General features: G+C 66.5%; 197 protein-coding genes, 1 tRNA gene, 1 other RNA gene and 2 pseudogenes (2 of these 201 running past the window's edge). 134 read left to right on the top strand and 67 right to left on the bottom strand.

Features of this window, described 5'->3' with window-relative positions:
- From P8934_RS12290 to P8934_RS12270, 5 genes are all read left to right on the top strand, one after another.
- Positions 1-581 carry the 3' portion of an amino acid racemase gene (locus P8934_RS12290; RefSeq protein WP_278031301.1) on the top strand. It extends 169 nt beyond the left edge of the window, so 581 of the gene's 750 nt are visible here — the last part of the coding sequence; its start codon lies beyond the left edge, outside the window; its stop codon occupies positions 579-581.
- Between the two features lie 153 nt (positions 582-734).
- Positions 735-1,790, top strand: a complete 1,056-nt coding sequence (locus P8934_RS12285) for a putative sulfate exporter family transporter (RefSeq protein WP_278031300.1) — start codon at positions 735-737, stop codon at positions 1,788-1,790.
- 284 nt (positions 1,791-2,074) lie between these two features.
- Positions 2,075-2,209 (top strand): hypothetical protein, encoded by a 135-nt coding sequence (locus P8934_RS12280; RefSeq protein WP_278031299.1) that lies wholly within the window; start codon positions 2,075-2,077, stop codon positions 2,207-2,209.
- Complete coding sequence (locus tag P8934_RS12275; protein ID WP_278031298.1) at positions 2,209-2,634, top strand: flavin reductase family protein; 426 nt, start codon at positions 2,209-2,211, stop codon at positions 2,632-2,634. The genes P8934_RS12280 and P8934_RS12275 overlap by 1 nt, the downstream gene beginning before the upstream one ends.
- A gap of 160 nt (positions 2,635-2,794) precedes the next feature.
- Positions 2,795-3,220: a DUF3617 family protein gene (locus P8934_RS12270; RefSeq protein WP_278031297.1), complete on the top strand. Its 426-nt coding sequence runs from the start codon at positions 2,795-2,797 to the stop codon at positions 3,218-3,220.
- Between the two features lie 67 nt (positions 3,221-3,287).
- Here P8934_RS12270 and P8934_RS12265 read toward each other — a convergent pair whose 3' ends face one another.
- Both P8934_RS12265 and P8934_RS12260 read right to left on the bottom strand, forming a co-directional pair.
- Positions 3,288-6,401, bottom strand: a complete 3,114-nt coding sequence (locus tag P8934_RS12265; RefSeq protein WP_278031296.1) for an efflux RND transporter permease subunit — start codon at positions 6,399-6,401, stop codon at positions 3,288-3,290.
- The gene (locus P8934_RS12260; RefSeq protein ID WP_278031295.1) at positions 6,401-7,492 is read right to left on the bottom strand and encodes an efflux RND transporter periplasmic adaptor subunit; all 1,092 of its coding nucleotides are present in this window, start codon (positions 7,490-7,492) and stop codon (positions 6,401-6,403) included. Before P8934_RS12260 ends, P8934_RS12265 begins: the two co-directional genes overlap by 1 nt.
- Positions 7,493-7,748: 256 nt before the next feature.
- On the opposite strand from P8934_RS12260, the gene P8934_RS12255 reads away from it, so the two are divergent.
- On the top strand, positions 7,749-8,924 hold the full coding sequence (locus P8934_RS12255; protein WP_278031294.1) for an NAD(P)/FAD-dependent oxidoreductase: 1,176 nt from the start codon (positions 7,749-7,751) through the stop codon (positions 8,922-8,924).
- Positions 8,925-8,987: 63 nt separating this feature from the next.
- Positions 8,988-9,635, top strand: coding sequence for a hypothetical protein (locus P8934_RS12250; RefSeq protein WP_278031293.1), 648 nt, complete (start codon positions 8,988-8,990; stop codon positions 9,633-9,635).
- A 13-nt stretch (positions 9,636-9,648) separates the two neighbouring features.
- On the opposite strand, the gene P8934_RS12245 is transcribed toward P8934_RS12250, so the two are convergent.
- From P8934_RS12245 to P8934_RS12225, 5 genes are all read right to left on the bottom strand, one after another.
- Positions 9,649-10,104, bottom strand: a complete 456-nt coding sequence (locus P8934_RS12245; RefSeq protein ID WP_278031292.1) for a CopD family protein — start codon at positions 10,102-10,104, stop codon at positions 9,649-9,651.
- Positions 10,105-10,161: 57 nt separating this feature from the next.
- Positions 10,162-10,440 carry a YqjK family protein gene (locus tag P8934_RS12240; RefSeq protein WP_278031291.1) on the bottom strand — a complete coding sequence of 93 codons (279 nt, stop codon included), beginning with the start codon at positions 10,438-10,440 and terminating at the stop codon, positions 10,162-10,164.
- Positions 10,427-10,822, bottom strand: a complete 396-nt coding sequence (locus P8934_RS12235; RefSeq protein WP_278031290.1) for a phage holin family protein — start codon at positions 10,820-10,822, stop codon at positions 10,427-10,429. Before P8934_RS12235 ends, P8934_RS12240 begins: the two co-directional genes overlap by 14 nt.
- Positions 10,822-11,154 (bottom strand): DUF883 family protein, encoded by a 333-nt coding sequence (locus P8934_RS12230; RefSeq protein ID WP_278031289.1) that lies wholly within the window; start codon positions 11,152-11,154, stop codon positions 10,822-10,824. Before P8934_RS12230 ends, P8934_RS12235 begins: the two co-directional genes overlap by 1 nt.
- An 82-nt stretch (positions 11,155-11,236) precedes the next feature.
- A complete protein-coding gene (locus tag P8934_RS12225) occupies positions 11,237-12,277 on the bottom strand; it encodes a phospholipase A (RefSeq protein ID WP_278034034.1) in 1,041 nt (346 codons plus the stop codon).
- A 205-nt stretch (positions 12,278-12,482) separates the two neighbouring features.
- Between P8934_RS12225 and mscK the strand changes: the two genes are divergently transcribed.
- The gene (mscK, locus tag P8934_RS12220; RefSeq protein WP_278031288.1) at positions 12,483-15,881 is read left to right on the top strand and encodes a mechanosensitive channel MscK; all 3,399 of its coding nucleotides are present in this window, start codon (positions 12,483-12,485) and stop codon (positions 15,879-15,881) included.
- Positions 15,882-15,925: 44 nt separating this feature from the next.
- Here mscK and P8934_RS12215 read toward each other — a convergent pair whose 3' ends face one another.
- From P8934_RS12215 to P8934_RS12205, 3 genes are all read right to left on the bottom strand, one after another.
- Positions 15,926-16,690, bottom strand: a complete 765-nt coding sequence (locus P8934_RS12215; RefSeq protein WP_278031287.1) for a TlyA family RNA methyltransferase — start codon at positions 16,688-16,690, stop codon at positions 15,926-15,928.
- 21 nt (positions 16,691-16,711) lie between these two features.
- Positions 16,712-18,730, bottom strand: coding sequence for a hypothetical protein (locus P8934_RS12210; protein ID WP_278034033.1), 2,019 nt, complete (start codon positions 18,728-18,730; stop codon positions 16,712-16,714).
- A 64-nt stretch (positions 18,731-18,794) separates the two neighbouring features.
- On the bottom strand, positions 18,795-20,018 hold the full coding sequence (locus tag P8934_RS12205; protein WP_278031286.1) for an ATP-grasp domain-containing protein: 1,224 nt from the start codon (positions 20,016-20,018) through the stop codon (positions 18,795-18,797).
- Positions 20,019-20,225: 207 nt separating this feature from the next.
- Here P8934_RS12205 and ffs point away from each other — a divergent pair.
- Positions 20,226-20,322, top strand: an RNA gene (ffs, locus tag P8934_RS12200) — signal recognition particle sRNA small type.
- Positions 20,323-20,672: 350 nt separating this feature from the next.
- Positions 20,673-21,389 carry a tellurite resistance TerB family protein gene (locus P8934_RS12195; RefSeq protein ID WP_278031285.1) on the top strand — a complete coding sequence of 239 codons (717 nt, stop codon included), beginning with the start codon at positions 20,673-20,675 and terminating at the stop codon, positions 21,387-21,389.
- Between the two features lie 144 nt (positions 21,390-21,533).
- On the opposite strand, the gene P8934_RS12190 is transcribed toward P8934_RS12195, so the two are convergent.
- The 9 genes from P8934_RS12190 to P8934_RS12150 form a co-directional block, all read right to left on the bottom strand.
- Entirely contained in the window at positions 21,534-22,289 is a 756-nt protein-coding gene (locus P8934_RS12190) for an amino acid ABC transporter ATP-binding protein (protein ID WP_106230443.1), read from the bottom strand.
- Positions 22,290-22,335: 46 nt separating this feature from the next.
- On the bottom strand, positions 22,336-22,989 hold the full coding sequence (locus P8934_RS12185) for an amino acid ABC transporter permease (protein WP_106230442.1): 654 nt from the start codon (positions 22,987-22,989) through the stop codon (positions 22,336-22,338).
- A gap of 26 nt (positions 22,990-23,015) precedes the next feature.
- Entirely contained in the window at positions 23,016-23,672 is a 657-nt protein-coding gene (locus P8934_RS12180) for an amino acid ABC transporter permease (RefSeq protein ID WP_278031283.1), read from the bottom strand.
- A gap of 82 nt (positions 23,673-23,754) precedes the next feature.
- Positions 23,755-24,558 carry a transporter substrate-binding domain-containing protein gene (locus tag P8934_RS12175; RefSeq protein WP_278031282.1) on the bottom strand — a complete coding sequence of 268 codons (804 nt, stop codon included), beginning with the start codon at positions 24,556-24,558 and terminating at the stop codon, positions 23,755-23,757.
- A gap of 188 nt (positions 24,559-24,746) precedes the next feature.
- Positions 24,747-25,937: an acetyl-CoA C-acyltransferase gene (locus tag P8934_RS12170; protein WP_278031281.1), complete on the bottom strand. Its 1,191-nt coding sequence runs from the start codon at positions 25,935-25,937 to the stop codon at positions 24,747-24,749.
- Positions 25,934-27,217 carry an ArgE/DapE family deacylase gene (locus P8934_RS12165; protein WP_278031280.1) on the bottom strand — a complete coding sequence of 428 codons (1,284 nt, stop codon included), beginning with the start codon at positions 27,215-27,217 and terminating at the stop codon, positions 25,934-25,936. The genes P8934_RS12170 and P8934_RS12165 overlap by 4 nt, the downstream gene beginning before the upstream one ends.
- Positions 27,217-27,870: a 3-oxoacid CoA-transferase subunit B gene (locus P8934_RS12160; RefSeq protein ID WP_278031279.1), complete on the bottom strand. Its 654-nt coding sequence runs from the start codon at positions 27,868-27,870 to the stop codon at positions 27,217-27,219. Before P8934_RS12160 ends, P8934_RS12165 begins: the two co-directional genes overlap by 1 nt.
- Entirely contained in the window at positions 27,860-28,561 is a 702-nt protein-coding gene (locus P8934_RS12155; protein WP_278031278.1) for a CoA transferase subunit A, read from the bottom strand. Before P8934_RS12155 ends, P8934_RS12160 begins: the two co-directional genes overlap by 11 nt.
- Entirely contained in the window at positions 28,558-29,928 is a 1,371-nt protein-coding gene (locus tag P8934_RS12150; RefSeq protein WP_278031277.1) for an aspartate aminotransferase family protein, read from the bottom strand. Before P8934_RS12150 ends, P8934_RS12155 begins: the two co-directional genes overlap by 4 nt.
- Before the next feature lie 112 nt (positions 29,929-30,040).
- Here P8934_RS12150 and P8934_RS12145 point away from each other — a divergent pair, with 112 nt between their 5' ends.
- From P8934_RS12145 to P8934_RS12095, 11 genes are all read left to right on the top strand, one after another.
- Positions 30,041-30,964 (top strand): LysR family transcriptional regulator, encoded by a 924-nt coding sequence (locus tag P8934_RS12145; RefSeq protein ID WP_278031276.1) that lies wholly within the window; start codon positions 30,041-30,043, stop codon positions 30,962-30,964.
- Positions 30,965-31,061: 97 nt separating this feature from the next.
- The gene (locus P8934_RS12140) at positions 31,062-32,093 is read left to right on the top strand and encodes a histone deacetylase family protein (RefSeq protein WP_278031275.1); all 1,032 of its coding nucleotides are present in this window, start codon (positions 31,062-31,064) and stop codon (positions 32,091-32,093) included.
- A 49-nt stretch (positions 32,094-32,142) separates the two neighbouring features.
- Positions 32,143-33,114, top strand: coding sequence for a cysteine synthase A (gene cysK / locus P8934_RS12135; protein WP_278031274.1), 972 nt, complete (start codon positions 32,143-32,145; stop codon positions 33,112-33,114).
- 201 nt (positions 33,115-33,315) lie between these two features.
- Complete coding sequence (locus tag P8934_RS12130; protein ID WP_278031273.1) at positions 33,316-35,577, top strand: EAL domain-containing protein; 2,262 nt, start codon at positions 33,316-33,318, stop codon at positions 35,575-35,577.
- Between the two features lie 138 nt (positions 35,578-35,715).
- Complete coding sequence (gene dnaX / locus P8934_RS12125) at positions 35,716-37,677, top strand: DNA polymerase III subunit gamma/tau (RefSeq protein ID WP_278031272.1); 1,962 nt, start codon at positions 35,716-35,718, stop codon at positions 37,675-37,677.
- Positions 37,678-37,723: 46 nt separating this feature from the next.
- Positions 37,724-38,050 carry a YbaB/EbfC family nucleoid-associated protein gene (locus P8934_RS12120; RefSeq protein ID WP_106230431.1) on the top strand — a complete coding sequence of 109 codons (327 nt, stop codon included), beginning with the start codon at positions 37,724-37,726 and terminating at the stop codon, positions 38,048-38,050.
- A gap of 22 nt (positions 38,051-38,072) precedes the next feature.
- Positions 38,073-38,678 (top strand): recombination mediator RecR, encoded by a 606-nt coding sequence (gene recR, locus P8934_RS12115; protein WP_278031271.1) that lies wholly within the window; start codon positions 38,073-38,075, stop codon positions 38,676-38,678.
- A 26-nt stretch (positions 38,679-38,704) separates the two neighbouring features.
- Positions 38,705-39,832 (top strand): ribonuclease D, encoded by a 1,128-nt coding sequence (rnd, locus tag P8934_RS12110; protein WP_278031270.1) that lies wholly within the window; start codon positions 38,705-38,707, stop codon positions 39,830-39,832.
- Positions 39,829-40,140 (top strand): YcgL domain-containing protein, encoded by a 312-nt coding sequence (locus P8934_RS12105; RefSeq protein ID WP_278031269.1) that lies wholly within the window; start codon positions 39,829-39,831, stop codon positions 40,138-40,140. The genes rnd and P8934_RS12105 overlap by 4 nt, the downstream gene beginning before the upstream one ends.
- A gap of 121 nt (positions 40,141-40,261) precedes the next feature.
- A complete protein-coding gene (locus P8934_RS12100; RefSeq protein WP_278031268.1) occupies positions 40,262-40,711 on the top strand; it encodes a YcgN family cysteine cluster protein in 450 nt (149 codons plus the stop codon).
- 225 nt (positions 40,712-40,936) lie between these two features.
- Positions 40,937-41,782: a hypothetical protein gene (locus P8934_RS12095; RefSeq protein WP_278031267.1), complete on the top strand. Its 846-nt coding sequence runs from the start codon at positions 40,937-40,939 to the stop codon at positions 41,780-41,782.
- Positions 41,783-41,853: 71 nt separating this feature from the next.
- Here P8934_RS12095 and P8934_RS12090 read toward each other — a convergent pair whose 3' ends face one another.
- The gene (locus P8934_RS12090) at positions 41,854-43,992 is read right to left on the bottom strand and encodes a prolyl oligopeptidase family serine peptidase (protein ID WP_278031266.1); all 2,139 of its coding nucleotides are present in this window, start codon (positions 43,990-43,992) and stop codon (positions 41,854-41,856) included.
- 71 nt (positions 43,993-44,063) lie between these two features.
- Here P8934_RS12090 and P8934_RS12085 point away from each other — a divergent pair, with 71 nt between their 5' ends.
- The 9 genes from P8934_RS12085 (at position 44,064) to P8934_RS12045 (ending at position 57,002) form a co-directional block, all read left to right on the top strand.
- Entirely contained in the window at positions 44,064-44,510 is a 447-nt protein-coding gene (locus P8934_RS12085; RefSeq protein ID WP_278031265.1) for a hypothetical protein, read from the top strand.
- A 24-nt stretch (positions 44,511-44,534) separates the two neighbouring features.
- Positions 44,535-46,376, top strand: coding sequence for a vWA domain-containing protein (locus P8934_RS12080; protein ID WP_278031264.1), 1,842 nt, complete (start codon positions 44,535-44,537; stop codon positions 46,374-46,376).
- Complete coding sequence (locus P8934_RS12075) at positions 46,369-47,157, top strand: class II glutamine amidotransferase (RefSeq protein WP_278031263.1); 789 nt, start codon at positions 46,369-46,371, stop codon at positions 47,155-47,157. Before P8934_RS12080 ends, P8934_RS12075 begins: the two co-directional genes overlap by 8 nt.
- Positions 47,158-47,258: 101 nt before the next feature.
- Entirely contained in the window at positions 47,259-48,935 is a 1,677-nt protein-coding gene (locus P8934_RS12070) for an AMP-binding protein (RefSeq protein ID WP_278031262.1), read from the top strand.
- A gap of 388 nt (positions 48,936-49,323) precedes the next feature.
- Positions 49,324-53,355: an ATP-dependent RNA helicase HrpA gene (gene hrpA / locus P8934_RS12065; protein WP_278031261.1), complete on the top strand. Its 4,032-nt coding sequence runs from the start codon at positions 49,324-49,326 to the stop codon at positions 53,353-53,355.
- Positions 53,352-54,473: a beta-ketoacyl-ACP synthase III gene (locus P8934_RS12060; RefSeq protein WP_278031260.1), complete on the top strand. Its 1,122-nt coding sequence runs from the start codon at positions 53,352-53,354 to the stop codon at positions 54,471-54,473. Before hrpA ends, P8934_RS12060 begins: the two co-directional genes overlap by 4 nt.
- A gap of 38 nt (positions 54,474-54,511) precedes the next feature.
- Positions 54,512-55,279, top strand: coding sequence for a VacJ family lipoprotein (locus P8934_RS12055; protein ID WP_278031259.1), 768 nt, complete (start codon positions 54,512-54,514; stop codon positions 55,277-55,279).
- Positions 55,280-55,291: 12 nt separating this feature from the next.
- Positions 55,292-56,506 (top strand): response regulator, encoded by a 1,215-nt coding sequence (locus P8934_RS12050; RefSeq protein WP_278031258.1) that lies wholly within the window; start codon positions 55,292-55,294, stop codon positions 56,504-56,506.
- On the top strand, positions 56,493-57,002 hold the full coding sequence (locus P8934_RS12045) for an STAS domain-containing protein (protein ID WP_278031257.1): 510 nt from the start codon (positions 56,493-56,495) through the stop codon (positions 57,000-57,002). Before P8934_RS12050 ends, P8934_RS12045 begins: the two co-directional genes overlap by 14 nt.
- Positions 57,003-57,023: 21 nt before the next feature.
- Here P8934_RS12045 and tal read toward each other — a convergent pair whose 3' ends face one another.
- Positions 57,024-57,962, bottom strand: coding sequence for a transaldolase (gene tal / locus P8934_RS12040; RefSeq protein ID WP_278031256.1), 939 nt, complete (start codon positions 57,960-57,962; stop codon positions 57,024-57,026).
- 136 nt (positions 57,963-58,098) lie between these two features.
- Between tal and P8934_RS12035 the strand changes: the two genes are divergently transcribed.
- The 12 genes and pseudogenes from P8934_RS12035 to P8934_RS11980 all read left to right on the top strand — a co-directional run bounded on the left by P8934_RS12035 (position 58,099) and on the right by P8934_RS11980 (position 70,261).
- On the top strand, positions 58,099-59,283 hold the full coding sequence (locus P8934_RS12035) for a multidrug effflux MFS transporter (RefSeq protein WP_278031255.1): 1,185 nt from the start codon (positions 58,099-58,101) through the stop codon (positions 59,281-59,283).
- Positions 59,276-60,013 (top strand): sulfite exporter TauE/SafE family protein, encoded by a 738-nt coding sequence (locus P8934_RS12030; protein ID WP_278031254.1) that lies wholly within the window; start codon positions 59,276-59,278, stop codon positions 60,011-60,013. Before P8934_RS12035 ends, P8934_RS12030 begins: the two co-directional genes overlap by 8 nt.
- A 180-nt stretch (positions 60,014-60,193) precedes the next feature.
- On the top strand, positions 60,194-61,207 hold the full coding sequence (locus P8934_RS12025) for a substrate-binding domain-containing protein (RefSeq protein WP_278031253.1): 1,014 nt from the start codon (positions 60,194-60,196) through the stop codon (positions 61,205-61,207).
- Between the two features lie 104 nt (positions 61,208-61,311).
- Complete coding sequence (gene pstC, locus P8934_RS12020; protein ID WP_278031252.1) at positions 61,312-62,568, top strand: phosphate ABC transporter permease subunit PstC; 1,257 nt, start codon at positions 61,312-61,314, stop codon at positions 62,566-62,568.
- Positions 62,569-62,586: 18 nt separating this feature from the next.
- On the top strand, positions 62,587-63,753 hold the full coding sequence (gene pstA, locus P8934_RS12015; protein ID WP_278031251.1) for a phosphate ABC transporter permease PstA: 1,167 nt from the start codon (positions 62,587-62,589) through the stop codon (positions 63,751-63,753).
- A 121-nt stretch (positions 63,754-63,874) separates the two neighbouring features.
- On the top strand, positions 63,875-64,657 hold the full coding sequence (pstB, locus tag P8934_RS12010; RefSeq protein WP_278034032.1) for a phosphate ABC transporter ATP-binding protein PstB: 783 nt from the start codon (positions 63,875-63,877) through the stop codon (positions 64,655-64,657).
- Between the two features lie 31 nt (positions 64,658-64,688).
- Positions 64,689-65,890 (top strand): annotated as a pseudogene (gene chrA / locus P8934_RS12005) (chromate efflux transporter).
- A gap of 67 nt (positions 65,891-65,957) precedes the next feature.
- Complete coding sequence (locus tag P8934_RS12000) at positions 65,958-66,383, top strand: arsenate reductase ArsC (RefSeq protein ID WP_278031250.1); 426 nt, start codon at positions 65,958-65,960, stop codon at positions 66,381-66,383.
- Between the two features lie 29 nt (positions 66,384-66,412).
- Complete coding sequence (locus P8934_RS11995) at positions 66,413-67,459, top strand: ArsJ-associated glyceraldehyde-3-phosphate dehydrogenase (protein WP_278031249.1); 1,047 nt, start codon at positions 66,413-66,415, stop codon at positions 67,457-67,459.
- Positions 67,452-68,681 carry an organoarsenical effux MFS transporter ArsJ gene (gene arsJ / locus P8934_RS11990; protein ID WP_278031248.1) on the top strand — a complete coding sequence of 410 codons (1,230 nt, stop codon included), beginning with the start codon at positions 67,452-67,454 and terminating at the stop codon, positions 68,679-68,681. The genes P8934_RS11995 and arsJ overlap by 8 nt, the downstream gene beginning before the upstream one ends.
- The gene (locus P8934_RS11985) at positions 68,678-69,835 is read left to right on the top strand and encodes an MFS transporter (RefSeq protein WP_278031247.1); all 1,158 of its coding nucleotides are present in this window, start codon (positions 68,678-68,680) and stop codon (positions 69,833-69,835) included. The genes arsJ and P8934_RS11985 overlap by 4 nt, the downstream gene beginning before the upstream one ends.
- Positions 69,836-69,907: 72 nt before the next feature.
- Positions 69,908-70,261 (top strand): metalloregulator ArsR/SmtB family transcription factor, encoded by a 354-nt coding sequence (locus tag P8934_RS11980; protein WP_278031246.1) that lies wholly within the window; start codon positions 69,908-69,910, stop codon positions 70,259-70,261.
- Positions 70,262-70,278: 17 nt separating this feature from the next.
- Here P8934_RS11980 and P8934_RS11975 read toward each other — a convergent pair whose 3' ends face one another.
- The 3 genes from P8934_RS11975 to P8934_RS11965 form a co-directional block, all read right to left on the bottom strand.
- Positions 70,279-70,512 (bottom strand): thioredoxin family protein, encoded by a 234-nt coding sequence (locus tag P8934_RS11975; protein WP_278031245.1) that lies wholly within the window; start codon positions 70,510-70,512, stop codon positions 70,279-70,281.
- Between the two features lie 41 nt (positions 70,513-70,553).
- Positions 70,554-71,906 carry a permease gene (locus tag P8934_RS11970; protein ID WP_278031244.1) on the bottom strand — a complete coding sequence of 451 codons (1,353 nt, stop codon included), beginning with the start codon at positions 71,904-71,906 and terminating at the stop codon, positions 70,554-70,556.
- A gap of 95 nt (positions 71,907-72,001) precedes the next feature.
- The gene (locus tag P8934_RS11965; protein ID WP_278031243.1) at positions 72,002-73,216 is read right to left on the bottom strand and encodes an MFS transporter; all 1,215 of its coding nucleotides are present in this window, start codon (positions 73,214-73,216) and stop codon (positions 72,002-72,004) included.
- 142 nt (positions 73,217-73,358) lie between these two features.
- Here P8934_RS11965 and chrA (P8934_RS11960) point away from each other — a divergent pair, with 142 nt between their 5' ends.
- The gene (gene chrA / locus P8934_RS11960; RefSeq protein WP_278031242.1) at positions 73,359-74,558 is read left to right on the top strand and encodes a chromate efflux transporter; all 1,200 of its coding nucleotides are present in this window, start codon (positions 73,359-73,361) and stop codon (positions 74,556-74,558) included.
- Here the strand turns inward: chrA (P8934_RS11960) and P8934_RS11955 are convergent.
- The 3 genes from P8934_RS11955 to arsH are packed head-to-tail and all read right to left on the bottom strand — an operon-like array spanning position 74,555 to position 76,687.
- Positions 74,555-74,842, bottom strand: coding sequence for a CC/Se motif family (seleno)protein (locus tag P8934_RS11955; RefSeq protein ID WP_278031241.1), 288 nt, complete (start codon positions 74,840-74,842; stop codon positions 74,555-74,557). The genes chrA (P8934_RS11960) and P8934_RS11955 overlap by 4 nt on opposite strands.
- A gap of 5 nt (positions 74,843-74,847) precedes the next feature.
- Positions 74,848-75,948, bottom strand: coding sequence for an ACR3 family arsenite efflux transporter (gene arsB / locus P8934_RS11950; RefSeq protein ID WP_278031240.1), 1,101 nt, complete (start codon positions 75,946-75,948; stop codon positions 74,848-74,850).
- Positions 75,949-75,961: 13 nt separating this feature from the next.
- Entirely contained in the window at positions 75,962-76,687 is a 726-nt protein-coding gene (gene arsH / locus P8934_RS11945; RefSeq protein ID WP_278031239.1) for an arsenical resistance protein ArsH, read from the bottom strand.
- A 261-nt stretch (positions 76,688-76,948) separates the two neighbouring features.
- On the opposite strand from arsH, the gene P8934_RS11940 reads away from it, so the two are divergent.
- Together P8934_RS11940 and fetB are read left to right on the top strand one after the other, a co-directional pair.
- Positions 76,949-77,563 carry an ATP-binding cassette domain-containing protein gene (locus P8934_RS11940; protein ID WP_278031238.1) on the top strand — a complete coding sequence of 205 codons (615 nt, stop codon included), beginning with the start codon at positions 76,949-76,951 and terminating at the stop codon, positions 77,561-77,563.
- A complete protein-coding gene (fetB, locus tag P8934_RS11935; RefSeq protein ID WP_278031237.1) occupies positions 77,554-78,357 on the top strand; it encodes an iron export ABC transporter permease subunit FetB in 804 nt (267 codons plus the stop codon). The genes P8934_RS11940 and fetB overlap by 10 nt, the downstream gene beginning before the upstream one ends.
- Positions 78,358-78,454: 97 nt before the next feature.
- Here the strand turns inward: fetB and P8934_RS11930 are convergent, their stop codons facing one another.
- The 3 genes from P8934_RS11930 to P8934_RS11920 form a co-directional block, all read right to left on the bottom strand.
- On the bottom strand, positions 78,455-79,420 hold the full coding sequence (locus P8934_RS11930; RefSeq protein WP_278031236.1) for an arsenic resistance protein: 966 nt from the start codon (positions 79,418-79,420) through the stop codon (positions 78,455-78,457).
- 113 nt (positions 79,421-79,533) lie between these two features.
- Positions 79,534-80,316: an alpha/beta hydrolase gene (locus P8934_RS11925; protein ID WP_278031235.1), complete on the bottom strand. Its 783-nt coding sequence runs from the start codon at positions 80,314-80,316 to the stop codon at positions 79,534-79,536.
- Positions 80,316-81,503 (bottom strand): acetyl-CoA C-acyltransferase, encoded by a 1,188-nt coding sequence (locus tag P8934_RS11920; protein ID WP_278031234.1) that lies wholly within the window; start codon positions 81,501-81,503, stop codon positions 80,316-80,318. Before P8934_RS11920 ends, P8934_RS11925 begins: the two co-directional genes overlap by 1 nt.
- Positions 81,504-81,656: 153 nt before the next feature.
- On the opposite strand from P8934_RS11920, the gene P8934_RS11915 reads away from it, so the two are divergent.
- The 11 genes from P8934_RS11915 (at position 81,657) to P8934_RS11865 (ending at position 94,495) form a co-directional block, all read left to right on the top strand.
- Positions 81,657-82,223, top strand: a complete 567-nt coding sequence (locus P8934_RS11915) for a TetR/AcrR family transcriptional regulator (RefSeq protein WP_278031233.1) — start codon at positions 81,657-81,659, stop codon at positions 82,221-82,223.
- Between the two features lie 254 nt (positions 82,224-82,477).
- Entirely contained in the window at positions 82,478-84,142 is a 1,665-nt protein-coding gene (locus P8934_RS11910) for an AMP-binding protein (protein ID WP_278031232.1), read from the top strand.
- Between the two features lie 16 nt (positions 84,143-84,158).
- On the top strand, positions 84,159-84,926 hold the full coding sequence (locus P8934_RS11905; RefSeq protein ID WP_278031231.1) for an SDR family NAD(P)-dependent oxidoreductase: 768 nt from the start codon (positions 84,159-84,161) through the stop codon (positions 84,924-84,926).
- A 214-nt stretch (positions 84,927-85,140) separates the two neighbouring features.
- A complete protein-coding gene (locus P8934_RS11900; RefSeq protein ID WP_278031230.1) occupies positions 85,141-86,952 on the top strand; it encodes an acyl-CoA dehydrogenase C-terminal domain-containing protein in 1,812 nt (603 codons plus the stop codon).
- 361 nt (positions 86,953-87,313) lie between these two features.
- Positions 87,314-88,372: a C4-dicarboxylate ABC transporter substrate-binding protein gene (locus tag P8934_RS11895; RefSeq protein ID WP_278031229.1), complete on the top strand. Its 1,059-nt coding sequence runs from the start codon at positions 87,314-87,316 to the stop codon at positions 88,370-88,372.
- 83 nt (positions 88,373-88,455) lie between these two features.
- Positions 88,456-88,971, top strand: coding sequence for a TRAP transporter small permease subunit (locus tag P8934_RS11890; RefSeq protein WP_278031228.1), 516 nt, complete (start codon positions 88,456-88,458; stop codon positions 88,969-88,971).
- Positions 88,968-90,293, top strand: a complete 1,326-nt coding sequence (locus P8934_RS11885) for a TRAP transporter large permease subunit (protein ID WP_278031227.1) — start codon at positions 88,968-88,970, stop codon at positions 90,291-90,293. The genes P8934_RS11890 and P8934_RS11885 overlap by 4 nt, the downstream gene beginning before the upstream one ends.
- Positions 90,294-90,563: 270 nt before the next feature.
- Positions 90,564-91,529: a putative zinc-binding metallopeptidase gene (locus P8934_RS11880; RefSeq protein ID WP_278031226.1), complete on the top strand. Its 966-nt coding sequence runs from the start codon at positions 90,564-90,566 to the stop codon at positions 91,527-91,529.
- A gap of 127 nt (positions 91,530-91,656) precedes the next feature.
- Positions 91,657-92,511, top strand: a complete 855-nt coding sequence (locus tag P8934_RS11875; RefSeq protein ID WP_278031225.1) for an HTH domain-containing protein — start codon at positions 91,657-91,659, stop codon at positions 92,509-92,511.
- On the top strand, positions 92,511-93,347 hold the full coding sequence (locus P8934_RS11870; protein WP_278031224.1) for a hypothetical protein: 837 nt from the start codon (positions 92,511-92,513) through the stop codon (positions 93,345-93,347). Before P8934_RS11875 ends, P8934_RS11870 begins: the two co-directional genes overlap by 1 nt.
- Entirely contained in the window at positions 93,344-94,495 is a 1,152-nt protein-coding gene (locus tag P8934_RS11865; protein ID WP_278031223.1) for a hypothetical protein, read from the top strand. Before P8934_RS11870 ends, P8934_RS11865 begins: the two co-directional genes overlap by 4 nt.
- 5 nt (positions 94,496-94,500) lie before the next feature.
- Here the strand turns inward: P8934_RS11865 and P8934_RS11860 are convergent, their stop codons facing one another.
- Together P8934_RS11860 and P8934_RS11855 are read right to left on the bottom strand one after the other, a co-directional pair.
- On the bottom strand, positions 94,501-94,977 hold the full coding sequence (locus P8934_RS11860) for a nucleoside deaminase (RefSeq protein WP_278031222.1): 477 nt from the start codon (positions 94,975-94,977) through the stop codon (positions 94,501-94,503).
- 188 nt (positions 94,978-95,165) lie between these two features.
- Positions 95,166-95,936, bottom strand: a complete 771-nt coding sequence (locus tag P8934_RS11855) for a transposase (protein WP_278031221.1) — start codon at positions 95,934-95,936, stop codon at positions 95,166-95,168.
- Positions 95,937-96,093: 157 nt separating this feature from the next.
- Here P8934_RS11855 and P8934_RS11850 point away from each other — a divergent pair, with 157 nt between their 5' ends.
- A complete protein-coding gene (locus P8934_RS11850; protein ID WP_278031220.1) occupies positions 96,094-96,624 on the top strand; it encodes an outer membrane beta-barrel protein in 531 nt (176 codons plus the stop codon).
- A gap of 477 nt (positions 96,625-97,101) precedes the next feature.
- On the opposite strand, the gene P8934_RS11845 is transcribed toward P8934_RS11850, so the two are convergent.
- Positions 97,102-98,724, bottom strand: a complete 1,623-nt coding sequence (locus P8934_RS11845) for a hypothetical protein (RefSeq protein WP_278031219.1) — start codon at positions 98,722-98,724, stop codon at positions 97,102-97,104.
- Between the two features lie 284 nt (positions 98,725-99,008).
- Between P8934_RS11845 and P8934_RS11840 the strand changes: the two genes are divergently transcribed.
- On the top strand, positions 99,009-99,368 hold the full coding sequence (locus tag P8934_RS11840; protein WP_278031218.1) for a hypothetical protein: 360 nt from the start codon (positions 99,009-99,011) through the stop codon (positions 99,366-99,368).
- Positions 99,369-99,480: 112 nt separating this feature from the next.
- Here the strand turns inward: P8934_RS11840 and P8934_RS11835 are convergent, their stop codons facing one another.
- On the bottom strand, positions 99,481-100,083 hold the full coding sequence (locus tag P8934_RS11835) for a hypothetical protein (protein WP_278031217.1): 603 nt from the start codon (positions 100,081-100,083) through the stop codon (positions 99,481-99,483).
- Between the two features lie 244 nt (positions 100,084-100,327).
- Entirely contained in the window at positions 100,328-100,735 is a 408-nt protein-coding gene (locus P8934_RS11830) for a hypothetical protein (protein WP_278031216.1), read from the bottom strand.
- A gap of 193 nt (positions 100,736-100,928) precedes the next feature.
- Between P8934_RS11830 and P8934_RS11825 the strand changes: the two genes are divergently transcribed.
- The gene (locus P8934_RS11825) at positions 100,929-101,567 is read left to right on the top strand and encodes a TetR/AcrR family transcriptional regulator (RefSeq protein WP_278031215.1); all 639 of its coding nucleotides are present in this window, start codon (positions 100,929-100,931) and stop codon (positions 101,565-101,567) included.
- A 67-nt stretch (positions 101,568-101,634) separates the two neighbouring features.
- The gene (locus P8934_RS11820) at positions 101,635-102,618 is read left to right on the top strand and encodes an MDR family oxidoreductase (RefSeq protein WP_106230381.1); all 984 of its coding nucleotides are present in this window, start codon (positions 101,635-101,637) and stop codon (positions 102,616-102,618) included.
- A gap of 101 nt (positions 102,619-102,719) precedes the next feature.
- Here P8934_RS11820 and P8934_RS11815 read toward each other — a convergent pair whose 3' ends face one another.
- From P8934_RS11815 to P8934_RS11795, 5 genes are all read right to left on the bottom strand, one after another.
- Positions 102,720-104,027, bottom strand: coding sequence for a carboxylate--amine ligase (locus tag P8934_RS11815; RefSeq protein WP_278031214.1), 1,308 nt, complete (start codon positions 104,025-104,027; stop codon positions 102,720-102,722).
- Between the two features lie 85 nt (positions 104,028-104,112).
- Positions 104,113-106,101 carry a hypothetical protein gene (locus P8934_RS11810; protein WP_278031213.1) on the bottom strand — a complete coding sequence of 663 codons (1,989 nt, stop codon included), beginning with the start codon at positions 106,099-106,101 and terminating at the stop codon, positions 104,113-104,115.
- A gap of 78 nt (positions 106,102-106,179) precedes the next feature.
- The gene (locus P8934_RS11805) at positions 106,180-107,181 is read right to left on the bottom strand and encodes an alpha/beta hydrolase (RefSeq protein WP_278031212.1); all 1,002 of its coding nucleotides are present in this window, start codon (positions 107,179-107,181) and stop codon (positions 106,180-106,182) included.
- A 38-nt stretch (positions 107,182-107,219) separates the two neighbouring features.
- Complete coding sequence (locus tag P8934_RS11800) at positions 107,220-107,522, bottom strand: winged helix-turn-helix domain-containing protein (RefSeq protein WP_278031211.1); 303 nt, start codon at positions 107,520-107,522, stop codon at positions 107,220-107,222.
- A 16-nt stretch (positions 107,523-107,538) separates the two neighbouring features.
- Positions 107,539-108,534, bottom strand: coding sequence for a hypothetical protein (locus P8934_RS11795; RefSeq protein WP_278031210.1), 996 nt, complete (start codon positions 108,532-108,534; stop codon positions 107,539-107,541).
- 230 nt (positions 108,535-108,764) lie between these two features.
- On the opposite strand from P8934_RS11795, the gene P8934_RS11790 reads away from it, so the two are divergent.
- Both P8934_RS11790 and P8934_RS11785 read left to right on the top strand, forming a co-directional pair.
- Positions 108,765-110,069, top strand: coding sequence for an ATP-grasp domain-containing protein (locus P8934_RS11790; protein WP_278031209.1), 1,305 nt, complete (start codon positions 108,765-108,767; stop codon positions 110,067-110,069).
- Between the two features lie 28 nt (positions 110,070-110,097).
- Positions 110,098-112,122, top strand: coding sequence for a CocE/NonD family hydrolase (locus tag P8934_RS11785; RefSeq protein WP_278031208.1), 2,025 nt, complete (start codon positions 110,098-110,100; stop codon positions 112,120-112,122).
- 176 nt (positions 112,123-112,298) lie between these two features.
- Here the strand turns inward: P8934_RS11785 and bioA are convergent, their stop codons facing one another.
- Positions 112,299-113,573, bottom strand: a complete 1,275-nt coding sequence (gene bioA, locus P8934_RS11780; protein WP_278031207.1) for an adenosylmethionine--8-amino-7-oxononanoate transaminase — start codon at positions 113,571-113,573, stop codon at positions 112,299-112,301.
- Positions 113,574-113,756: 183 nt separating this feature from the next.
- Here bioA and P8934_RS11775 point away from each other — a divergent pair.
- Positions 113,757-113,841 (top strand) — tRNA-Leu (locus P8934_RS11775).
- A 550-nt stretch (positions 113,842-114,391) separates the two neighbouring features.
- Here P8934_RS11775 and bioD read toward each other — a convergent pair.
- From bioD to bioB, 5 genes are read right to left on the bottom strand one after another with little or no spacing between them, the layout of a single operon-like run.
- A complete protein-coding gene (gene bioD / locus P8934_RS11770; RefSeq protein WP_278031206.1) occupies positions 114,392-115,099 on the bottom strand; it encodes a dethiobiotin synthase in 708 nt (235 codons plus the stop codon).
- 1 nt (position 115,100) lies between these two features.
- Entirely contained in the window at positions 115,101-115,913 is an 813-nt protein-coding gene (locus P8934_RS11765; RefSeq protein ID WP_278031205.1) for a methyltransferase domain-containing protein, read from the bottom strand.
- Positions 115,910-116,617 carry an alpha/beta fold hydrolase gene (locus P8934_RS11760; RefSeq protein ID WP_278031204.1) on the bottom strand — a complete coding sequence of 236 codons (708 nt, stop codon included), beginning with the start codon at positions 116,615-116,617 and terminating at the stop codon, positions 115,910-115,912. The genes P8934_RS11765 and P8934_RS11760 overlap by 4 nt, the downstream gene beginning before the upstream one ends.
- Positions 116,614-117,786, bottom strand: a complete 1,173-nt coding sequence (bioF, locus tag P8934_RS11755; protein WP_278031203.1) for an 8-amino-7-oxononanoate synthase — start codon at positions 117,784-117,786, stop codon at positions 116,614-116,616. The genes P8934_RS11760 and bioF overlap by 4 nt, the downstream gene beginning before the upstream one ends.
- 6 nt (positions 117,787-117,792) lie before the next feature.
- Positions 117,793-118,926: a biotin synthase BioB gene (gene bioB / locus P8934_RS11750; protein ID WP_278031202.1), complete on the bottom strand. Its 1,134-nt coding sequence runs from the start codon at positions 118,924-118,926 to the stop codon at positions 117,793-117,795.
- 70 nt (positions 118,927-118,996) lie between these two features.
- Between bioB and P8934_RS11745 the strand changes: the two genes are divergently transcribed.
- A complete protein-coding gene (locus tag P8934_RS11745; protein WP_278031201.1) occupies positions 118,997-119,713 on the top strand; it encodes a ComF family protein in 717 nt (238 codons plus the stop codon).
- A 363-nt stretch (positions 119,714-120,076) separates the two neighbouring features.
- A complete protein-coding gene (locus P8934_RS11740) occupies positions 120,077-121,063 on the top strand; it encodes a serine/threonine protein kinase (RefSeq protein WP_278031200.1) in 987 nt (328 codons plus the stop codon).
- Between the two features lie 78 nt (positions 121,064-121,141).
- On the opposite strand, the gene P8934_RS11735 is transcribed toward P8934_RS11740, so the two are convergent.
- Positions 121,142-121,660, bottom strand: coding sequence for a hypothetical protein (locus P8934_RS11735; RefSeq protein ID WP_278031199.1), 519 nt, complete (start codon positions 121,658-121,660; stop codon positions 121,142-121,144).
- Between the two features lie 281 nt (positions 121,661-121,941).
- Between P8934_RS11735 and folE the strand changes: the two genes are divergently transcribed.
- From folE to P8934_RS11720, 3 genes are all read left to right on the top strand, one after another.
- Positions 121,942-122,499: a GTP cyclohydrolase I FolE gene (folE, locus tag P8934_RS11730; RefSeq protein ID WP_106230364.1), complete on the top strand. Its 558-nt coding sequence runs from the start codon at positions 121,942-121,944 to the stop codon at positions 122,497-122,499.
- A gap of 21 nt (positions 122,500-122,520) precedes the next feature.
- Complete coding sequence (gene folX / locus P8934_RS11725; RefSeq protein ID WP_106230363.1) at positions 122,521-122,931, top strand: dihydroneopterin triphosphate 2'-epimerase; 411 nt, start codon at positions 122,521-122,523, stop codon at positions 122,929-122,931.
- 113 nt (positions 122,932-123,044) lie between these two features.
- Entirely contained in the window at positions 123,045-124,502 is a 1,458-nt protein-coding gene (locus P8934_RS11720) for an NAD-dependent succinate-semialdehyde dehydrogenase (protein ID WP_278031198.1), read from the top strand.
- Between the two features lie 117 nt (positions 124,503-124,619).
- Here P8934_RS11720 and purH read toward each other — a convergent pair whose 3' ends face one another.
- The 7 genes from purH to dsbD all read right to left on the bottom strand — a co-directional run bounded on the left by purH (position 124,620) and on the right by dsbD (position 132,880).
- The gene (gene purH, locus P8934_RS11715; RefSeq protein WP_278031197.1) at positions 124,620-126,200 is read right to left on the bottom strand and encodes a bifunctional phosphoribosylaminoimidazolecarboxamide formyltransferase/IMP cyclohydrolase; all 1,581 of its coding nucleotides are present in this window, start codon (positions 126,198-126,200) and stop codon (positions 124,620-124,622) included.
- An 81-nt stretch (positions 126,201-126,281) separates the two neighbouring features.
- On the bottom strand, positions 126,282-126,620 hold the full coding sequence (gene fis, locus P8934_RS11710) for a DNA-binding transcriptional regulator Fis (protein ID WP_278031196.1): 339 nt from the start codon (positions 126,618-126,620) through the stop codon (positions 126,282-126,284).
- Entirely contained in the window at positions 126,617-127,675 is a 1,059-nt protein-coding gene (gene dusB / locus P8934_RS11705) for a tRNA dihydrouridine synthase DusB (protein ID WP_278031195.1), read from the bottom strand. The genes fis and dusB overlap by 4 nt, the downstream gene beginning before the upstream one ends.
- 82 nt (positions 127,676-127,757) lie before the next feature.
- Positions 127,758-128,681, bottom strand: a complete 924-nt coding sequence (prmA, locus tag P8934_RS11700; protein WP_278031194.1) for a 50S ribosomal protein L11 methyltransferase — start codon at positions 128,679-128,681, stop codon at positions 127,758-127,760.
- Positions 128,682-128,925: 244 nt separating this feature from the next.
- Positions 128,926-130,266 carry an acetyl-CoA carboxylase biotin carboxylase subunit gene (accC, locus tag P8934_RS11695; protein WP_278031193.1) on the bottom strand — a complete coding sequence of 447 codons (1,341 nt, stop codon included), beginning with the start codon at positions 130,264-130,266 and terminating at the stop codon, positions 128,926-128,928.
- A gap of 40 nt (positions 130,267-130,306) precedes the next feature.
- Complete coding sequence (accB, locus tag P8934_RS11690) at positions 130,307-130,765, bottom strand: acetyl-CoA carboxylase biotin carboxyl carrier protein (protein ID WP_133635539.1); 459 nt, start codon at positions 130,763-130,765, stop codon at positions 130,307-130,309.
- Positions 130,766-130,969: 204 nt separating this feature from the next.
- Positions 130,970-132,880 (bottom strand): protein-disulfide reductase DsbD, encoded by a 1,911-nt coding sequence (dsbD, locus tag P8934_RS11685; RefSeq protein ID WP_278031192.1) that lies wholly within the window; start codon positions 132,878-132,880, stop codon positions 130,970-130,972.
- 206 nt (positions 132,881-133,086) lie between these two features.
- On the opposite strand from dsbD, the gene P8934_RS11680 reads away from it, so the two are divergent.
- The gene (locus P8934_RS11680; RefSeq protein ID WP_278031191.1) at positions 133,087-134,445 is read left to right on the top strand and encodes a DUF2333 family protein; all 1,359 of its coding nucleotides are present in this window, start codon (positions 133,087-133,089) and stop codon (positions 134,443-134,445) included.
- A gap of 93 nt (positions 134,446-134,538) precedes the next feature.
- Here P8934_RS11680 and ppa read toward each other — a convergent pair whose 3' ends face one another.
- Complete coding sequence (gene ppa, locus P8934_RS11675) at positions 134,539-135,069, bottom strand: inorganic diphosphatase (protein WP_106230354.1); 531 nt, start codon at positions 135,067-135,069, stop codon at positions 134,539-134,541.
- A gap of 220 nt (positions 135,070-135,289) precedes the next feature.
- Here ppa and P8934_RS11670 point away from each other — a divergent pair, with 220 nt between their 5' ends.
- Positions 135,290-137,020: a bifunctional protein-serine/threonine kinase/phosphatase gene (locus tag P8934_RS11670; RefSeq protein ID WP_278031190.1), complete on the top strand. Its 1,731-nt coding sequence runs from the start codon at positions 135,290-135,292 to the stop codon at positions 137,018-137,020.
- Between the two features lie 483 nt (positions 137,021-137,503).
- Here the strand turns inward: P8934_RS11670 and P8934_RS11665 are convergent, their stop codons facing one another.
- Both P8934_RS11665 and P8934_RS11660 read right to left on the bottom strand, forming a co-directional pair.
- Positions 137,504-138,535, bottom strand: a complete 1,032-nt coding sequence (locus P8934_RS11665; protein ID WP_278031189.1) for an IS110 family transposase — start codon at positions 138,533-138,535, stop codon at positions 137,504-137,506.
- Between the two features lie 123 nt (positions 138,536-138,658).
- Entirely contained in the window at positions 138,659-139,918 is a 1,260-nt protein-coding gene (locus tag P8934_RS11660) for a 6-phosphofructokinase (protein ID WP_278031188.1), read from the bottom strand.
- A gap of 207 nt (positions 139,919-140,125) precedes the next feature.
- Between P8934_RS11660 and mpl the strand changes: the two genes are divergently transcribed.
- From mpl to P8934_RS11645, 3 genes are read left to right on the top strand one after another with little or no spacing between them, the layout of a single operon-like run.
- Positions 140,126-141,520 carry a UDP-N-acetylmuramate:L-alanyl-gamma-D-glutamyl-meso-diaminopimelate ligase gene (mpl, locus tag P8934_RS11655; RefSeq protein ID WP_278031187.1) on the top strand — a complete coding sequence of 465 codons (1,395 nt, stop codon included), beginning with the start codon at positions 140,126-140,128 and terminating at the stop codon, positions 141,518-141,520.
- Positions 141,510-142,127: a flavin prenyltransferase UbiX gene (locus P8934_RS11650; RefSeq protein WP_278031186.1), complete on the top strand. Its 618-nt coding sequence runs from the start codon at positions 141,510-141,512 to the stop codon at positions 142,125-142,127. The genes mpl and P8934_RS11650 overlap by 11 nt, the downstream gene beginning before the upstream one ends.
- Complete coding sequence (locus P8934_RS11645) at positions 142,124-142,747, top strand: LysE family translocator (protein ID WP_278031185.1); 624 nt, start codon at positions 142,124-142,126, stop codon at positions 142,745-142,747. The genes P8934_RS11650 and P8934_RS11645 overlap by 4 nt, the downstream gene beginning before the upstream one ends.
- 235 nt (positions 142,748-142,982) lie before the next feature.
- On the opposite strand, the gene P8934_RS11640 is transcribed toward P8934_RS11645, so the two are convergent.
- From P8934_RS11640 to P8934_RS11630, 3 genes are read right to left on the bottom strand one after another with little or no spacing between them, the layout of a single operon-like run.
- Entirely contained in the window at positions 142,983-144,386 is a 1,404-nt protein-coding gene (locus P8934_RS11640; RefSeq protein WP_278031184.1) for a bifunctional DedA family/phosphatase PAP2 family protein, read from the bottom strand.
- 42 nt (positions 144,387-144,428) lie between these two features.
- Positions 144,429-145,364 (bottom strand): diguanylate cyclase, encoded by a 936-nt coding sequence (locus tag P8934_RS11635; protein WP_278031183.1) that lies wholly within the window; start codon positions 145,362-145,364, stop codon positions 144,429-144,431.
- The gene (locus tag P8934_RS11630) at positions 145,357-146,226 is read right to left on the bottom strand and encodes a hypothetical protein (RefSeq protein WP_278031182.1); all 870 of its coding nucleotides are present in this window, start codon (positions 146,224-146,226) and stop codon (positions 145,357-145,359) included. Before P8934_RS11630 ends, P8934_RS11635 begins: the two co-directional genes overlap by 8 nt.
- A gap of 97 nt (positions 146,227-146,323) precedes the next feature.
- Here P8934_RS11630 and P8934_RS11625 point away from each other — a divergent pair, with 97 nt between their 5' ends.
- The 11 genes from P8934_RS11625 (at position 146,324) to lipB (ending at position 156,924) form a co-directional block, all read left to right on the top strand.
- Positions 146,324-147,631 carry a glutamate-5-semialdehyde dehydrogenase gene (locus tag P8934_RS11625; protein ID WP_278031181.1) on the top strand — a complete coding sequence of 436 codons (1,308 nt, stop codon included), beginning with the start codon at positions 146,324-146,326 and terminating at the stop codon, positions 147,629-147,631.
- A 62-nt stretch (positions 147,632-147,693) separates the two neighbouring features.
- On the top strand, positions 147,694-148,323 hold the full coding sequence (gene nadD / locus P8934_RS11620) for a nicotinate-nucleotide adenylyltransferase (RefSeq protein ID WP_278034031.1): 630 nt from the start codon (positions 147,694-147,696) through the stop codon (positions 148,321-148,323).
- A 91-nt stretch (positions 148,324-148,414) separates the two neighbouring features.
- Complete coding sequence (gene rsfS / locus P8934_RS11615) at positions 148,415-148,783, top strand: ribosome silencing factor (RefSeq protein WP_278031180.1); 369 nt, start codon at positions 148,415-148,417, stop codon at positions 148,781-148,783.
- A complete protein-coding gene (gene rlmH / locus P8934_RS11610; RefSeq protein WP_278031179.1) occupies positions 148,780-149,247 on the top strand; it encodes a 23S rRNA (pseudouridine(1915)-N(3))-methyltransferase RlmH in 468 nt (155 codons plus the stop codon). Before rsfS ends, rlmH begins: the two co-directional genes overlap by 4 nt.
- Before the next feature lie 143 nt (positions 149,248-149,390).
- Positions 149,391-151,298, top strand: coding sequence for a penicillin-binding protein 2 (gene mrdA / locus P8934_RS11605; protein WP_278031178.1), 1,908 nt, complete (start codon positions 149,391-149,393; stop codon positions 151,296-151,298).
- Between the two features lie 2 nt (positions 151,299-151,300).
- A complete protein-coding gene (gene rodA, locus P8934_RS11600; RefSeq protein WP_278031177.1) occupies positions 151,301-152,461 on the top strand; it encodes a rod shape-determining protein RodA in 1,161 nt (386 codons plus the stop codon).
- 69 nt (positions 152,462-152,530) lie between these two features.
- Positions 152,531-153,565 carry a lytic murein transglycosylase B gene (gene mltB / locus P8934_RS11595; protein WP_278031176.1) on the top strand — a complete coding sequence of 345 codons (1,035 nt, stop codon included), beginning with the start codon at positions 152,531-152,533 and terminating at the stop codon, positions 153,563-153,565.
- Positions 153,562-154,491 (top strand): septal ring lytic transglycosylase RlpA family protein, encoded by a 930-nt coding sequence (locus P8934_RS11590; protein ID WP_278031175.1) that lies wholly within the window; start codon positions 153,562-153,564, stop codon positions 154,489-154,491. Before mltB ends, P8934_RS11590 begins: the two co-directional genes overlap by 4 nt.
- A gap of 55 nt (positions 154,492-154,546) precedes the next feature.
- Positions 154,547-155,746 carry a D-alanyl-D-alanine carboxypeptidase family protein gene (locus P8934_RS11585; protein ID WP_278031174.1) on the top strand — a complete coding sequence of 400 codons (1,200 nt, stop codon included), beginning with the start codon at positions 154,547-154,549 and terminating at the stop codon, positions 155,744-155,746.
- Between the two features lie 201 nt (positions 155,747-155,947).
- Positions 155,948-156,259 carry a DUF493 domain-containing protein gene (locus P8934_RS11580; RefSeq protein WP_278031173.1) on the top strand — a complete coding sequence of 104 codons (312 nt, stop codon included), beginning with the start codon at positions 155,948-155,950 and terminating at the stop codon, positions 156,257-156,259.
- Entirely contained in the window at positions 156,259-156,924 is a 666-nt protein-coding gene (gene lipB / locus P8934_RS11575; protein ID WP_278031172.1) for a lipoyl(octanoyl) transferase LipB, read from the top strand. Before P8934_RS11580 ends, lipB begins: the two co-directional genes overlap by 1 nt.
- A gap of 250 nt (positions 156,925-157,174) precedes the next feature.
- Here lipB and lipA read toward each other — a convergent pair whose 3' ends face one another.
- Together lipA and P8934_RS11565 are read right to left on the bottom strand one after the other, a co-directional pair.
- A complete protein-coding gene (lipA, locus tag P8934_RS11570; RefSeq protein ID WP_278031171.1) occupies positions 157,175-158,227 on the bottom strand; it encodes a lipoyl synthase in 1,053 nt (350 codons plus the stop codon).
- A gap of 202 nt (positions 158,228-158,429) precedes the next feature.
- Positions 158,430-159,416, bottom strand: coding sequence for a LysR family transcriptional regulator (locus P8934_RS11565; protein WP_278031170.1), 987 nt, complete (start codon positions 159,414-159,416; stop codon positions 158,430-158,432).
- A gap of 107 nt (positions 159,417-159,523) precedes the next feature.
- Here P8934_RS11565 and P8934_RS11560 point away from each other — a divergent pair, with 107 nt between their 5' ends.
- From P8934_RS11560 to P8934_RS11510, 11 genes are all read left to right on the top strand, one after another.
- Positions 159,524-160,261 carry a hypothetical protein gene (locus P8934_RS11560; RefSeq protein WP_278031169.1) on the top strand — a complete coding sequence of 246 codons (738 nt, stop codon included), beginning with the start codon at positions 159,524-159,526 and terminating at the stop codon, positions 160,259-160,261.
- Between the two features lie 131 nt (positions 160,262-160,392).
- Positions 160,393-163,206: a DUF3141 domain-containing protein gene (locus tag P8934_RS11555; protein WP_278031168.1), complete on the top strand. Its 2,814-nt coding sequence runs from the start codon at positions 160,393-160,395 to the stop codon at positions 163,204-163,206.
- A gap of 282 nt (positions 163,207-163,488) precedes the next feature.
- The gene (gene topA / locus P8934_RS11550) at positions 163,489-166,125 is read left to right on the top strand and encodes a type I DNA topoisomerase (RefSeq protein WP_278031167.1); all 2,637 of its coding nucleotides are present in this window, start codon (positions 163,489-163,491) and stop codon (positions 166,123-166,125) included.
- A complete protein-coding gene (locus tag P8934_RS11545) occupies positions 166,122-166,586 on the top strand; it encodes a DUF6586 family protein (protein WP_278031166.1) in 465 nt (154 codons plus the stop codon). Before topA ends, P8934_RS11545 begins: the two co-directional genes overlap by 4 nt.
- Positions 166,580-167,080 (top strand): NYN domain-containing protein, encoded by a 501-nt coding sequence (locus tag P8934_RS11540; protein ID WP_278031165.1) that lies wholly within the window; start codon positions 166,580-166,582, stop codon positions 167,078-167,080. The genes P8934_RS11545 and P8934_RS11540 overlap by 7 nt, the downstream gene beginning before the upstream one ends.
- A gap of 330 nt (positions 167,081-167,410) precedes the next feature.
- Positions 167,411-169,003: an ABC-F family ATPase gene (locus P8934_RS11535; RefSeq protein WP_278031164.1), complete on the top strand. Its 1,593-nt coding sequence runs from the start codon at positions 167,411-167,413 to the stop codon at positions 169,001-169,003.
- 151 nt (positions 169,004-169,154) lie between these two features.
- Positions 169,155-169,619, top strand: a complete 465-nt coding sequence (locus P8934_RS11530; RefSeq protein WP_133635511.1) for a 2-hydroxyacyl-CoA dehydratase — start codon at positions 169,155-169,157, stop codon at positions 169,617-169,619.
- Between the two features lie 10 nt (positions 169,620-169,629).
- On the top strand, positions 169,630-170,052 hold the full coding sequence (locus tag P8934_RS11525; RefSeq protein WP_278031163.1) for a GIY-YIG nuclease family protein: 423 nt from the start codon (positions 169,630-169,632) through the stop codon (positions 170,050-170,052).
- Positions 170,052-171,302 (top strand): ATPase, T2SS/T4P/T4SS family, encoded by a 1,251-nt coding sequence (locus P8934_RS11520; protein ID WP_278031162.1) that lies wholly within the window; start codon positions 170,052-170,054, stop codon positions 171,300-171,302. Before P8934_RS11525 ends, P8934_RS11520 begins: the two co-directional genes overlap by 1 nt.
- A gap of 120 nt (positions 171,303-171,422) precedes the next feature.
- A complete protein-coding gene (locus tag P8934_RS11515; protein WP_278031161.1) occupies positions 171,423-172,034 on the top strand; it encodes a L,D-transpeptidase in 612 nt (203 codons plus the stop codon).
- Positions 172,035-172,211: 177 nt separating this feature from the next.
- Positions 172,212-172,475: an Lpp/OprI family alanine-zipper lipoprotein gene (locus P8934_RS11510; protein WP_106230326.1), complete on the top strand. Its 264-nt coding sequence runs from the start codon at positions 172,212-172,214 to the stop codon at positions 172,473-172,475.
- Between the two features lie 276 nt (positions 172,476-172,751).
- Here P8934_RS11510 and P8934_RS11505 read toward each other — a convergent pair whose 3' ends face one another.
- Positions 172,752-173,852 (bottom strand): L,D-transpeptidase family protein, encoded by a 1,101-nt coding sequence (locus tag P8934_RS11505; protein ID WP_278031160.1) that lies wholly within the window; start codon positions 173,850-173,852, stop codon positions 172,752-172,754.
- 123 nt (positions 173,853-173,975) lie between these two features.
- Complete coding sequence (gene mfd, locus P8934_RS11500) at positions 173,976-177,425, bottom strand: transcription-repair coupling factor (RefSeq protein WP_278031159.1); 3,450 nt, start codon at positions 177,423-177,425, stop codon at positions 173,976-173,978.
- 204 nt (positions 177,426-177,629) lie between these two features.
- On the opposite strand from mfd, the gene P8934_RS11495 reads away from it, so the two are divergent.
- The 28 genes from P8934_RS11495 to P8934_RS11360 all read left to right on the top strand — a co-directional run bounded on the left by P8934_RS11495 (position 177,630) and on the right by P8934_RS11360 (position 212,838).
- Entirely contained in the window at positions 177,630-179,090 is a 1,461-nt protein-coding gene (locus tag P8934_RS11495; protein WP_278031158.1) for a glyceraldehyde-3-phosphate dehydrogenase, read from the top strand.
- A gap of 451 nt (positions 179,091-179,541) precedes the next feature.
- Positions 179,542-180,891, top strand: a complete 1,350-nt coding sequence (locus P8934_RS11490) for a Na(+)-translocating NADH-quinone reductase subunit A (RefSeq protein ID WP_278031157.1) — start codon at positions 179,542-179,544, stop codon at positions 180,889-180,891.
- Positions 180,891-182,117 carry an NADH:ubiquinone reductase (Na(+)-transporting) subunit B gene (locus tag P8934_RS11485; RefSeq protein WP_133635504.1) on the top strand — a complete coding sequence of 409 codons (1,227 nt, stop codon included), beginning with the start codon at positions 180,891-180,893 and terminating at the stop codon, positions 182,115-182,117. Before P8934_RS11490 ends, P8934_RS11485 begins: the two co-directional genes overlap by 1 nt.
- Positions 182,117-182,935 carry a Na(+)-translocating NADH-quinone reductase subunit C gene (locus P8934_RS11480; RefSeq protein ID WP_278031156.1) on the top strand — a complete coding sequence of 273 codons (819 nt, stop codon included), beginning with the start codon at positions 182,117-182,119 and terminating at the stop codon, positions 182,933-182,935. The genes P8934_RS11485 and P8934_RS11480 overlap by 1 nt, the downstream gene beginning before the upstream one ends.
- A 2-nt stretch (positions 182,936-182,937) precedes the next feature.
- Complete coding sequence (locus tag P8934_RS11475; protein WP_278031155.1) at positions 182,938-183,606, top strand: NADH:ubiquinone reductase (Na(+)-transporting) subunit D; 669 nt, start codon at positions 182,938-182,940, stop codon at positions 183,604-183,606.
- Position 183,607: 1 nt separating this feature from the next.
- Complete coding sequence (gene nqrE, locus P8934_RS11470; RefSeq protein WP_278031154.1) at positions 183,608-184,225, top strand: NADH:ubiquinone reductase (Na(+)-transporting) subunit E; 618 nt, start codon at positions 183,608-183,610, stop codon at positions 184,223-184,225.
- A 72-nt stretch (positions 184,226-184,297) separates the two neighbouring features.
- Positions 184,298-185,530 (top strand): NADH:ubiquinone reductase (Na(+)-transporting) subunit F, encoded by a 1,233-nt coding sequence (nqrF, locus tag P8934_RS11465; protein ID WP_278031153.1) that lies wholly within the window; start codon positions 184,298-184,300, stop codon positions 185,528-185,530.
- 201 nt (positions 185,531-185,731) lie between these two features.
- Positions 185,732-185,989: a (Na+)-NQR maturation NqrM gene (gene nqrM / locus P8934_RS11460; RefSeq protein ID WP_133635499.1), complete on the top strand. Its 258-nt coding sequence runs from the start codon at positions 185,732-185,734 to the stop codon at positions 185,987-185,989.
- 99 nt (positions 185,990-186,088) lie between these two features.
- A complete protein-coding gene (gene sthA / locus P8934_RS11455; RefSeq protein ID WP_278031152.1) occupies positions 186,089-187,480 on the top strand; it encodes a Si-specific NAD(P)(+) transhydrogenase in 1,392 nt (463 codons plus the stop codon).
- Between the two features lie 456 nt (positions 187,481-187,936).
- The gene (locus P8934_RS11450; RefSeq protein WP_278031151.1) at positions 187,937-190,012 is read left to right on the top strand and encodes an acyltransferase family protein; all 2,076 of its coding nucleotides are present in this window, start codon (positions 187,937-187,939) and stop codon (positions 190,010-190,012) included.
- A 20-nt stretch (positions 190,013-190,032) separates the two neighbouring features.
- On the top strand, positions 190,033-191,082 hold the full coding sequence (locus P8934_RS11445) for an SDR family oxidoreductase (RefSeq protein ID WP_278031150.1): 1,050 nt from the start codon (positions 190,033-190,035) through the stop codon (positions 191,080-191,082).
- A 62-nt stretch (positions 191,083-191,144) separates the two neighbouring features.
- Complete coding sequence (gene rfbF, locus P8934_RS11440; RefSeq protein WP_278031149.1) at positions 191,145-191,918, top strand: glucose-1-phosphate cytidylyltransferase; 774 nt, start codon at positions 191,145-191,147, stop codon at positions 191,916-191,918.
- A gap of 69 nt (positions 191,919-191,987) precedes the next feature.
- Complete coding sequence (locus tag P8934_RS11435; RefSeq protein WP_278031148.1) at positions 191,988-193,313, top strand: NAD(P)-dependent oxidoreductase; 1,326 nt, start codon at positions 191,988-191,990, stop codon at positions 193,311-193,313.
- 12 nt (positions 193,314-193,325) lie between these two features.
- Positions 193,326-193,874 carry a dTDP-4-dehydrorhamnose 3,5-epimerase gene (gene rfbC / locus P8934_RS11430; protein WP_278031147.1) on the top strand — a complete coding sequence of 183 codons (549 nt, stop codon included), beginning with the start codon at positions 193,326-193,328 and terminating at the stop codon, positions 193,872-193,874.
- A 144-nt stretch (positions 193,875-194,018) separates the two neighbouring features.
- Entirely contained in the window at positions 194,019-195,038 is a 1,020-nt protein-coding gene (locus P8934_RS11425) for a glycosyltransferase (protein WP_278031146.1), read from the top strand.
- An 81-nt stretch (positions 195,039-195,119) separates the two neighbouring features.
- A complete protein-coding gene (locus P8934_RS11420; protein WP_278031145.1) occupies positions 195,120-196,934 on the top strand; it encodes an ABC transporter ATP-binding protein in 1,815 nt (604 codons plus the stop codon).
- Between the two features lie 23 nt (positions 196,935-196,957).
- Positions 196,958-198,151: a right-handed parallel beta-helix repeat-containing protein gene (locus P8934_RS11415; protein WP_278031144.1), complete on the top strand. Its 1,194-nt coding sequence runs from the start codon at positions 196,958-196,960 to the stop codon at positions 198,149-198,151.
- A gap of 678 nt (positions 198,152-198,829) precedes the next feature.
- Positions 198,830-200,017: a polysaccharide export protein gene (locus P8934_RS11410; protein ID WP_278031143.1), complete on the top strand. Its 1,188-nt coding sequence runs from the start codon at positions 198,830-198,832 to the stop codon at positions 200,015-200,017.
- Positions 200,018-200,137: 120 nt separating this feature from the next.
- Positions 200,138-202,381, top strand: a complete 2,244-nt coding sequence (locus tag P8934_RS11405; protein ID WP_278031142.1) for a polysaccharide biosynthesis tyrosine autokinase — start codon at positions 200,138-200,140, stop codon at positions 202,379-202,381.
- 72 nt (positions 202,382-202,453) lie between these two features.
- The gene (locus P8934_RS11400; protein WP_278031141.1) at positions 202,454-203,821 is read left to right on the top strand and encodes a hypothetical protein; all 1,368 of its coding nucleotides are present in this window, start codon (positions 202,454-202,456) and stop codon (positions 203,819-203,821) included.
- A gap of 108 nt (positions 203,822-203,929) precedes the next feature.
- Positions 203,930-204,874 (top strand): glycosyltransferase family 2 protein, encoded by a 945-nt coding sequence (locus P8934_RS11395; protein WP_278031140.1) that lies wholly within the window; start codon positions 203,930-203,932, stop codon positions 204,872-204,874.
- A 36-nt stretch (positions 204,875-204,910) separates the two neighbouring features.
- Complete coding sequence (locus P8934_RS11390; protein WP_278031139.1) at positions 204,911-206,059, top strand: glycosyltransferase; 1,149 nt, start codon at positions 204,911-204,913, stop codon at positions 206,057-206,059.
- Positions 206,060-206,076: 17 nt separating this feature from the next.
- Positions 206,077-207,207, top strand: coding sequence for a glycosyltransferase family 4 protein (locus P8934_RS11385; protein ID WP_278031138.1), 1,131 nt, complete (start codon positions 206,077-206,079; stop codon positions 207,205-207,207).
- Complete coding sequence (locus P8934_RS11380) at positions 207,204-207,827, top strand: sugar transferase (RefSeq protein WP_278031137.1); 624 nt, start codon at positions 207,204-207,206, stop codon at positions 207,825-207,827. The genes P8934_RS11385 and P8934_RS11380 overlap by 4 nt, the downstream gene beginning before the upstream one ends.
- On the top strand, positions 207,820-208,896 hold the full coding sequence (locus tag P8934_RS11375; RefSeq protein ID WP_278031136.1) for a hypothetical protein: 1,077 nt from the start codon (positions 207,820-207,822) through the stop codon (positions 208,894-208,896). The genes P8934_RS11380 and P8934_RS11375 overlap by 8 nt, the downstream gene beginning before the upstream one ends.
- Positions 208,889-210,061: a DegT/DnrJ/EryC1/StrS aminotransferase family protein gene (locus P8934_RS11370; protein ID WP_278031135.1), complete on the top strand. Its 1,173-nt coding sequence runs from the start codon at positions 208,889-208,891 to the stop codon at positions 210,059-210,061. Before P8934_RS11375 ends, P8934_RS11370 begins: the two co-directional genes overlap by 8 nt.
- Before the next feature lie 57 nt (positions 210,062-210,118).
- Positions 210,119-211,054, top strand: coding sequence for an ATP-grasp fold amidoligase family protein (locus P8934_RS11365; protein ID WP_278031134.1), 936 nt, complete (start codon positions 210,119-210,121; stop codon positions 211,052-211,054).
- 746 nt (positions 211,055-211,800) lie between these two features.
- Positions 211,801-212,838 carry an ATP-grasp fold amidoligase family protein gene (locus P8934_RS11360; protein WP_278031133.1) on the top strand — a complete coding sequence of 346 codons (1,038 nt, stop codon included), beginning with the start codon at positions 211,801-211,803 and terminating at the stop codon, positions 212,836-212,838.
- Between the two features lie 158 nt (positions 212,839-212,996).
- On the opposite strand, the gene P8934_RS11355 is transcribed toward P8934_RS11360, so the two are convergent.
- Together P8934_RS11355 and P8934_RS11350 are read right to left on the bottom strand one after the other, a co-directional pair.
- Positions 212,997-213,941, bottom strand: a complete 945-nt coding sequence (locus P8934_RS11355; RefSeq protein ID WP_278031132.1) for a glycosyltransferase family A protein — start codon at positions 213,939-213,941, stop codon at positions 212,997-212,999.
- Between the two features lie 367 nt (positions 213,942-214,308).
- Complete coding sequence (locus tag P8934_RS11350) at positions 214,309-216,339, bottom strand: nucleoside-diphosphate sugar epimerase/dehydratase (RefSeq protein WP_278031131.1); 2,031 nt, start codon at positions 216,337-216,339, stop codon at positions 214,309-214,311.
- Between the two features lie 616 nt (positions 216,340-216,955).
- On the opposite strand from P8934_RS11350, the gene P8934_RS11345 reads away from it, so the two are divergent.
- Positions 216,956-218,149: a polysaccharide export protein gene (locus P8934_RS11345; RefSeq protein WP_278031130.1), complete on the top strand. Its 1,194-nt coding sequence runs from the start codon at positions 216,956-216,958 to the stop codon at positions 218,147-218,149.
- A gap of 6 nt (positions 218,150-218,155) precedes the next feature.
- On the top strand, positions 218,156-218,593 hold the full coding sequence (locus P8934_RS11340) for a low molecular weight protein-tyrosine-phosphatase (protein WP_278031129.1): 438 nt from the start codon (positions 218,156-218,158) through the stop codon (positions 218,591-218,593).
- A 28-nt stretch (positions 218,594-218,621) separates the two neighbouring features.
- Here the strand turns inward: P8934_RS11340 and P8934_RS11335 are convergent, their stop codons facing one another.
- On the bottom strand, positions 218,622-219,005 hold the full coding sequence (locus tag P8934_RS11335) for a four helix bundle protein (protein WP_278031128.1): 384 nt from the start codon (positions 219,003-219,005) through the stop codon (positions 218,622-218,624).
- A 99-nt stretch (positions 219,006-219,104) separates the two neighbouring features.
- Here P8934_RS11335 and P8934_RS11330 point away from each other — a divergent pair, with 99 nt between their 5' ends.
- From P8934_RS11330 to P8934_RS11290, 9 genes and pseudogenes are all read left to right on the top strand, one after another.
- Complete coding sequence (locus tag P8934_RS11330) at positions 219,105-221,321, top strand: polysaccharide biosynthesis tyrosine autokinase (RefSeq protein ID WP_278031127.1); 2,217 nt, start codon at positions 219,105-219,107, stop codon at positions 221,319-221,321.
- Between the two features lie 704 nt (positions 221,322-222,025).
- Positions 222,026-223,318 carry a sugar transferase gene (locus P8934_RS11325; protein ID WP_278031126.1) on the top strand — a complete coding sequence of 431 codons (1,293 nt, stop codon included), beginning with the start codon at positions 222,026-222,028 and terminating at the stop codon, positions 223,316-223,318.
- 87 nt (positions 223,319-223,405) lie between these two features.
- The gene (locus P8934_RS11320) at positions 223,406-223,747 is read left to right on the top strand and encodes a four helix bundle protein (RefSeq protein ID WP_278031125.1); all 342 of its coding nucleotides are present in this window, start codon (positions 223,406-223,408) and stop codon (positions 223,745-223,747) included.
- Between the two features lie 171 nt (positions 223,748-223,918).
- Positions 223,919-225,859, top strand: coding sequence for a glutamine--fructose-6-phosphate transaminase (isomerizing) (gene glmS / locus P8934_RS11315; protein ID WP_278031124.1), 1,941 nt, complete (start codon positions 223,919-223,921; stop codon positions 225,857-225,859).
- A 220-nt stretch (positions 225,860-226,079) separates the two neighbouring features.
- Complete coding sequence (gene rfbB, locus P8934_RS11310; RefSeq protein WP_278031123.1) at positions 226,080-227,177, top strand: dTDP-glucose 4,6-dehydratase; 1,098 nt, start codon at positions 226,080-226,082, stop codon at positions 227,175-227,177.
- Between the two features lie 70 nt (positions 227,178-227,247).
- A pseudogene (rfbD, locus tag P8934_RS11305) lies at positions 227,248-228,174 on the top strand (dTDP-4-dehydrorhamnose reductase); the annotation flags it as partial.
- Positions 228,175-228,264: 90 nt separating this feature from the next.
- Positions 228,265-229,143 carry a glucose-1-phosphate thymidylyltransferase RfbA gene (gene rfbA / locus P8934_RS11300; protein ID WP_278031122.1) on the top strand — a complete coding sequence of 293 codons (879 nt, stop codon included), beginning with the start codon at positions 228,265-228,267 and terminating at the stop codon, positions 229,141-229,143.
- A gap of 1 nt (position 229,144) precedes the next feature.
- Positions 229,145-229,714, top strand: a complete 570-nt coding sequence (gene rfbC, locus P8934_RS11295) for a dTDP-4-dehydrorhamnose 3,5-epimerase (RefSeq protein WP_278031121.1) — start codon at positions 229,145-229,147, stop codon at positions 229,712-229,714.
- Positions 229,711-229,786 carry the start of an FdtA/QdtA family cupin domain-containing protein gene (locus P8934_RS11290; RefSeq protein ID WP_278031120.1) on the top strand. The gene runs 353 nt beyond the window's last position, so 76 of the gene's 429 nt are visible here — the first part of the coding sequence; its start codon is at positions 229,711-229,713; its stop codon lies beyond the right edge, outside the window. Before rfbC (P8934_RS11295) ends, P8934_RS11290 begins: the two co-directional genes overlap by 4 nt.

The raw sequence follows: 229,786 nt of genomic DNA, 5'->3' as shown, positions 1-229,786 counted from the left end.
ACCCAAAGGTGCCGTCACGCATTAAGGCATTGATCGATGGAGATGGAGAGAACCCGGGCCCGGTCATTGCCGACATGGCGCGTCGACTCGAGCAGGGCGGTGCGGACTTTCTGGTGATGCCGTGCAACACCGCTCACCATTATTGGCAGTACGCTCAGGACGCCGTCGATATCCCGGTCTGGCACATTGTCGAGCGGACGCTGGATACCATCTCCCGTCGGATCCCTGGCGCTAAAGTCGGCATGCTCTGCTCGCCAGCACTTCGCAAGATCGGTCTCTACGAGGGGTTCACTGAAGCACGTGGACTCTCCCTGGTGTATCCCGATGACGAAGCCGCGGTGCTTGAGGTGATTCGTGCCGTCAAACGGGGGCAGGGGCGACATCCTGACACACTTGCTGTCTTCGCACGTGCTGCCGATGACCTCAAGGCCCGCGGAGCGGATGTGCTGGTGCTGGCCTGTACCGAGCTTTCGGTCATCCAGGATGCGCTCGATGTCTCGTTACCGGTCGTGGATACCGTCCAGGTCTTGGCCGAGCAGGTGGTGGCTGCTGCCGCGGGAGCAGACATCCCTGACCCCTAGGTGTCATCCGAGAAGTCCAGTCAACTGGGCATGGTGACCCGGGACCGCAACCCATTCTTTCTCGCTTCGTTGAGTCTCCTTTCAGCCCGTCTGACGTCTGTCGGACCAGGGGTGATGCGCTCGTCCATCGAACGGGATCAGGAGAGCAGGCAAATGAAACCCCAGATCTTCAACATGTCGACCGCGGAATGGCGATCTCGTCTCGTCCTGCGGCTTGGCAGCTTCCGCGCCATCGGCCGTGGCCTGCTGGTGTGCGTTACCATTGCTCTGGCCACTACCTTCATCGCCGATCACTATGGCGGTCCGACACTGCTCTATGCCCTGCTGTTCGGGATGTCGCTGCACTTCCTGAGCGAAGAGGGGCGTTGTCGTGAGGGCATCGAGTTTGCCGCTCGGACCGTGTTGCGGTTGGGGGTGGCGTTGTTGGGAGCAAGAATGACGCTGGAGCAGGTCGGGGATTTGGGGCTTGGTCCTGTGCTCACTGTTGTTGCGGCAGTAGGCCTGGTCATCGTCTGTGGAACAGTGCTAGCCAGGATCCTGGGACTCCCTCGAGATCTCGGTCTATTGACGGGTGGTGCGGTAGCGATTTGTGGTGCGTCGGCGGCCCTAGCCCTGTCGGCGGTGATGCCACGCCATGAGACCAGCGAGCGAAATACCATCCTCACGGTGGTCGGGGTGACCACGCTCTCCACCATGGCGATGGTGACCTATCCGCTGATCGCCGGGGCCCTTGAACTCGCCAATGCTCAGGCAGGAATCTTCCTGGGGGGCACGATCCACGACGTGGCCCAGGTGGTGGGTGCCGGCTACATGATCTCCGAACAGACCGGCGATATCTCGACACTGGTCAAGTTGGTGAGAGTTGCCATGCTGGTGCCGGCGGTCATGGTTTTCATGTGGCTGTTTCGTGCGTCACGCCAGGAGGAGGGGGCGGCAACAAAGGTGCCGATGCTGCCGGGCTTCCTGGTAGGCTTCGTGGTGCTGGTGGTGATCAACAGCCTGGGACTCATCCCGGAGACAGTGAACGAGGGGATGTCGACCCTGTCTCGCTGGTGCCTTGTCACCGCCATTGCGGCGCTGGGCATCAAGACGTCGTTCCAGAAGCTGGCCGTCGTGGGGTGGAAGCCGGTGATCCTGATGGCGTTGGAGACCGTGCTTCTGCTGGTCGTGGTGCTGGGCGTGGTGATGTTGGGGGGGCTAGGTACCTGATGCTCGCCCGAGCTGTCGAACGCCTGCTGCAGGCGTTGGCATCGACCTGGCCGTTGGCACGCAGGGACACCACGTGAGGCGCGGCCCCGGGTATGAGTTCGAGCACCGTCATCCCCCTGAAAATTACCTCTTCCAGCATAGCCTGCCTCCGCTTCTCCGGCCGTTGGCGGGGCGGTATGGCGCTGGCGGGAACGGCCCATGGTGGCCAGACTGTAGCGGGGGAGGGCCGTCGGACAAGAGCGCCGGGGCCCGAGTTCTCGTTTCCACTCCAGGGGGAGAAGCCGATGCGTGACGATGTCGAGAAGGTTGTCGTGCCGCTGGACCGGGTACGCCGTTACCTCGAGCCCGGCCCCATCGTGCTGGTCTCCTCGGCCTGGCAGGGCGAGCGCAACATCATGACCCTGGGCTGGCTACCGTGATGGCCTTCTCACCCTCCCTGATCGGCTGCGTCATCTCCTCCGGCAATCACAGTTTCGACCTCGTTCGCCGCAGCGGAACGTGCGTCATCAACCTGTCGACCACCGCCTTGACCGACCAGGTGATCGGGATCGGCAACAGCAGCGGCGCCGAGATCGACAAGTTCGACCATTTCGGCCTGACGGCGTCGCCGGCGACGGCCGTGGAGGCGCCGCTGATCGAGGAGTGCCATGCGCACTTCGAGTGCCGGCTCGTCGATGACAGCCTGGTCGACCGCCATGACTTCTTCATCTGGGAGGTGGTGGCGGCCCGGGCCCGGGCGACCCCCGCCTATCCCGAGACGCTGCACTACACGGGCGACGGCGTCTTCATGGTCGCCGGCAAGATCATCGACCGACGCAGCCAGTTCCTGCCGCAGATGCTGTGAGGCCACTCGGGCGTTGGCAGGTTTCTCCTCGGCATGGGATAACGGTCTCGCGCCATTGACTGCTCCGAGCGAGCCGGATTGGGGACGAGCGTCGATTGGGCTATGCTGGGCCCCATGCCGAGGGCGTGGCATACCACCTATCACCAGGGAGAGTTCCCGCATGTCGTTCCGTCCCCTTCTCGCCGGCCTGCTGCTGGCGCTGCCGCTGGCGGCCGTAGCCGAATCCCCCAACATCGAGCCGGGTCATTGGGAGTTCACCAGCACCACCTCGGTGCAGGGTGACTTGCCGATCCCCGACCAGACCGAGACCCACCAGGAGTGCATCGCCCAGGGCGATATCGACGACGAGGAGTTCAGCTTCATCGAGGAGGAGGAGGGCTGCGAGCTGCTCGAGCACGCGGTCACGGTCGACGGCCTGGACTACCGCATGGTCTGCCGGGCCGAGGGCGGCGAGGCCGATATCGTCGGCCGCATGGACTTCCTCGGCGAGCGCGTCGAGGGCAACGTCGACATCCTGGTCGACTCGCCCGCGGGCCAGCTCAACATGACCACGCGCATGGAGGGACGGCGCATCGGCGACTGCTGACGCCTCATCCCGATTCCATCTCGAAGGCCACCCCCGCGGGTGGCCTTCGTCGTTGCCGTGGCCCAGGTCAGTAGCCGGCGGGCGTGTCGCCCATCTCACGTTCCAGGCGGCGTGCCACGTCACCCGGCGAGCCAGTTTTACGCGCGAGCAGGTCGTAGGCCACCGGGACCACGAAGAGCGTGAAGAGGGTGGCGGCGGCCAGGCCGCAGAGGATCACGGTGCCGATCACCAGCCGGGTCTCGGCGCCGGCGCCGCTGGAGACGATCAGCGGTACCGCACCGGCCATGGTGGTCACCGCGGTCATCACGATGGGGCGCAGGCGCGTCACCGCGGCGTCCACCAGCGCCTCGTGGAAGGCCACGCCCTGGTCGCGCAGCTGGTTGGCGAACTCCACGATCAGGATGCCGTTCTTGGCCGCGAGCCCCACCAGCATCACCAGCCCCACCTGGCTGTAGATGTTCAGCGACTGCCCGGTGAGGTAGAGCCCCAGCAGGGCACCACAGATCGCCAGGGGCACGGTGAGCATGATCACGAAGGGGTGCACGAAGCTCTCGAACTGCCCGGCCAGCACCAGGAAGACCACCAGGATACCCAGCCCCAGCAGGAAGCCGGTGGCGCCGCTGGCCTCCTGGTAGTCCCGGGAGGCGCCCTTGAGGTCGGTCTGGGCCTCGGCTGGCAGGATCTCGTCCACCGTGGCCTCCAGGTACGCCAGGGCCTCGCCGAGCGGGTAGCCGCCTTCCAGGTCGGCCTGCAGGGTGATGGCGCGGACGCGGTTGAAGCGGTTGAGGGTGCTGGGCCCGGCGAAGTCCTCGAGGGTCACCAGGTTGCTCAGGGGGATGAGCTCGCCGCTGCGCTGCGAACGGACCCGGATGCTCTCCAGGGCGGAGGGGCTGGGTCGGGCACCGGGTTCCCCCTCGAGAATCACGTCGTACTCCTCGCCGTCGTCCACGTAGCGGGTCACGCTGCGCCCGCCCAGCAGCGTCTCCAGGGTCCGGCCGATCTCCGTGACGGTGACCCCCAGGGCGGCGGCGCGGGTGTAGTCGATGTCCACGCGCAGTTGGGGCTGGTTCTCCTCGTAGTCGCTGTCCAGTCCGGTCAGGCGCGGATTGTCGTCGCGGATGTGTGCCATCAGGGTATCGCGCCACTCGGCCAGCCGCTCATAGGTGCCGCCGCCCAGCACGAACTGCACGGGCTTCTCGACGCTGGACCCGAAGCCCTGGCGCATCACCGGGAAGGCACGCACGCCGGGCAGGTCGCCGACCGCCTGGCGGACCTCGTCCATGATCGCCCAGGCCGAGCGCCGACTGCCCCAGTCGGCCAGGTTGACGATCACGAAGCCGCTGTTGAAGTTCTCGATGTTGCCCCAGCCGCGCGGTGCGCGAACCACCACGCGCTCGATCTCGCCGGCCTCCACCATGGGCAGCAGCCGGGCCTCGATCTCGTCCATGTAGTCGAGCATGTAGTCGTAGGTGGCACCGGGCGGGCCGTTGACCAGCACCCAGAAGTTGCCGCGATCCTCCCGGGGGGTGTACTCGTTGGGCAACTGGCCGTTCAACCACACCATGCCGCCGACGATGCCGAGGAACAGCGCCAGCACCAGCAGGCGCAACCTGAGGACCCGCTCTAGCAGCCGGCGATAGACACAGCGCGAGTGTTCCAGCACCCACTGCACGCCGTGGGCCAGGCGCCCCTCGTGCATGTCGGCCTTGAGGATCTTGGAGGCCATCATCGGCGTCAGGGTCAGCGCCAGCAGGCTGGAGATGGCCACGGCCGCGGCCAGGGTCAGGGCAAACTCCGAGAACAGCCGGCCGATGTCGCCCTGCAGGAAGCTCAGCGGCACGAACACCGCGATCAGCACCAGGGTGGTGGCGATCACCGCGAAGGCGATCTGGCGGGTGCCGCGGAAGGCGGCGACCAGCGGGGTCTCGCCATGGTCGTGCATGCGCCGGTGGATGTTCTCCAGCACCACGATGGCATCGTCGACGATCAGTCCGATGGCCAGCACCAGTGCAAGCAGGGTCAGCAGGTTGATGGTGAAGCCCATCGCCGCCAGGGCGGCGAAGGTGCCGATCAGGGCGATGGGTACCGTGACCGCCGGGATCAGGGTGGTGCGCAGGTTGCCGAGGAACAGGAAGATCGCCACCACCACCAGGCCCATGGCAATGAACAGGGTCTGCACCACCTGGGCGATGGCGCCGGAGACGAAGACCGAGGAGTCGAAGTTCAGCGACAGCGACATGCCCTCGGGGAGGCTGTCCTGTACGCGCGCCATCTCGGCCTGGACCCCCTCGGAGATCTCCAGCACGTTGGCGGTGGACTGCTTCATCATGCCCAGCCCCACCATCGGCGTGCCGTTGCCGCGGAAGATGGTGCGCTCTTCCACGGCGCCGATCTCCACCCGGGCCACGTCGCCCAGGCGCACCAGGTAGCCGTCACTGCCCTGGTCGAGCACCAAGGATCGGAAGTCCGCGGGGGTCGCGAAGTTGCGCGGCAGGCGCACGATGAACTGTCGCTCCCGGGACTCGATGGCTCCGCCAGGCAGTTCGACGTTCTCGGCGCGCAGGGCATCCTCCACGTCGCCGGCGGTAAGGTCACGGGCCGCCAGGGAATCGGCATTCAGCCACACCCGCATGGCGTACTCGCGTCCCCCGCCGACCCGGACCTGGGAGACCCCGGGGAGCACCGAGAAGCGGTCCACCAGGTAGCGGTTGGCGTAGTCGGTAAGCTCGGCCATGGAGAAGCCCTCGCCGGAGAGCGACAGCCAGATCACCACGTCGGAGCTGGTATCGGCCTTCTGCACCTCCGGCGGGTCCGCTTCCTCGGGCAGGTTGTCCAGCGAGCCCGAGATGCGGTCGCGGATGTCGTTGGCGGCCGCGTCGATGTCCATGTCCAGGCCGAACTCCACGCTGATGCTGGAGCGGCCGTCCTCGCTGGAGGAGGAGATCACCTCGATGCCGGAGACGCCGGAGATGCGATCCTCCAGCACCTGGGTGATGCGCGTCTCGACCACGCTGGCCGAAGCGCCGGGATAGCGTGTGTCGATGCCGACCACCGGCGGGTCGATGGAGGGGTACTCCTGCAGCGGCAGGCGCTGCAGGGCGAGCAGCCCGAAGGCCACGATCAGGGCCGCCAGCACCACCGCCAGGACCGGCCGCTGGACGGAGACGTCGGAGAGGTGCATCAGCCGTTCGCCTCCGCCTCATCACGCCCGCGGCGCAGCAGCTCGGGGATGCTGGTGTCGTCGTCGAGCACACCCAACAGGCGGGTCGGCTGGCCGTCGCGCACCCGCTCGGTGCCGTGAGCCACCACCAGCTCACCGGCCTCGAGTCCCTCGAGCACTTCCACCTCGCCCTCACGACGGGCACCGATCACCACCTCGCGCCGCTCGACGCGGTACTGGTCCGCCTCGTCCAGCACCAGCACGAACTGGCGCTCGCCCTGGGGGATCAGGGCCGACTCGGGCATCACCAGGGTCTCCCGCGGGGCGCGCTCGACCACGACCCGCATCAGCATGCCGGGGCGCAGGCGGTGATCGGGATTCTCGAGCGCGGCGCGGACCGTGACGCTGCGGCTGACCGGGTCGACGCGGGCGCCGATGGTGGCGACTTCCCCCGCGAAGGTGGCGTCGGGAAAGGCGCCGCTGACCGCGGTCAAGGGCAGGCCGGGCGCCACCTGGCCGAGGGCGAGCTCGGGCAGGGTGAAGTCGAGCTTCATGACGTCCAGCTTGTCGAGGGTGACCAGTTCCGTGCCCGGGGAGACGAGGGCACCGACGCTGACGTTGCGAAAGCCCACCACGCCGTCGAAGGGGGCGAGGATGCGGTAGTCGGCCAGCCGGGCCTCCAGGGCCTGGATCTCCGCCTCGGCCTGGCGAAGCCGCGCCCGGGCATCCTCCACGTCGGCTCGCGGCGCCAGGTTGCGATTCTGCAGCTGCGCCAGGCGGTTCACCGCATTGCGGCGCTCGTCACGCAGCGCCTGGGCCGCCCGCAGGTCGGCCTGGGCCTCGTCATCGGCCAGTCGCACCAGCAGCTGGCCGGCCTCGACGGTGTCGCCATCGCGGAAGTTCAGCTCGCGGATGGTGTCGGTGACGGTAGCCGAGAGCGTCACGCTCTCGTCGGCGTGCAGGGTACCCAGGGCCTCGAGGGGATCGGACCAGGCGGCCATGCTGGCGCGGGCGGCGATCACGGCCGTGGGCTGCTGGGCGGCGAGCATCGGGGAGAGCATCAAGGCTGCCAGGCCGAGCAGCAGGAGCAGGCGGGGTCGCGATGGGATCATGGAGTGGTCGTTCTGGTCGGTGAGCGATGAGCGGGCGCCCGGTCCGTCGGGTCGCTTCCCTGAAGCCTAACCGCCTGGCAGTGAAAGAGTGTGACAACAATGCACAAGCGCTCGGGCGCCCCTTAACTGTACAAGACATGTACAGATATGGGAAATGTGACAGGCGGCCTGTCACCGCCGGGACAGCGGTCGGCGAGGCGGCGGGGGGCTGCTAGAATGCGCGATCTGGATCGATTCGGCGCGGGAGAGCAAGGCCGTGACATACGATGTGGTGGTGATCGGCGCCGGTGCCGCCGGGCTGATGTGTGCGCTCACCGCCGGCTACGCCGGACGGCGGGTGCTGGTGGTCGACCATGCCAACAAGGCGGGCAGGAAGATCCTGATGTCGGGCGGGGGGCGCTGCAACTTCACCCACCTGGCCTCGGGGCCGGCGAACTTCTATTCGGGGAATCCCTCGTTCTGCATCTCGGCGCTCAAGCGCTATCGTCCCGAGCACTTCGTCGAACTGGTGGAGCGCCACGGCGTGGAGTACGTGGAAAAGACCCCGGGGCAGCTGTTCTGCGCCGACTCCTCGAAGGAGATCCTTCGGGTGCTGCTCACCGAGTGCGACTGGGCCGGTGTCGAGGTGCGCCTGAAGACCGCGGTCGAGGGCGTCGAACGGCGCGGGGAGGGCATGCGGCTGGCGACCTCGCTGGGGCCCATCGACTGCGGGGCCCTGGTAGTGGCGACCGGGGGGCTGTCGATCCCCACCATGGGGGCCAGCGGCTTCGGCTACGATATCGCCCGGCAGTTCGACCTGGCGGTCACCGAGACCCGGGCCGCCCTGGTGCCCTTCACCCTGACCTCGCAGTGGAAGGCGCGGGCCGAGGCGCTGGCCGGGGTCAGTTGCGAGGTGGCCGTGACCTGCCGCGGGAAGCGCTACCGCGAGCCGATGCTGTTCACCCATCGCGGGCTCTCGGGGCCCGCCATGCTGCAGATCTCCAGCGTCTGGGAGCCCGGGGATACCCTCTCCATCGACCTGCTGCCGGGGCGAGATGCCTTCGAGGCGCTGTGCCGCGCCCGCCGCGAGACGCCCAGGCGGCGGCTTTCCACCTGGCTGGGAGAGCAGCTGCCGAAGCGACTGGCCCAGGCGCTGGTCGAGTGGCACGACGACGACGGGGTGCTCGCGGAGTACGGCAACGCCCGCTTGCAGGCCTGGTCAGATGCCCTCCAGGCCTGGCGCGTCAAGCCTGCCGGCACGGAGGGCTGGCGGACCGCCGAGGTGACGATGGGCGGCGTCGATACCCGGGCCCTCTCGTCGAAGACCTTCGCCGTCACGTCACTCCCCCAGCTGCGCTTCATCGGCGAGGTGCTGGACGTCACCGGCGAGCTCGGTGGCCACAACTTCCAGTGGGCCTGGGCCTCCGGCGTGGCCTGCGGCAACGCGCTCTAGCGTCACCGCTTCCCGTTCCAGGGCTATGCTGCACTCAGGCCCAGGTAACCGGGGGAGAGTGACATGAGCATGATGTCCGTTCACCGCGACGCGCGGGGCGACGAGACGCCCCTCGCCGAGCGCATCATGAGCGAGGCGGTGCGCCAGGGGGAGGTCCTGGGCTGGCAATCGGTGCGCCTGACCGAGGTGGCTACCCACCTCGAGCTGCCGATGAGCGCGGTGCTGGCCGAGTATCGGGATCTCGATGCGGTCGCCAATGCCTGGTTCCTGAGGGGCTGGCAGGCGATGCTGGACGAGTCTCCCGAGGGGTTCGCCGATTGGCCCGAACGCGCGCGCCTCGAGCACTGCCTGCTGGCCTGGTTCGGGGCCTTTTCGGCCCATCGGCGCGTCACCGTGGAGATGCTGTGCCACAAGGCACACCCGCCGCACCTGCATACCTGGGTGCCGATGCTCTTCGACCTCTCACGGACCATCCAGTGGCTGCGTGAGGCGGCCAGGCTGCAGGCCCGTTACGGCAGCCGACGCGCCCAGGTCGAGGAGGTGGCCCTGACCGCCCTGTTCCTGGCCACCCTGGCGGTGTGGGCGCGTGACGACAGCCACGATCAGACCTCTACGCGGCGCTTCCTGGCGAAGCGGCTGAGCGGGGGCGAGGGCTTCATGAAGTGGGTGCCGGGTGGTCCGGTCTCGACGCGAGCCGAGGCAATGATCTAGAGCCCCATCGCGATCAGAGAAAGCGTCCACTGGAGGCGATGGCCACGGTGGCCAGGCCCAGGATCAGGTTGATGCCGATCAGCCGACGGATCTGGCCCAGCTGCCGGCCGCCCTCGGGCCACTCCTCGGCGGACACGGCCTTGCCCAGCCGAGGGTAGGGTGCGAACCAGATGTGCAGGAAGATCGCCATCATCGCCAGCCCCGACACCAGCATCAGGTGGACATGCCAGCCGGCGCCGCCCATGCCGCCGAACACCCCGAACAGCATCCACAGCCCCGTGGCGAGCAGCACCACCACCGCGCCCCAGACCCAGGGGAAGAAGCGCTGGAAGGCACGGTACCAGAGGGCCAGGCGCTGGGGAGGCTCCAGCAGCTCCACGGCCACCGGCCGCAGGATCATCCAGGCGAAGAACATGCCGCCGACCCAGATCGTGGCGGCCAGCAGGTGCAGCGTGATGGCAAGGGACATGGCAGGGTTCCTTCGGGCGGAGATAGGGGCGGCGCGTCGCCGGTCAGGCCGCCGGGATCAGCGCAGCAGTCGGCGCGCCTTCTTGACGAGCAGTGCCCCCGTGGTCAGGCGGCCGGCGAGGCGCACGACGCCACCGGGGCGCCGAGCGGTGCGATAGAGCACCGTCCCCCCCATTAGGAGTAACGGAACCCTGTAGCGCAACAAGGTCTGCCACCCCCGGTCGATGGAGCGGCTCGCCGATTGCCAGCGGCTGGCGGCCACCAGCAGGTCGATGCGCTGCTGCTCGATGGCGTGTTCGAGCTCGGCCTTGCGGGCCCGGCGATCAGCGCGATTCACGTGACGCCTCCACCAACTCCCGGTCGCTGGCCAGGTGGCGCAGGGTGCCGGCCAGCAGGGTGCGGCGGCGCGCCAGCTGCATCACCCTCAAGGCGAGTAGGCTCCCGCTGCCCAGCAGCACCAGCGCACTCACGCCGATGGCGGCCAGGCGGTGGGTCTCCCAGAAGACAACGATCACCAGCGTGGTGAGCACGCCGATGCCCAGCAGCAGCAGGACGAGGCTCAACCCGGCCAGCATCAGCAGGCCGACCAGCCGGGCGCGTTCCTCCTCTAGCTCGAGGACGGCGAGGCGCAGGCGCGTCTCGCCGATGGCGAGCAGGCTGCCCAGTAGCCGCTTGCCGGCAGCGAACAGCCGTTGAGCCGGTCCCTGGCTCGCCGACATCAGCGCCGCCCGATGAGCATGCCGATGACCACCCCGACGCCGGCGCCGATGCCGATGCTGGTCCAGGGGTTGTCGTGGACATAGCGGTCGCAGGCATCGGCCTGCTGGGTGACGTTGTCGCGGGCCTCGCCGTAGAGGCGCTCACCGCGGCTCTCCAGGCGTTCGCGGGTCTCCTTCAGGCGTTTCTCGGCGCGGTCGCGCAGCTCCTTGATGTTGCTGCGGGAGTCATCGGCGGTGGCGTTGACCAGCTCCTCGATGGTCTGGGTGAGGTGGTGCAGGTCTTCCTTGAGCTGCTGGGTGGATTCACTGGTACGCGGGGTGTGACTGGCCATCGGGGTCTTCCTCTGACGGTGAATGACAGGCTCAGCATAGCAGTCGGCGGGGCGACTTCAATGCACCCGACCTTGATTCGGGTCAGGGCTGGGTCTCCAGGCCGCCGGCGGAGAACAGCGGGTTGAGACTGAACCCCAGGCTCAGGCGGTGGCTGCGCTGGTCGTAGTCGATCAGGCTCTCCCCGTAGCCGTAGTAGTACTGCACATGGCCGCGGATACTGCCGAACAAGGGCCAGGAGTAGTCCACCTCGGTGCCGATATTCCCCTCGTGCGGGTTGCCACGCAGCATCCAGCTGAGCTCGTTGTCGCCGTTGAGGCGATGGGCCAGGGTGATGTCGCCGTAGCCGAGGTACTTGTGGATGTCGGGATTGTCGTCCTCCTCCTCCGACTCGGGGATGCGCCAGTGGGGCGCCAGGCTCAGGGCCCAGTCGTCGTTGACGAAGGTGGACTCGAGGATCAGCCGGTTCCAGCTACGTGACAGCGGGTCGGAGCGGCCGTTGGACTGGTGGTTGAACGCCAGCCGATTGTTGATGTTGGTCCAGCCCAGCAGTGACATGCGGTTCTCGAAGTCGATGAAGACTTCCGGCTCGTAGTTGGTCTCGCGAAAGGGCGAGGAGGCATCCGCGTTGAAGGCCTGCCACCAGCTGCGCTGGGTGTAGGCGAAGTGCAGGTCGCCGCCATAGTCGCCGAACAGGTCCTCCACCAGGCTGAACTTGGCACTGAACTGGAACTTCATCTCCGCCCGGTCGGGCGCGTTGCGGTCGCTGATGTCGCGGAACACCTCGTCGTTGGGATTGGCGTTGTAGCTCAGCGGGAACCAGTAGTTGCGCCGGTGGGTGGTGATGGCGAAGGGGTTCTGGGCGGACTCGCGTTCGAGCTGGCGACGCTCGTCCACGGCCTCCTCGAGCTCCTGGTCGGCGGCCTGTTCGACGATCGCGGCGGCCTGGGTAGGCTGGGCGTCGGCCAGTTGCTGACGCAACTCCCCCATCTCCTGCTGCAGGGCCGCGATGCGGGCCTCGATGGCCTCGCGCTCGGCCTCGCTTATCGGCTGGGCGGCCATGGCCGTCATGTTCAGGCCCGCCATCGTCAGCGCGGCGGCAAGCAGGGAGAATCGGGCAGACATCATCGTCAGGCACCTGGTCAGGGTCAAAAAGCCGTTTCTAACACGCAGAGGCGGCAAGTCAACTGTGCCCCCGGAGCGACAGGGCAGCATTGCCATGCCGGCGCGGGGGGTCGAGAATCGTGCACGGGTCCATCATAACCGAGGCCGCCCCTTGAATGCCCTTGAAGATCACTGCCGCATGCGTGTTGCCTTCCGGCGTGTCCTGATGCTTGTGCTCCTTGGCGGGCTGGGGGGGCTGGCGCTCGCCACCCCCACGCTGGCCCAGGAGGTCGCATCGCAACGGGAGACACCCCGGGAGCTGCCCTCGCGCGAGGAGATCGAGTCCCGCCTGGAGGAGCGCCAGCCGGCCGAGGGCGAGACCGCCGGGGAGGAGGCGCAGCGTGACATCGAGACACTGAATGCAGCCCTCGAGGCACTGCAGCGCCTCGAGGCGGTCAGGGAGGAGCTGTCCCGCCTCGAGACACGCGTCCAGGAGGCGCCCCAGGAACTCGAGCGCCTGCAGCGAGAGCTTCGCGAGATGGAGCGGGCGGACCAGGAAGAGACCTTCGATGAGCTGGAAGCCCTCTCCCTGGAGGCGCTGGAGGAGCGTCGCAAGGAGGCCGAGGAGGCCCTGGCTGGCTTCCAGGACCGTCTTGCCGAGGTCTCAACACGGCTGCTGAGTGCCCAGACCCTGCCGGATCGGGCCCAGCAGGCCATCGGCGAGGCGATGCAGCAGGCCGAGGAGAGCCGGCGCCGGCTGGAGGAGCTGGACGATAGCCAGGTTGCCGAGGATGATCCGCGGCGCTGGCAGCTGCGCATCGAACGCGAGCTGGCCGAGCAGACCCTGCAGCTGCATCAGCGTCAGCTGGCCACCAATACCCGCCTGCGGGAGCTGGACCAGGAGCATCGCGACCTTCTCGAGCGCCAGGTGGCCAGCCAGGAGGCCCGGCTGGCCATGCTCCAGGGCATCATCGACCGGCGCCGTCGCGCGGAGTCGGAGCAGGCCATCGCCGAGGCGGTCAGCGATGAGGATGAGGGTGTCATCGGCCATCCCGTGGTTCGCCAGGCCCGGGAGGTCAACCGCACCATGAGCCTGGAACTGCTGCGGGCCACCGACCGTGCCAATCGCCTGGTCCGGGAGGGCCTGGAGGTGCGCCGCCAGTTCGACCGGGTACGCCAGCTGCAGCGCAGCCTCAACGAGCAGATCGACGCCATCCGCGGCAGCATGTTGCTGTCGCGGATCCTGCGCGAGCAGCGCCAGACGCTGCCCCGGGTGGAGGAGCGGCGCGGCCTGCAGGACGAGATCGCCGATCTCCGGCTCAAGCAGTTTGAGCTGGGCCGGCAGCGTGAACGGCTGCGCGAGGGCGAGCAGCTGGCGCGCCAGCGAATCGAGGAGGCGGACGCCGAAGCCTCGCCGGCCCTGGTCGATTCGTTGCTCGGGCTCTATCAGGCCCGCCGTGAACTGGTCGACCAGCTGGAGCAGGCCTATGGCGAAATGCTCAGCGCCGCCATCGACCTGCAGCTCAACCAGCAGCAGCTGCTGGCCACCAGCCAGGAGCTGCGTGCCACCATCGATGAGCAGCTGTTCTGGATCGCCAACAGCCGGCCCCTGGGGCTTGCCTGGCTGGGCAACCTGCCGGAGAACCTCGCCATGGAGTGGCGCGAGGGGGAGTGGCGCGCGGCACTGCCGGTGAACTGGCGGCTGCCGGATGCCCGTGCACTGCTTGGCCTGCCGGTGCTGCTGGTGGCGCTGGGGCTGGTCGCGGGCCGGCGGCGGATCCGCGCCCGCCTGGCACGCCTGCATCAGGAGGTCGGCCATCTCAAGAGTGACTCCCAGGGGCATACCCCCCAGGCGGTGGCCCTCAATGCCCTGCTGGCCCTGATCGGGCCGCTGTGTGTGCTGGCCCTGGGCCTGGCGCTACTGATGGGCAGCGAGGGGGTGGCCCGGGGCGCAGGGCTCGCGCTGCTCCACCTGGCCCTGGCCTGGGCCGTGATTGGCTGGGCGCGCAACCTGCTGTTCCAGGGCGGGGTGGCCACCCGCCACTTCTACTGGCCTCCCAGCTATGCGGCGGCCCTGCGCCGGTGGCTGCGGTGGCTGGGGGTGGCCCTGGTGCCGGTGCTGCTGGTCGGCCCCCTGGCCCGAGATGCGGGGGTCGACCTGAACCAGCGGCCGCTGGCCTTGGGCCTGCTGCTGAGCGGTTTGCTGGCCATGAGCCTGGTGCTCACCAAGCTGATCCTTGCGCATGTGCCCTTCTTCGGGGTCAAGCTGTTCCGACTGGTGCTGGGGCTTGCCATCGCGCTGGTGCCGCTGGTGCTGGCCGGGCTGGTCGTCTATGGCTTCGAATACACCGCACTCAGCCTGCTGGGGCGCTTCGTGATCACCCTCTACCTGCTGGGACTGTGGATCCTGGTAGAAGCCACAGTGATCCGTGGCCTGGCCGTGGCGGCCCGCCGCCTGGCCTATCGCCGGGCCCTGGCGCGGCGGCGGGCCCAGGCCCAGGAGAGCGCAGAGGGCAGCCTGGAGGTGGTCGAGGAGCCGCCCCTGGACATGGAGCAGGTCAACCAGCAGTCGCTGCGCCTCTCCAAGCTGATCCTGCTGATCGGCTTCATCCTGGTGCTTTACCTGGTGTGGTCCGACCTGCTCACCGTCTTCAGCTACCTGGAGCAGGTCACCCTCATCGAGCCGGGAGAGGGCCAGGCGGCCGAGGCGGTGGCGAGCATGGTCTCGGTGGCCGATATCATCACCGCCCTGCTGGTGGTGGTGCTGACCCTGATGATGGCGCGCAACCTGCCGGGCCTGCTGGAGGTCAGCGTGCTCTCCCGCCTGGAGCTCAAGCAGGGCAGCGCCTACGCCATCAGTTCGCTGCTCGCCTACACTATCGTCGGCGGGGGGGTGGTGACCGCCCTGGGGACCCTGGGCGTTTCCTGGAGCAAGCTGCAGTGGCTGGTCGCGGCGCTGGGGGTGGGCCTGGGCTTCGGCCTGCAGGAGATCTTCGCCAATTTCGTCTCGGGGCTGATCATCCTCTTCGAGCGGCCGGTGCGCATCGGCGACACCATCACCCTGGGCAACCTCACGGGCACGGTGAGCAAGATCCGCATCCGGGCCACCACGGTGACCGACTTCGACCGCAAGGAGATCATCATCCCCAACAAGACTTTCATCACCGACCAGCTGATCAACTGGTCGCTCTCCGACACGGTCACCCGGGTCGTGCTCAGCTACGGGGTCGCCTACGGCTCGGATCATCGCCTGGTGCATCGCCTGTTGAGGCAGGCCGCCGACGAGAACCCGCGGGTCCTGGCGGATCCCGAGCCCCAGGTCTTCTTCATGAGCTATGGCGAGAGCACCCTGGACTTCGAGCTGCGTATCTTCGTCAACAGCCTCGGCGACCGGCTCTTCGCGACCGACGAGATCAACTGCCGGGTCGGCGAGCTGTTCGCCGAGCACGGCATCGACATCGCCTTCAACCAGCTCGATGTCTGGCTGCACCGCGCCGGCGGCGAGGCGGCGCGGGTTCAGCATGTCTCCAGCGGCCCGTCGATTCCTCCCGAGCATCCGCCCCCCGGCGCCGGGGGGGATCCAGGCGACTTCGAGGGCGGTGACGGCGGCGATGCCGGGCGTTAAGTTGGGGCTATGGGCATGAAGGGCGCACACCGAGCCCCGTGCCGTCAGCGACTCACGGCGTGGAGCAGGAACTCCCGGTTGCCGTCACCACCGAGAATCGGGCTCGGTTGCCAGTGCAGGACCTCGAAGCCGAGCCCGGCGCAGCAGTCGCGCAGTCGCGTCTCCACCTCGGCATAGCGGGCGGAATCGATCACCAGGCCGCGGGCGTTGACGCCGCCTGGCCCCAGCTCGAACTGGGGCTTGACCAGGCTCAGCAGCTCGCCGCCTGCCGGCAGCAGGGCGGCGAGCTCGGGCAGGATCAGCGTCTGGGAGATGAAGGAGACATCCATCACGGCCAGGTCGGGGCCTGCAGCCGCCAGGGCATCGAAGGCCGACCTCAGCCGCGGCTCGCCGGCCATGGCGCGCGCGTTGAGCCCCTCCAGGCAGGTCACGCGAGGGTCGGCGCGCAGGATCGGGTCGAGCTGGTCATGGCCGACCTCCACGCCGACCACATGGCGGGCCCCGAAGCGCAGGGCGCAGTCGGTGAAGCCACCGGTAGACTGGCCCACGTCAAGCACCAGGCGGCCCGAGAGCGTCAGGCCGAGCGCCTCGACCAGCGCTTCCAGCTTAAGGCCCGCCCGGGAGACATAGCGCTCCTCGGGGTCTTCCTCGACGATCAGTCGGGTATCGTCGGGCAGCTTCTCGCCGGGCTTCCTGAGTGGCGTACCGCCATCGGCCAGCCGGACCCGGCCATGGTGGATCAGCCGCTGGGCGCGGGTACGGGAGCGGGCCAGGCCCTGGGAGAGGAGCAACTGGTCGAGACGCTGCATGGGCGGTTGTCAGTGGGGGCCTTACGGCCCCTCGTCGGCCTGCAGCTCGGCTGGGGGAACCCGGTCAGCCCCCCAGCTGCGGTGGATGTAGCCGGTCACCCGGTCGAGCTCCTCCTGGGTGATCTTGGCCAGCTCACCACGCTCCAGGGGGTCGTAGTGGAAGATGTAGAGGCGCGAGGCGAACTGCTCGAAGGGCAGCGAGGACTCGCCGAAGCGCTCGCCGTTGCCGGCGGTGCTGACCTCGATGCCGTCGCCCCAGTCCTGGCCGCTGTCGTTGTTGGGGTTGTAGAAGTAGACCCGCATGGTATCGCTGGGATCGAGCGTGACGCGCAGCAGGGTGATGGCGTGCCAGCCGATGAAGCGGGCCGCGCTGTCGGTCACGGCAATGCCGGCCGGCTGGGGATGAATCAGCGGCTGGTTGCCGTTGTAGTAGGGGTGATAGCTGGCATAGAAGTGGCGCAGGAAGTCGTCCAGCTCGTGCAGCTTGCCGGTGGCCACGTCGACGTTGATGCGAAAGCCGCGGCCCGACCACCAGCCGTGGAATTCCGGGTTGACCCAGCGGTGCGGGTCGCCCTCGCGTCCGAGGCAGCGCCGCCCCATCTCGGCATAGATGCGGTCCAGGTGCGGCACGACCAGCAGCGAGACCGGGTCCAGGTCCATCGGCAACTCCTTGGCCACCCCGGAGAGGCTGGCCATGGAGGAGAGGGGCATGCCCTCGAAGTGCATGATGATCTCGTCGTCCCGCGCCGCCCAGGTGACCATCTGCAGCAGGTAGTCCGGGTCGTTGTAGGCCCACATGGAGAGCGCCCGGGCGGACTGGCAGGTCGGGTTGTTGCCCTGCCCGACGCCCAGTGGCAGGCCGAGCATGCACAGCACCCCTTCCAGCAGGCGGGCCCGCGGCGAGGCGCTGTCGCCGAAGGCCAGGTTGAGGCGTGCCTCGGACCAGTCCGACAGCCTCAGCCCCAGCTGTCGCCACATGGCCGGGGCCACCGGAGGCTGGTAGAGGATGCCGCGCTCGAGCATCAGGGCCAGCCCGTAGACCGCCTGGGGCGTGGTCGGGTAGACCGCGCCGCGGATCAGCGCATGGACCAGCTCGCGATAGCAGAGCAGGCAGTCCCTTCCGGTGGACGACAGCCCAAGGGCCTCGGCGAGGAGGTGGTCGCTGTGGTCGAGCAGGTAGCGCAACAGTACGGCGTGGTAGGGCGAGACCAGGCTGGTGTCGTGCATGGCGCGGGCGAAGCCGGTGGCCTCGTACTGCAGGGCGCCGCTGTCCATGCTCGACAGGCGCTCGCGGTAGGTGTCGATGCCGGGGTCCTCGCGGCACGCATGCGTGGGGCCGAACAGGGAGCTGACCAGGCGGTCGGCTCCCTGGCCGCTGGTTCCCAGGTCGATCTCCGGATTGGCCTGGCAGATGGCGATCTGGGTGATCATCTGCTTGATGGTGTCCACCTGGATCGGCCGCTGCTGCAGGATGCGCCAGATCTCGGCGATCAGCCGGTCGATCACGTGCTCATAGCCGATGCGCTCGGCCAGGTGATGGAACAGGTGGCGGGGAATCTGTGCCAGGCGTCCCTGGGTCTCCCGTTCGGCCTCGGTGGGCGCGCCGAACAGCAGCCAGAGATTCAGCGCCATCACCTGGGTCAGGTAATGGTGGGCCTGCTCCTCGGAGAGCAGGGGATGCAGGAAGTCCCCCTTGGCCACGGCGAGGATGCGCAGCTCGCTGATCGCCTCGATCACCACGATATTGGGGTCGGCGCTCTTCAGCGCATGGGTGGTGAGGGACGGCACCAGGTATTGGGGGGTCTCCCAGTCGGAGCCGAGAAAGACCCCTGCCTCCTCGAGGATTTGGGCACGCCGCTCGATGGCGTCACAGCCGCCTTCCTGCAGCATGACCCGTCGGGCGGTATCGAGCACCCTGGGCAGCTTGCCCGGCTTGGCGAACTCGCGTGCCTGGGCGAGCAGGGTGATGGCTTCATCGAGCTTCTTGAGCAAGCCAGCGAGCTTGTCGCTGGCCTGTGGCGGCGTACTGGCGTCTTGCATATGTCGAGGCGTGGTCACGCCGACTCCTTGTCGTCAGGCTGTCACAATTTCCATGACGCCTGTGTCAGACATAGAAATCAAGCTCTTCCATGTGCTTGAGCAGTTCCTTCATGCGTGCCGCCTCGTCGCCCTTGAAGTAGACCAGGCCCCAGTGGGTACCGAAGGCGGTCCGCTTGGTGACGGTCTCCTCCACGGGCGGCGTCAGCTCGTGGGACTCGAAGTAGGGGTCGTCCTCGACCTCCTCGGGAATCTCCAGCTTGCTGACGACCCGGCGGCGCGGATAGACCCCGAAGCAGCCGGCGTAGCCATCGGCATCCACCACCTCCTTCGGGAAGAAGGCCTTGACCTCCTCGTCGGTGGCCTTGGGATCGAATACCAGCATGGAGGCCTGGTAGGCATTGAAGCCGTAGACCCGCTCGAGCAGTTCGAAGACCTTGAAGCCCGGCGGACGGTAGGCGACCTCGCCGAAGTACATCTCGCCGTCATTGGTGACGAAGTACTCGGGGTGGATCAGGCCGAACTCGATGTCGAAGGCCTTGATCAGCTTCTCGATCTGGGCGGTGATCTGGGGACGGTACTTCTCCAGCTCCGGCGAGGCCGGCACGAACACCGAGTAGCCCAGGGTCACGTATTCGGAGATGTTGAGAAAGACGATCTTGCCGTTATGGATCCAGGCCTCCACGGCGAATTCCCAGCCATCGAGGTGCGACTCCATCAGCACCGGGAACTCCTCGTCGGGGATGGTATCGACCTCGTCCGGGGTACGGATCACCCGGTGGCCCAGGCAGCCGGCCTTGTCGAACGCCTTGAGGTGGATGGGGTCGTTGGGGTCGCCATCGAGCTTGAGCAGGGTCTGGTTGACCCGCTTGAGGAAGCGCACGACATCCTCCTTGTCGTGGGCCTCCTCGAAGATGCCCACGCGGATGCCGCCGAGCTGGGCACGACGCTTCATCAGCGCCTTGTCGCGCAGCAGCAGCGACTGGCCATAGAGGCGCGGATTGTCGAGCAGCACCGAGTTGATGGCGCCGGCCCACTCCACGGTTTCCTCGAACAGCGGGATGGATACGTCGACACCCATCTCCTGAAGGGTGTGGGCGATCTCCATGGAGCGGTCGTTCAAGCGCTCGAAGTTCCAGGGCACATAGGGAATGTCGTGCTTCTGGCAGTACTCCTCCGCCCAGTCAGGGGCGACCACGACATAGCGTCGATCGAAGTTCTCGGCGGCTTCGATGGCATTCAGGCTCCAGCCCAGCAGGGCGATATAGCCCTTGTTCGGATCCTTCTTCATGGTGCGCCTCCGTGATAGGTATTGGCGTAAATTGTTCATTCACCATACACGAGCAAAGCGATTTCCTCATCCTTGTGGCGTCGGCCAGCCGGACTGAACAGCTCGGCCCTTGTGGCCGGGGCCGGGCATTGATATAGTGCGCCCCGCTCGATGCCGGCCTGAGCCGACCTCGAGAGAGATGCCTTTGGCATCCTGCTGTGGTGGCCCCGTCGGTCCTCCCGCAACGCTAAACCGCAAACCCCGCCAGGCCCGGAAGGGAGCAACGGTAGTGGTGGACGCGTGTGCCGGGATGTGGCTGTCGGGGCCGCCTCCATTTCTGGGCATGTCATCGATTCAAGGGCGTTTAACGCCACCGGCTTGGTCGACAGCATGATCCGGTGCTCCAAGCCCCCCCCTCCTCCTTGCGACATTCGAACCCCTCAGGGGCTATTCCATCTCGGTATCATCCCTTCCGCCTGTCTCCCCGGGCTGATGGGGCGCGTCGACCGCTGCGCTGCCTATCGCACGGATGGCCATGTGCATAGCCCCTTGCGCTGTCTGGTGGACGCGAGCTGCTGCTTCCTGCCTTGCGACGCGGGGTGCTAATCTCGTTCCCCTGAAGGCATAGCGCCCTCCGTGGGGCCTTTTCCTGCCTGTCATCGGGAGCGAACCACCATGAATGCGAGCCGTATCCTCGAACAGATCATGAAGCAGGCCGGCAGTGGCCGGCAGGGCAGCGGCCAGTCGGGCGGCGGCCTGGATGTCCAGGGGATGGTCGATAGCCTCTCCTCGCAACTTGGCGGCGGCCGGAAGTCGGGGCAGGGCGGCGGGGTCGACGTGAAGAGCCTGCTCGGCGGCGGTGCCTTGGGCCTGCTGGTCGGCTCGAAGCGTGGCCGCAAGCTGGGCGGCAAGGCCATCAAGTACGGGGCCATCGCCGGCGTCGGGATGCTGGCCTGGAAGGCCTGGCAGAATTCACGCGGCGGTGACCAGGCCGACACCGTCCGGGAGGGCCATGCCGTGGAGCAACTGCAAGGTGTTGCGCGGGAGCAGCGCAGCCTGGAGCTGCTTCAGGCGGTGATCATGGCGGCGCGGGCCGATGGCCATATCGATGACCGCGAGCGCGCCCTGATCACCGAGCAGATCGATGGCCTGGGCGCGGATGCCGAGCTGCACGGCTGGGTGCAGCGCCAGCTCGAGGCGCCACTGGATGCCGAGGCACTGGCTCGGCAGGCGGACTCCCCGCAGGCTGGCCGCGAGATGTACCTGGTCAGCGTGGCGGTGGTCGACGACCAGAACCCCATGGAACGGGCCTGGCTCGACCAGCTGGGTGGCGCGCTGGGGCTGGACGACGGCATGAGGCAGGAGCTCGAGCGCCAGGCGCTGGGGGCCTGAGCCGTGTCGACAGAACATCGAGGTCGCACTCGACATCCAGCGTAAAAGACGCGACGGTCTCGAAGTCGCGGACCTGCCCACGCTCCTCGAGCAGGCCCGGCGAGAGGGTTGGCGGCATTTGCTGCTGCGGGAACAGGCATCTCCTCAGGCCTGTGCGCCCAGGTGCTTGCGCAGGAAGTGCTGGGTGCGTTCCTGGTCGGGATGGCTGAACAGGTGGTCTGGGGTGTTGGCCTCGACCACCACGCCGCCGTCCATGAACATCGCCCAGTCGGAGACGTCACGCGCGAAGCCCATCTCGTGGGTGACGATCAGCATGGTCATATGCTCCTCGGCCAGGCCCTTCATCACCTGGTTCACCTCTTCCACGAGCTCCGGGTCAAGGGCCGAGGTGGCCTCGTCGAACAGCATCACCTTGGGGCGCATGGCCAGCGCCCGGGCGATCGCCACCCGCTGCTTCTGCCCGCCGGAGAGCGAGCTCGGGTAGGCCTGGGCCTTGTCCGCCAGCCCCACCCGTTCGAGCAGCTCCATGCCCAGCTCCCGGGCGTGCTTCGTCTCCATGCCCTTCAGCTTGCGCGGTGCCAGGGTCACATTGTCCAGCGTCGACATGTGCGGGAAGAGATTGAAGTGCTGGAACACCATGCCCATGTTCTGGCGGATATGGTTGATATGCCGCTCGAAGGCCATCCCCTTGAGGTCGGGGCGGTTCACCTGCACGCCATCGAGCAGGATCTGCCCCTCGTCGATCACCTCCAGGTTGTTGATGGAGCGCAGCAAGGTGCTCTTGCCCGAGCCCGACGGGCCGATGATGGAGATGATCTTGCCGCGGTCCACCCTGAGGTCGATGCCCTTGAGCACCTCGAGGTCACCGAAGCGCTTCTTGACCCCCTTGAGCTCGACCATCGGCGTGTCTGTCGTCTGTGTCATGCGTAAACCTCGTCGGTAGGGGTTAGCGGCGGTAGGCGGCGCGGCGTTCGATCCACGACTGGCCGGCCTCCATCATCAGGTTGATCAGGTAGTAGATCACGGCGATGGTGATGTAGAACTCGAAGGGCCGGAAGGTGATGCTGATCGCGTACTGCGAGACGTACACCAGTTCGCCGATGCCGATGGCGGAGAGCACCGCGATATCCTTCACCATGATGATCATGTTGTTGCTGAGCTGCGGCAGGGCGCGATAGAAGGCCTGGGGCAGGATGATGTAGAGCAGTGTCCTCAGGTGGCCAAAGCCCAGCGAGCGCGACGCCTCGTACTGGCCGCTCGAGACCGAGCGGATGGTGGCCATGAAGATGTCGGCGTTGTAGGCCATGTAGTGGAAGCCGAGCCCCAGGATCCCCACCACGATGGCCGGGATCAGGATCAGCTCGCCGAGGCCGAAGTAGAGGAAGTAGAGCTGCAGCAGCAGCGGGGTGGTCATGAACAGCCAGATGAAGAAGCGCAGCGGCCAGTTCACCACCTTGCGGGTGTAGAGCGAGATCACCGCCACCAGCTGACCGCCGAGGATCGACAGCAGGGCGACCGTCAGGCCGATCAGCAGGGTGACGCCCACCCCCTTGAGCAGGGTGGGGAAGTAGTCGATGACGGGGGTGAAGTCGAATTCCATGAGAGTGTCCTGATGGTGGTCAAGCCTTACCGGAAGGTGTAGCGAGTGGCCCGGCGATAGAGGAGCTCGACCATGCCCATGACGGCGTAGATGATCACGATGTACATCAGCGCGCTGAGCGTGAAGACCTCCAGGGGCTTGTAGGTGGAGCCGATCAGGCGCTGCGCCTGGTAGGTCAGCTCGACCACCGAGATGATCGAGACCAGCGAGGAGTTCTTGACCAGGATGATGGCGAGCACCCCGATGGAGCGGATCATCAGGCCGGCCGCCTGGGGCAGGATGATGTAGCGCAGCGTGGTCAGGCGCCCGAAGCCCAGGGATCGCGAGGCCTCGTTCTGGCCGCTCTCCACCGAATCGATGGCGCCGCGCATGGCCTCGCTCATGTAGGCCCCGATGTTGAAGGCGCCCACCACCACCCCGCAGGTGAAGGGGTCCAGGCGCAGGCCGATCGCCGGGCCGCCGTAGAAGACCAGCAGCAGCTGCACGAAATAGGGGGTGCCGCGCACCACGCTGATATAGGCGCGGGCCAGCCAGCGCAGCGGCGGCAGGCGGGCAGTCCTCATGACCACCAGCGCCGCGGCAATGAAGAAGCCGAAGAACAGCGCGCGGGCGGAAATGTCGACGGTGACCCACGCCGCCTTCACCAGCAGCGGCGTGATGTCGATCATCAGGTTGAAGTCCATGGTCCTGTGACCCTGCGTTGTGATTATCGTGGCGAGTCGAGACGGTCTGGCCCCGGCCGGGCGCCGGCCGGGGCCGCGGGCCTCAGTTGAAGTCGACGCCTTCACCGATCCAGGTGTTGACGATCTCCTGGTAGGTGCCGTCCGCCCGGATCTCGGCCAGCGCCGTGTTGAGCGCCGCCTTGAGTTCCGGTGAGCCCTTCTGGACCGCGATGGCGGCCGGGAAGCGCGGCAGCTCGCCGACGTCGACCTGCTTGATGGGGAGGTCGTCCTCGTTGAGCGCCACGTAGACTGGGATGTCATCGGCCACCATCACATCGATGCGCCCGGTGGTGAGGGCGTTGAGCATGTCCGGCAGCCCCTGGAAGGTCTGGTTGCGCCAGCGGCCCTCGGCCTTCTCGGTGGCCCACTGGTTGCCCGTCTCGCCAAGCGTCGAGCCGACCCGCTTGCCCTCGAAGTCGGCGATGCTCGAGACGTCGTCGGTCTCCTCCCGCACCCAGATGGAGAGGCCGGAGCTGTAGTAGGGATCGGTGAAGTCGACCGCCTTCTGGCGCTCCTCGGTGGCGCTCATGCTGCAGATGCAGGCGTCGAAGCGACCGCCGGCCAGGGCGGCGACGATGCCGTTCCAGGGCGAGGTCTGGATGTTGACCTCGACGCCCATCTTCTCGGCCAGGGCCTCGGCGATATCCACATCGAAGCCGACCACCTCACCGTCGGTGTTCACGAAGCTGAAGGGAGGGTAGGCGCCGGAGTTGGCGACCTGGAACACATCCTCCTGGATCTCCGGGAGGTCCCGCGCCTGGGCGGGGAGGGTGGCGAGGGTGACGGCGCCCAGCAGTGCCAGGGTGCCAATGAGGGGGCGAACAAAGGGTTTCTTGTGCATTGTCATGTCAGTGCCTGCTTGTTGTTGGTGATGGTGGTGTGTCGATGGTGTCGTGCTGACCGAAGCCGGCTCGAAAGCCTCGCCTCTCGGTCGTGACGCCGGGGCGCCAGGGAACGCATCGCGCGGCTTGCGGGGGTGTCACCTCCTGTTCGTCTACCTGGATATTCGAAACTAGCAGGCGCCAGTGGCACCTGTCATACGCGCTCGAGGATCACGGCGATGCCCTGGCCGCCACCGATGCAGGCGGCCGCACAGCCGTAGCGCCTGCCTTCGACTAGCAAAATGCGTGCCAGGGTGCCGGCAAGCCGGATGCCGGTGGCGCCAAGCGGATGACCGAGCGCCAGGGCGCCGCCCCAGACATTGACGCGCTCGGGGTCCAGTGCCAGCTCACCCATGGCGTGCAGCGGCACGGCGGCGAAGGCCTCGTTGATCTCCCAGATATCGATATCCTCGACGTGGAGGCCGGTCTGTTGCAGCACGCGGCGAATGGCGGCGGCCGCTCCGGCACCCATTCGCTCCGGGGCGACCCCGCAATCGGCCACGCCCACCACCCGGGCCAGGGGTGTGGCGTCATGGCGCGCCAGGGCGTGCTCGGACATCAGCAGGGCGGCGGCGGCCCCGGAGGTGAGCGGCGAACTGTTGCCGGCGGTGACCTTGCCGCCTTCCAGAAATACCGGGTCGAGGCCGGCCAACCGCTCGGCACTGGTGTCGGCGCGGATATTGGCGTCCCGGGCGACCGGTTCGCCCTCGGCGTTGGCCAGGACCAGGCGCTCGCCGTCGAAGCGTCCCGCGGCTTCGGCCGCCGCGGCCCGTCGGTGGGAGGCCAGGGCGAAGGCGTCCATGGTCTCGCGATCGATGCCCGCGGAATCGGCCAGGCGCTCGGCGGTCAGGCCCATGTTCAGGGCCACGTCGAGCTCGAGCCAGGGGGCCTTGTGCAGCACGGTCGGGCTGGTCAGCACGCCCTCCTTGAAGAGTGCCGGCCCCATGGGGACCCGGGTCATGTTCTCGAAGCCGCCGGCGATGCCCACCTCGGTGGCGCCGGCCTGGATCTCCCGTGCAGTGCTGCGCAGGGCGGCCAGCCCCGACCCGCACTGCTGGTCGATCTGGCGGCTGGCGCAGCCGCGGCCCCGCTCGCCCAGGCGCTCGGCGAGCCACAGCGGATAGCGGCCGCCGAAGCCCCACTGCTCCTTCACCGGCAGGGCACAGCCCACACTCAGGTCTTCTATGGCAGCGCCGTCGAGGTCCTGGCGTTCGAGCAGGGCGTCGATCACGCCGGCCAGCAGGGCGTCGCCGCGGGTATCGGCCCAGGCGTCCACCTCCGGCTTGCGGGGATGGGCGCGGGTAAAGGCGCTGCGGGCGTAGTCGGCCAGATAGGCGTCTCTCATTCGCTCGGCTCCTCTTGTGTGGCCTGCTGTCCCCAGCGGTGGAGGAAGAGCGCATAGGTGGTCAGCACGTGGCGGATGGAGGCGATCTCCACGCATTCGTCCACGCCGTGGATGCGCTGTGCCACCGGGCCATAGCAGGTGCCGTTGATCTTCCCGGAGACATGAAAGGCGCGCAGGTCGGTGGTGCAGGTGGAGAGGTAGTGGGCCGGCGGCTCCCCGAGCAGCGCCTCGTGGCATGCCGAGAGCAGCCGGATGCCGGGGGTGTCCAGGTCGACCAGGTGCCCTTCGGAGCGGAAGCCGTGGAAGCTCACCCGGGGGGGCGGGGTGGCGTCGTCGAGTTCGGCGTGGCGCGTCGCGATCGCCTCGCGCACCCGTTCCATGGCGTCGTCCGGGGACATGCCCGGGGGGAAGCCGACACGCCCCTCGAGCACGGCATGGGCCGGCACGCTGGAGGCCCAGTTGCCCCCCTCGATCCTGCCGATGCTGAGGTTGAAGGGGTGGGGGTGGCCTTCGTAGGGCGTCGGGCGCGGCAGGGCATTGATCTCCGCCTCCAGCGCCTTGAGTGCCGGCAGGTACGCCTGCAGGGTCTCGATGGCATTGCGGCCGGCGGCGGTGTCGAGCACGTGGGCCGGCACCCCGTCGAGGCGCATGCGGAACCACAGCACGCCCACCTGGCCGCTGTAGATCTGCGCGCCGAAGGGTTCGGGGATCAGCACGAAGTCGCCGCCGTAACCCTGATGCAGGCAGGCCAGGGCGCCGTTGCCGGTGCACTCCTCCTCGATCACCGTCTGCAGGGTCAAGGGGAAGTCGATGGTCGCCCCGGCGCGGCGCACCGCCGCCACCGCCATCACCATGGCGGCGATGCCGGCCTTCATGTCGCCGGCGCCGCGGCCGTAGAGCCAGCCGTCCCGCTCCCAGGGTTCCCAGGGCGGATGGGTCCACATGTCGGTAGGCTCGGCGGGCACCACGTCCAGGTGGCCGTTGAACACCAGGTGTGGGCCCTCGGCCTCGGGGTTGAGCCGCGAAACCAGGTTGTAGCGCCCGGCGCTGTCCCACTCGGTCGGCGCCCGATGGGGGTGCTCGGCAAAGCCCGGGGCGTCCAGCGGCACCCGGGTTGCCGGCAGGCCGAGTCGCTCGAGGCAGGCCTCCATGGTGTCCAGTGCCCCATGCTCCTGGCCCAGCACGCTGTAGCCGCGCACCAGGTCGCGGGTCAGCGCCAGGGTGTCGTCCATCAGCGCCTCGCAGGCGGCGACGATGCGTTTCTCGGTGGCATCCAGCATCAGAACCTCCCCAGCCGCGACTCGTCGATGATCAATGCCGCCCCGGTGGCCGCCTGCAGGTCCGCGGGGTCGAGCCCCTCGGCGATGTCCACCACGGCAAGCCCTTCCGGGGTCACGTCCATCACCGCCTTGTCGGTGATGATGCGCGACACGCAGCTACGGGCGGTGAGCGGCAGGCGGCAGCGCTCGAGGATCTTGGGGTTGCCGTGCTTGTCGTTGTGGGAGCAGAGCACCACCAGCCGCCTGACCTTCTGGGCCAGTTCCATGGCGCCGCCGATGCCTGGTGAGAACTTGCCGGGGATCTTCCAGTTGGCCAGGTTACCCGCGGCGTCGACCTCGAAGGCGCCCATGAAGGTCAGGTCGACCCGGCTGCGACGGATCATGGCGAAGGAGGTGGCGCTGTCGAAGACGCTGGCCCCGGGGCGGGTGGTGATGTAGGCCCCGCCGGAGTCGATCATGTCGTGGTCCGGTGCCTCGCCCTCGCGACGCGGGCGGCAGCCCAGCACGCCGTTCTCCGAGTGCACCAGCACCTCCATCTCGTCGGGCAGGTAGTGGAAGAGGCGGGTCGGCAGGCCGATGCCGAGGTTGACGATCTGGCCGGGGATCACCTCCTGGGCGGCCCGGGCCAGAATGCGCTGGGTATCAGAGGCCATGGGGGCGCACTCCCTGTTCGCTGGTGGCACGGTCGACCTGCACCACCTGGCTGACGAAGGCGCAGGGGGTGTGGATGGCATCGATGGGCAGCTCGCCAGGTGCGTCGAGGCGGTAGGCCTGGGCGATCACCCGCTCGGCGGCCATGGCCATCAGCGGGTTGAAGTTGCTGGCGGTGGCGCGATAGATCAGGTTGCCGTAGCGGTCGGCCCGCTCGGCGTGCACCAGGGCGACATCGGCGTGCAGGGCGGGCTCGATGCCCCAGGGGCGGCCGTCGATCTCGACCTCCCGGCGGCCCGCGGCGATCTCGGTGCCCTGGCCGATATCGGTGAGAAAGCCGCCGTGGCCGGCCCCGGCACAGCGGATCTTCTCGGCGAGCAGCCCCTGGGGGTGGAAGCTCACCTCGAGCCGCCCGGCATTCATCGCCTCGATGGCGGTGCGGTTGAGCCCCAGGTGGGAGGTGATCAGCCGCCTGACGCGGCCCGCCTCGATCAGCTTGCCGATGCCGATGCCGGGCTCGTTGGCGTCGTTCTTGATCAGGGTGAGGCCGCCCTGCCCGCAGGCGAGCAGGGCATCGAGCAAGGCGAAGGGGGTGCCGGGCGAGCCGAAGCCGCCCACCATGATCGTCGCCCCCTCGGGGATGGCGGCCACCGCCGCCTCGATGTCGCGGACCTTCTCGGTGAGCAGCGTCATGACGGGTGGCCCTCCGTCGGCCGGGCGGTGGGGGCACCGGCCTCGTCGACCAGCGCCTCGTCGAAGCGTGCCATGGCACGCGCCAGCCGCTCGAGCAGCACCTCCACCTCCCCGGCGGTGATGGTCAGCGGCGGGGTGACCAGGAAGTGGTCCCCGGCGACGCCATCCAGGGTGCGGCGGGGATAGACCAGCAGGCCTTCCTCCCGGGCCAGGGCGGTGATCTGGGCGAAGCGGTTCTGCTCGGCGGGGAAGGGCTCGTGGGTCGCCGGGTCGGCCACCAGTTCCACCCCCCACAGCAGGCCGAGGCCGCGCACGTGGCCGACCCAGGCATGGCGTTCGGCGAGCGCCCGAAGGCCGGTGCCGAGCTGCTCGCCACGCGCCCGGACGTTCTCCAGCAGCCCCTCGCGGCGGATCGCCTCGATGACGGCGAGGCCGGTGGCGCAGGCCAGCGGGTTGCCGGCGTAGGTGTGGCCGTGCTGGAAGCCGCCGCTGGCCATGACCTCGGCGACGATGTCGCGGCGAGTCAGCAGCGCCCCCACCGGGTAGTAGCCGGCGCCCAGCCCCTTGGCGGTGACCAGCAGGTCGGGCGTCACGCCGTAGTGCTGGTAAGCGAACCAGGTACCGGTGCGGCCCACGCCGGTGAGCACCTCGTCGAGGATCAACAGGCAGCCGAACTCGTCGCACAGCGCCCGTACCCCCTTGAGGTAGCGCTCGCCCAGCAGCCGGCCGCCGGTGCTGGCGCCGCCCACCGGTTCCAGCACGAAGGCGATGATCGACTCGGGCCCGGCGGCCTCGATGGTCGCACGGGTCTCGGCCAGCACGCGGTCGACATGGGCGTCGTCGTCGGCGTCCCGGTGGCGGTAGAAGTCCGGCCCCGGGACCTTGAGCGAGGCGTGGGTAAGCGTGGTGAAGGGGGCCTCCAGGGGCTGGTAGCCGGTGACCCCCAGCGCGCCCAGGGTGCTGCCGTGGTAGGAGGGGCGCAGGGAGACGAAGCGGCGGCGCTGCGGTGCCCCGGTGGCAACGAAGTACTGCCGGGCCAGCTTGAGGGCCGACTCCACGGCCTCCGAGCCGCTGGAGACGAAGAACACCTTGTCGAGCGCGCCGTCGGTGAGCCCGGCCAGGGCATGGCCCAGGGCCAGGGCGGGGGCGCTCTCGAACTGGGTGCGGTAGGTGAAGGCGACCCTGTCGAGCTGGGCCAGCATGGCATTGCGGATATCCTGCCGGCCGTGGCCGAGGTTGCAGGAGATGGCGCCGGAGCAGCCGTCGAGGTATTCCTTGCCTTGGGTGTCCCAGAGGGTGACGCCTTCGGCATGGCTGACTTCCGGCAGGGCGGGGCCGGCCTGGTAGAACAGCGGAGAGTCGGTCATCGAGGCATCCGTTTGTCGTTGTGGTGATGAGGGGAGGCTCAATGCAGTCTAGGTAGCGTCACTAGCATATTTCAATATATGATGTTTCTTTCGTATTCAATGAGTTTGAGTCATGGCAAGCGTGACCATTCACTCCCTCAAGGCGCTGGCGATCTTCAAGACGCTGTACGAGGCGGGCAGCGCATCGCAGGCGGCGCGGACCCTGGGCATCACCCAGTCCGGGGTCAGCCGGTCGCTGTCCCAGCTCGAGGAGAACCTCGGGATCCAGCTGTTCCTGCGCGAGAAGAACCGCCTGGTGGCCACCCCCGAGGCCGGTGAGCTCTACGACGAGATCCTGCGGCTGATGGGCAATATCGAGGAGCTGCGCCACAGCGTGCTGGCGCTCAAGGAGTTCGGCACCTCGCGGCTGCGGATCGCCTCGATTCCCGGTCTCTCCTTCGGCTTCGTGCCTCGCCTGGTGGCGGCCCTGCTCGAGGAGAACCGTCGCTTCAGCGTCAGTCTCGACATGATGTCCAGCCACGAGGTCCAGCTGGCCGTGGAGTCGAGCCACGCCGATATCGGCTTCGTCACCCTGCCGGTGGCCTCGCGAGTGCTGGAGGTGGAGCCCTGGTTCACCACCGAGGCGGTCTGCCTGATGCCCGCGGCCAACCCCCTGTCGGCCAAGGCGCAGATCGGCGTCGAGGATTTGCGCGACCAGCACCTGGTGATCAGCAACCAGCCGAGCATCAGCACCAACCCGCTGCTCGAGCTGACCACCCGCCACGGTATCCGGATCGCCGGCAAGACCGAGGCCAATATCGGCACCATCGCGTCGCTGGTGGCCAACGGCGTGGGGATCACGGTGATGAATCCGGTGACCGCCAGGGACCAGCTCTCGTCCCGTGACGAGGTGGTGGTGAGACCGTTCCATCCGGCCATGGCGTTCGGCTTCGGCCTGGTCTATCGGGGGGAGTGGAAGCGTGCCCGCGCCCTGGGGTTCCTGCGCGAACGGGGGCGGGAGCTGGTGGCGGACTACACCGGGGAGCCGGTGGCCTGACACGACGAGCGGGGCCGGTCCCTGTCGGCTCGTCGGGCATGGCGCGCTTGCCTGGCGCATGGCATGGTCAGGCGATGACCCTATACAGGATGGCAGGATGATCACCTTTCACAGCGAGACCACCAAGCTGCGCCGGGCGCGCACCGAACTGGACGGCGGCCAGCTGGTAACCCCCTACGAGTGTCCCGAACGCGTCGACCTGGTGCTGCAGCGGGTCCGGGAGAGCGGCCTCGGCGAAGTCCGTGAGCCGGTCGTCCACGGGCTGCAGCCCGTGCTGGCCGTCCATGACCCGGGCTATGTCGAGTTCCTCGAACACTGCTGGGCGGACTGGGTCGCCGCCGGTCGCAAGGGCGAAGCGATCGCCTGGATCTGGCCCACCCGGACCATGCCGGGAAGGCTCATCCCCGACCACATCGACGGCCGGCTGGGCCACTATGCGCTGGGGGCCGACACCTCCATCTGCGAGGGCACCTTCGAGGCGGCCATGGCCAGCAAGGATATCGCGCTCTCCGCGGTGGACCACGTGCTGGCGACCGGCGAGCCGGCCTTCGGCCTGTGCCGTCCACCGGGCCACCATGCCGCCACCGACCAGTTCGGCGGCTACTGCTTCTTCAACAACGCCGCCATTGCCGCCCAGCGAGCGCTGGACGCCGGCCGTACGCGAGTGGCGGTGCTGGACGTTGACTTCCACCACGGCAACGGCACCCAGCAGATCTTCTATGCACGCGACGACGTGCTCTTCCTCTCCCTGCACGGCGACCCGCGGCACTGCTTCCCGCATTTCCTGGGGCACGCCGACGAGACCGGGGAAGGGGCCGGGGAGGGCTTCAACGTCAACTACCCCATGGCGCCCGGGACCGACTATGCCGCCTGGGTGAAGGCGCTGGAGGATGCCAAGGCGCGTATCCTCGGCGCCGGTTGCGAGCTGCTGGTGGTCTCCCTGGGCGTGGATGCCTTCGAGCATGACCCCATCAGTGCCTTCCAGCTGGCCAGCGACGACTTCACCGACGTGGGACGTCGGCTGGGGCAGCTGGGTCTGCCCACCGTCTTCCTGCTCGAGGGCGGCTACGCCGTGGCGGAGATCGGCCTCAATGCGGTGAACGTGCTGAGCGGATTCGAGGGGGCTTGAGCCACTCCGGCCTACACTGATGGCATGCCCAACCCGACGAGGAAGCCCCATGCCACGCATCTATGAGGACAACTCCCGATCGATCGGCAACACCCCGCTGGTCAGGCTCAATCGGGTCAACGAGGGGGCGACGATCTGGGCCAAGGTCGAGGGCCGCAATCCGGCCTACTCGGTCAAGTGTCGCATCGGGGCGGCGATGATCTGGGATGCCGAGGCTCGTGGCGTGCTCACGCCGGGCATGACGATCATCGAGCCCACCAGCGGCAACACCGGCATCGCGCTCGCCTTCGTGGCCGCCGCCCGCGGCTACCCGCTGGTGCTGACCATGCCGGCCTCCATGAGCCTGGAGCGGCGCAAGGTGCTCAAGGCCCTCGGCGCCGAGATCGTGCTGACCGAGCCAGCCAGCGGGATGCCCGGCGCGATCGCCCGGGCCGAGGAGCTCGCCGCCGCCGACCCCGGCCGCTACTTCCTGCCCCAGCAGTTCGAGAATCCCGCCAACCCCGGCATCCACGAGACCACCACGGGGCCCGAGATCTGGGCCGACACCGAGGGCCAGGTGGATATCTTCGTGGCCGGCGTGGGGACCGGCGGTACCCTGACCGGGGTGGCCCGCTACCTCAAGCAGGGCCAGGACAAGGCGGTCATCACCGTGGCGGTGGAGCCCAGCGACTCACCGGTGATCACCCAGGCAATCAACGGCGAGGCGGCGACGCCGATGCCCCACAAGATCCAGGGCATCGGTGCTGGCTTCGTGCCGGCCAACCTCGACCTGTCGCTGGTCGACCGGGTCGAGACGGTCACCAACGAGGCGGCGATGGCCATGGCGCATCGGCTGATGCAGGAGGAGGGCATCCTCTGCGGTATCTCCTGCGGTGCCGCCGTGGCGGCCGCGGTGCGCCTCGGCCGCCTGCCGGAGTATCAGGGCATGAACATCGTCGTCATCCTGCCCGACAGCGCCGAACGCTATCTCTCCTCGGCCCTCTTCGAGGGGCGCTTCGGCGAGCAGGAGAGCGTGCAGTAGCGTGCCATCGGCCCTGGCGGGACCTGACAGTCGTCGGCGGGCTTGGCGTTTAACGAGCGTGAGGCCACACTAGGGCTGCGAGGGCCGGGGGCGAAGCATGCACAACACTCCAGGGGATGACGAAGCCGTTCGGATGTGGCGCGATGCCGGCATGCGGTTTGCGCGCATTGCGATCAGCACGCTCTCGGGTGGCTCGCAGTGATGCGACGATCGCAGCGGCGCATCGTGTTGCTGGCCATGCTCGGCATCCTGGTCACCGGGGCCCTGGTCGGCCTCGCCACGGCCTGGCCCCTGTTCCAGGCCCATCGCCAGGCGCTGGAGACCAATACCCTGATCAGTGCCTCCGCCCAGGCGGAATCACTGGAGCACCTGCTGGCGCGCTACCGGGACCTGGCCCGGCAGTTCACCAGCCGCACCGAGATCCGCCGCCGCCTGGCGCGCTATGCCGAGCAGGCCCTGGATCGTCAGTCGCTGGTCGCCTTCACCACGCCGCGGCTGGTGGATGCCATGCTGCAGTCCCCCGACTTGGTAGGGCTGGTACGGCTCGGACCGGCGGGCCAACCGCTGGTGACGATCGGTCGCACGCCCTGGCCATCACCGGGCGCTGGGCGGGCGGAGGCCCCCCGGCCTGGCAGCATGCATCTGGTCCGTCATGATGATCAGCTGCTTATCGAGGTGGCGGCGCCGATCATCTCCATGGACAGCGAGCGCATCGGCACCGACGTGCTCTATTTCAACCCGTCGGGCATCACGGCGTTGCTCGCCGATGCCACGCGCTTCGCCGGTGACTCCCGGCAGTGGTTGTTGGGTCCCTCCGGCGAGAACCTGCAGGCGGTGGATGAGGAGGGGACGTTGACGCGGGCCAACTCCTCGCCACTGATGCCCGACCGGGTCCGCGAGGCCCTGGAGCGGGGGCAGGCCGGGCTGTTCCGTGAGGGCGGCTGGCGGGGCGAGCGCGTGCTGGTATACGTGCCCCTGGCTTCCCGCGGCTGGGGGCTGCTGGTGCAGATTCCCGCCCGGGCGTTCTATGGCTCGGCCTACCACGAACTTCGCTGGCCCGCCATCCTGGTGCTGGTGCTGATGGCCCTGGGCGCCTTCGTCACGGCACGCACCATCAGTCCATTGCTGTCGCGCATCACCGATCAGGCCGGGCGGCTGCGCATCTCGGCCAACTATGATCCCTTGACCGGCCTGTCCAACCGGGCGCACCTCAATGAGCGACTCGGCATGGCCCTGGAGCGTGCGGAAGCGGCGCATGGGCAGCTGGCGGTGCTGTTTCTCGACCTCGACCACTTCAAGGGCATCAACGACAGCCTGGGCCATCCGCTGGGGGATCGCCTGCTCCAGGCGGTGGGCCAGCGACTGGGCCGGGTGGTGCGCGACGAGGACGCGCTGGGGCGGCTGGGAGGGGACGAGTTCCTGCTGGTGATGCAGAACCTGCACGAGCCTGCCGATGCCGGCCGGGTGGCACAGAAGCTGATCGATGCCCTGGTGCAGCCCTTCGATATAGATGAGCATGAGATCTTCATCGGAGCCTCCATCGGCATCAGCGTCTATCCGCGCGACGGGCGCAGTGCCGAGGAGCTGATCCAGCATGCCGATACCGCCATGTACGGCGCCAAGGCCCTCAAGCGCAACACCTGGCAGTTCTTTACCCCCGAACTGGGTGAGGCGAGCCGCGAACGCTTCGCCATGGATACCGGGCTGCGCCGTGCCCTGGAGCGTGACGAGCTGGTGCTGCACTTCCAGCCCCAGGCGAGGGTGGCCGGCGACCAGGTATTCGGGGCCGAGGCCCTGGTGCGCTGGACGACCCCCGAGGGCCAGCTGATCGGCCCCGGGCGTTTCATCGCCCTGGCCGAAGAGGCCGGCCTGATCCATGCGATTGGCCGCTGGGTGCTGCACGAGGCTTGTCGCCAGGCGCGGCAGTGGGAACTGAGGGGCCTGCCATTGCGGGTCTCGGTCAATCTCTCGGGACTGCAGGTGGTGCAAGGGGATATCGTGGGTGATGTGCGGACCGCGCTGCACGAGAGCGGGCTCTCGCCCTCGCGACTGGAGCTCGAGATCACCGAGGGCTTCGTGATCGGCCATGCCGACGAGGGGCTCGAGCGGCTTCACGGCCTGCGTCAGCTGGGTGTCGAGCTGGCGGTGGACGACTTCGGTACCGGCTACTCCTCGCTCTCCTACCTCAAGCGCCTGCCGGTGCAGTGCCTCAAGATCGACCAGTCCTTCGTTGCCGACGTCCCGGGTGACCCCGATGACGAGACGATCGTCGCCGCTATCCTGTCGATCGCCGAGCGCCTGGGGCTGGACGTGATCGCCGAGGGGGTGGAGACTGCCGAACAGCTGGCCTTTCTGAAGGCCCTGGGCTGTCCCGCCTATCAGGGCGACTACCTGAGTCCGCCGCTCACCGCCGAGCAGTTCGAGCACCGTTGGGGCGGCGGAGGGCTGGTTCGCGAGGCCTGAGCCGGGCGCCGCTTCCCGCAGGGCGCCCCGGTCGCTAGAATGTCCGGTCCCAGTCGGACATCGTGCCCGGTCCATGCAGGCCCCGGCGTCCGTCACCCCACAGCTGCTGTTCGCTTTACCGCAAGGATCCCGCGCTGCATGAGCTATCAGGTTCTGGCCCGCAAGTGGCGACCGCGTACCTTCCATGAACTGGTCGGCCAGGAGCATGTCCAGCGCGCGCTGGTCAATGCCCTGGACCAGGGGCGCCTGCACCATGCCTACCTGTTCACCGGGACCCGCGGGGTGGGCAAGACCACCCTGGCACGGATCCTGGCCAAGTGCCTGAACTGCACGGCGAACGGCCAGGGCGACGCGGGGGTGACCTCGACACCCTGCGGCGAGTGTGACAGCTGCCGCTCCATCGACGAGGGGCGCTTCGTCGACCTGATCGAGGTCGACGCCGCCTCGCGCACCAAGGTGGAGGATACCCGCGAACTGCTCGACAACGTCCAGTACGCGCCGACCCAGGGGCGCTACAAGGTGTACCTCATCGACGAGGTGCACATGCTCTCCACCAGCAGCTTCAATGCCCTGCTGAAGACCCTGGAGGAGCCACCCCCTCACGTGAAGTTCCTGCTGGCGACCACCGACCCGCAGAAGCTCCCCCCTACGGTGCTGTCGCGCTGCCTGCAGTTCACCCTCAAGCACATGCCGCCCGAGCGCATCGTCGGCCACCTGGCCAAGGTGCTCGAGGCCGAGGAGGTGCCCTTCGAAGAGAGTGCCCTGTGGCTGCTCGGCAAGGCCGCCGAGGGCTCCATGCGCGATGCCATGAGCCTCACCGACCAGGCGATCGCCTTCGGCCAGGGCGAGGTGCACCATGCCGACGTGGCGGCGATGCTCGGAACCCTCGACCATCGCCATGTCCTGGCGCTGGTCGAGGCCCTGGCGGCGGTGGATGCTCCCCGGCTGCTCGCCGAGGTGGCCGCCCTGGCCGAGCAGGGCCCGGACTTCGCCGCGGTGCTGGACGACGTCACCGGCGTGCTCCACCGCCTGGCCATCGCCCAGATGGTCCCCGATGCCGTGGACAACGGCCATGGCGACCGCGAGGCGTTGCTCCAGCTTGCCGCGCGCTTCACCGCCGAGGACATCCAGCTCTACTACCAGATCGGCATCCAGGGCCGTGGCGACATGGAACATGCCCCGGACCTGCGCACCGCCCTGGAGATGACCCTGCTGCGCATGCTGGCCTTCCGCCCCCAGGGCGTGCCGCGTCCCGCGCAGACGCCGCTGCCCATGCGGGGCCAGGGCGAGCCCGGCGGCGCAGAGGCGGGTGGCAAAACGCCCCCGCAGGACGGGGAGGCCCCCGAGCCCCCCCCCTCACCCCGGCCCGCCCAGGCTGCGCCCGAGCCGCCCGCCGAGACCCCGGCGGCCAGTCCGCCTGCCGACATTCCCCCACCGGCGCCGGCCGCCGAGGCTGAGTCGGCCCCGTCGCCGGACGACACGCCTCCCCCCTGGGTCGAACGGGAAGAGGAAGGCGCGGCCGCGTCGGCACCCGCAGCGCCAGGGGGCGAGCCCGAGCCAGGCATGGCAGCGCCATCCGCGTCGCATGACCCCGTGGCAACGGAACGCCCGGCACAGCAGGCGATGGCGGCACCGGCGGCTGCCGAGCCTCAGGCGCCCGACACCCAGGCGGCCCCCGTGCCCGTTGCGGAAGGGCACTTCGGCCATGCCGACTGGCTGGCCTGCTTCGACTCCCTGGGGCTGGGCGGGCTGACCCGCAACCTGGCCGCCCACTGCGTGGTCGAGGCCGACGACGGCGAACAGCTCACGCTGCGCCTCGACCCCTCCCAGGAGGCGATGCAGGCCGAGGTCCACGTGACGCGCATTCGCGAGGCGCTGGCGGCGATCGGGGTCGAGCGCCGCCTGGCACTGGCGCCGGGCGCGCTGCCACCCGAGGTCGAGACCCCCAGGCAGCAGGCCGACCGTCTGGCTGCCCAGCGACATGCCGAGGCGATTGAAGCCTTGAGCCGTGACCCCCATGTACAGAAACTGCAGCAGGCCTTCGGTGCGCGGTTGATCGAATCCACGGTCAAGCCCGCCGATGCCGAGGCTCGCGGTTGAGCCGCGCCGCTGCCAACGGACACACCAACGACGAGAGGAATCCGCCATGATGAAGGGTGGAATGGGCAACCTGATGAAGCAGGCCCAGGAGATGCAGGAGAAGATGCAGCGCGTCCAGGAGGAGGTCGCCAAGGCCGAGGTCCTGGGCGAGGCCGGGGCCGGCATGGTCAAGGTGACCATGAACGGACGCCATGACGTGAGCAAGGTCGATATCGACCAGAGTGTCATGGAGGAGGACAAGGAGCTGCTCGAGGACCTGCTGGCCGCGGCGGTGAACGACGCGGTGCGCAAGGTGGAGGCCAGTTCCAAGGCCAAGATGGAGGAGGCCACGGCCGGCCTCAACCTGCCGCCGGGCTTCAAGATGCCCTTCTGAGCGACGCCGAGACGGACTGCCGATGAGCTTTTCCCCGCTGGTCGAGAGACTGATGGAGTCGCTGCGAGTGCTGCCGGGTGTCGGGCCCAAGACGGCCCAGCGCATGGCCATGCATCTGCTCGAGCGCGACCGCGACGGTGGCCGGCGTCTGGTGGAGGCGCTGGACGTGGCGCTGGAGCAGGTCGGCTACTGTCGACGCTGCCGGACCCTCACCGAGGAGGACGTCTGCGGCATCTGCACGAGCGCACGACGTGACGATGACGTGCTCTGCGTGGTGGAATCTCCCGCCGACCAGCTCGCCATCGAGGAGGCCGGCGGCTACCGCGGTCGCTACTTCGTGCTGCATGGCCACCTCTCGCCGCTGGACGGCATCGGCCCCGAGGACATCGGCCTCGACCAGCTCGAGGCGCGCGTCGCCGAGGGCGGCGTGGAGGAGGTGGTGCTCGCCACCAACCCCACCGTGGAGGGTGAGGCGACCGCCCACTACATCGCCGCCCAGCTCTCGCCACTGGGCGTCTCGCTCTCGCGGCTGGCCTATGGTGTCCCCATGGGCGGTGAGCTCGAGTACGTCGACGGTGGCACCCTGAGCCGCGCCTTCAATGGTCGCCTGCCCTTCCGGGGCGAGTGACACCCCTTTCCCTGCCGGAATCCCGCATGCCACTGACCCCCGAGATTCGCTGGATCGATACCCCCCAGGCCCTGGATGCCGCCTGTGCCGAGGTGGCGACGGCCGACGTCATCGCCCTGGACACCGAGTTCTTCCGCGAGAGCACCTTCCACCCGGTGCCGGCGCTGATCCAGTTCACTGCGGGCGGCCCCGCCTTCCTGGTGGACCCCCTGGAGGTGGCCTGTACCGAGGCCTTCCGGCGCCTGCTCTCGTCGGGACCGCTCAAGCTGCTGCATGCTTCCAGCGAGGACCTCGAGGTCTTCGCCCACTGGGCCGGGGTGCCGGTCGCGCCGCTGGTGGATACCCAGATCGCCCAGTCGCTGCTCGGCGAGGTGCCCTCCATGGGCTACCAGCGGCTGGTGGAGTATTGGGTCGGCGAGACATTGCCCAAGGACGAGACCCGCTCCGATTGGCTCAAGCGCCCGCTCAGCGAGACCCAGCGGCTCTATGCCGCCCTCGACGTCGTCTACCTGCTTGAAGTTTGGCATCACCAGCGCGAGGCGCTGGAGCGCCAGGGCCGTCGGGCCTGGGTCGAGGCGGACTGTGCCGACCTGGTGGCCCAGTCGGCCCGCAGCGACGCCGCCGATGGCCAGTGGTACCTGCGCCATCGCCAGCTGTGGCGGCTTTCGCCGCGTCAGGTTGAGGCCTACCGACGCCTGACCCGCTGGCGTGAGGGGGAAGCCCGGCGTCGTGATGTGCCACGGGGGTGGCTGGTGCCCGATCGGCTGCTCTATGCCATCGCCGAACAGCTGCCGGAGAACCGCTTCGAGCTGGCCCGGGTCGAGGGCCTCAAACCGCCCCTGATCAAGCGTGAGGGCGATGAGCTTCTTGGGTTGGTACGCGAGGCCTTGAACATCGACGAACACGAGCTGCCGCCGGCGCCTCTCTCGCCCATGGCCCCCGAGTTCAAGCAGCGCCTCAAGGCACTGAAGAAAGTGGTGAATGCCGAGGCGGAGGCGCTCGGCGTGGCGCCGGAGGTGCTGCTGAAACGGCGTGACCTGGAGGCCCTGGTGGGCGCCGACCTCACGGGCCAGCCGCTACCGCTGCCCGGCGGCTGGCGCGGCGACCGACTGAATGCGGGCCTGACGGCGGCCCTGGAGGAGGTATCCCGATGAGCGATGACCGCATGCGGGGTGACAAGCTGCTGTGCGAGGTCTTCAAGAGCGCGCGCAAGGAGCAGATGTATCTCTACGTGGACAAGCGCCAGGGCCTCGTGGACGTGCCCGAGGCGCTGCTCGAGCAGTTCGGCAAGCCGCTGTCGGCCATGACCCTGATCCTCACTCCCGAGAAATCGCTGGGGCGAGCCAGGGCCACTGACGTCATGGCTGCCATCCGCGACAAGGGCTACTACCTGCAGATGCCGCCGGCCAAGGAGGACTACCTGCTGGACCTCTACCGCACCCCCACCGAGGCACGGTATTAGCTTCGCTCGGGGTCGGGCGCGTTAAACTAGTACCGTGCCCGACGCCGCGCGAAATTCGCTTTTCCGCGCCCGAAGCTGCGTGCAACCCGTTCATCGCGCCTGACGCCGCGGAGGAAAGATCATGAGAGAGCGGTTCTGGGAGCGCTTCGATCTGGCGGAGCTCACCGACGAGGAGTGGGAGGCGCTCTGCGACGGCTGCGGCCAGTGCTGCCTGCTCAAGTTCCAGGATGAGGAGAGCGGCGACCTGGCGGTGCTCAACGTCGCCTGCGAACTGCTGGATATCGCGAGCTGTCGCTGCGGCGACTATGACAATCGTTTTGCCAAGGTGCCGGACTGCACGCAGCTGACGCCCGAGCGCATCGACGACTTTCGCTGGCTGCCCAAGTCCTGTGCCTACCGTCGGGTCGCGGAGGGTCGCAAGCTGGCCGCCTGGCACCCGCTGATCGCCGGCGGGCCCGAACGGATGCACCGCAAGGGCGTCAGTGTGCGCAGCTTCGCCGTCTCCCAACGCGAGGTGCCCGAGGAGGAGCTCGAGGAGCACATCATCGCTATCCTGCCCATCGACGCCTGATCCACGCCCTGCATCGGGGCGCCCTCCGCTCCATGTCTGAGACGCCTCATACGCGGTAGGCGTCCACGCTCATACCCCAGCGCCCCTTGTTTCATGGCTTCGTCCTATGGCGCCGATCACCGGCGAGGACGATGCTTTGCTGTGTGTAACAGTTTGTTGTCCAGCGTGAACGTGAGCATGGCGTGTCACGTCCGGGGGCATGGGATAACGACGAGGGGATGCATCATGAAAGGTTTCAGCAAGTTAGCGCTTGCCTTGGCGATGGGTGCCCTGGCCTCTTCCGGTGTGGCGGCGCAGTCGTCCTCGTGGAGTGGACAGACTCTCAGCGACGACGAAATGGCGGCGATGTTCAACGACCTCATGAACGAGGGCCGGGTACTCGACGACCAGGAGATGGCGCAGCTGCAGTCATGGCTGCCGACGCGGCAAAGCCCCGAACAGCTGCTGCTGCTCTACCCGCCGAGCGCCGGAGACCGGGGAACGGCCCTGTCCAGCGCACGCGACGGAAGTGACGTCGTGCTGGCCGCCAGCGATGGCGGCGCCGACGACGATACGAGTGGCGGCACGGACGATGGTACCGATGTTGGCACGAACGACGGCACCGATGACGGCACCGACGACGGCACCGATGACGGCACCGACGACGGCAGCGATGACGGCACGGACGACGGCACCGACGACGGCACCGACGACGGCACCGATGACGGCACCGACGACGGCACCGATGACGGCACCGACGACGGCAGCGATGACGGCACCGACGACGGCAGCGATGACGGCACGGATGACGGCACCGACGATGGCAGTGGTGACAACGGCCTGATTCATTCCGGTGGTGGGGGTGGCGGTTCCGGCGGCGGCTCGGGTGGCGGCTCCGGCGGTGGTTCCGGTGGCGGCTCCGGCGGTGGTTCCGGTGGCGGCTCCGGCGGTGGTTCCGGCGGCGGCTCCGGTGGTGGTTCCGGCGGCGGCTCCGGTGGTGGTTCCGGCGGCGGCTCCGGTGGTGGTTCCGGCGGCGGCTCTGGCGGTGGTTCCGGCGGTGGTGCCGGTGGCGGTGCCGGCGGTGGCAGCTGACGCCACTGCAGCCTGATCGGTATGCAAGAGACCCGGCCTCGGCCGGGTCCCTTGCGATCTGGACAACAGGATCAGGCGTCCCGGCCCTCGAGCCCCAGTGCCCAGAGAAGGAAGGCATCCTGGCGGGCGTTGTCGTGCCAGGCCTTGAAGCGTCCCGAGGCCCCGCCGTGGCCAGCGGCCATGTCGGTGCGCAGCAGGATGGGGCGGCGATCCGCGGGGCGGCGGTCGCTTGAAGCGTGACCCTCACTGCCCTGGTTGCGGCCCAGTTCCCTGAGGCGAGCATAGAGCTTTGCGGGTTCCCAGTAGGGCACCCGGGTGTCGTGCCAGCTGCCCTGCAGGAAGACCGCCGGCCAGGGTTGTGCCGAGAGGTTGTCCAGCGGTGAGTAGTTGCCGATGCGGCGTCGTGCCTCGGGCTCGCGGGGATCGCCCCATTCGGTGTACTCCGCGGTGGTAAGTGGCAGGTCGGGGTTCTCCATGGTGCGCAGCACGTCGACGAAGGGGACGTCGAGGACCGCGGCGCAGAAGGCTTCCGGGGCCAGGTTGAGGCTCGCGCTGACCAGCAGCCCCCCGGCACTGGCGCCGTAGGCCGCAACGCGCTCGCCGTCGCTGAAGCCTTTCTCGACCAGGGCGTCGCGGGCGGCGAGGAAGTCGTGGAAGCTGTTCGCCTTGTGCTCGAGCTTGCCGGCCAGGTACCAGGGCTCGCCGCGATCGCCACCGCCGCGCACATGCGCCACGGCAAAGGCCACACCGCGTGCCAGCAGCTCGAGCCGGGCAACCGAGAACCAGGGATCGAGCACCTCGCCATAGGCGCCGTAGCCGTAGAGCAGGGTGGGTAAGGGGTGGCCGGCGAGGTCCGCTCGCATCACCACCGAGACGGGGACCCGCTCGCCGTCGTGGGAGGTCGCCCAGAGCCGCTCACAGACCAACTGCTCGGGTCTCAGGTCGCCATGGATGGGCTGCTGCTTGAGGAGTCGCCGCTGGCCGCTGTCGAGGTCATGCTCGAGCCAGGTCACCGGCAGGGTGAAGGACTCCTCCCGCAGGCGCAGGCGACGGCTATCGAAGTGGGGCGCGTCGCCCAGAGCCAGGCTGCAGGGCAGCTCCGGCAGGGGTAGCCGCTCGTCGCGGGTGATGGCGTGGTCGGCATCCAGTTCGAGGATGCGGAGGTGCACCTGGGCCTCGTGGTGGTCGCGCTCGGCGACCACCAGCCCCCAGTCGAAGGCATCGACGCCCTCCAGGGTGTCATCGTCGCGATGGGCGATCAGCGGCTGCCAGTCGCTGGCGGGGTCGGCCTCGCCCAGTCGCTGCTCGGCGAGCACGTCCAGCCGGAAGTGGGTGGCCTCGCGGTTGTGAAGCACATAGAAGTGGCCCGGGCGGTGGTCCAGGGCGTACTCCACCCCGCTTTCCCTGGCTCGGAAGCAGCGTGGCACGGTGGCCGGCGCCCGGGCGGGGATCAGGTGACTCTCGCTGGTGTCCTTGGAGGCGCTTTCCAGGATGAGCCACTCGCGGGAGCGGGTCTTGCCGAGGCCCAGCCAGAATTCCGGGTCCTCCTCGCGCAGCACCAGTGCCGGCTCGCCGGCCCTGCCGGCCTCCAGCGGCAGGCGCCAGATGCTCTCGGGGCGCTGGGTGGCGTCATAGCGGGTGAAGAGCAGGGTGGCATTGTCCTCGGCCCAGCCGATCTCGGGGCCGATCTCCTCGAGCAGCACCCTGGGCTCACCGTCGGGCAGGTGCTTGAGATAGAGCGTATAGGTCTCGTCGCCGCGGGTGTCCTCGCTCCAGGCCAGCCAGGCCTCGTCCGGGGAGAGGGCCATGTCCCCCACCTCGAGGAAGTCGTGCTCGCTGGCCCGGGCCTCGAGGTCGAGGAAGCACTCCGCGGCATCGGGGTCGCCATTGGGGTGGCGCCACCAGACCGGGTAGTCGGCGTCCACCGCCGTCTCGCTCCACACCGTGTAGTGGTCAAGCGGCGTCCTCAGCCCGTGCACGGCCAGTTCGCGGCGCGCCAGGTGGCCGTGGTAGAGGCGCTCGACCAGATCGTCGAGGGGGGCGAACCAGCGGCGCGACTCCCCGTTGGCCGCCTCCAGGAAGTCGGTGACCGCCGGGTCGTCGCGGTTCTCCAGCCAGTGCCACCCCGGGTCGTCGGCGTGGCGGAAGCGGGTGACGGGGTCGTCGGCAGGCGTCTCGGTGGCCTGGTCACGTGGCGGCTGTGCTTTCATTGCGCGAGATGTACCATACTCAGTGTATTTTCAAGAACGTGCGTCGTGGACGCACAGGTCGCGAGGGCGTGATGCTGATTTCGGATTCGATATCCCTACTATGGCTGGTCTATGTCGTATTGTCGCTGGTGGTGCTGCTGACCGGCTACCTGGGGCTGGCCTTCCTGCCGCGGTTGCCGCGTCTGGTGATCACCTGGCTGGTGGCCGGCGTGATGTGGACGCCGGCCCATTTCCGCCTGCCGCTGCTGGAGGAGGGCGAGTTCTACACCGGCTTCGCCCCGGCGGTGGTGGTGACGGCAGTGGCCTTCCTCGAAGGCAACGGCGCGGCCCTCATGCCGGCCGCCGTGCTGGTCGCGGTAGGCGCCGGGCTGGGTGTGGTGGTGGGGCTGCTGCTGTGGTGGCGTGGCCGCCATCGCCACACCCTCGACGACGGTGACTACGTGGACATGGATGACGACGTGCCTGCCGGCCCCCGCCGGGGTGGCCGGGGCGAGCGCCAGGAGCCGATGATCGGCTAAGGAGCCCTTATGGGCGGGTGTGGCATGGAAACGCGCTGTGGCCGGCTGACCTGGATACTGGCCATCGGCTGTGCCCTGTGGCTGTGGGCGAGCCAGGTGCCGGCGCAGGTCGGCACGGAGGAACGACCGGATGTCCGGGTGGTGGTCGATGTCTCCGGCAGCATGAAGGAGAATGACCCCGACCGCCTGGCGCTCAGTGCCCTGGACATGCTGGTAGCCCTGTTGCCCAACGGCGCCACGGCGGGCGTCTGGACCTTCGGTGAGACGGTCGACAACCCCCTGCCGCTGGGAGAGGTGGATGCGGCCTGGCGCGAGCGCGCCCTGGCCCTGCCGCCGGCCCTTCAGGATTACCAGCAGTACACCGATATCGAGGTGGCGCTTCGTGAGGCGGCAAGCGCCGAAGCCAATGGCTGGCGCCACCTGGTGCTGCTCACCGATGGGGTGATCGACCTGTCACCGGCACGAGGCGCCAAGCCCGAGGTCGACGATGCTTCGCGTCGTCGGCTGGTGGATGAACTCGCCGCCGAACTGGCCGGCCAGGGCGTCTCCATCCATGCCATCGCCTTCTCCGACCAGGCCGACCTGGCCCTGGTGGAGCGTCTGGCCCAGTCCACCGGCGGGCTGGCGGCACTCGCGGAGAATCCCGAGAGCCTGCTGGGCGCCTTCCTCGACATCGTCGAGCGTATCTTCCCCGCCGACCAGGTGCCGCTGGAAGAGGGGCGCTTCGTCATCGACGACGGTGTGGAAACCTTCTCGGCGCTGGTCTTCCACGAGCCCGACGACGCCCCCTTGACCCTGGTCGCGCCGGACGGCACCCGCTACCGGGCCGACGAGGCGCCGGACGATATCCGCTGGCAGGTGGAGCCACGCTTCGACCTGATCCGGGTGCCCGATCCCCAGGTCGGCGAGTGGCGTCTGGAGGGGTCGGTGGGCGAGGGCAGTCGCATCAATGTCGCCTCCCCGCTCCACCTGCGGATCGCCGATCTCCCGACCACCCTCTATCTCGGCTTCGAGGTGCCGGTGGAGGCCTGGGTGGAGCGGGATGGTGCCCCCCTTGGCGATGAGGTCGAGGCACCCACCCTCTCGGTATCGCTGCAGGACGCCGAGGGCGAGGTACAATCCCTGGTCACCCTGCAGGCCGAGGCGGGGCGCTTCCGTGGCCGCCTGCCGGCACCGGCCCTGACTGGCAATGCGCGTCTGGTGTTCCGGGCCGAGGGGGAGGCATTCCATCGCCAGCGGGTGCAGGCGGTGAACGTGCTGCCGGCCATCGGAGCGGTGCACCGTCCCAAGGAGGGCCGGGTGGTCCTGGCCGCCGAGCATCCCCGGCTGAATCGCGACAATACCGAGATCCATGGCGAGCTGCAGGGAGAACGTCTCGAGGCTCGGGCCGTCGGGGCGGCGCGCTGGCACCTCGACCTGCCCGAACTCGACGAGGAGCTGAGTCAGCCGCTGCTGCTCACGGCCACCCTCGAACTGGAAGGCGAGACCCGAGAGCTGGCCCTGCCGCGACTGATGCTCAACCCCGAAGGCCGGGTCGGCATCGACCTGGCGGACGTGGCCGGGCCGACCCTCGGCACCGAGCGCGTCGAGGACGGGGAGCGCAGCGACACCTCATTGCCGCCCCCCGAGACCTCGGCCGAACTCGCCGCCGACCGCTTCGTCGCCTGGGTCAATCGCCTGCCCGAGGCTGCGCGTGACCTGTGGCAGGCGGGCGCACCGGGCCTGCATCAGTGGTGGGCGGCACACCGCCGCGACCCGCGCCTGTGGGGCGCCGTGGCGCTGGTGGTGCTTGTGTGGCTGGTGGTCAGCCTGATCCGGCGTCGCCGTGCGCGACGCCCCATGCGCCGGGAGGAACCCCATGTGTGAGCTGCTTGGCATGAGCGCCAACGTGCCCACCGACATCTGCTTCAGCTTCACCGGCTTCCTGCACCGTGGCGGGGGGACCGGGCCTCACCGCGACGGCTGGGGCATCGCCTTCTATGAGGAGGGCGGCTACCGGGACTTCCGGGATCCGCACCCCTCGGTGCACTCCCCCATCGCCCGGCTGATCTGCGATTACCCCATCAAGTCGAACATCGTCATCAGCCATATCCGCCAGGCCAACGTCGGCCAGGTGCGGCTGGCCAACACTCACCCCTTCGTGCGCGAGATGTGGGGACGTCCCTGGTGTTATGCGCACAATGGCCAGCTGGCCGACTGGCAGGCCCTGTCGCACTCCTTCTACCGCCCGGTGGGCAGCACCGACAGCGAGCACGCCTTCTGCTGGCTGCTCGGCGAGCTTCGCGGGGCCTTCCCCGAGCCGCCCGCCGACGACCGGCAGCGCAAGGCCCTCTGGTCGATGCTGCACGAGCTCTGCGAACGGCTGCGCGGCCTGGGGGTCTTCAACCTGCTGCTGGCCGACGGCGACTACCTCTACACCTTCTGCTCCACCAAGCTGGCGCACATTACCCGCCGGGCGCCCTTCGGGCGGGCGAGCCTGTCGGATGCCGAGCTGACGGTCAACTTCGCCGAGCACACCACCGCCGACGACGTGGTCTCGGTGATCGCCACCGAGCCGCTCACCGACAACGAGGAGTGGGTGCGCATGGTGCCCGGCGAGCTGCTGGTCTGGCAGGGTGGCGTGATCCAGGCACGGTTTAAAACGTAAGTTTCAATCGAGTGTTTTACAGCCGCGAAACCGCTGGTATAAGGTAGGCGCACAGAACAACAAGCCGGCTGATGACATCAGCCGCAGCATGGAGACTGCCCATGAGCGAGAATGACAAGCCCGCCATCCTGACCGGACAGCCCCTGGAGGGACTCGACGCCTATGCCTCGGTGATGGATGTCTTCCACTCCTCCGTGGCGCGCTTCGCCGACAAGCCGGCGTTCAGCTGCATGGGACGAGTCCTGACCTATGCCGAACTCGACCGCCTCTCCGGCGATTTCGCCGCCTGGCTGCAGCAGGAGACCACGCTTCAGCCGGGGGATCGCATCGCCATCCAGCTGCCCAACGTGCTGCAGTTCCCGGTGGCGGTCTTCGGTGCCCTGCGTGCGGGGCTGGTGGTGGTCAATACCAACCCGCTCTATACCGAGCGGGAGATGGCCCACCAGTTCAAGGATTCCGGGGTCCGGGCCATCGTCATCCTGGCCAACATGGCCGACAAGCTCGAACGGGTCCTCGAGCGCACCGATATCCAGCATGTGGTGGTGACGGAACTGGGGGATCTGCATGGCTTCCCCAAGCGCCAGCTGATCAATGCCGTGGTCAAGCACGTCAAGAGGATGGTGCCGGCCTACTCGCTGCCCGGTGCCACGCCCCTGCGCCAGGCGCTACGGGCAGGTGCCGGTCGTCGCCATCAGGAGGTGTCGCGCGGCGCCGACGACATCGCCGCGCTGCAGTACACCGGCGGTACCACCGGGCTGGCCAAGGGCGCCATGCTCACCCATCGCAACCTGGTGGCGAACATGCTCCAGGCCCGCCAGGCCATCGGCCCGGCGCTGACCGACGGCGCCGAGACCATCATCGCGCCGCTGCCCGTCTACCATATCTACACCTTCACGGTGAACTGCCTGTTCATGATGGAGACCGGCAACCACTCGGTGCTGATCACCAATCCCCGTGACCTGGACACCTTCGTCAAGACCCTCAAGGGCATCTCCTTCACCGGCTTCATCGGGCTCAACACCCTCTTCAATGCCCTGTGCAACCGCGAGGACTTCCGCCGTCTCGACTTCTCCCGGCTGCACCTGACCATCTCCGGCGGGATGGCCCTGACCCGGGCGGCCGCGCAGCGCTGGGAGGAGGTCACCGGCTGCCCGGTGGCCGAGGGCTATGGCCTGACCGAGACCTCGCCCATCGTCAGCTTCAACCCCGTGGATGCCATCCAGCTCGGTACCATCGGCAAGCCGGTGGCGGGGACCGAGGTGAAGGTGGTCGATGCCGATGGCCGCGATGCGCCCCTCGACGCCGCAGGCGAGCTCTGTGTCAGGGGGCCCCAGGTGATGAAGGGCTACTGGAGCCGGGACGAGGAGACTGCGAGGGTGATCGACGACCAGGGCTGGTTTCATACCGGCGACATTGCCGTGCTCCAGGCGGATGGCTACATCCGCATCGTCGACCGCAAGAAGGACATGATCCTGGTCTCCGGCTTCAACGTGTATCCCAACGAGATCGAGGACGTGGTGGCCGCCCACCCGGGGGTGATCGAGTCCGCGGCCGTGGGGGTGCCAGACGAGACCAGCGGTGAGGCGATCAAGCTGTTCGTCGTCGCCCGGGATGAGACCCTGGATGCCGAGACCCTGCGGGCCTGGTGCAAGAAGGACCTCTCCGGCTACAAGGTCCCGAGGTACGTGGAGTTCCGCGACGAGTTGCCCAAGACGAACGTGGGAAAGGTCCTGCGTCGGCAGTTACGCGATGAGGAGCGTGAGAAGGCAGAGGGGTGATCCGGTAGCCTGAGTTGCCCAAGACGCTGTCATGTTCAGGAAGGTCCTGCGTCGCCAGTTACGCGATGAGGAACGTGAGAAGGCAGAGGGGTGACCCGTAGCCTGAGTTGCCCAAGACGCTGTCATGTTCAGGAAGGTCCTGCGTCGCCAGTTACGCGACGAGGAACGCGAGAAGGCGAATGGGTGACCCGCTAGCCTGAGCCGCCCAGTACGCTGCCACGGCAATTACCGGCAAGGCGATAGCTTCCTTACTTGCCGCCCGATAGCCACGCTTGATGGTACCGATTAGGCGCCGCTGCTGCCTCGGCGTTACAATGCACTGCCCGCTCCGGACGTCCCGGGCGGGCCGTTTTTTGATGACCGTGACCCGGAGACGACCGTCGAGACCGTGACCACCGAGACCCGCCAGGACACCGCCACGAACACCCGGGATGCCGCCGAGCTCGACGCCCTGAGCCGCGAGCTCGATGATGCCCTGCGGCGCGACGTCCCGACCCTGGAAAAGCGCCTGCGCGGCCTGCGCCGGCGGCTCAGGGAGGGCAAGCCCGTGGATCGCGGCCTCGCCGAGGTCCGGCGTTCGCTCGAGCGTTCGCGGCAGCAGGTGGAGCGTCGCCGGGCGCGCCCGGTGGCCCTCGAGTACCCGGCGTCGCTGCCGGTAGCGGAACGCCGGGAGGACATCCTCGCGGCCCTGCGTGACCACCAGGTGGTGGTGGTGGCCGGCGAGACCGGCTCGGGCAAGACCACCCAGCTGCCCAAGCTCTGCCTGGAGCTGGGCCTGGGGCGGCGCGGGCTGATCGGCCACACCCAGCCGCGGCGCCTGGCGGCTCGCTCGGTGGCCAGTCGCCTCGCCGAGGAGCTCCAGGTGCCGCTGGGCGAGCAGGTGGGCTATCAGGTGCGCTTCACCGACCAGAGCAGGGACGACACCCTGGTCAAGCTGATGACCGACGGCATCCTGCTCGCCGAGACCCGCCACGACCCGGACCTCATGCGCTATGAGGCCATCATCATCGATGAGGCCCACGAGCGCAGCCTCAACATCGACTTCCTGCTCGGCTATCTCAAGCGCCTTACCGCGCGGCGTCCCGATCTCAAGGTGATCATCACCTCGGCGACCATCGACGTGACCCGCTTCGCCGAGCATTTCGGGCGCCAGGATCCGCAGGGGCGGGTCCAGCCGGCGCCGGTGGTGGAGGTCTCCGGGCGCACCTACCCGGTGGAGGTGCGCTACCGGCCGCTGGTGCGCGATGACGACGACGAGGAGGATCGTACCCTGCAGGAGGGAATTCTCCACGCCGTCGAGGAGATCGAGCGGGTCGAGCGGGAGAAGGGCTGGTTCCATGGGCCCCGCGACATCCTGGTGTTCCTGCCCGGCGAGCGCGAGATCCGCGAGACCGCCGACACCCTGCGCCGCGCCGATCTCAAGGGCACCGAGATCCTGCCGCTCTACGCGCGGCTCTCCAATGCCGAGCAGAATCGCGTCTTCGCCCTCCATGCGGGACGGCGCATCGTGCTCTCCACCAACGTGGCAGAGACCTCGCTCACCGTGCCGGGCATCCGCTACGTCATCGACCCGGGCCTGGTACGCCTCAGCCGCTACAGCTACAAGGCCAAGATCCAGCGCCTGCCGGTGGAGCCGGTCAGCCAGGCCAGCGCCAACCAGCGCAAGGGGCGCTGCGGGCGCCTCGCCGAGGGCGTCTGCATCCGCCTCTACGACGAGGAGGACTTCCTCGCCCGGCCCGAGTTCACCGACCCCGAGATCCGCCGTACCAACCTCGCCTCGGTGATCCTCTCGATGCTGTCGCTCAAGCTCGGTGACATCGAGGCGTTCCCCTTCGTAGACCCGCCGGATTCGCGCTTTGTCACCGATGGCTTCCGGCTGCTCTTCGAACTGGGCGCGGTGGATGCCGGCAACCGCCTGACCCCGCTGGGGCGCAAGCTGGCGCGGCTGCCCATCGACCCGCGCCTGGCGCGCATGGTGCTGGCCGGCGCCGAGCAGGGCGGGCTGCGCGAGGTGCTGATCGTGGTCGCCGGCCTGGCGGTGCAGGATCCCCGCGACCGGCCGGCCGACAAGCGCCAGGCCGCCGACCAGGCCCATCGCCGCTGGCAGGACCCGGATTCCGACTTCGTGGCCCTGCTCAACCTCTGGAACGGCTTCGATGCCGCCCGGGAGGAGCTCTCGGGCAACCGGCTGCGGCGCTGGTGCAAGGAGCACTACCTCAACTACCTGCGCCTGCGCGAGTGGCATGACACCTTCCGCCAGCTTCGCCAGCTGCTGCGCGACATGGAGATCGAGGTGCCGCCGCCGGCCCCGCGGCCTCCCGCCGATGCCCCGGACATGGACGACAAGGCGCGTCGAGAGGCCCGTCGAGAGGGTGCCGTGGCCCTGCACAAGGCCCTGCTCACCGGGCTGCTCTCGCACCTGGGACTGCTCACGGAGAATCGCGAGTACCTGGGGGCACGCAACCGCAAGTTCCTGATCCATCCCGGGTCCGGGCTAGCCAAGAAGTCCCCCAAGTGGGTGATGGCCTTCGAGCTCGTCGAGACCAGCAGGCTCTTCGCGCGCACCGTCGCCAGGATCGAGCCGCAGTGGATCGAGCCGCTGGCCGGCCACCTGGTGAAGCGCTCCCATGCCGAGCCGCACTGGGAGATGAAGCGAGCCCAGGTGGTCGCCACCGAACAGGTCACGCTGTTCGGCCTGCCGATCGTCACCGGACGCAAGGTCCACTATGGCCCCATCGCCCCACAGGAGTCCCGGGAGCTCTTTATCCGCCGGGCGCTGGTGGAAGGCGAGTTCAAGACCCGGGGTGACTTCTTCGCCCACAACCGGTCGCTGGTGGAAGAGGTCGAGGACCTGGAGGATCGGGCCCGCAGGCGCGATATCCTGGTCGACGAGGAGACCCTGTTCGCCTTCTACGACGAGCGCCTCCCCGCGGAGATCATCAACGGCAAGGGCTTCGAGGCCTGGCGCCGCAAGGCCGAGCGCGACAATCCCGACATCCTCAAGTTCGACCGTGCGGCCCTGCTGGCGCGGGAGGCCGGGGAGGTCACCGAGGCCGACTACCCCGACGAGCTGGTGCTCGGGGGCGTGCGCTATCCGCTTTCCTACCACTTCCAGCCCGGGGCCGCAGATGACGGGGTGACGCTGACCGTGCCGGCGGCCATGCTGCCCCAGCTCCCCCTGGCGCGGCTCGAGTGGCTGGTACCGGGCCTGCTGCGCGAGAAGTGCATCGCGCTGATGAAGTCGCTGCCCAAGGCGGTGCGCCGCCAGGTGGTGCCGATTCCCGACTGGGTCGACGCCGCCCTCGAGGCCATGACGCCGGACGACGTGCCGCTCACCGAGGCGCTGGGCGAGTTCCTGCGCCGCAAGACCGGTGTACGGCTGCATCCCGACGACTGGCGCCTCGACCAGCTGGAACCGCACCTGGTGATGAACCTGCGGGTGGTGGACCACCAGGGCCGGACCCTGGGACAGGGCCGAGACGCTCGCGAACTGGAGCGCCGCTTCGAGGCCGCCGCCGGGGAGGGCGCCCGGGCCCTCGCCGAACAGGCCAGCAGCGAAGGCGAGCTCGAGGCCCTGCCCGAGACGCCCCTGCCCGAGTCCCGGGTCACCACCCAGGCCGGTATCCGGGTGGAGGCCTACCCGGCCCTGGTGCCCGCCAAGGAGGCCTTCCGGGTCGAGCTCTTCGACCATCCCGACAAGGCCCGCGAGGCCCATCGCCGGGGCGTGGTCAGGGCGGCCATGCAATGCCTGCCCGACCAGGTGCGGGCCATCGAACGCCTCAAGGGGCTGGAGACCTGTGCGCTGCTGTTCGCCAAGGTCGGCAGCAAGCGACAGCTCATCGATGACGTGGTGGCCGGAGTGTTCCGTCAGGTGGTGGCCAGCGACCCGCTGCCGCGCTCGCGGGGCGAGCTCGAGCAGCGCCTCGCGGCGACGCGCAATGCGCTGCTGCCGCGGGCGGAGCTCTTGGTGGCCAGCCTGGAGCAGGCGCTCAAGGGGCACCTGGCTGTGACCAAGGCACTCAAGGGGCAACTGAACCTGGCCCTGGCGCTGGTCTACAGTGACCTCAAGGCCCAGATGCAGCGGCTGGTGCATCCCGGCTTCGTCAGCGAGGCCGGGGAGTGGCTCGAGGAGTACCCCCGCTACATGGAAGCGGCGCTGATCCGCCTGGAGAAGGCGCCGCGGGAGCGCATGCGCGACCAGATGCACATGCAGGAGGTCCAGGACTTCGAGGCCCGCCTGGCCGCGCGCCGCGACAGCGAGCGACGCGGCGGCGTGGAGGACCCGGCGCTGGTGGAGTTCGGCTGGTGGATCGAGGAGCTGCGGGTCTCGCTCTTCGCCCAGCAGCTGGGCACGAGGTTTCCGGTCTCCACCAAGCGCCTCGAGAAGCGCTGGGCAGAACTCACAGGGAGAACAGCATGAGCCAAGTGGTGATCACCGGGACGGGCCTCTTCACCCCGCCGCACGCCATCGATAATGCGGCCCTGGTGGCCTCGTTCAACGCCTGGGTGGACGCCGAGAATGCGCGCCATGCCGATGCCATCGCCGCCGGCGAGCGGGAGCCGCTGCCTCACTCCAGCACCGAGTTCATCGTCAAGGCCTCGGGCATCCACAGCCGCTACGTGCTCGATGCCGAGGGCATCCTCGACCCCGCGCGAATGCGTCCCCGGCTGCCGGAGCGCGCCAACGACGAGCCTTCGATCCAGTGCGAGATGGGCCTGGCCGCGGCGCGCGAGGCCCTCGAGACGGCGGGGGTCGAGGCGGCCGACATCGAGCTGGTCATTGTCGCCTGTTCCAACCTGGAGCGTCCCTACCCGGCCGTCGCGGTGGAACTCCAGAACGCCCTCGGCGCGGGCGGCTACGCCTTCGACATGAACGTCGCCTGCAGCTCGGCGACCTTCGCCATCGAGACCGCCGCCAACGCCATCCGCGCCGGCAGCGTCAAGCGGGCGCTGGTGGTCGACCCCGAGATCTGCTCGGCGCACCTCAACTTCCGGGACCGCGACAGCCACTTCATCTTCGGTGATGCCTGTACCGCCATCGTGCTAGAGAGCGACGAGGTCGCCAGCGCCGAGGAGCGCTTCGAGATCCTCGGCACCCGCCTGGTGACGCGCTTCTCCAATGCCATCCGCAACAATGCCGGCTTCCTCAACCGGATCACCGACAGCGATCCGCAGGCCGTCGACAAGCTCTTCGTCCAGGAGGGGCGGCGGGTGTTCAAGGAGGTCTGCCCGCTGGTGGCCGCGCTGATCACCGACCACCTGGCGAGCCTCGAGCTTACGGGCGGCGACCTGTCGCGGCTATGGCTGCACCAGGCCAACCGCCACATGAACGATCTCATCGCCCGGCGCGTGCTGGGCCACGATCCGAGCCCCGAACAGGCGCCGATCATCCTCGATCGCTATGCCAATACCAGCTCGGCGGGCTCGATCATCGCCTTCCACCTGCACCGGCGTGACCTGCCGGCCGGTGCGCTCGGGGTGGTCTGTTCCTTCGGCGCGGGATACAGTGCCGGCAGCGTGGTGGTGCGTCGCCAATGAGCGTCATGACAAGGAACCGCTGGGAGGCGAGCAAGCCAATGAGACAGGGGCTGACGAGATGGGTCGGGCGAGGAACACTGGCGCTGTTGCTGGTGGCCAGCGCGGGGTGCGCCACCAGCGGGGAGGTGCGGGAGCGCCACCCCGACGATCCCTGGGAGGGCTTCAACCGCAAGGTGTTCGCCTTCAATGACGTGGTCGACCGATACGCGCTCAAGCCCGCCGCCCGGGGCTACCGCTTCATCACCCCGGACCCGGTGGAGACCGGGGTGGGCAACGTCTTCTCCAACCTGGGCGAGCCGCGCACCGTCCTCAATAGCCTGCTGCAGGGCAAGGTGCGCAACGCCAGCATCGCCACCTCGCGCTTCCTGATCAATACCACGGTAGGGATCGGCGGGCTCTGGGACGTGGCCAGCCGCATGGAGATCACTGGCCAGGAGGAGGACTTCGGCCAGACCCTGGGCACCTGGGGATGGGAAGAGTCCCGCTACCTGGTGCTGCCGCTGCTGGGGCCGAGCACCCTGCGTGATACCGGCGGCCTGCCGGTGGACATGTACGCGTATCCGACCACCTACGTCGAGGACGACGAGGTGCGCATGGGCCTTACCGCCCTGAGGGTGATCGATGCCCGGGCCGGCCTGCTCGACCAGGAGGCGCTGATCCGTGGCGACCGCTACAGCTTCATCCGCGATACCTGGCTGCAGCAGCGCCGCTTCGAGGTCAACGATGGCGAGCAGGGCGAGGATCCCTTCGCCAGCGAGGAATTCGACTTCGATGATGCGGACTTCGATGATGCCTTCGCCGAATGAGGCCATGACAGCATGCCACCAGCCAAGCAACTGATCGGGGTGATCGACGTGCCGGGGCCGGAGCGTGATGCCCTGGCCGAGACCATCGCCCGTGACGGCCTGGCGGTGTATGCCGCCGACAGCATCGAGGGACTCCCGCCGGAAACCGCCCTCATCGTGGCCCATGCCCGGGCGGTGCCCAGCGGCGAGTGGACGCGGCTCGCCGAAGGCCTGCCGACCCTGGTGGTCAGCGACGAACGCCAGGATACCGACCTGCTGCGCGCGGTCGATGCCGGCCTGGTGGACTACATCGTCGACCCGCTGCGCCATGGCTCCCTGCTGCGGCGCATGATCGGCAAGGCCATCGAGGTGCATCGCCTGGCCGCGGAACGAGAGCATGATCGCGCCCGCCTGGCCCAGCTCAACGAGCACCTCGAGGAGCTCAACGAGAGCCTCGAGACCCACCTGGCGATGCTGCGCCTCGACCAGCAGGCCGGCGGGCAGATCCAGCGAAAGCTGCTGCCGCCGCGGCCGCAGACCCTGAATGACGTGACCTTCGACTACTGGCTGGCGCCCTCGCTCTACCTGTCCGGGGACTTCCTCGATTTCCAGGCCTTCAACGAGCGCTACAGCCTGTTCTACTTTGCCGATGTCTCGGGCCACGGGGCCTCCTCGGCCTTCGTCACCGTGCTGCTGAAGTATCTCTCCAATCACTGGCAGCACGAGTGGGACGGCGAGCATCCCGAGGCCCTGGCGCCGCGCTGGCTGGCGGCGCTCAATCGCGAACTGCTGGATGCCGGCATCGGCAAGCATGCGACCCTGCTCGTCGGGGTCATTGACCATCAACGTCGTTATCTCCACTATTCGCTGGGCGCGCAGCTGCCCATGCCCCTGCTGGTGTCCGATGGCAAGGTGACGCCGCTGCCCGGCGAAGGCATGCCGGTCGGCCTCTTCCCGGGGATCGACTACCCGATGCTGGGCTGCGAGTTGCCGGAGAACTTCCGGCTGTGGCTATGTTCGGATGGGATACTGGAGTGTCTGCCTGGCGACACCCTCGATCTGCGGCTCAGGGAACTCGAGCGACGGGTCCTGGCCAGCGAGACGCTGGAGGACCTACGTGGCAGCCTTGCACTGGGGGCATTGGCGGACGATGATGAAGGCGTCGCCGAGAGCGCCCCGGGACACGAGGAACTGCCAGACGACCTGACGATCATGATGGTGAGCGGATTTGGCAATGATAAACCATGAAGGCCGCATCAAGGCGGCGTTCGACTCCGGGGTCTTCGTCCTCAAGCTGTGCGGGGACGTGCGCCTGACGCTCTGTGCCACCCTGGACCGCCAGGCCCGGCAGCTGGCCGAGACACCGGGCCTCGAGACGCTGATCATCGACCTGCGCGACACCACCAACGTGGATTCCACCGCCCTCGGGTTCCTCGCCAAGGTGGCGATGGCCGTGCAGGGGCGCGTCACCGAGCGACCGACCATCATCGCCGACAATCCCGATGTCCGGCGGATGCTCGACGTCATGGGCTTCTCGCGCATCTTCACCCTGGTGGAGACGCCGATCACCGAGACCTGTGAGCTCTGCGACCTTCCCGAGATTCCCACCGACGTCGAGGAAACCCGCCAGCGGGTCCTCGAGGCGCACCGCATCCTGATGCGCCTCAACGAGCATAATCGCGAGGAGTTCCAGCCGCTGGTCGAGATGCTCGAGGCCCAGGAAGCCGCCTCGCACGGCCACTGACCGGGCCCCGGCGGTCGCGGGTCACTCCCTCCTCAGCTCTCCCAGCAGCGCCTCCAGCTTGCGCTGGTCGGCCATGAACTTGCGGATCCCCTCCGCCAGCTTCTCGGTGGCCATGGCATCCTCGTTCATCTCCCAGCGGAACTCGGCCTCGTCCTGGGGCTCGGGGGCCCGGGTCTCGGCATCCAGCGGCGTGAGCCGCCGCTCCAGGCCGCCGGTGGTGCCGGCCAGCTCTTCCAGCAGCTTGGGCGAGATGGTCAGCCGGTCGCAGCCGGCCAGGGCGACGATCTCGCCGGCATTGCGGAAGCTCGCCCCCATCACGATGGTGTCGTAGCCATGCCCCTTGAAGTGCTCGTAGATGCGCCTGACGGACTGCACGCCCGGGTCGCGGTCGCCGCTGAAGTCGGCATCGGGGTCCTGTGCCTTGTGCCAGTCCAGTATCCGGCCGACGAAGGGCGAGACCAGGGTGACGCCGGCATCCGCGCAGGCCCGGGCCTGGGCGAAGCTGAACAGCAGGGTGAGGTTGGTATGGATGCCTTCGCGCTGGAGGATCCGGGCGGCACGGATCCCCTCCCAGGTGGCGGCCACCTTGATCAGGATGCGCTCGGGACCGACGCCGTGACGCCCGTAGCGCTCGATCAGCGAGCGGGCCCGTGCCAGGGTGGCGTCGGTGTCGAAGGAGAGGCGGGCGCTGACCTCGGTGGAGACGTAGCCCGGGATCAGGGCGCTGACCTCGCTGCCGATCTCCACGGCCACCGCGTCCAGGGCATCGTCGATGTCGGTGGCATGGCGGGCGATCTCGGCCAGCCGCGCGCGGCGCGCCTGCTGCTGGGCCGCCTGCAGGATCAGCGACGGGTTGGTGGTGGCGTCGGTGGGCTCGAAGCGGCGAATCGCCTCGAGGTCGCCGGTGTCGGCGACCACGGTGGTCATGGTCTTGAGTTGTGAGAGCAGGTCATCTGCCATGGCGGGATCCCTCCGGTTGTCGTGGCAGTCACTCTAGCAAGGCGAGGGGGGCGAATATAGACGGGCGAGGCCAGGGACCGGGGTTTCGGGTATCATTAGCCCTCTACCTTTTACCTTGTGCCGCCATGGAGGCGCCTTGACCCTGAACTCGCGACGCGTGGCGCTGCTGGTGGCCGCCAACACGGCCCTGGCGCCCTTCGCCATCGATGCCTACCTGCCGGCCATGTCGGCGATCGCCGAGCATATCGGCGCCAGCATCCATCACACGGAGCTCTCGCTCTCCACCTTCCTGGCCGGCTTCGCCCTGGGGCAGCTGGTGTTCGGCCCGGTGTCCGACCGGGTGGGGCGCAAGCCGGTGCTACTGGGTGGCCTGGTGGTCTTCCTGCTGGCCAGCCTGGTGATCACCACGGTGGGCTCGCTTGGCGAGTTGCTGGCCTGGCGGTTCGTCCAGGCGCTGGGCGGTGGTGCGACCGTGGTCAACTCGGCGGCCATCGTGCGCGACTGCTTCAAGGGCCGCGAGGCCGCCAAGGTGATGTCGACCATGGCCATCATCATGCTGATGGCGCCGCTGGTGGCACCGGTGGTGGGCAGCGGGCTGCTCTACCTTGCCGACTGGTGGCTGATCTTCGTCTTCCTGGCCGGCTACGCCGGCTTCCTGATGTGGCTGCTGGGCACCCGGCTGCCCGAGACGCGTCCCCCCGGCCGGTCGGCGGCAACGCCGGCGAAGGTGCTGGCCAACTACGCCAGCGTGCTTGGCGATCGTCGTGCCATGGGCTTCATCGCCGCCGCCTCCATGTCCTTCGCCGGGCTGTTCGCCTTCGTCACTGCCTCGCCGTTCCTCTACCTCGAGCACTTCGCCCTGACGCCATCCCTCTATCCCCTGGTGTTCGGCGTCAACGTGGTGGCCATGGTCGCCTCCAACCGACTCAATATCCGCCTGCTGAGGTGGCGCACCCCCCTGCAGAACCTGCGCCTGGGGCTGGGTATCCAGCTCGCCGCCGCCATGGGGCTGGCGCTGGTGGTGATCACCGGGCAGGAGTCGCTTGCCACCATGGTGCCGCTGATCATGCTGTTCGCCGGCACCATCGGCCTGATCGCCCCTAACGCCATCACCTCGCTGCTCGACCGCTTTCACCACATGAGCGCCACCGCCGCCGCCCTGCAGGGCAGCCTGCAGTTCTCCAGCGGCGCGCTGGCCGGCGTGCTGGTGGGCGCCTTCGAGGTGGACAGCGCCTGGCCGATGGTGGGCACCATGCTCGGCGCCTCGCTCGCGGCCAACGTCGGCATTCGCGTGCTGGCGGGGCGGGAAGCGCATGATTGAGCCGTCGTGGGTGGCCTGGCTCGACATGGCGCTCTCCACCTGGCTGGGCTGCGCCCTGGTGCTGGCTCTGGGGGCCTTCGTGCAGCGTGCCACCGGCTTCGGCCTGGCGGTGGTGGGGGCGCCGCTGCTGTTGATGCTGGAGCCGCGGCTGGTGCCGGTGGTGCTGGTGCTGTTCGGCTTTACCGTCTCGCTGCTGACCCTGCGCCACTATCGCCGCGAGGTGCGCCTGAGCGAGATCGGCATGGCCCTGGCCGGCCGCCTGCCCGGTAACGCCCTGGGCGCCTGGCTGCTGCTCGCAGCGCCCATGGTCGTGCTCGAGAAGCTGATTGCCGGTAGCGTGCTCTTCGCGGTGGCCGTGACCCTCTTCCGGCTGCGGCTGCCGGTCAATCGCGCCACCCTGTTCTCGGCCGGCATCTTCTCCGGCATCTTCGGCACCGTGGCCGCCATTGGCGGGCCGCCCCTGGTGCTGCTGATGCATGGGTTCTCCCCCGACCGCCTGCGCGGCAACCTGGCGGCCTTCTTCATTGTCACCTCCTTGCTGACCCTCGCCACCCTGGCGCTGGTCGGCCGGATAGGCGCCTGGCACCTGGGCATGGCAGCGAGCTTCGCGCCGGCGGTGCTGGCCGGCACCTGGCTGGCCAACCGCATCGCCCACCGTCTCGATCGTCGCCTGCTGCAGGGTGCGTCACTTTCGCTGTGTACCCTGGCGGCGCTGGGGCTGCTACTCTGAACGGGGCCTTGTCGCGACCGTGACAGGGCGATGTCACGCCGCTGTCATCTCCCTGGGGCAGGGTGTGCGGCGTAGCGGGCGCATCCTGCTTCCGGTCGGCACTGTCATGAAGCTGTCATCTGACTGGGGCAAGGTGTCTCCCGTGAAGGTTGCACACTGTCCTCATCAGGAGATCGCTCCATGAATCGCATCCTCAAGACTACCGCTATCGCCGCCGCCGTCATGGGCGTGGCCACCGTGGCCCACGCTCGCGACCAGATCCGCATCGTCGGCTCCAGCACCGTCTACCCGTTCGCCAGCTACGTGACCGAGGAGTTCGGCGCGGTGACCGAGTATCCGACGCCGGTCATCGAGTCCACCGGTTCCGGCGGCGGCCTGCGCCTGTTCTGCAACGGCGTGGGCGAGGATACCCCGGACATCACCAACGCCTCGCGTCGCATCAAGGTCTCAGAGCTGGAGCGCTGCATCGAGAACGGCGTGACCGACGTGACCGAGGTCAAGATCGGTTCCGACGGCATCGTCTTCGCCCAGTCCAGCACCAACGAGGCCATCGAGCTGACCCTCGAGCAGCTGTTCCTGGCCGTAGCCGCCAAGGTGCCGGTCGATGGCGAGCTGGTCGACAACCCCTACACCAACTGGAGCGAGATCGACGCCTCGCTGCCGGATCGCGAGATCTCCATCTACGGCCCGCCCAGCACCTCCGGCACCCGTGACGCCTTCGAAGAGCTCGCCATGGAGGTTCCGTCGGAGGAGATGGAGGCCTACGGCGGCGAGGGCTACACGGACATTCGCTCCGACGGCGTCTACATCGACGCCGGCGAGAACGACAACCTGATCGTCCAGCGCCTGAGCGAGGACACCGATGCCTTCGGTATCTTCGGCTACTCCTTCCTCGAAGAGAATCCCGACGCCCTGATTGGCACGACCATCGATGGCGTGGCGCCGGAGCCCGAGGCGATCAGCGCCGGCGACTACCCGATCGCCCGTTCGCTGTGGTTCTACGTCAAGAACCAGCACGCCGAGGCCGTGCCGCCGCTGTACGACTACGTCGACATGTTCGTGTCCGAGACCATGATCGGCAAGGGGGGCTACCTCGGTGACCTGGGCCTGATCCCGCTGCCGGAAGCCGAGCGTGAGCAGACCCGTGAAAAGGTCGAGAACCGCGCTCAGCTCGAGGTCAGCGACCTGAAGTAACTCCCGAGTAGGCAGGGACGCCTGATCCGGCCGGCAGCCCACGGCTGCCGGCCGTCGCACGTTCCGGCAGGCACGCTGCCGTCGTTATCCACCGAGAGAGACCTATGCAGACCAACCAACTCCTCGCCATGTTCAGCGGCGTCCTGCTGCTGCTGGGTCTGATAGCCTTCTTCCTGGGCCGTGCCAAGGCTGCGCGCGTGCGCGCCACCGGCACGGCCATGTATGCACAACCCGATCAGTACGCCTGGTTTGCGGTGGTCGCCACCGCCGGTCCGGCGATCACCGTGGGGGCCGTCGGGGCCTTGCTGATGCTGCTGCTGGGCGCCGACATTCCCACCCTCTACCTGCTGGCCGGTAGCCTGGTGGTGGCTGCCGTGGGCCTGCTGGTGGGGATGAGCCAGGTGAAGCCCGACTTCCACGCCCGCCAGGCCATCGAGCGGGTGATTCGCTGGGTGCTGGTCGCCGCGGCGTTGATCTCGATCTTCACCACCTTCGGCATCCTCTTCTCCATCGTCTTCGAGGCGCTACGCTTCTTCCAGATGCACAGCTTCTGGGACTTCGTCACCGGCACCGTCTGGAACCCCGGCGCCAGCTTCCTGGCCGCCGCGGGGCGCGGCGATGAGGCGGGCAGCGCGGCCCAGTTCGGCTCGGTGCCGCTGTTCGCCGGCACCTTCATGATCACCGCCATCGCCATGCTGGTGGCCATCCCCGTGGGCCTGCTTTCGGCCATCTACATGGCGGAATTCGCCCCCCAGCGGGTACGCACCCTGGCCAAGCCCACCCTCGAGGTGCTGGCCGGCGTGCCCACCGTGGTCTACGGCTTCTTCGCCGCCATCACGGTGGCACCGATCATCGTCGACGTGGCCGGCTTCTTCGGCCTGGACGCCTCCTTCAACAACGCCGTGGCGCCCGGGGTGGTGATGGGCATCATGATCATCCCCTTCATCTCCTCGCTCTCCGACGACGTGATCAATGCGGTACCCGACAGCATGCGTCAGGGCTCCCTGGCGCTGGGCATGACCAAGGGCGAGACCATCCGCGACGTGGTCATTCCCGCGGCCCTGCCGGGGATCATCTCCGCCTCGCTGCTGGCGGTATCGCGGGCGCTGGGCGAGACCATGATCGTGGTCATGGCGGCGGGCATGCGGCCCAACCTCACCGCCAATCCGCTGGAGGACATGACCACGGTGACGGTGCGCATCGTCGCGGCGCTGACCGGGGACCTGGAGTTCGAGAGTGCCGAGACCCTCTCCGCCTTTGCCCTGGGCCTGGTGCTGTTCGCCGTCACCCTCAGCCTGAACCTGGTGTCGGTGCTCATGATCCGCCGCTTCCGCGAGAAGTATCGCGTCAACAACCTGTAACGCCGAGGAATCGCCGACATGAGTCAATCCTTCGACGACATCAGCGCCCAGCTGCGCCGCCGCCATCGCCAGTCGTCGCGGCTGAAGTGGATCTCCATGGGCGCCCTAGGGCTCGCCGGCCTGTTCCTGGTGCTGTTCTTCGCCGACATGCTCTCCAAGGGCCTGCCGGCCTTCCAGCAGGCCCAGGTCCAGGTGGAGATCGACTATAACGAGGACGCCCAACGCATGGGGCGTGCCGCCCTGGACCCCGAGGTGTCACGCCTGGTGAGCCGTACCTTCGAGCGCCTGATCCCGGTGCGGATGCGCGACAATCCCGAGCTGCTGGGCACCACCGAGACTCGCTGGGTGCTCGCCGACAGCGAGGTGGATCAATACCTGAAAGGGAACCGCCATGAGCTCAATCCGGCGCAGCAGGCGTTGGTCGATAAACTCGTTGAACAGGGGCGCTTGAAGCTCAAGTTCAACACCACCTTCTTCACCAGCGGCGACTCCAAGATGCCCGAGGCTTCGGGGATCCTGGCCGCCGCGGTGGGCACGGTGATGACCATGCTGGTGACGCTGGCCATCGCCTTCCCCATCGGCGTGATGACGGCGGTCTACCTGGAGGAGTTCGCCCCGGACAACCGCCTGACCCAGATCATCGAGATCAACATCAACAACCTGGCGGCGATCCCCTCGATCCTGTTCGGCCTGCTGGGGCTGGCGATCTTCATCAACTTCTTCGGGGTGCCGCGCTCCTCGCCGCTGGTGGGTGGCATGACGCTGGCGCTGATGACCCTGCCGGTGATCATCATCGCCACCCGCACGGCGCTGCGCAGCGTGCCGGACTCGATCCGCCACGCCGCCTTCGGGGTCGGCTGCTCGCGCTGGCAGGTGGTGCGTGACCACGTGCTGCCGCTGGCCATGCCGGGCATCATGACCGGTTCGATCATCGGCCTGGCCCAGGCCATGGGCGAGACCGCACCGCTGATCATCGTCGGCATGGTGGCCTTCATCCCCGATGTGGGGGCCTCCTTCACCCAGGCCGCCACGGTGCTGCCGGCACAGGTCTTCACCTGGGCGGGTGAGCCGGAACAGGCCTTCGTCGAGAAGACCGCCGGGGGGATCCTGGTGCTGCTGGCGATCCTGATCTTCCTCAACGCCACCGCCGTTATCCTGCGCAAGAAGTTCGAGCGCCGCTGGTAGGCCACGCTACGTTACAGGGTATCCACAGATGAACATTCACGTTGCCGAGCGGAGTACCGCGCCCATGTCAGGTCACGAAAGGTCACGTCACGAAAGCGCCCGTCCCGAACCCGGCCAGCCGGTGACCCGCAACACCGACGCCCACCACGAGCTGAGCATCCGCGTCCGCGACCTCAACCTCTGGTACGGCCAGAGTCAGGCGTTGAAGAACATCAATATCGATGTCTACCAGAAGAACATCACGGCCCTGATCGGGCCCTCGGGCTGCGGCAAGTCCACCTTCCTGCGCTGCCTGAATCGCATGAACGACCTGATCCCCAGCGTGCGCCTCGAGGGGCTGGTGGAGATGGATGGCCGCGATGTGAACGCCGCCAAGATGGACGAGGTGGCCCTGCGCCGCCGGGTGGGCATGGTCTTCCAGAAACCCAATCCCTTTCCCAAGTCGATCTACGACAATGTCGTCTATGCGCCGCGTATGCACGACCTGGTGAGCCGCAAGGCCGAACAGGATGAACTGGTGGAGAAGGCGCTGCGCGACGCCGGCCTGTGGGAGGAGGTCAAGGACAAGCTGCAACAGCCGGGTACCTCGCTCTCCGGTGGCCAGCAGCAGCGCCTGTGCATCGCCCGTGCCATCGCCGTGCAGCCCGACGTGATCCTGATGGACGAGCCCACCTCGGCACTCGACCCCATCTCCACGGCGACCATCGAGGACCTGATGGACAAGCTCAAGCAGCAGTTCACCATCATCACCGTGACCCACAACATGCAGCAGGCGGCGCGGGTGGCCGACTACACGGCCTTCTTCCACCTCGGCGAGATCATCGAGTACAACGACACCCGGACGATGTTCGCCAACCCGGCCACCAAGAAGGCTGAGGACTACATTACCGGCCGCTACGGCTGAACATGGGTGAGCCTATCGGCGCTTGCCCGGCATGAGTCGCTCGTCCGGCCAGGGGGGCCGGCGCCGGGAGGTCTTCCAGGCCTTCCTGCTGCTGGGCGTGACCTCGTTCGGTGGTCCCGTCGCGCACCTGGGCTACTTTCGCCACGAGTTCGTGACGCGTCGGCAATGGCTCGGCGAGCGTGACTATGCCGATCTGGTGGCGCTCTGCCAGTTCCTGCCCGGGCCGGCCAGCAGCCAGGTGGGGTTCGCCCTTGGGCTGCTGCGGGCCGGCCCCTGGGGGGCCGCCCTGGCCTGGCTGGCCTTCACCCTCCCTTCGGCACTGCTGCTGGTCGCCTTCGCCCTGGGCGCGAGCCTGTTCGAGGGTACCATCGGCGCCGGTCTGGTCCACGGTCTCAAGCTGGCGGCGGTGGCCATTGTTGCCCAGGCCGTATGGGGAATGGCGCGGGGGCTCTGTCCGGACCGGCGTCGTGCCGGCATCGCGCTGGCCGCGGTCTTCACCGTGGTGCTGGTGGGCGGCCCCCTCGGCCAGGTGATGGCGATCCTGGCGGGGGCGCTGGCCGGCCTGGCGCTGTGTCGCGACGGTTACGACGACGCCCCCCGAGCGCCGCTGGCGCTGCCGGTGTCCCATCGGGCGGGCGGCCTCGCCCTGGTGGCCTTCCTGTTGCTGCTGGGTGGCCTGCCGCTGCTGGCCCTCGCCACTGCCTCGCCGATCCTCGACCTGCTGGATGCCTTCTATCGGGCCGGGGCCCTGGTGTTCGGCGGCGGTCACGTGGTGCTGCCGCTGCTCGAGGCCGAGGTGGTCCAGTCCGGCTGGGTCTCGTCTGACGCGTTTCTGGCCGGCTACGGTGCCGCCCAGGCGGTGCCCGGTCCGCTTTTCACCTTCGCGGCCTACCTCGGCAGCGTGCTGGACATCGGGCCTGGCGGGGTCCAGGGGGCGGTCCTGGCGCTGGTGGCCATCTTCGCGCCGGGACTGCTGTTGCTGGTGGCCGTGATGCCATTCTGGAATCCCCTGCGCCACCGGGCGGGTGCCCAGTCGGCGATGCGCGGTGCCAATGCCGCCGTGGTGGGCATCCTGGGCGTCGCGCTCTACGACCCGGTCTGGACCGGCGTCGCATCGGGCCCGAGCCGTTCGCCCTGGCCCTGACCGGCTTCCTGCTGCTGGAGCGCTGGCAGTTACCCGCCTGGGCCGTGGTGGGGCTGCTGGCCGTGTCGGGCATCCTGATTGCCCCCTGATGGCTGTCACCAGATTGACATCTGGCTTTGTTATATATGATGTTCCATATATCGTCAGGAGCCTCCCATGACGAAACAGCGTGTGCTCTTCCTGTGCAATGCCAACTCCGCCCGCTCGCTGATGGGTGAGGCGCTGCTGCGCCACCTGGCCGGGGACAGGTTCGAGGCCTACAGCGCGGGCAGCGAACCGGATGAACCCGCTGCGATGACCCTGGCGGCATTGAAGAAGCAGGGCATTTCCACCGAGGGACTGGCCAGCAAATCACTGGATGATTTCGCTGGCGAACATTTCAATGCCGTCATCGTGCTGTGCGACAAGGCCCAGCAGGCATGCCGCGACTGGCCGGGAGGGAGCGACGAGCACCTCTACTGGGATATTCGCGACCCGCGCCTGATCGGTCGTACCGACGCCTACGAGCAGGCCCTCAACGAGATTCGCCACCGCCTCTCGCTGTGGCTGCAGATCAAGGCGCGGGATGATATCCAACTCTAACCACTCAACGACTCAACACGAGGATCCCCATGACAGTCCGTATCGGCATCAACGGTTTAGGGCGCATCGGCCGCCTGGTCCTGCGTAGCCTCTGGGCGCGCGTCGAGGCGGGCGAGGTGGCACTTTCCCGCATCAACGACCCGGGCGGCGATGCCGCGACCTTCGCCCACCTGCTGGAGTTTGACTCGGTCCACGGCCACTGGTCGCCGGGGCAGGGCATCGTCGCCGAGGCCGATGCCATCGTCATCGACGGTCACCGCATCCCCTTCAGCGCCAACAAGGCCCTGGAGGAGAGCGACTGGTCCGGCTGTCAGGTCGCCATCGAGTGTTCCGGCAAGATGAAGACCACCGGTAAGCTTCAGGCCTATCTCGACCAGGGGGTCGAAAGGGTGGTGGTCAGCGCGCCGATTAATGAGGAGGGCGTGCTCAACGTGGTGGTGGGGGTCAACGACGACAAGTACGAACCCGAGGTCCATCGCATCGTCACCGCGGCGAGCTGCACCACCAACTGCCTGGCGCCGGTGGTCAAGGTGATCCACGAGACATACGGCATCCGCCACGGCTCCATGACCACGGTGCATGACATCACCAACACCCAGACCATCCTAGATGCTCCCCACAAGGATCTGCGCCGGGCCCGCGCCTGCGGAATGAGCCTGATTCCCACCACCACCGGCTCGGCCAAGGCGATCACCGCCATCTTTCCGGAGCTGACCGGCAAGCTGAACGGCCATGCCATCCGCGTGCCGCTGGCCAACGCCTCGCTCACCGACATGGTCTTCGAGCTCGAGCGCGAGGTGACGGTGGAGGAGGTCAATGCGGCGCTCAAGGCCGCCGCCGAGGGCGAACTCGCCGGCATCCTGGGCTATGAGGAGCGCCCGCTGGTCTCCATCGACTACCGCACCGACCCGCGCAGCTCGATCATCGATGCGCTCTCCACCATGGTGATCAACGGTACCCAGCTCAAGCTCTACGCCTGGTACGACAACGAGTGGGGCTACGCTAACCGCACCGCCGAGCTGGCCATGAAGGTGGGTAGTGAGAAGGTGGAGAGCGAGCAGGTGGGGCGTGGCTGAATCGCTCGTCGCCCGTCTCAGGGGGCTGCCCTTCGAGGTACGCCAGTACCTGCTGATCACCGGCAACTACTGGGCCTTCACCCTCACCGATGGCGCCCTGCGTATGCTGGTGGTGCTGCACTTCCACCAGCTGGGCTACTCGCCCCTGGAAGTGGCCATGCTGTTCCTCTTCTACGAGGCCTTCGGGGTGGTCACCAACCTGGTGGGGGGCTGGCTGGGGGCCCGCCTGGGGCTCAACCGTACCATGAACGTCGGGCTCGGGTTGCAGATCGTGGCGCTGGCCATGCTGATGGTGCCCGCCACGGCGCTGACCGTGCCCTGGGTGATGGCCGCCCAGGCGCTCTCGGGGATCGCCAAGGACCTCAACAAGATGAGCGCTAAGAGCGCGGTCAAGGTGCTGGTCCCGAAGGACAACCCCGGTGCCGGCAGCGCCCTCTACCGCTGGGTGGCGATCCTCACCGGCTCCAAGAACGCCCTCAAGGGGGCAGGCTTCTTCCTCGGTGGTGTGCTGCTCACGCTGATCGGCTTCCGCGGCGCCATGCTGGTCATGGCATCCATGCTCGCCGCGGTGCTGCTCATGTCGCTGGTCCGCCTCAAGGCCGATCTGGGTCGCCAGAAGCGCAAGCCCAAGTTTGCCGAGGTGTTCTCCAAGTCGCGGGCCATCAACGTGCTCTCGGCGGCGCGGCTCTGCCTGTTCGCCTCCCGGGATGTCTGGTTCGTGGTGGCCCTGCCGGTGTTCCTCTATGACCAGCATGGCTGGAGCCACTGGACGGTAGGCGGCCTGCTGGCCATCTGGGTGATCGGCTACGGCGGCGTGCAGACCCAGGCGCCGCGCCTCACCGGCCTGATCAAGGGCGGGGCACGAGGCGTCACGGCCTTCTGGGCCCTGATGCTGGCCGGACTGCCGGCACTGCTGGCCCTGCTGCCCTTGGCCGAGGTGGGTTGGCTGGTGGTAGGGCTGCTGGCCTTCGGCGTGCTGTTCGCCGTGAACTCCAGCTGGCACAGCTACCTGATCGTCCACTATGCTCGTGCCGACGGCGTCTCCATGGACGTGGGCTTCTACTACATGGCCAACGCCATGGGGCGCCTGCTGGGGACCTTGCTCTCCGGCTGGGTCTATCAGGTCTACGGCCTTGCCGCCTGCCTGTGGATCTCCGCGGCCCTGGTGGCGGCCAGCGCGCTGATGGCCCTGGCGTTGCCGCGCGAAGCCTCGGAGCGATGAGTCGTCGCTACCCCCGGCTCGGGTTGACCCTGACGCTGGGCACCACCCAGACGCTGGCCTGGGCCTCCAGCTATTATCTCCCGGCGATCCTTGCCGTGCCCATGGCGGCTGAACTTGGCGTCTCGAGCGTCTGGGTGTTTGGCGCCTTCTCGTTGGCCCTGGTGATCTCGGCCGCCCTGGGACCCTTCGTCGGGCGCTGCATCGATCGCCGGGGGGGTCGTGACATGCTGCTGGCCTCCAATCTGGTGCTGGCCGCGGGGCTGGGCTCGATGGCCCTGGCTCAGGGCCTGCCCAGCCTGCTGCTGGCCTGGGTAATCACCGGTATCGGCATGGCCATGGGGCTCTATGATGCGGCCTTCGCCACCCTGGGGCGACTGCTGGGGCGCGAGGCCAGGGCCGCGATCACCGGGGTGACGCTACTGGCGGGCTTTGCCAGCACCATCGGCTGGCCGCTCACCACCTGGTTGGACGTCCAACTGGGCTGGCGCGCTACCTGCCTGGTATGGGCGGGGTTGCATCTGGCAGTGGGTCTCCCCCTCAACTGGCGTCTGCCGCAGGCAGGCTCATTGGAGGCGCTGGAGAGAAATGAAGGTATTGAGCCACCGCCGCCCGACAAGCCCCGCCTGGCCATGGGGCTGCTGGCCTTCGTGTTCGCGGTCGGCTGGTTCGTCTCCACGGCCATGGCGGCGCATCTGCCGAGGCTGCTTCACGAGACGGGGGCGTCCCTGGCGGCTGCGGTGGCGGCGGCCGCCCTGGTTGGACCCGCCCAGGTCGCGGCACGCCTGGGCGAGTTTGCCCTGCTGCGGCACCTGCATCCCCTGGTCTCGGGGCGTCTGGCGACGATTCTGCACCCGCTGGGGGCCGGCCTGCTGACGATAGGGGGCCTTCCGGCAGCGGGCTTCGCGGTACTGCACGGTGCCGGCAATGGCATGCTGACGATCGCCTCGGGCACGCTGCCTCTGACGCTGTTCGGGCCACGGGGGTTCGGGCGTCGTCAGGGGCTGATTATCGCCCCGGCGCGGATCCTGCAGGCCGGGGCACCCCTGCTTTTCGGTCTGCTGCTCGAGGCTGTCGGCGGTGCGGCCCTGTGGCTTACCTCGGCATTGATGCTGTCTGCCTTCGTGGCCCTGATGGCAATTCGGAGGCCGGCTTGATGCCTTGTCACTGTCGATGGAAGGCACTTTGTCGTAGCATGATGTCCGCTCCGACCATGAAGGATACTTGCCTTGCTCCCGCTTGATCCGACTCGACTCTTCAAGTGCCTGGGTGATGAGACTCGCCTGATGCTGATGCTGCTCGTGCTGCGTGAGCAGGAGCTCTGTGTCTGCGAGATGACACACGCCCTTGAGGAGTCTCAGCCCAAGGTCTCGCGACACCTGGCGCAGCTGCGTCGGTGTGGCCTGCTCAACGATCGGCGTGAGGGGCAGTGGGTCTATTACGGGCTCGAGCCGAGCCTGCCCGCCTGGGTGATGACCACCCTGGAGGCCGCGGCGACAGGGTGTGGCCCCAGGCTTGCACAGCTACGCGAGCGACTCTCGGGCATGGGCAACCGTCCTGAGCGCCGCGCCGCGCTCTGCTAAGCCAGGGGATAGCGGAATCAAGTCTTCAGCAGGCGCTGGATCTCTTCCGCGCTGGCCACCTTGCCCTCGATGATCACCTCGCCGTCGACCCCGAGTGCCGGGGTGCGCATCACCCCCTTGTCGATGATGGCGTTCATGTCGGTGACCTTCTCGATCTCGACCGTGAGGCCCAGCGCCTCCGCGGCCTGCTGGGCGTTGGCGGTGAGCTGGTCGCACTTCTTGCAGCCCTTGCCGTAGATGCTCAGTTTCATGGCGTTCTCCTCGTGGACGTGCGGTTTGGGGAAAGGCAGGGTCACGGCCACAGCTGGCCGTAGAGATAGCCGGTGAAGGTCGCCATGACCACCACCAGCGCGCAGTAGATAAGGGTCTTCCGGGTTCCCATGATGGTGCGGATCACCAGCATGTTGGGCAGCGAGAGCGCCGGGCCGGCGAGCAGCAGCGCCAGGGCCGGGCCCTTGCCCATGCCGTTGCCGATCAGGCCCTGGACGATGGGCACCTCGGTGAGGGTGGAGAAGTACATGAAGCCGCCCAGCAGCGAGGCCAGGAAGGTGGACTGGAAACCGTTGTCGCCCACCGCCAGCACCACCCACTCTGAGGGAATCAGGCCCTCCTCGCCGGGACGGCCCAGCAGCAGTCCGGCGACGAACACCCCGACCAGCAGCAGCGGCATGATCTGCTTGGTGAAGTCCCAGCTCTGCTCGGCCCACTCGCGGTCGGAGTCACGCAGGGTGGCGATCAGCATGATGCCGATGATGCCTACGGCGAAGGCCAGTTCCGGCACCCCCGGGACCAGCAGGGCGGCCAGCGTCACGGCGCCAGCCAGCATCGCCACCTGGCGCAGCGGCCAACCCCAGCGACGCATCAGCAGCAGGGCGAACAGGCCGCCGAGCACCGCGGTGATCTGCCACTTCCAGGCGTGGATGGCCATCCACGCCGGGCTGTCGGCGGCGGCCCAGTTGGCGAACACCAGGATGCCCACCATCAGGCCGAAGAAGGCCACCACTTGGCCCAGCGGGCGTCCGTCGTCGTCGGCGGCGAAGCCGCGAGCATTTTCCTGGCTGCGTGCCAGCTCCTCGCGGCGATAGATCAGGTGCATGATCACGCCGATCACCACGGCGAAGACGATGGCGCCGATGGCCCGTGCCAGGCCCAGCTCCAGCCCCAGCACCTTGGCGGTGACCACCACCGCCATGACGTTGATCGCCGGGCCCGAGTAGAGAAAGGCCACCGCCGGTCCCAGGCCGGCGCCACGCTTGTAGATGCCGCCGAACAGCGGCAGCACGGTACAGGAGCATACCGCCAGCAGCATGCCGGAGATCGATGCCATGCCGAAGGCTACCGGCTTGGGGGCCGAGGGCCCCAGGTAGCGCATCACCGCGCCCTGGCTCAGGTAGGCGGCCATGGCGCCGGCGATCAGGAAGGCCGGCAGCAGGCAGAGGATGACGTGCTCCTGGGCGTACCAGTGGGTCAGCCGGATACCCTCCAGCACGGCGTTGTCGAAGCGCGACGTGCCGGCGGGCAGGAAGTAGATCAGCAGGAAGATGCCCACCACGGCGCCGATCCAGCGCACCTGGTCGGGATTCTCCCGGGCCAGGGTCAGCAGCCGAGAGGTGAAGGGAGCGGTGCTATTGGTGGGGGGCGGCATGAGTGCCTCGTATCGGGACGCGTCGAGAGGGTCTGGTCATGATATATGCTTATGCATATATTTTCCAGGGCGACCCGTGGCGACCTTGATCGACGTCAATCCCCGGCGGCACCGGACTGCGGGGGGGCGGTGGCCGGCAAGTCGGCGGCCACGCCGCGCATGACCCAGAGTCCCAGCAAGGGGCCGGGCAGCAGCCACCAGACGACCCAGGCGTCCTGCCACTCCCACAGGGTGGTGGTGAGCGAGATGGCGGGGATGGTCAGGGCGAAGCCCACCGCGTTCATCACCGCCAGCGTGGAGCCGACGCGTTCCCGGGGCGCTGTCGCGGCGGCGAGGGCCGAGAACTGCGGCGAGTCGGCGATCACGGTCAGCCCCCAGGCGGCCAGCAAGCCCAGCAGCAGCCCCGGCGGCAACCAGGTCAGCAGCGGATAGGCCAGGCAGATCAGTCCCGAGGCGGCCAGCGCCCGTCGGGCGACCCACAGGCTGCCCAGCCGGCGACTCAGGGCCCCGCCCCCCACGCAACCGGCCAGCCCCAGGGCAATCACGCCGAATGACAGCCAGGGCACCCAGGCCTCCGGAGCCCCGAGCCGACCTACCTCGCGGGCGACCAGGAAGGGGGTGAGCGTCCACAGGGCGTAGAGCTCCCAGCAGTGGCCGAAGTAGCCGCCGGCCACGGCGCGAAAGCGTGCCTCGCGCAGCGCGGCCAGGCCGTCGAGCAACCTGGCCCTGCCGCTGTAGGGCGGCAGGTGCGGGCCGTCACCCAAGGCAAGGATCAGGCCACCCCCCGCCAGCGCCAGCGCCGAGGCGCCGATCAGCGGCCACTCCCAGGGGAGCCCCAGGGTAGTGCCGCGCAGCAGGTGGGGCAGGGCGGTACCCAGGGTCAGCATACCCACCAGCCAGGCCAGTGCGGCCCCGGTGTGCTTCGGCGTCCAGCCGATGACGAGCTTCATGCCCAGCGGATAGATCCCGGCCAGGCACAGCCCCGTGGCGAAGCGCAGCAGCAGGTCCAGCGGCGGATACGAGGCGGCCATCACGAAGCCGGCATTGGTCAGGGCGCCGGCCAGGCAGGAGGCCGCGAAAATGCGGCTGGCGCGGAAGCGGTCGGCCAGCCCCGTGGTGGCGATGAACAGGGTGCCGACGATGAAGCCTGCCTGGACGGTCAGGGTGAGTCGGCCCAGGTCGGCCTCGGAGAGCCCGAGGTCGCGCGATAGCGCGAGCCCCACGCCGTTGACGGAGAACCATAGTGAGGTGCCGCACAGCTGGCCCAGCACGATAATCAGGAGCGGATGGCGTCTCAGGAGATCGGTCATCACTGCATCGTCGCCGGCCCGCCCTCGGCTGGCAAGGTCGACCTTTGGCCCGGTTCGAGTCGAAGGCGGTGGCTGACATGGGCCCGTCATCTCCCGCCGGATAGTATGGCGCGCTGGACTGTTCGATTCGGGAGATCACCGCATGACCGAGGTCACTCGCCCGCCGGGGCGTATCCTGGAGGTATTTCGCGCCTTCCTGTTGCTGGGGCTGACCTCCTTCGGCGGACCCATTGCGCACCTGGGGTATTTTCGCGCCGAGTTCGTGACGCGGCGTGCCTGGCTCTCGGAGCGCGACTATGCCGACCTGGTGGCGCTCTGCCAGTTCCTGCCGGGGCCGGCCAGCAGCCAGGTAGGCTTCGCCCTGGGCCTGATGCGGGGCGGCCCCTGGGGCGCGGCAGCCGCCTGGGCCGCCTTCACATTACCTTCGGCCCTGCTGCTGGTGCTCTTCGCCCTGGGCGCCGCGGCGTTCGAGGGGCCGCTCGGCCAGGGGCTGATCCACGGCCTCAAGGTGGTGGCAGTGGCCATCGTCGCCCATGCCGTGTGGGGCATGGCGCGCAACCTTTGCCCTGATCGGGTGCGCGCCGGCATTGCCCTGGCCGCGGTGCTCACCGCGGTGCTGGTCGTCGGCCCCCTGGGGCAGGTGGCCGCCATCCTGGTCGGCGTCGTCGCCGGCCTGCTGCTGTGCCGCGCCCACACCGAGCCCGACCGGGGTACGATGCACTTCCCCGTCTCGTCCTGGGCGGGGCGGCTCGCGGGTCTGGGTGTCGCGGGGCTTCTGGTCGGCCTGCCGCTGCTGGCCTGGCTCACACCCTCCACCACCCTGGCGGTGATGGACGCCTTCTACCGCGCCGGTGCCCTGGTGTTCGGCGGTGGCCATGTGGTGCTGCCGCTGCTGGAGGCGGAGGTGGTGCAATCGGGCTGGGTCGGGCCCGATGCCTTCCTGGCCGGCTACGGCGCCGCCCAGGCGGTGCCGGGGCCGCTGTTCACCTTTGCGGCCTACCTGGGGGCGGTGATGGCGCCGCTCGGCCTGCCCTTGGTCGGCGCCGCCCTGGCCCTGGTGATGATCTTCCTGCCCGGCCTGCTGCTGCTGGTCGCCGTGCTGCCGTTCTGGAACCGCCTCAGGCGCTGGGACAGCGCCCAGTCGCTGATGCGCGGGGCCAATGCGGCCGTGGTGGGTATCCTCGGTGCTGCTCTCTACCAGCCGGTGTGGACCAGCGCCATCCTCGGCCCGCGGGAGTTCGCCCTGGCCCTGACCGGTTTCCTGCTGCTCAGCGTATGGAAGTTGCCTGCCTGGGCAGTGGTCACCCTGTTGGCAGGCGGTGGGGTGCTGGTCAGCCTCTAGGAGCGGGTGGGGGAGACGCCCTCCACGAAGAGATGCCCCATTCCCAGGAAGCCCGCGACGTTGACCCGCAGGCCCTGGCCGACCAGTGTCGGGTCGATGTAGAGCGACAGCCCCTCGAACTCGACGCGTGTATAGCACGCTGGATCATCCGGGGCTCTGGCCTCGGCCACCGCGATGTCGGCCCCGCCGCCGCAGCAACCGTGGCGGGGCGAGAGGCGTACCGTGGCCACGCCACCCTTGCGCTTGAGCCATTCGCGGGCGCTGTCGCTGACCTCGATGGCCATGGCTCTCAGCCCCTGGCCTCGGCCGTGGCCTTCGTCTCGGTCTCGGGGAAGTGGTGGCGGGTGTTGTTGGCGATGCGCACCAGGGCGAGCATCAGCGGCACCTCCACCAGCACGCCCACCACCGTGGCCAGGGCCGCGCCGGACTGCAGACCGAAGAGCGCGATGGCGGCCGCCACCGCCAGCTCGAAGAAGTTGCTGGCGCCGATCATCGCCCCGGGAGCGGCCACGTTGTGGGGCACCTTCCACGCCTTGGCCCAGCCGTAGGCGATGAAGAAGATCAGGAAGGTCTGGAGGATCAGCGGGATGGCGATCAGCACGATATGCAGCGGCGCCTCGAGGATCACCTCACCCTGGAAGGCGAACAGCAGCACCAGGGTGATGATCAGCCCGACGGGGGTTACCGGGCCCACCTTCTTCATGAAGACGTTGTCGTACCACTCGCTGCCGCGGCGGGCGATCAGGGCGCGCCGGGTCAGATACCCCGCGGTGAGCGGGATGACGATATACAGCAAGACCGACAGGGCCACCGTGTCCCAGGGCACCTGGATGTTGGAGACGCCGAGCAGGAAGACCACGATGGGGGCGAAGGCGAACAGCATGATCAGGTCGTTGAGGGCCACCTGCACCAGGGTGTAGGCGGCATCGCCCCGGGTCAGGTAGCTCCACACGAAGACCATGGCCGTACAGGGGGCGGCGCCCAGCAGGATGGCCCCGGCCAGGTACTGGCTGGCGCGCTCGGCGGGAATCAAGGGGGCGAACACCACGGTCAGGAAGAACCAGGCGATGGCGAACATGGTGAAGGGCTTGATCAGCCAGTTCACGGTGGTGGTGATGATCAGCCCCCTGGGCTGGCGGCGCACGCCGAGGATGGCAGTGAAGTCGATCTGCGCCATCATGGGGAAGATCATCGCCCAGATCAGCACCGCCACCGGGATCGACACCTGGGCGTACTCGAAGCGCGAGAGGGTCTCGGGGATCGCCGGGGCGAACTGGCCGAGCAGCACGCCGGCGACGATGGCCAGCGCCACCCAGACCGAGAGAAAACGCTCGAAGAGCCCCATGCCCTCCGACGTGCTGGGAGACTGGGATTCCTGATGTGCGGTCATGGTGTGACTCCTGTCAGATGGCGCGCTGGTTGACCCGGGCGGAGAGCTGCTCGGCCGATTCCTTGCGCTCCGAATAGCGGTCGGTGAGCGCCTCGCTGCGGCCACGCACCATCAGCGTGAACTTCACCAGCTCCTCCATGACGTCGACGATGCGGTCATATAAGGGCGAGGGCTTCATGCGGTCGTTGTCGTCGAACTCCATGAAGGCCCTGGGCACCGAGGACTGGTTGGGGATGGTCACCATGCGCATCCAGCGGCCAAGCACGCGCAGCTGGTTGACCGTGTTGAATGACTGGGAGCCGCCGCACACCTGCATCACCGCCAGGGTCTTGCCCTGGGTGGGGCGCACCGCGCCCAGCGCGAGCGGGATCCAGTCGATCTGGGCCTTCATGATGCCGGTCATGGCGCCGTGGCGTTCCGGCGAGCACCACACCATGCCCTCGGCCCACTCGGCCAGCTCGCGAAGTTCCACCACCTTGGGATGGGTCGCCTCCTCGGTGTCGGGCAGCGGCAGCCCCCTCGGGTCGAAGATGCGAGTCTCGGCGCCCATGGCGCGCAGCAGCCGGGCGGCCTCTTCCACCGCCAGGCGGCTGAAGGATCGACTGCGCAGCGAGCCGTAAAGCAGCAGGATGCGCGGAGGATGTTCGCGGTCCACGGGGATGCCCAGGCTGGCAGCATCCGGCACCCGGAAGATCGTGCGGTCGATATTGGGCAGGTCGTTCGGCGATGTGTTTGTCACGGGATGTCCGGTAAGACGGTTCAATGGATCGGGCGTGTCGCCACTTAAGATATGTGGAAGAACGTATATGATCAATGCCACTGGGCATTGCACCGCCTGCTCCGGTGGTGCGGAGGACTCGGGGCGCGTTGCGCTGGTCCGGGGCGCGCTGGAAGACCGGCGAGACCTCGCTGGGGTCCTGGATGGGGCGATGCCTTGCGGTGGCCTCCGCGGAATGGCGGGCCTGCTATCATGCAGCCCCCTGGTGAAGAAAGGTGCCCCGTGACCGCAAGCCCGACCCTGCGACTCGACGGCGTGACCAACGGTTCGCTCTCGTGCGTGTCGTTGGCCGTCGCCCCCGGCGAGATCCATTGCCTTTCCGGCCCCAGCGGGTCCGGCAAGAGCCGCCTGCTGCGTGCCGTGGCCGACCTCGAGCCCCACGGTGGCGAGGTGTGGCTGGGCGATATCTCCCAGGCGGCGCTGCCGGCGCATGTGTGGCGGGCGCGGGTGATGCTGGTGCCGGCCGAGAGCCAGTGGTGGGCGGATAGCGTGGGCGAGCATATGCCGCAGGCCGCTCCCGCGGATCTCGAAGCGCTGGGCTTCACCTCCGAGGTGCTGGCGTGGCAGGTCTCGCGGCTATCGTCGGGGGAGAAGCAGCGCCTGGCCCTGCTGCGGGCGATCAGCCGCGAGCCCATGGCACTGCTGCTCGACGAGCCCACCGCCAACCTGGATGACGCCACCACCCGCCGGGTGGAGGCCTGGCTCGTCGCGAGCATTCGCGAGCGCGGTTGGCCGGTGCTGTGGGTCGCCCACGACCCCGCCCAGATCCAGCGGGTGGCAGAGCGCCACTGGCGAATCGAGGGAAGCGAACTCGTGGAGGCGGCGTCATGGACGTGATCGCGCTGACCTGGTGGCAGCTGGCCCTGGCGGCGCTGATGGTGGTGGCGCTGGCGGGCAGCACCGCCGCCCTGCGCTTAGGGATGGGCCGCAGCCTGCTGGTCGCCGCGGCGCGCACGGTGGTCCAGCTTGCCCTGGTGGGGCTGGTGCTGGAGGCGCTGTTTGCCGCCGAGCGGCTGATGTGGGTGGCGCTGATGGCGCTGGGCATGCTGCTGATTGCCGGGCGCGAGGTGATGGCGCGGCAGAAGCGTCGGCTGATCGGCGGCTGGGCCTTCGGCATCGGCACCGTGGCGATGTTTCTCTCCTCGTTCACGGTGACGGTGCTGACGCTCACCGTGATCATCGGCCCCGAGCCCTGGTACCTCCCCCAGTACGCCATCCCGCTGCTGGGCATGATGCTCGGCAACACCATGACCGGGGTCGCCCTGGCCCTGGACCGCCTGACCGACACCGCCTGGCGCCAGCGCGCGGTGATCGAGAACCGGCTGATGCTCGGCCAGCACTGGCAGGAGGCGGTCGGCGACATTCGCCGCGAGGCGATGCGCAGCGGCCTGATGCCGATGATCAATGCCATGGCGGCGGCGGGGGTAGTCAGCCTGCCGGGCATGATGACCGGCCAGATTCTCGCCGGGAGCCCGCCGGCGCTGGCGGTGAAGTACCAGATACTGGTGATGTTCACCATCACCCTGGGAACCGGCTTCGGCACCCTCGCCGCGGTGGCCGCGGGCAGCCGGCGGCTGTTCGATGGTCGCCAGCGATTGCGACTGGATCGCCTGGCGGCCCCGCGACACTAGACGCGCCCATCGGCCTGTCAATATTCCGGGCAGGCGAGGGCGGACGCCTGTCGAGGGGGCAAGCCTACCGGCTTTCATGAGGCGCTTGCGGCGGTCGTCAGCCGCTGGGAGGCTCCGGAATCAGCTTGCCCGGCACCCAGCTCAGGTAGGCCACCATGCCGAACAGCTCGACCAGCGACTGGAAGACGATGACCACCACGGCGGCCTGCAAGGCGTCCGGCAGCGTCAGGGCCAGCGGCAGCATCACGAAGGAGTTGCGAGTACCGAAGCTGAACGCCAGGGTACGGGCCCGAGATGCCTCGATCCGAAACAGCCGGCCGAGAAGCTTGCCCAGGCAGGCCGCGAAGAGCAGGTAGGCGATGAATACCGCCAGGACCTGAGGCAGCACATCGGAGAGTTCGACCACGGTGGTGATCTGCGAGGCCGCAATCACCAGCACCACCAGGGCCAGAAGCGGGACCGGCAGGACGCCCAGGCCATGGATCAGTTGCCCCGCCTGGCGGTGTCGCGTGGCCAGGCGTTCGGTGACCCATGCCAGCAGCAGGGGGGCGAGGATGAGGCCGGCGAAGGCGCTGATCAGGTGGGAGCCGACGGCGAGGCGCAGCCAGGCTTCGCCGAGGAACAGCCACAGGTAGAGCGGCAGGGCAAGCAGCTGCACCAGCAGCAGCAGGGGCGCGGCGGTGATGGCCCGGGCCGTATCCCCCTTGCCGAGATGGGTGAAGCTGATGAACCAGTCGGTACAGGGCACCAGCAGCACCAGCAATATCCCGGCCTGAATGGCCGGCGTCAGCGGCAGTCCCGCTACCGCCCAGCCCACCGTCAGCGGGATCACCAGGAAGTTGCCGATCAGCAGGGCGCAGAGGAAACGCCAGTCCCGGAAGCCATCCGCTATGCGGACCAGGGGAATCTGGGTGAAGGTTGCATACAGCAGCCCTCCCAGCAGCGGCCAGAGGCCTCCCTCGAGCACGCTGGCCAGGCCGGGGCTGGCCAGGCCGAGTCCCAGGCCCGCCATGATGCACAGCAGGTAGATCCAGGACTGGTAGCGCTCCATCCCCTCGCGCATGGTAGGTCTCCTCCTCGCGCCATGACCGTCATGGGCAGTGCAAGGGCATTGTCTCGAGCAGACAGGCTGGACGCTATCATCGCAATGACGGAGCCGGCCGGCGGCGCTGAGCGTCAGTTCGAGGTGGGAGCCGCCAGGAAGGGCAGCAGGGCGGCGATCAGCCGTTCCGGGCATTCGCGGTGGGGTACATGGCCGCAGTCGGCCAGGATATGGGGCGCTCTCGGCCCGGGGGTGAGCGAGGCAATGCGCTCGGGCTGGGCCCGAGAGCCATACTCGTCGTGCTCGCCATGGAGGGCGAGTGTCGGGCAGGTCACCCGGCGCAGTGCGCCGTCCAGTGTCCAGTCGGCGAAGGTCTCGGAGTGCCAGTTGTCGACCCAGCTTCTCAACACCCACTCGGCCTTGTCGCCGTGGTACTTCGCCAGGCGCGCCATGGCGGCAGGATGCTGGAAGGCCTGCTCCGCCTCGCGGATGCCGGCCAGGGTGCATGGCTCGTTGAAGGCCTGGGCCGCCACGGTGATCAGCGCCTCGCAGCCGTCGGCATGCTGGCCGGCGATCTCGGCCGCCATGCACCCGCCCACGCTATGGCCGAGGAGCACGAAGCGCGCGAGCCCGAAGCGCTCGCGCAGCGCATGGAAGGCCTCCGCCTCGTCGGCGATGAAACTGGGGGGTTGCGGGCCCGGACAGGGCGCCGACTTGCCGTAGCCCTGGCGGTCGTAGGCGATCACCTCCCGGCCGCTGGCCTCGGCGAGCCCGGCGGGAAAGTCCCGCCATAGCGCCACGCAGCCCAGGGAGTCGTGCAGCAGCACGATGGGGCTGCGCGTCGCCTCTGTTGTGTCCGGCCGCCAGCGGGCGGCATGCAGCCCACCCGCCGGCGTGTCGAGCGTGACGCTCCCCATCAGTCGACCAGTTCGACCGCCACCGCGGTGGCCTCGCCGCCGCCGATGCACAGGCTGGCGATGCCGCGCTTGCCGCCCTTGGTGCGCAGGGCATGGATCAGGGTGGCGATGATCCGCGAGCCGGTGGAACCAATGGGATGGCCTTGAGCGCAGGCGCCGCCGAAGACGTTGACCTTGTCGTGGGGCAGGCCCAGGTCGTCCATGGCCATCAGGGTCACCACGGCGAAGGCCTCGTTGATCTCGAAGAGGTCGACATCATCCACGCCCCAGTCGAGCTTCTTCATCAGCTTGTCGATGGCACCCACCGGGGCGATGGTGAACTCGCTGGGGTGGCGCGAATGGGTACTGTGGCCCAGCATCCGCGCGATCGGCCTGGCGCCCAGGCGGTCGGCCGCCGCCTGGCTGGCCAGGATCAGCGCCGAGGCGCCATCGGAGATGGAACTGGAGTTGGCGGCGGTGATGGTGCCGTCCTTGGCGAAGGCGGGGCGCAGCGAGCGGATCTTGTCGAGCTTGGCCTGGAAGGGCTGCTCGTCGTGGTCCACCACGCTTTCCCCGTGGCGGCTGGTTACGGTGACCGGTGCCATCTCGGCCTTCAGGTGGCCGGCGTTGGTGGCCTCCATGGCGCGCTCCAGCGAGGCGATGGCGAAGTCGTCCAGGCGCTCGCGGCCGTAGCTGCGCCCGCTGGCGACGTCCTGGGCGAAGACGCCCATCAGCTTGCCGGTCTCGGCGTCCTCCAGGCCGTCAAGGAACATGTGGTCCTTGAGCTCGCCATGGCCCAGGCGATAGCCGGCACGGGCCTTGGTCAGCACATGGGGCGCGTTGGACATGGACTCCATGCCGCCGGCCAGTATCACCTCGCCGCTGCCGGCGCGGATCAGGTCGTGGGCCAGCATGGTGGCCTTCATGCCCGAGCCGCACAGCTTGTTGATGGTAGTGGCGCCGATGGTGTCGGGAATGCCGGCCTGGCGCATGGCCTGGCGGGCCGGGCCCTGCTTGACGCCGGCGGGCAGCACGCAGCCCATGATGCCCTCGTCGATGCTGTCGGCACTGATGCCGGCGCGCTCGATGGCGGCCTGGATTGCCGTGGCCCCCAGCTGCGGGGCGGTAAGGCTCGAAAGACTGCCCAGCATGCCGCCCATGGGCGTGCGTGCGGCAGAGAGGAAGACGATATCGCTGGACTGGCTCATGGTAGGTACTCCCGGTGTGGCGTGATGGCCCCGGCTGGGGCCGCATTGTCATTGTGGCCGTGATCTCGGACGGCGCCGCGTTGACCCGTCCGCGGGGCTGTGGTTTTCTCAGGGTCAACCAAGCAAGCGCTAGTGTAAATCTCGATGAATGTAATGAATGACTCACCGCGTCGCAAGGAGCTGACCCGCCAGGCCGCCCAGCTGTTCGTCCAGGAGGGCTTCGACCGGACCACGGTGCGCATGCTCGCCCAGGAGATGGGCATCAAGTCCGGCAGCCTCTTCCATCACTTCCGCGACAAGCAGGAGATCCTGGCGGCGGTGATCGAGGAGGGGACCCAGAACGCCCTGGTCATCGCGAAGGCGGCCCTCGAGGAATGCGACAACTCTGCCGAGGCACGGTTGCAGGCCATGGCGCGCGCGCACCTCGAGACCCTGCTCACCGACCGCAACGCCCACGTGGTGGCCCTCTACGAGTGGCGCCGTCTCGATCCCGAGGCCCGGGACCACCTGAGCCATCTGCGCGATGCCTACGAGGCGCTGTGGGAAGCGGTGATCGACGCGGCCCTGGCCGAGGGGCTGATCCATGGCGACCGCTTCCTGGTGGCCCGCTTCGTGATGGGGGCGCTCAACTGGACGGTGCGCTGGTACGACCCCGCCGGTCCGCGCTCCCCGGATGACCTGGCCCACGAGCTGGTCGCCATGATCACCCATCGAGTCTGACCTCCCGGGCGCCGCCGGCCCGCTACGCTCGACCATCGTCTAGTCCCGTCCTGCCGTTCAGGGGTTGCCCCGTTCCCCGGGAGCCTCTAGCTTGTACCTAGCGCTTGATAGGTTGACGCTTACGTCAACTGCATCTAATCAGAAGGTGGGCGTGCACGCCAGCGCCGGCGCTTGCCATTTCCTTCGTCGCCAGCATCAGTCGCCACAAACCTTGCTTGCCGCCACAACAAGCACAAACCGCGAGAGGGCAGTACATGAGCACCCTTCCCGACTACCAGAGCTACCTCGAGACCTTTTCCATCGACGACGTCATCGCGCGCCTCGATGACCACCGCGACGGCAAGGCCAACGCCTTCGAGTCCAGCTGCGGGCGCCACCTGCGTGCCGGCCGCGGCGACGTGCTGGCCCTGGTGCACGAGGACACCCAGGGCCAGGTCAACACCCTGACCTACGCCGAGCTCGATGCCGAGAGCGCCAGGCTCGCCGGCTGGTTCGCCGAGCGCGGCCTGGGCGTGGGCGACCGGATCGCCTGCATGCTGCCGCGCTCGCCACAGCTGCTGGTGGCGGTGCTGGCCACCTGGCGCATCGGTGCCGTCTACCAGCCGCTGTTCACCGCCTTCGGTCCGGACGCCGTGGACTACCGCCTGGGCCGCGCCGACACCAGGCTGGTGATCACCGATCACGCCAACCGCTTCAAGTTCGATGGCCTCACCCAGTGCCCGCCGGTGCTTGCCGTGGGTGGCCCCGATGCCGACCACGCCGACGACCTGGACTGGCATGATGCCCTGGCGCATGCACCGGGCGAGACCACGCCGCCGCGCCTCTCCCGTGACGAGCCCTTCCTGCAGATGTTCACCTCCGGCACCGTGGGCAAGCCCAAGGGGGTTGCCGTGCCGCTGGCCGCCATGCCGGCCTTCGCCCTCTACATGGAGCTGGCCGTCGACCTGCGCGACACCGACCGTTTCTGGAACATGGCCGACCCGGGCTGGGCCTATGGCCTCTACTACGCCATTGCCGGGCCGCTGCTGCTGGGGGTGACCACCCATTTCTGCGAGGCGGGCTTTTCCGCCGAGGGGGCGCTGGCCTTCATGAAGCGCCACCGCATCACCAACTTCGCCGCCGCGCCCACCGCCTACCGCCTGATGAAGGCCTCCGGCCTCTTCGACGACGCCCACCAGACCCTCGAGCTGCGCGCGGCGAGCTCCGCCGGCGAGCCGCTCAACACCGAGGTGGTGACCTGGGTGGAGCGTTCCCTGGGCTGCCCGGTCATGGACCACTACGGCCAGACCGAGACCGGCATGACCTGCAACAACCACCATGCCCTGGACCATCCCAAGCATGTCGGCGCCATGGGCGTGCCGATGCCCGGCTACCGCCTGGCAATCCTCGACGCCGAGTACAGGGAACTGCCCCCGGGCGAGCCGGGCGTGCTGGCGGTGGACATCGAGAACTCCCCGGCGCACTTCTTCGCCGGCTACACCTGGCAGGAGAAGCACCCCTTCGCCGAAGGGTACTACCTGACCGGTGACGTGGTGATCCGCAACGAGGACGGCACCTTCCAGTTCGCCGGTCGCGACGACGACATCATCACCACCGCCGGCTACCGGGTGGGCCCCACCGACGTGGAGAACAGCGTGATGACCCACCCGGCCGTCGCCGAGTCCGCCGCCGTGGGCCAGCCCGACGAGATCCGCGGCGAGATCATCAAGTCCTACGTGGTGCTGCGCGAGGGCTTCGAGCCCAGCGACGAACTGGCCGACGAGATCCGCAAGCAGGTGCGCGAGCGGCTCTCCACCCACGCCTTCCCGCGGGTGATCGAGTTCGTCGAGGAACTGCCCAAGACCCCGAGCGGCAAGATCCAGCGCTTCAAGCTGCGCGCCGATGCCGTCGACAAGGCCGAAGAGGCCCCGGCCAAATGACTTCGAGGATCCTGACATGCAACTGAAGGACAATACCTTTCTGATTACCGGGGCCGCCTCCGGGCTGGGGGCGGCCACCGCCGAGCGCCTGGTTGCCGCCGGCGGCCGGGTGGTGCTCTGCGACCTCAGCGACGCCGTCGACGCCCACGCCAAGCGCCTGGGCGGTGCCGCCCGGGCGGTGCGTGGCGACGTCACCTCTGGCGAGGATATCCAGGCGGCCGTCGATGTGGCGGTGGAACTCAGCGAAGGTCGCGGCCTCGCCGGCGTGGTGCACTGCGCCGGGGTGGTCAGCGTGGGCAAGCTAGTCGATCGCGAGGGCAACCCCGCCGACCTCGAGGCCTACAATCGCACCATCCAGATCAACCTGGTGGGCACCTTCAACGTGATGCGCCTGGCCGCCGCGGCCATGGCGAAGAACGCCCCGGCTGAGGACGGCGAGCGCGGGGTGATCATCAACACCGCCTCCATCGCCGCCATGGATGGCCAGGTGGGGCAGTGCGCCTACAGCGCCTCCAAGGCCGGTGTGGTGGGCATGAGCCTGCCCGCGGCCCGCGAGCTCTCGCGCCACGGCGTGCGGGTGATGGCCATCGCCCCCGGGGTGTTCGAGACCCCCATGATGAGCGAGATCCCCGACGAGGCCGCCCAGGCCCTGGCCGCCGCCGTGCCCTTCCCCAAGCGGCTCGGCAAGCCCGATGAGTTCGCCCGCCTGGCGGAGCAGATCATCACCAACGCCATGCTCAACGGCGAGGTGATCCGCCTGGACGGCGGGATTCGCATGCAGTAAGGGCTTCGGCCAGTCACAAGGGGTCAAGGAGCAAGGGGAGGTGTCCCTTGACTCCTTGACCCCTTGATCCTTTCCGCCTCTTCAAACGAACGCTTGACTGCATCCAGGATGAGGGATAATTTCAAACACATGTTTGAAAGCGGCCCTCGCCGCCTTCGTGACCCTATGACTTGGCGACCGCTTGCGGCCCAGCCATGGAACTGGAGAGATCGAGATGCCCGACTATCAGGCCCCCCTGCGCGATATCCGCTTCGTCATGGACGAGATGCTGGACTACCCGGCCCACTACGCCCGCCTGCCCGGCGGCGAGGAGGCGAGCCCCGATGTGGTCGCTGCCATCCTGGAGGAGGGCGCGCGCTTCGCTCGCGAGGTGCTGCTGCCGCTGAACCAGAGTGGCGATCGCGAGGGCTGCCTGCTGGAGGGCGGCGAGGTGAAGGCGCCGAAAGGCTTCAAGGAGGCCTACGCCCAGTACGTGGAGGGCGGCTGGCCGAGCCTCGCCGCCGAGCCCGCCCACGGCGGCCAGGGCCTGCCGCACTCGCTGGCCATGGTGCTCAACGAGATGATCTGCTCCACCAACCTGGCCTGGGGCATGTACCCGGGGCTCTCCCACGGCGCCGCCGACGCCCTGCGCCACCACGGCACCGAGGAGCAGCAGGCCACCTACCTGACCAGGCTGGTGGAGGGCACCTGGACCGGCACCATGTGCCTCACCGAGCCCCACTGCGGCACCGACCTCGGCCTGATCAAGACCCGGGCCGTGCCGACAGATGACGGTGCCTTCGAGGTCACCGGCACCAAGATCTTTATCTCCGCCGGCGAGCACGACCTGGCCGAGAACATCGTCCACCTGGTGCTGGCCAAGCTGCCGGACGCCCCGGAGAGCTCGAAAGGCATCTCGCTCTTTGTGGTACCCAAGTTCCTGCCGGATGCCGAGGGCAACCCGGGCGAGCGGAACGGCGTGGTGTGCGGCTCGCTGGAGCACAAGATGGGCATCCACGGCAACGCCACCTGCGTGATGAACTTCGATGCGGCGAAAGGCTTCCTTGTGGGGGCGCCCAACAAGGGCCTGGCCTGCATGTTCACCATGATGAACGCCGCGCGCATCGGCGTCGGCATCCAGGGCCTGGGCCTCACCGAGGCGAGCTTCCAGAACGCCCTGGCCTATGCCCGCGACCGCCTGCAGATGCGCGCGCTCGCCGGTGCCAAGGCGCCGGAGAGACCCGCCGACCCGATCATCGTCCACCCGGACGTGCGCCGCATGCTGCTCACCCAGAAGGCCTTCGCCGAGGGCGGCCGGATGCTGACGCTCTATACCGCGCAGATGATCGATATCGTCGAGCACGGCACGGATGCCGACGAGAAAGAGCGCGCCGAGACCCTGCTGGGCCTGCTGACCCCCATCGTCAAGGCCTTCCTCACCGAGGTGGGCTTCGAGGCGACCAACGAGGGCGTGCAGGTCTTCGGCGGCCACGGCTTCATCCAGGAGTGGGGCATGGAGCAACTGGTGCGCGACGCGCGCATCACTCGCCTCTACGAGGGCACCACCGGAATCCAGGCCCTCGACCTGCTGGGTCGCAAGGTGCTGATGAGCCAGGGCGAGAGCCTCAAGGTATTCACCAAGGAGATCCACAAGTTCTGCCAGGCCGAGGAGGGCAACAGCGAGCTCGCCGAGTTCGTGCGCCCGCTGGCCAAGCTCAACGCCGAGTGGGGCGAGATGACCATGGCCATTGGCATGAAGGCCATGAGCGACCGCGAGGAGGTAGGCGCGGCCAGCGTCGACTACCTGATGTACTCGGGCTACGTGACCCTCGCCTACCTCTTCGCCCGTGCGGCGAAACAGGCCCGGGTGGCGCTTTCCGAGTGCACCGAGGAAGCCGCCTTCTACCGTGCCAAGCTCGACACCGCGCGCTTCTTCTACCAGCGCCTGGTACCGCGCACCCGCTCCCACAAGGCGGCCCTGGAAGCCGGTGCCGAGCCGTTGATGGCGATCAGCGCCGAGGACTTCGGCCTGGGTTTCGAGATCTGATTCGAGATCTGATGGCTTAACGACATACTAGCGGGCTCTCTCTCGATCGGTAACGACCGATGTTTGGCGGCGGGGACTCCCTCGCCGTTTTTTTTCATGTTGGGCCCTGGGTTCCAGCTTCTCGGACATGGCGGGCAGGTCCCGGGAGGTCAACCGAGACGATGGTGGAGTCGTGTTGGCCTCACATTTGCATATAATTAGCTGGATTTTCTGTATGCAACCCTTTCAATTACCCAGTTTCAGCACAAGTCTTCGTATTCTCGGGCAAAACAACCGGTGTGGCTGACCGTAAGGTAAAGGGGTCTACCGCAGCGTTGAAGAGTGCTGCTGGCACCAAAATGGACCATGAGGAGAGAGAACAATGCACAAGATGACTCGTATTGCCCTATCCGTGGGTGTGGCCGCTGGCCTGACGGCGAGCTCGGTGGCCGCCGAGGCTGCGGAAAGCTGGCGTATGGCCACGCCATGGAGCGGTGGTCCCTGGCTGGAACGCGATGCGGAAACCTTCGCCAGCTACGTCAACCAGCTCACCGGCGGCGAGATCGAGATCGAGGTCTTCCCGGGCGGCACCCTGGGTGGCGCGCTGCGCGTGACCAACACGGTGAAATCCGGGGTCGCCGAGGTGAGCCACAACTACATCAACTATGACTATGGCACCGACCCCACCGCGGCCCTGCTGGCCGGGCACTCCAGCGGCCTGACACCCGAGGAATTCATGCTGTGGATGTACGAGGGCGGCGGCGTGGAACTCTACGAGGAGTTCCGCCGCGAGGTCTTCGACGTGGTGGCCTTCCCCTGCTCCATCCTGGGGACCGAGATCTTCCTCCACTCCAACAAGAAGGTCGAAACCCTCGAGGACTTTCAGGGCCTGCGCCTGCGCACTTCCGGTGCCTGGGCCGAGATCGCCTCCCGCCTGGGCGCCTCAACCGTGGTGATGGCCGGTGGCGAGATCTACAGCGCCCTTGAGCGTGGCGTGATCGATGCCGCCGAGTGGGGCAGCCCCGAGATGAACCGGCCCACCGGCTTCCAGGAGGTGGCCCAGTACGTGATTCTGCCGGGTGTCCATCAGTCCGGCGGCTTCCTGGAGTGTCAGGTCAACCAGGAGGCCTGGGACGGGCTGAGCGTGGAGCAGCAGGAGCTGCTGCGTCTGGCCGGCAAGCTGAGCGTCTACGACTCCTGGCTGGCCAGCTCCTTCGCCGACCTGGATGCCTACCAGGAGCTGATCGACGGGCCCAACGAGATGGTCCAGCTCGACGACTCCTTCATCCAGGCCATCTATGACGAGACGGAGGCCTGGGAGAACGAGTACGCCGAGGAGAACGAGTGGTTCGCCCGCGTGCTGGAGTCCCAGCGCAGCTTCAAGGAGGCCATGAACCGCTGGCCCGAGTATCGCCTGCCCATCGGCGGCGCCAACAACTGAGCCACGACCGGCTGGCAACAAGGGAAGAGAGGCCGCCTGGCCTCTCTTCTGCTGTCTGGGTAAGGTCAACGGGAATCAATGACATGAGAGTCATCAACCTAATCGAGAGCCTGACTCGCCGAGCCGGCTGGGTCGGTGCGGTGCTGATCTTTCCCCTGATCGGCGCCCTGGTCTACGAGGTGTTCAGCCGCTATGTGCTGGGTCAACCGACCCTGTGGGCCTTCGAGATCAGCTACATGGTGATGGGGGCCATCTTCATGCTGGGAATGGCGAACGCACTGCGCGTTGGCCAGCACGTCAGCGTGGATATCCTCAGCCTGCAGCTGGGGCAGCGCAGCAATGCGCTGGTGCGGCTGGTGGGCTATGTGCTCTTCCTGCCGATCCTGGTGTGGCTGGTATGGGAGCTGTCGAAGTATGCCCTGGCCGCCTTCGAGTCCAACGAGCGCTCAGGGCGTTCGGCCTGGAATCCGGTGATCTGGCCGGTGTTTACCGTCTGGTTCGTCGGCTTCCTGCTGCTGGCGCTGCAGGTGCTGGCCGAGCTGCTGAAGTCCCTCGCCATCCTGATGGGGCGGCCAGTGGACGGGGAGGGCAAGGCATGAGTGATTACCTGGCGCTGCTGATGTTCCCGGCGCTGATGGCCTTCATCATCGCCGGCTTTCCGATCGCCTTCTCCATGATCGTGGTGGCCACGATCTTTGGCATCATGCAGTTCGGTGACGCCGCGGCCTATCAGCTTCTCACCAAGATCGAGGACACGGCCTCCAACTCCATCCTGGCGGCGGTACCGTTGTTCATCTTCATGGGCGCGGTGCTGGAGCGTTCCGGCATCGCCGAGCGCCTGTTCGGCGCCATCCATCTCTGGACCACACGCCTGCCCGGCGGACTGGGTGTCGGCGCGATCATCATGGGCACCCTGTTTGCCGCCTCCAGCGGCGTGGTGGGCGCCACCGAGGCGGTGATCGGCATGCTGGCCGTGCCGGTCATGCTAAAGCACCACTACGACAAGCGGCTGCTCTCCGGCACCATCTGCGCGAGCGGGTCGCTCGGCACGGCCATCCCGCCCTCCATAACAGTGGTGGTACTGGGCCCGGTGGCAGGGGTATCGGTGGGCTCGCTGTTCAGCGGGCTGCTGCTTCCGGGCTTCCTGATGGCGCTCTTCTTCCTGCTCTACATCATCGGGGTGGCCTACCTGAAGCCGGAGATGGCGCCGCGGATCAAGGAGAGCGAAGAGGTGGCGCTGTTCGAGAAGCTGCGCATCACGCTCGTGGCCCTGCTGCCCACCATGGCGCTGATCTTCGTGGTGCTGGGCACCATCCTGATGGGGGTGGCCACACCGACGGAGGCGGCGGCCTGCGGTGCCCTGGGGGCCGTCGTGCTGGCGATGGCCTATCGCAACCTCACCCTGACGGTGCTCTGGCAGGCGGCGATACGCACCATGAACATCTCCGCCATGATCCTGTTGATCGTGATGGGCGGCAGCATGTTCGCCGGGGTGTTCTTCGCCGCCGGTGGCATGGCCACCGTACAGTCGCTGTTGATGGGGACCGGGCTCGAACCCTGGATGATCCTGGCGCTGATCCTGCTGATCGCCTTCATCGCCGGCTTCATTCTTGATCTGATTTCGGTGGTGCTGATCATCATCCCGGTGGCGATGCCCATCGTCCGGGCGCTGGGATTCGACGAGATCTGGTTCTGTGTGGCGTTCCTGGTGGTGCTTCAGACCAGCTACCTGACGCCACCCCTGGCGCCGGCCATCTTCTACCTGAGAGCTATCACGCCCCCCGAGGTGACGCTGCGGCACATGTATGCCGGCGTGGTCCCCTTCATCCTCGCCCAGCTGGTGGTGCTGGCGCTGGTCCTGGCTTTCCCGGCCCTGGCCATGTGGCTGCCGGATGCCATGAGCGGCCCCTCCTGGAAATAGGCGAGTTGGTTGACCTTGCGGCGGGCTTTGGCCCGCCGCATGCATTTCTGCCCTTGTGTGACCGGCGTGAGCCGTTCGCGCCCAATCTTCCGCATCACGCCACGGTAGTGCCTGCTTAAGCAAATACTGTTGACAGCAACGATTTGATTTGAGGTGACGCCAACCCTTATCGAGCCTAGTCGGGCAATTGATAAGCGGAAATGAAAAGAGCAGGATGCAGCGTAGAGCGTCGGGCCTTCTGCCTTGCGGTAACTGCGGAGTGATTGCCTCATGCGTGTCTTTGCCAACCCGGTCGGTGCCGGGTCCCTCTGGTTCGATAACCTCGCCACCGCCGAGGGAACGCCCGTCGCCTATGACCCCCAGGCCAGGGCCTTCCTGCCCATGCCGCCGTTCTGCGTGAATCGCGACGTCATCGGCTGCAACTGGATCGCTCCCGAGCAGGGGGCCTTCTGTCGATCCTGCGCCATGACCGCGCTGGCGCCGGATCCTTCTATCCCCGCTGCCATGCCCAACTGGGCAAAGACTGAGGCCGCCAAGCGCTGGGTGCTCGACAACCTGGGGCGCTGGCACTGGTTCCGCCCCGAGGATCCGGGCGCTCGTCCGGTGTTTCACATGCTGGCGGAGGGCCATACCCCGGTGCCCATGGGCCATGTCGGGGGCGTGGTGACGATCAGCGTGGCGGAGGCGGACCCGGTTCTGCGTACCACCCGTCGGGAAGCGCTCGAGGAGCCCTATCGCACCATGATCGGCCACATGCGCCACGAGATCTCGCACATGCTCTGGTGGCGCCTCAGCCTGCGCGAGGACTTCCTCGACGCCTTCCGGGCCATGTTCGGCGACGAGCGCGCGGATTACCCCGCCGCGCTCCAGCGGTACTTCCATGACGGCCCGCCGCCCGACTGGAGGCTACGCTTCCTGACGACCTACGCATCCGCGCATCCCCACGAGGACTGGGCCGAGACCGCCGCCCACCTGCTGCACCTGACGGACATCACCGACAGCTTCGTCGCGACGGGTCTCTCCTCGCCGGAGCTGCCGAGCCCCGGCTGGGACCCTTACATGGAACCCGACGCCGACCGCCTGATCCATGTTGCGGCCAGCCTGGTGGCGGGTGTCAACCACGTCAATCGCTCCATGGGGCTCTCCGATCTCTACCCCTTCGTGCTCTCGGATGCCGCACGCCAGAAGCTTGCCTTCGTGCATGACTGGCTGCGCCGGGGTGCCCAGGGACTCTGAGCCGGCCCGGCTCGGTGGCATGTCGACCCCTGGCCGTGTGACTGGTACCGCCGCCGTGTCGGAGGCATGATGATCGCCTCGCCGCCTCGGGGCGTCGAGTCACTGCCACGCGCACGAGGAATCGTCCATGTCACGAACGACGCGCCTGCAAGACCTGATCCGGGAACTGCGCCACCACAACGGCCCGCTTGGCGGGCCCGAGCTTGCCGAGCGGCTGGGGATCACGCTGCGCACCCTCTACCAGGATGTTGCCGCGCTGCGGGCGGTGGGGGTCGAGGTGGTCAATGCGCCCGGCCAGGGCTATGTGCTGCCGCCCGAGGTCGTGCTGCCGCCCGCGGCACTGGCCGAACCCTCCCCGCGTGAGCCGGCCGAGCTCACCTTCTACACCAACCCGCTCTCCCGGGGCGGGATCGTCCACTGGATGCTCGAGGAGCTTGGCGTGCCCTATCGCACGGTGACCCTCGAGTACGGTGCCGCCATGAAGTCGCCGGACTACCTGGCCCTCAATCCAATGGGCAAGGTGCCGGCGATCCGCCACGGGGACGTGGTGGTCACCGAGGCCGCCGCCATCTGTGCCTACCTCGCCGATGCCTTCCCGGAGGCAGGCCTGGCGCCGCCGCCCGCCGCCCGGGGCGACTACTACCGCTGGCTGTTCTTCGCAGCCGGGCCCCTGGAATCCGCCCTCTCGCTGAACAATCTCGGTGTTCAGCCTACGGCGGAGCAGCAGAGGCAGCTCGGCTGCGGCGACTACTGGTCGGTCATCGAGACCTTGGCGGGCGCCCTCGAGGGAAGGCGTCATATCGCCGGCACGGCCTTCAGCGCGGCCGATGTCTATGTCGGCTCGCACCTCGGCTGGGGCATGCACTTCGGCACCATTCCCCGCCGGCCCGAGTTCGAGGCCTACTGGGAAGGGCTGCAGGAGCGGCCGGCGAGGCTGCGCTGCCAGGCATTCGTCGAACAGGCCCTCTCGCCGCTCGCCTGATGGCCGGGCGCTGGCAGCGAGTCGCGCCGCTCTGGCGCCATGCCCACCTGATCCTGACGGTGCTGGTGCTGCTGGTCTGGTCGCTGTCGGGCGGGGCGCTTGCCGGCGTGCTGTTCCTGCCGGTCTGGGTGCTGGCCACCCAGCTGATCGTGGCCGGCAGCCTGGAGGCTGCCCGGCTGCGGCGCCGTGCCTGGCTGGAGCAGTACCTGCGCGATGACTCGCCCTGGCACGGCTGGCTGCGCGGTGGGGCGATGATGGTGGTGCGCCACCAGCTCATGGGCGCGCTGCTGGCGCTGGTGCTGCTGGTCAAGCTGCGGCTGCTGGCGCCGGTCCTCTGGCCGCTGATGCTGGCCGGGGTGCCGGGGCTGGTGGTGGCGCAGCACCTGCTGCGTCGACGCCTGGCCCGCCATGTCATCACCGAGCACCTGTCGGCGGTGACCCGTCGCCTGGTGGTCGTGCCGGCCGCCGCCCTGCTGACCCTGCTGCTGGTGGTGGCCGCCCTCTGGCTGCCCCAGCCGTGGCTGGTCGGGCTCGGCTGGGAGGAGGCCATCGCGCGTCATTTCCCGGATTCCTCGGGGGGCGCCGTGCTGGGGTTCTTCGAGCGACTGGCCACCGTAGCCGAGATCACCCAGCACTGGAGCATGCAGAATGCCGTGGAGCGGTTCCGGCTCGCCACCCCCGTGGCGATGCTGGGCTGGCTGCTGTTGCTGCTCATCCAGAGCACCTTCGCCTGGGCCTATGTGCGCCTGCTGGTCGGCGCCGAGGCGCTGCGTCGGGGAGGGCCTCGGCCGCACCGCGAGGCCGCCTGCACCGGCCGAGAGGAAGACCCGTCATGACGCATGTCGTCCGATCGTCGATCGATCGACTGGCCATTGTGCTGCGCGCCTGGCGCAGCTGGTGGCCGTCGCTCCTGGTGGTCATGGCACTGCTGCTGCTGTTAGAGCTTGGCCACGGCTGGCTGGCGTCGCAGAGCCAGGCGCCGCTTTACCGGGTGATCGTGGCCGGCGAGTCCCTGACCCTGGATGCCGAGACCCACGCCGAATTCTCTCGGGAACTCACGGCCCTGGCCATGGAGACGGAAGAGAGACTCCAGGCACGAATGCGCCCCTGGCTGGACGAGCGGCTAGACAGCGCCTTTGCCCCCCTCGAGTCGGCGGTGCCGGACTACCTGGACTGGTACTACTCGCCCGTTGGCAGCTACACGCGACTCGGCGTGGCGCTCATTGGTGACCTCGATGCCTGGCTGGACGAGCAGCTCCACAGGCGGCTGGTCGAGAGGAGCGGGCTCGAGTCCGCCATGGCGGACCTCCAGGCGGCCTATCCCCGTCGCCTGGTCAGCGAACAGCAGGCCCTGGCCGACCAGATGCTGGCCACACTTCAGGCGCGCTACGCCCTGCGACAGGTGAGGCCGGAACGTGAGGGAGCGCGCCGCGTCCATGAACTCGACCTGGACGGTGTCCTGCAGGGGGCCCTGCGGGATGGCCTGGATACGGCACGCTGGAGCATCGCTGCGGTGGGGGGCAGCAGTGCCAGCCTGCTGGCGGGGCGTGCCCTGGCCCGGCGCTTCGGCGCGACCGCCGCCGCACAGGGCAGCCGCCTGGCCCTGCGCAGCCTGGTGTCACGCCTCGGGGCGGGTGGCATGCGTTCACTGGTCGCGGGTGGCGCCGCCTCGGCGGTTGCTGCCCCTGCCGGCCCGGGAGCACTTGTCGCGGGCACGGTGGCTGCGGCCGTGAGCCTGGCCGGCATGGCGGGAAGCGAATACGCGATGCTCAAGGTGCAGGAAGCGCTCCATCGGCCGGCGAAGCAGACCCAGCTGATCGAGGCCATCGGCGAGACCCGAAGGGCCTTGCGGGCCTCCCTCGAAGCCTCGGCCTCCGCCGGTGCCGCTACCCTGAAGGGCCAGATCGAGGCTCAGGCGACCCGGGCCGATGATGACGACAGGATGCCCCGCGCCTACCGGATCCTCGGCCGGCGCAGCGAATAGCGGTGTCAGGCACCGTGCAGACGGCGATGCAGGTCGCGGATGCGGTCGGCGAATTCCGGTACCGGGCCCTCGACCACCGCGTCCGGCACCACCTCCCGAATCGGCAGTGGGCGCACCCGGGGCGGGGCGACGCCCAGCTCCTGCAGCCAGTCCACCAGCTGCTCGGACGAGCTGGCATAGACGATTCGCCCCAGCCCCACCCAGCCGTGGGCCGCCGCACACATGGGGCAGTGCTCACCGGAAGTGTAGACGGTGGCCCGCCCGCGCTCCTCGGGCGTCAGGTTCTCCGCGGCCCAGCGGGCCAGGAAGAATTCGGGATGCTGGGTGGCATCCCCGCCGGCCACATGGTTGTGGTCCTCCACCAGCACCGCGCCATCGCCACTCACCAGCACCGAGCCGAACGGCTCGTCACCGGCCTCCAGCGCCTCTTCCGCCAGTTCCACGCAGCGCTCAAGGTGTTGTCGGTCTGTCTCGGTGATCATCGTATGGCCTCCCTGGGGTTGGGTTGCCTTCCAGCATAGGGGCGAGGCACGAAGATTTCATCGGGCAGGCGCAGAGCCCTTGCTGTTGGCACCCGAAGCCGACTGAGCTGGGCTGGGGCCATTACAAACGGAAACAGCTCGGTAACAGGGCTGCTCCAGGGAGCGGGGAAGCGACAAGGCAGCGCGACTCACCGAAGGAATGCCGGTTTTTCTATAGCGGCTTTCGACCCAAAACTGACATGCCGACAAAGGCCAGCCGCTGCTGTTCCAGAAGCACCAGGTGCGCCTGGCTGTCGAAGTCGCTGCAGGATCGGTTGCTCGGTCAGGCCTTTGGCGCGAGGCAGTGCCCGCTCCAGGAAGGCGTTACTCTCCTTCATGGTGTGCTGCTTGCCGAGACGCAGCTCCAGGCCCAGGCACCACCCTTCGTTGTCCAGATACGCGGCGATCGGGGTGGGGCTGTCGACCTTCTGGTAGGTCCGCGAGACGCCTTCCTTCTTCGAGTTGCTGTTGTCCATGACGAAGGTGTCGATGTCCAGGCAGATGTGTGTCGTCTCGGCAGTGATCGGTGCCTCGACCAGTGACAGCAGGGTCGTGGACCAGATGGCGGTGCGTGCCTGCAGGTCGTTGGCGGCAAGTTTCTCCAGCCGCTGTCGCAGCGTCGCCGTGCTCGGCACCTTTTGCAGGGTCAGCAGCTGCTGGAAGGGCTTGTCGCGGCGGAAGTTTTCGATGGCGTCATAGTCGCTCATGCTCAGACACAGCAGACCCAGGTAGCTCTTGACCACGTCGCTGGTGCGCATGCCCAGCGTGGTGGGGAAGCGGCTATCGATGCTGTCGACGCCGGTGATCTCAAAGCACGGCCCAATGATCGACAGGCCGGCATCGCTGGTGAGGGTGCGGCGACTGGCGCGGAATTTGACATTCGGCATAGTACTGTCTGGATGAATGGCGATATCCGCCATATTGCCATGCAGGTCAGTGGGTTAGATGCATTCCAGGGGGCCGGCCTCACGGATTCAGGTAGAGGGTTAGGTCAGTCGAATTACACTATACTGTTACACAGCAGGTATAAAAGGTTTGTCCGGATGATTCTTGCGGGGTTGCTACTAGGAGCAGGTCATGAACAAAATGAAAATCATTGGTGCCATTTTGTTGATGCTGGGTCTGACGGGCGATGCCCTCGCAGAGAATGGCTTCTATGGTGGAGCGGGCATCGGGCAGGCGACCATCGATGCGTGTGATGGTGTCACCAATTGCAACGATAAGGATACCAGCTGGAAGATCTTCGGCGGTTGGGAGATGAATTCGAATATCGCCTTCGAGGCCGCCTGGGTAGATTTTGGTGAGATCAGTGGATCCGAAGACGGTTCGGCAGTCAGCGCCGAAACGGACGGCTGGACGCTCGCTGCGAAAGGCATTCTGCCGCTCAACGAGCAGTTCGGCGTGTTCGGCAAGTTCGGCATGATTATGTGGGATGTTAAAGGGGGCGGTGCTGCTTCCGGCATGAACGACGATGGCACCGACCTCATGTATGGCCTCGGCGGTCAATATATGTTCACTGACCAGCTCGGTATTGTCGGTGAGTGGGAGTGGTATGATATTGACAATGACATTGATCTGTTTTCCATCGGTGCATTGTTCAAGTTCTAAACTGCTCGATCACGCACCGAGTAGGAGGGGGAGTTGCCTCCCCCGTCCTCTTACACCACCGGGAAAGATTGACATCTGAAATCAGCACCTGTCATTTCCGACGCCGGGTTCTGGGACACTTCTACTGTCGCCTTATCACGCAATCTTCCAGAAGGCAGCATCGACCAGAATGAAGTAGCTGGCTCGTCCACGTAGGACTGGCCCCAACCCTTCGATTAACCGTGGAATTTGACTCCCCTTCCCATGCTTCAGGATTTCACGGACACACGACATCAATCCTGACAACAGAGGGGGCTTGGCAACCTTGCTGTTTTCCTGCATGTACTGAATGAAGAAGGTGAGCTGCTCGGGGAGGAGTGATTTTCTTAATTGCTCTTTAAGTCGACACGTCCTTACGACGCCCGATAGCTCAAGCGTTATATTAGCTTTGATCAATCGTCCGCTTCTGGCCGAATCCGCCTGTCACGGCGTCGTCGGTTACCAGAAATGTTCCATCAGCAAAAGCAGGATGATCACAACGGCAATCAGGATCAGGGCATTGCGTAGCCAGCCGACCCCCCTGGCCAGGCGCGTAAGCCATACCGCGGCGCCGGATTGGGTCTCGACCGTTTCCCCCGTCCCTTCCGTCGTCGTCGGGTGCTCCGGCTGCCGCCAGCCTCTCAGCCAGCGGATAAGTTCTCTGGCGCTTGCGATCACCGCGGGCAGGTGGTTCAGCATGCCGACCACGGCCGTCAACAGCACGGCGAAATAGAACAGCAAGCCGATGCCCATCATGAGGGTCTCGCCCGACCGCCAGCCCGACGCTCCCTCCCCAAGGCCCAGCACGCCGAACCAGAGGGCCGCAATGAGCGCACTGATGGCCACCAGGGCCTCCTGGAGGTGGGAGAGCAGCCCGAGCAGCAGCAGGACGAGCCCCGCCATGGCCCGCCACCCGCGCCTGGCCTCTTCACCGAGCCACAGGCCGGCACGGCGCAAGGCCAACCCGAGGAAGGCAGGGAGGACGAGGAGGGCCACCACGCCCAGGGCCAGGACCAGCAGGTCACGCCCCTTGTCGAACTGCAGCCCCAGGATCAGCGGCAGGCTCACCGCACCGACCAGGGCAAGGCCCAGTCCGCTTGCGGAAGGCCATGGGGTGCGTGTGCCTTCCCGGTGGTCGCGCAGCGCGCCGAAGGCGGCGGCAACCAGCAGGATGCCGAGGTTGGCACCACCCCAGTGAAGGATCACACCTGAGGCTTCCACGACGGCGGCGATGGCCACGATGCCAACCACCCCGCGCCAGCTGTAGCGCCATCCTGCCAGCAGGGCCGCCAGGGGCAGGGCCAGGGCGCTGCCCAGGGGAGCGAACTGCTCGACCAGGGCAGCGTGCTCTCCTGTAAACATGACGAGGGTCTGCCAGAGCGGATACCCGCCCCACAGCAGCAGCAGGAGCGCGATGGTCGTCAACGGCCAGCGTGGGCCGAGGTTATCGGAAGCCCGCTCGATGACGAGGTCGTGCGCGTATCGCCCAGCATGGAAGAAGGCCAGGCCGGTCAGGAAGTCCGCGGGCGTATCGAGCGCATAGTGGAGCCGCGAGGGACTCTCGATCATCGCCAGGCCGATCCCGGCGGCGGTGGCCAGGGCCAGGGGCCCGAGCACCGCGAGGGGCGGGGCCCGTGCCCATCCCAGCAGGAACAGCAGGAAATGGAGCAGCGGGAGCAGGCTGACGATGACCACGACATCGAACCCGCTGTCGAGACCTTCCCTGGCGACCAACACGTGAACCGGCAGCAGGGCGAGAGCGGCGAGGAAGCCGAAACTCGAACGAAAGCGGCGAGCGAGCGGCGGCATCGGCCACCGAATCGCCATCAGCGTGGCCGCGGAAACCGAGGCCAGGAAGATGTCCAGGCGGGCGGGAAAGCCGCCGAGGGGCGTGAAGAGGCCGAAGGGGAGCAGCAGCCCGCCGACCACGACCATGCCGACGCCTCGCCAGCCATGGCGGTCACCGGCGAACACCGCCAAGGGTACGCAGGCGAGGGCGGCATGGAAGCCCAGGGTGTCGGTCAGTTGCACCTGGTACGAGAGCAGCAGGAAGGCCGGCAGCAGCCAGTAGGGGCTCGTCATCGCAGCATCTCCCAGGGCCCGGCCGGCGTGCTGCCGGAACGTCCTCGGAAGCCGGCAAGCGCTGCAAGGCGAGCGGCCGGGGGGCGCACCACCTCACGCCTTGTGATGCCGGCAGTTCATCGACGGCTGAAGGGCTCGAGGTTGCCGTAGGCACCCCGAAACTGACCAGGCTCGTCAGGAGAAATGTAATGTCAGAGGCGTCCCCCTGCCATAGGCGTGGTCGACGTTGACCGTTAGTCTGGATGCCTCAGTCATCCTCACCCTCCATCGACAGGGAGCTCGCCATGAGCAACGGACCCTACGGGCAAATCGCGTGTCGCTGCGGCACCGTAACGCTGCTTGTGTGCGGCTCACCCCTTGGCCGCGGGCAAGGTACGGGAGACGAGCCCGTCACCTTCTGGCCGCTGGAGGCCATCCAGGTCGGCGGGGGAGCCGATGAACTCGACATCGCGCCGGATGGCCGCGGCGTTGATGCCTGGGGATGCCGGCGATGCGACGAGTGCCTGCTGCATGCCCATGACGAGGCAGGCGTGGCAGTGCTGGCCGGTGACCTGGAGGATACCGATGACCTGTCGATGGCACTGACGTTATCGCAGCGACGCTGCCTCGAGGCGCTGGGCTATCGGGTCGTGGCGGGAGAGTAGCGGTTAACCCCATGGGCACCAGGTCTGGCAAGCTGACCCGGTGCGGGCGGCGCGCCGCGTCAGCTGTGGCCGGGGAAAGGGGGCGGTCCTCTGTTGGGGCTCCCTCGCATCCTCAAGCGTTCCAGGAGTTGCAGGTCACCGACGGGTTGAAGGGCTCGAGGTTGCCGTTGGGGTTGTCGCGGAACCAGACGTGCTGGTCGTAGTGCGGCTCGAAGTGGTGGGCTTCCTCGGCAGGGGTATCCGGGTCGTCGACCATGTAGTCCCAGCGGCGACCCGCGAGGGTCGGAGGTGCGCCATGGCCCGCGGCCTCCCAGGCCTTGCGGAACACCAGATTCTCGACCCCGACCAGCACCAGAGAGCCATCCGCCTGGGGCTCGTAGAGCAGGATGGCGGGGTTCATGAAGTCGGTGTGGGTACCGGTGCCGTCGACCCGGGGAGCGGTGACCGTGAGGCCGAGCAGGTCCGGGCGCAGGTAGTGGATGCCCATGCCGCCCAGCTCGGCAGGCAGGCCATGGGCCGCGGCACTCACGCACTCGCCGGAAGGGTCCGGCACATACCCCTCCGCGAGGGCTGCGTTCACATCCTCGAAGCGTACCGTGGCCGCCTTGATCGACGCGACCAGCGCCTCGACGTCATCGGCCTGGGCACTGCCGGCGGGCAGGCCGGCCGAGGCCAGCCCCGCGGCGATGACGCCACCCCACAGGATGCCGTGCATGGGTTTTTCCTCCAGGAAACGTTGTGTCATGCGCCTGCAGGCGTATGACACGACATGCGCCCCAATGCTCGCCGCAGGGGCGCGAATCGGCTTGGACCATCCCCCAAACTATAGCGTCGAGGCGAGCCGCGACCGGCTGATTTTGCCGTGATACCGAGGTAACAGGCGGCCTGAGCCGAGGGCACGAGCCAATTTCGGCGGGCGGGAGCGGAACGAGGGCAGCGAGAAACGCTTCTCGCCGGAATCAGTAGAGGCGGCGCCAGCCCTCGCGGAGGTGGCGGGTGGCGCTGCGCCAGAGGCCGGTCGGGGCGCTGGCAGGCGGGGGAGCCAGCGACACCAGAGCGTGCTGCAGGCCGACGAGGATGGCATCCAGATGACGATGGCAGAGGGTGCTGTCCAGCCCGCCCGGGCAGTGGCCGAGCAACTCCTCGCACTGGGTACAGGCGGCCTCCAGGGCGCGATGGGCCTCCTCATGGGCCACGGCCTCGTTGCGACAGGCTCTGAGATCGCGACACAGCATCCGCAGCATCCGGCCGTCGAGCCAGCAGGGCAGGCCGTCGCTCGCCTTGCCGGCCATGGAGTGCTTGATGGCCTGGAAGGAGACCTGCAGGAAGACGACGGTGGTGGTGATCCTGGGACGTTCGGGATTCATGTCGGCCAACCCGGCAACAGCCTGCTGATGAGAATAATTATCGATAGTAGGCGTGGCCAGCGGCGCCTGTCAATGTGGCGCAACGGGTGAGGCTGGCGGGAAGGGCCCGGCCGGTGGCGCTCGGATGGGTGCCGCGCAGGGGGCTGATCCTTGATGGACTTGAATTTATAGACGAGCGGTCTATATTTAAGGCATGACGCAGACGACCGCTTCTCCCAAGCCACGCCGTGGGCGACCCCCCAGGGTCTCCCGCGATGACCCGGATACCCGCGCGGCCCTGATCCGCAGTGGACTCGAGGTGCTGACCGAACAGGGCTTCACCGCATCCGGCATCGACGGCATCCTGCGACGCGTGGGGGTGCCCAAGGGCTCCTTCTACTACTATTTCGACAGCAAGGAGGCCTTCGGGCGCGCCGTCATGGAGCATTACGGCGCCTACTTTGCCAACAAGCTCGACCAGCACCTGCGGGACGGCTCACGCCCGCCCCTGGAGCGCCTCGCGGCCTTCGTCGCCGATGCCAGGGCCGGCATGGAACGTCACCACTTTCGCCGGGGTTGCCTGGTGGGCAACCTTGGCCAGGAGGCCGGTCGGCTGCCGGAAAGTTACCGGCAGTGGCTGCGGGCGACCCTCGCCGACTGGCAGCAGCGGGTGGCGCGATGCCTGCGCGAGGCCCAGGTGGCCGGTGAGCTCGGTGGCCAGGCGGATTGCGACAGGCTCGCCGAGGCCTTCTGGATCGGCTGGGAAGGGGCGGTGATGCGCGCCCGGCTGGAGGTGAGCGCCCATCCCCTGGAAACCTTCATCACGACGTACATGGAAGGGCTGCCCCGCTAGGCCGGGGTGTTTTCATGTTTTCACGTAGACGATCGGTCTATAAATGGACACATCAACGAGGTACACGATGTTCAAGGCAATCCTGATCGACAAGCAAGACGACGGCCAGCACGTGTCGCTGGAGGAGCTCGACGAGTCGCGACTCCCCGAGGGTGACGTCACGGTGCGAGTCGACTGCAGCACGCTCAACTACAAGGACGCCCTGGCCATCACCGGCAAGGGGCCGGTGGTGCGCGCCTTTCCCATGGTGCCGGGGATCGACCTGGCAGGCACGGTCGAGAGCTCGTCGACCGACGCCTACCGGCCCGGCGACGCCGTGCTGCTCAACGGCTGGGGCGTCGGCGAGAAGCACTGGGGTGGGCTGGCCGAGAAGGCCCGGCTGGACAGTCGCTGGCTGATCCCTCATCCCTCGGCCTTCAGTGCCCGGCAATCCATGGCCATCGGCACGGCTGGGTATACCGCCATGCTCTCGGTGATGGCGCTCGAGAAACAAGGCGTCACGCCGGACCAGGGCGATGTGCTGGTGACCGGCGCTAACGGCGGCGTCGGCAGCTACGCCATCGCGCTCCTGGCGCGGCTAGGCTATCGGGTCTTGGCCTCCACCGGGCGCCTGGAGGAAGCCGACTACCTCAAGGGGCTAGGGGCCCAGGAGGTGATCGACCGGGCGGAGCTCTCCGAACCGGGTCGCCCCTTGGCGAAGGAGCGCTGGGCGGCGGCCATCGACTCGGTGGGCAGCCACACCCTGGCCAACGTCCTTGCCGGGACCCGCTATGGCGGTACCGTCGCGGCCTGCGGCCTGGCCCAGGGCATGGACCTGCCGAGCAGTGTTGCCCCCTTCATCCTGAGAGGTGTGACCCTGGCGGGGATCGACAGCGTGATGCGCCCCTACGAAGATCGCGTCGAGGCCTGGCGCCGGCTCGGTGAGCTGCTGGCCCCCGACCAGCTCGACGCCATCACCCGCACGATCGGCCTGGAGGAGGCCATCGACACGGCGGGCGAGCTGCTCGCCGGTCGGGTGCGTGGGCGCGTGGTGGTCGACATGGCACGCTAGTCAGGCGATCGGATCGTGGATCGACATGCATGAAAAAGGCAGGGCGCAGGCCCTGCCCTTGCTCATTTACTGCCTCGAAAAGAGGCGGCTTCAAGGGGCTATCAGACGTAGAAGTCCAGCTCCTCCTGTGCCTTGAGCAGGTCCCGCATCCTGATCGGGTCGTCACCGAAGAAGAACACCAGGCCCCAGTGCGTGCCGAATGCCGAGCGGTCCGGCACCGTCTCCTCGGTGGGCGCCACCAGCTCGTGGGACTCGAAGTAGGGGTGCTCGATGGTCTCCTTGGGCATCTCCAGCTTGCTGACGACACGCCGCCGCGGGTAGACGCCGAAGCAGCCCGCATAGCCCTTGGCATCGACCACCTCGCGGGGGAAGAAGGCCTCGACCTCCTCCTTGGTGCTCTTGGGGTCGAAGACCAGCATCGATGCCTGGTAGGGGCTGAAGCCGTAGGCGCGCTCGATGAGCTCGAAGGCCTTGAAGCCGGGTGGGCGATAGGCGACCTCGCCGAAGTACATCTCGCCGTCCGCCGCCACGAAGTACTCGGGATGGATCAGGCCGAACCGGATGTCGAACGTCTTGATCAACTTCTCGATCTGCTTGGTGATGGCATCGCGCCAGCTCTCGAGCTCCCGGGTGGCCGGAACGAACACCGAATAGCCCAGGGTCACGTACTCGGAGATGTTGAGGAACTTGATCTTGCCATCATGGATCCAGGCCTCGACGGCAAACTCCCAGCCATCGAGGTGGCTTTCCATCAGCAAGGGATACTCTTCCGCCGGTATGCTGTCGATCTCGTCGATCTTGCGGATCATGCGGTGCCCGAGACAGCCGGCCTTGTCGAAGGCCTTGACGTGAATCGGGTCATCGGGGTCACCGTCGAGCTTGAGCAGCGTCTGGTTGACGCGCTTCATGAAGCGGATGATGTCATCCTTCTCGTGGGCTTCCTCGAAGATCCCCACGCGAATGCCGCCCAGCTGGGCACGGCGCTTCATCAGTGCCTTGTCGCGAAACAGGATGGACTGCCCGTACATGCGGGGGCTGTCCATGAGCACCGAGTTGATCGCACCCGACCATTCGACGGTTTCCTCGAACAGCGGAATGGCCACATCCACGCCTTCTTCCTTGAGCCGCTCCGCAATCTCCATGGAGCGGTCGTTCAGGCGCACGAAATCCCATTGAATGTACGGAATCTTGTTGGCTTCGCAGAAGTCGGCGGCCCAGTCCGGCGCCACCACCACATAGCGGCGGTCAAACTTCTGCGCGGCCTTGATGGCATTGACGCTCCAGCCCAGCAGCGCGATGTAGCCCTTGTTGGGGTCCTTGGGGGTTTCCGTTCCCTTGACCGAATCCAGTGTCGGGTCGGTCCAGCTTGAGACGTCCTTGGCGGCCGGGGTTTCCGATACGGTCGACATGTGCTGCTCTCCTTCTGCCTGTGGCAGGGTATTGACGCTCGATTTATTGCGTTCTTGTCGAGCTTAAGTGCCAGGCATCGTTGGGCTATCGCCCCGACGCCCAGCTATCGCGGGCCAGACCCATGGCCCGATACACTTCATCGTCTGGTACATCGGCCGGCTCACCCTTCTCGAGCGGGTCGTAGTGAAAGACGTAGAGTCGCGAGGTGAACTCGGCAACCGGTAGCGAGGCCTCACCGAAGCGTTCGCCATGGCCCTGGGTCGAGGTGACGATGTCCTGCCCCCAGTCCTGCCCACTGTCGTTGTTGGGGTTGAAGAAGTACACCCGCATGACCTGGCTGGGGTCGAGCGCCAGGCGCTGGATCGTGATCGCGTGCCAGCCGAGGAACCGCGTGGCGCTGTCGGTCACGGCAATGCCTGCCGGCTGCGGATTGATCACCGGAATGTTGCCGTTGTAGAAGGGGTGATAGGCGGCATAGAAGTCACGGATAAACCCCTCGAAGTCCTTCAGGCCGCCGGTAAACACATCGACCGCGATGCGGAAGCCATGGCCCACATGATCACCATGGAATTCGGCATTGACCCACTTGTGGGGATCCTCGCCGCGCCCGGCGCTGCGGCGACCCATCTCGAAGTAGATGCGATCGAGGTGCGGCACGGTGAGCAGGGAGACAGCGTCCACATCCACGGGAGGCTCGGCGGCCAGGCCCGCGCCAAGGTCGCGGGAGGAAATGCTGTGACCTTCGAAGCGCATCACGATCTCGTCATCTCGCGCCGCCCAGGCGACGACCCGGAGCAGGTCGGCCGGTGTGTTGAAGGCCCACATGGACAGGGCGCGTGTCGACTGGCAGGTGGGGTAATTCCCCTGACCCACGCCCAGCGGGCGGCCGAGCACATTGAGAACGTCGGCGAGCAGAAAGCATTCCGGCGAGCGACGATCCCCGAAGACAGCAGTGACCTTCTCTGCCGCGGCATCGCACAGCGTCATTCTCAGCTGTCGCCATAGCGACGGTGCCACCGGCGGCGAGTAGAGGATGCCGCGTTCGAGCATCATGGCAAGACCGTAGGCGGCCTGGCTGGTCTCGGCAAACAGGGCCTCATCGATCAGGGTGTGGATCAGCGCCGGGTAGCAGTGAAAGGCGTCGGCTCCCGTATAACTCAGGCCCAGTGCCGTGGGGATCAGTGCATTCCAGCGCCCGCGCAGGTAACGGATGAACCCCGGCATGTAGGGCGAGACCAGGCCGGTGCTGTGCATGGCCTGGGCAAAGGCAATGGCCTCCTGCAGCAGGGCCGCGTCGTCCATGCTCGCCAGTCGCTCGGCATACGTCTCGAAGCCGGGGTCTTCGCGGCAGCCCTCGGTGGGGCTGAACACGGCGTTGATCAGTTGCAGGGCGTCGTCCCCGACCTCGCCGGCCATGGCATTTGGGTCGTGCAGGCAGGTGGCGATCTGGGTCACCATCTGTTTCACGCCCTCCACCTGGACCGGGCGTTGCGCCAGGATGCGCCAGACCTCGGCCACCAGATGCTCCAGCAGGTTCTCGTACCCCAGGTGCCGCAGCAGGTAGCGATACAGGGCCTGGACGGCGTACCCGAGCCGGTCCGGACGTAGCCGGTCGCCCTCGTGCAGGTCGCCGACCACGAGATCGAGGTTCATGGCCATCACCTGGGCGAGAAAGTGATGCGCATGCTCCGCCGAGAGGGAAGGGTGGGAATAGTCGCCCTTGGCGACGGCCAGCAGGCGAATCTGGCTCAGACTCTCGACCAGGGTGGCGACCGGGTCACCATGACGCACGGTACGCACGGCGAGGGATGGCACCAGTGTCTGGGGGTAGTCCCAGTCGCTGCCGCCGAAGAACCCGGCGGCCTCGATCGCCGGCACACGCGCATACAGGACCTCGAGCCCTTGGTCGTTGAACATCAGGGGGCGTGCCGCCTCGATGACCTCGAAGACGGGAGACACTCCGGCAATGGCATTGGCGGCGGCGAGCCGTGCGATGGCGGCATCAAGCTGCATCACCCGCTCGCTCGACCCGTCGTCGTCGTGGTGGGCGGATTCGTCAGTCTCTTCGCTCATGTACCCAAGGTCCGCCCTGTCCCGAGTGATGTCAATCACATTCGGGCACGCCAGGCGCAGAAGCCGACGTCGCCCGGCTCAGTCGCAGAGGGTGTCGCGCGCCTGGTCTCGGGTCCGCTCGTGGCCGGAGGGCAGGGGAGCCGCGGGGTCGGCGAGCCAGGCCGCAATGTCCGCCTCGGTCCGCTCGCGCTTCGTGTAGCGGGTGAGCATATGGTAGCCCTGTGGGTAGAGCGCCAGGCGAATGCCCTCCTTCTCGGGCAGTCGTGCGAGCAGGGCGCAGATCGCCTCCGGTGGAATGATGTGGTCCTCGGTGCCATAGAGGATCAGTGCCGGGGCAGGCAGCCATCGGGCGGCCTCCAGGCTCGCGTCCATGGCCAGGCTCACGCCGTGCAGGGTATCGACCCGCGCGCGGCGCAGGATGAGCGGATCCTCGGCCAGCTGGCGCTTCATCTCGGGGTCGTCGGTGGGCTCGATGCCGAGGTGCTGGACCGTGCTCGAGGTGAAGCTCAGCGCAGGGAAGAGGCGCACGCCGAGCCACAGGCCCAGGCGCTGGTACCAGGGCATGGCCTCGAAGCCCCACACCGCCGGCGCGATCAGCACGCTGCCCGCCACCGGCGGCGGGGTGTCGCTGTTCAGGGCGAGGATCGCCACGGCACCGCCCATGCTGTGGCCGACCAGGTAGAGCGGGGTCTCGGGATGGCGTTCGCTCAGCAGGTCGGCGAGCAGGGTGACGTCGTCGGCCAGCCGCTCGTGGCCGGGCCAGAGGCGCCGCTGGGCGGTGGTGCCGAAGCCGCGCTGGTCATGGGCATAGAGGGTGATGCCGCGGGGTGCCAGGGCCTCGGCGAGGACCTGGAAGGTGCCGCCATGTTCGTTGAAGCCGTGGATGCCGAGCACGATGGCTTGCGGTTCGCCCTCGGCAGGCCAGTGGCGTAACGGCAGCCGGTAGCCATCCTCGGCGATCACCTGGCCCGCCGCCAGCCGCGCCTCGCCGCCGCCCGGCCCTGGCGACTGGCGGACGGCTCCCGCGCCGCAGCCGGCCAGCAGGAGCAGGATAACCAGCGTTGCACGCCGTCGGGCCATCCCGGTCGTCAACCGAGCCCGAGCCTTCACCCTTCCCCTCACGGTTGATGCGGATAGCCCAGGGCGACGCGTAGCCGTTCGACGTGGGCCGCCACCCACACCGGGTCGATCGGGCCCCAGTCGCGGATCACGTAGGCGCCGATGTTGTGGCGCTCGCCGGCCTGGTGCTCGAACTCGCAGAGGATGTCCAGCTCGCCCAGCGCTCCCAGCGTGTCCTGGGCGGTGCGCCGGGGCATTCCGGTGGCGGCGGTGATGGCCGGCACGCTGGCGGTGCCGTTGGCCACCAGATGGGCCACGTAGAGGCGGCGATAGAAGCTGGTGCGGGTCTTGCTCAGGGTCATGTGGGCATCCTTCGCGCTACAGGGTGACGCGGTCGATATGGCGGCGGAAGTACATCTCCAGGCGCAGGGTCAGCGCCCAGCGCGGGTCGCGGTCGGCCTCCCGGGGGAAATGCAGCGAGGGGGCGACGTCCAGGAAGGTGAAGCCCTTGTGGACGTCACGGCGAAAGCGCACCTCGAGGTAGCTGTCCTCGATGACGGGGCGGGAACCACTTTCACCGATCACGCCGCCGGAGGTGCGCAGCACGCTGCGGCGGTTGAGGCGGCGGTTGAGTTCCACCGCCTGGCTGAACTCGAGGTGGCCGACCTCCTCGCGCCACTGGGCGTTGGTGAGAAAGCGCAGGTGGCGCTGCTCATCCAGCGGCCTGCCCAGGTCCCAGCGGGTGCGGGCGGAGTAGCCGTCGCCGTTGAACCAGGAGAGGCGATTGTCGCTGTGCAACTGCCAGGGGCCGTCCTGCAGGGTCCAGAGCCGCTGGCTGGTCAGTCGTAGGTAGAGTTCCAGCGGCAGGCGCAGCTTGATGCCGGCGCCGACCCGGGTGTTCCAGTGGCGGGACTTGTCCTTGTCGCCGAGGCGGTTCAGGCCCACCAGCAGGTCGCCGAGGCTGTCAGCGCGGTCATCGGTCAGTGCCGACTCCCGTTCCGCCAGGGTGCCGCGGGTCTCGTCGGGCTCACTCTCGATGATCAATCGCAGCCGCTCTTCGGTGGTGGGCAGGTCGAGGCGGAAACGGGCGCCCAGGTCCTGGTCGAAAGGTTCGCCCTCGCGCCAGTCCCACTCCTGGCTGAGGCGCAGGTAGGAGTCGGTATTCACGGTCAGCGCATCGGTGGTGCCGAAGAAGCCGTCGATGCCGCGGGAGGTGCTCTCCACCCAGCGCGAGAGGCGCGCATGGAAGGGCCCGATCTGCTTCTCGGCCCACGCCGGCAGATCGCTGTCATCGTCGACCGCCGGGGTGTTGGCATGGGCGGCGAGGCCGAGGGTGACCAGCCACATGGCCACCAGTGTGCGCAAACCCTTCATTTCCGAATCCCTTGCCCTTTTTCGGGGAAGTCTACCGGCTTCTCCATCCTCGGCACCATCATCGTGCGCCGACAGGGCTCGTCGTGTCGGGTGCGGAAGTTCGTCGGGACTACATTGACCAATATCAAGGCAGGCTGACAGATAGCTGCCATCCTTAAGGACGTGGGGAGTTGCTGGGACATGCCGGCATTGTCCGCGCCATCCGTAGTGGGCATGTCGGAGGAGGTCTCATGAGCTGGAATGTCTTCATCATCGGCCACGATGCGCTGAGCAAGCGGATGCTGCCGAACCTGCGCCACGTCGAGGACTATGCCTTCCACGAGCTGCTGTCGCTCGACGAGGTGGTGCACGCCGAGGAGTATCCCTTCGCGCGACTGGTGGATGATGCCCTCGCCCAGCTCGAGCGCTTCCCCGGCCCGGTAGACGCCATCGTGGGGTACTGGGACTTCCCCACCAGCGGGCTGCTGCCGGTCCTGCGCCGGGAGCGGGGCTTGCCCGGGCCGTCGCTTGAGGCCTTCCTCAAGTGCGAGCACAAGTACTGGAGCCGCCTGGAGCAGGCCCGGGTCGTGCCGGAGTGCGTGCCGGACTTCCAGGCGCTCGACCCCTTCGACGAGCGCGCCGTCGAGGCGGTCGAGATCGACTACCCGTTCTGGATCAAGCCGGTGAAGGCCCACTCCTCACATCTTGGCTTTCGCATCGAGAATGCTGACCAACTGCGTGAGGTGTTGCCGGTGATCCGTCGGGGGATCGGACGCTTCGGCCGGCCCTTCGACGAGATCACTGCCCTGGCCGAGCTGCCCGCGGAGGTGGCGGCGGTCACCGGGCATCACTGCATCGCCGAGGCGATCATCTCCTCCGGTCGCCAGTGCACCCTGGAGGGCTACGTCCAGAACGGAGAGGTCCACCTGGTGGGCCTCGTCGACAGCCTGCGCGACGCCACGCACCCCTCCGTGCTGCTGCGCTACGAGTACCCCTCCTCGCTGCCCGATGCGATGCAGGAGAGGATGCTGGCGACCACCCGGCGCTTCCTGGCGCGGATCGGCTACGACGACGCGCCGTTCAACATCGAGTTCTTCCTCGACGAGCAGGCCGACCGCATCTGGCTGCTGGAGATCAATGCCCGCATCTCGCGCTCCCATGCGGCGATCTTCCAGCTGGTCGACGGGGCGCCGCACTTCCAGGTGATGGTGGACGTGGCGCTGGGAATCCCGCCGCGCATGCCGCACCGCGAGGGCCGCTATCCCGTTGCCGCCAAGCAGATGCTGCGGGTCTTCGAGGATGGCTGGGTGCGCCGGGTGCCGTCGGACGAGGAGATCCGCCGCGTCGAGGCAGCATTCCCAGGCACCCTGGTGCATCTCAACGTGCACGAGGGCATGCGCCTCTCGGATCTCAAGCACCAGGACTCCTTCTCCTGGGAGCTCGGCGTGTTGTTCACCGGGGCCGAGACCCGCGAGGCGCTGACGGAGCGGATCGAGCAGTGCCGGCGGATGCTGCCCTTCGAGATCGAACCGCTCGCCTCGCAGGCGCCGGTTTGAGCCATCACCGTCCCTGAAGGAGGCCGCCATGCGTGTCGTGACCGACTTTCCCCACCCGGTCGAGTGCCATGATCCCGTCTGGATTCCCATGGACGACGGGGTCGAGCTCTGTGCCCGGCTCTGGCTGCCCCAGGGCGCCGAAGAGGCCCCGGTGCCGGCCATCCTCGAGTACATCCCCTACCGGCTGCGCGATGGCTCCGCGCGGCGCGATGTCATGCACCACCACTACTTTGCCGGGTACGGCTATGCCGCGCTGCGGGTCGATATCCGTGGCAGCGGCGACTCCGGCGGCGTGCTGACCGACGAGTACCTGGAGCAGGAGCTGGTGGACGGCGAGGCGATCCTGCGCTGGATCGCCGCCCAGCCCTGGTGCGACGGCAAGGTCGGCATGATCGGCATCTCCTGGGGCGGCTTCAACGGCCTGCAACTGGCCGCCCGGCGGCCCCCCGAGCTGCGCGCGGTGGTCAGCGTCTGCTCCACGGACGACCGCTACGCGGACGACGTGCACTACATGGGGGGCTGCCTGCTGGGAGACAACCTCTCCTGGGCCTCCACCATGTTCGCCTACAACTCGCTGCCGCCGGACCCCGGCGTGGTTGGCGAGGCCTGGCGCGACATCTGGCACCAGCGACTCGAGGGCAGCGGCCTGTGGCTCGCGACCTGGCTTGCGCATCCGTACCGGGACGCCTATTGGCAGCACGGTTCCATCTGCGAGGACTTCTCTCGGGTCCAGGTGCCGGTGCTGGCCGCCAGCGGCTGGGCGGACGGCTACTCCAACGCGGTCAAGCGGCTGGTGGCGAACCTGCCCGATCGCTGCAAGGGGCTGATCGGCCCCTGGAGCCACAAGTATCCCCACCTGGGGGAACCGGGCCCGGCCATCGGCTTCCTGCAGGAGTGCCTGCGCTGGTGGGACCAGTGGCTGAAGGGCGTGGACAGGGGCGTGGAGCAGGATCCCGTGCTCCGCGTGTGGATGCAGGACAGCATGCCGCCGACCACTCGCTACGGCTGCCGACCGGGCCGCTGGGTGGCGGAGCCCAGCTGGCCATCGCCCAATATCCACCACTGGCGTCTGCCGCTGGCGCCGGGGCGGTTGGCCCTGGACGGAGCGCGCAGCGAGGAGGAGAGTGCCCTCACGGTGCAGTCGCCGCTGACCTGCGGCCTGTTCGCCGGCAAGTGGTGTTCCTATGCCGCCGGCCCCGACCTGGCCCATGACCAGCGCGAGGAGGACGGCGGCGCCATGACCTTCGACACGCCACCGCTCGAGGAGGCCCTGGAGATGATGGGGGCGCCGGAGCTGGAACTGGAGCTGGCTGCCGACCGGCCCGTGGCCATGGTGGCGGTGCGCCTCTCCGACGTGGCGCCCGACGACAAGGCCACCCGGGTGACCTATGGCCTGCTCAACCTGACCCACCGCGAGAGCCACGAGGCGCCGACCCCCCTGGAGCCGGGGCGCCGCTACCGGGTACGCGTGCAGCTCAACGACGTGGCCCAGGTGTTTCCCCGCGGCCACCGACTGAGGCTCTCGCTATCCACCTCCTACTGGCCGCTGGCCTGGGCGCCTCCCGAGCCCGTGCGCCTGACGGTCTTCGACAGGGAGAGCGCGCTGCACCTGCCGGTGCGGCCGCCGCGCGACGAGGATGACCGCCTGGCCCCGTTCGCCGAGGCCGAGGCCGCCCCGTCCATCGCCACCACGCGACTCGAGCCCGGCCACCATAACTGGTACGTGCATCGCGACCTCGCCGAGGATGTCTCGACCCTCGAGGTGATCAACGACAATGGCCGGATCCGCCTGGAGGATAGCGGCATCGAGGTGGCGACCCGCGCGGTGGAGACCTATCGCTCCCGGGACGACGACGTCGACTCCCTGGAGGGCACGACCCTCTGGGAGCGCGCCTTGAAGCGGGATGACTGGGAGGTCAGCACGGTGACCCGTACCGTGCTGACCTCGACGTCAGGGGAGTTCCGGCTGCATGCCACCCTGGATGCCTACGAGGGCGAGCGGCGTGTCTGCAGTCGCAACTGGGATCTCGCCATCCCGCGCCGGCTGGTTTAGGAGCCTGTCGGACTTAACGCTAATCTACTGCGAAATCCGGTTTTTCGGCCAACTTCATGCGATCTGCTTCGTTAAATAGCGTGCTATTCGCCTCAACAGATCGATAAACTTGTCTCGAAACCCGAATCTCTCGCTACGATCGGTCAAGCCCGACAGGCTCCTAGCCTTCTGCGTGATCAGCGTGCCAGGAACCAGCCCTTCATGACGTCGGTGATGCGCCGCAGGTCGGCCTCGGAGGTGATGTAGGCCGGCATGGTGTAGAGCCAGCGGCCGATGGGGCGCAGCCAGATCCCCTGCTCGCGGGCCCAGCCGGCCACCCCGGCAAGGTCAGAGGTGTCATGGGCCTCGATCACCGCGGTGGCCCCCAGCACTCGAATGTCCGCTACCGCCGGGTGCGCGGCCAGCACCTCGTCATCCAGCAGCGCCTCGCGCAGCACACGGTTGAGCGCGGCGATCCTGCCGAGGTAATCCTCCTCCTCGAACACCGCCAGGCTCTCCAGCGCCACCCGGCAGGCCAGCGGGTTGCCCATGAAGGTGGGGCCGTGCATAAAGGCGTGCTCGGGGGAGTCCCCCACGAAGGCGTCATGCACCCGGTCGGTGGCGAGTGTCGCCGCATGGCCGAGATACCCCCCGGTGAGCCCCTTGGAGAGCACCATGATATCGGGCGTGACGTCGGCATGGTCGGCGGCGAACATCCGTCCGGTGCGGCCAAAGCCGGTGGCGACCTCGTCGAACACCAGCAGCACGTCGAACTCGTCGCACAGCGCACGGGCGCCTCGCAGGTAGTGGGGCGAGGTCATGTTGAGGCCGCCGGCGGCCTGCAGCAGCGGTTCCATCAGGAGTGCGGCGATCTCGTGGTGGTGGCGCTCGAGCACCTCGCGCAGGGCGTCGAGGTCCGACGACACCGCCTCGGGCTCGGCATCGAAGGGGGCGGTGGGTGCCGGGGCGAAAGGGTGGCGGGGCAGGTAGCCGGCGAACAGCGAGTGCATGCCCTCCTCGGGGTCGCAGACCGCCATGCAGCCGGCGGTGTCACCATGGTAGGCCTTCATCAGCGAGAGCAGGCGGTGCTTGCCGGGATTGCCGCGCAGCTGGTGGTACTGCACGGCCATCTTCATCGCGACTTCCATGCCCACCGAGCCGCTGTCCGAGTAGAAGACGTGGTTCAGCCCTTCGGGAGTGATGCGCACCAGCTCACGGGCCAGGCGGTCGGCGGGTTCGTGGGTCAGTCCACCGAGCATCACGTGGCACAGCTCGCCGGCCTGCTCGCGGATCGCCGCCACCAGCCGCGGATGGGCGTAGCCGTGGATCATGCACCACCAGGAGCAGGTGGCGTCGAGCAGCGTCTCGCCGCCTTCCAGGGTGAAGCGCGGCCCCTCGCCGCCGACCACCTTGGGCGCCGGGCGCTGGGTCTTGAGATGGGCATAGGGGTGCCAGACGGGGGATGAGGACATCAAGAGTCTCCATTCCTGTTGTGGTGATTCGTGGAAAAATTGCCCGTTGTAAGCTAGCTGGTGGAATTCGGGTTTACTGAAGATTTGGATATCTATTTGCTAGCGTTGTGGGCTTATCGGTCTTGCGGTCTTTTGCGCTCGCTGGCAAGATATTGCTCCTGCTGAGGTGGCCATACCTCGAATGCGTCGGTGGTGGAATTGGTAGACACGCGAGGTTTAGGTCCTCGTGCCTCCGGGTGTGTGGGTTCGAGTCCCACCCGACGCACCATTCAAGCTCTTGCTCTTGCCCCACGTCCTAGTTTGTTGATGACAGTTGGGGCATAGAAATCGCAAGTTCTCCCTTCTATTGTCGTTATTGATTCCATTGATGTGATCAATGTGAAGAGTGAGCGGACATCCCATCCAGAAGGGGGGATGACCGTTCGCACAGCGGTACTCAAACCCTTCTTCGATCATCAATCGTCGAAGCACTTTCGCCTGAGAAGCCCCAGAAAAATTTACGATGAAGACATCTTCGGGTAGATAGGCTGCACGCTGCGACTGTGCTCGAATGATTTCATTGGTGTGCTTTGTTTGGCCCGTGCGCCACCCCCTGCCAGTAAAATGATCCGTTGATAGGCCATGGTGCCTAACCATGGACTGGATATGGCGGTAATTGCCCCCAGTAGGTTTCAAGCCAAGCGAAATCAATAGTTTGGCCCAGGATTGTGCGTTGGCCACGAGAGGAGCAAGTCTATCTCGCGTGTACTTTGATGAGCGTCCCATGTATTCATCATCTTCTACCGGCGGATACGGTAAAGTTAGCCAAAGCTGTATTTTTATCCAGAATTGGCTGCCGGCAGCTCCAGATGGTCCGCGGCGGCCGCGGCCATGGCCGCGGGAGACTCCGCCGCCAGCCGCGGCACCACGCCCAGGCAGGGGGCGGGTAGCGTGGCCGCGAGGGTCGTCAGGTTCTCGCGGTAGAGGGCGTCGTCCTCGGCGAAAGCGGTGTTCACCAGGCTGCCGACCCAGCCCGCCAGGCGCAGGCCGTCTGCCCGGATCGCATCACAGGTGAGCCGAGCATGGCTGATGCAGCCCAGGCGGAGGCCCACCACCAGGATCACCGGCAGCCCGAGCCGTACCGCCAGGTCGGCGAGGTCCTCGTCGCCGTTGAGGGGGACTCGCCAGCCGCCGGCGCCCTCGACCAGGCTCAGGTCGCGCTGCTCGGCCAGCAGCGGGCGGGCATGGTCGACCAGGGCATCGAGGGCCAGCCTTACGCCGGCTCGGCGGGCGGCCAGGTGCGGGGCGATGGCCGGGGCGAAGGCGAAGGGGTTGATCGTCGCGTAGGGCAGCGGAGGCCGGGTCTGGGCCTGGAGGGCCAGGGCATCGGCATTGCGCAGGCCCTGGGGCGTGGCCTCGCAGCCCGAGGCCACGGGCTTGAGTCCCAGGGTGGTCAGGCCGCGACGGCGCGCCAGGGTCAGCAGACCGCTGGTGACCAAGGTCTTGCCGGCGTCGGTGTCGGTACCGGTGACGAAGAAGGCGCTCATCTCAGGCGTGAAGCTCCAGGGTCAGCAGGCGATAGGTGACGGGCAGCCCCTCGGGCTCGCGCTGCGTCTCGTAGCGGCGCGCCGCCCGTGCCACGTCGGCGCGGGTGAGTCGGCCCCCGGGTCGCGATGGTTGGGCGCCGATGCCCTTGATGGAGGCCATCACCGCGGCGAGATCGGGATAGTGGAAGCGCAGCGCCCGCTCTCGGCAGTCGAGGCGGCAAAAGCCCGCCCCCTGGGCGGCTTGCCGGTGGTGGGCGGCATCGCGAAAGCTGAGCAGGCCGGCAGGCTGGTCGGGGCGCGACCAGGCACGGCCCACCTCGGCCAGAGTGCCGGGGGCCAGGGTGTTGACCAGTGCCCGGCCCCCCGGGCGCAGCACGCGGTGAAGCTCGGCCATCACGGCGTCGAGGTCCGGGCACCACTGGATCGCCAGGTTGGAGACCACCAGATCCTGGCTGGCATCCCCCAGCGGCAGGGCGGCGGCATCGCCGCACAGCCAGCGGGCCGTGTCCCCGTGGGTCCGGCGGGCCACCTCGAGCATGCCCGGGGCGAGGTCCAGGCCGCTGACCGTGCAGCCGCGACCGAAGTGCCTGGCCAGGCTCGCGGCCATCTCGCCCGGCCCGCAGCCCAGGTCGAGCACCCTCTCGGCTCGCGCGGGCAGGCGGGAAAGCAGCGGCTCGGCCATGATCCGCTGGGCGACGGCGCGCTCGGCATAGCGTGGGGCCGCGCGGGAAAAGGCGCGGGCCACACGGGTCCGCCAGTCATCAGCCGGGGCGGCGCTGCTGGAGGCCGGCGTGGCGAGCGGCAGGGCGCTCATGGCGCGCTCCCCCCGGCGATGCCGGCGAGGCAGGCGGCCAGCGAGGTGGGTTGGCTGAGCATCGGGCAGTGGCCGGCACCGGCCAGGCGATGATCGGCGCGCTCGCGAAGCCGTGGGGCGAGCAGCGGGTCCCGCTCCCCTGCGACGCGCCATACCGGGCAGGGCGCGCTGGCCAGGCGGCCAGCGTTATCGAGCCCGGCGAGCTGGTCCAGCCCCGCGGCCAGGGTGGCGGGGTCGGCGCCGCTGTCATCGCCGAGCAAGTCACGCAATTGCCGGTGGGCGGCGCGTGGATCGGGCTCGCCGGTGAGTTGCCAGCACAGGAAGTGGCGGTGGGTCGCCTGCGGGGCACGCGCGAAGGCCTGGCGGAAGGCGGTCAGCTCCGTCGGGGGGATGCCCTCGTCATGGCAGAAGCGCTCCCCCATGCCGAGCAGCACCAGGGCCCGGGGCGCGGGTAATTGGTCGAGCAGGGAGGCGGCGAGCAGCCCGCCCAGCGACCAGCCCACCCAGATGGCGTTCGGCGACAGGTCGTCGCCCATGGCATCGGCCAGCTCGGCCAGGCTGCCGGGGTCCGAGAGCGGGGGACGGGCCCCGTAGCCGGGCCAGTCCGGGGTGGTGGCCGTCATGCCACTCGGCCAGTGCTCGGCCAGCAGCTGCCAGAGCCGCGCGTCGCAGCCCCAGCCGGAGAGCAGCACCAGTGGCGTCATGGGGTGAGCTCCCGTCGGCTGGCGGTGTCTCGGGCCTGACAGCCCGCCAGCCCTTCGAGCAGGGCCTCCAGGTCGGCATCGGTATGGGCGGCGCTCAGGGTGATGCGCAGCCGTGCCTGGCCGCGGGGCACCGTGGGCTCGCGGATCGCGCCGACCAGGATGCCGCGCTCGCCCAGCCGCGCCGCCCATTCCATGACCCGCTGGCAGTCCCCCAGCACCAGTGGCTGGATCGGCGTGGTGGAGGCGGCCAGCGGTAGTCCGAGCAGGGTGGCCTCGTGGCGGAAGCGCCTGATCAGGGTCGCCAGGCGGGTGCGCCGTTCGGGCTCGGCCTCGAGCAGCGCCAGCGCCTCGAGGGTGGCGGCGGCCACCCCGGGCGGCTGTGCGGTGGTATAGACGTAGGGGCGGGCGAACTGGATCAGGTGCTCGACCAGCGCCTGGCTGCCGGCCACGAAGGCGCCGGCGGAGCCCAGCGCCTTGCCGAGCGTGCCGACCAGCACCGGCACCTCGTCGACGCCATGGGCACGGCCCACGCAGCCATCGCCGGCCTCGCCCAGCACGCCCAGGCCATGGGCGTCGTCGACCATCAGCCAGGCCCCATGGCGAGAGCAGGTCGCGGCGAGTCCGGCGATATCGGCCACATCGCCATCCATGCTGAATACCCCGTCGCTGACCACCAGCCGGCGCCCGTCGTTCGGGGTGCGGGCGAGCAGCCGCTCGAGGTCGTCCAGATCACTATGGTGGAAGCGCCGCGAGCGGGCACCGGCGAGCCTGGCGCCATCCAGCAGCGAGGCGTGGTTCAGGCGGTCCTGGAAGACCCGGGTGTCGGGGTCACAGAGCGCCTGCAGGGTGCCGAGGTTGGCCATGTAACCGGTGGAGAAGAGCAGCGCCGCCGGTCGGCCGGTGAGTGCGGCCAGGCGCTGTTCCAGGGCCTCGTGAACCTCGAGGTGGCCGCTGACCAGGTGCGAGGCCCGGGCGCCGGCGCCAAGGCGCCGGGCCCCCTCGGCCTGGGCCTCGGCAATGCGCGGGTCGCGGGCCAGGCCCAGGTAGTCGTTGCCGGCGAAGTCACGGCAGCCGTCGCTCCAGCGCCGAGTGCGGCGCTGTCGCCAGCGCCCGGCGTGGCGCTGCCTTGCGGCCTGCTCGGCGAGATGTGTGCTCCAGGCATCCGGCATGGCGGGTCAGGCCTGGGCGGCGTCGTAGGCGAGTTCGGTGGCCCTCGCATCGAGCGCCGCCGCCGAACGGCGAACCAGCGCGGCCTCCAGTTCGGCCTGCTGACGGGCATCGTCGGTGCAGGTCTCTCGTGCGCTCTTTTCTACCACTTCCGGATGCAGCCCCAGCTTGGCGAACAGCGCGCGGTCCTGTTCCGCCTGGGGGTTGGACGTGGTCAGCAGCTGGTCGCCGTAGAAGATCGAGTTGGCCCCGGCCAGGAAGGCCAGTGCCTGGGTGGATTCATTCATCTGCTCGCGGCCGGCGGAGAGCCGCACGTGGCTCGCCGGCATCAGGATGCGGGCCACGGCGATGGCGCGGATGAACTCGATGGGGTCGAGGTCTTCCACCTCCTCGAGCGGCGTGCCGGGCACCTTGACCAGCATGTTGATCGGCACCGACTCCGGGTGCGGCTCGAGGCGTGCCAGCTGCTGGAGCAGGGCGGCGCGGTCGCGGGGCGCCTCGCCCATGCCGAGGATGCCCCCCGAGCAGACCTTCATGCCGGCCTCGCGCACGTTACCCAGGGTCTCCAGTCGGTCGGCGTAGGTGCGGGTGGTGATGATCTCGCCGTAGTACTCGGGCGAGGTGTCGAGGTTGTGGTTGTAGTAGTCGAGCCCCGCCTCGGCCAGGCGGCCGGCCTGGTCGGTGTCGACCATCCCCAGGGTCATGCAGGTCTCCAGGCCCAGCGCCTTGACCCGGCGGACCATCTCCAGCACCACGTCGAGGTCCTTCTCGCGGGGGCTTTTCCAGGCCGCGCCCATGCAGAAGCGGCTGGCGCCGGCCTCGCGGGCGGCCCGGGCCTGCTCGACCACTTTCTCGACCTCCAGCAGCTTCTCCTTGCCCAGGCCGGTGTTGTAGTGCCCCGACTGCGGGCAGTACTTGCAGTCCTCGGGGCAGGCGCCGGTCTTGATGGAGAGCAGGGTGGAGACCTGCACGGCATTGGGATCGAAGTGGGCACGGTGGACCTGCTGGGCGTGAAACAGCAGGTCGTTGAAGGGCAGGGCGAAGAGCGCCTCGATCTCCTCGACTGTCCAGTCGTGGCGGACTTCGCCCCGCGCGGCTAGGGTCAGGGAAGCGGCGCGGGATTCGTGGGACGCAGGGGGCATGGTGGGCTCGCTTATGGTCAACTTGTCGGTCATATCCAGGTTGACGGATAGCCTAAGGCCTGCGGCCGTCATGTCAACCGTCAGGAGAATCAAGGTTGACGGCTGGCTGGGACGGGCCCTGCCCGGACGCTGCGTCTTCTGCCTGACCCCCCTGCCGGGGGAGCGCCCCTGGTGCGAGGCCTGCTTCTCGGAACTGCCCTGGAACCTGAGTGCCTGTCCCGGCTGCGCCGAGCCCCAACCGGTGGCCGCGCGGGGACGTCGCTGCGGTCACTGCCTGCGTCGTCCGCCAGGGTTCGACCGCGCCTGGGTGCCGCTGCGCTACGATGCCGAGGTGGCCGGCCTGGTGCAGCGCTTCAAGTTCGATGCCTCGCCACGTGCCGGCCGGGTGCTGCTGGAGCTGATGGCGGTCGGGCTGCCAGCGGAGGCTCGAGGCTGGCCCGAGGCGCTGGTACCGGTTCCCCTGCATCCCCGGCGAGCCCGCGAGCGGGGCTTCGACCAGGCGCGCTGGCTCTCCGAACGCCTCGGACGACTGCTGGGCTGCCCCCGGGTGCTGGCACAGCGTACCCGCGACACCCGGACCCAGCGCGGCCTGGACCGTGGCGAGAGGCGCCGCAACCTGCGCGGAGCCTTTCGCCTCCCGCCAGGCCTGCCAGGGCGGGTGGCGCTGGTGGATGACGTCATGACCACCGGGGCGACGCTGGACGCGCTGGCCGTGGCCTGTCGCCAGGCCGGTGCCGAGGAGGTGCAGGCCTGGGCGGTGGCCCGGACGCCGGCAGGGCGACATTAACGACCGGCAGGGTCGCCGCCTGACACCAGGGCAATCGCAGCTACCCGAAGCGAGAGGCGCCGGGGACAGGTCGAAGGGGAGGTCCTATGCCAGGGGTGAGGAGCACTGCTCCGAACGGGTTGGCCATGGATGGCCAGCACCGGACCTGCAAGCGGAGCGGGACGCGAGAGCGCAGCAGGGCATCGGTAGCGCCCAGGGAGGGGTTCACAGCGCCTCCTCGATGGTCCGACACTTCGGGACCTGTCGCCGGAACAGCTTCGAGCGTTACTTACATCTGCGATAGACCTGCGCCTGTCAGGCCTCCTGCGACACAGGCGGACGCTTCCCTGTTAGCATGTGGACCTCGTTGACCCGGGAGCCCCCATGGACACCACCCCTCATCCCTTCGCCCAGCTCTCGCCCGCCCGGGTGGTGGCGGCCGTGGAGTCGCTCGGCTTCTGGTTGCCCGGTGAGCCCTTTGCCCTCAACAGCTACGAGAATCGGGTCTTTCTGGTGCATGACGAGGAGCGCCGCCGCTGGGTGGTGAAGTTCTACCGCCCCGAGCGCTGGACGGATGCCCAGATTCGCGAGGAGCATGACTTCCTGGCCGAGCTCGCCGCGGCCGAGGTGGCCGTGGCCGCGCCCTGGCGGGACGCGGCGGGTGAGAGCCTGCACCGCGCCGAGGGCTTTCGCTTCACGCTCTTTCCCCACCTGCCGGGGCAGGCACCGGAGCTGGAGAACCCGGCCCACCTGTTCGCCCTGGGCGAGCTGATCGGCGCGGTGCATGCGGTGGGCGAGCAGGGGCGCTTCGTTCATCGTCGCACCCTGGACCTGGATGGCATGGTGCTCGAGGCCCGCGACAAGGTGCTGGCCAGCCGCTGGCTGGGCCGTCGCCAGCGACAGGCCTACGAGCGCATCACCGCGAACCTGCATCGCCGCCTGGCCCCCCAGGCCTGGAGCGCGGATCAGGCGATACGGGTGCAGGGCGACTGCCATATCGGCAACATCCTCGGCCGCGACGAGCACTTTGCACTGGTCGACTTCGACGACTGCCTGATGGCCCCGGCCATCCAAGACCTGTGGATGTTGTTCACCGCTCAGGAGGAGGGCGAGCGCCAGATGCAGCTCTCCGAAGTGGCCGAAGGCTACGAGCAGCACCGCGACTTCGACCGCCGGGAGCTCGCCCTGGTGGAGCCGCTGCGCACCCTGCGCCTGCTGCGCCACAGCGCCTGGCTGGTGGATCGCTGGGAGGATCCGGCCTTTCCTTTGGCGTTTCCCTGGCTGGCCGATGCCGGCTACTGGGACGGGCACCTGCGCATGCTGGAGCAGCAGCGCCAGGCACTGGAGGCCCGGCCTCGCTGGCTGGCCTGAGGCGTCCGACGGCTTGCCCGGCAGCAACAAAGACGCACCCCCATGGGGTGCGTCGCGTCGTCAACGGGGGTGGGAGCTTCAGTCGTCGTCGGGATCCGGTGCCTCGGCCTCGCGGCGCTGCTCGTTGATCCTGGCGGCGGGGTTGTCCTGCTGTTCGATGGCCAGGTCGCTGGCCAGGCGCAACTGGAAGGTCTGCTCCGGGAGCAGGCGGCAGTTGCCGTCCTGACAGGCGGCGAGTCCGAAATTGCCGTCCGCATCGTAGGCGGCAGCGGAGATCTCGCCGCTGTAGATCTCGCTCTCGCTGCCCTCGGTCTCGATGCAGGTCAGCGACTGGGTGGTCAGGCGGATGCGCTCGCCGTTGAGCCGGGCGTCGCCGATCAGCACGCAGTATTCCGGCAGGGCATGGGAGGCGTCGCCATCGGCCACCGGGTGGAGCACCACGTCGTTGCGTTCCGGCGCCTGTGCGGAGAGCGTCAGCACGTCGATGACCTGGACATCGACGGTCGCATCGGCCGGCAGTTCGAGGGTATCGCTCATGGCCAGGGTCGGCATCGCCAGCATGGCGGCCATCAGCAGAGAGGCATGGGTCTTGATCATGTCGGGCTCTCGAGGGTGACTTGGGCACAGCATGAAGCTGTCGCTACCTTATCACAGGCCGGGCTGACCGGCAGCCGGCCGGTGGCGGTGAAGACGCGACACGATGTCACTCTCCGGCAATGCCCGCCGCTGCGTTGTCAGGCGTCATGCGCTAGACTAACGAGTCCCGAGACTCTCTTATTGTACAAGATTAAAAACTTGTATATCTTCTGTACATGTTGTGATGGCCAGGCCATCCACCAACGACCCATCGGACACCGACATTGCCACGGGGCCTGACCATGACCGAAGAACTCGCCAACCACTATCGCCGGATCATCCACGAACTGGGGGAGGACCCCGACCGTGAGGGGCTGCGCGACACCCCGAAGCGGGCCGCCAAGGCGATGCAGTTCCTCAACCGGGGCTATACCCAGTCGCTGGAGGAGATCGTCAACGGCGCGGTGTTCGAGTCGGAGACCGACGAGATGGTGCTGGTCAAGGACATCGAGCTCTACTCCATGTGCGAGCACCACCTGCTGCCCTTCATCGGCAAGTGCCATATCGCCTACCTGCCCAGCGGCAAGGTGCTGGGGCTCTCCAAGTTCGCTCGTATCGTCGACATGTACGCCAGGCGCATGCAGATCCAGGAGAACCTGACCCGCCAGATCGCCGAGGCGGTGCTGCAGGTCACCGAGGCCCGCGGGGTGGCGGTGGTGATCGAGGCGCGCCACCTGTGCATGATGATGCGCGGGGTGGAGAAGCAGAACTCCAGCATGACCTCCTCGGTGATGCTCGGTGCCTTCCGCGAGAAGCAGAGCACGCGCCAGGAATTCCTCACCCTGGTGAACGGCCGCTGATTCCCCCGCAAGGAGCCCCCCATGCCGATGCATGCCCTGGACGACCAGCATTTCGACCATGATCTCGCCACGATCCGCATCAAGAACCTGCGGCTGCGGACCCACATCGGCATCAAGGATGACGAGATCAAGAACCGCCAGGACGTGGTCATCAATGCCGTGATCCGCTATCGCGCCGACAAGGCCGTCGAGTTCAACCATATCGAGCAGGCGCTCAACTACCGCACCATCACCAAGCAGGTGATCGCCCTGGTGGAGGACCACCGCTTCCTGCTGCTCGAGCGCATGACCCGCGAGGTGCTGGACCTGATCATGGGTCACGACCAGGTGCTGACCGCCCAGGTGGAGATCGACAAGCCCCATGCGCTGCGCTTCGCCGACTCCGTCTCCATCACACTATCCGACTCGCGGGAGCCGCGCCGGCCACGCTGAGCCTTGGCCCGCGTCGATGACAGATAAAGGACCCCGGTGCTTGGTGCACCGGGGTCTTTCGCTTAGCATGGGGGCAAACCGACAAGAGGCCGCCTTTGCGGCAGGAGACGATCATGCAAGCCCTCAAGGAAACGCAGCTCTACTGTCCCTTCGCCTATATCGACGGCAGCTGGGTCGCCGCCGACAGCGGCGAGCAGATCAACGTCCTCAATCCGGCCACCGGCGAGGCCATGGGGGATGTGCCGCGCCTGGGGCGGGCCGAGACCGAGCGGGCCATCGCCGCGGCGGATGCCGCCCTGCCGGCATGGCGTGCGATGACCGCCCAGGAGCGCGCCGATATCCTGATGAAGTGGCACGACCTGATGCTCGAGCATCAGGACGACCTGGCCATGATCATGACCTTCGAGCAGGGCAAGCCGCTCAAGGAGGCCGCCGGCGAGATTGCCTATGCGGCGAGCTTCCTGCGCTGGTTCGCCGAGGAAGCGCGGCGCATCTACGGCGAGACCGTGCCCGCCGCCAAGCCCAACCAGCGCATCGTGGTCACCAAGCAGCCCATCGGCGTGGTGGGGGCCATCACCCCCTGGAACTTCCCCGCGGCGATGATCACCCGCAAGGCGGGTGCCGCCCTGGCCGCGGGCTGCACCATCGTGGTCAAGCCGGCCAGCCAGACACCGTTCTCCGCCACCGCCCTGGCCAAGCTGGCCGAGCGGGCTGGGGTGCCGCGCGGGGTGTTCAACGTGGTGCCGGGCCGCGCTTCCGAGATCGCCGCGGCGATGACCGAGTCGCCGCTGGTGCGCAAGATCACCTTCACCGGCTCCACCGAGGTGGGTCGCCAGCTGATGGCCCAGGCCTCCCAGCACATCCAGAAGATCTCCCTGGAACTGGGCGGCAACGCCCCCTTCATCGTCTTCGAGGATGCCGACCTGGACGCCGCGGTGGAGGGGGCCATGGCCGCCAAGTTCCGCAACGCCGGCCAGACCTGCGTCTGCACCAATCGCTTCCTGGTCCAGTCCAGCGTGGTCAACGCCTTCTGCGAGAAGCTGGCGGTCGCCATGAACAGCGAGCTCAAGGTCGGTGACGGCACCCAGGACGGGATCAACATCGGCCCGCTGATCGACGACAAGGCGGTGGCCAAGGTCAGCGAGCATGTCCATGACGCCGTGGACCAGGGCGCCGAGCTCTTGCTGGGTGGCCATCCGCACCCGCTTGGCGGCAACTTCTTCACGCCGACCCTGATCAGCTTCGCCAACACCAGCATGAAGGTGGCCCACGAGGAGACCTTCGGTCCGCTGGCGGCGGTCTTCCCCTTCGATGACGAGGAGGACGCCGTCAACATGGCCAACGACACCGAGTACGGCCTGGCCTCCTACTTCTACTCCCGGGACCTGGGGCGCGTCTGGCGCGTCGCCGATGCCCTGGAGTACGGCATGGTGGGCATCAACACCGGGCTGATCTCCAATGCCGCCGCGCCCTTCGGCGGGGTCAAGGCCTCGGGCTTGGGTCGCGAGGGTGGCCACCAGGGGCTGGAGGAGTTCCTGGAGACCAAGTACCTCTGCATCGATCTGGGCTGATAGCGACAAGCTGAAAGCGCCGAGCGCCGAGCTACAAGCAAGCCCCGAAGGCCGCGACCTTCGGGGCTTGCTTTTGCGCAGTCGAAAATCAGCTTGGCTGCTTGGCTGCTTGGCTGCTCAGTGCCGGAAGTGGCGCATCCCGGTGAACACCATGGCGATGCCCGCCTCGTTGGCGGCGTCGATCACCTCCTGGTCGCGCATCGAGCCGCCGGGCTGGATCACCGCGGCGATGCCGGCGGCGGCCGCGGCATCGATGCCGTCGCGGAAGGGGAAGAAGGCGTCGCTGGCCATCACCGAGCCGGGCACCGAGAGACCCTCGTCGGCAGCCTTGATGCCGGCGATCTTCGCCGAGTAGACCCGGCTCATCTGTCCGGCGCCCACGCCGATGGTCTGGCCGTCCTTGGCGTAGACGATGGCGTTGGACTTGACGTACTTGGCCACCTTCCAGGCGAAGGCCAGGTCGCGCATCTCCTGCTCGCTGGGCACCCGCTCGGTGACCACGGTCAGCTCGTCGCGGCCGACCATGCCCAGGTCGCGGTCCTGAACCAGCAGGCCACCGGTGACGCGCTTGAAGTCATGGGCGTGCTCGCGCTCGCCGGGCCACTTCGCACCGACATCGAGCAGGCGCACGTTCTTCTTCTCGGCGACGATGGCGAGCGCCGCCTCCTCGACCCCCGGGGCGATGATCACCTCGACGAACTGGCGGTCGACGATGGCCCGGGCGGTCTCTTCGTCCAGCGGCACGTTGAAGGCGATGATGCCGCCGAAGGCGCTGGTCGGGTCGGTGGCGAAGGCCTTCTCGTAGGCCTCTCGGGGGCTTGCGCCCACGGCCACGCCGCACGGGTTGGCGTGCTTGACGATCACGCAGGCGGTGTCGGTGAAGGCCTTGACGCACTCGAAGGCGGCATCGGTGTCGGCGACGTTGTTGAAGGAGAGCGCCTTGCCCTGCAACTGGGTCGCGGTGGCCACGCTGGCCTCGCTGGCGTCGGCCTCGACGTAGAAGGCGGCATTCTGGTGAGGGTTCTCGCCGTAGCGCATGGCCTGCTTCTTCTCGAACTGCAGGTTGTAGGTGCGCGGGAAGCCGTCCTCGCCACCGGGTACCCGCTGGCCCAGGTAGTCGGCGATGGCGGCATCGTAGCCGGCGGTGTGCTCGAAGGCCTTGACTGCCAGGTCGAAGCGGGTGGCATCGGACACGGCGCCGTCCCCGGCGGCGATCTCGCCCAGCACCCGGGCGTAGTCGCCGGCATCCACCACGATGGTGGTGTGGGCATGGTTCTTGGCGCAGGCCCGCACCATGGTCGGGCCGCCGATGTCGATATTCTCGATGGCGTCCTCCAGGGTGCAGTCCGGCCGCGCCACGGTGGCCGAGAAGGGGTAGAGGTTGACCACCACCATGTCGATGGGGTCGATGCCGTGTTCCGCCATCACCGCATCGTCCTGGCCGCGGCGCCCCAGGATGCCGCCGTGGATCTTCGGATGCAGCGTCTTGACCCGGCCGTCCATGATCTCCGGGAAGCCGGTGTGCTCGGAGACCTCGGTCACGTCGATGCCGTTCTCCTGGAGCAGGCGGAAGGTGCCGCCGGTGGAGAGCAATGCGACGCCCTGCTCGACGAGGCCGCGGGCGAAGTCGACGATGCCGGTCTTGTCGGAGACGCTGATCAGGGCGCGGCGAACCGCGGCGGAGGAGGCTTGGGCCATGGGGGTCACTCTTCTGTCGATGGTGGTGAATGGGGCGGCGGGAAAGCTAAGGGAGTGCCACGGACTCCCTCGGGGGAGCGGTCAGATCAGGCCATAGTGCTTGAGCTTCTTGCGCAGGGTGCCGCGGTTAAGGCCGAGCATCTCGGCGGCGCGGGTCTGGTTGCCCTGGGTATGGTCGAGGACCGAGGAGAGCAGCGGGGCCTCGACCTCGGCCATCACCATGGCGTAGAGGTCGCTGACGCTGCTGCCGTCGAGATGGTCAAAGTAGCGGGCCAGCGAGGCCTCTACTGCCTCGCGCAGGGGCCGGTCATCCGACGGGCCCGGTCGCGCGCCCTCGCTCAGCATGGCGAGATCATGGGAGGCCCGGGCATCCAGCTCGGGCAGCGCGGCATTCTGGTCAAAGGATTGGCTGCTGGTCATGCGGCACAGATTCCATCCGGTGCCACGGCCCGAGCAATGCGACCCGGGGTCGCGGCGGGGTCGTGACGAAAGAGTTCATCGATGAAGCGGCGCTGGGCATGGCGACTCTCCAGGCCATTGAAGGTGGCCCGCAGGGCACGCCGCCCGGCGTCGTCGAAACGTGCATCTCCGGCCAGGTACCAGCCGAGATGCTTGCGCGCGATGCGCACCCCTAGATGCTCACCATAGAAGCCATGCAGGGCCGCCATGTGGTCGCGAAGGACCTCGGCGCGCTCCTGATCCCCCGGTGCAGCACGTTGCTGGCCATGGCGCAGGTAGTGGTCGATCTCGCGGAAGATCCAGGGGTTGCCCTGGGCGGCGCGGCCGACCATCACCGCATCCGCACCAGTATAGTCGAGGACGCGAGCGGCCTTGGCGGGAGAATCGATATCGCCGTTGGCGAACACCGGAATCGACACCGCAGCCTTGATGGCGGCGATGGTGTCGTACTCGGCCTCGCCGCCGTAGCGCTGCTGGCGATGGCGGCCATGCACGGCCAGGGCCTGGATGCCGGCGTCCTCGGCGATGCGCGCGACCCGTACGCCGTTGTTGCTGTCGGCGCACCAGCCGGTGCGGATCTTCAGCGTCACCGGCACGTCCACCGCGTCGACCACCGCCGTGAGGATCTCGGCCACCAGGGCCTCGTCGCGCAGCAGGGCGGAGCCGGCCGCCTTGTTGCAGACCTTCTTGGCCGGGCAGCCCATGTTGATGTCGATGATCTCGGCGCCCATCCTGGCATTGAGGCGCGCCGCCTCGGCGAGCATCTGTGCATCGCCACCGGCGATCTGCACGCTGCGCGGGCCCGGCTCGCCGCGGTGGTCCATGCGCAGCCGGGACTTGCGGGTATGCCAGAGGCTGGGGTCCGAGGTGACCATCTCGCCCACCACCAGGCCGGCCCCGAGACGCCGACAGAGCGTCCGGAAGGGGCGGTCGGTAACCCCGGCCATGGGCGCCAGGACCACCCGGTTGGGGAGCTGGTGGCGGCCGATGCGGGGCAGGGGGCGAGAGTCGGACATGGTCGGGGTCGCTGGCGTCAGGGGCTGCATATCATACGCCCCCGGTTGGCGTTGGTGAACCGCTACTCAAGGCGAATGCCCGTCAGGGGCGGCGCCCGGCGGATCGCCGCCCGGAAAGTCGCACCCAGCCCTCGCGGAGCTCCGGCTCGTCCATGACCAGGCCCTGTCCGCGGTAGGCCTCGAGGACCGCCTCGGCCTGGCCCTCGAGGATGCCCGAGAGGGCCAGCCGGCCCCCCGGTGCCACGCGGCCGGCGATCTCCTCGGCGAGCTCCACCAGGGGCCCGGCGAGGATATTGGCGACCACCAGCGGGAAGTCGCCCGGCTCGAGCTGCTCGGGATAGCAGAGCCGGAAGTCGGCATCAACCACGCCATTGCGCTCGGCATTGTCACGGCTGGCCTGCAGCGCCTGGGGGTCGATATCGGTGCCGGTGGCCTGTCGTGCCCCGAGCTTGAGGGCGGCGATGGCGAGTATCCCTGAGCCGCAGCCCACGTCGAGCACTGCCAGGCCCTGCAGTTCGCCGGCCACCGACAGGCCGTCGAGCCAGGCCAGGCAGAGTGCCGTGGTGGGGTGAGTGCCGGTGCCGAAGGCCAGCCCCGGGTCCAGGTGGAGGTTGACGGCGTCGGGCGCCGGCGGGGCGTGCCAGCTGGGGACGATCCACAGCTTCTCGCCCATCTGCAGGGGGTGGAAGTCGTCCATCCACTCGCGTTCCCAGTCGCGGTCGGCCAGCAGCTCGACCTCGACCTCGGGGCAGGGCTCCTCGGGAAACTCGGCGGCCCAGGCCTGGCGCACCCGGTCGAGCATCGCCTCAATGCCCTCCAGGTCGTCGTAGAGGCCGGTGAGCACCGTCTCGTCCCACAACGGGGTGGTGCCCCGCTCCGGCTCGAAGACCGGGTCGTCGAAGGCGTCCTGCAGGGTGATGGCGGTCGCGCCCTCGGCGAGCAGCAGCTCCTCGAGGAGCTCGGCGTGCTCGGGGGCGATGCGGGCCTTGAGTTGCATCCAGGGCATGGGCGTTCCGTGGTCGCTAGGAGAGTTGAAACCAGCGGTGGGGTGATGTCGTCGCTTTGGCTGGCAGCGAGGGGCGCCGGGGACAGGCCGAAGAGGGGGTCCTATGCCAGGGATGGCATCGGTAGCGCCCAAGGACGGGTTCACAGCGCCCCCTCGATGGTCCGACACTTCGGGGCCTGTCGACGGATCAGCCCCGAGCACTTCCGCACACGGGGCTGAATCACATTGGCAGGAAGCGGGGGAGTTACAACCCCAGCTTCTTCTCCAGGTAGTGGATGTTGACGCCGCCCTGCTGGAAGTAGCCGTCGCGCACCAGGTCCTTGTGCAGGTCGGTGTTGGTCTTGATGCCTTCCACCAGTAGCTCGTCCAGGGCGTTGCGCATGCGGATCAGCGCCGTCTCCCGGTCCACGCCCCAGGTGATCAGCTTGCCGATCAGGGAGTCGTAGTGGGGCGGCACGGTGTAGCCCGTGTAGACATGGGAGTCCATGCGCACGCCGAGACCGCCGGGCGGGTGGTAGAGGGTCACCTTGCCCGGCGAGGGCATGAAGGTCCTGGCATCCTCGGCGTTGATGCGGCACTCGAAGGCGTGGCCGGCGAGCTTGACGTCCTCCTGGCGCACCGACAGCGGCAGGCCCGAGGCGATGCGCAGCTGCTCGCGGACGATGTCCACGCCGGTGACCATCTCGGTCACAGGGTGCTCCACCTGGACCCGGGTGTTCATCTCGATGAAGAAGAACTGGCCGTCCTCGTAGAGGAACTCGAAGGTGCCGGCGCCCCGGTAGCCGATGGTGATGCACGCCTCCCGGCACGCCTCGAGGACCTCGGCGCGGGCGGTCTCGTCGATTCCCGGGGCGGGGGCCTCCTCGATCACCTTCTGGTGACGGCGTTGCAGCGAGCAGTCACGGTCATAGAGGTGAATGGCGTTGCCCTGGCCATCGGCCAGCACCTGCACCTCCACGTGGCGCGGGTTCTCGAGGAACTTCTCCATGTAGACGGTGCCGTCGCCAAAGGAGGAATAGGCCTCGGTGCGGGTGACGTTGACCGCCGAGAGCAGGTGCGCCTCGGTGTGTACCACGCGCATGCCGCGCCCGCCGCCCCCGGCGGCGGCCTTGATGATCACCGGGTAGCCGATGCGCCGGGCCACGGCGAGGATCTCCCCCTCGTCATCACCCAGGGGGCCGTCGGAGCCGGGCACCGTCGGCACGCCGGCCTTCTTCATCGACTCGATGGCGCTGACCTTGTCGCCCATCAGGCGAATGGTCTCGGCACGGGGACCGATGAAGATAAAGCCGGAGCGTTCGACCTGCTCGGCGAAGTTGGCATTCTCGGAGAGGAAGCCGTAACCGGGGTGGATGGCACTGGAGTCGGTGACTTCCGCGGCGCTGATCAGCGACGGGATGTTCAGGTAGGAGTTCGCCGAGGAAGCCGGCCCGATGCATACGGCCTCGTCCGCCAGGCGCACATGCATGAGCTCTCGGTCGGCCGTCGAGTGGACCGCCACCGTCTTGATGCCCAGTTCCTTGCAGGCGCGCAGGATGCGCAGGGCTATCTCGCCACGATTGGCGATGAGGACCTTGTCCAGCATGAGGAATCCGCCAGTTGGTGAATGATGAGGACGGGGAGCGTCAGGCGATGACGAGCATCGGCTGGTCGAACTCGACCGGTTCGCCATCCTCGACCAGGAAGGCCTCGATCACGCCGTCCCGATCGGCCTCGATCTGGTTCATCATCTTCATCGCTTCGACGATGCAGATGGTCTCGCCCTTCTTGACGCTCGAGCCGATCTCGACGAAGGCCTTGGAGCCGGGTGCCGGCGAACGGTAGAAGGTGCCGACCATCGGCGAGTTGACGGTATGTCCCTGGTAGGCCGGGGCGGCATCGGCGGCGGGCTCGGCAGCCGGTGCCGGCGCCTGGGGGGCCGCTGCAGCCGGTGCCTCATAGGGCTGAGGCATGGGCGTCTGCCAGTTCGTGCCGTTGGGGTGGCGGCTGATGCGAACCGATTCCTCCCCTTCCTGGATCTCGATCTCGCTGATGTTGGACTCTTCGAGCAGCTCGATCAGCTTCTTGACCTTGCGGATATCCATGACGTTGTCTCGACCGGTGGGGTTGGGGGGTGACCCGGGGTGCTGTCAACCCCGGCCAACTTGCAATAGATCGCGGCAAGATAGCGTGTCTTGATGCATCTATTGACCATGAAAGAGCAATGAGGCCGGAGTCTGCCGAAAATCGGCAAGGATGTCCAGCCGTGCAGGAACACTGTTCGAGCGGGCGTCCTGGATGGTGCGGGTTCACCCTTGCCGGCTCTCCAGCCAGTCCAGCACACCCTCCAGGTGGCTGGCCAGCTGGGGGGCGTCCACCTCGCCCTGAACGCGGGCATCGCGCAGTTCCTTGCCGCCGTCGAAGAACAGCAGGCTGGGCGGGCCGAACAGCTGGAAGTGGTCCAGCACCTCGCGGCTGGTGGCGCCGCTGTCGGTGACGTCGACGTTGATGCGCCGGAAGTTGGCCAGCTGTCCCGCCACCTCGGGTGCCGGGTAGACGTCACGCTCCATCACCTTGCAGGAGATGCACCAGTCGGCGGTGAAGTTGACGAAGGCCGGTTCGTCGCTCTCTGCCAGCGAGGCCTGCAAGGCGTCGAGGTCCTCCACGGTGGTGATCTCACGGGCAACGTCGGTTGACTCTCCGGTCGAGGTGCCGGCCACCGGGTTGGCGGGCGCCAGGGGGCGCAGCGGGTCCTCCCCGCCGCGGGAGGCGCCGATCACCAGGGCGATGCCCCAGACCAGCAGCATCAGCCCCGCGGCCTGGCGGACCCGTGGCCAGCCCTGGGCCTGGTTGACGCTTAGGGCGCCCAGCGCCAGGGCGCTGCCGATGGCCAGCCCGGCCCACAGCAGCAGGGCGATGCTGCCCGGCAGCAGGCGCTCCACCAGCCAGATCGCGACCCCCAGCAGCAGGATGCCGAAGGCGGCCTTGATGCCGTTCATCCAGGCACCGGAGCGGGGCAGCAGGGTGGTGCCGAAGGTACCCACCAGCAGCAGTGGCACGCCCATGCCCAGGGCCAGCGCGAACAGCGCGGCCCCGCCCATCAGTGCATCGCCGGTGGTGGAGATGAACACCAGGGCGCCGGCCAGCGGCGCTGAGACGCAGGGCGAGACCACCAGCACCGACAGCGCCCCCGCCAGGGCCAGGCCCGCGGGGCCGCTGCGCTGGGCGCGGGCCTGCCAGCCGTCGATGCGTCCGGCCAGCCTCGGCGAGAGGCGCAGGTCGAAGGCGCCGAACATGGCCAGGGCGAAAAGGGTAAAGAGCGCGGCGAAGGTGATCAGCACCGGGGCCGACTGCAGGCGGGCCTGGAGGTTGAGGCCGGCCCCGAACAGGCCCATCAGTACCCCCACGGCGGCATAGGTGAGCGCCATCCCCCCCACGTAACTGGTCGAGAGGACGAAGGCCCGGGAGCGGGTCGGATGCTGGCCGACGATGATCGAGGAGAGGATCGGCACCATGGGCAGCACGCAGGGCGTGAAGGTCAGTCCCAGGCCGGCGAGGAAGAAGAGCCCGAGCACCAGCGGCAGGCTGGCCTCGGCCATCAGGGTGCGGAAGCGGCCATCCTCGCTCCGAGGGGCGCCACCCGGGGCATCACCGCCAGTCGCGGCGAGGTCGCCGCGTCCGGACGCCTGGTCGGCGGAAGGCATATCGCCGCCCGACGTGTCGCGGCCGGAGCTGCCCGCCTCGTCGTTCGGTGTCCAGCCGGCGAAGGTGGCCGGTGCCTCGCCCTCCGGGGCGGTCAGCTCGAGGCGTTCCGGCGGGTAGCAGAGGCCGGCATCGGCACACCCCTGGAAGGTCAGGGTGATGTCCAGCGGCCCCTGGTGGCCTGGCTCGAGGGGTACCTCGAGGACCACGCTGTCATAGAAGACATTGACGTCGCCCAGGAACTCGTCGCTCTTGGCCAGTCCCGGCGGAAGCTCGGGCTCGCCCAGCGAGAGGCCTTCCACGTCGGACTCGACGGCGAACTGGTGGCGATAGAGATAGTAGCCCTCGGCGTTCTCGAAGCCCACATGGAGGGTCTCGCCATCGTGCCAGGTACTGGCCTGGAAGGCCTCCAGCACCGGCAGGAACGTCTCGTCGTCATTCTGGGAGAACCACTGGGCCTGGGCCCCCAGCGGCAGCAGCAGCGTGATCAGCAGGGCGAGTCGCAGGGCGGTCGGCACGGCACTTCCTTATTGCGGTGGACGTGTTGATGTCATGGCGCAGATTTGACCCCTTGGCTCGCGACCGGGTTCCTGCCCATCGGCGGCGAGCCCAAGGTCCTGCTAGGATATCGCAGTAGCAGGGGGCTGTTGATGGCATCCCGCCTGGGAGGCTGCGCCGTATTGTCGCGTCGCCGCACGCTTTCATCTTCATAGGGAACCTGACCATGGCGTTGTCGCATAAGGGTGCCGCCAGGCGCCGCAGTCGCACCGAGGTACTCGAGCGTCCGGAGTATGGCTGGATCTGGAAGCCGTTGCTGGTACTGCTGGTCATCTACCTGGTGGTGTGCCTGGGGCTGGGGATCTGGTGGAGCCGGACACCGGCAGGCTTCAACGTGGAGCAGGCCGTCGCCGAGCAGCGCGGCGCGGCGTCGGGCAGCCCGGCGTCCCGCGGTGCCGTGACCACCGCCGGCCTGATGACCCTGGTCGAGACCCTGCTCGAGAAGCCGGGCGGCTACCTGCGCAACGATGTTGCCCCGCCCGGGCTATGGCTCGACAACATGCCGGCCTGGGAGCTGGGCGTGCTTGAACAGGCCCGCCGCCTCGCAAGGTCCTTGCCCGCCATGGAACAGTCGTCGGCCCCGGTGCTGGAGGGCGTGCAGGAGCGACTGATGGGGGATAGCCGCGACTGGCTCTACCCCTCCACCGAGAAGCGCCTGGAGCAGGCCCTGGATGGGCTGGACGGCTACCTTGCTGCGCTCGGCGAGGGCGGTGAGGCCGGCTTCGGTGACCAGGGGCAGGGCCTGGCGGCCTGGCTCGAGGCGATCACCGGGTCGCTGGACGACCTGGGGTTGCGGCTCTCGGCGAGCATCGGCAGCCGCGATGAGCTGCGCGACCTGGACATCGATGCCGAGGCCCTGCCCACCCGAACGCCCTGGTACCGGGTCGATGACGTCTTCTTCGAGGCCCGTGGCCAGGCCTGGGCGCTGATGCACCTGCTCGAGGCGGTACAGCGCGACCAGGCCGACGTGCTGGCCACTGCCGGGGTCACCGAGCGCTGGGAACAGCTGGTGGCCGTGCTCCAGCGCAGCCAGCGTCGGCTGTGGAGCCCGCTGGTCCTCAATGGCTCGGGCTTCGGCATCTTCGCCAACCATTCGCTGGTGCTGGCCAACCACATGGTGCGTGCCCGGGACCTGGCGAGGCAGGTCACCGAGGGTCTGGACGAGGTGACGCCCACCCCGGCCCCTACGGCCAGCGAGCCGCCGGTGGTGGAAGTGGAGCGCAGCGAGGATGCTGCCGAGGAAGCGCAGGCTGCGCCGACCGGGGAGGAAGCCACCGTTGAACCGGTCGTCGATCAGCAGGCCCCCGATACTGGCGAGGGCGAAATGGCCTCCTCCGGCAGCGAGCCGGCGCCTGCCGAGGCGGGAGAGGAGGGCAGCGACGAGGCCTCGGCCAACGGTGCCGCCGCGTCCGACGGTGACGCGGGCGAGGGTGAGCAGGTGCCCACCGATACCTCTGAGGAGGGGGGCGACGAGGCCTCGGCCGACGACGGTGCCACCGCCGAAGGTGATCAGCCGGCGAGCTGAAGACCGAGGATGTCGCGTAACGTTAACGGGCCGCCCCTTGGGCGGCCCGTTATCACGTCAGGCGGTGCTGCCATGGGCAGCTGACCTCGAGGCTCAGGCCTTCTCGTGGGCGGCCACGGCCTTCTCGATGGCCTTGCAGGCCGCCTCGGAGCCTTCCCAGGACTCCACCTTGACCCACTTGCCCTTCTCGAGGTCCTTGTAGTTCTCGAAGAAGTGGGCGATCTGCTGGCGCAGCAGCTCGGGCAGGTCGGTGACCTCATGGACGTCGTCATAGAGGCTGGAGAGCTTGGGGTGCGGGACACACACCAGCTTGGCGTCCTCGCCGGCCTCGTCGGTCATGTTGAGGATGCCCACCGGGCGGGCGCGGATCACGGCGCCGGGCTGGACCGGATAGGGCGTCACCACCAGCGCATCCAGGGCGTCGCCATCGTCGGCCAGGGTGTGGGGGATGAAGCCGTAGTTGGCCGGGTAGAACATCGGGGTGGCCATGAAACGGTCGACCAGCAGTGCCCCCATGTCCTTGTCGATCTCGTACTTGATCGGCGCGTGGTTGGCCGGGATCTCGATCGCGACGTAGACGTCGTTGGGGAGGTCCTTGCCGGCGGGGATGTTGTCGAAGTTCATCGTCGCTTCCTTGGGTTGGCAATAATGAGGCTTGGCGAATCGGGCAGGCGCAAAATCCGCCGAATTATACGAAGCCGAGGCGGGGATTACCAATGGGCCTTAGGTTGGAGGCCTTGCCTTTGGTCGATGGGCGAGCCGGCGGGGCAGGGTGTATCATGGGTCTCCGATGGAAGGCGCCGGCCACCGGCCGGTGCATCGCGTCGACTCCGAGGAGACTGCCTTGACACCCGTGCAACTGTCACTGAGCTACGGACAGGCGTTCGTCGCGCCTGAACGGCGGCGGCATCGCAGCTCGATGTCGGTGCGCTTCCCTGAGCCCCCCCTGCTCGCGGCGAAGGGCGCCTGCGCCCTGATCAGTGACTCCACCCTGCGCAACAACCTGGCCAAGCAGGCGGGGGATCTCAGCGTCAAGGGCTTCCTGGCCGACTATTTCTCCACCCCCGACCACTGGGACGTCAAGACCTCGGCGACCCGCGTGCTGCGGGCGCTGAACGCCTGGTGTTTCAGCCAGAACCGCCAGATGTCGGACGGCAGCTATGTCTCCTCGCTCTCCGCCATGGTCTACCGGGGGCGCGAGGCACACCTCTTCCATATGGGGGATACCCTGGTGTTCCGCCTGCGCGGTGCCGAGTTCGAGCAGCTCTCCCGGGATCATGTCACCGATCTGGGCGGCTACCGCTACCCCTCCCGGGCCATGGGCATGGACAGTGGCCTGGAGATCGATTACGCCAGCATGCCGCTCAAGCAGGGGGACATCTTCCTGTTCACCACCCAGGCGGTACAGGGCACCCTGATGCCCTCGGACTATGTGCGGCTGATCCGCGAGGATGCCAGTGACCTGGATGCCGCCTGCGAGCGGCTGGGCACGGCGGCACGTGAGCGGGCCCAAGAGCGGGGGTATGGTGGCGACCAGTTCTGCTTCCAGCTGGTACGCATCGATGCCTTGCCCGATGAGGCCTCGGAGGACAAGCCCGGCCGTGTCTATGGTGACCTGCCGATCCCCCCGGAGCTCTCGCCCGGTGATCGCCTCGACGGCCTCGAGGTGCTGTCGGTGCTCTCGCGCACGGCCCAGTCGCGGGTCTATCACGTGCGCGACCTGCACAGCGGCCGCGAGATGGTGATGAAGGCGCCGAGTCCCGAACTCTCCAGCCGCAATGCCTATCTGGAGCACTTCCTGCTGCAGCAGTGGGTGGTGGAGCGCGTCAAGTCGCCCTTCGTGGTGCGCATCATGGAGCCCTCGCGGCCGCGGCGCTTCCTCTACTACCTGATGGCCCACGTCAAGGGCGAGACCCTGGCCGAATGGGCCAGGCGTCACCCCCAGGCGAGCCTCGAGCAGCGCCTCGACATTGCCAACCAGCTGGGCAAGGCGGTGCAGGCGCTGCACCACCGCGATCTGCTGCACCAGCGGATCCACCCCGACAACGTGCTGATCGATGCCCACGGTCAGGTGGTGCTGGCCGATTTCAGCGCCTGCCACCTGCGTGACGTGGACGGTCACCGCCGCTCACGGGGGCTGGTTCGACAGCTCGGGCTGACCGAGCACAGTGCGCCGGAGTATGCGCTGGAGGATGATGTCGGCCGTCGCAGCGACCAGTACTCCCTGGCCTCGACCATCTACTGGCTGCTCACCGGCGAGCTGCCTTATGCCCTGGCGCCGAACCGGCTGCGCAGCCACACCGACCTGGAGCAGTTGGCCTATCGCAGTGCCCGCACCCTCAACCCCGAGGTGCCCGTGGCCCTGGACGATGCCCTGCGCCGGGCCCTGGACCCTCAGCGTGCACTGCGCTTCCGGCGCATGTCGGAGTTCCGTCGCGCGCTGCGTCCGCTGCGGGATCCAGCCCGTGATTCGGGAGAAGGCGGCTCTCGCAGGCCGGGGGAGCCAAACCGCTTCTGGCAGGGGGTGGCGGGCATCCTGCTGCTGCTGCTGGTGCTCTCCTGGTTGTTGCGATAAGGCCCTTCGGGCAGCTCCAAGCGACAAGCACCGAGCGCCGAGCAGTCTGGTGACGGGCGGTAAGCAGCGAGATCGAGCCGGGAACGAAAAGACCCCGCCGGACTTGATACCTGGCGGGGACTCGTTGGCATCGGTGCTAGCGCCGATCTTTCATAGTTGGCCGCTTGGCCGCTTGGCCGCTTGGCCGCTTGGCCGTATATGGACTCCTCCTCGTTTGCAAACACGATGGTCGGTGGCGAGAAGGTACGACTGCCAGCGTATATCCGGTCTCGTTGATGGTGCCGTCCGGCACCGGACCTTGATGGGCTATGCGCACGTTGGGTTCCATGACGCTTGGACGAGCTTTGCTGGCTCTGGGCCAAGCACGGAATGACCCCACGTCGGTTCGACCTGTTCGCCATCTCTCAGCGTGTCTTGCAATCGTGGCAGGTGGGACGAGTGGCCACGGCGGTGTGACGGTCCGCTGGCCAGGAGCAGGCGGCGTTAGCCAGCCGCCAGAGCCGGATTATAGGGCGTCTGGTGGCGCGTCATGGCCCAGGCCAATCGTGCCATCTTGTTCGCCAAGGCCACGATGACCACGTTGGGATGCTTGCGTAACGCCAGCGTATTGAGCCACTGGCTGAGCGGGTCGCTCTTCTTGGCGGCATGCTGCAGTACCGCGCGGGCACCATGTACCAACAGCTTGCGCAGGTACCCATCCCCGCGCTTGGTGATCCCTAGCAATCGCTGACGGCCCCCGGTGCTGTGCTGCCGGGGGACCAGCCCCAGGGAGGCGGCAAAGTCGCGCCCCCGCGAGAAGGCTTGGCCATCGCCGAGGGCACTGGCCAGGGCACTGGCGGTGAGCGGCCCGATACCGCACACCGCCAGCAGGCGTCGCGCGACCGGATCGTGCTGAAGGTGCTGGGTGATGTGGGCATCGAGCGCGGCAATCCGTGCATCGAGATGGCGCAGGTCCTCAGCCAGACCGGCGAGCAGTCCCCGGAAGGCCTCGGTCAGACCGTTGTCGGCGTCTTCCAGCCACTGTGGCAGGGCGGCGCGTAGCTGGGCCAGGCCGGTGGGCGCGACCAGGCCGTACTCACCGACCAATCCACGGATCTGATTGGCCTTGGCCGTGCGCTGGCCGACCAGTTCCTCGCGGATACGGTGGCTGGCTTGGGTATCCTGTTGGGCGACCGTCTTGACCGGCACGAAGCGCATTTGTGGTCGGCTCATGGCTTCACAGATCGCTTCGGCATCGACACGATCGTTCTTGTGGCTCTTCACGTAGGGTTTGACGAACTGGGCAGCGATCAGTCTGACAGGATAGCCGTATTGCTGAAGGGCTCGGGCCCAGTAATGGGCGGAGGCACAGGCCTCCATGCCGATCGGGGTTCCCTTGGGGACTCGCGTGAGCAGGGCCTTCAGCCACCGGTGACGGGGATACTGGCCACGCCATTGCACTTGGCCATGGCGGTCCACGCCATGCACATGGAAGACGGATTTTGCGAGATCGACACCTACCCGACTAATGTTCATTTGGGCTCCTCCTCATCCACAGGCTGGTGGAAGTAGCTAACCCCTCCAGTGTGGCGCATTGACGCCGGGAGTAGGGTGAGGAGGAGTCCATCCCATTGCTTGGCCGCTTGGCCGCTTGGCCGCCTAGATCTTGAACTCGGGCAGCTTGCGCTCGACCCGCGCCAGCTTGAGGTGCGCCACCTTCGGCAGGCCGTTCTCGAAGGGCGGGAAATCCTCGCCCTGGATCAGCGGCGACAGGTACCGGCGGCAGGCCTCGGTGATGCCGAAGCCATCCTCGCGGATGAACTCCCGCGGCATGAACTTCTCGCGATTGGCGACCTCGGCCAGCGGGGCGGCCTCGATGCGCCACTCGTAGGGGGTCTCGCTGACGCGCTTGATCGCCGGCATCATGGAGTTCTTGCCTTCGATGGCCAGCTCCACGGCCTTCTCGCCCACCGCGTAGGCCTGCTCGACGTCGGTCCTCGAGGCCAGGTGGCGGGCGGCCCGCTGCAGGTAGTCGGCCACGGCCCAGTGGTACTTGTAGCCCAGGTCCTGCTTGACCATGCCGGCCAGGGTCGGCGCCACGCCGCCCAGCTGGCGGTGACCGAAGGCGTCGGTGTTGCCGGAGTCGGCGAGGAAGGTGCCGTCCTCGTAGCGCGCCCCTTCGGAGACCACGATCACGCAGTAGCCGTATTTCTTGACCGATTCCTCTACCCGGGCCATCACCCTGGCGCGGTCGAAGTGCACCTCGGGGAAGATCACCAGGTGGGGCGGCTCTCCCTCGCCCTGGCCGGCCAGCGCCCCGGCGGCGGCGATCCAGCCAGCGTGGCGTCCCATCACCTCGAGCACGAAGACCTTGGTGGAGGTGGCGCACATCGAGGCGATGTCCAGCGAGGCCTCCAGGGTGGAGGTGGCGATATATTTGGCCACGCTACCGAAGCCCGGCGAGTTGTCGGTGATCGGCAGGTCGTTGTCCACAGTCTTGGGCACGTGGATGGCCGTCAGCGGATAGCCGAGCTTCTCGGAGAGCTGCGAGACCTTGAGGCAGGTATCGGCGCTGTCACCGCCGCCGTTGTAGAAGAAGTAGCGAATGTCGTGGGCCTTGAAGACCTCGATCAGCCGCTCGTACTGGGCGCGGTGGGACTCGATGTCCTTGAGCTTGTAGCGGCAGGAGCCGAAGGCGCCGCCGGGCGTGTGGCGCAGGGCGGCGATGGTCTCGTCCGATTCCTGGCTGACGTCGATCAGGTCCTCGGTGAGGGCGCCGATGATGCCGTTGTGGCCGGCATAGACCTTGCCGATCTGGTCCGGATGGCGGCGGCAGGCTTCGATCACGCCGCAGGCGCTGGCGTTGATCACGGCGGTGACGCCGCCGGACTGGGCGTAGAAGGCGTTGTGCTGGGCCATGGGGCTTACCTGTTCCTGGTCACGTCGAGGGTTCCGAAAGCCCGTGAGTCTAGCCGAAAGTGGCATTGGCTGCACCTGCGTGCCTGCCAGGCCCAAGTCGCCTTGGGCGCAGCGGGCGACGGTGGCGGCTGGAGCGCGCCGAGGGCGCCATGCTAGTCTCGCGCAGGTCGCGCCGCGGCTGGCGGCGAAAAGATTCCCGGAGAGCGCATGCACCTTCATATCCTCGGTATCTGCGGTACCTTCATGGGCAGCCTGGCCCTGCTGGCCCGAGAGCTGGGCCTCACCGTCAGCGGCTCGGATGCCAACGTCTACCCGCCCATGAGCACCCAGCTCGAGGAGGCGGGCATCGCGCTGTGCGAGGGGTACTCGGCGGACAACCTCTCGCCGCGGCCGGACCGGGTGGTGATCGGCAATGCCCTCTCCCGGGGCAATCCCGAGGTCGAGGCGGTCCTGGACCTGGGGCTGCCCTACGTCTCGGGGCCCGAGTGGCTGGCCGAGGAGGTCCTGCCGGGGCGGCGGGTGATCGCCGTGGCCGGTACCCACGGCAAGACCACCACGGCGAGCCTGCTGGCCTGGCTGCTGGAATCCGGCGGCCAGACGCCGGGCTTCCTGATCGGCGGGGTGCCGCGCAACTTCGGCGTGTCGGCGCGGCTCGGCGCAAACGATGCCCCCTTCGTGGTGGAGGCCGACGAGTACGATACGGCCTTCTTCGACAAGCGTTCCAAGTTCGTCCACTACCGCCCCGAGATCGCCATCCTCGGTAACCTGGAGTTCGACCACGCCGATATCTTCGACGACCTGGGCGCCATCGAGCGGCAGTTCCACCATCTAGTGCGGACCGTGCCCGGGCGGGGCCGCCTGCTGGTGGCCGATGGCGAGCCGGCCCTGGACCGGGTGCTCGAGATGGGGGCCTGGACCCCGGTGGAGCGCTTCGGCACCCAGCCGACAAGTCCCTGGCGGCTGGAGCTCGAGCGCGAGGATGCCTCACGCTTCCGGGTCATCCACGAGTGCCATGACGCGGGTGCCGAGGTGAACGAGGACGCGGTGGTCGACTGGGCGCTGACCGGGGCCCACAACGCACGCAATGCCCTGGCCGCCCTGGCGGCGGCCAGCGCCTGCGGAGTCGACCTGCCGCGCGCCGCCGCCGCACTGTCGCGCTTCGCGACCCCGCGGCGTCGCCAGGAGCTGCGCGGCGAGGTGGCGGGCATCGAGGTGATCGACGACTTCGCCCACCACCCCACGGCGATCGCCGCCACCCTGGAGGGGCTGCGGGCCGCGACCCCGCGCGGGCGCCTGCTGGCGGTGATCGAGCCGCGCTCCAACACCATGCGGCTGGGGACGCTGCGCGACAGGCTGGCGGCAAGCGTCGCCGCCGCCGATGCCGCCTTCTGGTTCCAGCCGCCGGGGCTCGACTGGTCGCTGTCGCCGGTGCTCGAGGCAAGCCCGGTACCGGCCCGGCTGCTCGACGACCTCGATGCCCTGGTGGCGGCCCTGGTCGCCGAGGCACGACCGCTGGATCGCATCGTGGTGATGTCCAACGGTGGCTTCGGCGGCATCCACGAGAAGCTGCTGGCGGCGCTGGAGGTGGCCCATGCCGACTGAGCTGCGTGACCCGGTCACGGTGGCCCTGACCGGCGCCTCCGGGGCGCAGTACGGCCTGCGACTGATCGAGGCGCTGGTGGCGGCCGACCACCAGGTCTGGGTGTTGATCTCCAAGGCCGCCCACCTGGTGATCGCCACCGAGACCGACCATGACCTGCCGGCGCGCCCCGCCCGGTTGGCCGAGGTCCTGACCGAGCGCAGCGGGGCAGCGCCCGGCCAGATCCGCTGCTTTGCCCGCGAGGACTGGATGGCGCCGGTCGCCTCGGGGTCCGGGGCGCCCTCGGCCATGGTGATCTGCCCCTGCAGTACCGGGACCCTCTCGGCGGTCGCCACCGGGGCCAGCAACAACCTGATCGAGCGCGCCGCCGACGTGGCGCTCAAGGAGCGGCGCAAGCTGATCCTGGTGCCCCGCGAGACCCCGTTCTCGGCGATCCACCTGGAGCACATGCTCGCCCTGACCCGCATGGGGGCGGTGATCCTGCCCGCTGCGCCGGGCTTTTACCACCAGCCGACCTCGGTGGACGACCTGGTCGACTTCATCGTGGCGCGGATCCTCAACCAGCTGGGGGTCGCGCATCGCCTGATGCCCCGCTGGGGCGAGGCATGATCTCGCTGTCGGTGCTGACGGTCTTCGTGCCGACCTTCCTGCTGGTCTCGCTCACCCCCGGCATGTGCATGACCCTGGCCATGGTGCTGGGCATGACCCAGGGCGTGAGGCGCACCCTGTGGATGATGATCGGCGAGCTAGTGGGCGTGGGCCTGGTGGCCTTCGCCGCCGGTGCCGGGGTGGCGGCCCTGATGCTTCGCCAGCCCGAGCTCTTTGCGCTGTTCAAGTGGCTGGGCGGTGCCTACCTCGGCTATCTGGGGGTGATGATGTGGCGTTCCCGGGGACGCATGGCGATACCCCAGACCCTGGAGGCGGGGCCGCCCGCCGCCCGGGGCCAGCTGGCCCTGCAGGGGCTGGTCACCGCGGTGGCCAACCCCAAGGGCTGGGCCTTCTTCATGGCCCTGCTGCCGCCCTTCCTGGATGCCTCGCGCCCGCTGGTCGGCCAGCTGCTGGCGCTGATCGCGGTGATCCTCTCCATCGAATTCCTCTGCCTGCTGCTCTATGCCACCGGTGGGCGCACCCTGCGCCGGCTGCTCGGCGAGAGCGGCAATGTGCGGCTGCTCAATCGCGTCGCCGGGAGCCTGATGGTCGGCGTGGGACTCTGGCTGGCGCTGGGGTAATCCAATGCCCGTCGGGCGGGGCCAAGCAGCCAAGCAGCCAGGCAGCCAGGCAGCCAAGAAAAAATCTCCAGCAGATTACTCTGCTGGAGATTTTCCCTTGTTGCCATAGTGGTGCGCGAGCACCATCCTGCTCGGCGCTCGGCGCTCGGCGCTCGGCGCTCGGCGCTCGGCGCTCGGCGCTCGGCGCTCGGCGCTCGGCGCTCGGCGCTCGGCGCTCGGCGCTCGGCGCTCGGCGCTAGACCAGCGGCAGCCAGGCGATGCGGGCCGCGACCAGCACCACTGACGCCACGCCCAGCAGGTGCCAGGGACAGGGGCCGAGGCGCGGGCGCGGATGTCGTTGCCAGGCCAGCTGCACCAGGGCACAGACCACCAGGCCGAGCAGGGCGCCGCCGATCAGGTCGCTTAGCCAGTGCATTCCGACCAGCAGGCGTGACAGGGTCATCGGCAGGATCACCGCAATGGCGGCCCAGTAGGCCAGGAAGCGCCTGCCGTGGGGCAGCTCCCGGCTGGCGAAGGCCGCGGCCATGCCGAACAGCACCACGGCGGTGGAAGTGTGGGCGCTGGGGTAGGAGAGCGAGTCGGCCAGGTGGGCGGGCGTGTCCGGCCGCGCCCGGCCGATGGTCGCCTTGAGCAGGGTGTTGAGCAGCGCGATGCCGGCGAGCCCGCCGGCGATGTGCCAGAAGGCCGCCCGGTGGCGGCGCCACAGCAGCCAGGCTGCCCAGGGCAGGGTCAGGGCGAGCACGCCCAGCAGGTCGCCGGCCCTGGCCGTTACCTCCCCGAAGGCGTCCAGTCCAGGCAGTGCAAGGCGCTCCAGCGGTCCCGCGAGACGCAGGTCCATGGCCAACGGCCCCTGGTGGTGGATCACTACCAGGGTCCAGGCCGAGAAGGCCGCCAGGGAGAGGATCAGCAGCAGCCAGGAGGCCAGGGGCGGCTCCTCCTCGTGGGGTGGGGCGAGCAGCCGCCAAAGGCGCCGGCCCAGGGGGGTGCGCCGCGACAGCCAGGCGAGGCCGCGGTAGGCCAGCCCGTCGCGGGTCACCAGGTGGCGGCACCACGAGAACACCACGGCAAGAATGACCACCAGCACGCCCAGGGCGACCAGCCAGGGCTTGAGGCCCTCGGGCAGGTCCAGCAGCTGCTGCCAGGTGCGCCCCAGCAGGAAGCCCGGCAGCACGTAGGCCGGTGCCCAGAGCAGTGCCGAGCCCAGGTTGGCCCAGGTGAAGGTGCGGGGCGACATTCTCAGCATGCCGGCGATCAGCGGCACCACGGGCCGCACCGGCCCCACGAAGCGGCCCAGGAAGACCGACAGCGGGCCGTGGTGCTGGAAGAAGCGGGCGCCCCGCGCGAGCCATTCGGGATGTCGCGACAGCGGCCACAGGGTGGTCACCCGCTCGCGCTGGGTATAGCCGAGCAGGAAGCTCAGGCCGTCGCCGGCCACCGCGCCGAGGAAGGCGGCAATGAGCACCGGCCCCACGGCCAGGTCCTGGTGGCCGGCCAGGGAGGTGGCGGCGGTCATCAGGACCACCCCCGGCACCAGCAGTCCCACCAGCGCCAGGGATTCCACCAGGGCGATGACGGCGATGATCAGCAGCAGCAGCCCCGGAGGTGGCGCCAGCTGGAAGAGGGTGTCGGCGATGCTCAAGAGGTGCTCCGTTGCCGTACCGTGCGCTCGCGGTGTCGCGGCTCAGCCATCGGCCAGCGACTGGCCGACGGCCTGCAGGCGTTGCTCGAATCGTTGCCGGGACTCTCCCGGGCGCGGCCGGCAGAGGCGCAGCCGCGCCTCCAGCGGGCCGGTCTCCATCAGGGTGGTCTGCTCGAGGGCCTGGTCGAGCCGCTGCTGCACCAGCAGGGCGCCGCTCTCGGTGGTGTCCGGCAGTACCAGCCAGAAATCCGCCGGGCCCTCCCGGCCCAGGATATCCTGGTCGCGGCAGCGGCTGGCGACGGCCTGGCAGAGGCCGTCCAGCAGGGCCTGTCGCGCCCGCGGGCCGAACTGCTCCTCCGCCATCTCCAGCTGGTGCAGGTGGACCAGCAGCACGGCCAGCGGCTGGCCGAGCAGTGCGGCGCGTTCGGCCTCGCTGGCCAGCCGCTCGTGCAGGGTCTCGCGTCCCACCGCCGGGCACTCGGGATCGCGAGGGTCGGTGGCCCGCAGCAGGGCATGCTGGCGGACCTGCTCCCAGGGGACCAGGGCCGCCACCACCACCAGCGTCAGGTAGCCCAGCAGCATGTTGCGGTCGAGCTCGCCATTGCCGAGCAGGGCCAGCCAGACCGGCGTCAGCGCCACGTTGAGCAGCATGGCCGGGCCCAGCGGCAGCAGCAGCAGGGTGAGGACCGGCGGCACTCCCACCCACAGCGACGGCAACCCCGACTGCCGGGGCAGTTCCACGGCGATCAGCAGGTAACCGCAGATCAGCACCAGGTAGGCGGCCAGCCGCGAGTGATCCTCGCGCGTCACGCTCAGCAGGGTAGCCACCAACATCAGCAGGAAGAGGGCGGCGGGGAGGGGAAGGCGCTCGTACTCGCCCATCAGGTAGAGCCACAGGGCCATGCCCAGCAGCAGCAGCGCGCCGCTGGCGTACCAGGCCGCGAACAGCTGCAGGAAGCGGAATCGGCGTTCAGGCATCGGCGGCTTCCCCGGTGACCTGGAGCCCTGCTGCCTGTCGCGCCAGCGTCTGCTGTTCGTCTGCCAGGGATGCCAGCTCGTGCAGGGGGATCACCCGGGCCGGGCCTCGAGTGTCGAGATGGCGCCACAGTGCCTCGCGGCGCTCCCCGGCCTCGCGGCGGTTGCGGCTGGTCAGGATCACCGCCAGGGTCCGTGGGCCGAGGCGGTAGCAGGGCTCGAAGCTGTGGGTCAGTCGGCAGAGCCGGTGGGCCAGAGACCAGCAACGGTGTCGCGGGGCGTGCAGCAGCAGCAGTTCGGCATGTACCCCCTCGCGATGGCTGCGGCGCCGCTCGAGGTCGAGGTCCTGGCTCAGCCTGGCGCCGGGCCAGAGCGGCAGGCCGGGCACCAGTCGGGCCCGGCGCAGGGTGCTCTGGCGCAGCGCGCGAAGGTCGAGGGCCCGGGAGAGCCCCAGCAGCATCAGGGCGGCGAGCAGCAGGCCGGCCAGGGCCCACTGCTCGAGCCCCAACAATTCGCGCAGTGGCCACCAGGTGGCCAGGGCCAGCACGGTCTCGAGCAGCAGGATCCAGCGGGGCTGGGGCAGCATCAGCAGCACCGCCCAGGCCCACAGCCAGGTGACGTGGCGCTCGGGATCCACCCACAGCAGGGCGGCCAGCAGCAGGCCGGGCAGCAGCTGCCAGGGCACTGTGGCGGGGCGACGGTGGTTGAAGGCGAGCAGCAGCGCCGTGACGGCTAGCCAGCTCGCGGCCAGCCACAGCAGCAGGGCCTCGGTCAGGGTCGTCGTGGCGACGGCCAGCAGCGCCAGCAGCAGCGCCGCGACCAGCAGGTTGCCGCGCAGCAGTCCGACTTTGTACTTGGTCTGCATGGTGGCTTAGTATGATTCCCTTCCCGGTTTACGGCACAGTATAACGCCGGCAGCGCCCTTGTCGCGGCGTCGCCGGCCCCAGGAGACACGCAACGGCATGACAGCTCAAGCCTCCCGCTCGGATCACGACCCCGCGACCCCCGACATCGGCGATGTCGAGGCCTACATGCAGCGCCTGGGGCAGGGCGCCCGCGAGGCGGCCACCCGAATGCGCCGCGTCGACACCGCGGCCAAGAACGCCGCTCTGCTGGCCATGGCCGAGCTGCTCGAGCAGGCCCGCGGGGAGGTGCTGGACGCCAATGCCCGCGACCTTGCCCGGGGGCGCGAGAACGGCCTGGAGGCGGCGCTGCTCGACCGATTGGCGCTCGACGACACGCGCCTCGATGCCATGATCGACGGGCTCGCCCAGGTCGCTGCCCTGCCGGACCCGGTCGGCGAGATCGACGGACTGCGCTCGCGGCCCAGCGGCATCCAGGTGGGCCAGATGCGCGTGCCCCTCGGGGTGATCGGCATCATCTACGAGTCGCGTCCCAACGTCACCCTGGAGGCGGCGAGCCTGTGCCTGAAGTCCGGCAACGCGGCCATCCTGCGAGGCGGGTCCGAGGCGCGCGACTCCAACGCCGCCATCGCCGCCTGTATCCGCGCCGGGCTGGCGCGCGCCGGCCTTCCCGAGGGGGCCGTCCAGGTGGTGGCCACCACCGACCGGGCCGCCGTGGGCCGCCTGATCAGCATGCCGGAGTACGTCGACGTGATCATCCCGCGTGGCGGCAAGTCGTTGATCGAGCGCATCACCCGGGAGGCGCGGGTGCCGGTGATCAAGCACCTCGATGGCGTCTGCCACGTCTATATCGATGCCAGTGCCGACCCCGACAAGGCCCTGGCCATCGCAGTCAATGCCAAGACCCATCGCTACGGCACCTGCAACACCATGGAGACCCTGCTGGTCGATGCGCCGGTGGCCGAGACCCTGCTGCCGACCCTGGCGCGCGCCTATGGCGAGCATGGCGTCGAACTGCGCGGCTGCGAGCGGACCCGGGCGATCCTCGGCGACATTGCCGAGGCCAGCGAGGCGGACTGGCATGCGGAGTACCTGGCCCCGGTGCTGGCCATCCGCGTGGTCGACGGGATCGATGCCGCGATGGCGCATATCGAGCGCTATGGCTCGCGCCATACCGACGCCATCGTCACCGAGCACTATGGCCTGGCGCGTCGCTTCCTCGCCGAGGTGGACTCGAGCTCGGTGATGGTCAACGCCTCGACCCGCTTCGCCGACGGCTTCGAGTACGGGCTGGGCGCCGAGATCGGCATCTCCACCGACCGCCTGCATGCCCGGGGCCCCGTGGGGCTCGAGGGGCTGACCACCCGCAAGTACGTGGTGCTCGGTGACGGCCAGGTGCGCCGGTGAGCCAGACTGGCCTGCCCGTCAGGGCCGAGCATGGCGACCCGCCGAGACCGCCCCGGGTTGCCATGCTCGGCGGTACCTTCGATCCGGTGCACCTGGGCCACCTGCGCAGTGCCGTGGAGCTTCGCGAGGCGCTGGCCCTGGACCGGGTGCATATGGTGCCCGCCGCCATGCCGCCGCTGCGCGGCGAGCCCCGGATCTCGGCCGCCGACCGCCTTGCCCTCCTGCGGCTGGGGATCGGCGACACGCCGGGCCTGGTCGCCGATCCCCGCGAGCTCGAACGTGAGGGTCCCTCCTACAGTGCCGACACCCTGGCCTCGTTGCGCCGTGAACTGGGCGATGATGCACGCCTGGTGATGGCGCTGGGTCATGATGCCTTCCTGCGGCTGGCCGACTGGCACGAGCCGGAGAGACTCTTCACGCTGGCCCACGTGGTGGTGATCGATCGACCGGACCACCAGGCGGCGCTGCCCGAGGCGCTGGTTGACCTGCTGGCGGGGCGTGAGGTCGAGGAGAGCGCGGCGCTGATGGCCCGTCCCGCCGGGCGGCTGCTGCGCCTTCGGCTGCCATCGCGCATGGCGATCTCCGCCACCGAGGTACGCCGGCGCCTGGCGTCGGGCCGCAGCGTGCGCTACCTGCTGCCGGAGGCCGTGGAGGTCCAACTGCTGTCGCGGGGCCTCTATCGGCATGGGTGAGTGCTGCCCACACGGGCGTCGAGCCGGTACAATGGGAGTGAGGATTTCCCGCTGACCAAGGGCTGACACGAAGGGGCTGACACGAAGGGCTATGCATATCGACGCACTCAAGACTCTGGTGATTGACGCACTGGAGGACCTCAAGGCTCAGGACATTGCCGTCCTGGACGTCTCAGGACTGACCAGCGTGACCGACCTGATGGTGGTGGCCAGCGGTACCTCCAGTCGGCACGTAGCGGCGCTCGCCGACAATGTGGTCCAGGCCGCCAAGGAGCAGGGCATTCCACCGCTGGGTATCGAGGGGGAGAACGGCGCCGACTGGGTGCTGGTCGACCTGGGCAACCTGGTGGTACACGTGATGCTGCCCGAGACCCGGCAGCTCTATGACCTGGAGCGGCTCTGGGCCGACTTGCCAAGCGATACGGAATCCCGTCTCGAGGAAGGGGTGCCGGGTTCATGAGGCTCCGCCTGCTGGCGGTGGGCACGCGCATGCCCGACTGGGTGTCGCGGGGTGTCGAGGAGTATCGCAAGCGTCTGCCCCGGGACTTCGCCCTGGAGGTGGAGGAGATCGCGCCGGGGCAGCGCGGCAAGAATGCCGATGTGACCCGGGCCATGGCCCTGGAGGCCGAGCGCATCCGGGGGCGCCTCAAGGGCGGGGAGCACCTGGTCGCCCTGGAGGTCGGGGGCAAGGCCTGGAGCACCGAGCAGCTGGCCCGGGAGGCTGACGCCTGGCGCCTCGAGGGGCGTGACGTGGTGCTGCTGGTAGGGGGCCCGGATGGGCTGGAGCCGTCGCTCTCGGCGAGTGCCGACCAGCACTGGTCGCTGTCGCCGCTGACACTGCCCCATCCGCTGGTGCGCATCCTGCTGGCCGAGCAGCTCTACCGCGCCTGGACCCTGCTGGTCGGCCATCCCTATCATCGCTGAAGTTCGTTTTCCGCTCTGGCAGCGCTCAAGGCCCTTTCCGTGCAGGGCCGCTGAAGGCTCTTCTTTTCAGGGCCGCTGAAGGCTCTTCTTTTCAGGGCCGCTGAAGGCTCTTCTGCTCCATCATACCGAGGTCATCACCGAGCATGCGTCGGCGCCGCGAAACCCTGAAGAACCCGGAACAGGAGCTGCGTGTCTTCCGCATGCGCTCGCTGCTGGCCGTGCTGGTGGTGGTGTGCCTGACCGGGCTGTTGGGCGGGCGGCTGTTCTACCTGCAGGTGGTTCAGCACGAGGTTTACAGCACCCGCTCCGAGAAGAACCGGGTGCGGGTCGAGCCGCTGCCGCCCACGCGCGGCCTGATCTACGATCGCAACGGCGTGCTGCTGGCCGAGAACCGTCCTACCTACAATCTCACCCTGGTCCGCGAGCGGGTCGAGGACCTCGATGCCACCCTGTCGCTGCTGGTCGACCTGCTGGAGATTCCCGAGGAGGAAGTCGAGGCCTTCCGGGTGCGGTCCCGCCAGCGCCAGCGTCCCTTTCAGCCGGCATTGCTGATGAGCGACCTCGAGGAGGAGCAGATCGCCCGGCTCGCGGTCAATCGCCATCGCCTGCCCGGCGTCGAGGTCCAGGCCCAGCTGCTGCGCTACTATCCCGATGCCGAGACCATGGTGCACGCGCTGGGCTATGTGGGGCGGATCAACGCCGAGGAACTCGCGGGCCTGGATTCGGGCAACTATGCCGGCACCCACTTCATCGGCAAGACAGGGGTGGAGCGCTTCTACGAGGACGAACTGCACGGCCAGGCGGGGCTGCGCAAGGTGGAGACCAATGCCCGCGGCCGAGTGCTGCGCGAGCTCGGTCACACCGACCCGGTCCCGGGCAAGGACCTGACCCTGACGCTGGACAGCGGGCTGCAGAAGCTCGCCGTGGAGCTGCTCGACGGCCGTCGTGGCTCCATCGTGGCGATCGCCCCGCCGAGCGGCGAGATCCTCGCCCTGGCGTCGGTGCCGGGCTTCGACAGCAACCAGTTCGTCACCGGCATTGACGTCGCCTCCTACCGGGCGCTGCAGGAAGACCTGGACCTGCCGCTCTACAACCGGGCGATCCGCGGTCACTATCCGCCGGGCTCCACCATCAAGCCTTTCCTGGCCCTGGCGGGGCTGGCCGAGGGCAAGATCACCCCCGACACCACCATTCGCGACCCCGGCTACTACCAGCTGCCCAACGACTCCCGGCGCTACCGCAACTGGCTTCGCTGGGGGCATGGCCGTGTCGATCTGGAACGTGCCATCGCCGTCTCCAACAACACCTATTTCTATTCTCTGGCCCATGACCTGGGCATCGATCGTATCCACGAGAACATGTCGGCCTTCGGCTTCGGCCAGCGGGTCGCCCATGACGTCCAGGGCGAGAGCGATGCGCTGATGCCCTCTCGGGACTGGAAGCGCGGGCGCTTCAACCAGCCCTGGTACCCCGGCGAGACCCTCTCGGTGGGTATCGGTCAGGGCTACTGGCAGCTCACCCCACTGCAGCTGGCCACCGCCACGGCGGTGCTGGCCAACCGCGGCCAGTGGGTCAAGCCGCGCCTGGCCCAGCGGGTCGGTGACGAGGAGGTGCCCGTCGAGCTGCCGGATACCCCGCCCGATATCACGCTCGACAACGAGGGGTGGTGGGACCGCGTCTTCTCCGGCATGGAGAAGGTGGTCTCGGGCCATGAGGGGACCGCGCGGCGCATCGGCAAGGACCTGGAGTACCGCATGGCCGGCAAGTCCGGTACCGCCCAGGTCTTCTCCCTGGGCCAGGACCAGAAGTACAACGCCGACGAGCTCAAGGAGCGGCTGCGCGACCATGCGCTGTTCATGGCCTTCGCCCCGGTGGAGGATCCCCAGATTGCCGTGGCGGTGATCGTCGAGAATGCCGGCGGAGGCAGCACTCACGCCGCCCACCTGGCCAAGGCGATGACCGATGCCTGGCTGCTCGAGGACGAGGCTCCGGATACCGAGGAGGTCCGCGAGGTGCTCGAACGCGAGGACGACCGGGTGGCGGGGAACTGACGATGAGCTGGAGCGAGCTGACCCGTGGCCTGCGGGCCCATCCCGTGAAGCCCTCGCTGAGCGGTATCGCCCGGCGGCGCAGCCTGTGGGAGCGGATCCACATGGACCCCTGGCTGCTCGGCATGCTGCTGGTGCTGATGCTGGCCGGGCTGGTGGTGCTCTACAGCGCCAGCGGCCAGCGTATGGCAGTGGTGAACGCCCAGGCCATCCGCTTCGGTGTGGCCCTGGGGGTGATGGCCGGGCTCGCCCAGCTTTCGCCGACGACCCTGTTGCGCTGGACGCCACCGGTCTACGTGGCCGGCGTGTTGATGCTGGTGGCCGTGGAGCTGATCGGCGACATGGGCATGGGCGCCCAGCGCTGGCTGGTGATTCCCGGAGTGATCCGCTTCCAGCCCTCGGAGCTGATGAAGCTGGCCATGCCGATGATGGTCGCCGCCTGGCTGAGCCGCCAGCCGCTTCCACCGCGCTGGCGCGACCTGCTGGTCTGCGCGTCGATCATCGGCCTGCCGGTGGTGCTGATCGCCAAGCAGCCCGACCTTGGCACCTCGCTACTGGTCACCATCGCCGGCGTCTTCGTGATCCTGCTGGCGGGGCTCTCCTGGCGTTTCATCCTGTTCTGCGGCGCGCTGGCGGCGGCCGCGCTGCCGCTGCTGTGGATGAACATGCACAACTACCAGCGCCAGCGGGTTCTGACCTTCCTCGACCCCGAGAGCGACCCGCTTGGCGCGGGCTGGAATATCATCCAGTCGACCACCGCCATCGGCAGCGGAGGCTTCTGGGGCAAGGGCTGGCTGCAGGGCACCCAGTCGCAGCTGGAGTTCCTGCCCGAGCGCCATACCGACTTCATCGTCGCGGTGCTCGGCGAGGAGTTCGGACTGGTGGGGATGCTGGCCTTCCTGCTGCTGTACCTGCTGATCGTGGGGCGCGGACTCTGGCTGGCCGGCGCCGCCCAGGAGACCTTCGGGCGCCTGGTGGCGGGCAGCATCATCCTGACCTTCTTCATCTATGTCTTCGTCAACGTGGGCATGGTTAGCGGCATCCTGCCAGTGGTCGGCGTGCCGCTCCCGCTGGTCAGCTACGGGGGGACCTCCAGCGTGACCTTGATGGCGGGTTTCGGTATTCTCATGGCCATTCATGCCCACCGCCGCCTGCTGCCGCGCTAGGCAGCAGTCAGCATTCAGCTTTCAGGGAGAGCAACGATGACGGTGTCGTCACCATGGAGAAAGCGCTGGATGGCCTGGCTCGCGGGCGGGCTGCTGGCATGGGGGGCGACGACCGGCCTGGCGGCGGACTTCGATCCGCAGCGCCATTCCGAGGCGCGGCGCCTTATGGAGGAACTGGCCGACAAGGGCGTCGCCCGCGACTGGCTCCAGGCGGCCCTGGCGGAGGCCGAGTTCCGCCAGCCGGTGCTGGATGCCATGGCCGGCGCCGCCGAACGCCGCCTCACCTGGCACGAGTATCGTGCCATCTTCCTGGACGCCCCGCGCATCGCCAACGGGGTCGCCTTCATCGAGGCCCATCCCGCGGCCTTCGAGCGGGCCGAGAAGGAATATGGCGTGCCACCGGCGGTCATCGCCGCCATCATCGGCGTGGAGACCCGCTACGGCGGCGTTACCGGCAATCATCGCGTCCTCGACTCCCTGGCGACCCTGGCCTTTCATCACCCCAGCCGGGGGGGCTTCTTCCGCGGCGAACTGGCCGCCTTCCTGGAGATCGCCTACGAGGAGGAGCGGGCTCCCGGCAGCCTGACCGGCTCCTACGCGGGGGCCATGGGCTATCCGCAGTTCATTCCCACCAGCTACCGGGCCTACGCCGTGGACTTCGACGGCGACGGGGTCCGTGACCTCTGGACCAACCCGGGGGACGCCATCGGCAGCGTGGCCAACTACTTCGCCGAACATGGCTGGCGAGCCGACGAGCCGATCTACCACGAGGCCGAGGGCCCCGCCATGCCTCCCGAGGAGATTGACTTCAATCGTGCCGCCCGCCCCCCCGCGGTGCCGGCAGCGGACCTCGCCGCGGCGGGTCTCGAGGTCCCGGATGCGCTGGCCGACGATCATCGCCTGCTGCCGGTGGCGCTGGAGGTTGGCGAGGACGCCTGGCGCTACGTGCTCGGCGAGCACAATTTCTACGTGATCACCCGCTATAACCACAGCCATCTCTATGCCATGGCGGTGACCGAGCTGGCCGAGGCGATTGCCGAGGCGCGGGGCCTGGAGGCCCACTGGCTCGACGCCACCGACACCACCCCGGAGGAGGCCTCATGAGACGCACCTGTGCCGCCCTGAGCGTGATGCTGCTGCTGGCCGGCTGTGCCGGGGGCGGTGGCGGTTCCCGTCCTTCTTCCGGTGAGGCGTCCAGCCAGGCGCCGGCCACGTCGGGAAGCGGCGAACGCTATGCCCTGGCCGGTGACGCCTATCCCGAGGATCCACCCGATGTCGCCGAGGTGCCCGACGCGGTGCCGCGTCGCGAGGCGCGTTCCAGGGGAGGCAACAAGTCGCCCTACGAGGTATGGGGCAAGCGCTACGAGGTGATGGCGGATGCCAGTGGCTATAGCCGCCGGGGCAGGGCCTCCTGGTACGGCGAGAAGTTCCATGGCTATGCAACCTCCAATGGCGAGATCTACGACATGTACAAGATGAGCGCCGCCCACCGCTCCCTGCCCCTGCCGAGCTTCGTGCGTGTCACCAGCCTGGAAAACGGCCGCTCGGCGATCGTGCGGGTCAACGACCGAGGCCCCTTCCACAGCGACCGCGAGATCGACCTCTCCTACGCGGCGGCGGCCCGCCTGGGTATCCTCGAGCAGGGGACCGGACGGGTGAAGGTCGAGGCCATCGACGTGGAGCGCTGGATTGCCGACAACGGCGATGCGTACCGGGCGGCAAGGGCCCCCTCGACCCGCAGCGAAGCGGTGGCACCGGCCCCCGCCGCGCCAGCGGCCGCGCGCGACAGGCCCATGACCGGCAGTGGCGTCTTCCTGCAGGTCGCGGCCCTGGGCTCCGCCGACAGTGCCCGGCAGCTCAAGTCGCGCCTGGAAGGCGAGATCGACCGCCCCGTGCGCGTCGCCAGTGCCACCGGCCTCCATCGGGTCCAGGTCGGCCCGCTGGAAGATGCCGACCAGGTGGACCCTGTCCGCGAGCAGCTGCGTCGGGCGGGCTTTGCCCAGGCCTTTGTCGTCAACGATGCCGACTGAGTCGGTGCCCCTTTTTTCGAACCACCCCGCGATGCCCTTGATGAGAACTCCTGCCATGAGATTCACGCCTTTCTTCCGCCGCTGCCGGCTGTTGCCGCTGCTGATCAGCCTGCTGCTGGTCGTGTCACAGGCCACGGCCCAGGTGATCCCGACGCCGCAGACCATGATCCCCTCGCCGCCGCAACTGGCAGCCAGCTCCTGGATCCTGATGGATGCCGACAGCGGGCGGGTGCTGGTGGAGCACAACGCCGACGAGCGCCTGCCGCCGGCCAGCCTGACCAAGCTGATGACGGCCTACCTCGTGGAGCGCGAGCTCGACCGGGGCAACATCGCGCCGGAGGACCTGGTGCCCATCAGCGAGAAGGCCTGGCGCACCGGGGGCTCCAAGATGTTCATCGAGGTCGACACCCTGGTGGCGGTCGACGAGCTGCTCAAGGGCATCATCATCGTCTCGGGCAACGATGCCAGCGTGGCCATGGCCGAACACCTGGCCGGTGGCGAGCGTCCCTTCGCCGACCTGATGAACCAGCACGCCACCCGGCTGGGCATGCACAACACCAACTTCGTCAATGCCACCGGCCTGCCCGACGACAACCACTACTCCTCGGCCCGAGACCTGGCGCTGCTCTCCCAGCACATCATCAATGACTATCCGGAACACTACGCCAACTACGCCAGCAAGCAGTTCAGCTACGGCGGCATCGAGCAGCCCAACCGCAACCGGCTGTTGTGGCGCGACAGCAGCGTCGACGGCCTGAAGACCGGCTGGACCGAGGCCGCGGGCTACTGCCTGGTGGCCTCGGCCGAGCGCGACGACATGCGTCTGATCTCGGTGGTGATGGGCACCGCGTCCGATGAGGCTCGCGCCCAGGAGACCCAGAAGCTGCTCAGCTACGGCTTCCGCTACTACGAGACCCTCAAGCTCTATGACGCCGGCGCCGTGCTCAATACGCCACGGGTCTGGGGCGGCGACAAGAACGAGCTGCGCGTCGGCGTCGATCGCAACGTGGTCATGACCGTCCCGCGTGCCCGCAGCGAGGAACTCACCGCCAAGCTCGACATCCAGGCCGACCTCACCGCCCCCATCGCGGCCGGCGATCGGGTGGGGACCATGGAGGTGCGCCAGGGCGAGGAGGTGGTCGGTGAACGTCCCCTGGTCGCCCTCGAGAGCGTCGAGGAGGGGGGGCTGTTCAAGCGCTTCTTCGACCAGGTCCGGCGCTTCTTCACCAACCTGATCGGTGGCTGGTTCGACTAAGGCCTTCGGCCAGCCGCTAGGCACAAGGATCAAGGAGCAAGCAAACCCCTTGGCTTGCTTCTTGTTCCCATGTTCTCTTGACCCCTTGACCCCTTGACCCCTTGACCCCTTGACCCCTTGACCCCTTGACCTCTCGGCGTTGGTCTCCCCACGCCAGGTTGAGTAAAATGCTCGGATATCCACGACCCGCCGGAAGGCTTCATGAACGACAACTCCCTGCGTGACCTTCGCAAGCCCCGTCGCCAGGCGGGTGGCAAGCCGCCGAAGATCACCTTTCCCTGCGACTACCCGATCAAGGTCGTCGGCGACGCTGCCGAGGATTTCGCCGCCACGGTCTGCCAGATCGTCATCCGGCATGATCCGGGCTTCGACGCGAGTGCTATCCAGGTGGTGCCCAGCCGCCGCGGTCGCTTCCAGTCGGTGCGCCTGACGATCCGCGCCACCGGCGAGGCGCAGCTCAAGGCGCTCTTCGATGAGCTCAAGGCCACCGGCCGCGTGCACATGGTCGTCTGATGGCAGGCGAGAGCGTGCTGTCACCGATCCTCTTGCATCGCCTCGGTCGTCGGCCCTATACGCCCGTCTGGCAGGCCATGCGTGACCTCACCGACGGCCGCGATGCGCAGACACCCGATCAGTTCTGGCTGGTCGAGCACGATCCGGTGTTCACCCAGGGGCAGGCCGGCAAGCCCGAACACCTGCTCATGCCCGGCGACATTCCGGTGGTGGCCACCGACCGCGGCGGTCAGGTGACCTACCACGGGCCCGGGCAGGTCGTGCTCTACCCGCTGCTCGACGTGCGGCGCTCGCGGCTGGGGGTACGCGAGCTGGTCAGCGCCCTGGAGAATGCGGTGATTGCCTTGCTGGCAGAGCATGGCGTGGTGGCCCACGCGCGTCCCGATGCGCCCGGCGTCTATGTGGGGGAGGCCAAGATCGCCTCGCTGGGACTGAGGATCCGTCGTGGCGCCAGCTTCCACGGGGTAGCCCTCAACGTGAACGGCGACCTCTCGCCGTTCTCGCGGATCAATCCCTGTGGCTATGCCGGCATGGCCATGACGCGGCTGGCGGACCTGAGCGACGACTGCCCAGGCGTCGAGGCGGTGGGCGAGCGCCTGGCCGAGTGCCTGGCGCGGGAGCTTGGTCGCGAGTTGACAGCGCCGAGCCGCCAAGCTGACCCGTGATGGGCGGCAGGTGCTGAGGTAGCAAACGAGAAGCCCCGCCGAGTCGAATCCGGCGGGGTTATTTTAGTTCTTCTTAATATGGAATGAGGGAGGCGAAGCACTCCTGTGGGAGCGAAGCTTGCTTCGCGATGGTGGAGCCACATCCTTCAATAGCATCTGGGTGCTCTTGTGGGGGCGGACGGCTCGACTTGTTTCGCGATTCTTGCCGGATTCCATCGCGATCTGAAGATCGCTCCCACAACAGGGGTGCTTAGCCCACGTTGACGGCGTCGATGCGGTTCGGGTCGGCCGACTGGCCGGGCACCTCGGCGGGGGCCGCCAGACCCAGGTTGTTCTTCTCGAAAACCCGGTCGGCCCGGTAACTGGAGCGCACCAGGGGGCCGGACGGCACCTCCATGAAGCCCTTCTCGAGGCCCAGCACGCGATAGCGCTCGAACTCCTCCGGGGTGACCCAGCGCTCCACCGGCAGGTGGTTGCGGGTGGGGCGCAGGTACTGGCCCAGGGTCACGATGTCGACGCCGATGGCCCGCAGGTCGTCGAAGGTCGCCAGGATCTCCTCCTCGGTCTCGCCGAGGCCGAGCATCAGGCTGGTCTTGGTGATCACCTGCGGCCGGTGACGCTTTGCGTGGGCCAGCACGTCCAGGGTCTTGCGGTAACCGGCTCGGGGGTCGCGGACGCGTCCGGTGAGCCGCTCGACCGTCTCGACGTTCTGGGCGAAGACCTCCAGTCCCGAGTCGACCACCCGCTCGATTGCCTCGGGCGCGGCGTCGAAGTCCGGCGTGAGCGCCTCGACCACCACCTCGGGCGTGCGGGCCTTGATGGCACGGATGCAGTCGGCGTAGTGGGTAGCGCCGCCATCGGGGAGGTCGTCACGGTCCACGGAGGTCAGCACGATATAGCGCAGCCCCATCAGCTCGACCGAGCGTGCGGTGTTCTCCGGCTCCTCCGGATCCAGCCAGCCCCGGGGATTGCCGGTATCCACCGCGCAGAAGCGGCAGGCCCGAGTGCATACCGAGCCCATCAGCATGATGGTCGCGGTGCCGTTGCTCCAGCACTCGCCCTGGTTGGGACAGTGCGACTCGGCACAGACGGTGCTGAGGCGGTGGGTGGCCACGTTCTTCTTGACCGCCTCGAAGCGCTCGCCGCCGGGAATCTGGGCACGCAGCCACTTCGGCTTGCGTCCGTCGGCACCGCCGTCCTCGACCTGGCGACGCGCCTTCATGCCATCCTTGATGGCGGCCGTGCCATGGTCGTTGCGGTACTTCTCGCCGCTGGAAACGCGTGGGGAGGGGGTGTCGCTCATAGCTGTGAGCCTCTCTGCTCGCCGGCTGTCGACGCCATGAGGGCGCTGCCGCGGGGTCTCCGGGAGTGCGCCGATCGGCGGTTCCAGGCAGCCTGGCACGTCGAATGATACGTGGGTCGCAAGCTGATAAAATACCACAGGATTCGCCATGCTGGACAGCCGGGCCCGCGACGCTCGTGACCTGGGTCAGTGGCATTGCCGGTCAGTAGGCGGTCACCGGCAGGCAGTCGACGCCATGGCTCGGCAGTGGGCTCGGCGGCGCACTGAAGTGGGTGTGCAGCTCGGCCAGGTGCTCGCGCACGAAGTGTAGGAACAGCTCGGTGACCGGCGTCGGGAAGCGGTCCCTGGGATGCACGGTGCACCAGGAGTGGCGCAGTGGAAAACCGGGCAGGGCGAGCGGCGCCAGCAGGCCCGCCGCCACCTCCAGGCGAACCGCGAGCCGTGGCAGCACCGAGACCCCGAGCTGTGCCATCACGCCCTGCTTGACGGCCTCGTTGCTGCCCAGCTCGATGGCATGGGGCAGCCGGACGTCCTGGTCGGCGGCGAGCTCCTCGAAGGCGCTGCGCACGCCGGAGCCGGGCTCGCGCATCAGCACATAGTGGCGGGCGAAGTCCTCCAGGGTAGGGGCCTCGGCCTCGAGCAGCGGGTGACCCGGCCACACCACGGGGATCATCTCGTTGTCGAGGATCGGCATGAAGGCCAGGGCCTCGTCCTCGGGTACCCGCGCCATGATCACCAGGTCGTCGCAACGCTTGGCCAGCCGTTCCAGTGCCTGGCTGCGGTTGCAGACGCGCAGGCGCACCCGGACGCTGGGATAACGGGCGCGAAAGCGGGCCAGCAGGTAGGGCACCACATACTGGGCCGTGGAGACAGCCGCCAGGTTGAGCTCGCCGCGGATGGTCCCGGCCATGTCGGAGAGGGTCATCTGCAGGCGCGAGACCTGACCGAAGATGGCCCTTGCCGAGGCCGCCAGGGCATCGGCGGCGGGGAGCAGGTGGAGGGTGCGCCCGGCGTACTTGAACAGTGGCTGTCCCAGGGCCTGCTCGAGCTGGCGGATCTGGGCACTGACCGCGGGCTGGGTCAGTCCCAGGGTCTCGGCCGCCCGCGAATAGGAGTGCTGGTCATAGACGGCACGAAACACCTGCAGCTGGCGAAAGGTCAGCCGGTTGAGCAACTGGGGTGAGGTCATGGTTCGTTTGCCGGCGGCACGCCTTCCGGTTCCTGAGGGACTCACACACATGCTAGCACCGCCGAGGCGCTTCCTGAAATTGCCCACCTGGCCCACGGAGCGCCCGCTTGTCTTGGCGGACTGACCGCGACTTCTCGCGCCTGCTGGTCGTGGCCCAGGGGCTGGCGGCACTGCGCCTGATCGCCCCGGGCGAGGTCATGCTCGAGGCCATGGCCGACCGTGCCGCCATGCGGCGGCTGATGCGCGAGGCCGGCCTGCCGCTGGCGCCCGCGGACGGGGAGGGGCACCGGGTGAGGGTGCCGGTACTGGCCGACGGACAGGGTCGGGTGGTGCACCTGGCGGTACGCCATGCGCCCCGGTCAGGGCCGGCGCTTGCGCCCGTGCCCTGGCTGACGCCGGAGCAGCGCAGCTACCTGGGACAACTTGCGGTGCAGGGGGTGGCCAGCCTGGGGCCGGTCGGGCTGGTCGTCGCCACCTTCCGGGTGGCTGGCAACGTCATCGGCTTCGAGGCCATGTCGCCGGGGCTTTCCGGCGACGAGGCCCTCGACGAGGCGCTGATCGGCATCGATCCGGTGGTCGAGCAGCTGAGGCTCGCCGCGGGCGAGCCCCTGCGCCATCGCCAGTCGAGGCTCGAGGCGAGAGGACATGCCCTGCTGTGGCAGTTACCCCTCGCTCCGGCGGTGCACTTCGGTGGCGGCCCCGGCCTGCGGCTGGACCGCTCCGCGGGAGGAGGAATGGCTCGCCTGGTGGCCTGGGGGCGGCGTCCCGAGGTGGCCTGGCGGCGGGGGCGCCGCGCCCTGGACGAGCTGTTGGGCGAGGCCGCGGCGGCAGCATGGATGCCCTGAATGCTGCTTAGGACTGCGGCATCCGGCGCTCGCAGCGGCAACGCTCATGCGCTATATTGCACTGCAACAAAGCCCAATTTCATGCATCGTCGCCGGGCACATCCCGGCATCGAGCAACCCTGGAGCTCAAGATGAATCCCCTGATACCGACTCCTGCAGCCAGCGTGCTGCCCTTCGTGGATCCGTTCGGTTTCGGACGCGCGGCCTGCGACTACTGGCGGGACACCCTGGAGCGCAGCGTGCTCTTCATGGATGTCATGCGACAGCGCGGCAACCAGTACCTCGAGCATATCGAGAAGACCAAGCCCAACGTGCTGGGCTTTGATGCCGAGGTGCTGGTGGACGGACGTCAGCTGTCTCGCCCGGTCAACTACGAGCTGCTGCGCATCCTGCCACCCCAGGGCGTGGAGACCGACCTGCAGATGCGCCCCTTCGTGGTGGTGGACCCGCGTGCCGGCCATGGCCCGGGCATCGGCGGCTTCAAGCCCGACAGCGAGATCGGCGTGGCCCTGCGGGCGGGGCATCCCTGCTACTTCATCGGCTTCCTGCCCTATCCGGTCCAGGGGCAGACCGTCGAGGACGTGGTGGAGGCCGAGGTCGCCTTCCTGCGTCACGTCATCGAGCGCCACCCGGAGACCTCCGAGAAACCCATGGTGGTCGGCAACTGCCAGGCCGGCTGGCAGATCATGATGGCCGCGGCCCTCGAGCCCCAGCTCTTCGGCCCGATCCTGATCGCCGGCGCGCCGCTCTCCTACTGGGCTGGCGAGCGTGGCAAGGCGCCGATGCGCTATACCGGGGGGCTGACCGGCGGCAGCTGGATGACGGCGCTGTTCAGCGACCTCGGGGCGGGGCTTTTCGACGGTGCCTGGCTGGTCCAGAACTTCGAGCGCCTGAATCCGGCCAACACCTGGTGGAGCAAGCAGTACCAGCTCTACTCCAAGGTCGATACCGAGGCGGATCGCTACCTGGAGTTCGAACGCTGGTGGGGCGGTCATGTGGTGCTGGGCGGTGACGAGATCCAGTACATCGTCGACAACCTCTTCGTCGGCAACCGCCTCTCGACGGCCCAGCTGGTGACCTCCGACGGGCGTCGCATCGACCTGCGCAACGTGCGTTCACCGGTGGTGGTGTTCTGCTCGAAGGGCGATGACATCACCCCGCCGCCACAGGCCCTGGGCTGGGTGCGCGACCTCTACGAGGGGGTCGAGGACGTCATCGCTAACGAGCAGACCATCGTCTACTGCGTCCATGACACCACCGGCCACCTCGGTATCTTCGTGTCCGGCAGCGTCTCCCGCAAGGAGCATGCCGAGTTCACCGCCAACATGGACTACATCGACGTCCTGCCGCCCGGGCTCTACGAGACCACGGTCTCCAGTGCCGCCGAGCGCGAGGATGCCGAGCTGATCGAGCGCGACTACCTGCTGGAGTTCTCGCCGCGGACCATCGAGGAGCTCGACCAGGAGGTCCAGCACCGCCCCGATGACGATACCCGTTTCGCTACCGTGGCCCGGATCTCCGAGATCAACCTGGGGTTCTACCGGTTCTTCATGCAGCCCTGGATCCAGGCCCTGGCCACGCCCGAGTCGGCCAAGTGGATGCGCCGCATGCACCCCAACCGCATGGGGTACCGTCTGCTCTCCGATCGCAACCCCTTGATGACCGCGGTACCGGTGCTGGCCGAGAAGGTGCGCGCCGACCGCCACCCGGTGCACGAGGACAACGTCTTCCGTGCGGTGGAAGGCATCCTGTCCGACCAGGTCACCCGCAGCCTGAATGCCTGGCGAGACCTGCGCGACAGCAGCAGCGAGCGTTTCTTCCTCGACTTCTACGGCCAGCCGATGCTGCAGGCCATGGTGGGCCTGGGCGGTGACGCCCATGTGCACCGTCGTCGCCCGGGGGCCGAACCCGAGCACCGCCGCTTCATCGAGCGTCGCCGTGAGGAGGTCCACCACGCGATCACCGAGGGAGGCAGCCACGAGGCGGTCATGCGTTCGGTGATCCATGTGCTGGGCGGCGCCCCGGCGACCGACGAGCGCAACTTCAAGCGGCTGCGGGCCTCGCGCGCCGAGCTCGAGCCGGGCATCCAGCTGGCCGACTTCAAGCATATGGTGCGTGAGCAGTTCTTCACCCTCCAGCAGGACCATGAGGCAGCCCTTGAGGCTATCCCGACCCTGCTCAAGGGGCAGACGGCCAGCCAGATCGATGGCCACCTGGCGCATATCGAGCATGTCCTGGCGGCCAGTGGTGAGTTGAGCGAGCACGCGGCGGACCGCTTCGAACGCATCAAGGGGCTGTTCCACCAGGCCATCCAGCATGCCCCTGAGGAGGAGCAGGAGGCGCTTCGCGATGCCCAGGCCAGGGTGGCCAGCGAGGCGATGGCCGGTGAGGCGGCCCGCCGTGAGGTGGAAAGCCTGATGGAGTCGCTCCCCGTTGCCGAGCGGGCACCGGCAGAACCCGCCGAGCAGGCCGCAGTGAAGGAGGCCGTGGGCAAGGCAACCGGCGATATCCCGGCGGCCGAGACCGTCGCCGAAGAGGCCGTCGCAGAAGAGACCGTCGCGGAAGAGACCGTCGCGGAAGAGACCGTCGCCGAACAGACCTCTGTCGAGGCATCGGCGCGGGAGCCGGCCGAGGAGACCACTCCCGCGGCCCCGGAGCCGTCCCGTGAGTCTGTCGCCGAGGCCCCGGCGCCATCGCCCAGCAGTGAGTCCGCTGCCGAAGCTCCGGCGCAAGCGCCGGGCAGTGAGGCCGGCGCCGAGGCGCCCGTGGAAAGCGCCCCCGGCAAGTCGGCCAGCGAGGCCTCGTCTGCCGCCGAGCCCAGTGCCAACGAGGCATCGCCGGCGAACCAGGGTGCCGCTGCTGGCACCAAGGCACCGGCCAAGCGCAAGCCGGCCAGCCGCGCCACGCCGCGTCGGCGGACGCCACGCAAGCCCCGCAAGGGCTGATCGCCCGCCCTCTGGCACCTGCGCCCCCGCCGCTCTTCGGCGGGGGCGCCGTCGTTGAGGAGGGCGCCTCCGCCGGCTTGGCGTGATGGTGCACAGGGAGCTAGTTTCAAGAGGCCGCCTACCCCCGGGTGGCCGCGATTGCCTGACCGGGGGTTCCGGCGGCGACTGGCGTGACGGCGACCGCTGGGGTAGGGTAAGCGCATTTTTCACCCGCCGGACAGGGCGGGCCGAAACCGTCTGGCGCCAGCGTTGCAGCTGGCGCCATCAGCACAGTGGAGCACTATGGGCAAGTCACTGGTCATCGTCGAGTCGCCCGCCAAGGCCAAGACGATCAACAAGTATCTCGGCAACGACTTCATCGTGAAGTCGAGCGTGGGGCACATCCGTGACCTGCCGACCAGCGGCTCGGGCAAGGCAGCCACGGATCCCAAGGAGCGTGCGCGCCAGGCCGCGGAGACCCGCAAGATGTCCGCGGAGGAGAAGGCCGAGCATCGCAAGCGCAAGGCCCATGACCAGTTGATCCGGCGCATGGGCATCGACCCCGAGCACGGCTGGAAGGCGCACTACGAGATCCTGCCGGGCAAGGAGAAGGTGGTTGCCGAGCTCCAGAAGCTCGCCGAGAAGGCCGATGCGGTCTATCTCGCCACCGACCTTGACCGCGAGGGGGAGGCCATCGCCTGGCACTTGCGCGAGACGATCGGTGGCGACGAGTCCCGCTACCGGCGGGTGGTGTTCAACGAGATCACCAAGAACGCCATCCGCGAGGCCTTCCAGGATCCCGGCAACCTGAACATCCCCCGCGTCGAGGCGCAGCAGGCCCGTCGCTTCCTCGATCGCGTGGTCGGCTTCATGCTCTCGCCGCTGCTGTGGGCCAAGATTGCCCGTGGCCTCTCCGCCGGCCGGGTCCAGTCGGTGGCCACTCGCCTGATCGTCGAGCGCGAGCGCGAGATCCACGCCTTCATCCCCGAGGAGTTCTGGGACGTCCATGCCGACCTGAAGCCTGCCGGCGACGACCCGGCGACGGTGCGCTTCGAGCTGGTGCGCCAGGATGGCAAGGCGTTCCGGCCGACCTCCGAGGCCGAGACGCTGGAGCGCATCGCGGCGCTCAGGAAGGCGAGCCTGGCGATCACCGCGCGGGAAGACAAGCCCACGCGCTCCAAGCCCAATGCGCCCTTCATCACCTCGACGCTGCAGCAGGCGGCCAGTGGCCGGCTGGGCTTCTCGGTGAAGAAGACCATGACCCTGGCCCAGCGTCTCTACGAGGCCGGCTACATCACCTACATGCGGACCGATTCCACCAACCTCTCGAAGGATGCTGTGGAGAACGTGCGCGAGTTCATCGGCACCGAATTCGGCCAGCGTTACCTGCCCGAGGCGCCCAATCGCTACTCCAGCAAGGAGGGCGCCCAGGAAGCCCACGAGGCTATCCGTCCCTCCGACGTGGCCCGCCGCGCCACCGACCTGGCCGGCATGGAGCGCGACGCCGAGCGTCTCTATGAGCTGATCTGGCGCCAGTTCGTGGCCTGCCAGATGACGCCCGCCGAATACCTCTCCAGCACCCTGACCGTGGAGGTCGATGGCTACGAGCTGCGTGCCAAGGGGCGGGTGCTGAAGTTCGACGGCTACACCCGGGTCATGAAGCCGATGGGGCGCAAGGAGGAGGACCAGTCGCTGCCGGACCTCGCCGAGGGGACCCCGATGACCCTGGAGGCGCTCGATCCCCAGCAGCACTTCACCAAGCCGCCGGCCCGCTATACCGAGGCGAGCCTGGTCAAGGAGCTCGAGAAGCGCGGCATTGGTCGTCCCTCCACCTATGCCTCGATCATCTCCACCATCCAGGATCGCGGCTACGTCACGCTGGAGAACCGGCGCTTCTATGCCGAGAAGCTCGGCGACATCGTCACCGAGCGCCTCAAGGAGTCCTTCCCCGACCTGATGGACTACTCCTTCACCGCCCGCATGGAGGATGGCCTCGACGAGGTGGCCGAGGGCGAGCGCAACTGGCAGGCGCTGCTCGATGCCTTCTACGCCGAGTTCAAGAAGGAGCTCGCCGTCGCCGAGAGCGAGGAGGGCATGCGGCCCAACCAGCCGGTGCCCACCGACATCGACTGCCCGACCTGCGGACGCAAGATGCAGATCCGCACCGCCTCCACGGGGGTCTTCCTGGGCTGCTCCGGCTACAACCTGCCGCCCAAGGAGCGCTGCAAGACCACCATCGACCTGCTGCCCGGCGACGAGGCGGTGGCCGCCGATGCCGGCGAGGACGCCGAGACCGACGCGCTGCGGGCCAAGCATCGCTGTCCGAAGTGCGGCACCGCCATGGACAGCTACCTGATCGACGAGACCCGCAAGCTGCATATCTGTGGCAACAGCCCGGATTGCGACGGCCACGAGGTCGAGCACGGCAAGTTCCGCATCAAGGGCTATGACGGTCCGACCATCGAGTGCGACAAGTGCGGCAGCGAGATGCAGCTCAAGACCGGGCGTTTCGGCAAGTACTTCGGCTGCACCAACAGCGAGTGCAAGAACACCCGCAAGCTGCTGCGCAGCGGCGAGGTGGCGCCGCCCAAGATGGATCCGATCGATATGCCGGAGCTCGCCTGCCAGAAGGTCGAGGACCACTACGTGCTGCGTGATGGCGCCAGCGGCCTCTTCCTGGCGGCCAGCAAGTTCCCCAAGAACCGTGAGACCCGCCCGCCGCTGGTCAAGGAGCTCAAGGCCCACGCCGAGGAGCTGCCCGACAAGTATCGCTACCTGCTCGACGCCCCCAGCGAGGATCCGGACGGCCGTCCGGCGCAGATCCGCTACTCGCGCAAGGCCAGGGAGCAGTTCGTGATGACCGACGAGGGTGGCAAGGCCACTGGCTGGCGCGCGACCTTCGATGGCTACAAGTGGCAGGTGGAGGACAAGCGCAAGTGACCCCGAGATCCCGCACCAACCAGCTGCTCTACCAGGCGGCGCTGCTGCTCGACGTGCCGGCCGGCGACGACGAGCATGCCGAGGCCCGGCGCATGGCCGCGGAGGAGGGCAGCCTGGCGCTGGCCGAGCTGGCGCTGCAGTCGCTGCTGCGCGAGGTCACCGAGCACGCCCACCTGGAGCGCCACGACTGGCGCGAATTGCTCGGCCCCGAGGGCGCCGGCATCGCCGAGCTGCACCGCCTGCGTGAGCTGGCCATGCGCCCCGACAGTTGGCTGGCCTGGCTGGTCGGCAAGCTCGAGGCCCTGCACGGCAGCGACGGCGTGGCCCGGCGCGCCACCGGCGCTGCCCGTGGGTTGATCGCCGTGGGCAGCGGTGCGGCGCTGGGGGAGGAGTTGCGTTGGTGCCTCGCCGAGGCCAAGGCCGAGATCGCCGCCCTGCGCGAGACCAGCGAGGAGTGGTAGCGAGGACGCGCCAGGCGGACCGGGAGCGCGTCGCCATCCTGGTCGACGTCCAGAACGTCTACTACACCACCCGCGAGGCCTTCGGCCGGCACTTCGACTACAACGCCTTCTGGGCGCGCTTCGCGGCTGGTCGCGAGGTGGTGCTGGCCAATGCCTATGCGGTGGACCGCGGTGACCCCCGGCAGCGCCAGTTCCAGGCCATCCTGCGCGGCATCGGCTTTGCCGTGAAGCTCAAGCCCTACATCCAGCGCCGTGACGGCTCTGCCAAGGGCGACTGGGACGTGGGCATCGCCCTGGATGCCATCGAGGCCGCGCCCCGCGTCGACCGGGTGGTGCTGGTCTCGGGCGATGGCGACTTCGACCTGCTGGTCGAGCGGATGCGCGAGCGTTACGGGGTGGTGGTGGAGGTGGTCGGCGTGGAACGGCTTACCGCCGATTCGTTGGTCCGCGCGGCCAGCCACTTCGTGCCCATCGAGGGGGAGCTGCTGCTCTAGGCTTGGGCGGATGCGTCTCGGGCGCCTGACGGCGCCATCGTCGAGGCGTCGAACCGGATCTGAAGGTCGCTCCCACAACTCGATGTTGGCTCTGTGCGCTTGTGGGAGCGCAGCTCCGCTGCGCGATGGCCGATGCCCCCGGGCCTCTATTGCCACCAGGGCTCCTGTTGGCGTAATCGCGCAATGAATTGCGCTCCCACAACCCGCCACAGACTCTGTGCTTTCCAGGGAGCATAGCTTGCTGTGCGTCCCGTCGCGCGGCCCCGGGTGTGGGCGGCGGCGATAACCGGTACAATCGCGCCCCTTTCACGCACTGACCTGGACCCCTCATTGATCTCCACCGCCAATATCACCATGCAGTTCGGCGCCAAGCCGCTGTTCGAGAATGTCTCCATCAAGTTCGGCAACGGTCACCGCTACGGCCTGATCGGTGCCAACGGCTGCGGCAAGTCCACCTTCATGAAGATCCTCGGCGGTGACCTGGAACCCTCCTCGGGACAGGTGATGGTCGAGTCCGGGGCCCGGCTCGGCAAGCTGCGCCAGGACCAGTTCGCCTTCGAGGACGAGCGGGTCATCGACACCGTGATCATGGGCAATGCCGAGCTGTGGCAGGTGGCCGCCGAGCGCGAGCGCATCTACTCGCTGCCCGAGATGAGCGAGGCGGACGGCATGGCCGTGGCCGACCTCGAGGTGCGCTTCGCCGAGCTCGATGGCTATACCGCCGAGGCCCGGGCCGGGGAGCTGCTGCTGGGGCTCGGCATCCCGCTGCACCAGCACACGGGCCCCATGAGCGAGATCGCGCCGGGCTGGAAGCTGCGCGTGCTGCTCGCCCAGGCGCTGTTCGCCGACCCCGACGTGCTGCTGCTCGACGAGCCCACCAACCACCTGGACATCAACACCATCCGCTGGCTGGAAGGGATGCTCACGGCGCGCAACAGCACCATGATCATCATTTCCCACGACCGCCACTTCCTCAACAGCGTCTGCACCCACATGGCCGACCTGGACTATGGCGAGATCACGCTGTTCCCCGGCAACTACGACGACTACATGACCGCCGCCACCGCCGTGCGCGAACGCCAGCATGCCGACAACGCCAAGAAGAAGGCGCAGATCGCCGAGCTGCAGGCCTTCGTCAGCCGCTTCTCGGCCAACGCCTCGAAGGCCAAGCAGGCGACCTCCCGCGCGCGGCAGATCGACAAGATCAAGCTCGAGGAGATCAAGCCCTCCAGCCGGGTCAGCCCCTTCATCCGCTTCGAGCAGGCCAGGAAGATCCATCGCAACGCGGTCAACGTCGAGGCGATCACCAAGGGGTTCGCCGAGGAGGCACCGCTCTTCGAGCGCTTCTCGATGACCGTGGAAGCCGGCGAGCGCATCGCCATCATCGGCCCCAACGGCATCGGCAAGACGACCCTGCTGCGCACCCTGGCCGGCGAGCTGCATCCCGATACCGGTGCCGTGCGCTGGACCGACAGTGCCGAGCTCGGGGTCTTCGCCCAGGACCACGCCGACGACTTCGCCTTTGATGCCACGCTCTTCGAGTGGATGGCCCAGTGGACGAAGGGCGGCGAGCAGGAGGTGCGCGGCGCCCTGGGCAGGATGCTCTTCTCCAGCGACGACATCGGCAAGTCGGTCAAGGTGATCTCCGGTGGCGAGCAGGGCCGCATGCTGTTCGGCAAGCTGGCCCTGACCCGACCCAACGTGCTGTTGATGGACGAGCCCACCAACCACCTGGACATGGAGTCCATCGAGGCACTCAACCTGGCACTGGAGAACTATCCCGGCACCCTGATCTTCGTCAGCCACGACCGCGAGTTCGTCTCCTCCCTGGCGACCCGTATCCTGGACATGAGCGAGCAGGGGGTCACCGACTTCAGCGGCAGCTACGACGACTACCTGCGCAGCCAGGGGCTGTTCGGCTGATGCGCGATGCCCTCCATTGCGCCTCCAGGGCTTCCCTCGGCATGCCAGTATCTCCTTGAGTTGATATGCATCAAGCGTGATGGACACGGCTTGGCTAGGATGAAGGCATGGACTATCCGCCCGTCTCAGGGCATCAGTAGGAGGAGTCGCAATGCGCTTTCATCAGGTCAAGGAACTGGTCGCCTGGGCGGCCGACTACCACCGGGGGCTGGCGGAGCAGTACGACCAGCTGGCGGCCGGTGACGTGAGCGATCGGGTTCGCATGGCCCTGGAGTACCTCGCCGAGCACGAGCGCAAGATGCAGACCGAGCTGGCCAACTACCTCGAGGAAGGTAGCGACCATCGCAAGGTGCTCGAGACCTGGTTCGACGACCCTGCCGACTTTCCCCATGCACCCACCCTCGATCGTCTCACCGAGTGTGTATCGTGCGACAGCGTGCAGGATGTGCTCTCTACGGCGCTGACCATGCACAGGACGCTTCAGGACCTGTATGCTCATCGTGTCGAGCGGGCAACCGCGGAGGCCGAGCGCGAGTTCTTCGCCTCGCTCTCCAGCGGACACGAGGCCGAGGTGCGTCGCCTGGCCCGCGACATGCAACGACTCGAGGACTACTGAGGAGAAAGCGATGTCGGATCAGATCCTGTCACTCAAGCTGCTGGGCTACTGGACGGACGAGCAGCTTGGCGAGATTCCTGACATATCGGGGATCTTCTGTGTCTATGCCGGTACGGCCGCAGACGCTGGCGAGCCCGGCATCGAGCGACTGCTCTATATCGGCGAGTCCGGCGATGTGCGCCAACGCATTCGTCACCACGAGCTTCGCGAGGAGTGGGCCAGCCGGCTCGAAGTCGGGGAGGTGCTCTGCTATAGCGTGGCGGCCGCGACCTATGTCTACCGCGAGCGGCTCGAGGCGGCGCTGGTGCATGTCCACAAGCCGCCCGTAAACCGTGACTACATCGATCGCTTTCCCTTCGACACCACCGAGATGCACCTGCGCGGCCGTACCGACAAGCTGATGTCCCAGTTCATCGTCGAGCGTCACGACTGATGGCCGAGGAACGCCAGCCGGCGGGGCGTCGACTCCTGTCGCGGCTCGAGGCCCTGCTGGCCGACCCGCCAGGGCCCGAGGATGACACCCTGATGGCCCATGAGCTGCTCGAGGATGCCATCCGCGCGCGGGCCAGCGACATCCACCTCGATCCTTCCCGCGAACGATGGCGCATCCGTCTTCGCATCGACGGTCGGGTTATTGAAGTGCTGGACCTCGATGTCGGCGATGGCCTCCAGTTGGCCAACCAGTTCAAGGTGCTCGCCAGGCTCGATCCCATGCCCTCGCGGGTCGCCAGCGAAGGAAGCTTCAGCTGGCCCCCTGCCGAGGAGGGGGGTGAGGAGATCTTCCTGCGTGTCACTGCCGTGAACTGTGTGGCCGGGGAGAAGCTGGCCATCCGCTTTCTTGCGCCCCCTCGGACCTTCCATGACACCCTCTCGCTGGGGATCGGTGAGCAGGGGGCTCGAGGCATTCGTCGCTGGATGGACGCGACCGGCGGCATGCTGCTGGTGGCGGGGCCCACCGGTGCCGGCAAGACCACCACCCTCTATACCCTGCTGAACCAGCTGCGCCTCACCGAGAGTCACGTGGTGACGCTGGAGGACCCGGTGGAGTATGCCATTCCCGGCATCAACCAGATCCAGGTGGATGCCGAGAACGGGCTGGACTTCGCCACTGGTACCCGCTCCATGCTGCGCCTGGACCCGGACTACGTGCTGATCGGCGAGATCCGGGATCCCGGCTCCGCCGCGGCGGCGGTCAGCGTGGCCGGCAGCGGGCGGTCGCTGATGGGCACACTGCACAGTCGCGATGCCGTCGGGGCTGTCTCCACACTGCGACAGCTGGGGTTGGAGGATGCCGAGATCAGCGCCAGCCTTGGCCTGGTGATCGCCCAGCGTCTGGTGCGCCGGCTCTGCGAGCACTGCCGTGAGCAGCGGCCGACACCGTCCCAGGATGCCCAGTGGCTCGAGGCGGTGGGGCTCGAGGTGCCCGAGCAGGCCTGGATCCCAGTGGGGTGTGTACACTGCGATGGCCTGGGCTACCGCGAGCGTACCGGGGTATTCGAGATCTGGCAGCCCACCCCGGAGGATCACGGCCTGTTGCTGCGCCATGCCGATGACGCCGTTCTGCGACGCACCCTGCTGGAGCGGGGCGAGACCCTGATGTTTGCCGATGGCCTGGCCAAGGCCGATGCCGGCATCACCAGTCTGCGTGAGGTCTTCCGGATGGGCGCCATCCTGCCCGCCTGATCCATCGGAGACGGCACAGCATCGCGCTGTTGTCATCCCCCTGACAGGCGGGTGCCAATCCGGTATAACGGCGGTCAGTCCGCTGCCTTTCATTTCCTGAATGCCCCAGAGACGTCACCGATGAAGCACCTCTCCCGTCGCCGCTTCGGCCTGCTGGCGCTGAGCTCACCCCTGCTGCTGCTGGCGCCGAATGCGTCTGCCAACCTGATGGACAGCCTGCTGTCCCGGGCCATCGTCCCCCGCCATGACGGCGAGCTGTGGGTGCTGGTCGAGGACCGGGAGGCGGCGCTGAGCGTCTACCGCGGCAATCGGCTTGTCGAGCGCTTCGAGCCGATCTCGCTGGGCCGTGGGGGGGCCAGGCCGCAGCGCAAGCGGGGTGACCGGGCCACGCCACTTGGCGAGTTCCGGGTCAATCGTTTCAACCGTCGCAGCAAGTTCCACATCTTCATCGGGCTCGATTACCCCACGCCGACCCATGCCCGCATGGCGCTGGAGGCCGGGGTCTACAGCCAGCAGGACTATGACGACTATTTTTCCTATTACCGTCGACACGGCTACCCGCCACAGGATACGGTGCTTGGTGGCTTTATCGGCATCCATGGCGTCGGTGAGGGGGATCCCGACATCCACCAGCGGTTCCACTGGACGGACGGCTGTGTGGCGGTGACCGACCCCCAGGTCGAGCGCCTGTCGTCGTTGATCGACATTGGCACGCGCGTCGTGATCCGCTAGGCTTTACATGCGCAAGGGACGTTCTAAGCTATGGACAAGCGCCGTTTCTTATTATAAAACAGCGTTTGACTCCTGTGCTTCGCAGCAGAAGTCGCTGCACGTAGGCCTGCTTCCGCAGGAAGCCTGATGTTCAGGCAACACCAACGCAGTATCCAAGGAAGACTCAAGGAGAACACCATGACTCTGAAGACTACCCTGAAGCTGACCGCCGCTGCCGCCTCTCTGGCCGTTCTGGCCGGTTGTGCATCCAACAGCGCCCTGGAAGAAGTCCGCATGACCGCCGAGTCTGCCCAGGCCGACGCTGCCGAAGCACGCAGCATCGCCACCCAGGCGCAGAACACTGCCAACCAGGCACAGCGTGACGCTCAGGCGGCCCTGCAGATGTCCGAGCAGAACCGCGAAGAGATGAACCGCATGTTCGAGCGTTCCATGCGCAAGTGATTGTTCTCCGCCGCCCGCCAGGGCGGTAGCAGAACCTTCAAGACAGGGGCCTCGCCGTTTTCGGCGAGGCCCCTGTTGTTGGTGGTTGTCGCCCCCACCACATGCCATGTTGATGGCACCGTGCCCTTGTGGGAGCGCAGCTTGCTGCGCGATGGGGGGCTATTTCTTCGCGATCTGAAGATCGCTCCCACAACAGGCCGATGGCAGTGTGCCCTTGTGGGAGCGATGCTTGCATCGCGATGGGTGGCTGCTTCTGCGCGATCAGGCCTGCAGAGCTCAGCCTTCCTCGGCCTGGCTATCGCGGGATTCGGTATCGGCGGCGATAAGCTCCAGGCGGTCCCAGAGCGTTTCAGGCGCGGGCTCCGGGGCAGTCACCTCCAGGGCCACGGGCATGCCTTGTGGCACCTCCACGACTTTGCGAAGGCGGGCGTAGTCCACCGCGTAGTCGAGCCCGTCGGTCGCCGTATCCACCTGGTCGAGGGCCTCGGTGATGCGCTGGATGGTGGTGCCATCCTCCTCGTCCAGGTAGGGGTAGGCCTGGACATGCAGGGTGCCGTCCGCCCAGCCGAGCTTGAGCGTCTCGTTGATCAGCTTGACCTGGGTGCCGATGGGCAGGCGCGGGAAGAGGGCCTCGATGTCCTCGGGCAGCATGCGGATGCAGCCGTGGGTCACGCGCATCCCCACGCCCTCGGGGCGATTGGTGCCATGGATCAGGTAGCCGGGGATGCCCAGGCGCATCTTGCGCGTGCCCATCGGGTTGTCGGGGCCGGGTGGCACTACGCTGGGGAGCGGGTCGCCGGCCTCGGCATGCTCGCGGCGGATCGATGCCGGCGGGTACCAGGCCGGGTCCTTGACCTTCTCGGTGATGCGCGTGGTCCCCAGGGGGGTCTTCCAGTCCATGCGCCCGACGGCGATGGGATAGGTCTCGACGCGGGGCGTCTCGCCCTCGTCGGCCGGCGGATAGAAGTAGAGGCGCATCTCCGCCACGTTGACCACCACTCCCTCGCGGGGGCCCTCGGGGAGGATGAAGCGGCCGGGAATCACGACCTCGGTGCCCTCGAAGGGCGCCCAGATACTGACCTCCGGATTGGCGCGCACCATTTCCTCGTAGCCGATGCCGTGCTCGTGGCCGATATCGATCAGGGTGTCGCCGCTCTCGGCGACGACGGTATAGACCTCACCGACCAGGTCGCCCTCCTCGGGTAGCGGGTAGTAGCCACGTGGCCACTCCTCGGTGCTGGCCTGGAGCGGTGCGGCCATCGTGACGCAGATACCCAGCGCCGTGGCGAATCGGGCAGCATGCCCGAGCGGGAAAGAGTGCTTCATCGACGTCATGTTCTCGTGGTTGCCGTGGGTCGGGGGCTGCGATGGGCCCATCCTGGGCGTCCTGACCCTATAGTATCGCCCGAGCAGGTAGATATCCGCCAGCCGGGCGACGCGGAAGGGGCAAGGAGCAAGGAGGTGCTCGCCTCGGCCCTCGGCCCTCGGTCCTGATTCCCGTCATGCCGCCTCGGCCTTGCGGTTGAGCGTGTCGAGGAGCTGCTCCACCGTCCGGAAGCGCTCCTCCGCCTGCTCCATCGCCGCCTCGAAGCGCAGCGTGTCGGCGCCATCCAGGCGATAGCGGTCCGGCGCCCGCTGGATCAGCTCCACGAGCACCAGCGGGTCCACGGGGGTCTGGGCGGCGAAGATCACCCGGCCCTTCTCGGGGGCGGCCTCCAGGCGGGTGATGCCCAGGCGTTCGGCGCGCTGGCGCAACCGGGTCTGGCGCAACAGGGTCTTGACCGGCTCCGGCAGCAGGCCGAAGCGGTCGATCATCTCGACCCTGAGTTCGTCGAGCTCGGCCTCATCGGCGGCGCTGGCGATGCGCTTGTACATCACCAGGCGCTGCTGGATGTCGTGGAGGTAGTCGTCGGGGATCAGGGCCGGCAGGTTGAGGCTGAGCTCGACCCCCTGGTCCAGCGGCGCCTCGATGTTGGGCGTGCGCCCCTCGCGGATCGCCGTCACCGCCCGGTCGAGCATCTGCATGTAGAGGCCATAGCCGATGGCCTCCATCTGGCCGCTCTGCTCCTCGCCGAGCAGTTCGCCCGCGCCGCGAATCTCCATGTCGTGGCTGGCCAGGGTGAAGCCTGCGCCCAGGTCCTCGGCGCCGGCGATGGCCTCCAGCCGCTTGACGGCGTCCTTGCTCATCACCCGGGGCGGTGGGGCGAGCAGGTAGGCGTAGGCCTGGTGGTGGCTGCGCCCGACGCGGCCGCGCAGCTGGTGGAGCTGGGCCAGGCCGAACTTGTCGGCCCGCTCGATGACGATGGTGTTGGCGCTGGGCACGTCGATGCCGGTCTCGATGATGGTCGAGCAGACCAGCACGTTGAAGCGCTTGTGGTAGAAGTCGGACATCACCCGCTCCAGGGAGCGCTCCGGCAGCTGGCCATGGGCGACCCCGACCCGGGCGTCGGGCACCAGTTCGCGCACCTTCTCGGCGGCGGTCTCGATGGTCTTGACCTCGTTGTGGAGGAAGTAGACCTGGCCGCCGCGCAGGATCTCGCGCAGGATCGCCTCCTTGATCACCGCCTCGTCACGCTGCTGGACGAAGGTCTTCACCGACAGGCGCCGGGCCGGGGGGGTGGCGATGATCGACAGGTCGCGGATCCCGCTCATCGCCATGTTCAGTGTGCGCGGGATGGGGGTAGCGGTCATGGTCAGGATGTCCACCTCGGCCCGCAGGCTCTTGAGGCGCTCCTTCTGGGCCACACCGAAACGGTGCTCCTCGTCGATGATCAGAAGCCCCATGTGGGGAAGCTTGGTGCTCTTCGACAGCAGCTTGTGGGTACCGATGACGATATCCGCCTGGCCCTCCTCGATGCGCTTGAGGGAGGCGGCCTGGCCCTTGCCCGCGGTGAAGCGCGAGATCAGCTCGATGTTCACCGCGGTGTCGGCGAAGCGGTCGCGGAAGTTCTCGTAATGCTGGCGGGCGAGCAGGGTGGTGGGCACCAGCACCACCACCTGGCGGCCGGAGTGCACGGCCAGGAAGGCCGCGCGCATGGCCACTTCCGTCTTGCCGAAGCCCACGTCGCCGCAGACGACTCGGTCCATGGGGCGCGGGGCGGTCATGTCGCCGATCACGGCCTGGATGGCGGCGCGCTGGTCGGGAGTCTCCTCGAACGGGAAGCTGCCGGCGAAGCGGGCGTATTCCGCATCGGGCGGGGCGCAGGCAAAGCCCTCGCGGGCCTCGCGGCGGGCGTAGATATCGAGCAGCTCGGCGGCGGTATCGCGGATCTTCTCGGCGGCACGCCGACGGGCCTTCTCCCACTGGTCCGAGCCGAGCCGATGCAGCGGCGCCAGCTCGTCGTCGGCGCCGGCATAGCGCGAGATCAGGTGCAGGCTGTCCACCGGCACATAGAGGCGCGCCCCATCGGCGTACTCCAGGGTCACGAACTCGGCGGCCTGGCCACCGGCCTCGATCGTCTCGAGTCCCTTGTAGCGGCCCACGCCATGGGCCTGGTGGACCACCGGGGCGCCGGGGCGCAGCTCCGAGAGGTGGCGGATCGCCATCTCGTTGTCGTCGGTGGCCCGCTCGCGGCGGCGGCTCTGGCGGACCACCTCGCCGAAGAGCTCGGTCTCGCTGATCACCACCAGGTCCGGATCGGTCAGCCACAGGCCGGCATCGATCTCGCCCTCGGTGATCGCCAGGCGCGCGTCGCTGGCCAGGAAGGCGGGAAAGTCCTCCACGTGGCGCAACTCGAGCCTCAGCGGCCCCAGGGTCTCCTCCAGGGCCTCGCGGCGGCCCCGCGACTCGGCAACGAACAGCACCCGCGTGGACGGGTGGTCGCTGAGGAAGTCCTCCAGGGCGGCCAGCGGCTGCTTCGCCCGGGCATTCACCGTTACCGTCGGCGGTGTCCGGGTGGCCGGCGCCACGGCATGCCGGTGATCGGCATCGCCGGTCAGGGCCACCCGAGGGTGGCGCTTGATGGCACCGAACGCCTCGGCGACAGGCACGAAGGCGCGGTGGGGAGGCAGCAGCGGCCGGGTGGGGTCGACCCCGAGGTTCTCGAAGCGGCTCTCTATGGCCGCCCAGTGGTGCTCCGCCGCCTCGAACACCCCGGGCAGCATGGCCACCCGTGTGCCCTCGGCCAGGTGCTCGAAGAGCGTGGCAGTCTGTTCGAAGAACAGCGGCAGGTACTGTTCCAGGCCGGGGGAGGGAATGCCCTTCAGGGCATCCACGTAGAGGGGGCACTGGCGTGGGTCGACGTCGAACAGGGTCTCGAAACCCTCGCGGAAGCAGGCGATGGCGCTGCGCGACAGCGAGTACTCGTGGGCCGGCAGCAGCTCCACCCGTGCGACCCGGTCGCGGCTACGCTGGGTGTCCGGGTCGAAGTGGCGCAGGGTATCGATCTCGTCGTCGAACAGGTCGATGCGCAGCGGTGCCTCGGCGCCCATGGGGAAGAGGTCGATCAGGGCCCCGCGCAGGGCGTACTCGCCGGGTTCATAGACCGTCTCCACGGCCCGGTAGCCGGCCCGCGACAGGGCGTCGCGGAACCCCTCACGGTCAAGGGTCTGGCCGGTTTCCAGCGTCATCACGCGCCCGGCGATGTACTCGACCGGCGGCAGGCGCTGCATGAGGGTGTTCATGGCCGCCAGCACGATGCCGTGCTCGCCGTCCTGCAGCCGGCGCAGGGTGCGCAGCCGCTCGGAGACGATGTCCTGGTGCGGCGAGAAGCTGTCGTAGGGCAGCGTCTCCCAGTCGGGGAAGGGCAGCACCGGCAGGTGGCCATAGAAGCCCAGGTCACTCTCAAGGCGCTGTGCCGAGGCGGTGTCGGGGGTGATCACCAGCAGCGGGGCGTCTTCGGCCAGGTGGGCCAGGGCCAGGGCGGTGGCGCTGCCTGGCGGCGTCTGCCAGTAGAGAATGTCGCGCAGCCCCTGGGGGCGAGGCGGGTCGAGCGGCGAGAAGTTCGGCATGCTATCGGTTACCCAACCGTGGTCGTGAGCGGCGTGCAGAGGAAGGGGCATGATACCAGCCTCGCGGCCGGCCTGTAGTCAGCGCGGGATTCCTGTAAAACGCCTACAGCGGCTGCGACCATCCTGCGATTGCCCCGGCAGGTGTCGCCCCGGATAATAGCCGCGTATCCCTATCCCACTGTTATTACCAAGGAGAGGTGACCCGTGAGTCAGCAACCCCTCGATACCGTCTTCCAGGAATGGCACGACAACCAGGCGATCGCCGAGCAGATGATCCCGATGATCGGCAGCCTCTACCGCCGCAACAACGTGGTGGTGACCATGTTCGGGCGGTCGCTGTTCAACCGCAGCGTGATCCGCATCCTCAAGGATCACCGCTACGTGCGCAAGATCGAGGGGACCGAGCTCTCCGTGCAGGACACCTACCCGCTGGTCAAGGCGATGACCGAGCTCAACCTGGGCCCGGCCCATGTCGACGTGGGCAAGCTCGGCGTGGCCTACAAGGCCCGCGGCGGCGACCCGGTGGCCTTCCTGCGTGACGAACTGGCCGAGATCGTCGATGCCCACGACCCTGCCGGCAACAATGGGCAGCCCAAGGACGTGGTGCTCTACGGCTTCGGTCGCATCGGGCGGATCCTGGCGCGCGTGCTGGTCGAGAAGGCCGGCGGCGGCAACCTGCTGCGCCTGCGCGCCATCGTGGTGCGCGGCCGTGGCGACATCGCCAAGGACCTCGAGAAGCGTGCCAGCCTGCTGCGTCGCGATTCGGTGCACGGTCCCTTCAACGGCACCATCAGCGTGGATGCCGAGGCGCGCACCATCACCGCCAACGGCAACGTCATCCGGGTGATCTACGCCGACTCGCCCGCCGAGATCGACTATACCGACTACGGCATCGACAACGCCGTGGTGGTCGACAACACCGGCATCTGGCGCGACGAGGCGGGCCTGGGCCAGCATATCCAGTGCAAGGGGGTAGCGAAGGCAATCCTCACCGCCCCGGGCAAGGGCGACATCGCCAACATCGTCTACGGCATCAACCACCAGGACATCGGCGAGGAGGACCGCATCCTCTCCGCGGCCTCGTGCACCACCAATGCCATCGTGCCGGTGCTCAAGGTGCTCAACGACGAGTTCGGCGTCGAGCATGGCCACGTCGAGACCGTGCACTCCTACACCAACGACCAGAACCTGATCGACAACTACCACAAGGGCGACCGCCGCGGTCGCAGCGCCCCGCTCAACATGGTGCTGACCGAGACCGGCGCCGCCAAGGCGGTGGCCAAGGCCCTGCCGGAATTTGCCGGCAAGCTGACCGGCAACGCCATCCGCGTGCCGACGCCCAACGTCTCCATGGCGATCCTCAACCTGCGCCTGGAGAAGGAGACCGATGCCGAGGCGCTCAACGACTTCCTGCGCCGCATGTCGCTGGATTCGCCCTACCAGAAGCAGATCGACTACGTCGACTCGCCCGAGGTGGTCTCCACCGACTTCGTCGGCAACCGCCATGCCGGCATCGTCGACGCCAAGGCGACCATTGCCAACGGCAAGAACGCCGTGGTCTACGTCTGGTACGACAACGAGTTCGGCTACAGCTGCCAGGTGATCCGCATCCTGCAGCACGTCTCCAACGTGCACTTCCTCAAGCTGCCGCGCGCCAGGGGCTGACGCCCTTCGGGCAACACTAAGCAGCCAAGCAGCCAAGCAGCCAAGCAGCCAAGCAGCCAAGCAGCCAAGCAGCCAAGCAGCCAAGCAGCCAAGCAGCCAAGCAGCCAAGAAAAAGCCTCCAGCAGATTGCTCTGCTGGAGGCTTTTCCTTGTTGCCCGGTTGTTGCGCGATCATCATCCTGCTCGGCGCTCGGCGCTCGGCGCTCGGCGCTCGGCGCTCGGCGCTCGGCGCTCGGCGCCCGCCTGTGCGACAATTTTACCCTTGCCTCAGGTCACCCCTTGCGACCATAGGGCAGGTGGTCATCCCCCACGCTTCTCTTTATAATACGGTGGATTTTTCGGGGTGGTTCGAGCGAGCCTCGGGCCTGACTGGTAACGTACTGAAAACAGAAGAATTCGAATCCATTCGAACCCCTTTCTTCATCTATCCGATCCATCAACTGGGCGAGACTATGATCGAAGTCAAGAAAGGCCTGGATCTCCCCATCGCGGGGACGCCGGAGGCGCGAATCGAGGAAGCGCGACCGGTGCGCCATGTGGCTGTCCTGGGCACCGACTATGTCGGCATGAAGCCGACCATGGAGGTCAGTGAGGGGGACAGGGTCAAGCTGGGCCAGCTGCTCTTCACCGACAAGAAGATCGACGGGGTGCGCTTCACGGCCCCGGCCGCCGGCGAGATCGTCGCCATCCACCGCGGCGAGAAGCGCAAGCTGCTCTCGGTGGTCATCAAGGTCGACGAGACCGAGGAGGCGGTCGAGTTCACCGCCCACGGGCGCGACAAGCTCGAGGCCCTCGAGCGCCAGGCCGTCGTCGACCAGCTGGTCGAGTCGGGACTGTGGACCGCGCTGCGCACCCGGCCCTACTCGCGTACCCCGGCCGTCGATAGCTCGCCGACCGACATCTTCGTTACCGCCATCGATACCCACCCGCTGGCCGCGAACCCCGCCGACATCGTCAACGAGCAGGCCGAGGCCTTCGAGGACGGCCTCAAGGTGCTGGCCCACCTCACCGAGGGCAAGGTCTATCTCTGCACGGCGCCGGATGCCCGCATCCCGGGAACCGACGTCAAGGGCGTGCAGCACGAGACCTTCGCTGGCCCGCATCCCGCCGGTCTGGTGGGGACCCATATCCACCATCTCTCGCCCGTGGCCCTGCACAAGCGTGTCTGGCATATCGGCTACCAGGACGTCATCGCCTTCGGCAAGCTCTTCGCCGAAGGCAAGCTGGACGTCCAGCGCGTGATCGCCGTGGGTGGCCCGCGTGCCGAGAACCCGCGCCTGCTGCGTACCCGCATCGGCGCCAGCACCGACGAACTGCTGGCCGGCGAAGTTGTCGACCCGGAAGGCACGCGCGTCATCTCCGGCTCGGTGTTCGCCGGTGCCATCTGCGAGGGCAGCCTGCGTTACTTGGGGCGTTTCCATAACCAGGTGAGCCTGCTCGAGGAGGGCAACAAGCGCGTGTTCATGGGCTGGATGTCGCCCGGCAAGAACCGCCACTCCGTGATGGGCATCTACCTGTCGAAGATCACCGGCCTGCACAACTATGCGCCGACCACCTCGACCAACGGCTCCGAGCGCGCCATGGTGCCGGTAGGGGCCTACGAGCAGGTGATGCCGCTGGATATCCTGCCCACCCAGCTGCTGCGCTCGCTGATCGTCGGCGACATCGAGACAGCGATGCAGCTCGGCTGCCTGGAGCTGGATGAAGAGGACCTGGCGCTGTGCACCTACGTGTGCCCCGGCAAGTACGAGTACGGTCCCATCCTGCGCGATAACCTCACCTTGATCGAGAAAGAGGCCTGATGATGGGTATCCGACAGACACTCGACAATCTCGAACCCCACTTCCACAAGGGGGGCAAGTACGAGAAGTTCTATCCCCTCTACGAGGCGGTGGACACCATCTTCTACGCCCCGCCGGATGTGGCCAAGACCACGGCCCACGTGCGTGACGGTGTCGACCTCAAGCGCATCATGATCACCGTCTGGTTGTGTACCTTCCCGGCGATGTTCTTCGGCATGTGGAACGCCGGCTGGCAGGCCAACATGGCCATCGCCGAGGGCTTCAACTCCATGGGCAGCTGGCGCGAGGCGATCATGATGACGCTGGCCGGCGGCCATGATCCCGGCAGCCTGTGGGCCAACTTCGTGCTCGGCGCCACCTACTTCCTGCCGATCTACCTGGTGACCTTCGTGGTCGGGGGTTTCTGGGAAGTACTGTTCGCGATCAAGCGCGGCCACGAGGTCAACGAGGGCTTCTTCGTTACCTCCGTGCTCTATGCCCTGATCCTGCCCGCTACCATCCCGCTCTGGCAGGTGGCACTGGGTATCACTTTCGGCGTGGTGATCGGCAAGGAGATCTTCGGCGGCACCGGCAAGAACTTCCTCAACCCGGCACTGACCGGTCGTGCCTTCCTCTACTTCGCCTATCCGGCACAGATCTCCGGTGACGCGATCTGGGTGGCGGCCGACGGCTACACCGGGGCGACCGCGCTCTCCATCGCCTTCCAGGATGGCATGGCAGCCCTCTCCAGCCAGTTCAGCTGGTGGGACGCCTTCCTCGGCTTCGTTCCCGGCTCCGTGGGCGAGACCTCGACCCTGGCGATCCTGATCGGTGCGGTCGTGTTGCTGTGGACCAAGATCGCCTCCTGGCGCATCGTGCTCGGCGTCTTCCTGGGCATGGTCGCGACCAGTGCGCTCTTCAACCTGATCGGCTCCGACAGCAACCCGATGTTCGCCATGCCCTGGTACTGGCACCTGGTGGTGGGCGGCTTCGCCTTCGGCATGGTGTTCATGGCGACCGACCCGGTCTCTGCCTCCATGACCAACCAAGGCCGCCTGATCTTCGGCGCGCTGATCGGTGTCATGACGGTGCTGATCCGCGTGGTCAACCCGGCGTTCCCGGAAGGCATCATGCTGGCGATCCTGTTCGCTAACCTGTTCGCCCCGCTGATCGACAACTTCTTTGTACAGGCCAACATCAAGCGCCGCTTGCAGCGCACCGGTGTGCCGGCCGAGGAGACTGCCTGATGGCACAGAGCAACAACTCCATCAAGAAGATCCTGACGGTGGCGTTCGCACTTTGTATCGTGTGTTCGATCATCGTCTCCACCGCGGCAGTGGCGTTGCGCTCCAAGCAGGAGTTCAACCAGGAGCTCGACCGCAAGACCAACATCCTCAATGTGGCCCAGCTCTACGAGCCCGACATGGACGTGAACGAGACCTTCGAGTCGAAGATCACGCCACGGGTGGTTGACCTGCGCACCGGCGAGTACTCCGAGGAGCATGACCCTTCGACCTACGAGGGCTTCCAGGCGCGCCGTGATCCGGCCTCTTCCCGCACCCTCTCGGGGGAGAAGGACATCGCCGGCCTCTCGCGTCAGGAGAACTACAGCACCGTCTACCTGGTGGGCAACCCGGACGACCCCGAGCAGATCATCCTGCCGATCCGTGGCCAGGGCCTGTGGGGGCTGATGCGTGGCTTCCTCTCCGTGGAAGGCGACGGCAACACCATTGTCGGCATCACCTACTACGAGCACAGCGAGACCCCCGGGCTGGGCGCCGAGGTCAACAACCCGCGCTGGCAGGCCCAGTGGGAAGGCAAGGAGATCTTCGACGAGCAAGGTGAGCTCGCCCCGGCCATCAGCCTGGTCAAGGGCGGTGCCAGTGGCGAGAACGAGGTCGATGCCCTCTCCGGTGCCACCCTGACCAGCAAGGGCGTGACCAACATGCTGCAGTTCTGGCTCAGCCCCGAAGGCTTCGGTAACTACCTTGCCAAGTTCCGCAGCTCGGTGGATCCGGCCGAGGCCGAGGCTGCCGACGTCGAACTCGAAAGTGAAGGAGCCTGATCATGTCTGCTGCCAACGCAAAGAACGTCCTGACGACGCCGATCTTCAAGAACAATCCCATCGCCCTGCAGATACTGGGTATCTGTTCGGCGCTGGCGGTGACCACCAGCATGAGCGTCTCGCTGGTCATGACGATGGCGGTGATCTTCGTGACGGCCTTCTCGAACCTCTTCGTGTCGCTGATCCGTCACCATATCCCGTCCTCCATCCGCATCATCGTGCAGATGACCATCATCGCCTCCCTGGTGATCGTGGTTGACCAGATCCTCAAGGCCTACGCCTACGAGATGTCCAAGCAGCTCTCGGTGTTCGTCGGGCTGATCATCACCAACTGCATCGTGATGGGGCGTGCCGAAGGCTTCGCCATGACCAATACCCCGGGAATGTCCTTCCTGGACGGCATCGGCAACGGCCTGGGCTACGGCTTCATCCTGATGACCGTGGGCTTCTTCCGCGAGCTGCTCGGTGCCGGCAGCGTGTTCGGCTTTACCGTGCTGCAGCCGGTGCAGGATGGCGGCTGGTACGTGCCTAACGGCCTGCTGCTGCTGCCGCCGTCGGCGTTCTTCATCATCGGACTGATCATCTGGGTCCTGCGCTCCGTCAACCCGGAGCAGGTCGAGGAGAACGAATTCAAGATGAAGGAAAACACCCAGCCGAAGGAGGCCGTGTAACATGGAACACTATCTGAGCCTGTTCGTCGCCTCGGTCTTCGTCGAGAACATGGCCCTGGCCTTCTTCCTGGGCATGTGTACCTTCCTGGCGGTCTCCAAGAAGGTCTCCTCGGCCTTCGGCCTGGGTATCGCCGTGATCGTGGTGCTGACCGTCACCGTGCCGGTCAATAACCTGGTCTACTCCCTGCTGCTGCAGGAAGGGGCCCTGACCTGGACCGGCATCAGCGGGGCCGAGAACATCGACCTCTCCTTCCTGGGTCTGCTCTCCTACATCGGCGTCATCGCCGCCCTGGTGCAGATCATGGAGATGTTCCTCGACAAGTACGTGCCCGCGCTCTACAACGCGCTGGGCGTGTTCCTGCCGTTGATCACCGTGAACTGCGCCATCCTCGGTGGCGTGCTGTTCATGGTCGAGCGTAACTACAACTTCGGCGAGTCCGTGGTCTATGGCTTCGGCGCCGGTACCGGCTGGGCGCTGGCCATCACCGCGCTGGCCGGCATCCGCGAGAAGCTCAAGTACAGCGACGTCCCCGACTCCCTCCAGGGGCTGGGCATCACCTTCATCACGGTGGGGCTGATGTCGCTGGGCTTCATGTCCTTCTCCGGCATCCAGCTCTGAGGCAGGTCGTGCTCTCCCGGCGGCCGCACGTGCCGCCGGGGTCCAGGCAACGTCAAGCAATAGGAACCCGACATGGTTGATACAACAGTCATCTTGCTCGGTGTGGTCATGTTCACCCTGGTCGTCATCGGCCTGGTTCTGGTGATCCTGGCTGCCCGCAGCAGGCTCGTCAGCACCGGGGATGTGACCATCGAGGTCAACGGCGACCCCGAGCACACCCTCACCACCCAGGCCGGCGGCAAGCTGCTCAATACCCTGGCCGCCAACGGCATCTTCCTCTCCTCCGCCTGCGGCGGCGGTGGCTCCTGCGCCCAGTGCAAGTGCCGCGTGGAGGAGGGTGGCGGCGCCATCCTGCCCACCGAGGAATCCCATTTCACCCTGCGCGAGAAGAAGGAGGGCTGGCGCCTCTCCTGCCAGGTGCCGGTGAAGCAGGACATGAAGATCGAGGTCCCCGAGGAGGTCTTCGGCGTCAAGCAGTGGGAATGCGAGGTCATCGAGAACCCCAACGTCGCCACCTTCATCAAGGAGCTCAACCTCAAGCTGCCCGAGGGCGAGGAAGTGGCCTTCCGCGCCGGCGGCTACGTGCAGCTGGTGGCACCGCCCTACGACATCGCCTTCAAGGATTTCGACATCGAGGAGGAGTACCGGGGCGACTGGGAGAAGTTCGGGCTGTTCGACATCTCCCACAAGAACAACGAGGAAATCATCCGCGCCTACTCCATGGCGAACTATCCGGACGAGAAGGGCATCCTCAAGTTCAACATCCGTATCGCCACGCCGCCGCCCAATACCAACCACCCGCCGGGGCTGATGTCCACCTACGTCTTCGCGCTGAAGCCGGGTGACAAGGTCACGGTGATGGGGCCCTTCGGCGAGTTCTTCGCCAAGGACACCGATGCCGAGATGATCTTCATCGGTGGCGGTGCCGGCATGGCGCCGATGCGTAGCCACATCTTCGACCAGCTCAAGCGACTCAAGACCGACCGCAAGATCTCGTTCTGGTACGGTGCGCGCTCCTGGCGCGAGACCTTCTACAACGAGGAGTACGACCAGCTGGCCGAGGAGTTCCCCAACTTCGAGTGGCACCTGGCGCTCTCCGACCCGCAGCCCGAGGACAACTGGGAGGGGCCGACCGGCTTCATCCATAACGTCCTCTACGAGAACTACCTCAAGGACCACCCGGCCCCCGAGGACTGCGAGTACTACATGTGCGGGCCGCCCATGATGAACGCCTCCGTGATCAAGCTGTTGATCGACCTGGGCGTGGAACCCGAGAACATCCTGCTGGACGACTTCGGCGGCTGATCTCGATCGCCGCAAGGCGAACCCCGGACCGGCCGAGAGGCCGGTCCCTTCCATTCTGCTGCCCGACATGCCGATCGCTGCGCGTAACGCCACCTGTCGGCATCTCAGGCACCAGACCCTCCCGCACTGTGGACCTCGAGCGCTAGCGTGTTGTCACACAGACAGGATGGCCAACCCTTTCCGATACCGAGGAGCATTGCAATGACCCTTTACCTGATGGCATTCGCCTTCATGCTGCTGATCGTGGCCGCCATGGCCGTCGGCGTGATCATGGGACGCAAGCCCATCGCCGGGACCTGTGGTGGCCTCAATCGCCTGGGCCTCAAGGAGGGCTGCGACGTCTGCGGCGGCAAGGACGAGGTCTGCGAGGAAGAGAACCGCAAGCAGCAGGCCAGCGCGCGTCGCCGCAGTGACGAGAGCCGCGGCGCCGACCTGGGGTACGACGCCACCCGCCGCTGAAGGCCGATACACTAACGACGAGGATCAAGGGCCGGCGGCTCTTGATCCTTTTTTACGTACCGCTGACGGACACCCGGGCAGAAGGAGCAGCGAGAGACGATGGCAGTGCACAATTATGACGTGGTGGTGATCGGTACCGGGCCGGCAGGGGAGAGCGCGGCCATCAATGCCGCCAAGCATGGCAAGCGGGTCGCGGTGGTCGAGAAGCAGGCACAGGTCGGGGGCAACTGCACCCACTGGGGCACCATCCCGTCGAAGGCGCTGCGTCACCAGGTCAAGCAGATCCTCTCGTTCAACACCAACCCGATGTTCCGCGACATCGGCGAGCCGCGCTGGTTCTCCTTCTCCCGGGTGATGGCGCGCTCCCGCGTCACCATCGACCAGCAGGTGGCGATGCGCACCAACTTCTATGCCCGCAACCGCATCGACCTGTTTCGCGGCGTGGCCCGCTTCAAGGACGTGCATACGCTGCTGGTACGTGACGACCACGAGGGCATGGAGGAACTGGTTGCCGCCAAGGTCATCATCGCCACCGGCTCGCGCCCCTACCGTCCGGCCGACATCGATTTCCGCCATCCGCGCATCTACTGCTCCGATACCATCCTCAGCCTCAACCACACGCCGCGGACCCTGATCATCTTCGGCGCGGGGGTCATCGGCTGCGAGTACGCCTCGATCTTCTCGGGCCTCGGCGTCAAGGTCGACCTGATCAACAACCGTGGCAGCCTGCTCTCCTTCCTCGACGACGAGATCAGTGATGCGCTCTCCTACCACCTGCGCAAGCACGGGGTGCTGATCCGCCACAACGAGGAGTATGCACGTGTCGAGGGGGACGACACCGGGGTGACCGTGCATCTCAAGTCCGGCAAGCGGCTGCGCGCCGACGCCTTCCTGTGGGCCAACGGCCGCACCGGCAACACCGACCAGCTGGGGCTCGAGAACATCGGCCTGGAGGCCAACGGCCGCGGCCAGCTGAAGGTCGACGGCCACTACCGGACCGAGGTGCCGAACGTCTACGCGGTGGGCGATGTCATCGGCTGGCCGAGCCTCGCCAGCGCCGCCTACGACCAGGGCAAGAACGCCAGCGATGACCTGCTCGAGGAGGACTTCCGCTTCGTCGATGACGTGCCCACCGGGATCTACACCATTCCCGAGATCAGTTCGGTGGGCAAGACCGAGCGCGAGCTCACCGAGGCGAGGGTGCCCTACGAGGTCGCCCAGGCCTTCTTCAAGGATACCGCCCGGGCGCAGATCACCGGCGACACCGTGGGCATGCTGAAGATCCTCTTCCACCAGGACAGCCTCGAGATCCTCGGCATCCACTGCTTCGGCGACCAGGCCTCCGAGATCGTCCACATCGGCCAGGCGGTCATGCAGCAGCAGGGCGAGGCCAACACGCTCAAGTACTTCATCAATACCACCTTCAACTACCCGACCATGGCCGAGGCCTACCGGGTGGCGGCCCAGAACGGGATGAATCGGGTGTTCTGAAACACTGCAATTACTGATAGAGGAGGCATCCACTCCCCCTCTACGTCTCTTCCTCTCTCCCTCTCTCTCCCCCTGGAGCTGCCCTCGCATGAGGGCGGCTCTCCCACACCGATTCCCTGCCGCCAGCAATGCGGCCTGACTCCTTGCTGGCGCTGAGCGCATGATGCCCGAAATGGCAAAGAACTACGAAACTCCTACTGCGAGATTAAAGGTACTCGCCCTCCCGAGTATGGAAAAAACCAACTACGCAAAGACTGAATACATTTAGTAACATTTCGGGTGAAAAGTTAACAAACAGATGGCGTAACAGAAGCGGGTGGGAGGTAGCCAGAAGCCATCCGGCGGTAGTCTTTCGTTCTGCGCTTCATCAAGGCTATCGACATGCGTTTTCTTAGGCGGGGCATGAAGATATCTGGGTGAAATCTTTCATGGCGTAATGGTGGCAATGAGGTAAACATGGCAACCAGTTATAGACCAGAAGTCGATGGTTTGAGAGCGATAGCTGTCATACCAGTGATACTATTTCACGCAGGATTTGAATGGTTTAGTGGCGGGTTCGTCGGAGTAGACGTTTTTTTCGTGGTTAGTGGTTATCTGATCACAAGTATCATATACGGAGAAGTCAAGAAAGGTGAGTTCTCCATCGTGAAGTTCTACGAAAGGCGTGCGAGAAGGATTCTGCCTGCGCTGTTCTTTGTCAGCATTATATGCCTGATGTTCGCCTGGATGTGGATGCTACCTCGCGAGTTTGCCGCCTTGAGCGAAAGCTTGATTGCGGTGAACCTCTTTGTTTCGAATATATACTTCTGGCAGTCGCTTGACTATTTTGCCGGTCCCGCGGAGCTGCAAGCCTTCTTGCATACCTGGAGCCTGGCGGTCGAAGAGCAGTTCTACCTTTTCTTTCCGCTGTTCATGCTTATTGTAGGGGGGCTTCGCAGGAGCTGGTTGCTGGCCATCTTCGGCCTTGGGTTGTTGGTGAGCCTTTCACTGGCGGAGTACGCCTCGACCCACCATCCGACTGCCAACTTCTATCTACTCCCCACGAGGGCGTGGGAACTGCTGGCGGGCGCGCTCATTGCCATCTATCTGCATGATCGCAAAGAGGGGTTCTCCCCGGTTGTCCAACACCTGGGAGGTCTCACCGGCCTGGGCCTGATCCTCTATGCCACCTTCACCTTTGATTCCACTACCCCGTTTCCCAGCCTCTGGGCCGCAGTGCCCGTGCTGGGCGCAGCACTGGTGATCCTGTTCTCCAGCAGCAGCGACCTGGCGGGTCGGTTGCTCTCCTGGAAGCCGGTGGTGGGTATCGGGTTGATCAGTTACAGCGCCTATCTGTGGCATCAGCCGCTGTTCGTCTTTGCCAAGGAACGCAGCCTCGAGCCCGTCACGGATCTGACGCTACTGATATTGAGCATGGCCTCCATCCTGCTTGCCTGGTTCTCCTGGCGCTTTGTCGAGCAGCCCTTCAGACAGCGTCAGCGCTTTACACGCTCCCAGATCTTCGCCTCGGCGCTGGTCATGTCCTGTCTGATGATCGGGGTTGGGATGTTCGGCAAGATTACTCAGGGGGCGCCTTGGCGCTTCAGTCCAGAGGTGGAGCGCATCGTGGACGTGCGCATGACACGCCACCATGTCCCCGAAACCTGCCACGCCACCGAAGGAAGATTGCTGTCAATCGAGGAGACCTGCCGATACAACGAGGATAGCGATGGGATCGTCGTGGTATGGGGGGATAGTCACGCCACACCGCTGGTCCGCCCGATTGCTGACCGTGTAGCCAGCCTCGGCAAGCAAGTCAAGATGCTCATCTACACAAATTGCCTCCCTATCGCCGAGTACACGCGAGAAAACGAGCCGGGTTGCGGCATCTTCAACCAACGGGTGATGGACTACCTGATGGAGAGCGATGACGTGGAAACGGTGGTCATGCTTGGCCGGTACCCCCTTCAGTTCGAAGCGAAAGCGTTTGATAACGGCGAGGGAGGTATCGAACATGAGTCAGCCCTCAAGGCTATGCCACTCGATACCCTATCGACCCCTGTCAACAGTGAAGAGGACAGGATCAATACCGTAGGAAAGCTGATGAAAGAGACGGTCGACAAGCTGGTCAACGATGGCAAGCGCGTTGTCATGATTTATCCAGTCCCCGAAGTCGGCTGGGATGTGCCATACCTTCTCGCCAAGGAAAAGATATTTGGCATCGAACGTGATGCCCCGCTGTCGACCAGTTTCGACGTCTTCAAGCAGCGTGCCTCGACATCACATCAGCAACTTTCACGTGTCGAAGAAAACGACAGCGTTCTCAAGATCAAGCCGTCCGAGCTGCTATGCGATTCCTTCATTCCTGGCCGGTGTGCCGCCCAGGTGGGGAGTGAGCTGCTCTACTACGACAACAATCATTTGAGTATTCATGCGTCAGACATGCTGGTAGAGCACATGTTCCGGAAGATGGCCGGCAAGGGGTGGATGAACGACCAAGAGTTTCAACTCACCCAGCTGGGAAGCTCGGCTAAGGAAGACAGGGTGCATTAATCAACAGGGGATGGCACGAGATGAAAATTTTAATTATCGGCAATATGGGCTATGTCGGCCCCTCCGTCGTCAAAGAATTGGCGAGGCAGCATCCGGATGCCGTGCTGCACGGTTTCGACAATGCCTATTTCGCTCACTGTCTTACCGGGGCTGAGACCCTGCCAGAGCGGCACCTGGAGAAGCAGTTCTATGGCGACGTTCGGCATCTTCCCGAGGGAATGCTGGAGGGCTATACGGCGGTGGTCCAACTCGCGGCCATCTCCAACGACCCCATGGGCAGCCGGTTTGCGGCCGTTACGCGAGAGATCAACCAGGAGGCAACCGTGCGCATTGCCAGGCAAGCCGCCAGGGAAAACGTGCGTAATTTTGTCTTTGCCTCGAGTTGCAGCGTCTACGGTGTCGCCAGCGGCGAACCACGCAAGGAGAGCGATTCGCTCGCCCCGATGACCGCCTATGCAAAATCCAAGATCGGTAGTGAAGAGGCGCTGGCAGAGGTCGAAGGGGACATGGTCATCACCAGCCTGCGTTTCGCCACGGCGTGCGGCATGTCCGAACGGCTGCGGCTCGATCTGGTGTTGAACGATTTCGTGGCCTGTGCCCTCTCCGAAGGGAAGATCACCGTGCTGAGCGATGGTACGCCCTGGCGGCCGCTTATCGATGTCAGCGATATGGCGAGAGCCATCGATTGGGCCATTCAGCGTCCAGCCAGCAATGGGGGGCGGATGCTCAGCATCAACACCGGTTCGAATCAGCGCAATCACCAGGTTCGCGACCTGGCGTCAGCCGTGGCCGAGATGATCCCCGGCACAACGGTAAGCATCAACGAGGAAGGGGCAGTCGACAGCCGTTCCTACAAGGTCGACTTCAGTCTCTATGAGTCCCTGGCGCCGAATTATCAGCCACGCATGACACTGAAGGATTCCATCCAGGGCCTGATAGAAGGGCTGCAGCGTATGGAGTTCGGTGATGCCGATTTCCGCAATTCTTCGCTGATGCGCCTGCAGGTACTGCAAGGCCATGTGGATCAAGGACGTGTCACGGAAGGCTTGGTGTGGGTGAAGGAATCGTGACCAGTAGGCAGCAAGGCCAATCGCCAACGGCGGACATTACAAGCAGAGCAGGAGAAACAGACATGAAAGTTGTCATTCTGGCCGGTGGATTCGGCACTCGTCTTAGTGAGGAAACCTCAATTCGCCCCAAGCCCATGGTCGAAATCGGAGAGCGACCGATCCTGTGGCACGTCATGAAGCTTTACGCGCACCATGGCTTCAAGGACTTCATCATCCTCGGTGGTTATAAAGTTGATTATATTCGTGACTACTTCCTCAATTACCGAGGGAAGCAGACCGACTATACCATCGATCTCAAGACCGGGCGCGTGGAGTGGCTCAAGGGCGTTAGCGAAGATTGGACCGTGACCGTATTGGATACCGGTCCCGACTCCCTCACTGGCGGGCGAATCAAGCGTGCGAAGCCCTACCTGGATGATGAACCCTTTTGCCTGACCTATGGCGACGGCGTGAGCGACGTCGATATCCAGGCACTGGTTGCGGCGCATAAGGCGTCCGATCGCTGGTGCACCCTGACGGCCGTCACTCAGCCAGGGCGCTATGGTGCGCTGAGGCTTGATGACACCAGCCAGCAAGTCAAGGCATTCCGAGAAAAGGGCGCGGTGGATGGTGGCCTGATAAACGGCGGCTTCTTTGTGTGTAACCCCGAGGTCCTTGATCTGATCGACAACGATCAGACCACCTGGGAAAACGAGCCCATGGAGCGCATGGTGAAAATGGGCAAACTGGGGTATTACCACCACCAGGGATACTGGCAGAGCATGGATTCGCTACGTGACAAGATGGTGCTGGAAGCAGCATGGCAGGACAATCCCCCCTGGAAGGTCTGGGAGTAATGCGGCAGGGGGTGCGTCTCGATGAGCCCCCCGAAAACCACAAGCAGTGTCTCACCATGCGAGCCAATAATGATTATCATCGATACCGCACTAGCAAAACGTGAAGCAGATCGAAACCCTATCCGCGTTGGCATGATCGGTGCCGGCTTCCAGGGCAAGGGAATTGGCCTTCAGATCCTCACGGCCACGCCGGGTATGACGCTCTGTGCCGTGGCCAACAGGCATGTCGAGGCCGCCGTTAAAGTGTTCAACCAGGCAGGCATCGACCCCAAGCGGTGCGATACCACTCTGGAGATCGAATCGGCTATTGCCCAGGGAAGGTCTGCGGTCACGGAAGATGCTAATGCCTTGGCCTCCGCTGAAGGGCTCGATGTGATCATCGAGGTAACGGGATCCATCGAATATGCAGCGCTGGCCGTCCTCTCAGCGATCAATCATGGCAAGCATGTCGTGCAGATGAATGCCGAACTCGATGGCACCATCGGCCCCATTCTCAAGAGGAAGGCAGATCAAGCCGGCGTCATCTATACCTTCTCGGATGGTGATCAGCCGGGGGTGCAGATGAACCTGTATCGTTTCGTTCAAGGGCTGGGCGTCAAGCCTGTCTTATGCGGCAATATCAAGGGACTCCACGACCCCTATCGTAATCCTGAGACACAGCGGGCCTTTGCCGAGCGCTGGGGTCAGAAGCCCGCCATGGTGGCGTCCTTCGCTGACGGCACCAAGATCTCCTTCGAGCAGGCCATCGTGGCCAATGGGACCGGTATGCGGGTCGCTCGGCGCGGTATGCTGGGGCCGGACTTCTCTGGAGGAGATCCGGGCGCTCCCCAGGTACCCATCGAGGAGACGATTGCGTCTTTCGAGCCCTACTTGCGGCCTGACGAGGCTGGACTGGTCGACTATGTGGTGGGTGCTCGGCCCGGGCCGGGTGTCTTCGTTATCGGGCATCAAGATGACCCGGCGAAGCAGCACTACCTGGAGCTCTACAAGCTCGGCAAGGGGCCCTATTACTGTTTCTACACGCCCTATCACCTATGCCATTTCGAGGTGCCAACGTCAGTCGCCAGGGCCGTGCTCTTCAACGACCCTGTGCTGACCCCACGACAGGGGCCCGAAGTGGGGGTCATCGCGATCGCCAAGAAGGATCTCCAGACGGGAGAGTGCATAGGTGAATTCGGGGGATTTGAAGCCTATGGCGTTGCCGAGAACATGGACATCATCCGCACCCAGCGACTGCTGCCCATCGGTCTGGCGCTTGGTGGGATCGTTAAGCACCCCATCAAGAAGGACTCGCCGTTGACATTCGACGATGTGCACCTTCCTGAGAGCAGAATTGTAGACCGTCTCTATAGCGAACAAGAGCGGCTCTACGCCAATCCCACCGCCCTGGCTTGAAGGAGCAGCGCCATGAAATTTATCGAAACGAACCTCAAGGACGCCTTCTTGATTGAGCTCGAGCCACGTGGAGATGATCGGGGATTTTTTGCCAGAACGATGTGTCGTGACGAGTTCGCCAATGTGGGGTTGAACAGTGACTTCGTACAGCAGAACACGTCCTTCTCGGTGCACCGTGGCACACTTCGTGGACTCCATTACCAGACACCGCCCCATGGTGAAGATAAGCTGGTACGTTGCCTGCAAGGCGCTATTGTTGATGTCATCGTCGACATCCGTAAGGACTCGCCTACGTACATGCAGCACCAGATGTTCGAGCTTACCAGTCGTAATCGACAGCAACTGTACGTGCCGAAGGGGTTTGCCCACTCCTTTATGACGCTAGAGGATAATGTCGAAGTGAGCTATCTGGTGACTGCCACCTACGCGCCAGGTTCGGAGGATGGCTTGAGATACGACGATGAGCGGTTGGGGATCGAGTGGCCACTGCCGGTTTCGGTCATCTCGGAAAAGGACAGTAGCTGGCCGCTGATCAGCGAGAGAACGACCACACTCTATTGAGCACTAGACGCGGGAACCGTGTCGGTAAACGTCATGAAGCGATGCTCCGCGTATGCTGTTCCATCATTGCCGGCCCAGCTGGAAAAAGGGAACAAGGCTAGGTGGCTAACCATGATATTCGCACCATCGCAGGGGAGTATCGAGATGCAAAAAGTGATAGCCGTCGTACTGACCTACAATCGCAAGGAACTCCTTCGAAAATGTCTCGATGCGATATTCACCCAGACCCGTTCGTGTGATGATATCATTGTTATCAACAATGGCAGTACGGATGGTACGCAGGAATTCCTGGAAAGTGGGCATTACGCCGGGATCAAGATCTACACGCTTGATAAAAATCGGGGAGCCGCCGGAGGGTTCAACGCCGGCTTCCGGTTGGCGTACGACAACGGCGCCGATCAGGTGTGGATGATGGATGACGATGTCGTCCCTGACCCGGATGCCCTGGAGAAACTGCTTGACGCCGATGCTCTGCTCGAAGGGCAGGGCGCTCGAAGAAGCTACTTGATATCGCTGGCCTATTCGGAAATCAAGGGCAAATGGACGAATCTGCCTTACCTGAGTGGTCGCCATGCGTCTAGTTGGCCTACCTACCTTGAACATGGCCTGGTTGCTGTCGGCTACAGTACCTTCGTCTCGATACTGATGCCACGCGAGACGCTGGAAAAGCACGGCCTACCCATTCAGGCGATGTTCATCTGGGGGGAGGACGCCGAGTTTACATTGCGAGTTACCCAGGAAAACCCCGGCTATCTGGTCGGATCCAGCCTGGTGCAGCACCTGAGACCCGGGACCGCAATTAATATTCTCGCCGAGAACAATTCGGCGCGCATCGGGTATTACCGTAATTTTGTGCGTAATAATATCTTTCTGGCAAGGAAGTACAAGACACGCCGACGACTTCTTTCGGTTATCGCAAAAAATCTATCACTGATCAGCCGATTATTACTGTCGGGCGAGATTCACAAGGCACACATTGTGATGCGTGGCGTGCTTCAGGGAGTGGTTTTCTCGCCCGAGATACAGGCCATCGACGATGATTATGACTACTCCCATATCGAGCTTTCGGTACCAGGGACGAATAAAAAAATGAGTTCTGGCAGCATTGAAGGACCTAATATTCAGTACAGTCCCAGTTATCAGAGATCTTCCTCTCCGTCCTAGGTGCCCTTGGCTTTTCTATAGGCTGCTAAAGATATCCACCAAAGGTCATTAATCCGAGGCCGGCACAAGGATGACTCTGAAATGCTGAAGAAACTGAGAGACTTATATGCACTCCTGGACAAGAGCCAGCGACGAAAGTTACTCAGGCTGCAGGTTCTTATCATATTGATGTCTTTCGCGGAGTTGGCGGGAGTGGCAGCAATCGGCCCTTTCATGGCGCTGGTCGGTGACATGAGTCTCTTGCAGCAGGAAGGAAAGCTCGCTGCAACCCTCTACCAGATGAGCGGGTTCGACACACCTGGTGACTTCCTGTTCTGGTTGGGAATTGCTGTCCTCATGGTACTGGCATTATCCTCGTTCATCTCCATGTTTACGATCTGGCGACTCTCACTCTACGGCGCCAGGGTAGGGGCCGAGTTGGGAAATCGACTCTATCGTTACTACTTGTACCAACCCTGGCTTTACCATGCGAGCGTAAGCAGTAGCTATCTGACCAAACAGATATCTCAAGAAACGTTACGGATGACGAACTACGTCATCAATCCAGTGCTGCAGATGAATGCCAAGCTTGTTCTCACCTTGGTAATGGCCGGGGCGATTTTTCTCTATGATCCTAAGGCCGCCCTTGTCGGCATTACTATCTTTGTTAGCTGCTATTTTCTTCTTTTTCAAGTCGTGAGGCGTCGCCTGGTAAGGAACGGCCGTATCGTTTCCAAAAGTCAATCCCAACGTTTCATGATGATGTCGGAAGGATTCGGTGGTATCAAAGATGTTCTTCTGCTGGGACAGCAGCGGATATTTCTGAAACGCTTCAATCGTGCCAGTATGCGGTTTGCCAACGCGATTGGGACCAATGCAGCGATCGCGCAGATACCGCGCTTTGCTATGGAGTGGGTCGCCTTTTCCAGCATCATCTTTCTGGTGCTCTACTTGTTGGCAGCACATCAAGGTAATCTGGGAACCATCCTGCCAATCCTGTCGATCTATGCATTGGCGGGCTTCAAGATACTTCCCGCCATGCAAAGAGTATACTCCTGCCTGTCGTCTATCCGTGGCAATATTGCATCCTTCGAAGCGGTCTATGAAGACTTGTATGAAAGTTCCGAAGGGCGTGTATTGAATCGGCCGGAGCTACGTGAGGAGAAAGAAACGGCGCAAATCGTGCCTGCCACTGAAATTCGACTCGATAATGTCGTGTTCAACTATCCTGGGTCCCGCGATTTCGCCCTTAATGGCATCAGCATGGTCATCCCGGCCAATCAGTCGGTTGGCATCGTCGGCGCCTCTGGGTCGGGCAAGTCGACGCTGATCGATATCCTGCTGGGCCTGATCGAGCCTAGCGAAGGTGAACTGAAGGTTGATGGCCTGCCCATCACCGCCCTTGAGCGCCGGCGGTGGCAGAACACGATCGGCTTCGTGCCACAGAGTATTTTCCTCTCTGATGCCACTATTCGCGAGAACATCGCGTTCGGTGTCCCTTTCGAGGAAATCGACGAAGAGGCCGTATGCCGAGCGATCAATCTGGCCCACCTGGATCAGCTGATCGCCGAATTGCCCGAGGGCCTGGCGACCAGTGTGGGAGAGCGCGGCGTACAGCTGTCCGGAGGCCAACGTCAGCGCATCGGGATTGCACGCGCCCTTTACCACGATGCCCAGGTGCTGGTGCTGGATGAAGCCACCAGTGCGCTGGATGGTATCACCGAAAAAATGATCATGGCGTCCATTCAGGAGTTTATGGGCAAGAAGACGATCGTGATGATCGCCCATCGACTGGCCACTGTTCGCCATTGCGACATCATCCATCTGATGAAGGATGGCCGTATCATCGATTCGGGCAGCTTCGACGATCTAGCGAACCGCAATGACACCTTCAAGCGGATGGCCGCCCATAGCTGAGACCGCTCACCAGGAGCCTTGCCATGTCCCTCGGTTCAATCTTCGATTCTCAGGATCTTCTCCTGGCCTCGTCTGGCACCCAGTCCTCGCCTACCGAACCTTCAGGTCAAGGGAGACGTGTCAAGCCCTACCTGCTGACCACCAGCGAGGCAGGCATCTTTCCCAGTGGGGACCCCCTCACTGATCATCAAAACCTGCAGGGTTTCATCGATGATGTCGCCACGGATGGCATCCTTGGGGTCATCGAGGCGGGACACTGGTATGCCCATCGCAAGCTTCTGCTCCGGGATGGTATCCGCCTCACGGGGCGGGGCATGAATCGGACCGTCATCGAAGCCCCAGCTCAGGCCTGGAGTCAGGATCGCTATACGCTGATGGATCTCGAGGTCGGTACCAGCCTCTTCGAGAACGGCGCTTTTCTCTCCGACTTCACCCTGATCGGTGCCGACAAGGGGGCCACTGACAACGGTGCGCTGTTGATCCTTGAAGGGCTTTCGGACTTCCTGGTGGAGCGGGTCCAGGCCGTGGATGCCTCCAGCTATGGCATCTTCGTGGCCGGCTACGGCGTAGGCCGCTTTACCAACGACATCCACAGTTCGTTTTGGAACTCCACGCACCGCGGCATCATTCGACAGTGCCGAGCAGTGCGTGGCCAGGTGGGCATCGGCTGCGAAGGTGGCGCCCAGAACGTGCTGATCATGGCCAACCACACCGATGGTCAGGCCCTGCACGGCTTCCGCCTGGCGTCCGCCTATGACACCCAGATCATCGCCAATAGCGCCGTCAATACCCGCAATGCCTACTGGATCGATCGTCACAAGGGTGTTCACGTCCTGCACAACACGGCGACAAGCGTGGAGCGAGGCTGCGTCTACGGCGGGTTTCATCGTCATCGAGACGAAGAGATATCACGGGGTCTGTGGATTATCGGCAATCGCTTCAACACGACGAAGTCCGCCATTACCGACGCCTATCAAGGCACATCCGACAAGTTCACCCGCAGTGTCAAGATAAAGGACAATATTCTCGAAGGGGGCAACATGCGTCTGCTCTGGTCGCGGAATGTCGATATTCAGGGAAACGACGGGGATGGCAGCAATGCGATCATTACCTCGCATCAGGTGAGTGGCCGGGTTGGCAACAATTTCATGAAGCTTTTGAACCGCTCCGACAGTCTCGAGGATCTGGGGGGGAATGTGAGCCCCGCCGAGTCCTGAGCGCGTCCTGGCCCTACTTGTACTAGAAGACTCATCCTATCAAGCCCTATACCTTTCATCCCCATCGTTAGGGGTTGCTCAGTACTCGTGGGTAGCCCCGGTCCTTCCCACAAGATGTCTCGTTGGAAAGCTCCTTCGGTTGAAAAAATTATCCTTTGATATCAAATATCTGTAGATTACTGATATTTATTTCCATTATTTTTAACTCCTGAAATGGCTGAAGTTTGGTATGAGAAATTTCACCTGAGTCATGATTCGATAAATGTGTAACCTTGTGTAATCATTATTGAGAGGCTGTAACAGATACCTTTCGTTTGTTGCCTATCCCCGACGTAACGTTCAACAGAAAACGAGAAGAGCGAGACGTGATACGAAAGGCGATCAACGAAGGACCAGCACCCAAGGAAGGGCGATAAAGGAAGGGCGATAAAGAAAGACGGAAGCGCATTCGTTGGCAGCATTAGAATGGGTGGAAACTTAAGGAAGGGGCAACCTCTTAAGGCTTATCACACGCTCAAGTTGATATCGCCTGCTCGTCTTCATCCAGCGCTTCGACGAAGCACGGATCGATGGCCAATAGGTCGATGATACAAAGATCGATGATAAAATATCGATGACAAATAGACGATGAAAAATAGCAAGATGAAACACATCGGGATGACTTAGAGGGGAAAAAGCATGTTTCATTCTGACCCCAGCACGCGGTCGCCGAATATCATTGAAGCAAGGGAGGCAACAACAATGAAGAGGCTTGTCCATGGCGCCTGGTTCGCCATCTCACTCTTGCCCGTAGGTGCGATGACGGGCTGTTCCTTGGCGCCCGGCGGCCACATCGACTATGAGTCGACCGAGCAGCTTTCGCTTGATGATCAAGTCGATATCGTCCCGATTACGCCATCCTTGATATCAACCTACCGTGCCCAGAGCGCAGAGCCGACCTCACGGACCATGTCGACCGAGATGCTTCGCCAGATGGAGAACTATCAATATCAGGTAGGTGCCGGTGATGTACTCAATATCATCGTCTATGACCACCCGGAGCTGACGATCCCGGCGGGTAGCGAGCGCAGTGCCGAAGAGTCTGGCACCCTGGTGCACTCCGATGGCTCCATCTACTACCCCTACATCGGCAATATCCAGGTGGAGGGCAAGACGGTCGAAGAGATCCGTCGGATACTCACCAGCCGGCTCTCCACCTACATCGCCGACCCGCAGATCGAGGTCAGCGTGGCGGCTTTCCGCTCCAAGAAATTCTATGTCAGCGGCGCCGTTGAAAACCCCGGGGTCCAACCCATCACCAACGTGCCCATCACGCTGTTGGACGCCGTCAGTCAGGCAGGGGGCGCGGCGGATAACGCCAACTGGCATCACGTGACCCTCAATCGCGACGGTCGGGAAATCACCCTGTCGCTGTACGAGATGCTCAAGAATGGCGACATGACGCAAAACCGGTTGATGCGGCCCGGCGACGTCCTGCATGTCTCGTCGGCCGAGAACCAGGGCATTGCCATCATGGGGCAAGTGCGTAACCCCGGCCAAATCCTCGCCGGACGGGAGCGCCTGACCCTGACGGACGCCCTGTCTCGGGCCGGTGGTGTCGTCGAGTCTCGCGCCGAGCCCTCCGGCATCTTCGTGATCCGTGGCAACGGTCAGGGCAGCGAGAAGATGGCGACCGTCTTCCAGCTCGACATCTCCAATGCAGTAGCGCTGAACATGGGGTCCTACTTCCCGTTGCAGCCGCAGGATGTGGTCTACGTGACCTCCGCCCCATTGGCACGCTGGAACAACGTCATCAGCTTGCTGCTGCCTTCCATCAGCCTGCCCGGCAACGTGGCAAGTACGGCTACCGACGTGGGCGATCTCTAATGCGCCAAGGTTGATGGTGACGGCCGGCATCCCTGGGTAATCCACCAGGCATGCGGTCGTCACCCTCCTTGTCGCGATTCCTGGTCTCCCCACCACCTGCCCTCCAGGGACGAGGTCAACATGAACAGCTTGAATACCAGCAGCAATCCCGTCCAGTTAGGGCGGACGATACCCACCGCCACGAGCATGCCGTCTCCGAATGATGAGAACGTTGACCTGGGGCGCATGTTTGGCCTTCTCCTGGATAACAAGTGGAAGATCATCTTCCTGACCCTGCTTTTCGGTCTGGGGGGAATGGTCTACTCCATGCTAGCCACGCCCATCTATCAGGGGGACGCCCTGGTTCAGGTCGAAAAGACCGGCAACTCCAGTGGCGCCGACGAGATTGCCGCCATGCTGCTTGAAGAAGAACCCAGAACGGCGGCGCAGATGGAGATACTGCGTTCGCGGATGATCATCGGACGCGCGGCGAATCAGCAGAAGCTGGATATTTCCGTGTCCCCGGTGACGGTACCCGTGATCGGCGATTTTCTGATTCGCAACGATATTCGTCGGCCAGGTTTCGCTGAAGGCAGGCCTGAGGTCTGGGGCGGCGAGAGCGTTACCGTCGACTCCCTGAGTACCGCGCCCGAGCTGGTGAACCGGCCGCTGATTCTCGAGGTGACTAATGGAGGTGGCTATCGTCTGCTGGACCAGGAAGGTGAGCCTCTTCTCTCCGGTATGCCCGGCGAGCGTGTCACGTCCGAAGAACCCTGGATCGAGATTCGGGTCAGCGAGCTCCAGGCCCCGGCCGGGGCCCAGTTCCAGGTCGTCAAGCGTAGCGAGCAGGCGGCCATCAACAGTCTCAAATCACGCTTCAGCGTCAGTCAGCGGGGGGAGAGTGATACCGGTGTGCTGCAACTGCTCCTGACTGGGCCTGATCGTACCGAGGTGGGCGCCACCCTCGATACCATCGCCGAAGTGTATCTGACCCAGAACATCGCCCGGCAGGCTGCCGAGGCGGAAAAGAGCCTCGAGTTCCTCGACAAGCAGTTGCCGAACGTGCGCGAGCAGTTGGTCGAGGCGGAGAATCGGCTCAACGAATACCGCTCCGAGCAGGACAGCGTCGACCTGAACCAGGAGACGCAGAACGTGCTCAGCAGCATGCTGGACATCGAGAGCAAGCTCAACGAGCTGGAGATGCAGGAGTCGGAGATCTCGCGGCGCTTCACGCCAAACCACCCGCAGTATGCCGCCCTTCTGGAACAACGTGCCCAGTTACAGCGTGAGAAGGCCAAGCTGGAGGAGCGGACCGGCACCCTTCCCGAGACGCAGCAGCAGATCCTGCGCATGACGCGTGACGTCGAGGTCACCCAGCAGATCTATGTGCAGCTGCTCAATCGCATGCAGGAGCTCAATATCGCCAAGGCCGCGACAGTGGGCAACGTGCGTATCATCGACTTCGCTGCCGTCTCGACCGGGCCGATCAAGCCCAAGTCGGCACTGATCGTGATCGCCGCCATGCTCGCCGGCCTGGTACTGGCCGTCTGTCTGATCCTTCTGCGCAACATGCTCAACAAGGGCATCGAGAGCGCCGAGCAGCTGGAAGACCTCGGTATTCCGGTCTATGCCACCGTGCCGCGTTCCAGTGACCAGATGAAGCTCGTCAAGCGGGTGAAGTCGCGTAATGACAAGGCATCCTCGCATGCCATCGGTAGCTTTCTGGCCAAGCTCTATCCGACCGATATGGCCACCGAGTCCATTCGCGGCCTACGTACCAGCCTGCACTTCGCGATGATGGATGCCCGTAACAACGCCATCATGATCACCGGGCCGAGTCCGGGTATCGGCAAGAGCTTCGTTTCGGCCAACCTTGCCTTCGTGTGCGCCCAGGCCGGCCAGAAAGTGCTGATCATTGACGCGGACATGCGAAAGGGCAACCTGCATCATATCTTCAACGATGACTCCAAGGGCGGGCTCTCCGAAGCACTCTCAGGCAAGCTGTCGCTTAAGGAGGCCGTGCACAGCTGTGACGTGCCCAATCTCTATTACATGAAGCGTGGTGTAGCGCCGCCCAACCCCTCGGAGCTGTTGATGCGGCAGAACTTTGCCGACCTCGTCGAGAGTGTCTGTCAGGATTTCGACCTGGTCTTCATCGATACACCGCCCATCCTGGCCGTTACCGATGCCTCGCTGATCGGCAGGGTGGTCGGTACCACTCTCATGGTCGCACGCTTCGAAGTGAACCCCGTGCGCGAGGTGAAGATCGCGACCCGTCGTCTCGAGAGCACCGGTATTCAGGTGAAGGGCTGCGTGCTCAACGCCATCGAGAAGACCGCTGCGATCAGCTATGGCTACGGCTATTACAACTATTCCTACAAATGATCGAGCTGTGCGGGTCGGGATAACCCCGGCCCGGTATCTCACTCAGCCAGCCAACCATGAAGGTAGAATGCCGTGAAATATCAGACTCGCACAGCAGATGCTGATAGCTTCCGTGGGCTCCGTTATCTGCACGGCTTGAGCTACTCTAACGTCGCCATGCTGACGCTCTTTCTCTATCTCTATCTGTTGGCGCCTTACTTCGACCTGCGCGTCATGGTGCTGCACGGGGGCATGCTGGCCACTGCTTTCCTGCTTATGAGGCACTTTCGCCTTGCCTTCAAGGTACTGGCACTAGAATCCGTGCTCATGGTCTTTATCGTTCTTTGCCTGTTTGCGATTTACAACCTTGTCGTAGTGGCCATCTACTCCGTTGAGTTCACCACGGCCTTTCAGACCTATCTGATCCAGGTCTGTATCTACATCATGCTCGGACTGGTGCTGGCCATGAGCCTGATGCAGAAGGCGCTGGATATGGATCAGGTGATCACCTTGATCTTCAAGCTGGTGACCTTCGTTGTCTTTGTCAATGCGCTGATCATTGTCATCGAGTACCATGTTCCTGCCTTCCGGGCCTTTGTTGAATCCATGCTCTACCTGCCGGAAAACTCCAATATCAACTACCTGACACGGGAGTATCGCCTGCGCGGTATCGCCTCGGGGGGGGCAGCCAACCTTTCACTGTTCCACGGCATGGTGCTGGTCATCATCCAGGCGCTCTATATCAAGCACAAGATTGGGGTTGTCTATACCCTGGTTGCGTCCGTCACGATCTTCACCTCCCTGCTGTTTATCGGCCGTACCGGCATTCTGATCGGGTTTATCGGCATCGTGATCTTTCACGCCCTGAATCTCATGATGGCGAGGAACAAGCTATCACTCCGCCGCTTCTTTCTCTATATCAGCTTGGCGGCGATCATCGTGGTGGCGCCACCGGTCTTCGCGATCTTCTTTCCCGATAACGTGCTCGCTTACTCCATCAGCTTCCTCTATGAAGGTGTTGAAGGCCTGCGGGAGGAGGGCACCACGCGAGCCGTTGCCAATATGTTCGAGATTCCCAACAAGTGGGGGAAACTGCTCTTCGGCGTCGGGGCTCACTGGGGCGACTTTACCCTGCAGGGAAGTGTGGATGCCGGTTACATGCGCATGCTCACCGCCCTGGGTATTCCGCTCGCCCTGGCGTTCTACTGCTTCTATGCCTTCCTGGCGAAGTATCTCTTCAACCTTACTCACTACAAGAGCGTCTGGATCGTGATCATGATCATCATGTTCATCGCCGAGATCAAGGAACCCTTCATCTTCAAGGGCTACTCGGCGCGTCTTGTCTGGATGATGATCGGCATGGGCATCTGCTACGCCTCCTGTTCACCCTTCCTTTCCGATCAGCGCCAGGATCAGATGCAGCCTGAAGAAGGGGGGAGGGCGAGTCACCATGAAACCTAAAACCTAAAACCTAAAACCTAAGGCGTAAGGCGTAAGGCGTGAGAAGTAACAAGAAACAAGGCAAGCGTACGAAAGCACGTTCGTCATCACAGGGAACTGGAGAATACTATGCGGGCCCTCGTCAGCGTGATCATACCCGTCTACAACAAGGAACGTTATGTTGCCAGGGCACTCGATTCCGTATTGAACCAGAGCTACCCGAAGCTGGAAGTTCTCATTGTCGATGACGCCTCGCAGGATGGCAGTCTGGACAGGGTGGCCGCCTTCCAGGACCCCCGAGTTCGTGTGCTCAAGCGAAGCGTGCCCGGTCCCGGCGGCTATGCGGCCCGCAACTACGGCATCAAGGAGGCGCGCGGAGACTGGGTGGCCTTTCTCGACGCCGATGACATCTGGATGGCCAATCACCTCGACCAGGCCATGAGCATCGCCCTGCGCTATCCGGATGTGCCGATCATCAGCGCGGCAAGACTGACGCAGAAAGGCAGTCAACAGCAGCTCGACCCCTACGGACAGCGCTACATGAGGCAGGGGCCCCAGGTGCTCTATCTCACGGACTATCTCCAGCACGCCTGCATGGGGCTTAGGGCGATGGGCACCAACTCGGTGCTGCTCAAGCGCTCCGCCCTGGTCACCCATTGTGTCTTCCCGGCAGGACGTACCGACCGCTCCGGTGATCTCTATGCCTGGGTAGCGCTGTTGGCGCGCTTGAAGCTGATGGTCTGGTCGCCCCACGTGGCCTCCATCTACAGCGGCGACATGCAGGGCGTCTCGCGTAACAGCACGCCCTCCATCGAACTCTTTCGCCATATGGTCGACGAGCTCAGACCCTGCCTCTGCGATGAAGAAGCGCGCTGGCTGCGGCTCTATGCCAACAAGATGATCAAGTACGCCTGGCTCGAGCAGAAGAAAAAGCGTGTCTCGCTGCCGTTGTTCAGGCTGCCCGGTGCCCTGTTCTGGCGTAACAATGTGGGGTACTGCCTCAAGTGGACGCTGATATCACTGGTGCCTTTTGGCGTCCTCGAATGGATGAAGCAGCGCTTCTCGTCAGAGTGAGCCCACCCGACGTCCATCTAGCCACGAGATTCGACCATGCATATCGTCCATGTCATCAGCAGTCTGTATCCGGGCGGGGCCCAGTCGGCCCTGTTTCGACTCTGCACCAGTGATACGCGCAATCGTCATACCGTCCTGACCCTGATCGGCGGCGGAGACCTCGAAGCCCCGCTTCGTGAGCAGGGGGCCGAGGTCGTCTCCATGGGGTTCTCTCGGCAGGGCGTCTCGCTGGGCGGGATGGTTCGACTATGGCGCGCCATGCGCCGCTACCGCCCCGACCTGGTCCAGACCTGGATGTACCACCCCGACCTGCTGGGTGGGCTTTCCGCGCGCCTGGCCGGCATCCGGCTGGTCTGCTGGGGAATCCGCCATACCGCCCTGGAGGCGGGGCAGAGCTCGCGCTCCTCGATTATCGCGGCGCGCCTCTGTGCCAGGCTCTCCGGGCTGGTGCCACGGCGCATCGTATGCTGTGCCAGCGAGGCGCTGCGGCTGCATGAAGCGATGGGCTATCGGGGAGCGAAGATGGTCGTGATCCCCAATGGCTACGACCTCGCCGATTACCGGCCCTTCGCGCCCGGCGAGATCGCCGCCTACCGCCGCGAACGACTGGATCTCGATGCCTCACGTCCGCTGCTGGGCATGGTAGGGCGCTTCAATGTGCAGAAGGACCACCCGACCCTGCTCAAGGCCCTGGCCGAGCTCAAGGCACGTGGTCACGACGTGCTGTGCCTGCTGGTGGGTGCCTCACTCGATGCTGACAACGCGCAACTGGCCGGCTGGATCGAGGAGCTCGGGCTCGCTTCCCATATCCGCTTGCTGGGTCGGCGCTCGGACATTCCCGCCATCATGAACAGCCTGGACCTGCACATCCTCTCGAGCGCCTTCGGCGAGGCGTTCCCCAACGTCATCGCCGAGGCCATGGCCTGCGGGACCCCTTGTGTCGGCACGGACGTGGGCGATACCGCCCAGATCATCGATGACACCGGCTGGGTCGTGCCCCCCCGTGACCCTCAACGGCTCGCGGATGCCATCGAGGCCGCCTTGAACGAGCGTGAGCAGGCCCCCGACGCGTGGGAGCAGCGCCGCCAGGCCTGTGCCGCGAGGATCGGGGAGCACTTCACCATCGATCGGATGGTGACGTCGTACAACGCGGTATGGAGCAGCTGCATGAGCGCCGCCACATGACTGGACAAGGACACGCCATGAAATTTCTCATCATTGCCGGGGCTCCAGGGTCGCTAGTTCATTTTCGCGGCCACCTGATCGCCGAACTGATCGCCCAGGGGCTGACCGTGCATGCCGCCGCGCCAGGGCTGACACCCGACAGCGAGGTACACGCCAAGCTCACGGCGCTGGGGGCGTATCCCCATGAGATTCATCTCGATCGAACGGGCATGAACCCGGTGGGTGACATTCGCACCCTGATCGAGCTGATTCGGCTGGTGCGGCGCATCAATCCTGACCATGTGCTGGGCTACACCATCAAGCCGGTGATCTTCGGCACCCTGGCTGCCGCCATGGGCGGTTGTCCCCATCGCTATGCGCTGATCACCGGGCTTGGCTACACCTTCCTGGAGGCCAAGGAGAGCCGGCGGCAGCGGTTGGTCAGCGCCATCGTGACCCGCCTCTATCGTCGGGCGCTGCGCCATGCCCACAAGGTCTTCTTCCAGAACATCGATGACCAGACGCTGTTCCGTGAGCTCGGCGTGCTCAATGGCACCACGCCCTCGGTAGTGGTCAACGGCTCCGGGGTCGACCTCGATCACTATGCGTCGCATCGTCACCCCTCGCGTCGCGTCACCTTCGTGCTGGTCGCCCGGCTGCTGATCGACAAGGGCATCCGCGAGTATGCCGCCGCCGCCTATCGCCTCAAGGAGCGCTATCCCGACGCCGAGTTCCAGCTGGTGGGGGCCCTCGACAGCAACCCGCGCTCGATCACCCTCCAGGAGCTGGCGCAATGGAAGAAGGACGGCGTGATTACCTATCTGGGCAAGCTCACCGATGTCCGTCAGGCGCTGGAGAGCGCGAGCGTCTTCGTGCTGCCCACCTACTACCGGGAAGGGATCCCGCGCACCATTCTCGAAGCGCTCTCCATGGGCAGGCCGGTGATCACCACCGACACCCCCGGCTGTCGTGAGACCGTGGTGGATGGGCAGAACGGCTACCTGGTTCCGCCGCGTGATGTCGAGGGACTCACCGACGCCATGCAGCGCTTCCTCGAGACGCCCGAGCTCGCCGAACGCATGGGCGAGCGCTCACGCGAGGTCGCCGTGGACAAGTACGACGTCCGCAAGGTCAACGCCGTCATGTTAAAGGAGATGGGGTTCTCATGATCAAGCGTCTGATGGATTTCCTGGCCGCCGGCATGCTGCTGCTGCTGCTGTCGCCGGTATTGCTGGGCGTTGCGCTGCTGGTCCGCCTCAAGCTTGGCTCGCCGGTGCTCTTTACCCAGCAGCGCCCCGGGCGCCACGGCAAGCCGTTCCGGATGGTCAAGTTCCGTACCATGCTCGATACCCGGGATGCGCAGGGCCAGCTGCTGCCCTCCGAGCAGCGCCACACGCCTTTCGGCCAGCGCCTGCGTGCCACCAGCCTCGACGAGCTGCCCGAGCTCTGGAACGTCCTCAAGGGCGACATGAGCCTGGTGGGGCCGCGCCCGCTGTTGATGGACTATCTCCCCCTCTATACCCCCGAGCAGTTCCGGCGCCACGAGGTGCGCCCCGGCGTTACCGGCTGGGCCCAGGTGAACGGGCGCAACGCCATTACCTGGGAGGAGAAGTTTCACTTCGACGTCTGGTACGTCGAGCATCAGTCTCTCCGGCTGGATGTCTGGATCCTGTTGTTGACGGTCAAGAAAGTGTTCAGCCGCGAAGGTATCTCCCATGCCAACGAGATCGGCATGCCTCGGTTTCAAGGGGTGCGTTCAACCAACAATAGGGTCAACCATCATGAGTGACAGGATCAATATTCTCGTGACCGGGGTAGGCGGTCCCACCCCCCGCAGCTTCGTCAGGTCGATCCTCGATGCGGGGTGCGAACGCTATCGCTTCGTGGGCGTCGACTCGAATCCCTTGGCCATCGGGCTTTATGATCGCGACAGCTACATCGCGACCCAGGTGGTGCCAGAGTGTTCCAGCGAGGCGTACTGGCCGGCGATCGGCCGGCTCGTCGACCGCTACGAGATAGCGTTCGCCGTGGTGATGCCCGAAGTGGAGGTGCTGACCTGGGCCAGGGCCAAGGAGGCGCAGGCCCTGCCCTGTGAGGCCTTCGTACCCGACTACCAGACAAGCCGGGTGCTCCTCGACAAGAAAGCCATGCATCACGCCCTGCACGAAAAGCCCTACATCCCGGCGCATGCCAATTTCGCCAATGGCGCCAATGTCGATGACCTCTCGCTGCCTTACCCCTTCTGGGTACGTTCCACCGTGGGGTCGAGTGGGCTGGGCTCTCTCAAGGTGGCCAGTCGGGGAGAGCTCGACGAATGGATGCGCATCAATCCCGCCGTGGGCGAGTTCATCGCCTCGGAATTCCTGCCGGGCCGAAACCTGGCCTGCAAGCTGCTCTATCGCGATGGGCAGCTACTGCGCTCTGCATGTGCCGAGCGGCTGGCGTACATCATGGCGAAGGTCTCGCCCTCCGGTATCACCGGCAACACGTCGTTCGGGCGCCTGCTCAACGAGCCGCAGCTGGTCGAGATTGCCGACGACGCCATCCGCGAGGTGTTCCGCCAGCATGGTGCCAAACCGCACGGGGTATTCACGGCGGACCTCAAGGAAGCGGCAAACGGCCAGCCCATGATCACCGAGATCAACGTGCGGTTCGTTGCCTTCATGTCCGTCCTGGCCCAGGCGGGCGCCAACCTGCCGCTCGATTACCTGGAAGCCAACCTGGACCCGGGCACCTTCGCCACCGCCTATAAGCACTACACCTTCGAGGACGACTTGATCTTCCTGCGCGACGTCGACGAGCGGCCGATCCTCATGAAGGAGAGTGACCTGCTGAAGCGGGAGGTGCACGATGCTTGACGGTCCCTTTTCCCCCTGGCCCTCCTTCACCGAGGAGGAGGCCGCGGCAGTCCAGCGCGTCCTGCTCTCCAACCGGGTCAACTACTGGACGGGCACCGAGTGTCGCGACTTCGAACAGGAGTTCGCCGACGCGGTGGGCAGCGAGTACGCCATCGCCGTCAGCAATGGCACCCTGGCCCTCGAACTGGCCCTGCGCGGCCTGGGCATCGGTCCCGGGGATGAAGTCATCGTCACCTCGCGCACCTTTGTCGCCTCCGCCTCCTGCATCGCGGCGGTGGGGGCCACGCCGGTGTTTGCCGATGTGGACCGCGACTCCCAGAACATCAATCTGGCCAGCGTGGTCGCGGTGATCACCCCGGCCACCCGCGCCATCATTGCCGTGCACCTGGCGGGCTGGCCCTGCGCTATGGACGAGCTGACGACGCTGTCGCGCAACGGCATCCATATCATCGAGGACTGCGCGCAGGCCCACGGTGCCCGCTATCGCGGCCAGAGCGTCGGCACCCTCGGCAAGGTGGGCTGCTGGTCCTTCTGCCAGGACAAGATCATGACCACCGGCGGGGAAGGGGGCATGGTCACCACCAACGACCCCGACCTGTGGCAACGCATGTGGGCCTACAAGGACCACGGCAAGAGCTGGCATGCCGTTTACCAGCAGCAGCACCCGCCCGGTTTTCGCTGGCTGCACCACAGCCTGGGCTCCAACTGGCGTCTCACCGAGATGCAGGCGGCGATCGGCCGTATCCAGCTGCGCCGCCTGTCCGAGTGGTCGGCGACTCGCCGCGCCAACGCCGAGCGCATCTGGCAGTCTGCCCGCCAGTGCCCGGGGCTGCGCGTGCCGCCTGTGCCCGCGTCCAGCCAGCATGCCGCCTACAAGTGTTACGTCTTCGTCGAGCCCCAGCGTCTCAAGCCGGGCTGGAGTCGTGAGCGCATCATCGCTGAAATCGTGGCGCACGGCGTGCCCTGCTTCAGCGGCTCCTGTTCCGAGATCTATCTTGAAAAGGCCTTCGAGGGCACCGGGTGGCGACCCGAAACGCGGCTGCCGGTAGCCCGTGAGCTGGGCGACACCAGCCTGATGTTCCTCTGCCATCCGACCCTGACCCCGCAAGAGATAGAGGCAACCTGCCACGCCTTGACCACGGTCATGGAGCAGGCGGCGAGCTGAACCACGATACGACGATTAAATGATAATCAAGGACGCTGAAGGAAGGGGAGAGACACCATGATAAAGAATGCACGCCGTCGCCTGTGGCGCTCTACGCTCCACCGTATCAGCAGGGTATCCCCGGTCACCGCCGCCCAGATCCTCTATTTCAGGAAGACGGGAAAATATCTCAACGTCAGAAAGCCCAGGGACTTCAACGAAAAACTGCAGTGGCTCAAGATCTACTGGCACGATCCGCTGATCACCCTCTGCGCTGACAAGTACGAGATGCACCAGTATGTGATTCGCCAGGGGTGCGGCAACGCCCTGAACACGTTGTTGTCCGTCTACCACTCACCCGAGGAGATCGACTGGGACGAACTCCCGGAGCGGTTCGCCCTGAAGTGCACGCATGGCTGTGGCTACAACATTGTGACCCGAAACAAGCACGAGCTCGACCCGGAGGTCGTCAAGCGCAAGCTGTCCAAGTGGATGGGAGAGAAGTTCGGCAAGGGCAACCTCGAGCCCCACTACGACAAGATCACCCCGCGGATCATCCTCGAACGCTATATCGAGAACCGGGCAGGCCTGCTGCCCATGGACTACAAGATCTACTGCTTCAACGGCGTGGCCAAGCTGGTCGAGGTATGTTCGGAGCGAGAGCGCGAGCTGAAGCTCGACTTCTTCGACCTGGCGTGGAACCGCTTGGCGATCTCCTTCGAGACCCTGCAGCGTGAGTCGCCGCCTGAGCGACCCGCCTGTTTCGATGAGATGGTGGCCTATGCCGAGAAGCTGGCACAGCCCTTCCCGTTCGTGCGTGTGGATTTCTACGACAACGATGGCGTGCCGATCCTCGGCGAGCTGACCTTTACCCCGGGGTCCAGCATGTCCACCTGCTATAGCGAGTATGGCCTGCGCTACCTGGGCGACCTGCTGACGCTACCCGAAGCGCCCTTTGACCGCCAGACGCCATCGACGTCACCCCCGGGGATGCACACCATTCATCGCACCTGAGCCAGATGCTGTGGGAGCGCAATTTATTGGGATCATCGCATTTTGGATTGAAGGAGGCGAAGAACCGTTGTGGGAGCGCAATTTATTGCGCGATCCGGCGCGCAGCGGCGGCGAAAACCCCCGGGCACCTGGCGGCGCCATCGCCGAGGCGTCGAACCGGATCTGAATATCGCTCCCACAATCCCGATCCAGCTCCGGGCCACTGTGGGAGCGCAATTTATGGCGCGATCCGGCGCGCAGCGGCGGCGATAACCCCCGGGCACCTGTCGGCGCCATCGTCGAGGCGTCGAACCGGATCTGAAGATCGCTCCCACAATCCCGATCCATCTCCGGCCCCTTGTGGGAGCGAACGGTTCGACGCCTCGACTCCGCTTCGCGATCCGCCGCGCAGCGGCGGCATCAATATGCGTTGCCTCATCGAGCGAGCATGGCAATCTTAATTAGCGCTAACCGATTTCTCTGAGACCTTGCTACCTGACTTTTGCTTGAGAGTCCCTCGCCAGGTAGTGAGAAAGATCGGAGCGACTCGATAAGGGTTTTCTGCCATCCTGCTCAGGAGGCAAAAAAACGGTGTTTTATTTTTCTTTCCTTGATGCAGATCATGGCCTTCACCCCATCATCCGGCACCGCGCAACAAGAGGGTGAGAGGCATTTCGCTGCGATGCGTTTCACTGCTGTGGATGGCATGGCGGTTTGCGCATGGCTGAACAGAGTTCGAACCGATACGTGTCGCAAAGGGAGTCGTTATGCCTGTCGATCGAGGATACCTGCTCGGGCAGTTGAGGCAATCGAGGCGCACCGCCTGGAACGGTATGCTCAATACCATCAATGATCTATCGCCGGCCACGGCGGCCCAGCTGCTCTATTTTCGGCGCACGGGCAAGTACCTCAACCTCAAGCGGCCAACGGATTTCAACGAAAAGCTGCAATGGCTAAAGATCTACTGGGACGACCCGCTGAAGGCGATCTGCGCCGACAAGTATCAGGTATATCATTATGTGGCCAGCCAAGGGTGCGACCATATCCTGAATCGCCTGCTGGCCGTATACGAATCGCCCGATGAGATCATCTGGGATGAGCTCCCCGAGAAGTTTGCCCTCAAGTGCACGCACGGCTGCAAGTACAATATAGTCACCCGCAACAAGCACGAGCTTGACCCGGAGGCGGTCAGGCAGCAGCTGTGGCAATGGATGGGCGAGAGATTCGGCAGGAAGAGTCTGGAGCCGCATTACGACAGGATAACGCCGCGGATCATTCTCGAAGCCTATATCGAGACCCCGTCGGGCCTGCTGCCCTGGGACTACAAGATCTTCTGCTTCAACGGCAAGGCCAAGCTGGTCGAGGTATGTTCGGAGAGAGAGCAGGGCCTTCGCGTCGACTTCTTCGACCTCGACTGGAACACCTTGCCGATCTCCCTCGAGGAGTTGCGACGGGACACGCCGCCCGAGCCCCCTGCCTGTCTGCCCGAGATGCTGGCCTGTGCCGAGAAGCTCGCCAAGCCCTTCCCGTTTGTCCGGGTCGACCTCTACGACAATGAGGGCACCCCGATGCTGGGCGAGCTGACCTTCACGCCCAACTCCAGCATGTCGACCCGCCTGAACGAGGAGGGCCTTCGCTACCTCGGCGACCTGCTGACGCTGCCGGATGCGCCGTTGGATGACAGTTCACCTTCGATCCCCGACGCAGCCAACCGGCCGCTCGCTGACAAGCCACTCACTAACACGCCACTCACCAACACGCCACTTAGCGACCCCTCACGCTCACGCCAGGCCGGCGAAGGGTAAAGCCCCAACGGGAAAACCTCGAAGGCCCTGCCAGCGCCCAGGCCACCCGCCGGTGCAACGCCTCCCGCGGGAAGCGTTGCGGTGCTCTACTTGCGCGCTTGCTCGCAGACGAGGGGCACGCACGCCGTCATCAAGGCGCTGCATGGCGGGTTCCCGGCTCACTTGGCCAGGAATCGCCTGTGTACCGCTTCGAGAAGGGTGATGGGCACCATAGAGATCAGGCTCCACTTCAAGCAGTAGCGTACGTGTCCCTTCCAGAAAAACGCGCTCGGCAAGCCGAACAGGGGCAACGCCATGCGCTTTTTCTTCTTCTCGATCCAGGCATACTTGATCAGCTGATTGGCAGCACCCCTGACCAGAGCATGTTCGTCGCGGCTCACATGGGGGGCCAATTCCTCCACCATCTCCTGGAATAACTGGATGGTGGGCGTCGAGGTGCGCGATACGCCAATCACGTCACGGTAGGAGGTCGCCGCAATATGCGGTGACCAGACCATGACCTTGAGCCTCGCCAACAGCGTTATCCATGCATAGAGATCCCCTGAGCGCGCCGTGCGCCCCTCCGGGAATAGCTCATGGCTGAATAGCGCCGCCCGCCGAATGAGCAGGGTATTGGTCTGCATGGCACGCCGCCCCTGGCGGGCCTGCTTGATATAGTCCGCAAGATAGAGGCGCTGGGGGCCATGGGCGATAAAGTGCTGGCTGAAGGGGTCCAGTCGCTGCTGGCTGCCGAACTGGTCGAGGCGGGCGGCCGAGATGATGGGCACCTCAGGGTTCTGCTCGGCCATGTCGAGGGCGTTCTCGAGGTGGTCCGGTCGCCAGCAGTCATCCGCATCGAGGAAGGCGATCCACTCTCCCGTTGCCTGGCGGATGCCGAGGTTCCTGGCGGCATAGCCGCCCGGGCCAGGCGTGTCGCGTCTCAACACCCGGATACGCGGATCATCGAATTCTGCCACTCGCTCGAGACTTCGGTCCGTCGAGGCATCATCGACGATGAGGATCTCCAGATTGGGGGGCGTTTGATCCAGAACGGAGTGCAGGGTTCTGGCGACGTACTCCTCCTTGTTGTAGACGGGAATGATTACCGAAATGCTGGGTCCCATGGCGATCTCCTGATGGGCATACCGAGGCAAGCGCCAGATAACCTGCTCCCGACACCCAGCGGTAAGGAGCGGGTCACTGGCCAGACACAATCCCGATCCAGCTCCGGGCCACTGTAGGAGCGCAATGTATTGCGCGATCCGCCGCGCAGCGGCGGTGGGGTTGTCCTGGGCGCCTAGCGGCGCCATCGTCGAGGCGTCGAACCGGATATAAATATCGCTCCCACAATCCCGATCCAGCTCCGGGCCCTTGTGGGAGCGAAGCTTCGCTTCGCGATCCGGCGCGCAGCGGCGGTGGGGTTGTCTTCGCGATCTGAAGATCGCTCCCACAATCCCGATCCAACCCCGGGCCCATGTATTCATCCGCGTCCTAGCGCCGAGACGCGTAGGACGAGGCCATGTTGGCCATCACCGGCTCCTCACGCGTCACCCAGGAGGGCGCGGCGGCACAGCTCAACTGGCTGGCCGCAATGGGGTAAGGCGCCAGCGCGGGGCTCTCCTCGGTGGCGGGCGTGTGCCGCCAGACCAGGTCGGTGATCTCGTCCGAGGTGGGGGCATAGCCGGTGGGCGCCTCCAGCAGCAGGTGGCGGATGGTGTCGTGGCGGTGCTCCCTCGTGGCGCGATAGAGCGTCTGCAGGTAGGCCTCCAGCCGCGGCCAGGGCCAGTAGGCCTCGTGGGCGCACAGGATGCGGGGATGCGCCGTCTTCTCCACGCCCTCGCCGATCAGCAGCTCCTCGTAGAGCTTCTCGCCCGGCCGCAGGCCGGAGAAGCGGATCTCGATATCGCCCTCGGGGTTCGTCTCGCTGCGCACCTCCAGGCCCGAGAGACGAATCATCTCCGCCGCCAGCTCGGCGATCTTCACCGGGGTTCCCATGTCCAGCACGAAGACGTCGCCGCCGCTGCCCATGGCTCCCGCCTGGATCACCAGCTGGGAAGCCTCGGGAATGGTCATGAAGTAGCGGGTGACCTCGGGATGGGTGACGGTGACCGGCCCGCCCCGGGCAATCTGGTCGTTGAACAGCGGCACCACCGAGCCGGAGGAGCCCAGCACGTTGCCGAAACGCACCATGGTGAAGCGCGTGCCCCGTTGCTGCGTGGCCAGCGCCTGACAGACCAGCTCCGCCAGCCGCTTGGTGGTCCCCATCACGTTGGTGGGGCGTACCGCCTTGTCGGTGGAGATCAGCACGAAGGTCTCCACGCCATGCGCGATCGCCGCCTGGGCGGTGGCTAGGGTCCCGAAGACGTTGTTGAGAATCCCCTGGATGCTGTTGTGTTCCACCATGGGCACATGCTTGAAGGCCGCGGCATGATAGATGGTCGCCACCCCGAAGGCCTTGAGCACGCTATCCAGCCGCTGGCGATCCTGCACCGAGCCGAGCAGCGCCCGCACCGTCACCTCCAGCTTCTGCTCCTTGACCCGCTGCAGTAGCTCCCGCTCGATGGCATACAGCGCATATTCGCTGAACTCGAACAGCAGCAGCTCGCGGGGGGCCTGCTGCAGCACCTGGCGGCACAGCTCCGAGCCGATCGAGCCCCCCGCGCCGGTCACCATCACTACCTTGTCGCGGATGTTGGCATCCAGCAGCGTCTGGTCAGGGGGCACGGTATCGCGCCCCAGCAGGTCCTCGACGGTGACATCGCGGATCTCGTTGAGCTGGGCGCGCCCGGCGATCACGTCCTCCATGCTCGGCAGGGTCTGCACGGGGATCGCCAGCGGTTCCAGCATGCGCAGGATCTCCTGGCGCCGGGTGCGCGGCGCGCTGGGCATGGCCAGCAGGATGCACTTGGCCCCGAAGTCCTTCACCAGGCGCGGCAGCGCCTCGGGGGAGTAGACCCGCAAGCCCTCGACGGAGGTGCCATGCATGCCGCGCCAGTCATCGACAAAGGCCACCGGCGTGTATTCCCCCCCCTGGCGCAGGCTGTGCACCAGCTGGGAGCCGGAGGACCCCGCCCCGTAGAGGATCACCGGATCCTTGTAGCGAATCTGGCTGCGCATATGCAGCGAGCGCAGGAAGACGCGCACCCCGCCCACGCTCAGCAGGGCCAGCATCGGGTAGATCAGGCCGATCGAGCGGGGCATGGCGACGGAAAACAGCCCACAGAGCAGCATCAGCAGGGCAGAGGAGCTGGCAATCCCCAACACCAGGGTGTTCAGGGCCTTGGTGCTCATGAAACGAATCACCGCGCGATAGAAGCCCAGCTGCAGGAAGATCGCCAGGCTCACCGGCAACACCGCCAGCCACACCCCCCACGCCGGCGGCTCGGCCAGCGGCCCCAGGTGCTCCAGGCGCAGCCAGACGGCAGCCAGGAAGCTCAGCGACAGCAGGGAGGCATCGAGGGTAAGCAGGATCAGGCGCTTGTAGCGCCGCGGCAAACGGAAGAGGCGCTCGAGAATCACCATGTTGGTCGGGTCCTTCCTCTGCCAGACAGCAGGCCGCGTAGGGCAAGGCTTCGGAGTCGAAGGCAACGACCCGCCGTCTCTTGTGTTAAATAATGTTACAAAGCATAAGAAAGCTACCGATCGTTACCAAGATGGTTTTGCTCACCGCGCGAAGGGGAGAAAACCCGATGAAAGACCCGGGTATAAGGCAAGAACGATCCGCCAGGCATGGCGAACTTTCATGCGAATCAACGAGGCATCGCTTAACCTCCTTGGGGCTGATTCGGCGGGTCTTTCTAACACCAAGGGCATGGCGGACATCAGAATGTCACGGTTTGCCGGCACGCTTGAGCGAGTCGCCAGGGTGCGAGCAAGCCCGCTTGGCGTGTAAGAGATTGCCGACAATAGCCCGGGATTTCGCCTTGTTGCCTAGGCATGGCAGGGTGGGCTAAGTAGAATGCACCCATCATTTTTTTACCGTGGCTGTCGTGCAGGCTGGTGTTTATCAGCCGCATGGCGCTGCTGCTCGGCCCAACGGCTCAGAAACACCCATTACAACACCATGCCGGCCTCGGGGATGTGCCATGACACCTCGGGGCGGTAGCGTGCCCGAACGTCGTCCAGAGAGGATCGCCCCATGCCATCATCGTCGTTTCGCCCGCTCGCACTGACTGCGGCTTTCGCCAGCACCAACCCCGCAGGGAAGGGCAGGGCCGTCAGGCGATGGCTGCCGGTGCTGCTGCTCGCCGCCGGCTCGCTGGGGGGCTGTGCCTGGGCCCCGGGCAGCCACCTGGAGTCGCAGAGCGAGGCGGCCCCCATCGACGATCTGGTCAATATCCGCCCGATCACCCCGGGCCTGGTCGCCACCCAGCAGGAGTCGCGCGGTACCGATGGCGCCGGTCGTGCCATGCCCGCCGAGCTCGAGCAGGCCCTGCAGGCGTACGAGTACCACGTGGGCCCCGGCGACGTGCTCAACATCATCGTCTACGACCACCCCGAGCTGACCATCCCCGCCGGTTCCGAGCGCAGCGCCGCCGAGGCCGGCAACCAGGTGCGCAGTGATGGCACCATCTTCTACCCCTATATTGGCCGGGTGCACGTGGCCGGCAAGACCCTCGAAGAGATCCGCGCCATGCTGGCGCGCCAGCTCTCCGAGTTCATCACCGACCCCCAGGTGGATGTGGGCGTGGCCGCCTTCCACGCCAAGAAGGTCCACATCAGCGGCGCGGTCTCCCAGCCGCAGAGCCTGCCGATCACCACCATCCCGATGACCATCACCGATGCCATCAGCCAGGCCGGGGGCGCCGCCGAGAATGCCAACTGGCACAGCGTCACCCTCAATCGCAACGGCGAGGAGATCCCGGTTTCCCTCTACGCGCTGATGCAGCAGGGCGATAACCGCCAGAACCGTCTGCTCCAGGATGGCGACGTGCTGCACGTGCCCACCGCCGAGAACCGTGGTATCTCGGTGATGGGGCAGGTGCGCCAGCCCGGCGACCAGCCGCTGGGCAACGAGCCGGTCTCGCTGACCGATGCGGTATCGCGCGCCGGCGGCATCAACGAGACCAGCGCCGAGCCTTCAGGTATCTTCGTGGTGCGCGGCACCCAGGACGCCAGCGACAAGCTGGCCACCGTCTACCAGCTCGACGTCAGCAATGCCGCCTCCTTCAGCCTCGGCCATGACTTCCAGCTGGAGCCGCAGGACGTGGTCTATGTGACCACCGCGCCCATCGCCCGCTGGAACCGCGTGATCAGCTTGTTGCTGCCGTCGATCAGCTTGCCTGGTACCCTGGCGGAGACTTCCACCGACGTTAGCGACATCAACAACTAGGCCGCCATGTTCAATCGCATCCTGGTGCTCTGCACCGGCAATATCTGTCGTAGCCCGGTCGCCGCCGCGATGCTCGCCGCCAAGCTGCCCGAAAAACAGATCGAGACCGCCGGCCTCAACGCCATGGAAGGCCACGGCGTGGAGCCCAGGGCGCGCGCCCTCGCCGAGGCCGAGGGGCTCGACGTGAGCGAGCACACCGCACGCCAGGTCACCCTGGATATCCTCCAGAGCGCCGACCTGGTGCTGGTGATGTCCGACGGCCAGCGCCACGCCGTGGGGCAGATGGATCCCGCGGCACTGGGCAAGACCATGCTGCTGGGCCGTTGGCTCGAAGGCGGGCAAGGCCGCGAGATCCCCGACCCCTATCGCAAGAGTCGGGAAGCGTTTGAGCAAGTGCATGCCTTGTTGAAGGAGGCCACGGGGGAGTGGGCGCGGAGGTTGTAGCGGCTCGAAGGAACAAGGCGTCAAGGAGTCAAGGGGTACCTTCCCCCTTGCTTTCTTGACTCTTTACCCCCTGGCTCCTTGCGCTTTGCATCAAGGCATACAGCATTCGCGACAGTTCGCGGGTCTCCTCGACCCATTGTTTGCCTTGCCCCTTGGCGATGTAGCCAACCTCCATGCCGATGTAGATCTGCGTTCGAAGTTCACCGCAGGAACCCTTGGCATAGCTAAGGAAACGTGACTTTTCGTTCATGCTGTCACGCTCGTAGCCTTCGGCGATGTTGCTCGCTATCGACAGTGATGATCGCGTGATCTGGTCTCGAAACCCAAAATCGCGAGACCCCTGGAACGAACGATAGATGTCAGCACTGAGCCTGGCAGCCCGCTTCCAGGCGTTTAAGTCTTCAAATTTCATGTCGTACACCGGTCAGTCCCTGAGCTTTCAAAGTAGCAGTACGCTCGCTTCCTTGACTCCTTGACTCCTTGACTCCTTGACCCCTCTCGAAGTGCACCCATGACCGAACCTTCCAAGACCGCTGCCTCGCATTCCGCCCCCGCCGACGACGATATCGACCTGGGCCGCCTCTTCGGCCTGCTGATCGACCACAAGTGGGTGATCATCTTCGTCACCCTGCTGTTCGCCGTGGGGGGCGTGGTCTACGCGCTGCTGCAGCCGCCCGTCTACCAGGCCGATGCGTTGGTGCAGGTGGAGAGCAAGAACGGCCCCAACCCCTTCGAGGGGCTGGAGAGCATGATGGGGGAGGAAACCAAGACCGACGCCGAACTGGGCATTCTGCGCTCGCGCATGGTGCTCGGCCAGGCGGTGGATCAGGAGCAGCTGGACCTGACGATCACCCCCCGGCGCTTCCCGGTGGTCGGCGAGTTCCTGGCGCGTCGCGGCGTACCGCGGCCCTCCTTCGCCGAGGATAGCGCCTGGTTCCCCGAGGAGAGCGTCTGGGCGGGCGAGGAGATCAACATCGGCGAGATCATGGTCGCCGGCGAGCTCGCCGGCCAGGCCATCGAGCTGGAGGTGGTCGATGCCCAGCACTACCGTATCCACCTGGGTGAGGAGACCCTGGGCGAGGGCCGCGTCGGCGCCGATGAGGGCTTCCTCGATGGCCAGCTGCAGCTGCGCGTGGCCGAGATCCAGGCCGGGGAGGGCGCGACCTTCGTGCTGCGCAAGCGCTCGCGCCTGGGCGCCATCAATAGTCTGCGCGGCCGCTTCAGCGTCAGCATGCAGGGCAAGGACAGCGGCCTGCTCAACCTCTCGCTGAAGGACACCGACCCGCAGCGCGCCCGGCGTACCCTGGACGCCATCAGCCAGATCTACCTGACCCAGAACATCCAGCGCCAGGCCGCCGAGGCCGAGAACAGCCTGGCCTTCCTGGAAGAGCAGGCGCCGCGCGTACGCGACCAGCTCAACGAGGCCGAGAACGCCCTGAACGAGTACCGCGCCCAGCGCGACAGCGTGGATCTCTCCATCGAGACCCAGTCGATCCTCGATCGCATGGTGGAGATGGAGAAGCGCATCAACGAACTCGAATTCGCCGAGACCGAACTCGCGCGCCGCTTCACCACCAGCCACCCGCAGTACCAGTCGCTGCTGGAGAAGAAGGCGCAGCTGCAGCGCGAGCGCGACCAGCTCGAGGCCCAGGTGGATTCCCTGCCGGAGACTCAGCAGGAGATCCTGCGCCGCAGCCGCGACGTGGAGGTCAACCAGGAGGTCTACGTCCAGCTGCTCAACAAGATCCAGGAGATGAAGGTCGCCCGCGCCGGCACCGTGGGTAACGTGCGCATCCTCGATGAGGCCGTCGTCTACCCCACGCCGGTGGAGCCGCGCAAGAAGATCATCGTGGTGATGGCTACCCTGCTGGGCGCCATTCTGGCCGTTGGCGGCGTGCTGCTCTATGGCCTGCTGCGCCGCGGGGTCGAAGCGCCCAAGCAGCTGGAAGCGCTGGGCCTGCCAGTCTACGCCACGGTGCCGCTCTCCGAGGAGCAGGCCAAGCGTTCCGGCGGCCTCACGGGTGGTGGCAAGCGTCACAAGAAGGGCAGCCTGCGCGACCTGCTGGCCCTGAGCAGCACCACCGACCTCTCCATCGAGGCGCTGCGTGGCCTGCGCACCAGCCTGCACTTCGCCATGCTGGAGGCCACCGACAACCGCCTGATGATCACCGGCCCCTCACCCACGGTGGGCAAGAGTTTCATCAGCGCCAACCTGGGCGCCGTGTGCGCCCAGGCCGGCACCCGGGTGCTGGTGATCGATGGCGATATGCGCAAGGGGCACATCCACAACGCCTTTGGTGGCGATAGCCAGGGCGGGCTCTCGGAAGTGCTTTCTGGCCAGATCGAACTGGACGGCGCCATTCGCTCCAGCAAGCAGCCGAACCTGGACTACATCGCCCGCGGCATCGCCCCGCCCAACCCCTCCGAGCTGCTGATGCAGGCGCGCTTCACCAGCCTGATGGAGGAAGTCTCTGCCCGCTACGACCTGGTGATCATCGACACCCCGCCGGTGCTGGCGGTAACCGACGCCGCCATCGTTGGCAAGCAAGTCGGTACCAGCCTGATGGTCGCCCGCTTCGGCATGAACCCCCCCCAGGAAGTCGAAGCCGCCAAGGAACGCCTGGAGAACAGCGGCGTCGTCCTCAAGGGCGCCATCCTCAACGCCATGGAGCGCAAAGCCGCCACCAGCTACGGCTACTACGGCTACTACAACTACTCCTACAAGTAGGCACGAGGGCCGAGGAGCAAGGGCCGAGGTCCAAGGTACTGCCTTTGTAGGAGCGCAATTTATTGCGCGATCCGCCGCGAAGCGGCGGCGATAACCCCGGGCGCCTCTGTGGCAGAGTAATTTATTGCCGGCTCGACCATGGCCCCTAAGGGCCCCGAAAAAAGCCCCGGCATGATCACTAAGGGGTGAGGCTCTATTGTGGGAGCGCAATTTATTGCGCGATCCGCTGCGAAGCGGCGGCGATAACCCCGGGCGCCTGTCTATGGCAAAGCAATTTATTGCCGGCTCGACGATGGCCCCGCAGGGGCCCGAGATTAATGCCCCTTGAGCCAATTTGTCAGAGGGTACCTTGCCCTTCGGACCTCGGACCTCGGACCTCGGACCTCGGACCTCGGACCTCGGACCTCGGCCCTTGGCCCTTGGCCCTTGAACTTAGAGCATTATCATCTGGGCAGCTGGGCGCTGGGCGCTGGGCGCTGGGCGCTGGGCGCTGGGCGCTGGGCTCTGGGCGCTGGGCTCTGGGCGCTGGGCCATCGGCCCTCGGCCCTCGGCCCTCGGCCCTTAACCCCTCGGCCCTTAACCCCTCGCCCCTAATAACCAACAACCGGAGACCCCTGACAAAAAACCACCGGGCAACGGAAAGACCCGGCGAAAAAACATCAGGGACGAACTGGATGCCCGCGGAGCGGGCAAGGGAACAGAACATGGACACCATCACTTCCTCCTCCGCCTTGCCTGGGCAGAGACGGCACTCGCGTTTTCTCGAACGGCTGCTGCTCAGCCGCGCCGTACAACGGCTGCTGGGCTTCGGCTTTGCTGTGCTTCTGCCGACCCTGGCCGCCTCGGGTGGCACCGTCTGGGAGACGAGCGAGCTCACCCGCGCGGTGACCGTTCTCATCATCGCGCTGGCCTACTGGGGCTCACTCACCTGCGTTCAGCGCATGAGCCGTCTCCCCGGGGTGCGCGCCTACCTGCTGAGCATTCCGGCCGCCTCGGCCTGCTTCGGTATCCCCTTCCTCTTGCTGTACATCACGGGTATCGAGCTCATCGCTGAGCTCTATCTCGCCAGCTACCTCCTTACTTCCCTCTACTGCACCGCCGGCTACTGGGTCGGGCGGCACTATCGAGTGCACAAGCTCGCCGTGGTGCCGTTCGGCAAGGCCACGAGCCTCTGTCATAACCACGGCGTCGATTGGCGCTACCTCGAAACCCCCGACCTGGGCGAGGCGCGCGTGGATGGCGTGGTGGCCGACCTCCGCGCCGAGTTCTCACCGGAGTGGGAGCGCTTCCTGGCCCACTGCACCCTCAACCGCATTCCCGTCTACCATGCCACCACCAACTTCGAGCGGTTGACCGGCCGGGTGCAGCTTGGTCACCTCTACGAGAACCGTTACGGCAGCCTGCAGCCGGATGAAGGCTACGAGGCGCTCAAGCGCAGCCTGGATGTGCTGGCGGTTCTGGCGCTGATGCCGGTAGCCTTGCCGCTGATGGCCATCACCGCGCTGGCCATCCGCCTGGATAGCCCCGGGCCTGCACTCTTCACCCAGCAGCGCATGGGTTTCCAGTGCCGCCCCTTCGTCGTTTACAAGTTCCGCAGCATGTTCATCGACCACCGCGGCACCGGCTTCACCCAGGATGGCGAAGACCCCCGCATCACCCGCGTGGGCAAGGTAATCCGCAAGTACCGCCTCGATGAGCTCCCCCAACTCTTCAACGTGCTAAAGGGCGACATGAGCCTGATCGGCCCGCGGCCGGAATCCATGGACCTCGCCGACTGGTACCAGAAGGACGTACCGTTCTTCCACTACCGCCACGTGGTACGCCCCGGCATCTCCGGCTGGGCCCAGGTAGAGCAGGGCTACGCCGCCGAGGTCGACGGCATGAACAAGAAGCTCGAATACGACTTCTACTACATCAAGAACATCTCGCTATGGCTCGACCTGCTGATTGTGCTGCGAACCATCAAGACTGTTCTGACGGGGTTCGGCTCGCGCTGAAGCGCCCAGCGCCCAGCGCCCGGCGCCCGGCGCCCAGGTCATCCAGTGCTATCTTGATAGTCTCTAGGCCACTGGCGGATGACAGGGATGAAATTCGAGGACCTTCTGGTATGGAAACGTTCAGCGAGACTGAGTGCAGAGATTTATCAGGCCTTCAGCCATTCGCGAGATTTCGGCTTCAAGGATCAGATCACCCGCTCGTCATTATCGATCGCCAGTAACATCGCCGAAGGCTATGAACGCGACAGCGATAAGGACCGCGTAAAGTTTTTCAGCTACGCAAAGGGTTCCTGTGCCGAACTGCGTACGCAGATCTATATCGGCATGGAAATCGGCTATATCGAAAAGGCGCAAGGCCAAAAGTGGGTGGGTGAAACCCAGGCACTCACCAAAATGCTCTATAGCCTGATGAAAACCCTGCGAATATAGCGGGATGAATCCCCGACTAACTTTACACTGCTAACGGCGCTGGGCGCTGGGCGCTGGGCGCTGGGCGCTGGGCGCTGGGCGCTGGGCGCTGGGCGCTGGGCGCTGGGCGCTGGGCGCTTGAACCTCGAACCTCGAACCTCGTCCCTCGAACCTGTCCCAAGGAAGGATTCTATGTGCGGCATCGTAGGCGGGATCGCGCAACGCGACATCACTCCCATCCTGCTGGAAGGCCTAAAGCGCCTGGAATACCGCGGTTACGACTCCGCCGGCATGGCCGTGGTGCGCACCGGTGAACTGCAGCGTGAACGCGCCCTGGGCAAGGTGGCGGAACTTGAGGCCGCGCTCACCCGGCGCCGCCTCAACGGTCGCCTGGGCATCGCCCACACCCGCTGGGCCACCCATGGCAAGCCCAGCCTGGCGAATGCCCATCCGCACCTCTCCAGCGCCAGCGTGGCGGTGGTTCACAACGGCATCATCGAGAACTTCGAGCCGCTCAAGGCACGCCTGGAAGGGCAGGGCTACCGCTTCCACTCGGATACCGACACGGAAGTCATCGCCCACCTCTTCGACAGCCACTACCGCGAGCAGCACGAACCGCGCCACGCCCAGGAAGCCCGTGATACCCTGCTGGCCGCCTTCCGCGCCACTCTGGGCGAATTGCACGGCGCCTACGCCCTGGGCCTGATCCACCGCGACCACCCCGAACACCTGCTCTGCGCCCGCATGGGCAGCCCGCTGGTCATCGGCGTCGGCAGCGGCGAGCACTTCATCGGCTCCGACCCGCTGGCCCTGCTCCAGGTCACCGACCGCTTCATCTACCTCGAAGAAGGCGACCACGCGCTCATGACCAGCCACGACATCGTCATCTTTGATGGTGAGCAGGTGGTGGAAGAGATCTCGTCGGATATGCCTCAAAGTCCGGATGCTGGCACCGAACAGCTGGGCGCTGGGCGCCGGGCGCTGGGCGCTCGCCCCATCATTCGCTACGAACACGGCTCCCAGGCCGCCAACAAGGGCGACTACCGCCACTTCATGCTCAAGGAGATCCACGAGCAGCCTGAGGTGCTCCGCGATACCCTGGCCGACAAGCTGACGCCGGAGGGCACGCTGCTCACCGCCGTGCTGGGCCCCGAGGCTGCCGAACTGCTGCCCCAGGTCAGGCAGGTGCAGCTCGTCGCCTGTGGCACCAGCTACCACGCCGGCCTGGTGGCGCGCTATTGGCTCGAGGCCCTGGCCGGGGTGCCATGCAGCGTGGAAGTGGCCAGCGAGTTCCGCTACCGCCATGTGGCCGTGCAACCCGGCACGCTGTTCGTCACCCTCTCCCAGTCCGGCGAGACCGCCGATACCCTGGCCGCGCTGCGCTTCGCCAAGTCGGCCGGGTACCTCGCCACGCTTGCCATCTGCAATGTGCCGGGCAGCTCGCTGGTGCGCGAGAGCCAGCTGCGGCTGATGACCCACGCCGGCCCCGAGATTGGCGTGGCCTCCACCAAGGCCTTTACCACCCAGCTGGCGGTGCTCGCCTGGTTGGCGCTGGTGCTGGGGCGCCAGCAAGGGCGGCTGGATGATGCCGACCTGGCCGAGCAGGTCGCCGCGCTGCAGGCCCTGCCCGAGCAGCTGCGCCAGGTGCTGGAGCTCGAGCCGGCTATCGCCGAACTGGCCAACGGCTTCGCCGAGAAGCGCCATACCCTCTTCCTGGGTCGCGGTGCCCACTACCCGGTGGCCATGGAAGGCGCGCTCAAGCTCAAGGAGATCTCCTACATCCACGCCGAGGCCTATGCCGCCGGCGAGCTCAAGCATGGCCCCCTGGCCTTGGTCGACGACGCCATGCCGGTCGTCACCGTGGCGCCCAGCGATACGCTGCTGGAGAAGCTCAAGAGCAACCTGCAGGAAGTGCGCGCCCGCGGCGGCCGTCTGATCAACTTCGTCTGCGAACGCGCCGGCCTGGTTGACGAGGAGGGCGTGCGCAACTTCCCGCTGCCCAAGGTCCCCGAGCTCACCGCCCCGATTCTCTACAGCGTGCCGCTACAGTTGCTCAGCTACCACGTCGCCCTGGTCAAAGGCACCGATGTGGACAAGCCCCGAAACCTGGCCAAATCCGTCACCGTCGAATAGTCCCGTCTATGGGCCTCGGGTTGCTGGTCTTGGCCTTGCTGTTGCCCTTATAGATTTCCTTGGCCCTTACTCCTCGGCCCTTAAACTCCTTGGCCGCTTGGCCGCTTGGCCGCTTGGCCGCTTGGCCGCTAGTCGCTTTTCCTCGGCCCTTAGCCCTGTTGTGCCCTCGGCCCTGTTTTAAGCCTCGTCCCTCGAACCTTTAACCTCGAACCTGATACCCATGAAACTCCTCATCACCGGCGGCGCGGGCTTCATCGGCTCGGCCGTGATTCGCCATATCATCGCCAACACCGCCGACAGCGTTGTCAACGTCGACAAGCTGACCTACGCCGGCAATCTGGAGTCGCTTGCACAAGTGGCGGCTAGCGACCGCTACGCCTTCGAGCAGGTCGATATCTACAATCAGGCCGAGCTCGAGCGCGTGTTCCAGGAACACCGCCCTGATGCGGTGATGCACCTGGCCGCAGAGAGCCACGTCGACCGCTCAATCGATGGGCCGGCAGAGTTCATCCAGACCAATATCGTCGGCACCTATACGTTGCTGGAAGTGGCTCGCGCCTACTGGAACGGCCTCGAGGCCGAAGGCAAGGCGGCCTTCCGCTTCCACCATATTTCCACCGACGAGGTGTACGGCGACCTGGAAGGACCGGAGGGGCTCTTCACCGAGCAGACTTCCTATGCACCAAGCTCACCGTATTCCGCCAGCAAGGCGAGCTCGGACCACCTGGTACGTGCCTGGCAGCGCACCTACGGCCTGCCCACGCTGATCACCAACTGCTCCAACAACTACGGGCCCTATCACTTCCCCGAGAAGCTGATTCCGCTCGTCATCCTCAACGCCCTGGAAGGCAAGGCACTGCCGGTCTACGGTAAGGGCGAGCAGATCCGCGATTGGCTCTATGTGGAAGATCACGCACGCGCACTCTACAAGGTGGTGACCGAGGGAAGGGTAGGGGAGACCTACAACATCGGCGGCCATAACGAGAAGCAGAATATCGAAGTAGTGCAGACTATCTGTGATCTCCTGCAGCAGTTGAAACCACCTGTGGGAGCGCAGCTTGCTGCGCGAAAAGCGGATGGCACTCCCCTAACTCACTACAGCGATCTCATCAGTTTTGTCGCCGACCGCCCCGGCCATGACCTGCGCTACGCCATCGACGCCGGCAAAATCGAACGCGAACTCGGCTGGCGCCCGGAAGAAACCTTCGAATCCGGCATTCGCAAGACGGTGCAGTGGTACCTAGACAACCTCGAATGGTGCCGCCGCGTGCAGGACGGCAGCTACCAGCGTGAACGCCTGGGCATCGCCGAAGCATAATTGAAGACTCTGCACCAAATGTGGGAGCGGAGCTCCGCTCCGCGATCCATCGCGCAGCGATGGCAAGGAATGGAACCGAACCGTTATGTCCAACACCTCACCTCGCATCCTCCTCCTCGGCAAGAACGGCCAAGTGGGCTGGGAGCTCCAGCGCGCCCTGGCGCCGCTAGGTGACGTCATCGTCCTGGATCGTCACGGCCAGAACGCCCTTACCGGTGACCTGGCCGATCTCGAAGGTCTGCGTCGCACCGTTCGCGAGCTCAAGCCACAGGTGATCGTCAACGCCGCCGCCTACACCGCTGTGGACCGCGCCGAGGAAGAGCATGAGCTGGCCACCCTGATCAACGCCGAAGCGCCCGGCTTGCTGGCAGAGGAGGCGAGGGCGCTGGGTGCGCTGCTAGTGCACTACTCCACCGACTATGTGTTCGATGGCAGCGGTAACGCACCCTGGCAGGAAGGCGACACGCCCGGCCCGGTGAACCACTACGGCGCCAGCAAGCTGGCCGGCGAGCGGCATATTCAGAGCAGCGGCTGCCGGCACCTGATCTTTCGCACCAGCTGGGTTTACGCCGCCCGCGGAGGCAACTTCCTGGCCACCATGGCACGGCTGATGCGCGAGCGTGATGCCCTACAGGTCATCGATGACCAGGTGGGCGTTCCCACCGCCGCCGAGCTGATCGCCGATGTGACGGCTCACTGCATCGTTCAGGCGCTGGGCGATGCCAATAAGGAAGGCCTCTACCATCTGGCTCCCGCCGGCAAGACGAGCTGGCACGGCTTCGCCTGCTTTATCGCTGAGTGGCTGCAAGAGCAGGGCATCGAAATCCAGGCCACGCCGGAGCGCATCGCGCCGATCCCCACCAGCGAATGGCCTACACCGGCGCAACGCCCACTCAACTCCCGGCTCGACACGGCCAAGCTCGAGCGTGCCTTCGGCTTGACGATGCCTTCCTGGCAGCAGGGAGTTGCTCGCGTACTTTTCGAAACTCAGCGGTAAGCACCGAACAGGTTTTCGTGGGAGCGCAGCTTCGCTGCGCGAACCATCGCGAAGCGATGGCTAAAAGCTGATTTAAGAAAGGATTCATATATGGCACGCAAAGGCATCATCCTCGCCGGCGGCTCTGGCACGCGCCTCTACCCCATCACCAAGGGCATCTCCAAGCAGCTGCTGCCGATCTACGACAAGCCGATGATCTATTACCCCCTCTCGGTGCTGATGCTGGCCGGCATCCAGGAGATCCTGATCATCACCACCCCGGAAGACGAGGAAGGCTTCCAGCGCTTGCTGGGTGACGGCAGCCAGTTCGGCATCTCGCTTAGCTACGCCGTGCAGCCCAGCCCCGATGGCCTGGCCCAGGCCTTTATCATCGGCGAGCAGTTCATCGGCGATGATCCGGTGTGCCTGGTGCTGGGCGACAACATCTACCATGGCCCGGGCCTCTCCAAGCTGCTGCAAACGGCCAACGCCCGCCAAAGCGGCGCCACGGTGTTCGGCTACCAGGTCACCGACCCCGAGCGCTTCGGCGTGGTGGCCTTTGACGAGAACCAGCGTGCCGTCTCCATCGAGGAGAAGCCGGAGAAGCCCAAGTCGCGCTACGCGGTCACCGGCCTCTACTTCTACGATAACGACGTGGTGGAGATCGCCAAGGCGGTCAAGCCCTCGCACCGTGATGAACTCGAGATCACCAGCGTCAACCAGGCCTACCTGGAGCGCGGCGACCTCAACGTCGAGCTTCTCGGTCGCGGCTACGCCTGGCTGGATACCGGCACCTTCGACTCCCTGCACGAGGCTTCGGGTTTCATCGAGACCCTGGAGAAGCGCCAGGGCCTCAAGGTGGCTTGCCTGGAAGAGGTGGCCTACCGCATGGGTTATATCGACCGCGAGGCGCTGCTGGCTCAGGCGGACGAGCTGAAAAAGAACAGCTACGGCGCCTATCTAAAGCAACTGGCAGAGTACGAGCACTGATATGGAAGTCATCTCCACCCGTATCCCTGACGTCAAGCTGATCAAGCCCAAGGTGTTCGGCGACGAGCGCGGCTTCTTCATGGAGACTTGGAACGCTCGCGCATTCGCCGAGGCCGGCATTGACGCCACCTTCGTGCAGGACAACCACAGCCGCTCGGTACGGCACACCCTGCGTGGGCTCCACTACCAGATCCGCCAGCCCCAGGGCAAGCTGGTACGCGTTACCCGCGGCGAAGTGTTCGACGTGGCGGTGGATCTTCGTCAGGGTTCTCCCACCTTCGGCCAGTGGGTGGGGGAGGTGCTCTCCGAGAAAAATCAGCTTCAGATGTGGGTACCGCCTGGTTTCGCTCATGGCTTTTACGTGATGAGCAACAGCGCGGACTTCCAGTACAAGTGCACGAACTTTTACGCGCCTGAGCATGAGCGCTGCATCCGCTGGGACGATGAGACCCTCGGCATCGAATGGCCTCTGCAGGGCGCAGGCCGCCCGATCGTATCAGCCAAGGACAAAGCGGGGGACGCCTTCACCCAAGCGGAGTGTTACCCGAAGCAGCGGAGCGACGCCTCATGAGCCTGGTGAAATGGATCGACTTCCAGACTCTCGGTGACGAACGCGGTAGCCTGGTTGCGCTGGAAATCGGCC

This window comes from Halomonas sp. CKK8 (assembly GCF_029625235.1).
Taxonomy (GTDB): Bacteria; Pseudomonadota; Gammaproteobacteria; order Pseudomonadales; family Halomonadaceae; genus Halomonas; species Halomonas ventosae.
Note: the sequence above shows the minus strand (reverse complement) of the source record. Positions and strands in the feature narration are given on the sequence as shown.

What these genes read in the sequence shown, in the direction of transcription:
- P8934_RS12285 (WP_278031300.1), top strand. Translation starts at nt 735, where the DNA reads ATGAAACCCCAGATCTTCAACATGTCGACCGCGGAATGGCGATCTCGT.
- P8934_RS12280 (WP_278031299.1), top strand. Translation starts at nt 2,075, where the DNA reads ATGCGTGACGATGTCGAGAAGGTTGTCGTGCCGCTGGACCGGGTACGC.
- P8934_RS12275 (WP_278031298.1), top strand. Translation starts at nt 2,209, where the DNA reads ATGGCCTTCTCACCCTCCCTGATCGGCTGCGTCATCTCCTCCGGCAAT.
- P8934_RS12270 (WP_278031297.1), top strand. Translation starts at nt 2,795, where the DNA reads ATGTCGTTCCGTCCCCTTCTCGCCGGCCTGCTGCTGGCGCTGCCGCTG.
- P8934_RS12265 (WP_278031296.1), bottom strand. Translation starts at nt 6,401, where the DNA reads ATGCACCTCTCCGACGTCTCCGTCCAGCGGCCGGTCCTGGCGGTGGTG.
- P8934_RS12260 (WP_278031295.1), bottom strand. Translation starts at nt 7,492, where the DNA reads ATGATCCCATCGCGACCCCGCCTGCTCCTGCTGCTCGGCCTGGCAGCC.
- P8934_RS12250 (WP_278031293.1), top strand. Translation starts at nt 8,988, where the DNA reads ATGAGCATGATGTCCGTTCACCGCGACGCGCGGGGCGACGAGACGCCC.
- P8934_RS12245 (WP_278031292.1), bottom strand. Translation starts at nt 10,104, where the DNA reads ATGTCCCTTGCCATCACGCTGCACCTGCTGGCCGCCACGATCTGGGTC.
- P8934_RS12235 (WP_278031290.1), bottom strand. Translation starts at nt 10,822, where the DNA reads ATGTCGGCGAGCCAGGGACCGGCTCAACGGCTGTTCGCTGCCGGCAAG.
- P8934_RS12230 (WP_278031289.1), bottom strand. Translation starts at nt 11,154, where the DNA reads ATGGCCAGTCACACCCCGCGTACCAGTGAATCCACCCAGCAGCTCAAG.
- P8934_RS12225 (WP_278034034.1), bottom strand. Translation starts at nt 12,277, where the DNA reads ATGTCTGCCCGATTCTCCCTGCTTGCCGCCGCGCTGACGATGGCGGGC.
- mscK (WP_278031288.1), top strand. Translation starts at nt 12,483, where the DNA reads ATGCTTGTGCTCCTTGGCGGGCTGGGGGGGCTGGCGCTCGCCACCCCC.
- P8934_RS12215 (WP_278031287.1), bottom strand. Translation starts at nt 16,690, where the DNA reads ATGCAGCGTCTCGACCAGTTGCTCCTCTCCCAGGGCCTGGCCCGCTCC.
- P8934_RS12210 (WP_278034033.1), bottom strand. Translation starts at nt 18,730, where the DNA reads ATGCAAGACGCCAGTACGCCGCCACAGGCCAGCGACAAGCTCGCTGGC.
- P8934_RS12205 (WP_278031286.1), bottom strand. Translation starts at nt 20,018, where the DNA reads ATGAAGAAGGATCCGAACAAGGGCTATATCGCCCTGCTGGGCTGGAGC.
- P8934_RS12195 (WP_278031285.1), top strand. Translation starts at nt 20,673, where the DNA reads ATGAATGCGAGCCGTATCCTCGAACAGATCATGAAGCAGGCCGGCAGT.
- P8934_RS12190 (WP_106230443.1), bottom strand. Translation starts at nt 22,289, where the DNA reads ATGGTCGAGCTCAAGGGGGTCAAGAAGCGCTTCGGTGACCTCGAGGTG.
- P8934_RS12185 (WP_106230442.1), bottom strand. Translation starts at nt 22,989, where the DNA reads ATGGAATTCGACTTCACCCCCGTCATCGACTACTTCCCCACCCTGCTC.
- P8934_RS12180 (WP_278031283.1), bottom strand. Translation starts at nt 23,672, where the DNA reads ATGGACTTCAACCTGATGATCGACATCACGCCGCTGCTGGTGAAGGCG.
- P8934_RS12175 (WP_278031282.1), bottom strand. Translation starts at nt 24,558, where the DNA reads ATGACAATGCACAAGAAACCCTTTGTTCGCCCCCTCATTGGCACCCTG.
- P8934_RS12170 (WP_278031281.1), bottom strand. Translation starts at nt 25,937, where the DNA reads ATGAGAGACGCCTATCTGGCCGACTACGCCCGCAGCGCCTTTACCCGC.
- P8934_RS12165 (WP_278031280.1), bottom strand. Translation starts at nt 27,217, where the DNA reads ATGCTGGATGCCACCGAGAAACGCATCGTCGCCGCCTGCGAGGCGCTG.
- P8934_RS12160 (WP_278031279.1), bottom strand. Translation starts at nt 27,870, where the DNA reads ATGGCCTCTGATACCCAGCGCATTCTGGCCCGGGCCGCCCAGGAGGTG.
- P8934_RS12155 (WP_278031278.1), bottom strand. Translation starts at nt 28,561, where the DNA reads ATGACGCTGCTCACCGAGAAGGTCCGCGACATCGAGGCGGCGGTGGCC.
- P8934_RS12150 (WP_278031277.1), bottom strand. Translation starts at nt 29,928, where the DNA reads ATGACCGACTCTCCGCTGTTCTACCAGGCCGGCCCCGCCCTGCCGGAA.
- P8934_RS12145 (WP_278031276.1), top strand. Translation starts at nt 30,041, where the DNA reads ATGGCAAGCGTGACCATTCACTCCCTCAAGGCGCTGGCGATCTTCAAG.
- P8934_RS12140 (WP_278031275.1), top strand. Translation starts at nt 31,062, where the DNA reads ATGATCACCTTTCACAGCGAGACCACCAAGCTGCGCCGGGCGCGCACC.
- cysK (WP_278031274.1), top strand. Translation starts at nt 32,143, where the DNA reads ATGCCACGCATCTATGAGGACAACTCCCGATCGATCGGCAACACCCCG.
- P8934_RS12130 (WP_278031273.1), top strand. Translation starts at nt 33,316, where the DNA reads ATGCGACGATCGCAGCGGCGCATCGTGTTGCTGGCCATGCTCGGCATC.
- dnaX (WP_278031272.1), top strand. Translation starts at nt 35,716, where the DNA reads ATGAGCTATCAGGTTCTGGCCCGCAAGTGGCGACCGCGTACCTTCCAT.
- P8934_RS12120 (WP_106230431.1), top strand. Translation starts at nt 37,724, where the DNA reads ATGATGAAGGGTGGAATGGGCAACCTGATGAAGCAGGCCCAGGAGATG.
- recR (WP_278031271.1), top strand. Translation starts at nt 38,073, where the DNA reads ATGAGCTTTTCCCCGCTGGTCGAGAGACTGATGGAGTCGCTGCGAGTG.
- rnd (WP_278031270.1), top strand. Translation starts at nt 38,705, where the DNA reads ATGCCACTGACCCCCGAGATTCGCTGGATCGATACCCCCCAGGCCCTG.
- P8934_RS12105 (WP_278031269.1), top strand. Translation starts at nt 39,829, where the DNA reads ATGAGCGATGACCGCATGCGGGGTGACAAGCTGCTGTGCGAGGTCTTC.
- P8934_RS12100 (WP_278031268.1), top strand. Translation starts at nt 40,262, where the DNA reads ATGAGAGAGCGGTTCTGGGAGCGCTTCGATCTGGCGGAGCTCACCGAC.
- P8934_RS12095 (WP_278031267.1), top strand. Translation starts at nt 40,937, where the DNA reads ATGAAAGGTTTCAGCAAGTTAGCGCTTGCCTTGGCGATGGGTGCCCTG.
- P8934_RS12090 (WP_278031266.1), bottom strand. Translation starts at nt 43,992, where the DNA reads ATGAAAGCACAGCCGCCACGTGACCAGGCCACCGAGACGCCTGCCGAC.
- P8934_RS12085 (WP_278031265.1), top strand. Translation starts at nt 44,064, where the DNA reads ATGCTGATTTCGGATTCGATATCCCTACTATGGCTGGTCTATGTCGTA.
- P8934_RS12080 (WP_278031264.1), top strand. Translation starts at nt 44,535, where the DNA reads ATGGAAACGCGCTGTGGCCGGCTGACCTGGATACTGGCCATCGGCTGT.
- P8934_RS12075 (WP_278031263.1), top strand. Translation starts at nt 46,369, where the DNA reads ATGTGTGAGCTGCTTGGCATGAGCGCCAACGTGCCCACCGACATCTGC.
- P8934_RS12070 (WP_278031262.1), top strand. Translation starts at nt 47,259, where the DNA reads ATGAGCGAGAATGACAAGCCCGCCATCCTGACCGGACAGCCCCTGGAG.
- P8934_RS12060 (WP_278031260.1), top strand. Translation starts at nt 53,352, where the DNA reads ATGAGCCAAGTGGTGATCACCGGGACGGGCCTCTTCACCCCGCCGCAC.
- P8934_RS12055 (WP_278031259.1), top strand. Translation starts at nt 54,512, where the DNA reads ATGAGACAGGGGCTGACGAGATGGGTCGGGCGAGGAACACTGGCGCTG.
- P8934_RS12050 (WP_278031258.1), top strand. Translation starts at nt 55,292, where the DNA reads ATGCCACCAGCCAAGCAACTGATCGGGGTGATCGACGTGCCGGGGCCG.
- P8934_RS12045 (WP_278031257.1), top strand. Translation starts at nt 56,493, where the DNA reads ATGATAAACCATGAAGGCCGCATCAAGGCGGCGTTCGACTCCGGGGTC.
- tal (WP_278031256.1), bottom strand. Translation starts at nt 57,962, where the DNA reads ATGGCAGATGACCTGCTCTCACAACTCAAGACCATGACCACCGTGGTC.
- P8934_RS12030 (WP_278031254.1), top strand. Translation starts at nt 59,276, where the DNA reads ATGATTGAGCCGTCGTGGGTGGCCTGGCTCGACATGGCGCTCTCCACC.
- P8934_RS12025 (WP_278031253.1), top strand. Translation starts at nt 60,194, where the DNA reads ATGAATCGCATCCTCAAGACTACCGCTATCGCCGCCGCCGTCATGGGC.
- pstC (WP_278031252.1), top strand. Translation starts at nt 61,312, where the DNA reads ATGCAGACCAACCAACTCCTCGCCATGTTCAGCGGCGTCCTGCTGCTG.
- pstA (WP_278031251.1), top strand. Translation starts at nt 62,587, where the DNA reads ATGAGTCAATCCTTCGACGACATCAGCGCCCAGCTGCGCCGCCGCCAT.
- P8934_RS12000 (WP_278031250.1), top strand. Translation starts at nt 65,958, where the DNA reads ATGACGAAACAGCGTGTGCTCTTCCTGTGCAATGCCAACTCCGCCCGC.
- P8934_RS11995 (WP_278031249.1), top strand. Translation starts at nt 66,413, where the DNA reads ATGACAGTCCGTATCGGCATCAACGGTTTAGGGCGCATCGGCCGCCTG.
- P8934_RS11985 (WP_278031247.1), top strand. Translation starts at nt 68,678, where the DNA reads ATGAGTCGTCGCTACCCCCGGCTCGGGTTGACCCTGACGCTGGGCACC.
- P8934_RS11975 (WP_278031245.1), bottom strand. Translation starts at nt 70,512, where the DNA reads ATGAAACTGAGCATCTACGGCAAGGGCTGCAAGAAGTGCGACCAGCTC.
- P8934_RS11970 (WP_278031244.1), bottom strand. Translation starts at nt 71,906, where the DNA reads ATGCCGCCCCCCACCAATAGCACCGCTCCCTTCACCTCTCGGCTGCTG.
- P8934_RS11965 (WP_278031243.1), bottom strand. Translation starts at nt 73,216, where the DNA reads ATGACCGATCTCCTGAGACGCCATCCGCTCCTGATTATCGTGCTGGGC.
- chrA (WP_278031242.1), top strand. Translation starts at nt 73,359, where the DNA reads ATGACCGAGGTCACTCGCCCGCCGGGGCGTATCCTGGAGGTATTTCGC.
- P8934_RS11955 (WP_278031241.1), bottom strand. Translation starts at nt 74,842, where the DNA reads ATGGCCATCGAGGTCAGCGACAGCGCCCGCGAATGGCTCAAGCGCAAG.
- arsB (WP_278031240.1), bottom strand. Translation starts at nt 75,948, where the DNA reads ATGACCGCACATCAGGAATCCCAGTCTCCCAGCACGTCGGAGGGCATG.
- fetB (WP_278031237.1), top strand. Translation starts at nt 77,554, where the DNA reads ATGGACGTGATCGCGCTGACCTGGTGGCAGCTGGCCCTGGCGGCGCTG.
- P8934_RS11930 (WP_278031236.1), bottom strand. Translation starts at nt 79,420, where the DNA reads ATGCGCGAGGGGATGGAGCGCTACCAGTCCTGGATCTACCTGCTGTGC.
- P8934_RS11925 (WP_278031235.1), bottom strand. Translation starts at nt 80,316, where the DNA reads ATGGGGAGCGTCACGCTCGACACGCCGGCGGGTGGGCTGCATGCCGCC.
- P8934_RS11920 (WP_278031234.1), bottom strand. Translation starts at nt 81,503, where the DNA reads ATGAGCCAGTCCAGCGATATCGTCTTCCTCTCTGCCGCACGCACGCCC.
- P8934_RS11915 (WP_278031233.1), top strand. Translation starts at nt 81,657, where the DNA reads ATGAATGACTCACCGCGTCGCAAGGAGCTGACCCGCCAGGCCGCCCAG.
- P8934_RS11910 (WP_278031232.1), top strand. Translation starts at nt 82,478, where the DNA reads ATGAGCACCCTTCCCGACTACCAGAGCTACCTCGAGACCTTTTCCATC.
- P8934_RS11905 (WP_278031231.1), top strand. Translation starts at nt 84,159, where the DNA reads ATGCAACTGAAGGACAATACCTTTCTGATTACCGGGGCCGCCTCCGGG.
- P8934_RS11900 (WP_278031230.1), top strand. Translation starts at nt 85,141, where the DNA reads ATGCCCGACTATCAGGCCCCCCTGCGCGATATCCGCTTCGTCATGGAC.
- P8934_RS11895 (WP_278031229.1), top strand. Translation starts at nt 87,314, where the DNA reads ATGCACAAGATGACTCGTATTGCCCTATCCGTGGGTGTGGCCGCTGGC.
- P8934_RS11890 (WP_278031228.1), top strand. Translation starts at nt 88,456, where the DNA reads ATGAGAGTCATCAACCTAATCGAGAGCCTGACTCGCCGAGCCGGCTGG.
- P8934_RS11885 (WP_278031227.1), top strand. Translation starts at nt 88,968, where the DNA reads ATGAGTGATTACCTGGCGCTGCTGATGTTCCCGGCGCTGATGGCCTTC.
- P8934_RS11880 (WP_278031226.1), top strand. Translation starts at nt 90,564, where the DNA reads ATGCGTGTCTTTGCCAACCCGGTCGGTGCCGGGTCCCTCTGGTTCGAT.
- P8934_RS11875 (WP_278031225.1), top strand. Translation starts at nt 91,657, where the DNA reads ATGTCACGAACGACGCGCCTGCAAGACCTGATCCGGGAACTGCGCCAC.
- P8934_RS11870 (WP_278031224.1), top strand. Translation starts at nt 92,511, where the DNA reads ATGGCCGGGCGCTGGCAGCGAGTCGCGCCGCTCTGGCGCCATGCCCAC.
- P8934_RS11865 (WP_278031223.1), top strand. Translation starts at nt 93,344, where the DNA reads ATGACGCATGTCGTCCGATCGTCGATCGATCGACTGGCCATTGTGCTG.
- P8934_RS11860 (WP_278031222.1), bottom strand. Translation starts at nt 94,977, where the DNA reads ATGATCACCGAGACAGACCGACAACACCTTGAGCGCTGCGTGGAACTG.
- P8934_RS11855 (WP_278031221.1), bottom strand. Translation starts at nt 95,936, where the DNA reads ATGGCGGATATCGCCATTCATCCAGACAGTACTATGCCGAATGTCAAA.
- P8934_RS11850 (WP_278031220.1), top strand. Translation starts at nt 96,094, where the DNA reads ATGAACAAAATGAAAATCATTGGTGCCATTTTGTTGATGCTGGGTCTG.
- P8934_RS11845 (WP_278031219.1), bottom strand. Translation starts at nt 98,724, where the DNA reads ATGACGAGCCCCTACTGGCTGCTGCCGGCCTTCCTGCTGCTCTCGTAC.
- P8934_RS11840 (WP_278031218.1), top strand. Translation starts at nt 99,009, where the DNA reads ATGAGCAACGGACCCTACGGGCAAATCGCGTGTCGCTGCGGCACCGTA.
- P8934_RS11835 (WP_278031217.1), bottom strand. Translation starts at nt 100,083, where the DNA reads ATGCACGGCATCCTGTGGGGTGGCGTCATCGCCGCGGGGCTGGCCTCG.
- P8934_RS11830 (WP_278031216.1), bottom strand. Translation starts at nt 100,735, where the DNA reads ATGAATCCCGAACGTCCCAGGATCACCACCACCGTCGTCTTCCTGCAG.
- P8934_RS11825 (WP_278031215.1), top strand. Translation starts at nt 100,929, where the DNA reads ATGACGCAGACGACCGCTTCTCCCAAGCCACGCCGTGGGCGACCCCCC.
- P8934_RS11820 (WP_106230381.1), top strand. Translation starts at nt 101,635, where the DNA reads ATGTTCAAGGCAATCCTGATCGACAAGCAAGACGACGGCCAGCACGTG.
- P8934_RS11815 (WP_278031214.1), bottom strand. Translation starts at nt 104,027, where the DNA reads ATGTCGACCGTATCGGAAACCCCGGCCGCCAAGGACGTCTCAAGCTGG.
- P8934_RS11810 (WP_278031213.1), bottom strand. Translation starts at nt 106,101, where the DNA reads ATGAGCGAAGAGACTGACGAATCCGCCCACCACGACGACGACGGGTCG.
- P8934_RS11805 (WP_278031212.1), bottom strand. Translation starts at nt 107,181, where the DNA reads ATGGCCCGACGGCGTGCAACGCTGGTTATCCTGCTCCTGCTGGCCGGC.
- P8934_RS11800 (WP_278031211.1), bottom strand. Translation starts at nt 107,522, where the DNA reads ATGACCCTGAGCAAGACCCGCACCAGCTTCTATCGCCGCCTCTACGTG.
- P8934_RS11795 (WP_278031210.1), bottom strand. Translation starts at nt 108,534, where the DNA reads ATGAAGGGTTTGCGCACACTGGTGGCCATGTGGCTGGTCACCCTCGGC.
- P8934_RS11790 (WP_278031209.1), top strand. Translation starts at nt 108,765, where the DNA reads ATGAGCTGGAATGTCTTCATCATCGGCCACGATGCGCTGAGCAAGCGG.
- P8934_RS11785 (WP_278031208.1), top strand. Translation starts at nt 110,098, where the DNA reads ATGCGTGTCGTGACCGACTTTCCCCACCCGGTCGAGTGCCATGATCCC.
- bioA (WP_278031207.1), bottom strand. Translation starts at nt 113,573, where the DNA reads ATGTCCTCATCCCCCGTCTGGCACCCCTATGCCCATCTCAAGACCCAG.
- bioD (WP_278031206.1), bottom strand. Translation starts at nt 115,099, where the DNA reads ATGAGCGCCTTCTTCGTCACCGGTACCGACACCGACGCCGGCAAGACC.
- P8934_RS11765 (WP_278031205.1), bottom strand. Translation starts at nt 115,913, where the DNA reads ATGAGCGCCCTGCCGCTCGCCACGCCGGCCTCCAGCAGCGCCGCCCCG.
- P8934_RS11760 (WP_278031204.1), bottom strand. Translation starts at nt 116,617, where the DNA reads ATGACGCCACTGGTGCTGCTCTCCGGCTGGGGCTGCGACGCGCGGCTC.
- bioF (WP_278031203.1), bottom strand. Translation starts at nt 117,786, where the DNA reads ATGCCGGATGCCTGGAGCACACATCTCGCCGAGCAGGCCGCAAGGCAG.
- bioB (WP_278031202.1), bottom strand. Translation starts at nt 118,926, where the DNA reads ATGCCCCCTGCGTCCCACGAATCCCGCGCCGCTTCCCTGACCCTAGCC.
- P8934_RS11745 (WP_278031201.1), top strand. Translation starts at nt 118,997, where the DNA reads ATGTCAACCGTCAGGAGAATCAAGGTTGACGGCTGGCTGGGACGGGCC.
- P8934_RS11740 (WP_278031200.1), top strand. Translation starts at nt 120,077, where the DNA reads ATGGACACCACCCCTCATCCCTTCGCCCAGCTCTCGCCCGCCCGGGTG.
- P8934_RS11735 (WP_278031199.1), bottom strand. Translation starts at nt 121,660, where the DNA reads ATGATCAAGACCCATGCCTCTCTGCTGATGGCCGCCATGCTGGCGATG.
- folE (WP_106230364.1), top strand. Translation starts at nt 121,942, where the DNA reads ATGACCGAAGAACTCGCCAACCACTATCGCCGGATCATCCACGAACTG.
- folX (WP_106230363.1), top strand. Translation starts at nt 122,521, where the DNA reads ATGCCGATGCATGCCCTGGACGACCAGCATTTCGACCATGATCTCGCC.
- P8934_RS11720 (WP_278031198.1), top strand. Translation starts at nt 123,045, where the DNA reads ATGCAAGCCCTCAAGGAAACGCAGCTCTACTGTCCCTTCGCCTATATC.
- purH (WP_278031197.1), bottom strand. Translation starts at nt 126,200, where the DNA reads ATGGCCCAAGCCTCCTCCGCCGCGGTTCGCCGCGCCCTGATCAGCGTC.
- fis (WP_278031196.1), bottom strand. Translation starts at nt 126,620, where the DNA reads ATGACCAGCAGCCAATCCTTTGACCAGAATGCCGCGCTGCCCGAGCTG.
- dusB (WP_278031195.1), bottom strand. Translation starts at nt 127,675, where the DNA reads ATGTCCGACTCTCGCCCCCTGCCCCGCATCGGCCGCCACCAGCTCCCC.
- prmA (WP_278031194.1), bottom strand. Translation starts at nt 128,681, where the DNA reads ATGCCCTGGATGCAACTCAAGGCCCGCATCGCCCCCGAGCACGCCGAG.
- accC (WP_278031193.1), bottom strand. Translation starts at nt 130,266, where the DNA reads ATGCTGGACAAGGTCCTCATCGCCAATCGTGGCGAGATAGCCCTGCGC.
- accB (WP_133635539.1), bottom strand. Translation starts at nt 130,765, where the DNA reads ATGGATATCCGCAAGGTCAAGAAGCTGATCGAGCTGCTCGAAGAGTCC.
- P8934_RS11680 (WP_278031191.1), top strand. Translation starts at nt 133,087, where the DNA reads ATGGCGTTGTCGCATAAGGGTGCCGCCAGGCGCCGCAGTCGCACCGAG.
- ppa (WP_106230354.1), bottom strand. Translation starts at nt 135,069, where the DNA reads ATGAACTTCGACAACATCCCCGCCGGCAAGGACCTCCCCAACGACGTC.
- P8934_RS11665 (WP_278031189.1), bottom strand. Translation starts at nt 138,535, where the DNA reads ATGAACATTAGTCGGGTAGGTGTCGATCTCGCAAAATCCGTCTTCCAT.
- P8934_RS11660 (WP_278031188.1), bottom strand. Translation starts at nt 139,918, where the DNA reads ATGGCCCAGCACAACGCCTTCTACGCCCAGTCCGGCGGCGTCACCGCC.
- mpl (WP_278031187.1), top strand. Translation starts at nt 140,126, where the DNA reads ATGCACCTTCATATCCTCGGTATCTGCGGTACCTTCATGGGCAGCCTG.
- P8934_RS11650 (WP_278031186.1), top strand. Translation starts at nt 141,510, where the DNA reads ATGCCGACTGAGCTGCGTGACCCGGTCACGGTGGCCCTGACCGGCGCC.
- P8934_RS11645 (WP_278031185.1), top strand. Translation starts at nt 142,124, where the DNA reads ATGATCTCGCTGTCGGTGCTGACGGTCTTCGTGCCGACCTTCCTGCTG.
- P8934_RS11635 (WP_278031183.1), bottom strand. Translation starts at nt 145,364, where the DNA reads ATGCCTGAACGCCGATTCCGCTTCCTGCAGCTGTTCGCGGCCTGGTAC.
- P8934_RS11630 (WP_278031182.1), bottom strand. Translation starts at nt 146,226, where the DNA reads ATGCAGACCAAGTACAAAGTCGGACTGCTGCGCGGCAACCTGCTGGTC.
- P8934_RS11625 (WP_278031181.1), top strand. Translation starts at nt 146,324, where the DNA reads ATGACAGCTCAAGCCTCCCGCTCGGATCACGACCCCGCGACCCCCGAC.
- nadD (WP_278034031.1), top strand. Translation starts at nt 147,694, where the DNA reads ATGCTCGGCGGTACCTTCGATCCGGTGCACCTGGGCCACCTGCGCAGT.
- rsfS (WP_278031180.1), top strand. Translation starts at nt 148,415, where the DNA reads ATGCATATCGACGCACTCAAGACTCTGGTGATTGACGCACTGGAGGAC.
- rlmH (WP_278031179.1), top strand. Translation starts at nt 148,780, where the DNA reads ATGAGGCTCCGCCTGCTGGCGGTGGGCACGCGCATGCCCGACTGGGTG.
- mrdA (WP_278031178.1), top strand. Translation starts at nt 149,391, where the DNA reads ATGCGTCGGCGCCGCGAAACCCTGAAGAACCCGGAACAGGAGCTGCGT.
- rodA (WP_278031177.1), top strand. Translation starts at nt 151,301, where the DNA reads ATGAGCTGGAGCGAGCTGACCCGTGGCCTGCGGGCCCATCCCGTGAAG.
- mltB (WP_278031176.1), top strand. Translation starts at nt 152,531, where the DNA reads ATGGCCTGGCTCGCGGGCGGGCTGCTGGCATGGGGGGCGACGACCGGC.
- P8934_RS11590 (WP_278031175.1), top strand. Translation starts at nt 153,562, where the DNA reads ATGAGACGCACCTGTGCCGCCCTGAGCGTGATGCTGCTGCTGGCCGGC.
- P8934_RS11585 (WP_278031174.1), top strand. Translation starts at nt 154,547, where the DNA reads ATGAGATTCACGCCTTTCTTCCGCCGCTGCCGGCTGTTGCCGCTGCTG.
- P8934_RS11580 (WP_278031173.1), top strand. Translation starts at nt 155,948, where the DNA reads ATGAACGACAACTCCCTGCGTGACCTTCGCAAGCCCCGTCGCCAGGCG.
- lipB (WP_278031172.1), top strand. Translation starts at nt 156,259, where the DNA reads ATGGCAGGCGAGAGCGTGCTGTCACCGATCCTCTTGCATCGCCTCGGT.
- lipA (WP_278031171.1), bottom strand. Translation starts at nt 158,227, where the DNA reads ATGAGCGACACCCCCTCCCCACGCGTTTCCAGCGGCGAGAAGTACCGC.
- P8934_RS11565 (WP_278031170.1), bottom strand. Translation starts at nt 159,416, where the DNA reads ATGACCTCACCCCAGTTGCTCAACCGGCTGACCTTTCGCCAGCTGCAG.
- P8934_RS11555 (WP_278031168.1), top strand. Translation starts at nt 160,393, where the DNA reads ATGAATCCCCTGATACCGACTCCTGCAGCCAGCGTGCTGCCCTTCGTG.
- topA (WP_278031167.1), top strand. Translation starts at nt 163,489, where the DNA reads ATGGGCAAGTCACTGGTCATCGTCGAGTCGCCCGCCAAGGCCAAGACG.
- P8934_RS11530 (WP_133635511.1), top strand. Translation starts at nt 169,155, where the DNA reads ATGCGCTTTCATCAGGTCAAGGAACTGGTCGCCTGGGCGGCCGACTAC.
- P8934_RS11525 (WP_278031163.1), top strand. Translation starts at nt 169,630, where the DNA reads ATGTCGGATCAGATCCTGTCACTCAAGCTGCTGGGCTACTGGACGGAC.
- P8934_RS11520 (WP_278031162.1), top strand. Translation starts at nt 170,052, where the DNA reads ATGGCCGAGGAACGCCAGCCGGCGGGGCGTCGACTCCTGTCGCGGCTC.
- P8934_RS11515 (WP_278031161.1), top strand. Translation starts at nt 171,423, where the DNA reads ATGAAGCACCTCTCCCGTCGCCGCTTCGGCCTGCTGGCGCTGAGCTCA.
- P8934_RS11510 (WP_106230326.1), top strand. Translation starts at nt 172,212, where the DNA reads ATGACTCTGAAGACTACCCTGAAGCTGACCGCCGCTGCCGCCTCTCTG.
- P8934_RS11505 (WP_278031160.1), bottom strand. Translation starts at nt 173,852, where the DNA reads ATGGGCCCATCGCAGCCCCCGACCCACGGCAACCACGAGAACATGACG.
- mfd (WP_278031159.1), bottom strand. Translation starts at nt 177,425, where the DNA reads ATGCCGAACTTCTCGCCGCTCGACCCGCCTCGCCCCCAGGGGCTGCGC.
- P8934_RS11490 (WP_278031157.1), top strand. Translation starts at nt 179,542, where the DNA reads ATGATCGAAGTCAAGAAAGGCCTGGATCTCCCCATCGCGGGGACGCCG.
- P8934_RS11485 (WP_133635504.1), top strand. Translation starts at nt 180,891, where the DNA reads ATGATGGGTATCCGACAGACACTCGACAATCTCGAACCCCACTTCCAC.
- P8934_RS11480 (WP_278031156.1), top strand. Translation starts at nt 182,117, where the DNA reads ATGGCACAGAGCAACAACTCCATCAAGAAGATCCTGACGGTGGCGTTC.
- P8934_RS11475 (WP_278031155.1), top strand. Translation starts at nt 182,938, where the DNA reads ATGTCTGCTGCCAACGCAAAGAACGTCCTGACGACGCCGATCTTCAAG.
- nqrE (WP_278031154.1), top strand. Translation starts at nt 183,608, where the DNA reads ATGGAACACTATCTGAGCCTGTTCGTCGCCTCGGTCTTCGTCGAGAAC.
- nqrF (WP_278031153.1), top strand. Translation starts at nt 184,298, where the DNA reads ATGGTTGATACAACAGTCATCTTGCTCGGTGTGGTCATGTTCACCCTG.
- nqrM (WP_133635499.1), top strand. Translation starts at nt 185,732, where the DNA reads ATGACCCTTTACCTGATGGCATTCGCCTTCATGCTGCTGATCGTGGCC.
- sthA (WP_278031152.1), top strand. Translation starts at nt 186,089, where the DNA reads ATGGCAGTGCACAATTATGACGTGGTGGTGATCGGTACCGGGCCGGCA.
- P8934_RS11450 (WP_278031151.1), top strand. Translation starts at nt 187,937, where the DNA reads ATGGCAACCAGTTATAGACCAGAAGTCGATGGTTTGAGAGCGATAGCT.
- P8934_RS11445 (WP_278031150.1), top strand. Translation starts at nt 190,033, where the DNA reads ATGAAAATTTTAATTATCGGCAATATGGGCTATGTCGGCCCCTCCGTC.
- rfbF (WP_278031149.1), top strand. Translation starts at nt 191,145, where the DNA reads ATGAAAGTTGTCATTCTGGCCGGTGGATTCGGCACTCGTCTTAGTGAG.
- P8934_RS11435 (WP_278031148.1), top strand. Translation starts at nt 191,988, where the DNA reads ATGATTATCATCGATACCGCACTAGCAAAACGTGAAGCAGATCGAAAC.
- rfbC (WP_278031147.1), top strand. Translation starts at nt 193,326, where the DNA reads ATGAAATTTATCGAAACGAACCTCAAGGACGCCTTCTTGATTGAGCTC.
- P8934_RS11425 (WP_278031146.1), top strand. Translation starts at nt 194,019, where the DNA reads ATGCAAAAAGTGATAGCCGTCGTACTGACCTACAATCGCAAGGAACTC.
- P8934_RS11420 (WP_278031145.1), top strand. Translation starts at nt 195,120, where the DNA reads ATGCTGAAGAAACTGAGAGACTTATATGCACTCCTGGACAAGAGCCAG.
- P8934_RS11415 (WP_278031144.1), top strand. Translation starts at nt 196,958, where the DNA reads ATGTCCCTCGGTTCAATCTTCGATTCTCAGGATCTTCTCCTGGCCTCG.
- P8934_RS11410 (WP_278031143.1), top strand. Translation starts at nt 198,830, where the DNA reads ATGTTTCATTCTGACCCCAGCACGCGGTCGCCGAATATCATTGAAGCA.
- P8934_RS11405 (WP_278031142.1), top strand. Translation starts at nt 200,138, where the DNA reads ATGAACAGCTTGAATACCAGCAGCAATCCCGTCCAGTTAGGGCGGACG.
- P8934_RS11395 (WP_278031140.1), top strand. Translation starts at nt 203,930, where the DNA reads ATGCGGGCCCTCGTCAGCGTGATCATACCCGTCTACAACAAGGAACGT.
- P8934_RS11390 (WP_278031139.1), top strand. Translation starts at nt 204,911, where the DNA reads ATGCATATCGTCCATGTCATCAGCAGTCTGTATCCGGGCGGGGCCCAG.
- P8934_RS11385 (WP_278031138.1), top strand. Translation starts at nt 206,077, where the DNA reads ATGAAATTTCTCATCATTGCCGGGGCTCCAGGGTCGCTAGTTCATTTT.
- P8934_RS11380 (WP_278031137.1), top strand. Translation starts at nt 207,204, where the DNA reads ATGATCAAGCGTCTGATGGATTTCCTGGCCGCCGGCATGCTGCTGCTG.
- P8934_RS11375 (WP_278031136.1), top strand. Translation starts at nt 207,820, where the DNA reads ATGAGTGACAGGATCAATATTCTCGTGACCGGGGTAGGCGGTCCCACC.
- P8934_RS11370 (WP_278031135.1), top strand. Translation starts at nt 208,889, where the DNA reads ATGCTTGACGGTCCCTTTTCCCCCTGGCCCTCCTTCACCGAGGAGGAG.
- P8934_RS11365 (WP_278031134.1), top strand. Translation starts at nt 210,119, where the DNA reads ATGATAAAGAATGCACGCCGTCGCCTGTGGCGCTCTACGCTCCACCGT.
- P8934_RS11360 (WP_278031133.1), top strand. Translation starts at nt 211,801, where the DNA reads ATGCCTGTCGATCGAGGATACCTGCTCGGGCAGTTGAGGCAATCGAGG.
- P8934_RS11355 (WP_278031132.1), bottom strand. Translation starts at nt 213,941, where the DNA reads ATGGGACCCAGCATTTCGGTAATCATTCCCGTCTACAACAAGGAGGAG.
- P8934_RS11350 (WP_278031131.1), bottom strand. Translation starts at nt 216,339, where the DNA reads ATGGTGATTCTCGAGCGCCTCTTCCGTTTGCCGCGGCGCTACAAGCGC.
- P8934_RS11345 (WP_278031130.1), top strand. Translation starts at nt 216,956, where the DNA reads ATGCCATCATCGTCGTTTCGCCCGCTCGCACTGACTGCGGCTTTCGCC.
- P8934_RS11340 (WP_278031129.1), top strand. Translation starts at nt 218,156, where the DNA reads ATGTTCAATCGCATCCTGGTGCTCTGCACCGGCAATATCTGTCGTAGC.
- P8934_RS11335 (WP_278031128.1), bottom strand. Translation starts at nt 219,005, where the DNA reads ATGAAATTTGAAGACTTAAACGCCTGGAAGCGGGCTGCCAGGCTCAGT.
- P8934_RS11330 (WP_278031127.1), top strand. Translation starts at nt 219,105, where the DNA reads ATGACCGAACCTTCCAAGACCGCTGCCTCGCATTCCGCCCCCGCCGAC.
- P8934_RS11325 (WP_278031126.1), top strand. Translation starts at nt 222,026, where the DNA reads ATGGACACCATCACTTCCTCCTCCGCCTTGCCTGGGCAGAGACGGCAC.
- P8934_RS11320 (WP_278031125.1), top strand. Translation starts at nt 223,406, where the DNA reads ATGAAATTCGAGGACCTTCTGGTATGGAAACGTTCAGCGAGACTGAGT.
- glmS (WP_278031124.1), top strand. Translation starts at nt 223,919, where the DNA reads ATGTGCGGCATCGTAGGCGGGATCGCGCAACGCGACATCACTCCCATC.
- rfbB (WP_278031123.1), top strand. Translation starts at nt 226,080, where the DNA reads ATGAAACTCCTCATCACCGGCGGCGCGGGCTTCATCGGCTCGGCCGTG.
- rfbA (WP_278031122.1), top strand. Translation starts at nt 228,265, where the DNA reads ATGGCACGCAAAGGCATCATCCTCGCCGGCGGCTCTGGCACGCGCCTC.
- rfbC (WP_278031121.1), top strand. Translation starts at nt 229,145, where the DNA reads ATGGAAGTCATCTCCACCCGTATCCCTGACGTCAAGCTGATCAAGCCC.